Annotated in this window: 218 protein-coding genes, 6 tRNA genes, 6 rRNA genes, 1 pseudogene and 2 riboswitches (2 of these 233 cut by a window edge); of the genes and pseudogenes, 128 read left to right on the top strand and 103 right to left on the bottom strand. The window is 53.0% G+C overall.

Going from position 1 to position 230,686, the window contains the following annotated elements; translation table 11 throughout:
• Positions 1-998, top strand: partial view of an oxygen-independent coproporphyrinogen III oxidase gene (gene hemN / locus M4I31_RS23270; RefSeq protein ID WP_085049699.1) — the 3' portion only. It extends 376 nt beyond the left edge of the window; the window shows 998 of its 1,374 coding nt (coding positions 377-1,374); the start codon falls outside the window, past its left edge; the stop codon is at positions 996-998.
• Positions 999-1,085: 87 nt separating this feature from the next.
• Here hemN and M4I31_RS23265 read toward each other — a convergent pair whose 3' ends face one another.
• From M4I31_RS23265 to glnA, 4 genes are all read right to left on the bottom strand, one after another.
• A complete protein-coding gene (locus M4I31_RS23265; RefSeq protein ID WP_003028631.1) occupies positions 1,086-1,196 on the bottom strand; it encodes a YshB family small membrane protein in 111 nt (36 codons plus the stop codon).
• 112 nt (positions 1,197-1,308) lie between these two features.
• Positions 1,309-2,718: a nitrogen regulation protein NR(I) gene (glnG, locus tag M4I31_RS23260; RefSeq protein ID WP_038642954.1), complete on the bottom strand. Its 1,410-nt coding sequence runs from the start codon at positions 2,716-2,718 to the stop codon at positions 1,309-1,311.
• An 11-nt stretch (positions 2,719-2,729) separates the two neighbouring features.
• Positions 2,730-3,779, bottom strand: a complete 1,050-nt coding sequence (glnL, locus tag M4I31_RS23255) for a nitrogen regulation protein NR(II) (RefSeq protein WP_038635845.1) — start codon at positions 3,777-3,779, stop codon at positions 2,730-2,732.
• 299 nt (positions 3,780-4,078) lie between these two features.
• On the bottom strand, positions 4,079-5,488 hold the full coding sequence (glnA, locus tag M4I31_RS23250; RefSeq protein ID WP_038635848.1) for a glutamate--ammonia ligase: 1,410 nt from the start codon (positions 5,486-5,488) through the stop codon (positions 4,079-4,081).
• Between the two features lie 380 nt (positions 5,489-5,868).
• On the opposite strand from glnA, the gene typA reads away from it, so the two are divergent.
• Positions 5,869-7,692: a ribosome-dependent GTPase TypA gene (typA, locus tag M4I31_RS23245; protein WP_085049700.1), complete on the top strand. Its 1,824-nt coding sequence runs from the start codon at positions 5,869-5,871 to the stop codon at positions 7,690-7,692.
• 70 nt (positions 7,693-7,762) lie between these two features.
• Here typA and ompL read toward each other — a convergent pair whose 3' ends face one another.
• From ompL to yihU, 8 genes are all read right to left on the bottom strand, one after another.
• Positions 7,763-8,455 (bottom strand): porin OmpL, encoded by a 693-nt coding sequence (gene ompL, locus M4I31_RS23240; protein ID WP_085049701.1) that lies wholly within the window; start codon positions 8,453-8,455, stop codon positions 7,763-7,765.
• Positions 8,456-8,521: 66 nt separating this feature from the next.
• The gene (locus M4I31_RS23235) at positions 8,522-9,943 is read right to left on the bottom strand and encodes an MFS transporter (RefSeq protein ID WP_085049702.1); all 1,422 of its coding nucleotides are present in this window, start codon (positions 9,941-9,943) and stop codon (positions 8,522-8,524) included.
• Positions 9,944-9,986: 43 nt separating this feature from the next.
• Positions 9,987-11,369, bottom strand: a complete 1,383-nt coding sequence (locus M4I31_RS23230) for an MFS transporter (protein ID WP_085049703.1) — start codon at positions 11,367-11,369, stop codon at positions 9,987-9,989.
• A gap of 45 nt (positions 11,370-11,414) precedes the next feature.
• A complete protein-coding gene (locus M4I31_RS23225; RefSeq protein ID WP_085049704.1) occupies positions 11,415-13,451 on the bottom strand; it encodes an alpha-glucosidase in 2,037 nt (678 codons plus the stop codon).
• Between the two features lie 48 nt (positions 13,452-13,499).
• Positions 13,500-14,342, bottom strand: a complete 843-nt coding sequence (locus M4I31_RS23220) for an aldose-1-epimerase (RefSeq protein WP_085049705.1) — start codon at positions 14,340-14,342, stop codon at positions 13,500-13,502.
• Between the two features lie 18 nt (positions 14,343-14,360).
• Positions 14,361-15,602, bottom strand: coding sequence for a sulfoquinovose isomerase (yihS, locus tag M4I31_RS23215; RefSeq protein ID WP_085049706.1), 1,242 nt, complete (start codon positions 15,600-15,602; stop codon positions 14,361-14,363).
• A 14-nt stretch (positions 15,603-15,616) separates the two neighbouring features.
• Positions 15,617-16,492 carry a sulfofructosephosphate aldolase gene (gene yihT, locus M4I31_RS23210; RefSeq protein WP_038635868.1) on the bottom strand — a complete coding sequence of 292 codons (876 nt, stop codon included), beginning with the start codon at positions 16,490-16,492 and terminating at the stop codon, positions 15,617-15,619.
• 10 nt (positions 16,493-16,502) lie between these two features.
• Positions 16,503-17,399 carry a sulfolactaldehyde 3-reductase gene (gene yihU / locus M4I31_RS23205; protein WP_085049707.1) on the bottom strand — a complete coding sequence of 299 codons (897 nt, stop codon included), beginning with the start codon at positions 17,397-17,399 and terminating at the stop codon, positions 16,503-16,505.
• A 166-nt stretch (positions 17,400-17,565) separates the two neighbouring features.
• Here yihU and M4I31_RS23200 point away from each other — a divergent pair, with 166 nt between their 5' ends.
• The 6 genes from M4I31_RS23200 (at position 17,566) to fabY (ending at position 22,290) form a co-directional block, all read left to right on the top strand.
• Positions 17,566-18,462 (top strand): sugar kinase, encoded by an 897-nt coding sequence (locus tag M4I31_RS23200; RefSeq protein WP_069324891.1) that lies wholly within the window; start codon positions 17,566-17,568, stop codon positions 18,460-18,462.
• Positions 18,463-18,495: 33 nt separating this feature from the next.
• Complete coding sequence (locus M4I31_RS23195; protein WP_038635877.1) at positions 18,496-19,299, top strand: DeoR/GlpR family DNA-binding transcription regulator; 804 nt, start codon at positions 18,496-18,498, stop codon at positions 19,297-19,299.
• Between the two features lie 105 nt (positions 19,300-19,404).
• The gene (gene yihX / locus M4I31_RS23190; protein ID WP_069324890.1) at positions 19,405-20,004 is read left to right on the top strand and encodes a glucose-1-phosphatase; all 600 of its coding nucleotides are present in this window, start codon (positions 19,405-19,407) and stop codon (positions 20,002-20,004) included.
• Positions 19,998-20,870, top strand: coding sequence for a virulence factor BrkB family protein (locus M4I31_RS23185; protein ID WP_085049708.1), 873 nt, complete (start codon positions 19,998-20,000; stop codon positions 20,868-20,870). The genes yihX and M4I31_RS23185 overlap by 7 nt, the downstream gene beginning before the upstream one ends.
• Positions 20,867-21,304 (top strand): D-aminoacyl-tRNA deacylase, encoded by a 438-nt coding sequence (gene dtd, locus M4I31_RS23180; RefSeq protein WP_003825289.1) that lies wholly within the window; start codon positions 20,867-20,869, stop codon positions 21,302-21,304. Before M4I31_RS23185 ends, dtd begins: the two co-directional genes overlap by 4 nt.
• A 44-nt stretch (positions 21,305-21,348) precedes the next feature.
• On the top strand, positions 21,349-22,290 hold the full coding sequence (fabY, locus tag M4I31_RS23175) for a fatty acid biosynthesis protein FabY (protein ID WP_032940213.1): 942 nt from the start codon (positions 21,349-21,351) through the stop codon (positions 22,288-22,290).
• Positions 22,291-22,295: 5 nt separating this feature from the next.
• Here the strand turns inward: fabY and M4I31_RS23170 are convergent, their stop codons facing one another.
• From M4I31_RS23170 to M4I31_RS23160, 3 genes are all read right to left on the bottom strand, one after another.
• A complete protein-coding gene (locus tag M4I31_RS23170) occupies positions 22,296-22,583 on the bottom strand; it encodes a type II toxin-antitoxin system RelE/ParE family toxin (RefSeq protein ID WP_085049709.1) in 288 nt (95 codons plus the stop codon).
• A complete protein-coding gene (locus M4I31_RS23165; protein WP_069324888.1) occupies positions 22,576-22,818 on the bottom strand; it encodes a type II toxin-antitoxin system ParD family antitoxin in 243 nt (80 codons plus the stop codon). Before M4I31_RS23165 ends, M4I31_RS23170 begins: the two co-directional genes overlap by 8 nt.
• A gap of 64 nt (positions 22,819-22,882) precedes the next feature.
• Positions 22,883-23,791, bottom strand: a complete 909-nt coding sequence (locus tag M4I31_RS23160; protein ID WP_085049710.1) for an alpha/beta hydrolase — start codon at positions 23,789-23,791, stop codon at positions 22,883-22,885.
• A 203-nt stretch (positions 23,792-23,994) separates the two neighbouring features.
• Here M4I31_RS23160 and M4I31_RS23155 point away from each other — a divergent pair, with 203 nt between their 5' ends.
• Positions 23,995-24,237, top strand: coding sequence for a CopG family transcriptional regulator (locus M4I31_RS23155; RefSeq protein ID WP_001523745.1), 243 nt, complete (start codon positions 23,995-23,997; stop codon positions 24,235-24,237).
• Positions 24,237-24,611: a type II toxin-antitoxin system VapC family toxin gene (locus M4I31_RS23150; protein ID WP_085049711.1), complete on the top strand. Its 375-nt coding sequence runs from the start codon at positions 24,237-24,239 to the stop codon at positions 24,609-24,611. The genes M4I31_RS23155 and M4I31_RS23150 overlap by 1 nt, the downstream gene beginning before the upstream one ends.
• Positions 24,612-24,647: 36 nt before the next feature.
• On the opposite strand, the gene fdhE is transcribed toward M4I31_RS23150, so the two are convergent.
• From fdhE to fdnG, 4 genes are read right to left on the bottom strand one after another with little or no spacing between them, the layout of a single operon-like run.
• Positions 24,648-25,577, bottom strand: coding sequence for a formate dehydrogenase accessory protein FdhE (fdhE, locus tag M4I31_RS23145; protein ID WP_006686145.1), 930 nt, complete (start codon positions 25,575-25,577; stop codon positions 24,648-24,650).
• Positions 25,574-26,209 (bottom strand): formate dehydrogenase cytochrome b556 subunit, encoded by a 636-nt coding sequence (gene fdoI / locus M4I31_RS23140; protein ID WP_038635897.1) that lies wholly within the window; start codon positions 26,207-26,209, stop codon positions 25,574-25,576. Before fdoI ends, fdhE begins: the two co-directional genes overlap by 4 nt.
• The gene (fdoH, locus tag M4I31_RS23135; RefSeq protein WP_003028691.1) at positions 26,206-27,108 is read right to left on the bottom strand and encodes a formate dehydrogenase O subunit beta; all 903 of its coding nucleotides are present in this window, start codon (positions 27,106-27,108) and stop codon (positions 26,206-26,208) included. Before fdoH ends, fdoI begins: the two co-directional genes overlap by 4 nt.
• Before the next feature lie 12 nt (positions 27,109-27,120).
• Positions 27,121-30,171: a formate dehydrogenase-N subunit alpha gene (gene fdnG / locus M4I31_RS23130; protein WP_137350704.1), complete on the bottom strand. Its 3,051-nt coding sequence runs from the start codon at positions 30,169-30,171 to the stop codon at positions 27,121-27,123.
• A 194-nt stretch (positions 30,172-30,365) separates the two neighbouring features.
• Here fdnG and fdhD point away from each other — a divergent pair, with 194 nt between their 5' ends.
• The gene (gene fdhD / locus M4I31_RS23125; protein WP_085049712.1) at positions 30,366-31,202 is read left to right on the top strand and encodes a formate dehydrogenase accessory sulfurtransferase FdhD; all 837 of its coding nucleotides are present in this window, start codon (positions 30,366-30,368) and stop codon (positions 31,200-31,202) included.
• Here the strand turns inward: fdhD and M4I31_RS23120 are convergent.
• Positions 31,169-31,675 carry a YgjV family protein gene (locus M4I31_RS23120; RefSeq protein WP_085049713.1) on the bottom strand — a complete coding sequence of 169 codons (507 nt, stop codon included), beginning with the start codon at positions 31,673-31,675 and terminating at the stop codon, positions 31,169-31,171. The two genes, fdhD and M4I31_RS23120, sit on opposite strands and share 34 nt — an antisense overlap.
• A 58-nt stretch (positions 31,676-31,733) precedes the next feature.
• Positions 31,734-32,255, bottom strand: a complete 522-nt coding sequence (locus tag M4I31_RS23115; RefSeq protein ID WP_085049714.1) for a Crp/Fnr family transcriptional regulator — start codon at positions 32,253-32,255, stop codon at positions 31,734-31,736.
• Between the two features lie 129 nt (positions 32,256-32,384).
• Here M4I31_RS23115 and M4I31_RS23110 point away from each other — a divergent pair, with 129 nt between their 5' ends.
• Positions 32,385-32,597, top strand: a complete 213-nt coding sequence (locus M4I31_RS23110; RefSeq protein ID WP_038635907.1) for a DUF1471 domain-containing protein — start codon at positions 32,385-32,387, stop codon at positions 32,595-32,597.
• Positions 32,598-32,639: 42 nt separating this feature from the next.
• On the opposite strand, the gene M4I31_RS23105 is transcribed toward M4I31_RS23110, so the two are convergent.
• Positions 32,640-32,963 carry an AzlD domain-containing protein gene (locus M4I31_RS23105; protein ID WP_038635909.1) on the bottom strand — a complete coding sequence of 108 codons (324 nt, stop codon included), beginning with the start codon at positions 32,961-32,963 and terminating at the stop codon, positions 32,640-32,642.
• Positions 32,963-33,622, bottom strand: a complete 660-nt coding sequence (locus M4I31_RS23100; protein WP_038635911.1) for an AzlC family ABC transporter permease — start codon at positions 33,620-33,622, stop codon at positions 32,963-32,965. Before M4I31_RS23100 ends, M4I31_RS23105 begins: the two co-directional genes overlap by 1 nt.
• 101 nt (positions 33,623-33,723) lie before the next feature.
• Between M4I31_RS23100 and M4I31_RS23095 the strand changes: the two genes are divergently transcribed.
• Positions 33,724-34,272: a helix-turn-helix domain-containing protein gene (locus tag M4I31_RS23095; RefSeq protein ID WP_003825255.1), complete on the top strand. Its 549-nt coding sequence runs from the start codon at positions 33,724-33,726 to the stop codon at positions 34,270-34,272.
• 46 nt (positions 34,273-34,318) lie between these two features.
• Here the strand turns inward: M4I31_RS23095 and rhaM are convergent, their stop codons facing one another.
• From rhaM to rhaB, 5 genes are all read right to left on the bottom strand, one after another.
• Entirely contained in the window at positions 34,319-34,633 is a 315-nt protein-coding gene (gene rhaM / locus M4I31_RS23090) for an L-rhamnose mutarotase (RefSeq protein ID WP_085049715.1), read from the bottom strand.
• Entirely contained in the window at positions 34,630-35,778 is a 1,149-nt protein-coding gene (gene fucO / locus M4I31_RS23085) for a lactaldehyde reductase (protein ID WP_038635920.1), read from the bottom strand. The genes rhaM and fucO overlap by 4 nt, the downstream gene beginning before the upstream one ends.
• Positions 35,779-35,789: 11 nt before the next feature.
• A complete protein-coding gene (gene rhaD, locus M4I31_RS23080; protein ID WP_085049716.1) occupies positions 35,790-36,614 on the bottom strand; it encodes a rhamnulose-1-phosphate aldolase in 825 nt (274 codons plus the stop codon).
• A gap of 143 nt (positions 36,615-36,757) precedes the next feature.
• Positions 36,758-38,017, bottom strand: a complete 1,260-nt coding sequence (gene rhaA / locus M4I31_RS23075; RefSeq protein ID WP_042313455.1) for an L-rhamnose isomerase — start codon at positions 38,015-38,017, stop codon at positions 36,758-36,760.
• Positions 38,014-39,483, bottom strand: coding sequence for a rhamnulokinase (rhaB, locus tag M4I31_RS23070; RefSeq protein ID WP_085049717.1), 1,470 nt, complete (start codon positions 39,481-39,483; stop codon positions 38,014-38,016). Before rhaB ends, rhaA begins: the two co-directional genes overlap by 4 nt.
• Positions 39,484-39,783: 300 nt before the next feature.
• On the opposite strand from rhaB, the gene rhaS reads away from it, so the two are divergent.
• Positions 39,784-40,632: an HTH-type transcriptional activator RhaS gene (gene rhaS / locus M4I31_RS23065; protein ID WP_038635932.1), complete on the top strand. Its 849-nt coding sequence runs from the start codon at positions 39,784-39,786 to the stop codon at positions 40,630-40,632.
• 79 nt (positions 40,633-40,711) lie between these two features.
• Positions 40,712-41,560: an HTH-type transcriptional activator RhaR gene (gene rhaR / locus M4I31_RS23060; protein ID WP_069324871.1), complete on the top strand. Its 849-nt coding sequence runs from the start codon at positions 40,712-40,714 to the stop codon at positions 41,558-41,560.
• On the opposite strand, the gene rhaT is transcribed toward rhaR, so the two are convergent.
• Positions 41,557-42,591 (bottom strand): L-rhamnose/proton symporter RhaT, encoded by a 1,035-nt coding sequence (rhaT, locus tag M4I31_RS23055; protein WP_042313441.1) that lies wholly within the window; start codon positions 42,589-42,591, stop codon positions 41,557-41,559. The two genes, rhaR and rhaT, sit on opposite strands and share 4 nt — an antisense overlap.
• Positions 42,592-42,879: 288 nt before the next feature.
• Between rhaT and sodA the strand changes: the two genes are divergently transcribed.
• Both sodA and kdgT read left to right on the top strand, forming a co-directional pair.
• Positions 42,880-43,500 (top strand): superoxide dismutase [Mn], encoded by a 621-nt coding sequence (gene sodA, locus M4I31_RS23050; RefSeq protein ID WP_038635943.1) that lies wholly within the window; start codon positions 42,880-42,882, stop codon positions 43,498-43,500.
• Positions 43,501-43,736: 236 nt separating this feature from the next.
• Positions 43,737-44,720, top strand: coding sequence for a 2-keto-3-deoxygluconate transporter (gene kdgT, locus M4I31_RS23045; protein ID WP_038635946.1), 984 nt, complete (start codon positions 43,737-43,739; stop codon positions 44,718-44,720).
• 41 nt (positions 44,721-44,761) lie between these two features.
• Here the strand turns inward: kdgT and M4I31_RS23040 are convergent, their stop codons facing one another.
• The gene (locus M4I31_RS23040; RefSeq protein ID WP_085049718.1) at positions 44,762-45,658 is read right to left on the bottom strand and encodes a dihydrodipicolinate synthase family protein; all 897 of its coding nucleotides are present in this window, start codon (positions 45,656-45,658) and stop codon (positions 44,762-44,764) included.
• Between the two features lie 152 nt (positions 45,659-45,810).
• Between M4I31_RS23040 and yiiM the strand changes: the two genes are divergently transcribed.
• The 4 genes from yiiM (at position 45,811) to M4I31_RS23020 (ending at position 49,740) form a co-directional block, all read left to right on the top strand.
• Complete coding sequence (yiiM, locus tag M4I31_RS23035) at positions 45,811-46,485, top strand: 6-hydroxyaminopurine reductase (protein WP_085049719.1); 675 nt, start codon at positions 45,811-45,813, stop codon at positions 46,483-46,485.
• A gap of 218 nt (positions 46,486-46,703) precedes the next feature.
• Positions 46,704-47,408 carry a GntR family transcriptional regulator gene (locus M4I31_RS23030; protein WP_085049720.1) on the top strand — a complete coding sequence of 235 codons (705 nt, stop codon included), beginning with the start codon at positions 46,704-46,706 and terminating at the stop codon, positions 47,406-47,408.
• Positions 47,409-47,415: 7 nt separating this feature from the next.
• Positions 47,416-48,372, top strand: a complete 957-nt coding sequence (locus tag M4I31_RS23025) for a sugar phosphate isomerase/epimerase (protein WP_060683767.1) — start codon at positions 47,416-47,418, stop codon at positions 48,370-48,372.
• A gap of 117 nt (positions 48,373-48,489) precedes the next feature.
• A complete protein-coding gene (locus tag M4I31_RS23020; protein ID WP_087856673.1) occupies positions 48,490-49,740 on the top strand; it encodes an MFS transporter in 1,251 nt (416 codons plus the stop codon).
• 40 nt (positions 49,741-49,780) lie between these two features.
• Here M4I31_RS23020 and cpxA read toward each other — a convergent pair whose 3' ends face one another.
• Together cpxA and cpxR are read right to left on the bottom strand one after the other, a co-directional pair.
• Positions 49,781-51,154, bottom strand: a complete 1,374-nt coding sequence (gene cpxA / locus M4I31_RS23015) for an envelope stress sensor histidine kinase CpxA (RefSeq protein ID WP_042313425.1) — start codon at positions 51,152-51,154, stop codon at positions 49,781-49,783.
• Positions 51,151-51,849, bottom strand: coding sequence for an envelope stress response regulator transcription factor CpxR (gene cpxR, locus M4I31_RS23010; RefSeq protein WP_038635960.1), 699 nt, complete (start codon positions 51,847-51,849; stop codon positions 51,151-51,153). The genes cpxA and cpxR overlap by 4 nt, the downstream gene beginning before the upstream one ends.
• Positions 51,850-51,999: 150 nt before the next feature.
• Here cpxR and cpxP point away from each other — a divergent pair, with 150 nt between their 5' ends.
• Positions 52,000-52,500, top strand: a complete 501-nt coding sequence (gene cpxP / locus M4I31_RS23005) for a cell-envelope stress modulator CpxP (protein WP_069324867.1) — start codon at positions 52,000-52,002, stop codon at positions 52,498-52,500.
• 176 nt (positions 52,501-52,676) lie between these two features.
• Here cpxP and M4I31_RS23000 read toward each other — a convergent pair whose 3' ends face one another.
• The gene (locus tag M4I31_RS23000; RefSeq protein ID WP_250856844.1) at positions 52,677-53,657 is read right to left on the bottom strand and encodes a tyrosine-type recombinase/integrase; all 981 of its coding nucleotides are present in this window, start codon (positions 53,655-53,657) and stop codon (positions 52,677-52,679) included.
• 69 nt (positions 53,658-53,726) lie between these two features.
• The gene (locus M4I31_RS22995) at positions 53,727-54,047 is read right to left on the bottom strand and encodes a helix-turn-helix domain-containing protein (RefSeq protein ID WP_250856843.1); all 321 of its coding nucleotides are present in this window, start codon (positions 54,045-54,047) and stop codon (positions 53,727-53,729) included.
• 100 nt (positions 54,048-54,147) lie between these two features.
• Between M4I31_RS22995 and M4I31_RS22990 the strand changes: the two genes are divergently transcribed.
• From M4I31_RS22990 to M4I31_RS22935, 12 genes are all read left to right on the top strand, one after another.
• Positions 54,148-54,429, top strand: a complete 282-nt coding sequence (locus M4I31_RS22990; RefSeq protein ID WP_021312625.1) for a Cox family DNA-binding protein — start codon at positions 54,148-54,150, stop codon at positions 54,427-54,429.
• Positions 54,430-54,439: 10 nt separating this feature from the next.
• Positions 54,440-54,643, top strand: coding sequence for a hypothetical protein (locus tag M4I31_RS22985; RefSeq protein ID WP_250856842.1), 204 nt, complete (start codon positions 54,440-54,442; stop codon positions 54,641-54,643).
• 10 nt (positions 54,644-54,653) lie between these two features.
• Complete coding sequence (locus tag M4I31_RS22980) at positions 54,654-54,860, top strand: DUF4761 family protein (RefSeq protein WP_000290619.1); 207 nt, start codon at positions 54,654-54,656, stop codon at positions 54,858-54,860.
• The gene (locus M4I31_RS22975) at positions 54,850-55,080 is read left to right on the top strand and encodes a phage filamentation protein Fil family protein (RefSeq protein WP_048275527.1); all 231 of its coding nucleotides are present in this window, start codon (positions 54,850-54,852) and stop codon (positions 55,078-55,080) included. The genes M4I31_RS22980 and M4I31_RS22975 overlap by 11 nt, the downstream gene beginning before the upstream one ends.
• Before the next feature lie 94 nt (positions 55,081-55,174).
• Positions 55,175-55,609 (top strand): tellurite resistance TerB family protein, encoded by a 435-nt coding sequence (locus M4I31_RS22970; RefSeq protein ID WP_000482341.1) that lies wholly within the window; start codon positions 55,175-55,177, stop codon positions 55,607-55,609.
• Complete coding sequence (locus M4I31_RS22965) at positions 55,609-55,791, top strand: DUF3927 family protein (RefSeq protein WP_000946669.1); 183 nt, start codon at positions 55,609-55,611, stop codon at positions 55,789-55,791. The genes M4I31_RS22970 and M4I31_RS22965 overlap by 1 nt, the downstream gene beginning before the upstream one ends.
• 42 nt (positions 55,792-55,833) lie before the next feature.
• A complete protein-coding gene (locus tag M4I31_RS22960) occupies positions 55,834-56,046 on the top strand; it encodes a hypothetical protein (protein ID WP_000166617.1) in 213 nt (70 codons plus the stop codon).
• Position 56,047: 1 nt separating this feature from the next.
• Positions 56,048-57,019 carry a Dam family site-specific DNA-(adenine-N6)-methyltransferase gene (locus M4I31_RS22955; protein ID WP_250856841.1) on the top strand — a complete coding sequence of 324 codons (972 nt, stop codon included), beginning with the start codon at positions 56,048-56,050 and terminating at the stop codon, positions 57,017-57,019.
• Positions 57,019-57,324, top strand: a complete 306-nt coding sequence (locus M4I31_RS22950) for a DUF4406 domain-containing protein (protein ID WP_250856840.1) — start codon at positions 57,019-57,021, stop codon at positions 57,322-57,324. Before M4I31_RS22955 ends, M4I31_RS22950 begins: the two co-directional genes overlap by 1 nt.
• Positions 57,324-59,711: a replication endonuclease gene (locus tag M4I31_RS22945; protein ID WP_250856839.1), complete on the top strand. Its 2,388-nt coding sequence runs from the start codon at positions 57,324-57,326 to the stop codon at positions 59,709-59,711. The genes M4I31_RS22950 and M4I31_RS22945 overlap by 1 nt, the downstream gene beginning before the upstream one ends.
• A gap of 158 nt (positions 59,712-59,869) precedes the next feature.
• Positions 59,870-60,868, top strand: coding sequence for an ImmA/IrrE family metallo-endopeptidase (locus tag M4I31_RS22940; RefSeq protein WP_052929074.1), 999 nt, complete (start codon positions 59,870-59,872; stop codon positions 60,866-60,868).
• Positions 60,869-60,871: 3 nt separating this feature from the next.
• Positions 60,872-61,510 carry a hypothetical protein gene (locus M4I31_RS22935; RefSeq protein ID WP_000636523.1) on the top strand — a complete coding sequence of 213 codons (639 nt, stop codon included), beginning with the start codon at positions 60,872-60,874 and terminating at the stop codon, positions 61,508-61,510.
• A 395-nt stretch (positions 61,511-61,905) separates the two neighbouring features.
• Here the strand turns inward: M4I31_RS22935 and M4I31_RS22930 are convergent, their stop codons facing one another.
• Entirely contained in the window at positions 61,906-62,955 is a 1,050-nt protein-coding gene (locus tag M4I31_RS22930) for a phage portal protein (protein ID WP_250856838.1), read from the bottom strand.
• Positions 62,956-64,668, bottom strand: coding sequence for a terminase large subunit domain-containing protein (locus tag M4I31_RS22925; protein ID WP_250856837.1), 1,713 nt, complete (start codon positions 64,666-64,668; stop codon positions 62,956-62,958). It lies immediately after the preceding gene.
• A gap of 153 nt (positions 64,669-64,821) precedes the next feature.
• On the opposite strand from M4I31_RS22925, the gene M4I31_RS22920 reads away from it, so the two are divergent.
• The 16 genes from M4I31_RS22920 (at position 64,822) to M4I31_RS22845 (ending at position 75,197) form a co-directional block, all read left to right on the top strand.
• The gene (locus M4I31_RS22920; protein ID WP_016246750.1) at positions 64,822-65,667 is read left to right on the top strand and encodes a GPO family capsid scaffolding protein; all 846 of its coding nucleotides are present in this window, start codon (positions 64,822-64,824) and stop codon (positions 65,665-65,667) included.
• Positions 65,668-65,707: 40 nt separating this feature from the next.
• The gene (locus M4I31_RS22915; RefSeq protein ID WP_001246220.1) at positions 65,708-66,754 is read left to right on the top strand and encodes a phage major capsid protein, P2 family; all 1,047 of its coding nucleotides are present in this window, start codon (positions 65,708-65,710) and stop codon (positions 66,752-66,754) included.
• Positions 66,755-66,796: 42 nt separating this feature from the next.
• Positions 66,797-67,645 (top strand): phage terminase small subunit, encoded by an 849-nt coding sequence (gpM, locus tag M4I31_RS22910; protein ID WP_250856836.1) that lies wholly within the window; start codon positions 66,797-66,799, stop codon positions 67,643-67,645.
• A gap of 102 nt (positions 67,646-67,747) precedes the next feature.
• On the top strand, positions 67,748-68,236 hold the full coding sequence (locus tag M4I31_RS22905) for a head completion/stabilization protein (protein ID WP_016246752.1): 489 nt from the start codon (positions 67,748-67,750) through the stop codon (positions 68,234-68,236).
• A complete protein-coding gene (locus tag M4I31_RS22900; RefSeq protein WP_001102549.1) occupies positions 68,236-68,436 on the top strand; it encodes a tail protein X in 201 nt (66 codons plus the stop codon). Before M4I31_RS22905 ends, M4I31_RS22900 begins: the two co-directional genes overlap by 1 nt.
• A 10-nt stretch (positions 68,437-68,446) precedes the next feature.
• Positions 68,447-68,782, top strand: coding sequence for a phage holin, lambda family (locus M4I31_RS22895; protein ID WP_000543937.1), 336 nt, complete (start codon positions 68,447-68,449; stop codon positions 68,780-68,782).
• Positions 68,766-69,206, top strand: coding sequence for a lysozyme (locus tag M4I31_RS22890; protein ID WP_183060178.1), 441 nt, complete (start codon positions 68,766-68,768; stop codon positions 69,204-69,206). Before M4I31_RS22895 ends, M4I31_RS22890 begins: the two co-directional genes overlap by 17 nt.
• 101 nt (positions 69,207-69,307) lie before the next feature.
• Positions 69,308-69,841 carry a DUF2514 family protein gene (locus M4I31_RS22885; protein WP_250856835.1) on the top strand — a complete coding sequence of 178 codons (534 nt, stop codon included), beginning with the start codon at positions 69,308-69,310 and terminating at the stop codon, positions 69,839-69,841.
• The gene (locus M4I31_RS22880; protein ID WP_250856834.1) at positions 69,841-70,335 is read left to right on the top strand and encodes a phage tail protein; all 495 of its coding nucleotides are present in this window, start codon (positions 69,841-69,843) and stop codon (positions 70,333-70,335) included. The genes M4I31_RS22885 and M4I31_RS22880 overlap by 1 nt, the downstream gene beginning before the upstream one ends.
• Positions 70,296-70,940 (top strand): phage virion morphogenesis protein, encoded by a 645-nt coding sequence (locus M4I31_RS22875; protein WP_250856833.1) that lies wholly within the window; start codon positions 70,296-70,298, stop codon positions 70,938-70,940. Before M4I31_RS22880 ends, M4I31_RS22875 begins: the two co-directional genes overlap by 40 nt.
• Before the next feature lie 157 nt (positions 70,941-71,097).
• On the top strand, positions 71,098-71,727 hold the full coding sequence (locus M4I31_RS22870; protein ID WP_061360017.1) for a phage baseplate assembly protein V: 630 nt from the start codon (positions 71,098-71,100) through the stop codon (positions 71,725-71,727).
• Entirely contained in the window at positions 71,724-72,086 is a 363-nt protein-coding gene (locus tag M4I31_RS22865; RefSeq protein WP_000108898.1) for a GPW/gp25 family protein, read from the top strand. Before M4I31_RS22870 ends, M4I31_RS22865 begins: the two co-directional genes overlap by 4 nt.
• A complete protein-coding gene (locus M4I31_RS22860; protein ID WP_250856832.1) occupies positions 72,083-72,994 on the top strand; it encodes a baseplate assembly protein in 912 nt (303 codons plus the stop codon). Before M4I31_RS22865 ends, M4I31_RS22860 begins: the two co-directional genes overlap by 4 nt.
• Positions 72,987-73,601 carry a phage tail protein I gene (locus tag M4I31_RS22855; RefSeq protein ID WP_085049730.1) on the top strand — a complete coding sequence of 205 codons (615 nt, stop codon included), beginning with the start codon at positions 72,987-72,989 and terminating at the stop codon, positions 73,599-73,601. The genes M4I31_RS22860 and M4I31_RS22855 overlap by 8 nt, the downstream gene beginning before the upstream one ends.
• Complete coding sequence (locus M4I31_RS22850) at positions 73,591-74,601, top strand: phage tail protein (protein WP_250856831.1); 1,011 nt, start codon at positions 73,591-73,593, stop codon at positions 74,599-74,601. Before M4I31_RS22855 ends, M4I31_RS22850 begins: the two co-directional genes overlap by 11 nt.
• On the top strand, positions 74,601-75,197 hold the full coding sequence (locus M4I31_RS22845; protein WP_250856830.1) for a tail fiber assembly protein: 597 nt from the start codon (positions 74,601-74,603) through the stop codon (positions 75,195-75,197). Before M4I31_RS22850 ends, M4I31_RS22845 begins: the two co-directional genes overlap by 1 nt.
• Before the next feature lie 137 nt (positions 75,198-75,334).
• Here M4I31_RS22845 and M4I31_RS22840 read toward each other — a convergent pair whose 3' ends face one another.
• Genes M4I31_RS22840 through M4I31_RS22815 form a run of 6 tightly spaced genes read right to left on the bottom strand, consistent with a single transcriptional unit; the run spans position 75,335 to position 81,162 of the window.
• Positions 75,335-75,784 (bottom strand): phage tail protein, encoded by a 450-nt coding sequence (locus tag M4I31_RS22840; protein WP_000979934.1) that lies wholly within the window; start codon positions 75,782-75,784, stop codon positions 75,335-75,337.
• Positions 75,785-75,794: 10 nt separating this feature from the next.
• Positions 75,795-78,965, bottom strand: coding sequence for a phage tail tape measure protein (locus tag M4I31_RS22835; protein WP_250856829.1), 3,171 nt, complete (start codon positions 78,963-78,965; stop codon positions 75,795-75,797).
• Positions 78,966-79,040, bottom strand: coding sequence for a GpE family phage tail protein (locus M4I31_RS22830; protein ID WP_322928566.1), 75 nt, complete (start codon positions 79,038-79,040; stop codon positions 78,966-78,968).
• A gap of 50 nt (positions 79,041-79,090) precedes the next feature.
• Positions 79,091-79,426 (bottom strand): hypothetical protein, encoded by a 336-nt coding sequence (locus M4I31_RS22825; RefSeq protein ID WP_000047593.1) that lies wholly within the window; start codon positions 79,424-79,426, stop codon positions 79,091-79,093.
• A 14-nt stretch (positions 79,427-79,440) separates the two neighbouring features.
• Positions 79,441-79,956: a phage major tail tube protein gene (locus tag M4I31_RS22820; protein WP_129345674.1), complete on the bottom strand. Its 516-nt coding sequence runs from the start codon at positions 79,954-79,956 to the stop codon at positions 79,441-79,443.
• Between the two features lie 12 nt (positions 79,957-79,968).
• Positions 79,969-81,162 (bottom strand): phage tail sheath subtilisin-like domain-containing protein, encoded by a 1,194-nt coding sequence (locus M4I31_RS22815; RefSeq protein ID WP_023063444.1) that lies wholly within the window; start codon positions 81,160-81,162, stop codon positions 79,969-79,971.
• 157 nt (positions 81,163-81,319) lie between these two features.
• Between M4I31_RS22815 and M4I31_RS22810 the strand changes: the two genes are divergently transcribed.
• From M4I31_RS22810 to M4I31_RS22795, 4 genes are all read left to right on the top strand, one after another.
• Positions 81,320-82,438, top strand: a complete 1,119-nt coding sequence (locus M4I31_RS22810; RefSeq protein ID WP_023063442.1) for a phage late control D family protein — start codon at positions 81,320-81,322, stop codon at positions 82,436-82,438.
• A 48-nt stretch (positions 82,439-82,486) separates the two neighbouring features.
• Positions 82,487-82,729, top strand: coding sequence for an ogr/Delta-like zinc finger family protein (locus M4I31_RS22805; RefSeq protein ID WP_001251454.1), 243 nt, complete (start codon positions 82,487-82,489; stop codon positions 82,727-82,729).
• Between the two features lie 101 nt (positions 82,730-82,830).
• Positions 82,831-83,163 (top strand): zinc ribbon domain-containing protein, encoded by a 333-nt coding sequence (locus M4I31_RS22800; RefSeq protein WP_001229865.1) that lies wholly within the window; start codon positions 82,831-82,833, stop codon positions 83,161-83,163.
• Between the two features lie 11 nt (positions 83,164-83,174).
• Positions 83,175-83,807, top strand: a complete 633-nt coding sequence (locus tag M4I31_RS22795; protein ID WP_250856828.1) for a type VI secretion system-associated protein TagO — start codon at positions 83,175-83,177, stop codon at positions 83,805-83,807.
• Between the two features lie 213 nt (positions 83,808-84,020).
• Here M4I31_RS22795 and M4I31_RS22790 read toward each other — a convergent pair whose 3' ends face one another.
• Entirely contained in the window at positions 84,021-84,479 is a 459-nt protein-coding gene (locus M4I31_RS22790) for a DUF3757 domain-containing protein (RefSeq protein WP_085049738.1), read from the bottom strand.
• A gap of 325 nt (positions 84,480-84,804) precedes the next feature.
• Here M4I31_RS22790 and fieF point away from each other — a divergent pair, with 325 nt between their 5' ends.
• The 6 genes from fieF (at position 84,805) to M4I31_RS22760 (ending at position 91,867) form a co-directional block, all read left to right on the top strand.
• Positions 84,805-85,707 (top strand): CDF family cation-efflux transporter FieF, encoded by a 903-nt coding sequence (fieF, locus tag M4I31_RS22785; protein ID WP_038635968.1) that lies wholly within the window; start codon positions 84,805-84,807, stop codon positions 85,705-85,707.
• 185 nt (positions 85,708-85,892) lie between these two features.
• The gene (gene pfkA / locus M4I31_RS22780) at positions 85,893-86,855 is read left to right on the top strand and encodes a 6-phosphofructokinase (RefSeq protein WP_006686196.1); all 963 of its coding nucleotides are present in this window, start codon (positions 85,893-85,895) and stop codon (positions 86,853-86,855) included.
• 204 nt (positions 86,856-87,059) lie between these two features.
• The gene (gene sbp / locus M4I31_RS22775) at positions 87,060-88,049 is read left to right on the top strand and encodes a sulfate/thiosulfate ABC transporter substrate-binding protein Sbp (RefSeq protein WP_085049739.1); all 990 of its coding nucleotides are present in this window, start codon (positions 87,060-87,062) and stop codon (positions 88,047-88,049) included.
• Between the two features lie 104 nt (positions 88,050-88,153).
• Complete coding sequence (locus M4I31_RS22770; RefSeq protein ID WP_038635973.1) at positions 88,154-88,903, top strand: CDP-diacylglycerol diphosphatase; 750 nt, start codon at positions 88,154-88,156, stop codon at positions 88,901-88,903.
• 73 nt (positions 88,904-88,976) lie between these two features.
• Positions 88,977-90,281, top strand: coding sequence for an SLC13 family permease (locus M4I31_RS22765; RefSeq protein WP_085049740.1), 1,305 nt, complete (start codon positions 88,977-88,979; stop codon positions 90,279-90,281).
• A 113-nt stretch (positions 90,282-90,394) separates the two neighbouring features.
• On the top strand, positions 90,395-91,867 hold the full coding sequence (locus tag M4I31_RS22760; RefSeq protein WP_038635979.1) for a DASS family sodium-coupled anion symporter: 1,473 nt from the start codon (positions 90,395-90,397) through the stop codon (positions 91,865-91,867).
• 40 nt (positions 91,868-91,907) lie between these two features.
• On the opposite strand, the gene tpiA is transcribed toward M4I31_RS22760, so the two are convergent.
• On the bottom strand, positions 91,908-92,675 hold the full coding sequence (tpiA, locus tag M4I31_RS22755) for a triose-phosphate isomerase (protein ID WP_038635981.1): 768 nt from the start codon (positions 92,673-92,675) through the stop codon (positions 91,908-91,910).
• Between the two features lie 111 nt (positions 92,676-92,786).
• Positions 92,787-93,383, bottom strand: coding sequence for a YiiQ family protein (locus M4I31_RS22750; RefSeq protein ID WP_038635984.1), 597 nt, complete (start codon positions 93,381-93,383; stop codon positions 92,787-92,789).
• A gap of 100 nt (positions 93,384-93,483) precedes the next feature.
• Here M4I31_RS22750 and M4I31_RS22745 point away from each other — a divergent pair, with 100 nt between their 5' ends.
• Positions 93,484-93,912, top strand: coding sequence for a DUF805 domain-containing protein (locus tag M4I31_RS22745; protein WP_038635986.1), 429 nt, complete (start codon positions 93,484-93,486; stop codon positions 93,910-93,912).
• A 70-nt stretch (positions 93,913-93,982) separates the two neighbouring features.
• Here M4I31_RS22745 and fpr read toward each other — a convergent pair whose 3' ends face one another.
• The 4 genes from fpr to M4I31_RS22725 form a co-directional block, all read right to left on the bottom strand.
• The gene (gene fpr / locus M4I31_RS22740; protein WP_038635988.1) at positions 93,983-94,729 is read right to left on the bottom strand and encodes a ferredoxin--NADP(+) reductase; all 747 of its coding nucleotides are present in this window, start codon (positions 94,727-94,729) and stop codon (positions 93,983-93,985) included.
• Between the two features lie 95 nt (positions 94,730-94,824).
• On the bottom strand, positions 94,825-95,835 hold the full coding sequence (gene glpX / locus M4I31_RS22735; RefSeq protein ID WP_038635990.1) for a class II fructose-bisphosphatase: 1,011 nt from the start codon (positions 95,833-95,835) through the stop codon (positions 94,825-94,827).
• A gap of 140 nt (positions 95,836-95,975) precedes the next feature.
• Complete coding sequence (glpK, locus tag M4I31_RS22730) at positions 95,976-97,484, bottom strand: glycerol kinase GlpK (protein WP_085049741.1); 1,509 nt, start codon at positions 97,482-97,484, stop codon at positions 95,976-95,978.
• Positions 97,485-97,506: 22 nt separating this feature from the next.
• Positions 97,507-98,352 carry an MIP/aquaporin family protein gene (locus M4I31_RS22725; RefSeq protein WP_038635996.1) on the bottom strand — a complete coding sequence of 282 codons (846 nt, stop codon included), beginning with the start codon at positions 98,350-98,352 and terminating at the stop codon, positions 97,507-97,509.
• 428 nt (positions 98,353-98,780) lie between these two features.
• Here M4I31_RS22725 and zapB point away from each other — a divergent pair, with 428 nt between their 5' ends.
• A complete protein-coding gene (gene zapB, locus M4I31_RS22720) occupies positions 98,781-99,026 on the top strand; it encodes a septal ring assembly protein ZapB (RefSeq protein ID WP_019077914.1) in 246 nt (81 codons plus the stop codon).
• Between the two features lie 206 nt (positions 99,027-99,232).
• On the opposite strand, the gene M4I31_RS22715 is transcribed toward zapB, so the two are convergent.
• The 11 genes from M4I31_RS22715 to priA form a co-directional block, all read right to left on the bottom strand.
• Positions 99,233-101,164, bottom strand: a complete 1,932-nt coding sequence (locus tag M4I31_RS22715) for a sigma 54-interacting transcriptional regulator (protein ID WP_085049742.1) — start codon at positions 101,162-101,164, stop codon at positions 99,233-99,235.
• 159 nt (positions 101,165-101,323) lie between these two features.
• Positions 101,324-102,283: a 2-keto-3-deoxygluconate permease gene (locus M4I31_RS22710; RefSeq protein ID WP_038636001.1), complete on the bottom strand. Its 960-nt coding sequence runs from the start codon at positions 102,281-102,283 to the stop codon at positions 101,324-101,326.
• Between the two features lie 86 nt (positions 102,284-102,369).
• Positions 102,370-103,533: a UxaA family hydrolase gene (locus M4I31_RS22705; protein ID WP_250856827.1), complete on the bottom strand. Its 1,164-nt coding sequence runs from the start codon at positions 103,531-103,533 to the stop codon at positions 102,370-102,372.
• 21 nt (positions 103,534-103,554) lie between these two features.
• Complete coding sequence (locus tag M4I31_RS22700; protein ID WP_038636007.1) at positions 103,555-103,845, bottom strand: UxaA family hydrolase; 291 nt, start codon at positions 103,843-103,845, stop codon at positions 103,555-103,557.
• A gap of 227 nt (positions 103,846-104,072) precedes the next feature.
• Positions 104,073-104,558: a ribonuclease E activity regulator RraA gene (gene rraA, locus M4I31_RS22695; protein WP_008787034.1), complete on the bottom strand. Its 486-nt coding sequence runs from the start codon at positions 104,556-104,558 to the stop codon at positions 104,073-104,075.
• 92 nt (positions 104,559-104,650) lie between these two features.
• Positions 104,651-105,580 carry a 1,4-dihydroxy-2-naphthoate polyprenyltransferase gene (menA, locus tag M4I31_RS22690; protein ID WP_038636012.1) on the bottom strand — a complete coding sequence of 310 codons (930 nt, stop codon included), beginning with the start codon at positions 105,578-105,580 and terminating at the stop codon, positions 104,651-104,653.
• 67 nt (positions 105,581-105,647) lie between these two features.
• Positions 105,648-106,979 carry an HslU--HslV peptidase ATPase subunit gene (gene hslU, locus M4I31_RS22685; protein ID WP_038636017.1) on the bottom strand — a complete coding sequence of 444 codons (1,332 nt, stop codon included), beginning with the start codon at positions 106,977-106,979 and terminating at the stop codon, positions 105,648-105,650.
• A 9-nt stretch (positions 106,980-106,988) separates the two neighbouring features.
• A complete protein-coding gene (gene hslV, locus M4I31_RS22680) occupies positions 106,989-107,519 on the bottom strand; it encodes an ATP-dependent protease subunit HslV (protein WP_003028805.1) in 531 nt (176 codons plus the stop codon).
• Between the two features lie 91 nt (positions 107,520-107,610).
• Positions 107,611-108,585 (bottom strand): cell division protein FtsN, encoded by a 975-nt coding sequence (gene ftsN / locus M4I31_RS22675; RefSeq protein ID WP_074458535.1) that lies wholly within the window; start codon positions 108,583-108,585, stop codon positions 107,611-107,613.
• A 93-nt stretch (positions 108,586-108,678) separates the two neighbouring features.
• Positions 108,679-109,704 (bottom strand): DNA-binding transcriptional regulator CytR, encoded by a 1,026-nt coding sequence (gene cytR / locus M4I31_RS22670; RefSeq protein ID WP_003028807.1) that lies wholly within the window; start codon positions 109,702-109,704, stop codon positions 108,679-108,681.
• A 154-nt stretch (positions 109,705-109,858) separates the two neighbouring features.
• Positions 109,859-112,057 carry a primosomal protein N' gene (gene priA, locus M4I31_RS22665; RefSeq protein ID WP_085049744.1) on the bottom strand — a complete coding sequence of 733 codons (2,199 nt, stop codon included), beginning with the start codon at positions 112,055-112,057 and terminating at the stop codon, positions 109,859-109,861.
• Between the two features lie 257 nt (positions 112,058-112,314).
• Between priA and rpmE the strand changes: the two genes are divergently transcribed.
• From rpmE to M4I31_RS22650, 3 genes are all read left to right on the top strand, one after another.
• Positions 112,315-112,527, top strand: coding sequence for a 50S ribosomal protein L31 (gene rpmE / locus M4I31_RS22660; protein ID WP_038636025.1), 213 nt, complete (start codon positions 112,315-112,317; stop codon positions 112,525-112,527).
• Between the two features lie 338 nt (positions 112,528-112,865).
• Entirely contained in the window at positions 112,866-113,546 is a 681-nt protein-coding gene (locus M4I31_RS22655) for an oligogalacturonate-specific porin KdgM family protein (protein ID WP_061382567.1), read from the top strand.
• A gap of 89 nt (positions 113,547-113,635) precedes the next feature.
• Positions 113,636-115,060 (top strand): MFS transporter, encoded by a 1,425-nt coding sequence (locus M4I31_RS22650; RefSeq protein ID WP_085049745.1) that lies wholly within the window; start codon positions 113,636-113,638, stop codon positions 115,058-115,060.
• A gap of 53 nt (positions 115,061-115,113) precedes the next feature.
• Here M4I31_RS22650 and metJ read toward each other — a convergent pair whose 3' ends face one another.
• The gene (gene metJ, locus M4I31_RS22645) at positions 115,114-115,431 is read right to left on the bottom strand and encodes a met regulon transcriptional regulator MetJ (protein WP_003825168.1); all 318 of its coding nucleotides are present in this window, start codon (positions 115,429-115,431) and stop codon (positions 115,114-115,116) included.
• 265 nt (positions 115,432-115,696) lie between these two features.
• Between metJ and metB the strand changes: the two genes are divergently transcribed.
• Positions 115,697-116,857 (top strand): cystathionine gamma-synthase, encoded by a 1,161-nt coding sequence (gene metB / locus M4I31_RS22640; RefSeq protein WP_085049746.1) that lies wholly within the window; start codon positions 115,697-115,699, stop codon positions 116,855-116,857.
• A gap of 2 nt (positions 116,858-116,859) precedes the next feature.
• Positions 116,860-119,292, top strand: a complete 2,433-nt coding sequence (gene metL / locus M4I31_RS22635) for a bifunctional aspartate kinase/homoserine dehydrogenase II (protein WP_085049747.1) — start codon at positions 116,860-116,862, stop codon at positions 119,290-119,292.
• Between the two features lie 108 nt (positions 119,293-119,400).
• Here metL and M4I31_RS22630 read toward each other — a convergent pair whose 3' ends face one another.
• Positions 119,401-119,778, bottom strand: coding sequence for a carboxymuconolactone decarboxylase family protein (locus M4I31_RS22630; protein ID WP_085049748.1), 378 nt, complete (start codon positions 119,776-119,778; stop codon positions 119,401-119,403).
• Positions 119,779-119,867: 89 nt separating this feature from the next.
• Between M4I31_RS22630 and M4I31_RS22625 the strand changes: the two genes are divergently transcribed.
• The 3 genes from M4I31_RS22625 (at position 119,868) to katG (ending at position 124,169) form a co-directional block, all read left to right on the top strand.
• Positions 119,868-120,776 carry a LysR family transcriptional regulator gene (locus tag M4I31_RS22625; protein ID WP_085049749.1) on the top strand — a complete coding sequence of 303 codons (909 nt, stop codon included), beginning with the start codon at positions 119,868-119,870 and terminating at the stop codon, positions 120,774-120,776.
• A gap of 157 nt (positions 120,777-120,933) precedes the next feature.
• Positions 120,934-121,821 (top strand): methylenetetrahydrofolate reductase, encoded by an 888-nt coding sequence (gene metF / locus M4I31_RS22620; RefSeq protein ID WP_038636049.1) that lies wholly within the window; start codon positions 120,934-120,936, stop codon positions 121,819-121,821.
• A gap of 167 nt (positions 121,822-121,988) precedes the next feature.
• Positions 121,989-124,169: a catalase/peroxidase HPI gene (katG, locus tag M4I31_RS22615; RefSeq protein ID WP_042313364.1), complete on the top strand. Its 2,181-nt coding sequence runs from the start codon at positions 121,989-121,991 to the stop codon at positions 124,167-124,169.
• Between the two features lie 85 nt (positions 124,170-124,254).
• Here the strand turns inward: katG and M4I31_RS22610 are convergent, their stop codons facing one another.
• From M4I31_RS22610 to argE, 6 genes are all read right to left on the bottom strand, one after another.
• Positions 124,255-125,358 carry a glycerol dehydrogenase gene (locus M4I31_RS22610; protein WP_038636055.1) on the bottom strand — a complete coding sequence of 368 codons (1,104 nt, stop codon included), beginning with the start codon at positions 125,356-125,358 and terminating at the stop codon, positions 124,255-124,257.
• A gap of 12 nt (positions 125,359-125,370) precedes the next feature.
• On the bottom strand, positions 125,371-126,033 hold the full coding sequence (gene fsa, locus M4I31_RS22605; protein ID WP_085653175.1) for a fructose-6-phosphate aldolase: 663 nt from the start codon (positions 126,031-126,033) through the stop codon (positions 125,371-125,373).
• Positions 126,034-126,278: 245 nt separating this feature from the next.
• Entirely contained in the window at positions 126,279-127,139 is an 861-nt protein-coding gene (locus tag M4I31_RS22600) for an AraC family transcriptional regulator (RefSeq protein ID WP_085049750.1), read from the bottom strand.
• Positions 127,140-127,224: 85 nt separating this feature from the next.
• Positions 127,225-128,958 carry a phosphoethanolamine transferase CptA gene (locus M4I31_RS22595; RefSeq protein WP_085049751.1) on the bottom strand — a complete coding sequence of 578 codons (1,734 nt, stop codon included), beginning with the start codon at positions 128,956-128,958 and terminating at the stop codon, positions 127,225-127,227.
• 211 nt (positions 128,959-129,169) lie between these two features.
• Entirely contained in the window at positions 129,170-131,821 is a 2,652-nt protein-coding gene (ppc, locus tag M4I31_RS22590) for a phosphoenolpyruvate carboxylase (RefSeq protein WP_085049752.1), read from the bottom strand.
• 279 nt (positions 131,822-132,100) lie between these two features.
• Positions 132,101-133,252: an acetylornithine deacetylase gene (argE, locus tag M4I31_RS22585; RefSeq protein WP_047025879.1), complete on the bottom strand. Its 1,152-nt coding sequence runs from the start codon at positions 133,250-133,252 to the stop codon at positions 132,101-132,103.
• A 155-nt stretch (positions 133,253-133,407) separates the two neighbouring features.
• On the opposite strand from argE, the gene argC reads away from it, so the two are divergent.
• From argC to oxyR, 4 genes are all read left to right on the top strand, one after another.
• Positions 133,408-134,412, top strand: coding sequence for an N-acetyl-gamma-glutamyl-phosphate reductase (argC, locus tag M4I31_RS22580; protein WP_085049753.1), 1,005 nt, complete (start codon positions 133,408-133,410; stop codon positions 134,410-134,412).
• Between the two features lie 10 nt (positions 134,413-134,422).
• A complete protein-coding gene (gene argB / locus M4I31_RS22575) occupies positions 134,423-135,196 on the top strand; it encodes an acetylglutamate kinase (RefSeq protein WP_038636072.1) in 774 nt (257 codons plus the stop codon).
• A gap of 117 nt (positions 135,197-135,313) precedes the next feature.
• On the top strand, positions 135,314-136,687 hold the full coding sequence (gene argH / locus M4I31_RS22570) for an argininosuccinate lyase (RefSeq protein WP_085049754.1): 1,374 nt from the start codon (positions 135,314-135,316) through the stop codon (positions 136,685-136,687).
• 298 nt (positions 136,688-136,985) lie between these two features.
• Positions 136,986-137,903, top strand: coding sequence for a DNA-binding transcriptional regulator OxyR (gene oxyR, locus M4I31_RS22565; RefSeq protein ID WP_038636079.1), 918 nt, complete (start codon positions 136,986-136,988; stop codon positions 137,901-137,903).
• Here the strand turns inward: oxyR and sthA are convergent.
• Entirely contained in the window at positions 137,886-139,286 is a 1,401-nt protein-coding gene (gene sthA / locus M4I31_RS22560) for a Si-specific NAD(P)(+) transhydrogenase (RefSeq protein ID WP_032940238.1), read from the bottom strand. The two genes, oxyR and sthA, sit on opposite strands and share 18 nt — an antisense overlap.
• Before the next feature lie 191 nt (positions 139,287-139,477).
• Between sthA and fabR the strand changes: the two genes are divergently transcribed.
• Together fabR and M4I31_RS22550 are read left to right on the top strand one after the other, a co-directional pair.
• Positions 139,478-140,113 (top strand): HTH-type transcriptional repressor FabR, encoded by a 636-nt coding sequence (gene fabR, locus M4I31_RS22555; protein WP_003028862.1) that lies wholly within the window; start codon positions 139,478-139,480, stop codon positions 140,111-140,113.
• 15 nt (positions 140,114-140,128) lie between these two features.
• On the top strand, positions 140,129-140,488 hold the full coding sequence (locus M4I31_RS22550; RefSeq protein ID WP_085049755.1) for a YijD family membrane protein: 360 nt from the start codon (positions 140,129-140,131) through the stop codon (positions 140,486-140,488).
• 36 nt (positions 140,489-140,524) lie between these two features.
• Here M4I31_RS22550 and trmA read toward each other — a convergent pair whose 3' ends face one another.
• Complete coding sequence (gene trmA, locus M4I31_RS22545; protein WP_085049756.1) at positions 140,525-141,625, bottom strand: tRNA (uridine(54)-C5)-methyltransferase TrmA; 1,101 nt, start codon at positions 141,623-141,625, stop codon at positions 140,525-140,527.
• A gap of 115 nt (positions 141,626-141,740) precedes the next feature.
• Positions 141,741-141,928, top strand: a riboswitch (cobalamin riboswitch).
• 64 nt (positions 141,929-141,992) lie between these two features.
• On the opposite strand from trmA, the gene btuB reads away from it, so the two are divergent.
• From btuB to birA, 9 genes are all read left to right on the top strand, one after another.
• Positions 141,993-143,831: a TonB-dependent vitamin B12 receptor BtuB gene (btuB, locus tag M4I31_RS22540; protein WP_038636088.1), complete on the top strand. Its 1,839-nt coding sequence runs from the start codon at positions 141,993-141,995 to the stop codon at positions 143,829-143,831.
• A complete protein-coding gene (gene murI / locus M4I31_RS22535; protein WP_038636091.1) occupies positions 143,776-144,627 on the top strand; it encodes a glutamate racemase in 852 nt (283 codons plus the stop codon). Before btuB ends, murI begins: the two co-directional genes overlap by 56 nt.
• 375 nt (positions 144,628-145,002) lie before the next feature.
• Positions 145,003-146,542, top strand: a 16S ribosomal RNA gene (locus M4I31_RS22530).
• A gap of 71 nt (positions 146,543-146,613) precedes the next feature.
• Positions 146,614-146,690 (top strand) — tRNA-Ile (locus tag M4I31_RS22525).
• 106 nt (positions 146,691-146,796) lie between these two features.
• A tRNA-Ala gene (locus tag M4I31_RS22520) sits at positions 146,797-146,872 on the top strand.
• 199 nt (positions 146,873-147,071) lie between these two features.
• Positions 147,072-149,976, top strand: a 23S ribosomal RNA gene (locus M4I31_RS22515).
• A 98-nt stretch (positions 149,977-150,074) separates the two neighbouring features.
• Positions 150,075-150,190 (top strand): 5S ribosomal RNA (gene rrf, locus M4I31_RS22510).
• The 16S, 23S and 5S rRNA genes sit together here with 2 tRNA genes alongside, the layout of an rRNA operon.
• A 194-nt stretch (positions 150,191-150,384) precedes the next feature.
• On the top strand, positions 150,385-151,413 hold the full coding sequence (murB, locus tag M4I31_RS22505; protein ID WP_085049796.1) for a UDP-N-acetylmuramate dehydrogenase: 1,029 nt from the start codon (positions 150,385-150,387) through the stop codon (positions 151,411-151,413).
• Positions 151,410-152,372, top strand: a complete 963-nt coding sequence (gene birA, locus M4I31_RS22500; RefSeq protein ID WP_038636096.1) for a bifunctional biotin--[acetyl-CoA-carboxylase] ligase/biotin operon repressor BirA — start codon at positions 151,410-151,412, stop codon at positions 152,370-152,372. The genes murB and birA overlap by 4 nt, the downstream gene beginning before the upstream one ends.
• A gap of 32 nt (positions 152,373-152,404) precedes the next feature.
• Here the strand turns inward: birA and coaA are convergent, their stop codons facing one another.
• On the bottom strand, positions 152,405-153,355 hold the full coding sequence (coaA, locus tag M4I31_RS22495) for a type I pantothenate kinase (protein ID WP_032940924.1): 951 nt from the start codon (positions 153,353-153,355) through the stop codon (positions 152,405-152,407).
• Between the two features lie 291 nt (positions 153,356-153,646).
• Positions 153,647-153,727 (bottom strand): annotated as a pseudogene (locus M4I31_RS22490) (hypothetical protein); the annotation flags it as partial.
• Positions 153,728-153,746: 19 nt separating this feature from the next.
• Here M4I31_RS22490 and M4I31_RS22485 point away from each other — a divergent pair.
• The 13 genes from M4I31_RS22485 to rpoC all read left to right on the top strand — a co-directional run bounded on the left by M4I31_RS22485 (position 153,747) and on the right by rpoC (position 167,818).
• Positions 153,747-153,822 (top strand) — tRNA-Thr (locus M4I31_RS22485).
• An 8-nt stretch (positions 153,823-153,830) separates the two neighbouring features.
• Positions 153,831-153,915 (top strand) — tRNA-Tyr (locus M4I31_RS22480).
• Positions 153,916-154,029: 114 nt separating this feature from the next.
• A tRNA-Gly gene (locus tag M4I31_RS22475) sits at positions 154,030-154,104 on the top strand.
• 5 nt (positions 154,105-154,109) lie between these two features.
• Positions 154,110-154,185, top strand: a tRNA-Thr gene (locus tag M4I31_RS22470).
• Between the two features lie 118 nt (positions 154,186-154,303).
• Positions 154,304-155,488 carry an elongation factor Tu gene (tuf, locus tag M4I31_RS22465; protein ID WP_016157942.1) on the top strand — a complete coding sequence of 395 codons (1,185 nt, stop codon included), beginning with the start codon at positions 154,304-154,306 and terminating at the stop codon, positions 155,486-155,488.
• Positions 155,489-155,718: 230 nt separating this feature from the next.
• On the top strand, positions 155,719-156,102 hold the full coding sequence (gene secE / locus M4I31_RS22460; protein WP_003033128.1) for a preprotein translocase subunit SecE: 384 nt from the start codon (positions 155,719-155,721) through the stop codon (positions 156,100-156,102).
• 1 nt (position 156,103) lies between these two features.
• On the top strand, positions 156,104-156,649 hold the full coding sequence (nusG, locus tag M4I31_RS22455; RefSeq protein ID WP_003033125.1) for a transcription termination/antitermination protein NusG: 546 nt from the start codon (positions 156,104-156,106) through the stop codon (positions 156,647-156,649).
• A gap of 157 nt (positions 156,650-156,806) precedes the next feature.
• The gene (rplK, locus tag M4I31_RS22450) at positions 156,807-157,235 is read left to right on the top strand and encodes a 50S ribosomal protein L11 (RefSeq protein ID WP_038636105.1); all 429 of its coding nucleotides are present in this window, start codon (positions 156,807-156,809) and stop codon (positions 157,233-157,235) included.
• Positions 157,236-157,238: 3 nt separating this feature from the next.
• Entirely contained in the window at positions 157,239-157,946 is a 708-nt protein-coding gene (gene rplA, locus M4I31_RS22445; RefSeq protein ID WP_006688358.1) for a 50S ribosomal protein L1, read from the top strand.
• Positions 157,947-158,239: 293 nt separating this feature from the next.
• Positions 158,240-158,737, top strand: coding sequence for a 50S ribosomal protein L10 (gene rplJ, locus M4I31_RS22440; RefSeq protein ID WP_005132895.1), 498 nt, complete (start codon positions 158,240-158,242; stop codon positions 158,735-158,737).
• 66 nt (positions 158,738-158,803) lie between these two features.
• Positions 158,804-159,169, top strand: a complete 366-nt coding sequence (rplL, locus tag M4I31_RS22435; RefSeq protein WP_000028882.1) for a 50S ribosomal protein L7/L12 — start codon at positions 158,804-158,806, stop codon at positions 159,167-159,169.
• 320 nt (positions 159,170-159,489) lie between these two features.
• Positions 159,490-163,518, top strand: coding sequence for a DNA-directed RNA polymerase subunit beta (gene rpoB, locus M4I31_RS22430; RefSeq protein WP_003033111.1), 4,029 nt, complete (start codon positions 159,490-159,492; stop codon positions 163,516-163,518).
• A gap of 76 nt (positions 163,519-163,594) precedes the next feature.
• Positions 163,595-167,818 carry a DNA-directed RNA polymerase subunit beta' gene (gene rpoC / locus M4I31_RS22425; protein ID WP_038636118.1) on the top strand — a complete coding sequence of 1,408 codons (4,224 nt, stop codon included), beginning with the start codon at positions 163,595-163,597 and terminating at the stop codon, positions 167,816-167,818.
• A gap of 118 nt (positions 167,819-167,936) precedes the next feature.
• Here rpoC and M4I31_RS22420 read toward each other — a convergent pair whose 3' ends face one another.
• The 9 genes from M4I31_RS22420 to M4I31_RS22380 form a co-directional block, all read right to left on the bottom strand.
• The gene (locus tag M4I31_RS22420; RefSeq protein ID WP_038636121.1) at positions 167,937-168,254 is read right to left on the bottom strand and encodes a PTS lactose/cellobiose transporter subunit IIA; all 318 of its coding nucleotides are present in this window, start codon (positions 168,252-168,254) and stop codon (positions 167,937-167,939) included.
• Between the two features lie 4 nt (positions 168,255-168,258).
• On the bottom strand, positions 168,259-168,564 hold the full coding sequence (locus M4I31_RS22415; protein ID WP_085049794.1) for a PTS sugar transporter subunit IIB: 306 nt from the start codon (positions 168,562-168,564) through the stop codon (positions 168,259-168,261).
• 814 nt (positions 168,565-169,378) lie between these two features.
• On the bottom strand, positions 169,379-170,512 hold the full coding sequence (gene thiH, locus M4I31_RS22410; RefSeq protein WP_085049793.1) for a 2-iminoacetate synthase ThiH: 1,134 nt from the start codon (positions 170,510-170,512) through the stop codon (positions 169,379-169,381).
• Complete coding sequence (thiG, locus tag M4I31_RS22405) at positions 170,509-171,279, bottom strand: thiazole synthase (protein ID WP_085049792.1); 771 nt, start codon at positions 171,277-171,279, stop codon at positions 170,509-170,511. The genes thiH and thiG overlap by 4 nt, the downstream gene beginning before the upstream one ends.
• A gap of 1 nt (position 171,280) precedes the next feature.
• On the bottom strand, positions 171,281-171,481 hold the full coding sequence (gene thiS / locus M4I31_RS22400; RefSeq protein WP_001166833.1) for a sulfur carrier protein ThiS: 201 nt from the start codon (positions 171,479-171,481) through the stop codon (positions 171,281-171,283).
• A complete protein-coding gene (locus M4I31_RS22395; RefSeq protein ID WP_064546548.1) occupies positions 171,462-172,220 on the bottom strand; it encodes a HesA/MoeB/ThiF family protein in 759 nt (252 codons plus the stop codon). Before M4I31_RS22395 ends, thiS begins: the two co-directional genes overlap by 20 nt.
• Entirely contained in the window at positions 172,213-172,848 is a 636-nt protein-coding gene (thiE, locus tag M4I31_RS22390; protein ID WP_085049791.1) for a thiamine phosphate synthase, read from the bottom strand. The genes M4I31_RS22395 and thiE overlap by 8 nt, the downstream gene beginning before the upstream one ends.
• Complete coding sequence (gene thiC / locus M4I31_RS22385; protein ID WP_038636137.1) at positions 172,848-174,746, bottom strand: phosphomethylpyrimidine synthase ThiC; 1,899 nt, start codon at positions 174,744-174,746, stop codon at positions 172,848-172,850. Before thiC ends, thiE begins: the two co-directional genes overlap by 1 nt.
• An 81-nt stretch (positions 174,747-174,827) precedes the next feature.
• A riboswitch (TPP riboswitch) is annotated at positions 174,828-175,053 on the bottom strand.
• Positions 175,054-175,104: 51 nt separating this feature from the next.
• Positions 175,105-175,584, bottom strand: coding sequence for an Rsd/AlgQ family anti-sigma factor (locus M4I31_RS22380; protein ID WP_032940921.1), 480 nt, complete (start codon positions 175,582-175,584; stop codon positions 175,105-175,107).
• Between the two features lie 99 nt (positions 175,585-175,683).
• On the opposite strand from M4I31_RS22380, the gene nudC reads away from it, so the two are divergent.
• From nudC to M4I31_RS22350, 6 genes are all read left to right on the top strand, one after another.
• On the top strand, positions 175,684-176,457 hold the full coding sequence (nudC, locus tag M4I31_RS22375; RefSeq protein WP_038636141.1) for an NAD(+) diphosphatase: 774 nt from the start codon (positions 175,684-175,686) through the stop codon (positions 176,455-176,457).
• Positions 176,458-176,508: 51 nt separating this feature from the next.
• Positions 176,509-177,573, top strand: coding sequence for a uroporphyrinogen decarboxylase (gene hemE / locus M4I31_RS22370; protein ID WP_042314226.1), 1,065 nt, complete (start codon positions 176,509-176,511; stop codon positions 177,571-177,573).
• Positions 177,574-177,582: 9 nt separating this feature from the next.
• Positions 177,583-178,263: a deoxyribonuclease V gene (gene nfi, locus M4I31_RS22365; RefSeq protein ID WP_038636148.1), complete on the top strand. Its 681-nt coding sequence runs from the start codon at positions 177,583-177,585 to the stop codon at positions 178,261-178,263.
• Positions 178,264-178,296: 33 nt separating this feature from the next.
• On the top strand, positions 178,297-178,887 hold the full coding sequence (locus tag M4I31_RS22360) for a YjaG family protein (protein ID WP_042314221.1): 591 nt from the start codon (positions 178,297-178,299) through the stop codon (positions 178,885-178,887).
• Positions 178,888-179,073: 186 nt separating this feature from the next.
• Entirely contained in the window at positions 179,074-179,346 is a 273-nt protein-coding gene (gene hupA / locus M4I31_RS22355; RefSeq protein ID WP_001044509.1) for a nucleoid-associated protein HU-alpha, read from the top strand.
• 11 nt (positions 179,347-179,357) lie between these two features.
• Positions 179,358-180,050, top strand: a complete 693-nt coding sequence (locus M4I31_RS22350; protein ID WP_038642958.1) for a DUF1481 domain-containing protein — start codon at positions 179,358-179,360, stop codon at positions 180,048-180,050.
• A 74-nt stretch (positions 180,051-180,124) separates the two neighbouring features.
• On the opposite strand, the gene zraP is transcribed toward M4I31_RS22350, so the two are convergent.
• Positions 180,125-180,568, bottom strand: a complete 444-nt coding sequence (gene zraP / locus M4I31_RS22345) for a zinc resistance sensor/chaperone ZraP (RefSeq protein ID WP_085049790.1) — start codon at positions 180,566-180,568, stop codon at positions 180,125-180,127.
• A gap of 254 nt (positions 180,569-180,822) precedes the next feature.
• Here zraP and zraS point away from each other — a divergent pair, with 254 nt between their 5' ends.
• The gene (zraS, locus tag M4I31_RS22340) at positions 180,823-182,208 is read left to right on the top strand and encodes a two-component system sensor histidine kinase ZraS (RefSeq protein WP_085049789.1); all 1,386 of its coding nucleotides are present in this window, start codon (positions 180,823-180,825) and stop codon (positions 182,206-182,208) included.
• A gap of 5 nt (positions 182,209-182,213) precedes the next feature.
• A complete protein-coding gene (gene zraR, locus M4I31_RS22335) occupies positions 182,214-183,539 on the top strand; it encodes a sigma-54-dependent response regulator transcription factor ZraR (RefSeq protein ID WP_085049788.1) in 1,326 nt (441 codons plus the stop codon).
• Here zraR and purD read toward each other — a convergent pair.
• Together purD and purH are read right to left on the bottom strand one after the other, a co-directional pair.
• Complete coding sequence (gene purD / locus M4I31_RS22330; protein ID WP_085049787.1) at positions 183,536-184,825, bottom strand: phosphoribosylamine--glycine ligase; 1,290 nt, start codon at positions 184,823-184,825, stop codon at positions 183,536-183,538. The genes zraR and purD overlap by 4 nt on opposite strands.
• A gap of 15 nt (positions 184,826-184,840) precedes the next feature.
• A complete protein-coding gene (gene purH / locus M4I31_RS22325; RefSeq protein WP_085049786.1) occupies positions 184,841-186,430 on the bottom strand; it encodes a bifunctional phosphoribosylaminoimidazolecarboxamide formyltransferase/IMP cyclohydrolase in 1,590 nt (529 codons plus the stop codon).
• Positions 186,431-187,049: 619 nt separating this feature from the next.
• Between purH and M4I31_RS22320 the strand changes: the two genes are divergently transcribed.
• The 3 genes from M4I31_RS22320 to rrf (M4I31_RS22310) all read left to right on the top strand — a co-directional run bounded on the left by M4I31_RS22320 (position 187,050) and on the right by rrf (M4I31_RS22310) (position 191,927).
• A 16S ribosomal RNA gene (locus tag M4I31_RS22320) occupies positions 187,050-188,589 on the top strand.
• 225 nt (positions 188,590-188,814) lie between these two features.
• Positions 188,815-191,719 (top strand): 23S ribosomal RNA (locus M4I31_RS22315).
• Positions 191,720-191,811: 92 nt separating this feature from the next.
• Positions 191,812-191,927, top strand: a 5S ribosomal RNA gene (gene rrf, locus M4I31_RS22310).
• 176 nt (positions 191,928-192,103) lie between these two features.
• Here the strand turns inward: rrf (M4I31_RS22310) and M4I31_RS22305 are convergent.
• Positions 192,104-192,541, bottom strand: a complete 438-nt coding sequence (locus tag M4I31_RS22305) for an acetyltransferase (protein WP_085049565.1) — start codon at positions 192,539-192,541, stop codon at positions 192,104-192,106.
• A gap of 157 nt (positions 192,542-192,698) precedes the next feature.
• Between M4I31_RS22305 and metA the strand changes: the two genes are divergently transcribed.
• The 4 genes from metA to aceK all read left to right on the top strand — a co-directional run bounded on the left by metA (position 192,699) and on the right by aceK (position 198,718).
• Positions 192,699-193,628: a homoserine O-succinyltransferase gene (gene metA, locus M4I31_RS22300; RefSeq protein WP_042313076.1), complete on the top strand. Its 930-nt coding sequence runs from the start codon at positions 192,699-192,701 to the stop codon at positions 193,626-193,628.
• Between the two features lie 268 nt (positions 193,629-193,896).
• Entirely contained in the window at positions 193,897-195,498 is a 1,602-nt protein-coding gene (aceB, locus tag M4I31_RS22295; protein WP_085049566.1) for a malate synthase A, read from the top strand.
• 31 nt (positions 195,499-195,529) lie between these two features.
• A complete protein-coding gene (gene aceA, locus M4I31_RS22290) occupies positions 195,530-196,834 on the top strand; it encodes an isocitrate lyase (RefSeq protein ID WP_038636179.1) in 1,305 nt (434 codons plus the stop codon).
• Positions 196,835-196,936: 102 nt separating this feature from the next.
• Complete coding sequence (aceK, locus tag M4I31_RS22285) at positions 196,937-198,718, top strand: bifunctional isocitrate dehydrogenase kinase/phosphatase (RefSeq protein WP_085049567.1); 1,782 nt, start codon at positions 196,937-196,939, stop codon at positions 198,716-198,718.
• 44 nt (positions 198,719-198,762) lie between these two features.
• On the opposite strand, the gene iclR is transcribed toward aceK, so the two are convergent.
• Entirely contained in the window at positions 198,763-199,587 is an 825-nt protein-coding gene (iclR, locus tag M4I31_RS22280; protein ID WP_038636184.1) for a glyoxylate bypass operon transcriptional repressor IclR, read from the bottom strand.
• A 195-nt stretch (positions 199,588-199,782) separates the two neighbouring features.
• On the opposite strand from iclR, the gene metH reads away from it, so the two are divergent.
• Together metH and M4I31_RS22270 are read left to right on the top strand one after the other, a co-directional pair.
• Positions 199,783-203,466 carry a methionine synthase gene (gene metH / locus M4I31_RS22275; protein WP_085049568.1) on the top strand — a complete coding sequence of 1,228 codons (3,684 nt, stop codon included), beginning with the start codon at positions 199,783-199,785 and terminating at the stop codon, positions 203,464-203,466.
• 213 nt (positions 203,467-203,679) lie between these two features.
• Entirely contained in the window at positions 203,680-205,308 is a 1,629-nt protein-coding gene (locus tag M4I31_RS22270; protein WP_038636190.1) for a Na/Pi cotransporter family protein, read from the top strand.
• Between the two features lie 127 nt (positions 205,309-205,435).
• Here M4I31_RS22270 and pepE read toward each other — a convergent pair whose 3' ends face one another.
• Positions 205,436-206,125, bottom strand: coding sequence for a dipeptidase PepE (gene pepE, locus M4I31_RS22265; protein WP_085049569.1), 690 nt, complete (start codon positions 206,123-206,125; stop codon positions 205,436-205,438).
• 109 nt (positions 206,126-206,234) lie between these two features.
• Positions 206,235-206,513, bottom strand: coding sequence for an addiction module antidote protein (locus M4I31_RS22260; protein WP_085049570.1), 279 nt, complete (start codon positions 206,511-206,513; stop codon positions 206,235-206,237).
• Between the two features lie 546 nt (positions 206,514-207,059).
• Between M4I31_RS22260 and M4I31_RS22255 the strand changes: the two genes are divergently transcribed.
• Positions 207,060-207,680 (top strand): histidine phosphatase family protein, encoded by a 621-nt coding sequence (locus tag M4I31_RS22255; RefSeq protein ID WP_085049571.1) that lies wholly within the window; start codon positions 207,060-207,062, stop codon positions 207,678-207,680.
• Positions 207,681-207,818: 138 nt separating this feature from the next.
• Here the strand turns inward: M4I31_RS22255 and arsH are convergent, their stop codons facing one another.
• Complete coding sequence (gene arsH, locus M4I31_RS22250) at positions 207,819-208,517, bottom strand: arsenical resistance protein ArsH (RefSeq protein WP_085049572.1); 699 nt, start codon at positions 208,515-208,517, stop codon at positions 207,819-207,821.
• An 85-nt stretch (positions 208,518-208,602) separates the two neighbouring features.
• Here arsH and M4I31_RS22245 point away from each other — a divergent pair, with 85 nt between their 5' ends.
• The 4 genes from M4I31_RS22245 to M4I31_RS22230 all read left to right on the top strand — a co-directional run bounded on the left by M4I31_RS22245 (position 208,603) and on the right by M4I31_RS22230 (position 211,458).
• A complete protein-coding gene (locus tag M4I31_RS22245) occupies positions 208,603-208,923 on the top strand; it encodes a transcriptional regulator (RefSeq protein ID WP_038636209.1) in 321 nt (106 codons plus the stop codon).
• A 44-nt stretch (positions 208,924-208,967) separates the two neighbouring features.
• Positions 208,968-210,257 carry an arsenic transporter gene (locus M4I31_RS22240; protein WP_085049573.1) on the top strand — a complete coding sequence of 430 codons (1,290 nt, stop codon included), beginning with the start codon at positions 208,968-208,970 and terminating at the stop codon, positions 210,255-210,257.
• 12 nt (positions 210,258-210,269) lie between these two features.
• Positions 210,270-210,695: a glutaredoxin-dependent arsenate reductase gene (arsC, locus tag M4I31_RS22235; protein WP_085049574.1), complete on the top strand. Its 426-nt coding sequence runs from the start codon at positions 210,270-210,272 to the stop codon at positions 210,693-210,695.
• Positions 210,696-210,798: 103 nt separating this feature from the next.
• Positions 210,799-211,458, top strand: a complete 660-nt coding sequence (locus tag M4I31_RS22230; protein WP_085049575.1) for a LysE family translocator — start codon at positions 210,799-210,801, stop codon at positions 211,456-211,458.
• 63 nt (positions 211,459-211,521) lie between these two features.
• On the opposite strand, the gene M4I31_RS22225 is transcribed toward M4I31_RS22230, so the two are convergent.
• Complete coding sequence (locus M4I31_RS22225; RefSeq protein ID WP_085049576.1) at positions 211,522-212,112, bottom strand: GNAT family N-acetyltransferase; 591 nt, start codon at positions 212,110-212,112, stop codon at positions 211,522-211,524.
• Between the two features lie 248 nt (positions 212,113-212,360).
• Here M4I31_RS22225 and M4I31_RS22220 point away from each other — a divergent pair, with 248 nt between their 5' ends.
• Entirely contained in the window at positions 212,361-212,837 is a 477-nt protein-coding gene (locus M4I31_RS22220) for a GNAT family N-acetyltransferase (RefSeq protein WP_085049577.1), read from the top strand.
• A gap of 132 nt (positions 212,838-212,969) precedes the next feature.
• Here the strand turns inward: M4I31_RS22220 and M4I31_RS22215 are convergent, their stop codons facing one another.
• Positions 212,970-213,119: a hypothetical protein gene (locus M4I31_RS22215; protein WP_176281257.1), complete on the bottom strand. Its 150-nt coding sequence runs from the start codon at positions 213,117-213,119 to the stop codon at positions 212,970-212,972.
• A 121-nt stretch (positions 213,120-213,240) separates the two neighbouring features.
• Here M4I31_RS22215 and M4I31_RS22210 point away from each other — a divergent pair, with 121 nt between their 5' ends.
• On the top strand, positions 213,241-213,357 hold the full coding sequence (locus M4I31_RS22210) for a CcdB family protein (RefSeq protein WP_256470050.1): 117 nt from the start codon (positions 213,241-213,243) through the stop codon (positions 213,355-213,357).
• Between the two features lie 33 nt (positions 213,358-213,390).
• Here the strand turns inward: M4I31_RS22210 and M4I31_RS22205 are convergent, their stop codons facing one another.
• The 8 genes from M4I31_RS22205 to M4I31_RS22170 all read right to left on the bottom strand — a co-directional run bounded on the left by M4I31_RS22205 (position 213,391) and on the right by M4I31_RS22170 (position 219,931).
• Entirely contained in the window at positions 213,391-214,203 is an 813-nt protein-coding gene (locus tag M4I31_RS22205) for a shikimate 5-dehydrogenase (RefSeq protein WP_085049578.1), read from the bottom strand.
• A 1-nt stretch (position 214,204) separates the two neighbouring features.
• Complete coding sequence (gene sorE / locus M4I31_RS22200; protein WP_085049579.1) at positions 214,205-215,428, bottom strand: L-sorbose 1-phosphate reductase; 1,224 nt, start codon at positions 215,426-215,428, stop codon at positions 214,205-214,207.
• A 68-nt stretch (positions 215,429-215,496) separates the two neighbouring features.
• The gene (locus M4I31_RS22195; RefSeq protein ID WP_003031641.1) at positions 215,497-216,321 is read right to left on the bottom strand and encodes a PTS system mannose/fructose/sorbose family transporter subunit IID; all 825 of its coding nucleotides are present in this window, start codon (positions 216,319-216,321) and stop codon (positions 215,497-215,499) included.
• 11 nt (positions 216,322-216,332) lie between these two features.
• Entirely contained in the window at positions 216,333-217,130 is a 798-nt protein-coding gene (locus M4I31_RS22190) for a PTS mannose/fructose/sorbose transporter subunit IIC (RefSeq protein ID WP_042313048.1), read from the bottom strand.
• Positions 217,131-217,195: 65 nt separating this feature from the next.
• Entirely contained in the window at positions 217,196-217,690 is a 495-nt protein-coding gene (locus tag M4I31_RS22185) for a mannose/fructose/sorbose PTS transporter subunit IIB (protein ID WP_085049580.1), read from the bottom strand.
• Positions 217,690-218,097 carry a mannose/fructose/sorbose PTS transporter subunit IIA gene (locus M4I31_RS22180; RefSeq protein WP_085049581.1) on the bottom strand — a complete coding sequence of 136 codons (408 nt, stop codon included), beginning with the start codon at positions 218,095-218,097 and terminating at the stop codon, positions 217,690-217,692. Before M4I31_RS22180 ends, M4I31_RS22185 begins: the two co-directional genes overlap by 1 nt.
• A gap of 9 nt (positions 218,098-218,106) precedes the next feature.
• Positions 218,107-218,913, bottom strand: coding sequence for an SDR family oxidoreductase (locus M4I31_RS22175; RefSeq protein ID WP_085049582.1), 807 nt, complete (start codon positions 218,911-218,913; stop codon positions 218,107-218,109).
• Positions 218,914-218,983: 70 nt separating this feature from the next.
• Positions 218,984-219,931: a sugar-binding transcriptional regulator gene (locus tag M4I31_RS22170; RefSeq protein ID WP_139815604.1), complete on the bottom strand. Its 948-nt coding sequence runs from the start codon at positions 219,929-219,931 to the stop codon at positions 218,984-218,986.
• Positions 219,932-220,406: 475 nt separating this feature from the next.
• Between M4I31_RS22170 and rluF the strand changes: the two genes are divergently transcribed.
• On the top strand, positions 220,407-221,282 hold the full coding sequence (gene rluF / locus M4I31_RS22165) for a 23S rRNA pseudouridine(2604) synthase RluF (RefSeq protein ID WP_085049584.1): 876 nt from the start codon (positions 220,407-220,409) through the stop codon (positions 221,280-221,282).
• Here rluF and M4I31_RS22160 read toward each other — a convergent pair.
• The 3 genes from M4I31_RS22160 to lysC form a co-directional block, all read right to left on the bottom strand.
• Entirely contained in the window at positions 221,279-221,551 is a 273-nt protein-coding gene (locus M4I31_RS22160; RefSeq protein WP_003826541.1) for a DUF3811 domain-containing protein, read from the bottom strand. The two genes, rluF and M4I31_RS22160, sit on opposite strands and share 4 nt — an antisense overlap.
• A 143-nt stretch (positions 221,552-221,694) precedes the next feature.
• Positions 221,695-222,621 (bottom strand): ketopantoate/pantoate/pantothenate transporter PanS, encoded by a 927-nt coding sequence (gene panS / locus M4I31_RS22155; RefSeq protein WP_085049585.1) that lies wholly within the window; start codon positions 222,619-222,621, stop codon positions 221,695-221,697.
• Positions 222,622-222,713: 92 nt separating this feature from the next.
• On the bottom strand, positions 222,714-224,063 hold the full coding sequence (lysC, locus tag M4I31_RS22150; protein WP_038636225.1) for a lysine-sensitive aspartokinase 3: 1,350 nt from the start codon (positions 224,061-224,063) through the stop codon (positions 222,714-222,716).
• Positions 224,064-224,377: 314 nt separating this feature from the next.
• On the opposite strand from lysC, the gene pgi reads away from it, so the two are divergent.
• The 5 genes from pgi to M4I31_RS22125 all read left to right on the top strand — a co-directional run bounded on the left by pgi (position 224,378) and on the right by M4I31_RS22125 (position 230,277).
• Positions 224,378-226,027: a glucose-6-phosphate isomerase gene (gene pgi / locus M4I31_RS22145; protein WP_085049586.1), complete on the top strand. Its 1,650-nt coding sequence runs from the start codon at positions 224,378-224,380 to the stop codon at positions 226,025-226,027.
• Between the two features lie 421 nt (positions 226,028-226,448).
• Positions 226,449-226,691: an exopolysaccharide production protein YjbE gene (yjbE, locus tag M4I31_RS22140; RefSeq protein WP_003826562.1), complete on the top strand. Its 243-nt coding sequence runs from the start codon at positions 226,449-226,451 to the stop codon at positions 226,689-226,691.
• Between the two features lie 117 nt (positions 226,692-226,808).
• A complete protein-coding gene (locus M4I31_RS22135; protein WP_085049587.1) occupies positions 226,809-227,447 on the top strand; it encodes a YjbF family lipoprotein in 639 nt (212 codons plus the stop codon).
• A complete protein-coding gene (locus M4I31_RS22130; protein WP_085049588.1) occupies positions 227,444-228,181 on the top strand; it encodes a capsule biosynthesis GfcC D2 domain-containing protein in 738 nt (245 codons plus the stop codon). Before M4I31_RS22135 ends, M4I31_RS22130 begins: the two co-directional genes overlap by 4 nt.
• The gene (locus M4I31_RS22125) at positions 228,181-230,277 is read left to right on the top strand and encodes a YjbH domain-containing protein (protein ID WP_085049589.1); all 2,097 of its coding nucleotides are present in this window, start codon (positions 228,181-228,183) and stop codon (positions 230,275-230,277) included. The genes M4I31_RS22130 and M4I31_RS22125 overlap by 1 nt, the downstream gene beginning before the upstream one ends.
• A 79-nt stretch (positions 230,278-230,356) precedes the next feature.
• Here M4I31_RS22125 and M4I31_RS22120 read toward each other — a convergent pair whose 3' ends face one another.
• Positions 230,357-230,686, bottom strand: partial view of an acyltransferase gene (locus M4I31_RS22120; protein WP_069325179.1) — the 3' portion only. The gene runs 123 nt beyond the window's last position; only the last 330 of its 453 coding nucleotides appear in the window; its start codon lies beyond the right edge, outside the window — the gene reads right to left on this strand; it ends in the stop codon at positions 230,357-230,359.

Here is a 230,686-nt window from a genome sequence, read left to right as displayed (position 1 = left end):
TGACGTCGTTGCTGCGTGGCAACTTCAACTTTAATGCGGACGCGGAAATCTCGATCGAAGTTGATCCACGTGAAATTGAGCTGGATGTACTCGATCACTTACGTGCTGAAGGTTTTAATCGCCTGAGCATGGGCGTACAGGATTTCAATAAAGAAGTTCAGCGTCTGGTTAACCGTGAGCAGGATGAAGAATTTATCTTTGCGCTGCTGAATCATGCGCGGGAGATTGGCTTTACCTCGACGAACATCGATCTGATTTATGGCCTGCCAAAGCAGACGCCGGAGAGCTTCGCCTTTACCCTGAAACGTGTGGCTGAGCTAAATCCAGACCGATTGAGCGTTTTTAACTACGCGCATTTGCCAACGCTGTTTGCTGCTCAGCGCAAAATCAAAGATGCTGACCTGCCCAGCGCGCAACAGAAGCTGGATATCCTGCAGGAGACCATCTCGTCACTGACCGAAACCGGTTATCAGTTCATTGGCATGGATCACTTTGCTCGCCCGGATGACGAACTGGCAGTTGCTCAACGCAAAGGTGTGCTGCATCGTAATTTCCAGGGGTATACCACCCAGGGGGATACCGATCTTTTGGGGATGGGCGTATCGGCCATCAGTATGATTGGCGACAACTACGCGCAGAACCAAAAAGAGCTGAAGCGCTATTATCAGCAGGTAGACGAGCAAGGGAACGCGTTATGGCGTGGAATTGCGCTGACCCGCGATGACTGTATTCGTCGGGATGTGATTAAGCTGCTGATCTGCAACTTCCGCCTCGACTATGCCGCCGTGGAACAGCAATGGGATCTGAATTTTGCTGACTATTTTGCCGAAGACCTGAAACTGCTGGCGCCGCTGGCGAAGGATGGGCTGGTGGATGTGAATGAGAAGGGGATTCAGGTTACGCCTAAGGGCCGCCTGCTGATTCGGAATATTTGCATGTGCTTTGATGCCTATCTGCGCCAGAAAGCGCGGATGCAGCAGTTCTCACGCGTCATTTAGCCGGGTTGCCCGGTGGCGCTGCGCTTACCGGGCCTACGAAATATCAATACGTAGGTCGGGTAAGCGCAGCGCCACCCGACAAACCCACTAGCTGAACAGTCCAACCAGCGCCGCGCACAGCACTGCGGCAACCGCAGTTTGTGGCGTATGGCTTTCGACCGCACCGCTCGACAGCAGATTAATCATTGATTCCAGCATGATGACTTCCCCCCGTTAGCCGGGCACGATCATACTTAACTCATCGGAACAGTAAAGCGCAAAATAGCAGCAATTTGCGCTCAATTATCAATCTTTACACAGCGACCGATCGTCACTCCATTCCGAGTTCTTTTAACTTACGCGTCAAGGTATTACGGCCCCAGCCGAGCAAACGCGCTGCTTCCTGTTTATGCCCCTGGGTATGACGCAGCGCGGTGGTCAACAGCGTGCGCTCCATCTCTGGTTGAGCTTCAGAAAGCAAGTTTTGATGACCGGAACGTAATGCCCGGTCTGCCCACTGCGCTAACAGCGTTGCCCAACTGTCCGGCTGCATAGTGGACGGCGCGTCTGGCACGCTGGTTTCAAAAAGCTCGGTCGGCAAGTCCTGAATCAATACTTCCTGTCCGGCAGCCATGACGGTTAACCAGCGGCAGGTGTTTTCAAGCTGGCGTACGTTGCCTGGCCAGGCCAGACGCGTAAGCGCTGCCTCGGTTTCGGGATGTAATTGCTTGGCTTCCACCCCCAGCTCGCGGGCCGCTTCCTGCAGGAAATGACGTGCCAGGCGAGGGATGTCTTCCCGACGTTCACGCAGCGGGGGCAAATGAACGCGAATGACATTCAGACGGTGGAATAAATCTTCACGGAATTTGCCTTCCTGTACGCGCAGTTCCAGATTCTGATGCGTGGCGGCGATGATGCGAACATCCACTTTCACCGGCGCATAACCGCCCACACGGTAAAACTGTCCATCGGCTAATACGCGCAGTAAACGCGTTTGCACGTCCAGCGGCATATCGCCGATTTCGTCGAGGAACAGCGTACCACCGTCAGCCTGCTCAAAACGCCCCTGACGAATGGTATTTGCCCCGGTAAACGCCCCTTTCTCATGACCGAACAGTTCAGACTCGATCAAATCTTTCGGGATAGCCGCCATGTTCAGCGCGATAAACGGCGCTTTGACGCGTGGGCTGTGGCGGTGTAGGGCATGAGCGACCAGCTCTTTACCGGTCCCGGACTCTCCATTAATCAATACGCTGATTGAAGAACGTGAAAGCCGGCCAATAATGCGAAAAACATCCTGCATCGCCGGCGCTTCGCCAATGATGTCGGTCGTGGGACCGTGGATTTGTACATTACGCGGCTGCTGCTGTTCCTGATAATGACTGATGGCGCGTTCGACCAGCGCCACAGCTTCGTCAATATCAAAAGGTTTGGGCAGATAATCAAACGCCCCTTGCTGGTAGGCGCTGACGGCGGCATCCAGATCGGAATGCGCCGTCATTATGATGACCGGAAGCATCGGATGACGCTGTTTGATCTGTTTTAGCAGGGTCAGACCATCCATACCCGGCATGCGAATGTCTGACAACAGTACGTCCGGTGTTTTGCTGGCCAGTGCATCCAATACCTCTTTACCGCTTTCAAATGCGGTACAGCTCAGACCAGCTCCTGCGAGCGCACGTTCTAGCACCCAACGGATGGAACTATCGTCATCAACGACCCAGACTATTCCTCGTTGCATAAACGTCACCTTTATTTCCTGATAGGCAGGTAAACCGAGAACTCGGTATGACCCGGCCAACTGGTAAATTCAATTTTGCCGGAATGCTGATCAATTAAATTACGGGCGATGGATAACCCAAGGCCGGTACCGCCCTCGCGACCGCTGACCATTGGGTAGAACAGCGTGTCCTGCAAATGAGGGGGAATACCCGGGCCGTTATCCTCAACATCGATCCGCGCCGCCAGACGGTAACGCACGCCGTGCAGCGTGAGCTGAAACGCAGTGCGGGTACGCAGTACGATCTCGCCGCCTTCCGGCCCTAACGCTTGCAGGGCATTGCGCACGATATTCAGCAGAACCTGTTCTATCTGGTCCGGGTCGTGCAATAACTCAGGCAGGCTCGGATCGTAATCACGAATTAGCGTAACGTTTTCTGGCACTTCCATCGAAACCAGCGCCACCACACGCTCCGCCACTTTGTGAATACTTTCCGTGATATGCATGCCCGGTTGTTGCGGTCCTAACAGACGGTCGACCAGATTACGCAGGCGATCGGCCTGCTCAATAATAACTTTGGTATATTCGGTCAGCGCCGGGTCCGGGAGCGCTTTACTGAGAAGCTGCGCCGCGCCGCGTAAACCGCCCAACGGGTTTTTAATTTCATGCGCCAGACCGCGTACCAGATCGCGGGCGGCAATTTGCTGGGCATGCTGGAGCTGTTCCTGACTCAGACGGCGCTGGTTATCCATTGGCGCCATCTCCAGCAGGATAAGCCCATCAGGCAGCCTCTGGGCGGTCACAGAGAGGATATGCGAGTGGCTGTCTATCACCAGCGTCACTTCGTTATCCGTAAAGCCCTGACCAGCTTCCAGGCTCTCACGCATCAGTCCGATGTTTAACGAAAAATAACTCAACAGATCGGGCAGCGGTGTACCAAACAGTTTGCGGGAGCTTTGGGCGAGCAGTTGTTGCGCCGCCGGGTTGGCGTAATGTATCGACAGCTCATCGTCGACGAGTAAGATGCTATTGATTAAAGAATTGAGGATCTGCCCAGCATCGGGCAGCGTGCCGGTTGCCATTCAGCAGTCTCCTGAAAAGTGTTGCACCATTTTAGTGCATTATAGCTTTTTATGGATAAAAAGCGCGAGAAAGCAGGTTGTTAGTGGAGAAAAAAGCCCATCCAGAGATGGGCTAAAAGTTCCACGGCAACTAAAACCTTCGTCTTTCTCCCTACAGCTGTGTTGGCTGCTTTCGCTCACCCCAGTCACTTACTTATGTAAGCTCCCGGGGATTCACTCAATTGCCGCCTTGCTGTAGCAAGAAATCCATTGGTTATTACACCCTCTGCACGTTTTTATGTGAGAGTGTAAAAGTTAAATTAAACGCTGTAGTACAGCTCAAACTCTACCGGGTGCGGCGTCATGCGCACACGGTCATCTTCTTCACGACGCAGCGCAATGTACGCATCGATCGCTTCATTGGTGAACACGCCGCCTGCAGTCAGGAACTCGCGGTCCAGATCCAGTTCTTTCAGTGCTTCTTCCAGAGAACCTGCAACCTGTGGGATCTCCTTCGCTTCTTCAGGCGGCAGGTCGTACAGGTTTTTGTCCATCGCTTCACCCGGGTGGATCTTGTTCTTAATACCGTCAAGACCCGCCATCAGCAGCGCGGCAAAGCACAGGTACGGGTTAGCAGCCGGGTCCGGGAAGCGCACTTCGATACGACGCGCTTTCGGAGAAGCCACTACCGGAATACGGATAGAAGCAGAACGGTTACGGGCAGAGTAAGCCAGCATTACCGGCGCTTCGTAACCCGGGACCAGACGCTTGTAGGAGTTGGTGGTCGGGTTCGCCAGGGCGTTGATCGCTTTAGCGTGTTTGATAACGCCGCCGATGTAGTACAGCGCCTGCTCAGACAGACCCGCATATTTGTCACCGGAGAACAGGTTTACGCCGTTCTTGGACAGGGACATGTGGCAGTGCATGCCGGAACCGTTATCGCCAAACATTGGTTTTGGCATAAAGGTCGCGGTTTTACCGAAACGGTGAGCGACGTTGTGAACCACATATTTGTAGATCTGAATTTCGTCCGCTTTTTTGGTCATGGTGTTGAAGCGGGTCGCGATTTCGTTCTGACCAGCAGTCGCTACTTCGTGGTGATGCGCTTCAACGACGAGGCCCATTTCTTCCATGATCAGACACATGGTAGAACGGATGTCCTGAGAAGAATCTACCGGAGGAACCGGGAAGTAACCGCCTTTCACGCCCGGACGGTGACCTTTGTTACCACCTTCGTATTTGGTGGAGGAGTTCCATGCGCCCTCGATATCATCGATAGCCACGTGGGAACCGGAAATGGACGCGCCGAAACGGATGTCGTCAAACAGGAAGAACTCTGGCTCTGGCCCGAACAGAACGGTGTCTGCGATGCCGGTAGAACGCAGGTACTCTTCAGCGCGTTTAGCGATGGAGCGCGGGTCGCGGTCGTAGCCCTGCAGCGTACCGGGTTCCAGGATATCACAACGGATGATCAGGGTGGACTCTTCATAGAACGGGTCAATGAGTGCAGTAGACGCATCTGGCATCAGAACCATGTCTGATTCGTTAATGCCTTTCCAGCCACCGATTGAGGAGCCGTCAAACATTTTGCCTTCTTCAAAGAATTCGGCATTTACCTGATGAGCAGGAATAGTGACGTGCTGTTCTTTACCTTTAGTATCAGTGAAGCGCAAATCAACAAACTTCACTTCGTGTTCGTTCAGCATCGTCAAAACGTGTTCAGCGGACATACTTACTCTCCCGGATTGGTCATGGTCGTCGTGGTAACGAAGTCTTCAATTCTGCAAAAAATTGGCCGTGTCGCCGTAAAAAAGATAAAGCGAAATCTGTGCCAACTTTTAAATTGCCCCTAAAAGGCGTTATCATGCGCACTATCGTGCAAAGGGGCTGCACCATGAAGGATGTATTGCACCATTATAGTGCTTTAATGTGAACATTAAGCACCATATTGGTGCAACGCACCCCAGATTACCCCTTTTAACGCTCCGTGAATGTGATCACAAAGAAACTCTGCAATACTTGTTTGCGGAGGATGTTTGTGATCCTGTTTTGTACTGCGATTAATCCGTGTACAATAACGCGCTATTTCTAAAATGCCTGAGGCAAAGTTGTGATCGAAAATTTGCGTAACATCGCCATCATCGCGCACGTAGACCATGGTAAAACGACCCTGGTAGACAAGCTGCTCCAACAATCCGGTACGTTCGATGCACGTGCTGAAACCCAAGAGCGCGTGATGGACTCCAACGATTTGGAGAAAGAGCGTGGGATTACCATCCTCGCTAAAAACACCGCTATCAAATGGAATGACTACCGTATCAACATCGTTGACACCCCGGGGCACGCCGACTTCGGTGGTGAAGTTGAACGTGTAATGTCCATGGTCGACTCCGTGCTGCTGGTGGTGGATGCAATGGATGGTCCGATGCCGCAGACGCGCTTCGTGACCAAAAAAGCCTTTGCCCATGGCCTGAAGCCAATTGTTGTTATCAACAAAGTTGACCGTCCTGGCGCGCGCCCTGACTGGGTTGTTGATCAGGTATTCGACCTGTTCGTTAACCTCGACGCTACCGACGAACAACTGGACTTCCCGATCGTTTACGCTTCCGCGCTGAACGGTATCGCAGGTCTGGATCACGAAGATATGGCGGAAGACATGACTCCGCTGTATCAGACCATCGTTGATCGCGTACCGGCTCCGAACGTAGACCTTGACGGCCCGCTGCAGATGCAAATCTCTCAGCTGGACTACAACAACTACGTTGGCGTTATCGGTATCGGCCGCATCAAACGCGGTAAAGTTAAACCGAACCAGCAGATCACTATCATTGATAGCGAAGGCAAAACCCGCAACGGTAAAGTCGGTAAAGTTCTGACCCACCTGGGTCTGGAACGTATCGAGAGTGATATTGCCGAAGCAGGCGATATCATCGCGATCACCGGTCTGGGCGAACTGAACATCTCCGACACCATCTGCGACCCGCAGAATGTCGAAGCGCTGCCGGCTCTGTCCGTTGATGAACCGACCGTAACCATGTTCTTCTGCGTAAACACCTCTCCGTTCTGTGGTAAAGAAGGTAAATATGTTACCTCTCGTCAGATCCTTGACCGCCTGAACAAAGAGCTGGTGCACAACGTTGCGCTGCGCGTTGAAGAAACCGAAGATGCGGATGCGTTCCGTGTTTCCGGTCGTGGTGAGCTGCACCTGTCTGTTCTGATCGAAAACATGCGTCGTGAAGGTTTCGAAATGGCGGTTTCCCGTCCGAAAGTTATCTTCCGCGAAATCGATGGCCGTAAACAAGAGCCGTTCGAAAACGTAACGCTGGACGTTGAAGAGCAGCATCAGGGTTCTGTGATGCAGGCTCTGGGTGAGCGTAAAGGCGATCTGAAAAACATGAATCCAGATGGCAAAGGCCGCGTACGTCTTGACTACGTGATCCCAAGCCGTGGTCTGATCGGCTTCCGTTCAGAATTCATGACCATGACCTCCGGTACCGGTCTGCTGTATTCCACCTTCAGCCACTACGACGACGTTCGTGCGGGTGATGTGGGTCAGCGTCAGAACGGCGTACTGATCTCCAACGGCCAGGGTAAAGCAGTTGCGTTCGCACTGTTCAGCCTGCAGGACCGCGGTAAGCTGTTCCTGGGTCACGGTGCTGAAGTTTACGAAGGCCAGATCATCGGTATTCACAGCCGCTCTAACGACCTGACCGTAAACTGCCTGACCGGTAAGAAACTGACCAACATGCGTGCGTCCGGTACTGACGAAGCAACGGTTCTGGTTCCGCCGGTTAAGATGACTCTGGAGCAGGCTCTGGAATTCATCGATGACGACGAACTGGTAGAAGTGACTCCAACCTCTATCCGTATCCGTAAGCGTCACCTGACTGAAAACGATCGTCGCCGTGCAATGCGTGGCGCGAGAGAAGAGTAATTAACGCTCTTTCTCAGGTAAGCATAAAAAAGCCGCTGGTTATCAGCGGCTTTTTATTATCTCGGGAGTATCAGAAGAAATACTTTGCCCCAATACGGATCTGATTTTGCTCGCGATGATAGGGTTCCACATTGCGATCTAACCAGCGTAACTCCAGATAGGGTAGCCAGTGTTCATTGATACGATACTTAAAGGTATTTGTAATTTCCCAGTGATGATCTTTTCCGTTACTGCTGTTGAAGTCATTGACTCGAATAAAATAGTGCGGCTCAAAGGTATAGGAAAACTTATCGGTGATAGTAAAATTCCAGTAGTTACCTATTTCATAGGTATCGTTATTATCCTGATCACCGTTTAGGTCGGTTGAACTGTAGTTATTATGGTTATAACGATTACGCACGGTAAGATTAAACCACGGGGTAAATTTATAGTTAACATCCAGGTAGGCAGCGCCACCGGAACCCGTACTCTTATCGTTGATCAACCCGCCGGGCTGGATAGTTAATTTATCCGTCGGTTTAAATAAAGGATACCAACCTTCTATTTCGTTATAGCCGTGTTTTAACTCATCCTTGCGTTGCATGGTGTAGGTGTTGGTGAGCATGATACCTGCGCCCATATCGGAGTTATAGCCAACGCGCATCATCACTTCTATCTGATCGGATGCCAGATTATATGCCTCGCGATTCTCGACATAGGCGCCTGCAAAAACAGAAGTAGACATAACAGAGGATAAGAGAATTATTGTTGTTAACTTTTTCATAATAAATCCATTTTTTAAGCGTAGGGAGGCCGCCATCCATTAAGATGGAATAAGCGGCAATTATTTTTATACGTTTACAGCAGAGGTATTATTTTTAGTGGTAACAGGATCCGCTTGAGTGTTGTTTTTCTTCCGTTGGCTGATTTCCTCAATAATAAAAGCAAAACGCGTTTCATTGAGTTTATAAAATAAACCCATCGTGAATGCAGCGATAATAGCCAGCCCGCAAGGCCACAGAAAAATAAGCTGACGCAGGCCAAGCAGGGTGGCATCGCTCTGGGTTATGTTGGGAATATAACCGATTTGCGTCAGCATGATGCCTGGCAGGAAACCCGCGAGCGCAGCGGAAATTTTGCGAGAAAAAGTATAACCCGTATACACCGAACCTTCCGCGCGGATCCCCGTTTTCCATTCGCCATAATCGACCGTATCCGGAACCAACGCCCAGTTCAGGCTGTTGACGAATGCTGTCCCGAAGAAGGCCATACAGGAGAATGTTACGAACAAAAATGACGTACTGCCCCAGAAAAAGTTCAGAACATCACCGACAGCCCATAATGCCAGACCGCCGAGATAAACCTGCTTTTTACCGAAGCGTTTCACGGTCGCGGGAACCAGCAGCACGCCGACCAGAATGCATCCCATGCTGAAAAAACCCATCCACGACAGCAGATGAATATCATTGAGCACGTACTGGGTGTAATACACCTGGATTGCCAGTTTGATGTTGAATGCGGCCAGTGTACACAGGTTGGCGACACACAGCACCAACAGCGGGGGATTACGGAAAATGGCACAGAATGATTTGAGAATGCTGGGCTTATGGTGATCCGGCACGATTTCGATATAACGTTCTTTCACACCGCTAAAGCACCACCACATGCTGAACAGCCCGCAGACTGAAAAGATCAATGCGGCAATCAGATAACCCAATGAGGGGGAACTGACAAACAGCGCCTGAATCGGCATAAAGCCAACGGTACACAATAGCAGACCCATGGTTGCGCCGCCCTGACGCCAGGCGGCGAGCTGAGCGCGTTCATGTGGGTTTTTCGTGATAGCTGGCACCATCGCGCCGTAGGAGCAGTTCATCAGGCTATAGAACAGACCAAACAGCATAAACAGCACCGTCGCCAGCCCGGTTTTCACCGTGAGCGTAAAATCTGTCGCTAAAAACTGCGCGCTGGCAACGATTGCGACAGGGAATGACGCATATAAAATAAAGGGTCTGAATTTTCCTTTTGTGCCAATATTTCGCCTTGAGTCCAGCAATACACCGGTCAGCATATCGGTAAAGGCGGTGAAGAACTTCGCCACCAGAAAGATAATCCCACCGTAATATGCAGGCATCCCTAGTTCATCGGTATAAAATTTAAGCAGATACAGCGTGCCGATACACAGCATCAAATTTGAGCCGAAGTCACCCACTCCGTAGGCGAATTTTTCACGCAGGCTCAGTTTTAGCGTTAGCGGATCATGAAAAGACATAATCGCTCCTCAATAGCGCCCCGTAGAGCGCTATTCATTATTATCAAACGGGTTGTTTACGTGCTTCTATCTCTTCAACGATGCGGACATACATCTTTTCGTTGAGATTGTAGAAACAGCCCATTGCCACGATGGTGATAACTGCCAGGGCACACGGATAAATAAAGATAAGCTGCCGCAAACCTTCGACCGTGCTCGCAGATTGCACCACGTTGGGGACGTAGCCGATTTGCGTCAGCATCCAGCCAGGGAAGAAGCCTGCCAGCGCCTGTGAAACTTTACGGAAGAAGGTGAAGCCAGTGTATACCGTGCCTTCAGAGCGTACGCCGGTACGCCATTCGCCATATTCCACCGTATCGGAGACCAGCGCCCAGTTCAGACTATTAACGAAGGCTGAGCCGAAGAACGCCAGACAAGAGAAGGCGACAAAGCTGACTGAGCCACCGCCAAAGAAGTAGTTAAGCAGATCGCCCGCGACCCAAATCAGCAGTCCGCCAATATAAACCTTCTTCTTACCAAAACGTCTGACCATCCCAGGCATCAGGAAGACGCCAATGAAGATACAGCCCATGCTGAAAAAACCCATCCAGGAAAGGAGGATCGGATCGTTCAGTACGTACTGGGTGTAATAGACCTGAATCGCCAGCTTGACGTTGAATGCGCCCAGCGTGCAAAGGTTGGCAATGCACAGAATAAATAGCGGGCGGTTACCGGCGATGGCGCGGAAGGATTGCAGCAATCCCGGTTTTTGCGCGGCATCCACGGGTTTCACTTCCACGTAGCGTTCTTTTACACCGGCATAGCACAACCACATGAATAACAGGCCAAACAGCGAAAACAACGTGGCGGCGAAAATATAAGCCAGCTGTGAATTGCCTTCGATCAGGTTCATTACCGGTACAAAGCCGACGGTGCACAGCAGCAGCCCGAGAGTTGCGCCTCCTTGTCGCCAGGCGGCCAGCGACGCGCGTTCGTCCGGGTTTTTCGTGATTGCAGGCACCATCGCGCCGTAAGAGCAGTTCATCATGCTGAAGAACAGCCCGTACAGCATAAACAGCACCGTTGCCATGACCGTTTTACCGGTGACTTCAAACGGTGTACCGACAAAGTTGGCAATCGCCAGCAAGGTAACCGGAAATGCGGCATAAAGGACGAATGGACGGAATTTACCTTTCGGGCCGATTTTGCGGCGCGAATCGAGCATAATCCCGGTGCCCATATCAGTAAACGCGGTAAAAAACTTGGCGATAAGGAAAATGATACCGCCATAAGTTCCCGGTAAACCAAGGACATCAGTATAAAACTTGAGTAAATAGAGCGTACCAATGTCCAGCAGGATATTGGAGCCTAAATCACCCATCCCATAGGCGAGTTTTTCTTTGAACGGCAAGCGTAGGGTTGCCGGATTAGAGGAAGTCTGACTCATTATTATTCTCCATGTGCCCGCGAGTTGCCCCGCGGGCGAGCCGTGTTAGATGTTGCGTAAAGTGGCAAACAGTGACGCCCATTCACTCTTCGCGCGATAAAACACCGGAGGCTGGCCAATAGGCGCATCCACGGTAATTTCACCCCCCTGGTAAGTTTCCCCGGTCCAGACGTTGATCCAGCTATCCTCTGGCAGATACAGCGTCCAGTCGCTGCGTCCCTGTTCGTGAACTGGCGCTACCAGCAAATCTTGTCCCAGCAGGTACTGATACTTCAGGGTGTAAGTACGCGCATCGTCTTCGTAATGCAGGAACAGCGGGCGCATCACCGGCAGACCGGTGGCGCTGTTTTGCGCGACGGCCTGTTTGAGATACGGCTTCAGGGTGGTGAAGACGGTGGTCATGCGGGCAAAGTGGGCAATGGTTTCTACATCGCCATCAAACTGCCAGTTATCGCCTGGGCGGTTACCTTCATGGGTGCGCATCATCGGGGTGAAGGCGCTGAAATCACACCAGCGTAGCAACAGCTCTTTGCTGCGTTTCATGTCAAACAACGTGGTGTAACCACCGATATCGCTATGGTGCAGACCGTGGCCGGTCATCGCCAGCGACAGCGCGGCAGGAACGACCGAGGCCAGACCATCGTCGAGGCTCCAGTCAACGTTCTGATCGCCCGCCCACATCATGGTGGAGTATTTCTGGCTGCCGGTGTAGCCCGCACGCATAAAGAACAGGATCTCGCCGAGCTTGCCGGTCTCCTGTAGCGCTTCGTAGTTACATTTCGCCCACAGTGCGGGCCACGCGTTATGCATAATTTCGGCGCTGACGCCGTTGTGCAGGTAAGTGTCGGTTGGCAGGTATTCGCCAAAGTCGGCCATCCAGCCGCCGCAGCCCAGCGCGATCATGTTCTTTTTGATCACTTCTTTGAACCAGCCGTAAGCTTCGGGGTTGGTCAGATCGACTACGCCGCCGTAAAACTCGCCGAACTCAACCAGATAGTCATCGCCAGAAGCATCTTTCGCCAGATAACCGTGTTTGGCTGCTTCAGCGCAGAGATCTTTGTCGCTGGCGACGTACGGGTTGATATAGGAGAGGAACTGCACGCCTTCTTCTTTCCACTGCTTAATACGACTGTCCAGTTGTGGGTAGTTGTCGCTGTTCCATTTCCAGTTCCACATCACGCGCTTACCAAAGGAGGTCATGCGGATCCCGGACCAGTCCTGTGCCCAGATGCCGTTAACTTTCACGCCAGCGTTACGCATGGTGTCCAGTTTGTTCTGGCAAATCTCAGTCCCGCCCTGAATGCCCAGCGTGACGCCGTCGTAAATCCAGTCCGGCAGCTCCGGCTGGCGGCCTAACAATGCGGTTAATTTCTCCAGCAGGGAGATGTAAGTGTCAGCGCACTCAAAGCGCAGGGTGGTTTTATCCTCCCACAACGCCAGTTCGTGATACTCCGGCGCGCTGAAGTCGAAATTCATATAGCAGCTGTTATCAACGTGGCAATAATACTTCTGCGTACTGACAAAGGTTGGTTGTGGGAAGAAGGTCCAGTAGTAGTCACCGCCGGCATTTTCTTTGCAGTCGGCCTGCCAGGTGACATAGCTTTTTTTGTTGCGGCCCACGCCCTGTTCGCTGGTCCACAGTGGGAATGGCTTACCGCGCAAATCGAAATAAGAGAACTGTTCGCCGCAGCCGTAAATATGGTCGTCTGGGTTAGCGGCCAGACGCAGCCAGATACGGTTATGGCTGCGTTCCTCGTTATGAAGGTCGAGCTTCAAACGACCCTGTTCATCGGTAGAGATGTGCAGCGTGGCGTTGATAGTATTACCGCGGCTGAAATCTACCCGCCAGCCTTCAGGAGACTCGCTTACCGTGGCGTCGGTCAGGGCAATCTTCTCATTGAGCTTGTCTTTAATGCTGAAGTTACCGCGGAACATATCAATGTCGGCAACGCCAGCGCCAATCCACAGGCAAGGGGTCTCTGCGCTGTGACGTAAGATCGGGCGCTGGTGGTACGTCAGTGTAAATCCATTTTGTAACGTCGTCAGTTCTAATGCGGTGGACCATTGTTGTAGCGAATTCATTTTCGTCTCCGTAAAAATAGGGTATTTCGGTAATTTGTCGGAAATCTGTTATTCACTGCCGATTAAAAAATGCATTTGATGCGTTTCTCCGGGCGCGAGATGAATCAGGCTAATCCCGGAGTTAAAGGCGTCGGGCGGGCAGGTCATCGGTTCTACCGCCAGGCCGCGGCGTGCTAATTTTTCGCCGGTATACACCTGCAGCCAGGGCTGGTGGCTGCGTAAATACGTCGACATGTTTTGAGCGGGGCTGGTCATCCTGACCTCCCACCCAGCGTCAGGCTGCAAGCTCCTGAATGTATGATCGAGAGTGGTTTGCGCGATTAAGCGCGGCTTTGTGAAATTGCGTTCATCACACATTTCTGCACTCATCGGGAGCGTTAATTCGCAGCTATCGATGGGTTGCAAATTGCAGGTCAGGTAGGGATGTGCTCCCGCGCCATACGGTGCAGTTTCATCGCCCACATTCTGGGTACGAATAAAAACGTGCAGTCCGCGGGGAGCATCCAGCCGGTAATTCACCTCTGAATACAGCGCAAAGGGATAACCATAAGAAGGCGGTAGAAAAATCGTCAGCGACACTTCCGTGTTCGACAGTTGGTTAATCTGCCAGTCGCGCCAGGCCAGTAATCCATGAATGGCGGTATGCAAAACAGGGTCGTTAACGGCAAGCTGATAGGTCTTGCCGTTATGTTGATAGCAGCCGTCTGCAACGCGGTTTGGCCAGGGAATTAACACTTTTCCCAAATGCGCCAGCGGCATCTCTTCCGGCTTATGTGGAATAACGACGTGACGCCCACGGTGCGTCAATTCTGCTAACCCAGCGCCAACCGTGACGATTTTCGCCTGGTAATGGCCAGCCTGAAGATGAAGGGTTTTTCCACCGCTATGCATGGCTGCTCACCTCGTGATTTATTTGGCGTTGATGTCCAGCAGACCGGCTGCCACCGCCGGAGCAAGACCCGGAGCCAGCGGCAAACGTGGGATCACGAGGCAGTGCAGCAGATGGTAAATATCCTGCTTACCATCCCAGACTTTGGTAGTTACCTTGTTATCGGTATCCAGCTCCTGCCACCATGAACCGGTCTCGTAGTCCATCAGATACGTGATGCAGTAATCCCACCACTTCTGATACCAGGCTTCGTACTGGCTGTCGCTAGTGAGGGTATAGAGGGCGTAAGCGGTGCCCATGGCCTCGACTATCGGCCAACGCACTCTTTCACGCACGATGGGTTTTCCGTCCCAGTCCACCGAGTAGACAAAGCCGTCTGCGCCGTCCGGCGCCCAGGCATCGCGGATAGTGGCGTGGAACAGACCCTTGGCATCTTCCAGCAACCAGGCGGGAGGCGTTTCAAAGCGGGCCTCCAGCGCGGCATGCAGATGCAACATCAGGCGGCCCCATTCGATCCAGTGGCCCGGCGTGCCGCCGTAGGCGCGGAAACGATGCGCTGGATTATCTTTGTTGTAATCGCGGATTGGGTTCCACTGTGAATCGAAGTGTTCGTTGACGCGATACTCACCCCTGCGAGCCACATCGTGAATAATTACCGATGCGATACGTAGCGCGCGATCAAGCCATTTGCGGTCATGGGTAACGTCATAAACGATCAGGAAGGCTTCAACCGCGTGCATGTTGGCGTTGCCACCGCGGTAATCTTCCGTCTGGCTGAAGGCTTCGTCCCAGGACTCCAGACACATCTGCTCATCTTCGCTCCAGAAGTACTTCTCAATCACTTCGATAGCGTCATCCAGCAATTGTCTGGCCTGTGGATGCCCGGTAGTGACCGCGCTGGCTGCACCAAGCAAGACGAAGAAATGCTGATAGCCCTGTTTGGAGGCATCCATCACGCCTTCGTCATTTACGCAGGCGTACCAGCCTCCGTAACGTGTGTCGCGTAGCGCGCCATTCAGCGCTTTAATTCCGTGATCGACTAGCTGATATGCGCCGGGGCGACCCATGGATGCGGCAACGGAGTAAACGTGCAGCATGCGGGCGGTGATCCACAGATGTGTTCCCATATCCGCTCTGACCTGACCACTATTTCCCAGCCAGCCAAAACCGGTAGGAACAGCAGCATTTTTACCAAAGTTAAAGATGCGGTCAGTTTCCTGCTCCAGCCAGCGATTGTGGCTTAAGGTGTTAAACCATTTCATGTTTTGATCCTCGATTAACGGCGGGCCATCATTTCGTCGACGATATCGCCCAGACGCTGCAACTTAGGTGCGGAAACGTCGCGCAGCATCAGTTCGGTGTCCGGCAGGCCAATAACTGATGACCAGACAGCACGCCCGGCCAGGAAGCCGGATGCGCCAGCGGTCATCGCCACACTGACCGCGCGTGGGAACAGTTTTTCATCCACACCAGAGGAGAGGATGACCCACGGCATGTTGATGTTTTCATGCAGACGCTGAGAGGCGCTGAGCAATTCCTGTTGGGTCCCTTTGCCGTACAGCGGCATCTCGACTTTGTAGAGATCGGCACCGCTATCGCCCAGCTCTTTCGCGGCATCGATAATGGCCTGTTCGCGATCGAACTTATCGCCACGACGCGGTGGACGAACAACCGGCTCAATGATGCTCAGAAGACCATTGGAATGGCATAGCTCATTGAATTCTTTGACCATATCCAGACGCTGCTGGGCATCTTCATCACTACGCCACAGCACCAGCAGTTTGAGAGCCTTGGCGCCATCTTGCTTCACGGCCTGTGGATTAATTTTTTTATCAATCACCACGCTATCGACCGGAATGCCATTACCCGGAATAAAGTCATCAGCGGCAACAATCATGGCGCAGCTTTTGGCGACCGCGTTTTGCTCTACGACCTGGCGGTAGCAGAACTGCTGATCGACCAGAATGGCGGATGCATAGGGAGAAAGGATCTTCGCCGCATTGACTTTAAAGTCGGTCAGCACGCTGTCATTGATCGGGGATTTTGCACCCGCTGCGGCAAACATTAAGCGCATGGCTTCGCGCTGATCGACCGCCAGCATGGCAAAACCGCCGGAAGCGCGGGTGATATCTTTCAGGGTGTACTTCGTCATTGTTCAGTCCTTACTTATCTGTGTGTTTATTTAGCCCGGCGGATGCGCGAACCTGTTCAAGAATTGCGGTCCAGTCTTCCCGTCCACGGCCAGCGGCGCGTGCCTGGTTATAGACTTCGCGGGAGGCGGCGCCGAGCGGCATCGGCACATGCAGAAGGTTTGCGACATCCAGCGCGATGCCAAGATCTTTGTGAGCTAAATCGATCATGAAGGCGGGAGAAAGATCGCCTTTCAGCACTTTGTTCGGCCAGGAGGTAGTGAAATGACCTTTTCCGGCAGGGGTGCCGCTCATTACCTTCAGAGCCACATCGAAGGAGAGACCGAGCGCTTCGCACAACACGGCTGCTTCGGCTGAGAGGGCGTTCAGCGCGATACTCATGTAATTGTTGATGAGCTTCACGCGGATCCCCATGCCGGGCCCCCCTGCGTTGATCAGCTCATTCCCCATCGCCATCAGCACCGGTGTGGCGCGTTCCACCTGTTCTGGTGTTCCGCCCGCCAGCAGCAGCAGCGTTCCCGCGATGGCGTGATCGGAGGTGCGTCCAACCGGGCAATCCATCATGTCAAAGCCTTTGGCACGCATATCGGTAATCAGTTTGTCGGTTTGCAGCGGGTGAATGGTGGACATATCAATCACCAACGCCTGCGGGGAGAGGCTTTCGCAGATGCCCTGTTCGCCGAACAGTACGCTGCGTACCAGATCGCCGTTGGGGAGCATAGTGATGACAAATTCCGCCCCTTTTGCTGCCTGAGCCGGGCTGCTGGCAGGCTGTGCACCTTTTTCCACCAGGCGCTGAACGGCATCCGGGTTAACGTCAAAGACGCTGAGTTGATGGCCCTGCTTCAGCAAGTTGCTCGCCATGGGGGAACCCATCTGACCTAATCCGATAAATGCTATAACTGCCATAACGTTCTCCTGAGACGTGGATGTCATTTTTTGTCATTTAAGGTCGTTTATTTTTGTCTGTTTTTGATCGTATTTGTAATTTATGGTCAAAAAATTGACAGCCGTCACTTTTTAAACATTTTGTGAAATTAAAATGATCCCATCTTGAAACGCCTAAGGAATGACCATGATTCGTATTGCTTGTGTAGGGATTGCCGTAATGGATCGCATCTATTACGTAGAGGGGTTACCGACTGAAGGGGGGAAATATGTGGCGAAGCGTTATACGGAAGTGGGCGGCGGGCCTGCGGCAACGGCCGCTGTGGCTGCAGCGAAACTGGGGGCGCAGGTGGATTTTATTGGCCGTGTGGGCGACGATGACACCGGAAATAGCCTGCTGGCGGAGCTGGAATCCCTGGGGGTGAATACCCGCTACACCCGACGCTACGTGGGGGCGCAATCCTCCCAATCGGCAATTCTGGTTGATGCACAAGGGGAACGAATTATCGTTAACTATCCCAGCCCAGATTTACTGCATGACGCTGACTGGCTCAATGAGATCGATTTTTCCCAGTGGGATGTGGTGTTGGCGGATGTTCGCTGGCACGAGGGGACTAAACAGGCGTTCACGCTGGCACGCCGGGCGGGAGTCATGACGGTACTGGATGGCGATGTAACGCCGCAGGATATCCGTGAGCTGGTGACGTTAAGCGATCATGCCGCGTTCTCTGAACCAGGTCTGGCGCGTATGACCGGGATAAACGATCCACTGGTAGGACTGAAAAAAGCAAAAACGCTCACAAATGGACATGTCTATGTGACAAGGGGCAGTGACGGTTGCGACTGGATAGAAAATAATACATTGCAGCATCAATCAGGTTTTACCGTTGACGTTGTTGACACCACCGGGGCCGGAGATGTTTTTCACGGTGCGCTCGCATTCAGTCTGGCCAACGGAAATACTCCGGAAGACGCTGTCAGGTTCGCCAGTGGTGTTGCGGCGCTTAAATGCACGCGCCCGGGAGGACGAGCCGGAATCCCTGACTGTGATCAAACCCGATCTTTTCTGTCACTTTTTGTATAAAATGCCTGGGCAATGGTTTTTCGAGGAAATTTCATGAGTCTTACCGAACTGACCGGTAATCCGCGACACGATCAGCTACTGATGCTGATTAGCGAGCGCGGTTATATGAATATTGATGAGCTGGCCAGCCTGCTGGATGTGTCCACGCAGACCGTGCGTCGAGATATTCGTAAACTCAGCGAGCAGGGATTAATTACGCGTCATCATGGTGGCGCGGGCAGAGCCTCCAGCGTGGTGAATACGGCGTTCGAGCAGCGTGAAGTCTCGTGGACGGAAGAGAAAAAGGCCATCGCCGAAGCGGTGGCCGACTACATTCCTGATGGGTCAACGGTGTTTATTACTATTGGCACCACCGTTGAGCAGGTGGCGCGGGCGCTGTTAAACCATAATCATTTGCGCATTATCACCAACAGTCTGCGGGTGGCACACATTCTGTATAACAATCCACGTTTTGAAGTTATGGTGCCAGGTGGAACGTTACGCCCGCATAACAGTGGCATTATCGGTCCTTCCGCCACGGCATTTGTCGCTGATTTTCGCGCTGATTACCTGGTAACCAGCGTGGGAGCGATCGAAAGCGATGGTGCGCTGCTGGAGTTTGATGTCAACGAGGCCAGCGTCGTGAAAACGATGATGGCCCATTCAAGGCATATTCTGCTGGCTGCGGATCATACGAAATACACGGCTTCTGCCGCGGTAGAGATTGGCAATGTGTCTCAGGTGACCGCGTTGTTTACCGATGAATACCCTGGTCCCGCATTGCATAATTTACTCCAGTCTCAGCAGGTGGAAATTGTGCAGGTGAGTCCGTCACAGGATGATGCTCAGGTCGGGTAATTCTCTCCAATGGTGGCTCGATAAATTCGCAGCCATCATTCGCGCATAGTCAAACTTCTCCTTTCCCGCTACAGTTATTCATCCACGGCGAATAAGGAGAAGGGCATGCTCTATATCTTTGATTTGGGTAATGTGATTGTCGATATCGACTTCAATCGCGTGTTAGGCACATGGAGCGATCTGAGCCGTGTACCGCTAGCTTCGCTAAAGCAAAGTTTCAGTATGGGCGAGGCTTTTCACCAGCATGAGCGAGGTGAAATAACCGATGAAGCGTTTGCTGAGGCACTATGCCACGAGATGGCGCTGCCGCTAAGCTACGAGCAATTTTCCCACGGCTGGCAGGCGGTTTTTGTCGCGTTACGCCCAGAGGTTATCGATATCATGCACAAACTGCGTGAGCAGGGGCATCGGGTAGTCGTCTTGTCGAATACCAACCGTCTGCACACAACGTTTTGGCCGGATGAATACCCCGAGATCCGTCAGGCTGCTGACCATATTTATCTTTCCCAGGATCTGGGCATGCGTAAACCGGAAGCGCGGATTTACCAGCATGTCCTGCAGGCTGAAGGTTTTTCTGCGCACGATACGGTCTTTTTTGACGATAACGCCGATAATATTGAAGGGGCAAACCGGTTAGGTATTACCAGTATCCAGGTCATCGATAAAGCGACCATTCCAGACTATTTCGCGAAGTTGTTATGCTAAAAAATGTTCAGCAACAAGCCAGGCATCATACGCGGCCCGTACGAGCCTGGCTGAAGCTGCTATGGCAGCGCATTGATGAGGACAATATGACGACGTTGGCAGGAAATCTTGCCTACGTTTCATTGCTTTCATTAGTACCGCTTATTGCCGTCGTTTTTGCGCTTTTCGCCGCATTTCCGATGTTTTCCGACGTCAGTATTCAGTTACGCCATTTTATTTTTGCGAACTTTATCCCGGCGACGGGAGACGTCATCCAACGTTATATCGAACAGTTTGTCGCCAACTCGAACAAAATGACCGCCGTCGGGGCATGTGGGCTGATTGTGACGGCGTTATTACTGATGTATTCCATTGATAACGCGCTGAATACTATCTGGCGTAGTAAGCGTACTCGGCCCAAAGTTTACTCTTTTGCCGTTTACTGGATGATTTTAACGCTGGGACCTCTACTGGCGGGGGCCAGCCTGGCGATCAGCTCTTATCTGTTGTCATTGCGCTGGGCCAGCGATCTCAACACGGTGATTGATAACATTCTGCGTATTTTCCCGCTGGTGCTTTCCTGGCTTTCATTCTGGCTGCTTTATAGCATCGTGCCGACCACGCGCGTCGCTAACCGGGATGCGGTTATTGGCGCCTTTGTAGCCGCCGTATTGTTCGAGGCCGGAAAGAAAGGATTTGCGCTCTACATCACGATGTTCCCGTCTTATCAGCTCATTTACGGTGTCCTTGCGGTGATCCCCATTTTATTTGTCTGGGTGTACTGGACGTGGTGTATCGTCTTGCTAGGCGCGGAAATAACTGTCACTCTCGGGGAATACCGCAAACTTAAACAAGCCGCAGAACAAGAAGAAGCAGAGCAACCATGATTGCATTAATTCAGCGCGTAACCCGTGCCAGCGTCACCGTGGAGGGCGAGGTGACGGGTGAAATTGGCCCAGGACTTTTGGTCCTGTTAGGTGTCGAAAGGGATGATGACGAACAAAAAGCGAACCGCCTGTGCGAACGCGTACTCGGTTATCGAATCTTTAGCGATGCCGAAGGCAAAATGAACCTGAATGTGCAGCAGTCAGGCGGCAGCGTGCTGGTGGTCTCGCAATTTACGTTGGCGGCAGATACTGAGCGCGGTATGCGCCCGGGCTTTTCAAAAGGCGCCGCGCCCGATCGGGCAGAAGCACTGTATGAGTACTTTGTTGAGCGTTGCCGCCAACAGGAAATGAATACGCAAACCGGTCGATTCGCTGCGGATATGCAGGTTTCGCTGGTTAATGATGGCCCCGTGACGTTCTGGTTACAAGTATGAACCAGCTACCGGTGTGGCCGCGGGCAACAAGAGAGAGTACAGCTATGTATCACCTTCGAGTACCGCAAACAGAAGAAGAGTTGGAGCGTTACTACCAGTTTCGCTGGGAGATGCTGCGTAAACCGTTACACCAGCCAAAAGGCTCCGAACGGGATGCCTGGGACGCAATGGCGCATCACCAGATGGTGGTGGACGAAGAGGGGAATCTGGTCGCGGTAGGACGTCTGTATATCAATGCGGATAACGAAGCCTCTATACGCTTTATGGCCGTTGACCCTTCCGTGCAGGAGAAAGGACTGGGTACGCTGATGGCGATGACCCTGGAATCTGTAGCGCGTCAGGAAGGGGTAAAGCGCGTAACCTGTAGCGCCCGTGAAGATGCGGTCGAATTTTTCGCCAAACTGGGGTTTGTGAGCCAGGGAGAGATCACCACACCGCAAACCACGCCGGTGCGCCACTTTTTGATGATTAAGCCCATCGCTACACTGGACGATATTCTCCATCGCGGCGACTGGTGCGGACAGTTACAGCAAGCCTGGTACGAACATATTCCCTTGAGTGAGAAAATGGGCGTGCGTATTCAACAGTATACCGGGCAGAAATTTATTACGACGATGCCCGAGACGGGGAATCAGAATCCGCACCATACTCTGTTTGCCGGGAGCCTGTTTTCTCTGGCCACGTTAACGGGGTGGGGGCTGATCTGGCTGATGCTGCGCGAACGTCATCTGGGGGGAACCATTATCCTTGCCGATGCACATATCCGCTACAGCAGGCCGATCACCGGGAAGCCTACCGCCATCGCCGACCTGGGCTCGCTGAGTGGCGATCTCGACCGTCTGGCGAGAGGGCGTAAGGCGCGCGTGAAGATGCAGGTCGAGGTATTTGGCGATGACTCGCCAGGCGTCGTGTTTGAAGGCACGTATATTGTGCTACCCGCGAAACCGTTTGGCGCGTATGAAGAGGGCGGGAATGAGGAAGAGTAGCTCCTCTAGCTGAAATGTAATATTGGATTCATTTGCTGATGTAAAATGCGGATTATGAGAATGCCATAATCCGCATTTTGATAAAAAATCGCATGTTGTCGATGATTGTATTGACGGGTACCTTCCTTAATCTCAGAACGGTTGCGCCCCATCAAAGCGTTTTTCTCTAACAGTAAAAAAAGCTGTTCCATCTCAGTAGTGTATTTATCTGCCTGTTGATAACCGAATTTTCTCCAGGTGTATTCATAGATAGATTCAAAGTCTTCGACTGCCTGATTAGAGAGTTTATACATTCAGGCTGCGCTTTTTCCTTTGCGCGACCTCCTGTAGAGTCAGGTCGCTTGTGCCGCTGTGTATCCCATCCTCCAGCGCGTCGCGTAATGCGCTATTTCGCAATTCTTGTTCCTCCAGTAAACGTAATGCCGAACGGACAACTTCGCTGGTGGAACCATAGCGCCCACTTTCAATCATTTCGTTAACAAAACGATCGAGATGCTCGCCAATTGTAATGCTGGTAGTTCTGGGCATAGGTTTGTCCTCTGTGTTATCTATTCACACAAGATAGCACCCGTGGACGAAAATATGAACAAACTTACTGACCAAGCCGCCAGGCCACATCTCGCATGGCGCTTCGTGCCGCCTGGCTCACACCTGCGAGCTGGAAAAAGCCATGAATGACACCGAGATAGCGCTGGCAAGTGCATTCCACACCCTGTTCCTGGAACCGTTGATACAGGACCTCGCCTTCATCGCGCAGTGGGTCGAATTCGGCAGTAATGATGTGCGTGGGTGGCAGACCGGTGAAGTCTTCACGCCAGAGCGGACTGGCTTCAGGATGCAGTGGATCGGTTCGCGGCATATACATCTCGTAGCCTGAAAGCAGCGTGTCACGCGTGATAATGTAATCCTGCCCGTTACGGGCGTAGCTCTCAAATCTGGCGGTGGCGTCCAGCATGGGATAGATCAGCATCAGCTGTGCAGGTTGCCATTGACGGGCGGCTTTCAGGCGTAGCGCGGTGACCAGCGCCAGATGCCCGCCCGCGCTGTCACCGGCAAGCGTAATGTTTGCGCGGTCTATCCCCAGTTTATGGGCATATTTCCAGATAGTATTGGCTCCGGCTTCGGCATCGTTATGTGCTGCCGGGAAGGTGTGTTCTGGCGCAAGACGGTACTGCACCGCAATTACGCGACAGCCGCTGTAAAAAGCTAACTGCCTTAGCTGGTTATCGTGAGTAGCAAAACCACCGCTGACAAAGCAGCCGCCGTGATAATAGATAACACAGGGTAGCTTTCCCATGGTGTCCCGTGGCGAAACCACGCGAAACGTCATGGCATCGAGTTCAATATCTTCAACCTGGACGCGGGTTTCTGTTTCCCCTGCCAGCATCGTACTGGCGATGTAGCCTGCTCTCCGGTCATCAATATTCTGCTCGCGAGAAGAGGGGCGCCCCACCGCGATAAATTCCTCCACTAACTGCGCAATCCCGCTTTCCAGTGTCATTTTTATTCCCTTTATCTGTATGGATATACAGTGTTATAGCCTGGTTTGGTACGAATGGAAATGGGAAAAGTGGGCTGCGTACGATTCTGGAAAGCGGCTCGCAAAAATAGAAATCGTTCGCGTAATAACTATTTTCTCGTCAGTCTCAGGTGTATGTTGTTTGAAAAATAAGCGCGAATGATATACTGGAGGTATATGTGAGTATGATGGCTGGGATGGATATGGGCAGAATTTTACTCGATTTATCAGACGACGTGATTAAACGGCTTGACGATCTCAAGGTGCAACGCAACCTACCTCGTGCAGAACTCTTGCGGGAGGCCGTTGAGCAGTATCTGGAAAGACAGGATCGGGCTGAAACCACAATTTCGAAAGCATTGGGGCTCTGGCAAGGCTGTGAGGAAGATGGTGTTGAATACCAACGTAAACTTCGTGAGGAATGGTAATGGTCAAAGGGGCTGCGCTTTTTGATACCAATATCCTCATCGACCTGTTTAGCGGGCGAAGTGAAGCAAAACTGGCGATAGAAACATGGCCGCCACAGAACGCAATCAGTCTCATTACATGGATGGAGGTGATGGTAGGCGCAAAAAAATACCATCAGGAGGCCCGTACTCGCATTGCGCTAGGCGCTTTTAACATTATTGGTGTTTCACAGGATATTGCTGAGCGAAGCGTGAATATCAGGCAAGAATACGGGATGAAATTGCCGGATGCCATTATCCTGGCTACTGCGCAGATTCATCATCTGACACTGGTTACGCGTAATACCAAAGATTTTGCAAGCATATCCGGCGTGGTAACGCCGTATACGTTATAGTCCGGGCGACCAGCGTCGCCCGGCAGTACTGGGGTTTTATTCCCCTTCACCCGGGAACAGGAACGGGTTGATGGAGCTGCGGGCAAAGCCTTCTTGCTCCATGTGGGCGTCCAGCATAAGTGACGCGAGGTCGTCGGCCACGGCCTCGACTTTCGGGTCTTTTTCCTGGTAGAGAATCTTCAGGTAAGTCCCGCAGTCGCCGCAGCTTTCCGCTTTAATTGCCGCCTGCTCGTTATCCAGCGACCAGTAGTTCAAATCGCGGCTCTGTTCACAGTTGCTGCACTTCACGCGCACCACGTGCCATTCGGTTTCGCACAGGTTGCAGTGCAAATAACGTAGTCCCTGCGTTGTGCCGATTTGCACCACGCTGGAGACCGGCATCGAACCGCATACCGGACAGAACTGGCGTTGTTCGCCGTACTCAGCGCGCGCTTTGCCGGGGATCAGGCTTGCCATCTGTGCCCAGTAGAGCGACAGTGCAGCCCAAATAAACGGGGCTTTGTCGCTGCTGACGGAGGCAAAATCTGAGGCAAACAGCGCGCTGGCCATCAGCTCCAGTTCCTGCTCAGAGGCTTTTTCCAGATTCTCGATTACGGCCAGTGCAGGGCCGCTCATCTCCGGCTTCAGCTCAGCAATTAGCGATTGCAGCAGTTTTTGCCAATGTTTGTCGCGTGGCAGGACGTGGATATCCAGCGGCGGCTTGCCCTGATCGTTCGCTTCTTTGATACGAGCGGTCAGATCCATCTGCAGCGGATGATCGTACAGCACCACTTCTTGTGCGTGGGCGATCAGCGCGGCAAAGCGCAGATAATCGCCCAGCGGGTTGTTTTCGGCCAGCTCGCGCAGACGTTCAGCACGGCGGTTATACAAATTTTTGAGTCTGGGGAACAATAACGGCGGAATCATATCCGCCGTGCGTTTCTCGCTCGAACCCAGCTCATCTTGCGGGATTATGCGAATACTCATTCAGATGATTTTTCCTGTTTCTGGCGGACTTCACGGTACCAGCGCGGATGATGTTTCTTCGCCCACGATTTAGTAACCCATCCCTCCACCATCGCGGTAATGGTGCCTTTCACCCAAAGGGCGGCGTAAATGTGCACCATGATAACCACAATTAACGCTACTGCGGCAAATGAATGCAGCATTAACGCGAATCGGATCACCGGGATTGAGAAAGCAGGCGCAAAATACGGACGCCAGATGATCACTCCGCTCACCAGTAACAGCACCAGGAAGATAATCGCCGCCCAGAATACGCATTTCTGGCCGAAGTTATAACGTCCCGTGTCACCTACTTCCTCGTTGACGACAATCTTACGAATATTCTTCGCCCAAAAGATATCATCCCGATTGATTAGATTGTGGTGCCAGTAACGGAAAAACATGATGATAAACGAGGCAAACATGATCACGCCGACAAACGGGTGCACAATTCGCGCCAGTTGCGGCGTGCCCATGATGTGCATCAGCCAGTTAAAAGACGGGAAGAGAAAACCCATCCCGCTCACTGCCGCCAGAATAAAGCAGAAGGCGGTTACCCAGTGGTTGATGCGTTCCGGCGCCGTGTAGCGCACGATGGTGTCACGTCGTTTCATTTGCGCACCTCGTCTTTCTCTTCATGCAGATTGTCTTCTTCCTCTTCCGCACGGTTTGGACCCACACCGACGTAGTGGAAGATACTGGCCGCAAACGTCGCTGCGAAGCCGACCGCTGCCAACGGTTTCCAGATGCCTTTCCAGAACTTCACGGTGGCGCTGATTTCCGGGTTCTCCGGCAGACCGTGGTACAGATTCGGCTTGTCGGCATGGTGCAATACGTACATCACATGCGTACCGCCAACGCCTGCCGGATCGTACAGGCCCGCGTTTTCGTAGCCACGCGTTTTCAGTTCCGCCACGCGCTCACCGGCCAGCGTTTTCATCGACTCTTTGGTGCCGAAATGAATCGCCCCGGTTGGGCAAGTTTTCACGCAGGCCGGTTCTTGCCCGACCACCACACGGTCGACGCACAGCGTACATTTGTAGACGCGGTTGTCTTCCGGGTTGAGGCGCGGCACATCGAACGGACAGCCAGCAATGCAGTAGCCGCAGCCGATGCACTGCTCGGACTGGAAGTCGACGATGCCGTTGGCATACTGAATGATTGCGCCTTCAGCCGGGCATGCCTTCAGGCAGCCTGGATCGGCGCAGTGCATACAGCCATCCTTGCGGATCAGCCACTCAAGTTTGTCGTTCTGTTCCACTTCCGAGAAGCGCATCACCGTCCAGGATTTGGCGGTCAAATCAGCCGGGTTATCGTACACCCCAACGTTGTTGCCCACTTCATCACGGATGTCGTTCCACTCGGAACACGCAACCTGACAGGCTTTACAGCCGATACAGGTCGTGACGTCGATAAGTTTCGCCACCTCTTCCTGGTGATCCCGCGCCTGAGGCGCGGGGGTGAAACCGTTAGTGGCGGATCGACGAATGATGTCTTGCGATTGATAAGCCATAGGTCGTCTCCGTTACACCTTTTCCACGTTCACGAGGAAGGACTTAAATTCCGGCGTCTGCGTGTTCGCATCACCGACGAATGGCGTTAACGTGTTAGCGATAAAGCCTTTTTTCGCCACACCTTCGTAGCCCCAGTGAATCGGAATACCGATGGTATCGATATCCTTACCGTTGGCCTGTAGCGTACGAATACGTTTGGTCACCACTGCTTTGGCCTTGATGTAGCCGCGGTTAGAGGAAACTTTAACGGTATCGCCATGGGAGATGCCGAGCTTATTCGCCAGCTTCTCGCCAATTTCCACAAACTGCTCCGGCTGGGCGATGGCGTTTAGCAACGCATGCTTGGTCCAGTAGTGGAAGTGCTCGGTCAGACGATAGGTTGTACCGACATACGGGAACTTATCCGCTTTACCCAGCGCTTCCGCGTCACCCTTAAAGATACGCGCGGCAGGGTTAGAGATAACGTTCGGGTGCAGCGGGTTAGTGCCGAGCGGCGTTTCAAACGGCTCGTAGTGTTCCGGGAATGGTCCTTCCGCCATCTTATCAATAGCAAACAGGCGTCCCATCCCTTCCGGCTGCATGATGAACGGCCCAACGTCAGTACCCGGTGCGGCGGCGCTATAGTCTGGAATATCCATCCCGCTCCATTTCGCGCCATCCCATTTCAGGATCTGACGTTTTGGATCCCACGGATTCCCCTGCGGGTCTGCGGAAGCACGGTTATAAAGAATGCGGCGGTTAAGCGGCCATGCCCAGGCCCAACCCAGCGTATTGCCAAGGCCCGACGGGTCAGCGTTATCGCGTCGCGCCATCATATTACCTTCCGGCGTCCAGCTACCGGCAAAAATCCAGCAGCCGCTGGAGGTCGTGCCGTCATCGCGCAGTTGGGCGAACGAGCTGAGCTGTTGGCCTTTCTTGACGATTACCGCGCCGGTTGCCGGGTCGATAATATCAGCCAGCGCTTTCCCGTTGCTCTCCATCGCCACTTCTTCCGAAGCCGGTTCATGCGGTGTGGAGTAGTTCCAGGTCATGCTCAGCACCTGTTCCGGGTTCGCGCCACCTTGTTCGGCATACATCTTGCGCAGACGCAGGAAGATACCGGCGAGGATTTCGCCATCGGTTGCGGCAATCCCTGGGGCATCCGCGCCTTTCCAGTGCCACTGCAGCCAGCGACCAGAGTTGACGATCGAACCGTTCTCTTCGGCAAAGCAGGTGGACGGCAGACGGAATACTTCGGTCTGGATTTTCGACGGATCAACATCGTTCGACTCACCATGGTTCTGCCAGAAGGTGGAGGTTTCCGTGTTGAGCGGGTCGATAGTGATCAGATACTTCAGTTTGGACAGTGAAGCCACGACCTTGTTTTTGTTCGGGAATGAGGCGACCGGGTTAAAGCCCTGGCAGATATAGCCATTCACTTTGCCCTGGTTCATCATCTCGAAGTACTGCAGGACGTCGTACCCTTTATCCCACTTCGGCAGCCAGTCGAAGCCCCAGCTGTTTTCCGCTGTCGCTTTATCGCCAAAGAAGGCTTTCATCATCGAAACGAAGAATTTCGGGTAATTGCCCCAATAGTTTACCTGGCCTTCCAGCAGCGGTTTTGGCGTGTTGGCGGCAAGGTAGGTTTGCAGGTCGGTCTGTTTTTCGCTTGGCAGCGTCAGATAACCCGGCAGACTCTGTGACAGCAGACCAAGATCGGTCAGTCCCTGAATGTTGGAGTGACCACGCAGGGCGTTAACGCCGCCGCCGGCCATGCCCATATTGCCGAGGAGCAACTGGATCATCGCCATCGTACGGATGTTTTGCGCACCCACGGAGTGTTGCGTCCAGCCCAGCGCGTACAGGAACGATGCGGTTTTGTCTTTGGCGCTGGTTTCTGCAATGTATTCACAGACCTTCAGGAAATCGGCCTTCGGCGTACCGCAGATATTCTCTACGACCTCCGGCGTATAGCGGGAGACGTGCTGTTTGAGCAGGTTCCATACACAGCGCGGATGTTGCAGAGTCACATCGCGTTTGGCGAAGCCGTTTTCATCCAGCTCATAGTTCCAACTGGTTTTGTCATACTTGCGTTTGTCCGCGTCGTAGCCGGTAAACAGGCCATCTTCGAAGCCATAATCCTCACGCACGATCAGGCTGGCGTTGGTATAGGCCTCGGTATATTCGCGGTTGAATTTTTCGTTATTCAGCAGGTACAGCATGACGCCTGACAGGAAGGCAATGTCAGTACCGGAACGAATGGGGGCATAGAAATCAGCCACCGCTGCGGTGCGCGTAAAGCGAGGGTCAATGACAATCAGCTTGGCGCCGTTGTGAATTTTCGCTTCCATCGCCCAGCGGAACCCGACCGGGTGAGCTTCAGCGGCGTTACCGCCCATCACCACAACGAGGTTGGCGTTTTTAATGTCGACCCAGTGGTTGGTCATCGCACCGCGACCAAATGTTGGAGCAAGACTTGCTACCGTTGGTCCGTGTCAGACACGCGCCTGGTTGTCGACCGCGAGCATACCCAGCGCGCGGGAGAATTTTTGCGTCAAATAGCCGGTTTCGTTACTGGAAGCGGATGCACACAGCATCCCGGTAGAAAGCCAGCGGTTAACGGTTACGCCTTCGGCGTTTTGTGCAACGTAGTTAGCGTCGCGGTCTTCTTTCATCAGCTTAGCGATGCGGTCGAATGCTTCATCCCAGCTAATTTGCTGCCACTTATCTGAGCCTGGTGCGCGGTATTCCGGGAATTTCAAACGGCTTTCAGAGTGGATGAAGTCCACAAGACCTGCGCCTTTCGGGCACAGCGCGCCGCGGTTCACCGGATGATCCGGGTCCCCTTCAATATGGAAGATGGATGCTTTGGCGTTTTTTGCTCCGTCACCGAGGCTGTACATTAACAGCCCACAGCCAACGGAACAGTAGGTGCAGGTGTTACGGGTTTCGCGGGTACGCAGCAGTTTATATTGCCGTGTTTCCGCGAGCGCTACACCGGGTGCAAAGCCCAGTGCCGCTGCCGTGGTGCCTGCCATACCGCCAGCGCAGATCTTAAAGAACTGCCTTCTGCTGACCTGCATGGTTTGCTCCTTGTTTCGACATTGTCACGTTCCCTTCGCATTTCTGCCATGCCAACGCGTGGGAAGTGGTTGTTATTTTTCTTTGCGGACGGGACCGCAAAGGTCCAGAATTGGGTGAATTTCCCTCCGTCCAGGAGGGATTTGTAAAGAATACCACAATGTTGGTATGCGTGTTCCAATATGGTTAAAAGAAAGTGAATAAGATTATTCAAGAAAACATTAAGAATGTGACATCTCCGACAGGATCGCGCCAATTGACGCTCTGGAAGCGCGAGGATTTGCAACATCCTCAGCCTGATGAAGTCGCTGAAGAAGTGCCTGTTGCGCTGGTCTATAACGGAATTTCACATGTGGTGATGATGGCGTCACCGAAAGATCTTGAGCATTTCGCGATGGGTTTTTCACTTTCTGAAGGCATTATTGAGTCCCCGCAAGATATTTACGGGATGGACGTGGTTCCTTCCTGCAACGGATTAGAAGTTCAGATTGAGCTATCCAGCCGCCGTTTTATGGGGTTGAAGGAGCGTCGTCGCGCACTGGCTGGTCGCACCGGTTGTGGCGTTTGCGGCGTGGAACAGCTCAATGACATCGGCAAACCGGTCCAGCCTCTGGCATTTACCCAGACATTTGATCTGGCGCTCCTCGATAACGCCTTAAGGCATCTCCATGATTACCAGCCCGTGGGGCAACTGACCGGCTGTACGCACGCGGCGGCATGGGTACAGCTTTCAGGTCATCTGGCAGGTGGACATGAAGACGTTGGGCGTCATGTCGCGCTGGATAAACTGCTGGGGCGCCGGGCGCTCGAAGGGGAAACCTGGCAACAGGGCGCGGTATTAGTTTCCAGCCGCGCCAGCTACGAAATGGTGCAGAAGTCGGCAATGTGCGGCGTGGAGATTTTGTTTGCCGTTTCTGCGGCGACAACGCTCGCGGTGGAAGTTGCCGAACGCTGTAACCTGACGCTGGTGGGTTTTTGTAAACCGGGCAGGGCGACGATCTATACGCATCCGGAGCGTCTGATCGCGAAGTGACGCCACCAGGCGGCCAGGATACTGCCTGAAAATGCCAGTTCCATTATTACGGCAACGGGCGAGCCGACAATCACATTGTTCAGTAGCCAACACAGACTGCCGCACAATGTGTATCCGCGTAGTTTCCCACTGCGTTTTTGAAACGACGCAAAGGTCATCAGCAGGCTTCCCATCAGCGGCAAAATGCTCGACAGGTTTTGCCAAAGATAAACGCTACACAGCAGCGACCCCAGCATAAAACCCCACATAGCCCAGCGGTGAAACGTGACGATGGCCGTCGCGTAGCGGCATGCGGCGATGACCATTAACCCAGCCGCAGCATCTTGATCCAAAAGGGAGAAATGGATAGCGAGCAGGGAAGTGGAGGTGGTGAGCAGAGATAAGGTGATGGCCCGGCGTTGAAAATGAAAAGCGGAAATATCCAGCAAGAAGCTGATACCGGCCAGAATCTGAGAGAGAAGAAATGCGTTCATAATGTGCGCCAACCGTTGCAGAGTGGCGGGACAATACTCGACGCATTCACATAAGGCGTTAGCTTTTGTTAAGACGCTGGCGAATACGAGACAGGCTAACGGGATTAATACCGATATAGTTGGCGAGATCGCGCTGAGTGAGCTGCGACTCCCAGTCCGGGAAGTGTGTTTGTACATACCGGTAGCGCTGCTCTGGGGTATTGAGCAGCAGCATTTGCTCTTTTTTCTCTTTGTAGATCAATTGCTGAATCAGTAGCTGGGTCTTAATATCCTGATTTTCCGGCGCATCCAGCAAAGCCAAAGAAATTTCACTGGTTTCTCCTGCGGTAATCATTTGCAGACTGTAATCAGCAGGCGTTTTGGTCAGCCAGTTCAGGTACAGAAAGCAGTACTCCCCGGCAAAGTAGAACTCTTTAACCCGTTCTGAGCCATGTGGAGAGTGGTAAACCGCGCGAGCAACGCCTTGATGTAAAAAGTATATCTTGTTTTGAGGCTCACCCTGGCGATGCAACCAGGCACCCGCAGGTTGTCGCTTTTTTCGATGGCCTGGCAATAATGTTTGCGTGTGTTCAATTGACATTTTATCACTCAAATAATTTGAATAAGACAGGCAAATCCTTCCGCTTTAAGTTGTGTGATGAGATGGCTATTATTTATCACATCAAGGCACGGTGCCTTACTCAAACAACTAAGTTAAAGGGTTTATATCATGAAAAGCATCAAAACTTTTGTCGCAGTTATCGCTCTGGCTACTTCTTTCGGTTCATTCGCTGCTCAGACTGTTACCGCAACGGGTTCTACGCTGGAAAGTGCTGAAGCAAGCATTGCCGCTCAGGCTGAACGTGCAGGCGCCAGCGATTATAAAATCACCCAGGCTTACACCGGTAACCGCGTGCACATGACCGCTGAACTGCTGAAATAAGATACCTCAGTACTGTAGAAAGAGCGCCTTTGAGGCGCTTTTTTAGTTTATCCCCGCCATCCTCAACAGCGCGGTCACCACAGCGGCGGCAACGATCACCACGATCAGCGGCATTTTGCGCCATGCGAGAAAGACCGCGAAGCCAACCCCAAGAACACGCGCCATTCCAGCAAAGTGTTCACCTTCATAAAAGGTGGTTGCCAGCGCGACGGAAAACAGCAATACCGTTGCGGCATCAGAAAGCAGGGCCTGCGAGCGTTCCGAGAACGCTAAACGACTCCCCAGTTTTGCTCCGCCTAAACGCATTAAATACGTTCCCAGAGATAATATGGCGATACCAACGATAAACAGCGTCATGTTGCCCATTATTTTTTCCTCGTCAGTAAACCAAACAGTGAGAGCAGTACCGGCAGGCCCACCGGCGCGAAAGGTATAGATGCGAGCGACAGCGCGGCACCGCTACAGGCGCGGATCAGCGTGGTCCGATTTTTAAAGGCCGGAACCACTAACGCCAGCAAAATAGCCGGGAAAACGGCATCCAGACCGATGGTTTCCGGGGCCGGGAGCAGTTTGCCGACACCTGCGCCAATCAGCGTGCCAATTGGCCAGAAAATGGCGACGCCCAGGCCGCATAGCCAGTAGGCGGCTTTACGCTGTTCCGGCGTTTTTTGCGACAGGCCGAACACTACGCTTTCGTCGTTCATGATATGGCAGCCGAGGAAACTGGCGGCCCGGGAGCCCACCAGGTCACGCACCGTGACGCCAAACGGCACGTGCCGGGCGTTCACCAGTAAACCGGCAGCCGCAGCCGCCAGGGGGTTACCGCCGCTGGCGACGATGCCGATAAACATAAACTCGGACGCGCCGGCCAGTACCGTAATAGAAAGCACAAACGGTACCCACAGCGGGAAACCGTAAGCCATCGCCAGCGAGCCATATGACATGCCGACAACGCCGACGGCCAGACAGACGAGAAATATTGCTTTCAGCGTGTCGCCTTTGAGACAGGAAAAATAATGTTTCATACCATTTTAGCCATATCGAACGAATTTCCATTATAATGAACGCAACCCTTTAGCTTTACAAGTCGAACGATTTGTTCGATATAAAAAACATGGAGTCGTGAATGACCCAGCCCATCAGTATGATCGCGAAAAGCCTGGTGCGTGAACGTCAGCGCACCGGTTTGTCACTGGCAGAGATTGCCCGCCGCGCGGGGATTGCAAAATCGACGCTCTCACAGTTGGAAGCAGGAAATGGCAACCCTAGCCTGGAAACGCTGTGGTCGCTGTGTGTGGCGTTGGATATCCCTTTTGCGCGCCTACTGGAGCCGCAGGAGCAAAAAACGCAGGTGATTCGCCGCGGCGAAGGGACAAAAGTGGTGGCGGAACAGGCCCACTACCAGGCCATTTTACTGGCCGCCTGCCCACCGGGAGCGCGGCGGGATATCTATTTGCTGCTGACGCAGCCGGGCGCGGATCGTATTTCACAGCCGCATCCACCGGGATCGGTTGAACATATTATCGTGACGCAAGGTAAGGCGATGGTGGGATTGACGGAAGCGCCGGAAGAGTTAGGTGAGGGCGACTACATTTGTTACCCCGCCGATCGGGCGCATATCTTTAAAGCGTTGGAGCCGGATACTCAGGCGATTCTGGTTTCTGAGCAGAACTAACTGCTATGTTGCGTTGTGCCGGATGCGGCGCATCCGGCCTACAAGATTATTGCAGATAAAACACTTCTTTTAGCTCTGTGCTGACCGGGCTGTTGTCCGGGTTGGCTGGCATCACGTCGCGCATATGTTTCCACCAACGCTGGCAAACGTCGGTGCTGGCAACGGCATTCCAGCGCTCCTCGGACTCAATCTCAACGGTGGCGAACAGCAGATTACGCTCCTGATCAAGATAAATCGTGTAGTGATGGGCGCCGTGTTCTTTCAGTACTGATTCCAGTTCTGGCCAGATGGGATTGTGCCGACGTTGGTACTCCACGTGCGCGTCGGCGTTTACCTGCATCACAAACGCTTTGCGGATCATAACGCCTCCAGATACAGCTCGCGGACTTCATCGCGGCTGGCGATGCGCGGGTTACACGGCGCGCATGGATCGGCCAACGCTTTATCTAACCAGCCTTCAATATCCTCTTTGGTCACGCCAAGCTGGCTGAAACCGGCTGGAATACCTACCCGCTTGCTCAGGGCGCGAATGGCGTTGATGGCTTCCATGCTTGCCGCTTTATCGCTCATGCCGCGGGTATCGACGCCCATCGCCTGCGCCACGCGGGCAAAGCGAGCCTCGGCGTTCGGTCGGTTAAAATTTTCGATTATCGGCAGCAGGATGGCGTTGCAGACGCCGTGCGGCAGGTTGTGGGTTGCGCCCGGCTGGTGCGCCAGCGCATGCACCAGACCAAGACCGGCGCTGTTAAATGCCATACCCGCCAGATACTGACCAAATGCCATTTGCTCACGGGCTTCGAGGTTGTGGCCATCATCGACCGCTTTCGGTAGCCACAGATTAATCAGGCGAATGGCCTCCAGCGCATTGGCGTCAGTGAGTGGGTGCGCGCCGACGGAAACATAGGCTTCCACCGCGTGAGTCAGGGCGTCCATGCCGGTTGCGGCGGTAACGGAAGCCGGGATTTCCAGCATCACGCTGGCATCATCCACGGCGATATCCGGGATGATGTTCGGGTCGATGATCACCTCTTTAACCTTGCGAGCAGAGTCGATAATCACCGCATTGCTGGTCATTTCTGCAGCTGTACCGGCGGTAGTATTGATGGCGACCAGCGGAACGCCGGCATTTTTCACTTTGCCCACGCCGGAGTATGCGGTAGAAGGGCCTGGGTTGGCGGTCAGGATTTTCACCGCTTTAGCGGTATCGATCGGACTGCCGCCGCCAAAGGCGATAATGTAGTCACATTCTGCGCTCTGATACGTCGCAAAACCTTTCTGCACCAGCTCTTCTGTCGGGTTTGGGAACACCTCATCAAACAGGTGGTAAGACATTTGATGTTCATCCAGCGCGCTAAACAGGCTATCCAGCAGGCCCAGTTTCACCAATTGACCATCGGTAACGATCAGCGCTTTGCCCCATTGCTTATTCGCCACGAGGTTCACCATATCGGCAATCGCTCCAGCGCCATGCAGGCTAATTTTGGGTAGTGCCAACATAAAGCTCATTACTATTCTCCTTATAATGCTAGTGCGCTTGCCAGCGGAGTCACGCCAAAACGTTTGCCGAGTGCGACCAGTTCTTCACGCGTGATGGTCTGCTTCATACCGCCCATCGAATAGATTTTGACTAAAACCTCAGCGGATTTCTCAGCGGTATCGATCAAACCGAATGCTTCATCGAGGGAGGGGCCGCTGCCGAACACACCATGAAACGGCCACAGAACAAGCGAATGCTTCTGCATTTCCTGCGCGGTCGCCTGGCCGATTTCATCCGTACCCGGCACCATCCACGGCAAAATGCCGACGCCATCCGGGAACACCACCAGGCACTCGGTGCTGCCTTCCCACAGTTTGCGGGTGATCAGCGCGGTGTTGTTTTCCAGCACATAGGTCAGGGCGATCAGGTTGGTGGCGTGGCAGTGCATGATCACGCGATCTTTGCCGTTCGTCGCTTTAATGCGTTCGCAGTGAGAGAGGAAGTGGGCTGGCAATTCGGAGGTTGGCACCGCTTCGTGGGTCAGGCCCCAAAGGATGTGATAGCCCGCACCGTCGCTGTCCACTTTCACTACGCCTAAATTTGCCGCCGGATCGAGCTGAACGTTACGGAAAAATTTACCCGAGCCGGTGACGATAAATGGCGTATTCGCCAGCAATGGCATGGGTTGACTCAGCGCGATATAGCGCGGATTTTCGTGGAAATCGCCGCTAAATGGCGTGATGTCTGCTTCATCCAGGCGCAGCGTCAGGTTGCCGCCGTTACGTTCATCCCAGCCTTTCAGCCACGCATCGGATGTGGCTTTGATCATCCCCTGGACAAACCAGGAATGAGTAATGTTCTGCATGTTCGGTGCTCCCATTTATTGCCCGAAGGTTATCGGGTCTTACGTAGGCCGGATAAGCGCAGCGCCATCCGGCAATCGTGTTTTATTTATTGCCGGATGGCGACGCGGGGCGTCTTATCCGGCTTACAGATCAGGTGTCGCTATTAGCTACGTTTGCTTAGGATCTCTTTTTCATAGGCGCGAACGCTATCCAGCCACTGGCTGCCCGCTGGCGTGTCGTGGCGCTGACAATACATTTCCCAGACGGCCTGCCACGGCAGTGATTTTTGTTCTTCCAGCAGGGCCAGACGTGCGGTGTAGTCGCCGCTGGCTTCGAGCTGACGCAGTTGCTCGGTTGGTTCTAACAGCGCGCGCAGCAGGGCTTTTTTCATATTGCGGGTGCCGATAACCCATGCCGCGATGCGGTTAATGGAAGCGTCGAAGAAGTCGAGACCGATGTGTACGCGATCAAACAGGTTGTGGCGGACGATTTCGCTGGCAATAGCCTGAGTTTCATCATCCAGCAGCACCACGTGATCGCTGTCCCAGCGCACCGGACGACTGACATGCAGCAGCAGGCGCGGTACATACAGCATGGCGGCGGAGATTTTGTCGGAAATCACTTCAGTCGGATGGAAGTGTCCCGCATCCAGGCACAGCGCGGTCTGGCGGCTGGTGGCGTAGCCCATATAGAACTCGTTGGAGCCGACGGTGTAGCTTTCGGCGCCGATGCCAAACAGCTTGCTCTCAACGGCGTCAATATGGTGCGCCGGGTCGAGTTTCTCGCTGATCACTTCGTCCAGTGCTTCCAGCAGGCGCTGGCGCGGCGCTAAACGGTCAACGGTGATATCTTTCATACCGTCCGGGATCCAGATGTTCATTACCGACGGCGTACCCAACTGTTCACCAAAATACGCCGAAACGCGACGGCTGGCTTTGCAGTGGTCAATCCAGAACTGGCGAATGTGGTCATCGGCATGGGCCAGCGTGAAGCCGTCGGCGCTCAGCGGATGAGAAAAGCAGGACGGGTTGAAATCCAGCCCTAGCTGGTTTGCTTTCGCCCACTCAACCCAGTTTTTGAAGTGTTCCGGTTTGATTTGGTCGCGGGCAACCGGCGTATCGGATTCCAGATAGATCGCATGCAGATTCAGGCGTTTTGGACCCGGTATCAGGCTCAGCGCCTGCTCCAGATCGGCACGCAGTTCGGTCGCGTTGCGCGCTTTACCGGGATAATTGCCGGTAGCCTGAATTCCGCCAGTGAGCGAGCCTTCCGGGTTTTCGAAACCGGCGACGTCATCGCCCTGCCAGCAGTGCATGGAGACCGGCAGACGATCGAGCTGGCGTAAGGCCGCCTCGACATCAATACCTACCGCGGCGAAACGCAGTTTTGCCAGTTCCCAGGCTTGTTCAAGTTGAGTGGTCATGCGCAAAGCTCCTTTATCTGTCGTAGTGATTGAAACTGCGCCTGGTAGTGGGCAATTTCACTTTCCGGATTGGGAATGAAGGTGGTCAGGTCGTAGTTGGCACGCACTACCTGACGGAAATCATCGACGTTGTTAAGCTCGTCCAGCGTCATCAACTGGATGCCGATGTTGCCGAGCGTGGAGGCCTCAATCGGCCCGGACATAACGCGAATACCGCAGGCATCCGCGCACAGCTGATTCAGTAACGCGTTCTGGCAACCGCCACCAACAATGTGCAATTGGCTAAACGCTGCGCCACGCAGGTCCGCCAGCTCTTGCAGAATGTCGGCATACAGCAGCGCCAGGCTGTCGAAGATACAGCGCGCCAGTTCGGCGTTTTGCAGAGGAACAGGTTGGCCCGATTCACGACAGGCCGCCTGAATTTCCGCACTCATATCGTCGGGGTTGATAAAGCGATCGTCGTTCGGGTTTATCAGGAACTGGCAAGCCGGCAGCGCTTGCGTTTCGGCGATAAGCGTTGGCAGGTCGTCGATCTGACGCTCTTTTAATACGCGCTGGAGCAGCCACAGCCCCATAATATTTTTCAGTACCCGGTAGCGCCCTTCCGCGCCGCCTTCGTTGGTAATATTCGCCGTCAACGCCGCATCGTTGGTATACGGCGTTCTGCTCTCAAACCCCATCAGCGACCAGGTGCCGGAAGAGAGATACGCGCTGTTTTTATCGGCGAGCGGCGAAGCAATGACCGCGCTGGCCGTGTCGTGACTGGCAACCGCCACGACCGGAATTTGATTTTTCTGCGGGCAAATCCAGTGGCCAATGACGTTCCCCGGATGCGTCGGGCGACCAAACCAGGCTTTGTCTGCCCCGGTCCACGCCAGCAGCGTGTCATCCCAGTCGTCGGTATTGATATTGACTAACTGGGTGGTGGTGGCATTGGTGTATTCCCAGTTCATTTCACCGGTCAGGCGAAAACTGAAGTAGTCGGGGATCAGCAGGGCATGCGCCACCTGCGGGAGCAATTCTGGTTGCTGTTCAACCAGCGCGCGCAACTGATACAGGGTGTTAAAGGGGAGAAATTGAATACCGCTACGCCGGTAAATCTCGTTTTTACCCGGTTGCACCATCGCCTGCGACATAATGCCTGTCGTGCGATTATCACGGTAAGAGATCGGCAGACCGACGCGCTGACCGGCGTTATCGACCAGCACGTAATCCACCCCCCAGGTATCAATACCGATGCTGTCTATCAGAATGCCTTCATCGCAGACTTTCTTCAGACCCAGACGAATGTCGTTTTCCAGGCTGTCGATGTCCCAGGTGTCAAAACCGTCCGTTTTTTGTAGGCAGTTAACGAAGCGGTGGATTTCACGCAGCGTCAGGGTGCGGTGTTCACTGTCGTAACGCGCCAGCATTACGCGCCCGCTGGATGCGCCGAGATCGACAGCGACACAATGGCGAAAAGTCATAGCGAGGTCCTTCTGAGTTTTATTGCACTCAGTCTAAGAACCCCCGATAAGACGTACCTTCTTAACAGTGACAGGCACAATTAGCGGCTGGCAACATGGCAAAGGTGAACGTGATGATGTTCACAGTTTCTACTCATGGGGCGGATTCGGGCAGATGTGACGCCTTCCGCAATTCCCGATCTTTCCCGCCGTATCTTGAAGAATTGACCGTGTTTACGCACTTTGGCGTCAAAAATTTAAGGTGAGGGTAGTAACCCTTAATTACTATTCAGCCATATTCGCTAAACAGGGGGAGCCGTCATGACTGTACTGCATTGCGTAGACTTTTTTCCGACAGGTAAAGCGCCAGTGGCTATTGAACCGCGGCTTCCTCAACCCGCGTTTCCTGAACATCATCATGATTTTCATGAAATTGTGGTGGTCGAGCATGGTACGGGGATCCACGTGTTCAACGGGCAACCGTATGCCATCAGCGGTGGTACGGTGTGTTTCGTCCGCGATCATGACCGGCATTTATATGAACATACTGACAATTTGTGTCTGACCAATGTCCTGTATCGCTCCCCGGATGCGTTTCAATTTTTAGCCGGGCTGAATCAGCTTTTACCTCAGGAACAGAATGGGCAGTACCCATCCCATTGGCGGGTAAACCAGGGGGTACTACAGCAGGTCCGACAGTTGGTGGGGCAAATGGAAGCGCTCGGTGAAGGAATGGATACGCCGACGGCGGCAAATCGTGAAATTCTGTTTATGCAGCTACTGGTCGTGTTGCGTAAAAGCAGCCTGATGGCAGCGGCAACCGATAACGACGCGCGGCTTAACCTTCTGATGGCGTGGCTGGAAGATAACTTTGCTGACGAGGTGTGTTGGGAGGCGCTGGCCGAAAAGTTTTCGCTCTCTTTGCGCACACTGCATCGCCAGCTTAAACAACAAACGGGATTGACGCCCCAGCGCTACCTTAATCGCCTGAGGCTTATTAAAGCGAGACATCTGCTTCGTCATAGTGAGGACAGCGTGACGGATATCGCGTATCTCTGCGGTTTCGGCGACAGTAATCACTTTTCGACGCTTTTTCGCCGGGAGTTTAATTGGTCGCCACGCGATATTCGTCAGGGGCGCGATCTCATTGCGGGAAGCAGCCTGCAGTAACGCGAAAGCTATCAACGTTTTTTACCGCCGAATCTCAGATAATCATGTTCCTTAACGCCGGATGGCAGGGAATATTGTGATGGCGAATCAGCTAATCCTTCTGACATCAGACTTTTTCGCGCATGAACAGCAGGCTGTCGCCGTGGCTGACCGTTATCCGCAGGATGTCTTTGCGGAACATACCCATGAATTTTGCGAGCTGGTCCTGGTCTGGCGCGGCAATGGTCTGCATGTTCTTAACGATCGTCCGTACCGGATAACCCGTGGCGATCTGTTTTACATTCGCGCTGAAGACAAACATTCCTACACTTCCGTAAATGACCTTGTTTTGCAAAATATCATCTACTGCCCGGAGCGGTTAACGCTGAATGTTGACTGGGAAGGGGCGATCCCCGGATTTAACGGTACGCCACGGCAGCCGCACTGGCGACTCGGCAGCGTTGGCATGACTCAGGCCAGGCAGGTGATAAGCCAGCTTGAGCATGAAAGCAATCAACGCGATGCGCAGGCTTTTAACATGGCGGAACTGCTGTTCGGGCAACTGGTGACCCTCCTTAAACGCCATCGTTATGCGACAGATACGCTCCCGGCAACGTCGAGTGAAACGCTGTTGGATAAACTCATTACCGCATTAGCCGGGAGTCATGAGCATGCTTTCGAACTGGATAAATTTTGTGAGCGCGAACAGTGCAGCGAACGCGTTTTGCGCCAGCAGTTTCGCAGCCAGACCGGGATGACCATCAACCAGTATCTCCGCCAGGTGCGGGTTTGCCATGCTCAGTATCTGCTCAAGCACAGCCGGTTAATGATTAGTGAGATTTCCATGCGCTGTGGCTTTGAGGACAGTAACTACTTTTCGGTGGTGTTTACGCGGGAAACCGGGATGACGCCGAGCCAGTGGCGTCATCTCAGTACCCAGCATGCTTAGCTGGCCATTCCCAGACCAACAATGTTTGCCGCGACAATAATTACCACGCAGCCAAGACTCAGTACGCTGACCGGACGTCGACCCGCGTTTTTCCACTCTTTCAATACCAGACCAACAATCCCGCCGCACAGGACATAGAAACTCATGTGCAGCATCCAGCTTACATAGTCATACTGTGCCGGAATACGCGCGTGGCCCCAGGCGTAGAAGAAAAATTGCAGATACCACATTAAGCCACCGAGCGCGGAGAGTAGCACGTTGCTGATGATCAGCGGTTTTGCCAGCGAGAAGTCGGCTTTTATCGACAAGTTCTTCACTTTTGCCAGACGAATAAAGCAAAAACCCAGGTTAACCAGCGCACCACCGCCCATGATAACCACATAGCTGGGCAGAGCGACATACAGTGGGTCCACACCCAATGCGGCGGCGGCATCGTGCATCGGTTTCGCGGCGTTCATCGCAAATGACATCCCCGCGGAGAAAATGCCGCACATGACCGCCAGAACCAACCCTTTTTTCAGGTTGAACTCTTCGGCTTTGATGCCCATTTTGCGTTCTTTTAATTGACCCGCACGGGTAACAATGCCCACGCCAATCAGTGCGACCAACACGCCAAGCAGCGTCATGCGTCCGCCGGAGGTGTTGATCAGCACATCAAAGTTGCCGTTGATAATCGGGGTCATCAGCGTGCCGACAATCAGCGTAATACCTATCGCAATGCCGATACCCATCGACATACCGAGATAGCGCATGGTCAGGCCATAGTTAATGTTGCCAATCCCCCACATCGCCCCGAAAAGAAATACCGGGGCCAGTGTGGAAAGGCTGAAGGAACTGAAGTAGGCCCAGAAATTGGGAAGTAACATAGCGCTGATAGTCCACGGAAGGATAAGCCAGGAGACGATCCCGCCTACCGACCACATCGTTTCCCATGACCAATGTTTGACCTGCTTGAACGGGGCATAGAAACAAGCTGCACTGGCTGCGCCTATCAAATGCCAAAAGATACCCATCGTAATCGCGTTACTCATGACTTAATCCTCGTTATTTTTTATCGTCGGTAATGACCCCTCCGACCTGACGAGTTTAAAAATTACGCAGGGTATTAACCTTTTAACGCTTGCCGCCATTTTGCGCATGTTGGCAATCATCACGTTAAGTGGGTGATTCGGTTCACATCTTTTACAATAAACTGATCGATTAAAACCTTGTAAAAAGTACGGCATTGATAATCATTTTCAATATCATTTAATTAACTATAATGACCCAACTGCTTACGCGGCGTTAACACTGGCCGCCCGACAACACTGGAGATGATTATGAGTTATACACTGCCATCCCTGCCGTACGCTTATGATGCCCTTGAACCGCACTTCGATAAGCAGACGATGGAAATTCACCATACCAAACACCACCAGACTTACGTAAACAACGCAAACGCTGCGCTGGAAAGTCTGCCTGAATTCGCCAGCCTGTCGGCTGAAGAGCTGATCACCAAACTGGATCAACTGCCAGCGGACAAGAAAACCGTACTGCGTAACAACGCCGGCGGCCACGCTAACCACAGCCTGTTCTGGAAAGGCCTGAAAACCGGCACTACGCTGCAGGGCGACCTGAAAGCGGCTATCGAACGTGACTTCGGCTCTGTTGACAACTTCAAAGCTGAATTTGAAAAAGCAGCGGCCACCCGTTTCGGCTCCGGCTGGGCGTGGCTGGTTCTGCAAGGTGACAAACTGGCTGTTGTTTCCACCGCTAACCAGGATTCCCCGCTGATGGGTGAAGCAATTTCTGGCGCTTCTGGCTTCCCTATCGTCGGTCTGGACGTTTGGGAACACGCTTACTACCTGAAATTCCAGAACCGTCGTCCGGACTACATTAAAGAGTTCTGGAACGTGGTTAACTGGGACGAAGCAGCAGCGCGTTTCGCCGCTAAAAAATAAGTTCTAGGCTTAAATAATGCCCCTGCAAGCGCTGCTTGTGGGGGCTTTTTTGTGATCAAAATCAACATGGGAACGATGATCCATTTAAATTGAAACAATGTTTTATTGTGCGGGTGGGATCACTTTTATAATTCCTCTGAATGTCTATCTTCTGTTCATCAAGACGGGCGCATCTCAAAAGCAAGATGCAATCGCCCATAAAAATTGCCCCATTTTTATGTCTACAGGTGATGGAAATGCAGATCAAACGAACGATAGAGAGAATCCCTGGCGGGATGATGCTGGTGCCGCTTTTCCTCGGCGCGTTATGTCACACCTTTTCACCCGGCGCCGGGAAATATTTCGGCTCATTTACCAACGGTATGATCACCGGTACGGTGCCTATTCTGGCGGTCTGGTTTTTTTGTATGGGCGCGTCGATTAAGCTAAGTGCAACCGGCACCGTGCTGCGTAAATCCGGCACGCTGGTCATCACCAAAATTTTGGTGGCGTGGGTGGTGGCGGCAATTGCCTCACGCATCCTGCCGGAACACGGTGTGGAAGTCGGGTTCTTCGCCGGGTTGTCCACGTTGGCGCTGGTGGCCGCCATGGATATGACCAACGGTGGGCTGTACGCCTCGATTATGCAGCAGTATGGCACCAAAGAAGAGGCCGGGGCATTTGTCCTGATGTCTCTGGAATCAGGCCCGCTGATGACCATGGTTATTCTGGGAACCGCCGGGATTGCTTCGTTTGAACCGCACGTGTTTGTGGGGGCTGTATTACCATTCCTGATTGGCTTTGCGCTGGGTAATCTGGACCCTGAACTGCGGGAGTTCTTCAGCAAAGCGGTGCAGACGCTGATCCCGTTCTTCGCCTTCGCGCTGGGTAACACCATCGATTTGAGCGTGATTGCGCAGACCGGCGTGCTGGGGATTCTGCTGGGCGTGGCGGTGATTATCATCACCGGGATCCCATTGATTATCGCCGATAAACTGATTGGCGGCGGCGATGGAACGGCGGGGATTGCCGCTTCCAGCTCAGCGGGTGCGGCGGTTGCCACGCCGGTACTGATTGCTGAAATGGTTCCGGCATTTAAACCGATGGCGCCAGCGGCAACCTCTCTGGTGGCGACCTCGGTGATTGTGACCTCCATTCTGGTACCGATTATCACGTCCATCTGGTCGAAAAAGGTCAAAGCCAGGGCGGCGGAAATTGATCTTCGTGGTACGGTGAAGTAAGCCTCTTTTGCCGGATGGTCTGCGCCATCCGGCTTAGTCAGTTAACCTTTGACGACGAACACCTCATCAATAGTCCGACATTCCCCCTCATTCAACTCTCCGCCAGCATTACGTGACACGCCGGTGCAGTAGCCAAACTTACGCGATACCACGGTTTTGATGGTGGTGACAAAATCTTCGCCAATGGCGTAGATGGACATATAGGTGCCAATCTGGTCCTGAATATCGCGAAGCATCGACAGGTCGCCCTGCTTAAACGCCTCCCGCGCGCTGACAAACAGTTCCGGCATAACGTTGTTCAACCCTGAAATAATCCCCGCCCCGCCTGCCAGCAGGTTAGGAATGTAGTATTCGTCATAACCGGACAGTACGGCAAAATCTTCCCGCACGGCGCGCGTTGTCTGAATCATACTGCGGGTATGTGACTGACAGTCGACGGTATCTTTGATGCCTGCGAAATCTGGGAACTCGGCAGCGAGAGTGGCAACCAGCTCCGGCGTTAAATCACAGCCGGTACGCGCCGGGAAATTATAGGCAAACCATTTACCGCTGAGTTTCTGTCCCAACTGGCGGAAGTAGCTCAGCAGCTGTTTCGCCGTTTGTCCGTAGTAGTAAGGCGGCAGGATCATCACGGCATCATAACCTGCGCGATATGCTTCCTGCGCCATCAACAGAACATCATTCTGGCAGGTGGATGAGACGTTGGCGACCATCTTCAGCGAGCTCATAGCCCGGGCTTCACGGATCAGCAGCAGTCGTTCTTCGAGCGTAAAAGAAGCAAACTCCCCGATGCTGCCCATCAGCAAAATCACGTCGATTTTGGCCTCGGTTAAACGTTTGAGATGCTGGCTCAGACCGTTGAGATCGATCTTGCCGTCATTATCCATTGGCGTAATGGAAGGGCACCAGACGCCAGCAAATTGCGATTGACCAGTCACGTAGTCGACTCCTTATTTGAAATGATGTTTCAAAACCAGCTTACATTGATAGCATGTGTCCCTAAGCTTCATGTGAACCGTGCTCTCATTTTGAGCGACTGGGATAAAATAAATATGGTGTAATGGGGGAAATTTATCGGGAGAGGGAACAGATGCGATATCCGGTCGATGTTTTTACAGGCAAGATTCGGGACTACACGGGAAGTCGTCCCAGCGCGATTGCTAAAGTTCAGGTCGATGGTGAGCTGATGCTGACCGAACTGGGCCTGACGGGGGATGAACAGGCGGAAACGAAAATTCACGGCGGGCCGGATCGCGCGCTGTGCCACTATCCGCGTGAACACTATCAGCACTGGAGACAAGAGTTTCCGGAGCAGGCGGAGCTATTTGTCGCGCCCGCTTTTGGCGAAAACCTCTCCACTGAGGGGCTGACGGAAGAGAATGTGTATATTGGCGACATTTTCCAGTGGGGAGACGCGCTGATTCAGGTCACACAGCCGCGCTCGCCGTGCTTTAAGCTGAATTTCCATTTTGGTATTAGTGATATGGCCAGCCAGATGCAGAGTGCGGGCAAGACGGGCTGGCTATGCAGCGTCATCGCTCCCGGTCAGGTTTCGACGGACGCGCCGTTGATCCTGGCGTCACGCGTCAGCGACGTCAGCGTGCGCGAGGCGATTGCCATTGCCTGGCATATGCCGTTTGATGACTCGCAGTATCACCGTTTACTGTCGGCTGCCGGGTTATCGAAGAGCTGGACCAGAACGATGCAAAAGCGCCGTTTAAGCGGCAAGATCGAAGATAATTCCCGCCGTTTGTGGGGGAAATAACGCTCACCTTTAGCTTGCCATTAAATCAGGTGGCGACACCTGATTTATCGTCCTCATGGTTCATCTCCTCACGTACTAAAACCTGCCTGTCGCGCCATGTGTCCAGGCCATTCTTGATACCTGGCCCACAAAAAGAAACGATGCGTTGAAAAAAAACTTGAGTATTTTGTGCACTCAAATATCTTAGCTTCAAATTGGTTTAAACCAGATTGAGTGAGATGAAAAAGAAAAACAATGTTGATGTGCTCAGAGAGCGCTTTGAAAGCTGGTTAAACGAGAATAATTTGCCAGCGGGCTCCAAATTGCCTTCGGAGAGAGAGCTATGTGAGCTGCTGGATGCAAAGCGCATGACCTTACGTCAGGTTCTGATCGAGCTGGAGATTGATGCACGTATTTTCCGCAAGAACCGTAGCGGGTGGTTTATTTCATCGAAGCGATTCATTTATAACCCGAAATCACTTTCCAGCTTCAATGCCGAGGCCTGTGCCCAGGGGCGTAAACCTTTTTGGGATTATTTGACCAAGGAAACGATTGAAACGGTTCCGCACCATGTTGAGGATGTTTTTCTCTCCTCCGGCGATCGCTATTTAGTTACCGGCTGGTGTGGTCTTGATTCGCATAAAGTGTTTTATCATGAATCCTATATTGATGCCGATGTTGCGCCAGGATTCATAAACAAACTTGGCAATCAGTCTTTTGCCAGCGTCTGGGAAGATGCGTTTGGTCATGTATTAAATATCAAAGAAATGATTTTTAAACCGGTCAACATGCCGGAAGTGGCCTGTAAAGAACTGGGCGTTGCGCCAAATACTTATGGAATTTTAGTAGAAAAACATCGGGCAACCCTAGATAAAAAAGTGGTTCAGGTTGATTTTGAATACTGGCGACTTGAATCAGTGGAACTTGTTATTCGTGATGAATGAGAAAACTATGGGAAAATATAACCAGGAACTTCTCGCTGAACGTGCGAGAAATATACCGCTGTACCTACATGCTTATGCCTTTCATCTGAATATGCGCTATGAGAGAGTCCTTCCTGGCGATCTTCTGGATATTGCATATCAGCAAAAATTAAAAGGTGTAAAAATACATGTTGAGGATGGTGAATCTCAGTCACTGCAGAAACTAAACGATCGACAGTTACACGATTTTAAAGAAAAGGCCAAAAAATATAATTTGGATGTGCATATCGAAACGAGCGCATCGGACAAGGCGACGTTGACGGATGCGATCCGTATTGCCGTGGCAACTGGCGCAACGTCAGTTCGTTTCTACCCGCGCTATGAAGGGCATCTCAACGATGTTATGGCGAAGATCGCCAATGATATTGCGTGGTTGTCTCAGTATGATGATTGCGGCCTAAGCTTTACCATCGAACAGCATGAAGATCTGCAAGGCCATGAGCTGGTGACGCTGGTTAAGAATAGTGGAATGAAGAATCTCTCTATTCTGTTTGATTTTGGCAACATGATTAATGCCAATGAGCAGCCGCTTTCTGCGTTAGAGGTTATGTCTCCTCTGATCACTCAGGTACATATCAAAGACGCTAAAATTATTAAAGAAGGTAAAGGCTGGGGGCATGAGGCTTGTCGTTCTGGATACGGCGACTTACCCATGGAAGAGATGCTCAAAGCATTATTACTCTTAGGTGAAGATAAACCGCAAGTACATGCATTTGGTCTGGAAGAAGAGGTTGAATATTATGCACCGGCATTTCGTTTCGATGATGAAGGTGATAACCCCTGGATCCCATGGCGCGATGCAAGTTATACGCCGCTACCTGACGCTGACATGATTGATGCGCGACTGGCGCAGGAAAAAGAACATGCTCTGGCTCAAATAAAATATATTCGTGACTTGTGTAATAAATTTATAGGTAATCAATAACTTTTTAAAATTTTACTAAATGCGAAAAGGGTTATGAAAATAACTCTACAATTTTATTAATTATATAATTTAATCTGGATATTTCTCTCAACAAGCAATGAGGGTTTACTCATGTTCATGAATAAATGGGCAAGGCTTTGTTTTTTGATTTTAGGCGGCGGCACAATATTCAAACTTTCAAGTATGAAAGATGTTTTCTATGTGCCAATGCAAAATGACTGGGGTTTAACCAATACGCAGATTGGCTTAAGCTTTACGGTTTATACGATTGTTCAGACAACCGGACTGTTTCTTTCGCTCTATATTGCAGACCGTTATTCTAAGAAAATATTATTACCCTTTGGTCTGATCGGCGTAGGGCTTTGCGGTTTATATCTGGCAACGCTACCATCATTTACCGGTTATCTCATTTGCTTTGCCGCAATGGCGTTCTTTGCCGATGTGGTGTATTGGCCGGTATTGCTGAAAGCCGTACGTCTGCTGGGTACGAAAGAAGAACAAGGTCGCATGTTTGGCTTTTTAGAAGCCGGACGCGGCGTGGTGGATGTCATCGTCGCTTCTGGCGCCCTGTTTGTTTTTGTTCAGTTTGGTGAAGGCAAAGCGGGCATGCAGGCGGGTCTGTTGTTTTATACGGTCATTACGCTTGCGGCAGGTATTGTGACGTACTTTATTGTCGATGACGACAAAGTGAAAGGCGGCGAGAATACCAGTGCCAATATGGAAGTGTTAAAGGGTATTAAACATGTTTTGTCCTGCCCTAACGTCTGGTTGGCTTCTTTAGGGATTTTCTTCGTTTACGCCGCATATTGTGGACTGACTTACTTTATCCCCTTCTTAAAAGACATCTACATGTTGCCGGTAGCACTGGTCGGCGCGTACGGCATCATCAACCAGTATGCGTTAAAAATGGTAGGAGGGCCGATTGGCGGGCTGCTGGCGGATAAGGTTGCTAAATCGCCGACGGTGTACCTGAAATGGACCTTTCTGATCTCTGCCGTTGCGATGCTTGTTTTCATGCAGTTGCCGCATCAAACAATGAATGTGTATATCGGTATGGCCGCAACATTAGGATTCGGGGCGATTATCTTCTCACAGCGTGCGATTTTCTTCGCGCCAATGGATGAGATTGGTACGCCACGTGAGTATGCCGGTTCGGCAATGGCGTTTGGTTGCATCATTGGTTATATGCCAGCCATGTTTGCGTACACGTTATACGGCTATTTGCTGGACACCAATAGCGGCATCACGGGCTACAACTATGTCTTTAGCGTGATGATTGCGTTCAGCTTAATGGGCTTTATCTGTTCGACAATCCTGGTGAAGCGGATTAAAAAGCAAAAGCTAGCGGCTGCGACCGCAACTGCATAATGTGAGTGCTTCCCCGGCAATACGTGACCGGGGAAGCCTGTTAAGCGCGTTTGTACAGCGGTAACCAAATCACCAGCCGTAAACCACCCAGCGGGCTGTCTTCGGCCTTCACCCAGCCACGATGCTGCTGAATCGCGGTTTCCACAATCGCCAGACCCAGCCCCGTTCCGCCAGACTCGCGATCGCGCGCCTCATCGGTACGATAGAACGGACGGAAAATCTGCTCCCGGTCTTCAGGGCTAACACCCGGACCATCGTCGTCCACGGTGATGGTGATCCCGTCTTTATCCACCGCGAAGCCCACTTCAATCTGCGTGTGTGAATAGCGCAGGGCGTTGCGCACAATGTTTTCCAGTGCGCTTTCCAGCGCATTTGGGTTACCGTACAGCGGCCACGGACCCGGCGGGAAATTCACCGTGAGCGATTTACCCATCTGCTCGGCTTCAAAGGCGGCGTTATCCAGCACTTCGCCCCATAGCTGATTGGCTTTCACCGTTTCACTGACCAGCGCGTTTTTCTGCTGATTACGTGACATCACCAGCAGGTCGTTGATCATGCTGTCCAGCCGATGCGCTTCTGTTTCAATGCGCTCCAGCTCCTTGCTCTCGCCACTACGACGACGCAGCAGGGCAGTGCCCAGTTGCAGACGCGTCAACGGCGTTCTCAACTCGTGAGAGATGTCCGACAGCAGGCGTTGCTGCGTGGTCATCATCCGCTCCAGCGCCGTCACCATCTGGTTAAAGCTGGCGCCCGCCGCCAGAAACTCCTGCGGACCGGCTTCCAGTTCCGGATGCTGACGCAGGTTGCCCTGGGCCACTTCATCTGCCGCGTTTTTCAACTTACGCGCCGGTTTCGCCAGACTCCAGGCAAGCCAGAGCAATAACGGAGAGCTGACTAACATGGTGACGATCAGCAACAACAGCGGTCGGTCGAACAGCAGGTTGATAAAGTCAGATTGCGAGCTGCTGGCAGGTCGAATGAGATACAGCTGGTAGTTATCTTCACCGTCTCTGACGGAAAAAGGCCCGACCATCTCAACGCGACCGTATTTTTTCTTTTGCGGATGGTCGGCGTTATCGGCCTGACCAATAAAGTTACGAATGATCTGCATTTCGTTGCGTTCTGCGCCGATCACGCGTCCTTCCGTGGTAACAAGTAATAACCGCTGTCCTGGCGGCGCCCACTTGTCTATCGCCCGAAACAAGCGACGCCACCACATCAAATCGTTGGGTGGATCGTTCGCCAGTTCAGCTTCAACGTGTTGCTCAATCATCAACCCCTGGCGCTGCTCGCTGTCCAGTAGCTCGGTCATTTGACGTGAGTCGAGCTTGGGTAGCATCAGTACCAACATCAACACCAGTGCCAGCGTCAACCAGAAGATAGCAAAGATGCGTGCGGTTAAACTCCCTATCATGAAGCGGAGACCATCAGGTAGCCGCGACCACGCAGCGTTTTAAACCACGGATGCCCATCTTTACGCTCTGGCAGCTTACGACGCAGGTTCGAGATATGCATGTCGATCGCGCGATCGAAAGGCGTCAGGCGTTTGCCCAGCACTTCCTGGCTTAGATGTTCACGCGAAACCACCTGGCCGAGATGCTGCGCCAGCAAATAGAGCAGGGTGAATTCGGTGCCGGTTAGCTCCAGAGTTTGCCCGTCGAAGCTGGCTTCCTGGCGACCAGGGTTGAGGCTTAACGCATCCACTTCCAGAGTCGGCGAACCGTTGTCGCTGCTCTGCTGCTGTTCGCTCCAGTGCGAGCGACGCAGAATAGCGCGGATGCGCGCGACCAGTTCGCGGTCGTTAAACGGTTTCGGTAAATAGTCGTCCGCGCCCAGTTCAAGGCCGAGAACGCGATCCAATTCGCTGCCGCGAGCGGTCAGCATGATTACGGGGGTCTGGTGTGTCTGGCGAAGCGCTTTCAGTGTATCGATGCCGTTTTTCTTCGGCATCATGACGTCGAGCAAAAGTAAATCGATGCTGTCATCCAGAAGCTCGAGCGCCTGTTCCCCATCATGGGCAACCAGCACATCGAAACCTTCCATTTCGAGCAACTCCTTTAACAGGGAAGTCAGCTCTCGGTCATCATCAACTAACAGGATTTTATTCATTGTTTACGTACCTCCGAGGCAGAAATTACGTCATCAGGCGTCGCTAATCTATGACTTTACGTTGTTTTACACCCCCTGACGCATGTTTGCAGCCCGAATCGTAAACTGTCTCTCGTTGAATCGCGACAGAAAAGATTTTGGGAGCAAGTGATGGGCAAAGTTACCGCTGCCGTCATGGCCTCAACGCTGGCATTCAGTACCTTAAGCCATGCAGCTGAAGTCGTCACAGGCGATCACTGGCACCTGGGTGAAGGCTCCGCGCAACGCAGCGTACAGAGCCACATGTTTGACGGTATCAGTTTAACCGAACATCAACGTCAACAGATGCGAGATTTAATGCAGCAGGCAAGACACGAACAGCCTCCTGTTAATGTTAGCGAAATGGAGACAATGCATCGCCTTGTCACCGCAGAGAAATTTGATGAAAGCGCTGTGCGCGCTCAGGCAGAAAGAATGGCGCAAGAACAGGTTGCCCGCCAGGTTGAAATAGCCAGGATTCGCAACCAGATGTATCGCCTGTTAACGCCCGAGCAGCAAGCGGTTTTAAATGAGAAACATGAACAACGAATGGAGCAACTGCGCGACGTCGCGCACTGGCAAAAAAGCTCATCGTTGAATTTATTGAGTAGTAGCAACTCACGTTCCCAGTAGTAACCCTGTTTTCCTTGCCATAGACACCATCCCTGTCTTCCCCCACATGATGTGGGGGTTTTTTTTATCAGGTACTTAGAAAAAATCCCTTATAAATCAAACCTTCTAGCAACAGCCACAAGCAGTTACAAGAAGGATATAGCGTTACGGGTGTAGACAAGATGTAGACAACATTGTCACACCGCCAACCCGCCGCCGAGAGGGTTTAACGTTACTGCGTGTTGCAGGTAATCAGGTGCAAGGTGAGCATAAACCATCGTCTGTTGTATGCTGGCGTGCCCCAGAATTTGCTGTAACGCAATAATGTTCCCCCCGTTCATCATGAACCAGCTTGCGAACGTATGCCTAAGCACATGCGTGGCCTGCCCGCGTGGTAAGTCAGGCTTAACCAGCCTGAGCCGTTCGCAGAAGTTTTCATAGTCAACTTTGAACAGTGGCCCGGTGTCGCTGGTCTTGATCTCTTTCTCCAGTTCTTCCGATATCGGAACCGTGCGCTTTTTCCCGTTTTTGGTCTTAAGGAACGTCACACGCCCGTGATTAACCTGCTCACCTCGCAGCGTGCTCCCTTCACCCCAGCGTGCGCCAGTGCTGAGGCATAGCAGTGCTACGCGTCGATCGTCGCCGGTCAGAGTATCCAGCAATTTACGGATCTCTGATTTGGCGAGATAAGTCATAGCTGGCGGCGCTTCTTTCAGTGGTTCCAGACCCTTACAGGGGTTTTCCTTTCTGAACTCTTCCAGCTTTATCAACGTGCTGAACATCCCGGACAAACGGTAAATATCCCGGTTGATCGTTGCTGCGCTGATATCGTCTTCCAGCCGTTGGCTTCGGTGCTGTGCAATCATTCGCTTGTTCAGTCGGTTAACGGCTGGATCACCAAGCGCCCTGATTGTTTTATTCAGGTGCCGCTTTTCAATCTCGCCATTTTCCTGAGTCTGTCCATATAGTAGCCACCAGGTATCTAACAACTCGCTTAAGGTGCGGCGGTCAACGCTCGCGCCCAGCCATTCTTTTTTGTCTGCGTTGGCTAGTACATAACGCTCAAAAAGAACTGCCTCTTGTTTCTTCTCAAATCGCCTGCGGATACGTTTTCCGTTGCGTCCGCGCGGCCATACGTCCACTTCATATTGACCACCTTCGAGCTTCTTAATCGACATAAGAAAGCCCTCCGGCGTTTATTTCCCCATCCTGATAACAGATAGTGAAAATGTAATGTTTATAAACAGTTAACCAGTTTGTTTCTCGGAGCGGTCTGATCCAGTTGGCTCTGGCCCAATGTGTGCGAGGGCCGGTGCGATTTGACCAGCTTGAGGGGCGGTCTTATCAGTCATAAGCCAGAGCGTGTATTTTGCGAAACGTGAATGCTGAGTGATCTTAAGCAAGATATCGCTACCAATACTCTCCACTCTTCCTGTCTCGTAATACTTCTGCGTGCCAGCAGGTATTCCAGTTAATTCAAAGAATTGCTGCCTTGTTAACCCCTCCGCATCCCTGATAGCTCTGATTTTTTCACCCACGCCGCTTGACGGGGTAGGGATCTCTACCATAACATTCTCCTTAAGGGTGGTAATCTCTACCATGAGCAACCGCCAATATAAGCAGTTACAAGCCGAAATAAGCGCCTAGCGCCGATGGGGATTATGACACATGACAGAGAAAGAGTTAGAGGGGTTCATTGAAGTGCGTCACGCCGTTGACGCGGTTCCATACCCTAAATTTGCCGAGTTAATCGGTAAGAAGCCCGCCACGGTTAAGAGCATGATTGAAGACGGTAAGTTGCCGATCATCCCGTGGAAGAACCCGGAAAGCCTGGGCGCCCGTGCTGAGAATTGGATCTATATTCCTGAGTTCAATCGTGCAATGCGTGACGCCTACTACAACCGTCCGAGAGAGCAGCGCGACGCTTGGTTGCTGTGGATCGGTCTTTGAGGTTATCGCGATGAGCCAGAAAACAGCCAACCACGAAAACCGGATGCGTGAATGCAACGACATTCTGGACAGCCATTTAAAAGATATGCAAACGGGCTTCATGATTCGCACCAATAGCGGCGAGTTTATGATCAGGGATAAAAAGCTGATTAAGAAAATAACCAAAGACGTGGCGCGCCATGTTGATGGTGAATTGCTTAAATTGGGAATGTGAGGGGGCTTTTGTGGCTGTGCAATTAATACAGTTAAGTCGTCACTCATATTTATATCGTGGCTTCACGATTCAAAAGTGCCCGCGTAATCCATTTACGTTTAAGCACTCTTATCGTATTTCCAGCAATGGCGATTATTACGGGCGTGACTTTGCTTTAGCGGAAGCCATGCGCACGGTTGATCAGATGTATAAGCAAGGGGGCAGTAATGCACGATGAAGGCCCATCACTGGCAAGCCTGCTTAAGCACGGGTGCCAGGTTACACACTTCAAAAACTCACGCGGTTGGCTGGAAACACCAGACGGGCAATTCTTTAAACCTGAGCCTAGCAAGGTTCAATTTATTAAGGGAATGAGTAAGCCCTTTGTTTATACGAAGAAGATAAACAAAGGATTGCTTTTTAACCTTGTTAATTCTTTGAGAGATTTAATCGGCTAACAACGCCAGTTAAATAGTAATTAAAAAACAGTCTTCACTGTCGTCACTTAATTAAGTGATGGCGCTTTCACTCATCCTAAAAAGGATAAATAGCATGTTTAATAAACTGTTTGGAAAAAAAGTAGCAGCGGCAAAAGTTGAACTTAAGAAAGTGGAAAATCGCGATCTTATGGAAGCTATTGTCGGCGGTTGTCTTTTGGTATCTGCCGCCGATGGCGAGATCGAAAAAGAAGAAACCAGCAAGCTGGATCAGCTTATCCGCTCTAACCCGCGCCTTGCGCATTTCGGCAATGAAATTACATCCACCATCAACCGCTATACGGAACAGCTTGAAGCTGGCTTCCGCGTTGGCCGCATGAACATTTTGCGCGAAATCGACGACATCAAAAACGATCCGAAAGAAGCCGAAGAAGTCTTCGTCAACATGCTGACTATCGCCGAAGCGGACGGCCAGATCGAACCAGAAGAACAGAAGGTGCTGGAAGAGGTCGGGCGCCGTCTGGGGCTGCGTGTTGAGGATTATCTCTGATGCTGCGCGTGCTGGATTCACTACGTCCGGCGCTGGCCCTGCTGTTGGCCTTCATGGTCGTAGCAGTGGATTTCACCAGCTACCTGCTTTCGGTGATTGGCGACGCCTTCTTCGTTGGCGCTCTTCTTCTCCTTGTCTGGCCTGCCCTCAAGTCAGCTAACCAATCAGCGGATCACCAGTAACAGATTGCCGGGGAAACCCGGCAATTTCTGAGGCTTCGAATCATGACTAAACGCGATCAATATAACTTCATCCTGCACGTTCTCTTACCTGCTGTTGAGCGTGAAGGGCTGACGATTAAAACCCGCCGCGATGGTGAGTTAACCCTTTCTTCTGACGATCCCTCTGTTTCCTGCTTTATCGACGACATGCGCCAGCGCCTTACCACGGCGTTGCAGCGTCCGGCTGTTCCATCTTCCCCTTACGGAGTCCTGTAAAATGATCCGCCCGTTCATCAAATGGGCAGGGGGTAAAACCCGTGTCCTTCCTGACTTGCTGCCACACCTTCCTACAGCCGACTGCCTGATCGAACCGTTCGTAGGCGGCGCGTCGGTATTTCTGGCGACTGAATACCGCCGCTATGTGCTGGCTGATATCAACCCGGATCTTATTAACCTGTATCGGGAAGTCACCCGTTACCCGGACTTAGTGATCGATGCGGCCCGCGAACTGTTCAACAGTAAGAACAGCCCGCAGGGATACAACGAGGTCCGCGCCGCGTTCAATAAGCAGGTGGGTACGGTAAAAAGCGGTGGGTTGCGTTATGGCGCTGAAATGGCGTGCATTATGCGCGCTGCTCAATTCCTGTATCTGAATCGCCACGGTTATAACGGCTTATGCCGATACAGCCGGAAGACCGGCTTTAACGTGCCGTTTGGCAAGTATAAGAGCGTCTACTTTCCAGAAAATGAAATCCGCCTGTTTGCCGAAAAGGCCAACGATACAAAGGCAATATTTCTTTGCGCGCCGTTCCAGCGTTCTCTACAGGTCGTCACGGGTGGCGATGTTCTCGTTTACTGCGATCCGCCTTACCTGCCTGAAAGCAAAACAGCCGATTTTACCCAATACCACACCGAACCATTCACGGAAGACAACCACCGCCAGTTAGTCCAGGCACTGCTGGAAGTTAACCGTAAGCATGGCGTGAAGGTCGTCATTTCCAACAGCGACACCGAAGCCACCCGCGCGATTTATCAGCTCTTCAAGATGCACGAAATCAGCGTGCAACGTTCCGTCAGCACTGACAAAGACAACCGACAGAAGGCCAAAGAAGTGATCGGCGTGCTGCCTGTCTGCGACTGCTGCGGGCGTTACGGCGGCGGTTGCCCTGATTGTGGCGCCGTGATGGGTGATGCGACTTACAACGCGATGGTTGCGGCGGGCACGTTTGACGATCTGGAGGCTTTTTAATGGCAAAAATCTATATCGCTGGCCCGATGAGCGGTTTGCCTGGATTCAATCGGCAGGCATTTAACCGTGCAGCCGGGCACGTAGTGCGACGCGGAAACGTTGCCCTTAATCCGGCGATTTTGCCGGATGGATTAGAGCAGGCGGAATACATGGATATTTGCTTCGCCATGTTGCGTTGTGCTGACGAGATCTTCTTGCTGGATGGCTGGCAGCAGTCTGCCGGGGCAAGAGCAGAACACGCGTTAGCTCAAAAGCTGGGGGTGAAGATCCAGCACCAGACGATCGATCGGTTCACGGGGGCGTAATGACCGCCGTAACCCGTGGCCGTCGCGCGCCCTCTCCACCTCCACCGTATCCGGGTAGCGCTGACAATGCTATCCCTTACGCTTATGGCGGGAACAAACCATACCAGCCGATTGGCGTTGATGTAGCGCCGGGGCTGGATGGTTTCGACTATCTCACGCCGGACGGCACGCGTAAGCATATTGCGTTCTGTGAACTGGTAGCGGAAGACGAAAAGCCGGAACGCAGTAAGCTGCTGCGTCGCCGTCTGGCTTCTCTTCCGCAGTATATCCGCCGTCACTTTGCCGCGAAGCTGGATGCGCTGGACGCGAAAGACCGTAAAGCGGCAGATCTCTGGCTGGTTAATACCTTTGAGCGCCACGTATTAACGCGTATTGATAGCGTCAACAGTGTTTACCAGCCTGACACTGTGATGCCCGGCATTCTGCTACCAATCCGCGATCAGCTTTTCCGTATGCTTTGGGCAGGGAAAAAAGAGTTAAAAAGACTGGCTTATACGCTTGCCGATATCTTTACGAGCGAGTTTATACGCGAGTCCGATCACCAGTTGGCGCGCACCGGCGATCCTGAGTTCGCGGCGCTTTCTGGCTATGGCCGTATTGCGTCGCTGGCGGTGCATCTGAAAACGCCGATCCCAGGTTGGACAGCATATTGCAATGAAGAACTTGAAGCGGAGGACGCGTTACGCGCTGTTCTCCGTCTTGAGTCACCGCAGTGGTGGTTAAACCGCCTGCGCCGTATCCATGCCCGGTGGCGTGAGCATTTGATGATCGCAGCGGGATACGTCCAGAAAAAATCTTCCCCATACAGTAGCGCCCCGTGCCTTACGGAATGGCTGGCCCAGAAAAAGGCTAACCGTGAATACCTCAAGGCTATGGAACTGGAAGACCAGGACACGGGCGAGCGCATTTCACTGATCGATAAAGTCGCCGGCAGTGTTGCCAATCCGGCCAACCGTCGCCGCGAACTCATGACGAGAATGCGCGGCTTTGAAGATCTGGCGAAGCTGGAAGGGTTGGCCGGTGATTTCTACACGCTGACAGCACCTTCCCGTTACCACTCCATGCAGCATAACGGGCGCCGCAATAATAAATACTGTGGCGCGTCGCCGCGCGAGACGCAGCAATATCTTTGCAAAGTCTGGGCGAGAACCCGCGCAGCTTGGAAGAGAAAAGGGATCCGCGTCTTTGGTTTCCGCGTGGTCGAACCGCACCACGATGCAACGCCCCACTGGCATTTACTTCTTTTTATGCGCCCGGAATGCGTCGAGCAGGCGCGCGAAATCTTCCGTAAATATGCCCTGAAAGAAGACGGCAACGAACCGGGAGCGCAGGAAAACCGCTTTCAGGTTGTGCCGATCGACGATGCCCACGGCAGCGCAACCGGCTACATAGCGAAATACATTTCGAAGAATATCGACGGCTTCGCGCTGGATGGTGAGAAGGACGGCGAAACCGGGGAAGACCTGAAAGAAATGTCACTCCGCGTTAGTGCGTGGGCATCGCGCTGGGCTATTCGCCAGTTTCAGCAGATCGGCGGTGCGCCGGTCACGGTATATCGGGAACTTCGCCGCCTGGGCGATCGCGAACTGGTGTTACACCCTGAACTGGAAACCGCCCGGCAGGCCGCTAACGGTGGCGAATGGGATAACTACGTATTAGCCCAGGGTGGCCCGTTGGTTGAGCGCGATAAGCTGCGCATCCGTCTGAACTATGAAACCACTGAAAACGGCAACGCCTACGGTGATAACGTCCAGCGAATCACTGGTATTTACTGCCCGATTACGGGCAATGACTCTTTGATCTTCACCCGCACCACTCAATACAAAATCGTGCCGAAGCGCCAGAGCGCTGACGGTGTGGCCGTTGACGTTGGTTTTTCAGGCGGCAGCGCCGCCCCTCGGAGTTCTGTCAATAACTGTACGCGGGATCCCGCGGCAGGTGCTGACGGTGTTGAACATGCCGCCAGCGAAGCTACAGGACAGTCAGGAATGACTGTGCCGGCTGAGGGCGTGACGGTGAATTTTGATGCGCTTTCACGGCAGGAAAAGCGAGAACTGGCGCAGCGGCTTAGTGACGATGTGCGAATTAAGCGTAAAAAACGGCCACCGGAACGGGAAGAGGGGGCCGGGCTATCCGTGAAAGAACAGCAGATCAGTGAACTGCTGGCGCTGCGTGGGATTGATGCCAGCGCCGGAATGGTCAGATCGATGATGGCCGGTGCGTCAGTGGCGTGCGGCGAGCTTGTTATGACCGTGCAGGATGGGCGGCTGGTATCCCGCAACCGCGCAGCGTCCGGGCTGGATAAGCTGCCGTCGCAAGTGATGGCGGCGAAGCAAAAAACAAGCGATCTTGTGAACAGGATGAAAGCAGCATTTTCGCGGAACTAAGCCGATATAAGCCGCTCTAAGAAGCAATTACCCATTTTCCACACAACCGAAATAGTTATGACTTTCGCCGTTTTCTGCTTATAGTGTGCGCGCTTTTGTGTCATAACTAAGCTAATAATAAATGGCATTTCGCTTACACACGCAGTTAGGAGGCTCTTATGACGAACCATAATCAGATGAGTCAGATATATTCTAAATTCGGCCGGGCCGGGTTTAATCTCTCTTACATCCGCAGGTTGTTGCCTGACTGGTGGGATGAGAAGCTTGCTGACACCCCATCAGGGCGCCAGTATGCGTGCCTGCACCTTGCGCGTATGTTTAGCATTCTCCCGGATAGCCTGAAAGATGGTAGCGAAGGGGTATGCTTTAACTTTGGTGGAAACCATAAATATAAACATCGCCAAAATGTAGCCGAGAACGATTTAGATATCGCTACTGCTGTTGCCTATACTGCGGCCGGTATTGTTGCGTCTAATTTCAAAGTCCCTTACGATGCCAGTGCAGTGCTGGATCCTTTGGCGATACGAACCCAGATTCTTACTAAGGAATCATGGGTGTCGCTAGATAGCCTGGTAACATACTGTCATTCGATTGGCATTCCCGTTGTTTATCTAAAATGCTTCCCTCAAGCTGCCAAAAAAATGGCCGGGCTGGCGCTAATGAGTCACGGGCGCCCGGTGATTGTTCTTACTCAGCCTCAGAAATACGGCTATATGCTGTTTGATCTCGCGCATGAGTTAGGCCATATCGCCAGAGGGCATCTGAACGCAGAAAACGGGCAGTGCCATATTGATGCAAAAATTGAGAATGCTTCGACGGACAACGTAGAGAAAGAAGCCAACGAGTTCGCCTTCCAGGTCATTTCGGGGCAGAAGTCTTTACGTATCGTTCCTACCGCTGGCAGGTTGAATGGGCCAGGCTTGGCTCGCGCGGCTCAAAAGTTTGGAAGTGATAATCACATTGACCCAACACACATCGCTTTAAATTATGGTTTCGCGCAGAACTGCTGGGGCGTTGCTGTTAACGCTGTTAAATCACTCTGCGCTGGTGAAGACTCAGATCAGGATTTTGTGAGGGCCATGATGAAAAGCGGGATGGATTTAGAAAATATTCACGAAGATGATCTTAAGGTTTTAGAAAATCTAATCGGGGAATAATAAGTGATTGTTCTTTCTGACAATGATGTCATTTTGAAACTGGCCCAGTGCAATCTGTTATCACAACTGCCAGTGGTTTTTAATCAACCCCCCGAACAGATCTTCATTAACCCTGCTGCTCGTTTTCAGCTTCTGCCGAAAAATCCTGATAAAGCAATCAGGAAGTGTGGTAGCCAGGTTGTTTACGAGCAGGTGGGAGCCTTCATTGAATCTGTACAGGATATCCCGGAAGTTCAGGATTCCCAGCTTATTGAGCTTTTGGGGAGTGTGCCCGGAATTGATGTAGGCGAACAGCTGTTGCTTGCTTCGTGCATAGAGAACCCTGAAGCCATTTTCATGACTGGTGATCGCCGCTGTTTGACTGCAATTGTTGCAAACCAACCGGCCCTTTCCGTGATTCATCAGCGTTTACTGGATGCCGTTGTTACATTTGAGTCGTCGCTTTTGTTATGTGTCCACGGTACAGATCAGGCTCAAGTTTATGAAAATTTGGTGAGCAATCCTAAACCTGACGGTATGTTGAAATTGGCTCTTTCAAACGCTGGCGCTGCAATGTGCGAATGTATTTTTTCTCATACTCGTGAGTTTTACGATTACCTTGCCTTCAAAGATCGACTTCCTGATCGGGAGTGGGGAAGGTAAAAAATTAAGGGCTAACAAAGCCCTTTTTTATTGCGTCAAAAACACTGCAAAAAAATGCACGTAAATGCACAAATATTTCGGCATTCGTATTATCAGGGCAGACCAGACGGGGCGGGCCTTCCGGTGGTCTGCACATTTGCACAAAAAAGCGGGGTTTCTGCGTGCGGGCGAGGCGGGGGAATGAGCGCGCGCTGAGGGGTGGGATAGGGTCGGTATTATCTGCGCAGATTTTCGCGCCGCTGCGCCTCGCTGCTGCGTCGTTTTCGGTTCGCCGTGGTGGTTTGAGGCAAAAGAAAAGCCCCTGCCAGCGGGCTGCTGAGGGGCTTACGTGCGGTGTGGTCAGTTGCGGCCGTGCTGGCCGTTCCACGGTGGTGGTGGGTGTGTCCGGGCTGGCGTCAGATCGCTGCCTGCAATAGTGCGTAAGGGTTGAAGCGCACCACGTCGATCCCCAGCCAGTCGTTTAACTCTTTCAGGCTTTCTTGTATCGGGGCCAGTTCGTTGATGGAAAACACTTTCGCCGCTTTCTCTACGTCGCCGAAGCCACCGGAGTTATTCGGCATTACACCCATCAGAACGGGCGGCACGCGGTGCGCTGCTAACAGATCGTCGCGGGTGGCGTCTTTGATGCCGGTAAACTCATCCTTCGCCGCCACCTGGCTGAACGGCATAATTTGCAGACCGTCTTTTTTCCCGCCTGCCGCGTAGACAAAAAGGTTTTTAAAAGCACCGTTGCCGCGTGCATCTTTCAGCGACTTCTTAAGCTTTTCCACATCGTTATTATTCGCCACCGGGTCAGTGAGGTAGACGATCACACCCGCATGACTGCCGTTAATGTAGTAGTTGCGGCGGAACACCGTTGCTTCACCATTCAGCATGGCGCTTTGTAGCGCGGCCAGATATTCCGGCGCGCCGTAGATCTCCTGGTGCGGGCTGGGGTTCTTGATCTGGCAGACGCTGCCAGGTTCGAACGCGTGATCGTCAACGTAGCGCGGAACAAACCAGAATTGCGCCGGGTCTATGCCGCGCCGCGTATATTTTGCCTGGCTGTGCCGTAGCTCGATCGGCTGGCCGAGTCGGTTGCGGCGGCACTCCATGTAACAGTTACCGAAAATTAAATAATCCTGCACCCAGGCGGTGAACTCCTGCCGGGTCAACAGCGGGTGCGGTATGTAGCAACTGGCGATAACATTGCGTTTAAATATCAGCGGTGACTGGTGATAGGCGGCAACGTCGAACATGCGCGCCAGCCCGTAGGGGCTGATCGGTGGTTCATACCAGCGTCCATTGTTATGGCATTCGAGGCACTCCATAAGAGACGCGCGATCGTTGACTGCGATCGGGTCGCCAAAGCTGAAAGATTCCACGCTTTCCAGCGGGGTGGCTGCGTTGCTGGCCGTGCTGGCTGGCGCAGCAGTTGGCTCCCTGAATTTCTTTTTGCCGCTCAATTAAAACTCCTCCACAAAACTGCCGTTATCGCCGGTCACTTCCGCGCCGATCGGTTCGTTGTAAATGCCCTGCATAGTTGCCCATGCCAGATCGCCGTGATTGCTGCCACGGGCCCGATCGGACTGGTAGGTAATAACGCCGCCTGCGGTGACTTTACGCACGGTCATAAACGACTGTGCGAGATCCATCATTCCGGCGTCGAACTCAAAGCGCCCGGCACGAATGACCATCAACATTTTGAGCACCATCGACCGCTTAAGAACCGGTGAATAGTTGTATTTAACCGCCTGCGGGAAGAACTTGATCACCAGTTGATAAACCGCATCGCCGATCCCTGTGCCGTCGATAGCAATGTGCTGCACGTTGTAGCGGGTGGTGATCTCTTTAATAAATTTGGCCTGCTCTTCGTACTCCATGCCGCGTAACTGGTGGCGCTCTACCGCGCGGAACTTACCACCCGGCACGGCTGGCGGAGCCAGCACAACCAGCCCGGCGCTGTCGCCTTTGCCGCTGCTGCCGTTGGGGTCATAGCTAACCCAGACAGGGCGATTACCCAGCGGACGGGGTGCAAACGGGTTCCAGTCCGGCCATGCGTCCGGCATGTAGCCATCAACACCGCAGCCCAGAATTGCGTTGTAGTCGAAGGCGCGTTCCCCTGCTTTAACGAACATGCAGCCGTAAAGGTTGGCGTATTCATCGGGGGAGTTCTCGTTACGGATTTCATCTGTATCAACCAGATCGAAGCCGAGATTCACGGCGTCTTCCAGCGTGACTATCTGGCGCCAGATGTTATCCCCGCCCAGCTTGCCGTTTTTGAGTGCCTTATAACTGGTGTCGATATCCACCCGATCGGCCCGTGACCGGTGCTTATTGAACTGATCGCCAGTCCAGAAGGGATAGGCTTCATGTTCTTCACTGGAAGGCGTCGAAAAGTAGGTGCGGCGTAGCCCTTTGTGGGTCGCCATGCCTGCGGCGACTTTACGCAGGTTGATGAAGTTGCTGATCCAGAAGGCTTCATCCATGTACAGATCGCCGGTGTAGCTCTGTGCTGTCGCGGCAGAGGTACCGAGAAAGTACAGCGTTGCGCCGTTACTCAATACGATGGCATCGCCGCCTTTGAGTTCTACACCGATTTCCTGTGCCAGCTTCTGAATGAAGCGCTTGAACTGGAACGCCTGGGCGCGGCTGGCTGACAGGAATATCTGGTTATTTCCGGTTTCCAGTGCACGCAACAGCGCTTCGCGGGCAAAGTACCAGGTGGCACCAATCTGGCGCGATTTGAGGATAAAGCGGTTACGCCGGTTCCACTGTTTGAACCAGCGTTTTTGATGCTCGTAGAGCGAATCAAAGACCAGGGCGCGAAGCTGGGTTATCTGTTCTTCTGTGAAATGGTTTTTCGGGGTCTTCGCCTTCTTCTCTTTCTCCTGGTCGCGTCGCTCATGCCGTTCAAAGCGGTCAAGCTGGCGCGCCAGCAGGTCAATTTCTTTGAAGTCCTTCGGGGTTTTGTCGTCCTTTTCCACCAGGCGCAGGTAACGAACGTGCGTGCGATCCTGCACCCGCTGCATGGGGGTGGCTTTATCCCATTCATAGCGGCGGCGCCAACTGTAGATCGTGTTAATGCTCACCCCGATTTCCTTAGAAATCTGAGTGATGCTAAACGCCTGCCAGTAGAGGCTTTTGGCTTTTGTGCTGAGGTCTTCGGCTGTATTCATGGCAACAGGCTATCGCGCTCGCGCGCGCAACAATATCGCCGCTGGTTGTCGCCTGAGTCCGACAAAGTGAAGGCTTTGCGCCTTCCGGCTGCAAAGGGAATGATTGGGGCACTGGTTAATATCAATCGCTTACCAACCCGGAGCTTTGTCACCATGCCAATGACAAATTTTTTCCGCGCCGCAGTAGAGGGCGCAACCTGTGACGGCCGAGTACTGGAACGTCAGCACATCACCGAAATGGCCGAACAGTACGATCCCCAGGTCTATGGTGCCCGCGTCAATCTGGAGCACATTTTAGGCTGGTCGCCGACAAGCGATTTCCGCGCGTATGGTGACGTGGTTGAAGCCAAAGCCGAAGAAATTGCCGAGGGCCCGTTAAAGGGCAAACTGGCGCTTCTGGTGAAGGTAGACGCCACGGACGAACTGGTAGAACTGAAAGGCAAACGCCAGAAAATCTACCATAGCATTGAGGTGCATCCGTCTTTTGCCGACACCGGCAAAGCCTACCTTATGGGGCTGGCCTGTACCGATAACCCGGCGAGCCTGGGTACCGAAATGATGAAGTTTTGCACCCAGAACGCCAGCGCCAACCCACTGGCCGCGCGTCACTACGCACCTGAATGCTTCTTCACTGAAACCCTGGAATCGTCTCTTGAATTTGCACAGGAAGAGCCGCCAGCGTCCGACACCGGGAAGAATTTCTTTTCCCGTATCAAGGAAATGCTGACCGGAACCCGCCAGCACTTCGATCGTGAAAATGGCGATATCCGCCAGGCGGTTGAACTGGTAGCGGAAAGCCAGGGTGAATTGCTGGACAAGATGGAAAAACTGAGCGCAGGGCAGCTTAAGAACAAGCAGACCGCCGAAGCGGTGGATAAGTTGCGCTCTGAGTTCGACGAGATGAAAGCGCAGCTTTCTACCCAGGACGCCAGCAAATACCGCCGTCCGGAAGCGACCGGCGCAACTGAAAAATCTAACGCCCAGCTTGCTGACTGCTGATCGCCGTCAGTAACGAAGGAACAGTACAGGAAAAATAACTATGCGTAATTCTACCCGTGAATTGTTTGATGCGTATCTTGAGCGACAAGCTGAACTGAATCACATCAACAAATCCCACGTAACAAAGGCGTTCAGCATTGATCCGAGCGTTGAGCAGACGCTTGAAGACAAGGTGCAGCAGTCTTCCGAAATGTTGAAGAAGATTAATATCTACGGTGTGAACGATCAGTCCGGTGAAAAAATCGGTCTGGGCGTGAGCGGCCCGATTTCCAGCACCAACAATTCCACCACCGATCGCCGCCAGCCTGTATCCGTCACGGCGCTGGATTCGAACAAGTACACCTGTAATAAGGTGAACGCGGATACTTTCGCCTCTTATGCGCAGCTTGATGCCTGGGCTAAATTCCCGGATTTCCAGCAGCGTCTGAGCAATCAGATCATTCAGCGTATCGCGCTTGACCGCATCATGATCGGCTTTAACGGAACCAGCTATGCGGATAAGTCCGACCGCAACGCCAACCCGCTTTTGCAGGATTGTGGTATCGGCTGGCTGCAACAGTACCGCGCGAACGCGCCGCAACGAGTCATGAAAGATATCACCGTGACCAGCCGCGACGATTCCAACCAGGTGATCGCTAAAGGTGATTACGGTAACTACGACTCGCTGGTTTATGACGCGGTTAACTCACTGATGGACGAATGGTACAAAGATTCGCCCAATCTGGTGGTGATCACTGGTCGTAACCTGACGGTTAGCCGTTCGTTCCCGATCATCAACGCCGTCAGCACCAATAACCCGAACTCCGAAGCGCTCGCCGGTCAGTTGATCGCATCGCGTAAGACGATCGGCAACCTGCCTTCGTTCATCGCGCCTTTCTTCCCTGATGGCAGCATGTTTATCACTTCGTGGGAAAACCTGTCGATTTACTGGCAGGAAGGTGCGCACCGTCGCCGTATCGTGGAAGAGCCGGAATATAACCGCGTCTCTACCTACAGTTCGTCAAATGATGCCTATGTTGTTGAAGATTACGGCTTCGGCTGTCTGATCGAAGGCATTACCGCCGCCGAACCAGCACCGGCACCATAAATCAGCGCAGGCCAGCTAACTGCTGGCCGCTTTGGGGGCATCATGTTGACACCTGCTCAACAACATTTTAATCGCGTGATGGCTGAACGCCGCCACGCCAGCCGTGAGCCGTCGCAGCTTGAAATGACGGCATACGAAACCATGCTTCACCGCCTGCGACTGGATAAAGCCCGTTTGAGTCGTGTCCAGTCCCAGAAGGCTAAAGCGGATTTAAAACGCGAACTGCTGCCGGATTATCAGCCGTGGATCGAAGGCGTACTTACGGCAGATTCCGGCCAGTCTGACGACGTGTTAACCACCGTCATGATCTGGTGTTGTGACTGCGGAAACATCGCCGAAGCCCTGCGCATTGGTCAGTACGTATTGCGCCATAAGTTGCCGATGCCGGATCAGTATCGCCGCACCACCGCCACCGTACTGGTGGAAGAAATTTGCGATCCCGTCCTGGCTGCATTCAAAGCTAACCCGGCTGTTGCGCCGGTCGCCGCTGACCTGCTGGAAGCATTAAGGGGCTTAACCCTGAACGAAGATATGCCGGATGAGGTGCGCTCAAAGCTGCTTAAGGCGCTGGGGTATACGCTGCGCCTGACTGACAACGTTGAATCGCTTACCGCTGCGGTTGAATACTTGCGCCAGGCGGCAGTGTTGAACCCGAAAAAAGCAGGCGTAACCCGTGATATTGAGCTTCTGCAACGTGCGCTTAAGAAGTCCGGGCAACCTGCTGACGGTGACGGCGCAGACGGCAAGCCAGAAGCAAACAGCACCGAAACCCAGACGGCAACGCCGCCAGCCCAGCTAAAAGCGAAGCGGGAAATCAAAAAGCCCGCCACTAAAAGCAAGCCGGCAGCGAAGAAAAGAACCACGACAGCCCGCCAGAAGGCGGCGTCATAACCGAACGTGCCCCCGCGCACCCAGGCGGCACGGCAGGCGAAAACAGGCAACGCCGCGTCTTCGTCCTGCCGTCCACCGCCTGACTTATACGGAGTAGAGATCATGAGTCTGGTAGCCACTGAGCCAGTACGGCCACCATCCGATCCTGTGCCTGATGATGGCGGCGCGAAGGTTGAAAGCCTGCCATTCTGGCCGGTCATTTCGCTGGCTGAACTACGCCGCGCGATGCGTCTTGATGGGCAGGTGACAACCGATCGCCTGATGTCGCGAACGGTGGAAGCGGTGGCCCATGTTAATGATCAGCTTTTCCTGTGGCGCCAGGTGCAGATTGATGCGGGCTATGAGTCATTGGCAGAAATTCCGGCCAGTCCGGTGAATGGCACTTCCGTGAAGGTATGGCGCTATAAAAACGCCGTGTATTCACTCACTAAGGCGCTGTTGATTGAAGGCTACCGCGATATTGACACCACCAGTAAAGGCGAAGACCACGCGGCGGCATTGAGCACGCAGATCGATACGCTGTGGCGGGATGTGCGCTGGTCAATCCGTGATATCCAGGACGAAAGCCGGGGCCTGGCGGAGTTGGTGTAATGAACGTTCAGGCGCAGCAAAACGACACGATCGACCTGCTTTGCTGGCGCTATTACGGCAGAACAGCAGGCGTTACCGAGGCGGTGATCGATGCCAATAAGGGCATTTCCGCCGCCACTGAGTTGCAGGCCGGGCAGATTGTCTACCTGCCAGAGATCCAGCCGCCAGCCCAGCGGGAAACCGTGCAGCTATGGGATTAAGGGGGAGGGTATGCACGACACACCACCGGGATTACTCGAACAAACAATGAAATGGATCGCTACTTATCTGCCGACACTGTTTGCGGCTGGTGCGGCGCTGAGTATTTCGGCGCTAATGAGCCTTTACGATGGGCAGTCTTTGCTTAAAACCGCCACCGGATCGCTGGTATGTGGGATTGTCACGCTTGCTGTGGCCGGTTCGCTGGAATATCTGGGGCTTCCGTCCAACGCAGTAACGTTCGTGGGCGCCTCAATCGGATTTATGGGAGCGGATAAAGTCCGCAACAAAGTTACCGGGTTTATCGAAAACCGAATCGGAGGGATGAAAGGTGGAGATGAGCAATAACGGCATCAACATGCTGAAAGGCTTTGAAGGGTGCAGGCTGGCCGCTTATCAGGATTCTGTAGGCGTCTGGACGATCGGTTATGGATGGACTCAACCCGTCAACGGCGTGCCGGTTGGCAAGGGCATGACCATTACGCAGGAAACTGCCGATAGCCTGTTGCGTAGCGGTCTGGTGCAGTATGAAAAAGGCGTTACGGGGCTGGTTAAAGTCACTATCAATCAAAATCAGTTCGATGCGCTGGTTGATTTTGCCTACAACCTGGGCGTAAAGGCGCTGGAAGGTTCCACGCTGCTGAAAAAGATGAATGCTGGCGATTTCGCCGGGGCTGCGGCTGAGTTTCCGAAATGGAATAAAGCAGGCGGAAAGGTGTTGCCGGGGCTGGTTAAGCGTCGGGAAGCCGAGCGCACGTTATTTCTGGCCTGATCATTTTTAACTGTGCTGGCCGTGCGTATCGAGCGCGGTCATTTTTGACAGTGCTCCAGCACGTCCGGTATTGACGGTGCGAGCTGGCGAGAGGTTTTGAAATGGGGCTGTTATCACGCTGGAAAGTGATCGTTTGTTTTGTGCTGGCCGCTGCTGCTGTATGGGGTTTTAGCCACTGGCGTTACTGCGCCGGTTACGGTGATGCCGATCAGCACTGGCGTGAAAAGTGGGCGCAACGTGATGCACGCGACGCCACCGCGCTGGCGCAAAGGCAGGCTGAGGCCAGGGCAGAAGAACAACGCCGACAAGGTGAAATTGATGCGATCAGAAAACAAACCAGCCAGCAGCTTGCTGGCGTGCAGGCTGCTGCCGATCGTGCCAGTGCTGTTTCTCGTGGGCTGCACGCCAAAGCCGACGAACTCGCCAGGCAACTGGCAGACCGTGAACGCGCCTGCGGTGCCGGAACTTCCGGCAGAAGCGAGGCAAAAGCCAGCGGTGCCGCATTGCTTGCCGACCTGTTTAAGCGGGCTGACGAGCGAGCGGGGGAGCTGGCAAGAGAAGCTGATGAAGCAAGAGCCAGAGGATTAGCCTGTGAGGCTGCGTATGATGCGGTTAAGTCCGGAAGGGATAAGTAATGCTTAAACCCGATTTGCTGCGCCAGATGATAAGCCAGCATGTGCCCTGGCTGCGTGAGAATCCCGATAATCTGGCGGTTTACCTGCGTAAAGGCCGTATGGTCAGCACCGGCCAGCGTGCTGCTGCGTTTGAGTATCGCTATACGCTGGAAGTGCTGGTGATGGATTACCCTGAATCGCTGGATACTATCAGCGTGCCGGTGCTGGCTTGGGCGCGTTTATATCAGCCTGATCTTTTGTTTAACCCGGACAGGCAGCAGAACGGCATAACATTCGAAGCCGATATCCTGAGTAACAGCACGATGGACGTGCTGATCCAGATTCAGGCTGATGAAGCGGTGATCGTCACCCGTGAAGATGGCGAGATCGTCACCCGTCACCGTGCTGACCCTGCACCGGGGCCAGAAATTGGCGCGTGGTCACTGGTATTTGTTGATGAGGTCAGCGGCGAAACATGGCAGGACAACAAACCGATCCCCTCTTCCAACAGTTAGACGACTGGTTAGCCAGCGTTGCCGCGCAGCTTTCGCCTGGGCACCGTCGCAAGCTGACGCGCGACGTTGCGATCGGGCTGCGTAAGCGCCAGCAAAAGCGTATCGCCAGCCAGAAGAACCCCAGCGGTGAAAGCTATCCGGCCCGCCGCCGCAAAATCCTGCGCACCCAGGGCGGGATAAAGTTCATATGGAATGATGAGGCCAGGGAGTTACGCAACTGGCGAACCACGGGCAGGGGTGAGCACCGCGCAATCACCGGCTATGACGTGGATCGCGGTGCCCTGCGCACGTTCTATAAGCGCGATATCCAGCGTTATATTGAAATCAATCTCAACCAGTCAAAGCAAAACCGCACCAGAAAGGATCCGATGTTCCGCAAGCTGCGCACCGCACGCTTTCTTAAGGCTTACGGTACGGGCGGCATGGCCGTGGTTGGCTATCAGGGGCATACCGCCGAAATTGCCAGCGTTCACCAGTACGGTGAAGTTGATAACGTGGTGCCGGGTGCCCGTGCGCGTTACCCGGTGCGTGAACTCCTGGGCATGACCGAGGGGGATTTAGACTGGCTGGCCGATACAGTTGTTACCTTCATGCAAGAGATTTGATTGTCACCAACCCGCCACAATGGCGCCGCGTTGTTTGCGCGCGCGCGACTCCTGATACTGACTGCATAACCCAAAAGCCGAAACGGTCGTAAAGCCTGCTACCGGGTGGAAGCGACGCCGGACAGCGTAACCGGCACCACGGGAAACAGTCAGCACTATGAATTTAAACGAACTCTATCGCCTTATCTGCAATCTCGCCCGCATTGGCACCGTGCTGGAAGTGGATACGGAAAAGTATCTTGCACGCGTCGAAACCGGCGAGAACAAAACCGACTGGATCCGCTGGGCAGTGCCGCGCGCCGGTGAAGCAGTGACGTGGTGGGCGCCGACAGTGGGCGAGCAGGTTTATATTTTGTGCCCCTGCGGTGAGATGGAAACGGCATTCATTGCCGGAAGCCTTTACAGCGAAGACGCACCGCCGCCAGATGCTGGCGCTACCTCCTGCGTGATCCTGCACCCGGATGGCGCCCGTATCTCATATGACCCGGAGGCCAGCGCGCTGGTTGTCAGCGGGGTGAAAACGGCAAGCGTCACCGCGTCGGAATCCATTACCGCCACCGTGCCGGTGGTAACTGTCAAGGCAGATACGCGCGTTACCCTGGACACGCCGGAAGTGGTCTGCACCAACAAGCTGATCACCGCCACGCTGGAAGTACAAAACGGCGGGGAAATGAAGGGCAATATTACCCATTCAGGCGGATCGCTTTCGTCTAATGGTGTCGTTGTCCATTCGCACAAACATAGCGGCGTCCAGTCCGGTGGCAGTAATACAGGTGGCCCGGTATGAGTACAGTCCGTTACAGCGGCATGAATGCCGGTTCAGGCCATGCCATCACCGACAACGAGCATATAGCGCAGTCTATCGGCGATATTCTGTTAACGCCGATCGGTTCCCGTGTAATGCGCCGCGCTTACGGTTCGCAGCTTTTCAACCTGATAGATCAGCCGGTCGATAACGCCATAACGAAGCTGCGCGTTATGTCTGCCATCTACAGCGCCCTGTATTTATGGGAACCGCGGATCTCTCTGACCAGTATCACCCTGAGCGCGCCGGGTGCCGGTCGGCTGGTTGCCACTATCCAGGCCAATCGCACCGACAATCAGACGCCATTTAACGCCGATATCACATTGAGGGGCCAGGCATGAGCGGCACGATCGATTTATCGCAGCTACCGCCGCCCGTGGTGGTTGAACCGCTGGACTTCGAAACGCTTTTCGCGCAGCGCAAGGCCGCATTTATTGCGATGTACCCGGAAGACGAACAGGAAGAGATCGCCCGCACGCTTGAGCTTGAATCGGAGCCGATCACCATGCTGCTGGAAGAAAATTGCTATCGCGAATTGCTGTTGCGCCAGCGGGTGAATGAAGCGGCCCGCGCGGTGATGCTGGCTTATTCCACAGATAGCGATTTGGATAATCTGGCGGTCAATTTCAACGTTGAACGTCTGACCATTCAGGAAGAAGACGACAGCGTTACCCCGCCAATTGAAGCCGTGATGGAGTCAGACGCGGATTTACGCACGCGTACCCAGCAGGCTTTTGAAGGTCTGAGCGTGGCCGGGCCAACGGCGGCATATGAGTTTTGGGGGCGTTCGGCTGACGGGCGCGTAGCTGATATTTCGGCGGTCAGTCCTACGCCTGCCTGCGTCACCATTTCGGTGCTGTCGCGTGAGGGTGACGGAACGGCCAGCGATGATCTGCTTTCCGTGGTCGCTGCTGCCCTGAACGATGAAGAGGTGCGCCCGGTGGCCGACAGGGTAACGGTGCAGTCTGCGGAGATCGTGCCGTATCAGATCGATGCAACGCTTTACATCTATCCGGGGCCGGAAGCCGAACCTGTCCGGCAGGCATCGGAGCAACAGTTACAGGTGTATATTGCCGCGCAGAATCGCTTAGGGCGCGATATTCGTCTTTCGGCAATCTACGCAGCCCTACATGTCGAAGGAGTCCAGCGCGTTGAACTGGCGCAGCCTGTTGCGGATATCGTGCTGAGTGACTACCAGGCATCACACTGCACCGAATACACCATAACGGTGGGTGGTTACGATGAGTAATGACCTGTTACCGCCGAGCGCTAGCCGAATGGAGCGCGTCGCCGCTCGCGTCTGTGCGTCGTTGGGTGAAGTGCCCGTGCCGTTGCGCCAGTTGTGGAACCCGCGGACGTGTCGGGCTGATCTGTTGCCCTATCTGGCGTGGGCCTTCTCCGTTGATCGCTGGGATGAGGCTTGGCCGATCAGCACGAAACGAAAAGCGGTGGCCGATGCGTTCTACCTGCATAAGTACAAAGGTACAACGGGCGCCATGCGTCGGGTTGTGGAGCCGTTCGGCTTCTTCATTCGGGTTAACGAGTGGTGGAACATAGACACCGCGCCGGGTACCTTCACGCTGGATATTGGCGTGGAAGACCAGGGGATTAGTGAAGAAACCTATCAGGAGCTTGAACGCCTGATCGCCGATGTAAAGCCGTGCAGCCGCCATATGCTGGGAATGTCTCTTCACCTGCAAACAACCGGCGATCTGTATATCGGCGCGGGCAGTTATTCCGGCGATACGCTGACCGTGTACCCGTATTTCCCTGAAACCATAGCCGTGGGCGGTGATGATTACACCGGGGCGGCAATCCATTTAATTGACACCGTGGAGATCGCAAGTGGCGACTAAATATTATGCCGTGCTAACCAATATAGGCGCGGCGAAACTGGCAAATGCCACGGCATTGGGTGCGCAGGTTGATATAACCCAGATGGCTGTAGGCGATGGTAACGGCGCATTGCCGACGCCGAACCCGGCACAAACGGCGCTGATTCACGAGCTGCGACGCGCGCCGCTCAATAGCCTGAGTATTGACCCGAACAACGCCAACCAGATTATTGCCGAACAGGTGATCCCCGAAGATGTGGGCGGATGGTGGATCCGTGAAATCGGTTTATTCGATAAAGACGGCGATATGATTGCCGTAGCCAACTGTGCGGAAACCTATAAGCCGCAGTTGCAGGAGGGGAGCGGGCGCGTTCAGATTGTCCGCATGATCCTGATCGTCAGCAGCACCGCCGCCGTGACGCTGAAAATTGACCCTTCGGTAGTGCTGGCAACGCGCCAGTATGTTGATGATCAGATAATCCAGGTGAAGGCCTATGTTGATCAGCAACTGGCGGCGCATGTGGCTGCGGCTGATCCTCATGCGCAATATTTGCTTGAGTCGGATTTTGATAAATATTTCCCGGCAGGTTTTCCGCTTCCGTGGCCGCAGGCAACGCCGCCAGGAGGCTGGCTAAAATGCAATGGCGCAACGTTCGATAAGGCCAAATATCCGAAGCTGGCGACGGCTTACCCTTCTGGTGTATTACCAGATTTGCGCGGTGAGTTTTTGAGAGGCTGGGATGATGGGCGCGGTGTGGATGTTGGACGGCAGATATTGACTGCTCAGGGTGATGCTATTCGCAACATAACAGGCTCTATTCCATCTGCTGCTCCTTATGGGTTCGAACAGGATGCTACGGGGGTACTATATGCTACGCAAGGTTTTGTTCATGGTGGAGGCTCCTTAGCCCAACAATCAGCAGGGTATGGGATCGGTTTTAATGCGTCCCTCGTAGTGCCTACAGCTTCAGAAAACCGTCCGCGTAACGTCGCATTTAACTATATCGTGAGGGCAGCATAATGACGCAGGCAAAATTAAACAGCGAGTTTATCGCCACCGTGGCCGGTGATATTAAGGTGTTTAACTACGATGGCGAGACGCGCGAATATCTTTCTTCATCGGTTGAATATCTGGCCTTGGGTGTAGGTCTTCCTGCAAACTCATGTGCTGACGCACCGGGAGAAAAGAGAGATGGTTTCGCTATCTGCCGGACAGCCGATTTTACCGCCTGGGAATACGTCGCCGATCATCGTGGTGAAACGGTATACAGCACTGAAACAGGCGATGCGATGATGGTTTATTTGCCTGGTGATTACCCGGAGGGTACAACCACATTGGCACCTGCTACGGCATACGATACATGGAACGGTAGCGAATGGGTGACGGATACCGAAGCACAGCACGCTATGGATGTGAAAGCGGCCGAACAACAGAAAACAATGTTACTGGCTGAGGCTCAGGCCACGATCAGCCTGTGGCAAACAGAATTACAATTAGGCGTTATCAGCGATGAAGATAAAGCCAGCCTGATCGCCTGGATGAACTACATCAAAGCCGTGCAAGCGGCGGACACCTCGAAAGCGCCGGATATTACCTGGCCGGATAAGCCGGAATAAGTTTCCATTCCGGCACGCATGGCCGGTTCTAACCGTGCTGGCCGTGCGTATCGAGTACAGTCGTTTTTAACGGTGCTGTAGCACGGTCAGTTATGGCGGTGCCGCCAGGAGGGGAAGCGGGCAAGAGCCCGCTTTTCTTATATCGAAAGGTTGGTTTTCACCAGAGAGAAGAGATCGTCGGTGGTCGTTTCGGCCAGCTTTTCCCGTATGTCCTCGCTTACCCGTTTCAGGTTGAGAGTAAAATCAATTTTCTTTGCTTTCCCGTCCTTAAAAAACTCCGTCCGGTTTTGCGTGATCTGCTCAATTACATACATGCCGTAGATCCTGCCTGTGCCTTCTATAAGGGGCCATGGGCGCCCGGAAAAAGCCATAGTTTCCAGCATGACAAGCGACACATCACCGCCGCTTATTTCGGGGTACAGCGTGCCGCTGAGTACGAACGGTTCTTCATCTGCACCGATGAACTGATAGCGCGGGGATTTCCCCACGCGATCGTTTTTGACATGCCGCCAGGAGTTGGTTTTATTCGCACTCTGGTAAGGCGTGGTTTGCAGTGAAAAGGGGAACATCCCCAGAATCATCATCATGATATTGCCCTTAGACGTGATCGGTCAGTTGGGAACGCTTGCGCCGGTCAGCCTGCTGCTTCGCTAACGCAAGTTCTTCGCGCACGCGCCTGATAATGGTTTCTTCATCCAGTTTCTGGCCGCTAAAGTCGAAGTTAAGGTTATATACATCGCCACCCGGTGCAGGCATCAGCGCAGCGACGGAAGCCGCAGACGGCGACGCCGAAACGGGCACCCGTGCGGCGGGCCTGTCAACCTGCCAGGGGGTAACGGAAGCGATCAGCGATCCGGCCTGCTGCGTCACCCAATCGGTAAGGGATGGTAGCTGGCGCTGTGCCTGCTTAAGCGGTTCAGAATATCCGCCACGGATCGGGATATAGGGCTGCTTATTCTTGAAGACGATTTCGCCGGGCCCGTCTTTCTTCTCCGTGATATTGGTGGCGATCTTGTCTAGGCTGCTGCTCATCTTCGGCACGATGTTGGCCGGGCCTTTGAGCGAGTTAATTAAGCTTTCCTGCTTTTTCTGCTGGTCAATGGCCTGCTGTTGCTTCTGGTTGGTTTTCTTCTGCTGATCGTCTTTCGGCGACCAGTTCCAACCCTTTTTAACCATTTTCTTTTGCTGCGGATCCCACTCCCAGACAACAGGGTCTTTGTGCATACTTTCCGCAGCTTGCTGCGCTGCTTTTGTTGCGTCGGGTATGGCGCCGAGTTTTTCCAGTACCCATCCTATACCGCGCGCTATTCCTTCGATTATTGGTGTTAATGCAGATAGAGCGTTACCGACAACCTTACCGAACGTTTCCCCGGCACTGGTGCAGGAGGCTAGCGCTTCGCTGGAGAACTGGATAGGTTCGAATAGTTTTGTGAACCACTCCCAGACGCCACCGACAGCATTACCGATAGAGTCAAAGAGTGGGGCCAGTGGTGCAAAGGCTGTACTAAATGCTGCGGTTAAAGGCTGTAAGCCACTCATTAACCCGGTGTAAAAGCCAGTGAAAAAGGCTTTTATAGGTTCCCAGAATTTAATAACGGCGATCGCTGCTGCTGATAAAGCGATTACCAGTATTCCAATAGGGCTAAGAAGTAATGATAACCCGCCACCCAACGCCATCATTACGGTGCGTCCAACGTTCAGCAAAGCGCCGAAACCGGAGGTTGCCAGAGTTCTGAGGCCATTACCAAGCCAGGTTATAGCCGTCATAGGCCTTGTGAATAGGGTAAATAGCCCCTGTCCGGCAGCAACAGCACCGCGTGAAAGTGCCATTAACGCTGTGTTTAACCCACCAATAGCTTGTTTACTAAATTGGGTAATGCCAGACGCAGCAGATCGGAAGAGGGCAGGCCAGTCTTTAATACTTCGACCCACGCCAGATAGTGAGGGGATCAGCCCGCGTAATGTGCTGGATAATTTTCCCAGCGAGCCTATGAGGGGAGTTACCCCACCGGAGCCAGCCAGCGTGGTGAAGCTGAGGCGAACAAGTGCCATCGGGCCGAGCACTGCGCCGATGGACAGCATCAGGCCACCCACGACAACCAGCAGCGCACCTATGGCGGCGGTAACTTTCATGATTGAGCCAACCAGCACCGGGTTAGCTTCAACCCAGCGGCGGACACTGCCGATCACTTTGCTGACGGTAAGCATGATATCCATCAGCGGATCGCGGAGCGTTTCTCCCGCTGAACTGAATGCGTTAACCGCGCCGGTTTTGGTCAGTTGCCACTGAGCAGAAAGGGAAGCTTTGTTGATATCAGATTCCCGATTCATGGAACCTTTAGCGGCTGCGCCCTGCGTCAGTTCTATCTGGCGGCGTAGTTCGGGCAGGTTGTTCGCAAGTTTCTGCGCATCATCGCCGAACTCTTTGCCGAAAATCTGGGTAAGGTTGGCTACCTGCTGATCCGGGGCCAGTTTTTTGGACGCTTCCAGCACTGAAATGATTGTGCCCATCGCGTCCACTGACATGCTCTTCTGGACTTTTTCGGCACTGAGGCCGAGGGCGTCCAGACCCTGCATAAAGTTTTTGCCCTGAACCGTAGCGATTGAGAGTTCGCGCACCATGGCATTGGTGGCGCTGGCGGCAACTTCGGCCGGGGTGCCGAGTGTCAGAAAGGTGGAACCCAGCGCGGCGGCTTGCTTGTAATCCAGTTGGCTGGCAAGCCCGCCAACGCGCTGGAGCACGTCGATAATATCGGAGCCTTTCGACTTCGCGTTATCGTCCAGGTAGTTTATGGCGTCGCCCAACTGTTCAATATTCTGGGTAGGGATTTTATACAGCCCGGCAATCTTACCGAGACTTTCAGAAAGCTGATCGGCGGGCAGTTCAAAGGCTACCGAAGCTTTTGCCGCCATGCTGGCGAAAGCCAGCAGATCGGCTTTTTGTTTTTCCCACGGATCATCGCTGTTTGCCACGCCCATGCGCGCGCCACCTTCGACCAGGGCGGCATAGTCAACAGCGCCGTTAGCCATTGGTAGCTTTTCGCTGGCATCCATGATCGCCCGCTGCATTTCTTCATACTGCGGGGTGCGGTTGCCGCTGTCGTCACGCAAGCCGTTTACCTGTTTGGCTACGCCTTTCATGGCGTCTTCAAGGCTGCTGTATGATTTAACCGCAGCGGCGACAGGTGCGAGGGTTGCCGCCCCTACTGCGGCGGTTTTCATCCCCCCGCTCATCATCTTTTCGCCGGTTTCTTTGGCGCGGCTGTAACGGGCCTGCGCCTGGTTAACAGCGTCAAGCCGTCGCTGCTGTTCGGCAAGCTGGCGGTTGTATTGCGCGGTGCGCTGGTTGATCTGTTCCGTCGCCCGGCTGGCGCTGCTGATCGCAATGCCTTCACTGTAGAAGCTGGCGCGCAACTGGTTAAGCTGCGTCTGCTCGCCTTTCTGCTGCTGGGTTAACTGGCGAATGGCTGCACGTTGCTGATTGAGGGCGGCAACCTGTTCGGCGCTGCGCTGGCGTAACGGGCCATAAGCCGCCGCCATTTGCCGGGCCTGTTCTTTCGCCTGGGCCAGTTGTTCGGTGGTTTTTTTATTGGCTGCGGTGAGGCGGTCAAAGCTGGTTGCCTGACGCTCAAGCCCTTTAATGCTGGTTTTGGTCTGATTGATTTGAGACGCCAACGCGGCGGCACTCTGGCGCGCCGCGTTGACAGGGCGGGACATATTATTCAGGGCGCTGAATGCCACCCTGATATTTAAATTGCGGTCTGCCATTTAGTGATCTCCACCACTGCGCGCAGCCGCCTGATCACGCCATAACAGTATTTCCTGTACCGTCATGGCGTCCATCTCTACCGGCCGCCAGTGGAATATGACGGCGATATCTGCCATCAGGTCTTCTATGCGTTCGCAGGGGCATCGGATGATTCGTTGCCCGTATCCGTCGCGGTCAGATCCGAAGAGGGTTGCAAAAAATCAACCACCGCGTTGGCTAGCTGGCAAAAATCCCAGGTATCCATTCGGGCAATCTCATCGGCGGTTAATGCCGGAGCGGTAACGCGGGGCAGCAGAATAACCAGCGCGTCATAGTTGGACGTCAGCACGTCATAGGCTTTTAAGCCGCGCAGTGATCCAGCCTGTTTAAGCACGGAAGTGATCGCCACTTCGGTGATTTTGGTCTTACCGCGCGTAATAGGGGCGGTAAGAATAACGGTGTTTTCTTTGGTCTTGCTCATGGTGCCGGGTTTCCTTATAAGCCGATGTTAGCGCGGTGTTTTTCCAGTACATCCACACCGGCAACTTTGTAGATCATGTTGAGCACATCAATTTCGATAATTTCTTCGCTATTGATTGTCAGCTTGTAATAGGTGTTTTTCAGGGTGTACTTATGCGAAGTATCATCCCCAACCTTTGCCGAACCGGGATCCAGTTCAGTGAAGCGGCCACGCGTCTGGATTTCGCACGGTACGGCGTCGCCGGTCGCATCGTCCTGGTAAGAGCCAGCAAAGCGCACCTGTATTCCGTCCGCAGTGGTAACGCCCCATTTTTTCATTAGCCCGGCATCCATGCCGCCCAGCGTGATATCCATATCCAGGGCGCCAGCGTCGAAGCCCAGATCCACCGCAACCGAACCCGGCATACCGCCCGCCTGGTAGTCTTCGGTTTTTTTGGTGAGTTTGGCGGGGGTGATTTCCGGCACCATGCCGAAGTAGTTATCCCCGTCAAAGAACATATTGAAATATTTGAGTTTCTTAGGCAGTGCCATAAGCGCCCCCGGTTAGTTATTCACTGCGCTGGAAAACGTAGCGAAATATTCGTCGGTGAACTCCTGTACCAGGCTGAGATTTTCCAGCGGTGGAACAGGGGTGTAGTTGTACTTAATGGTCAGTTGACCATTGCGCAGGGTTTCCGAGGTATTCGGTTCCGGGTCATACCAGCAGCGGGCGCCCAGCAGCTTGCCAGCCGTCACATATGAGGTCAGCTTCTTATTGATGCCGTCCACAATGTCCTTTACCAGCGACGGGGTAAGCGGTTTATCAACATAGGCGAAATGTGCTTCGGCGACGGTATCCGCAACGATCTGCGCGGTTCGGGTATAGCTTTCGAAGATATACGTTTCCGCGTCGCAGGTACGCGATCCCCAGATGCGGTAGCCGTCCTGCTTGATCAGCGTGGTAACGCCTGCTGCGTTCAGTTCGTCGGCGTCGGTATCGGTGCCCTGCAACGTGAAATAGATATCCCGATCCATCCCCAGCACGTTATTAACGGGCACGTTGGAAATGGTTTTATGCCAGCCCTGCGTTGCGTCGATTTTGGCGCGCATCCCAACCGCATGGGCACCCACGGGCACGGTGGCATTCGCCCCGGCGTTGGTGTCGTAGCAGATGAAATTAGGCCAGATAACCATCATTTCACGCTGGGAGAACTGTTCGCGGTATTCCTTCACTTCGGCGATGCTGTTGCAGCCGTTCGCTGCCACGTAAGCAAACGCGCGCAGCTTTTCGGCAATGACGCCGAGTTGTGCGGCCACCGCTTCCGTATCAAGACCGGGAACAGCCAGCACACGCGGGCGCACGCCTACGCGCATTTCGGCAGACAGCAGCGCGTACATGCCGGTAAAGCGTCCGTTTGCATCGGTGCCGCCAATAACCAGTTGATCCTGTGTCTGTGCGGTGCCGCCTTCTGGCGGTTCGATATTTGCAGCATCAGCAACGCGGATAACAATGGTTTGCGGGCTGGTCTGGTCTGAAATCGCTTTCAGGGTGGTAAACAGGGTGCCGGTTTTACCTGCCTTGCCCAGCATGTTAGCCACGCGGGTGATCAGTACAGGGGTATCCAGCGGGAACGCTGTTTCGTCCGCATCATCAGCGGTGCAGACAACGCCGATCACCGCCGAATCAATGTCGGTGATCATCGTACTAAGGTCGGTGGTTTCCGTGACGGTTACACCGTGATGGTAGTTAGTGGCCATGTATTTGCCTCGCCAGTTTAATGACTGCGAATATCATTGCGGCAATGGCAGGCTGATGCGATGGATAAGGGTTGTCAGCAACCTGCAACAATGACGGGGCGTTGTTCATGCGCGCGCGCGTGGCGACGATGTACCCCATCATGATGAAGGGGTTGATATGGACACGACAGAAAACCGATATTCGCCGCGCCCGGCGTTCAGTATTGAAATTGAAGGTAATCAGCTTACGGCGCTGGATAACCGGTTGATCTCTCTTTCCCTGACAGATAACCGGGGCTTTGAAGCGGACACGCTGGATCTGACTCTGGATGATGCAGACGGGCAGGTAGCATTACCACCACGCGGCGCAAAGATATCGGTGGCGCTGGGCTGGGATAATGATCCATTGGTTTTTAAGGGCGTGTATACGGTTGATGAGATAGGTCATTCAGGCCCGCCTGACCAGCTAACGATCAGTGCCAGAAGCGCAGATTTCCGCGATACCTTCAACGTGAAAAGGGAATATAGCTGGCACGATATTACCGTGGGGGATGTGGTCGCCAGTATTGCCAGTCGCTACGATCTGCGTGCGGGTGTCAGCGAAGAACTGGCGAAGATTGAGATAGACCACGCCGATCAGACGAGTGAATCAGATATCAGCTTCTTAACGCGCATGGCCGAAATGCTGGGCGCGGTGGCAACCATTAAAAACGGTATGCTTCTGTTTATCACGCCGGGCAAGGGAGTGACGCAGAGCGGCAAGCCGCTGCCGGTGATCGAGATAGTCCGGTCAAGCGGTGATAAACATAGCTTTAACGTAGCTGACCGCGACGCGTACACGGGCGTAACTGCATACTGGCTTGATCTCAACTTTGGCAAGAAACCATCCACTACCGTGAAGAAAACAACCCGCAGGCGACGAACCAGCCAGGCCAAAAAGAAAGAGCCTGCATCCAGCAAAAAAGAGGGTGATTATCTGGCCGGGGCTGAAGGTAACGTTTTTGTTATACGTAAAACCTTCAAGACGGAAAAGGCGGCGAAGCGTGCCGCTGCGGCTAAGTGGCGGGAGTTGCAGCGCGGTGCGGCTACGTTCAGCATCACCCTGGCGCGTGGCCGCGCAGATTTGTACCCGGAACAGCCCGCCAGCGTCTACGGCTTTAAGTCCACGATCGACAGTGGGAACTGGACGATAACGCGGTGCGTTCACGATATTGGCGGGGGAGGGTTTACCACGTCGCTGGAACTGGAAGTAAAAATCGACGACTGGACAGCGGAGAGTGACGATTCAACGTCTTAAGCGTTATACTTGCGTTGATATTAACCAGTCCTGAAAGGAGGCCCGCGTATGGCAATGCGCTGTCCTCGCTGCCGTGCAATAGCAAAAACCAGAACCAGCGTTGAGCTGAGTTTGCTTGTACGGCGCAGCTATCACCAGTGTCAAAATATGTTGTGCGGGTACTGTTTCACCAGCATGACGGAAATAGACGGTTCACTAAATCAGACCCAGCCAGCGCCCGGCGCGATGGTGCCACAAGAAGCTTTTCCACGAAGTCACCACGGCGAAGATCAGTTATCGCTGGCACTCTAAAATAACCCGCCTATATGGCGGGTTAATTTTTATTTATTCAAACAAAATCAACTGATAGGCTTTATGGTGGTTATGTAACCATGTCTATGGAGTCTAGGAAAATGGCATTAGTAAACTGCCCGGAATGCAGTAAAGAAATTAGTGATTCAGCGTTTAAATGCCCGTCTTGCGGCCATCAGGTCAGAAAGCCGAAGCGCTCATTTTTTGGCAAGATCGTTAAGTGGATATTTATCCTGTTTAACATCTTTATGATCTATTGCATTTTTGCCGGGGCTGGCGGCAGTAGTGACGTTATCAATAACGCAGCCTCAGACGCAGAACGGGCCGGAGCCGCAATTGGTACGGGGCTGGGGATGATGATGCTGGGAACCATCTGGGTTATTGGCGATATCATTATCGGAATGTTTGTTTTCTTTACTCGCCCGAAATCATGAAAGGTAATGGTATGAAAAAGATAATCATTGCTATGGCGCTTTGCTCTTCTGCTGTATCAACAGCGTATGCGGTAGAACCAGTTAAAGCCGATATTAACAATGACGCATTAATGAAATGCCAATCCGAGGAAAAAAGTGATGCGCGTTTAGCTTGTTACGATAAGGTTCTTCCACCGAAAGTAGCCGAAGAGGCTAAGCCAGTAGTAGGTGTTGGAAAATGGCAGGTATCCACGAAAACTTCACCCGTGGATGATTCAGAGAATGTTTATGTTAGCCTTTCTGCTAATGATTCTTTCCGGTCGCAGTTTGGGGAATCGATCACACCAAGTCTTTACATCACTTGCCGCGAGAAAAAAACAGAACTTTTCCTCAATTGGGATACCTATCTTGGGTTGAACGAAACACAGATGTTATCTCGCTTGGATAAACAGAAGGCAAAAACGAAAACATGGGACATATCTAGCGATACCAAATCGGTATTTTATCGTGGCAATGTCATCGAGTTCGTCAAGGCGCTGAGCCAGGCTAACTCAATGTTTACTCAGATCACGCCTTACAATGAAAGTCCCGTGAGTGCGACATTTGATGTTGCTGGTCTGTCAGAGGCATTGAAGCCACTTCAAAAAGCGTGTGGATGGAAGTAATGCGGTGTGCAGCCCCGTAATGCACGGGGCTTTTTTTGTCGAAGTGTAGTCAAAATGTAGACGAAGATTAGAATAAATCCTTTTATTCCATTGTGTTACTGGCCGGATTTCTTCACCATCCCTGTCTTCCCCCACATGATGTGGGGGTTTTTTTTTGCCCAAAAAACGGTCTCTGATGGGGCGTGCTTGGGTGGCAGGCGAAGGGAGAAGGAATCAGTTATAGACTGTCTGCAGTGGTTCGAATTCGCAGGCGTCTGCTGACTTGTCGCAATCATAAAAACGTTCGGTTTTCGCGGCCGATTCAGGATACCAGTTATCGTTTCCTTCAATCGACACAATCAGATTGCTGAGTATATTCTCTTTCCCTTTACGGCTATACGTCAGGTCAATTTCCTGGCCGTTTGCCAGTTCGTAAGTGCAGTTGACTAATACGCCTTCAGCCAGTTTATTTTTTGCAAAATAAAGTGCAGTGACGAAGCGTTTAATGTCCTTCTGTTGGTGTACTTGAGAATTCCAGCTCCCTTCCCATCCGGATAAGGTAACGGGAGAGGTATAAATATGGTTTTCATAAGTGATGTTTTCTGGCGCTGGGCATTGCATGCTTTCCGTCGCGGCTGCCGCAGAGCCTGAAAGCAGGGCGAGCGTAAGCGCAGTACATATACTATGTTTCATTATTTTTTCCTTTATATTCGCTTGACTTATCTATTACAGAGTGAATAAGTGACCTGCAAGGAAAATATAATGAAAAAAGAGTAGTAAAGGCAATATTAATTATGAGTAATTCAGAGGCTGTGCCGATTTTTATTATTATTTAGGTCGTTTGATTTTTAATTGATGCTAAATGATATATATATAAAATGTTTTCTATTATTCACTTTGTTGATAATTGTTAACGCAGGCTGGTGCTAAACGGTTATATCTCATTTTCTACACTTCGCTGCCGTCAGACGATCATCGCTATGAGTTATACTACGCCAAGATGATGGCAGGAGTGTTTATGAATCAAACCTATGGGCGGCTGGTTAGTCGGGCGGCAATCGCGGCGACCGTGATGGCATCGCTGTTACTTTTGATCAAAATTTTTGCGTGGTGGTACACCGGATCGGTCAGTATTCTGGCTGCACTGGTGGATTCTTTGGTGGATATCGCGGCGTCGTTAACCAACCTGTTGGTGGTGCGCTATTCTTTGCAGCCGGCCGATGATGAACATACCTTCGGACATGGTAAAGCGGAATCGCTGGCGGCGCTGGCGCAAAGCATGTTTATTTCCGGTTCGGCGCTGTTTTTATTCCTGACCGGGATTCAGCATCTTATCCAACCCACGCCGATGAAAGATCCCGGTGTCGGGGTGATTGTCACCATCATTGCGTTAGTGTGCACAATCATACTGGTCTCGTTTCAGCGCTGGGTGGTAAAGCGTACGCAAAGTCAGGCAGTTCGGGCGGATATGCTTCATTATCAGTCTGATGTTATGATGAACGGTGCAATTCTCATTGCGCTTGGGCTGGCATGGTACGGCTGGCATCGCGCAGATGCCTTGTTTGCGCTCGGGATTGGCATCTATATTTTATATAGCGCATTACGCATGGGGTATGAGGCGGTACAGTCATTGTTGGATCGCGCTTTACCCGATGAAGAACGTCAGGAAATTATTGATATCGTGACGTCATGGCCGGGAGTCAGCGGCGCTCACGATCTTCGTACGCGGCAGTCAGGGCCGACCCGCTTTATTCAGATTCATTTGGAAATGGAAGATAATCTGCCGCTCGTTCAGGCGCATGTAGTGGCTGAGCAGGTCGAGCAGGCAATTTTGCGACGTTTCCCGGGATCGGATGTCATCATTCATCAGGATCCCTGTTCGGTCGTACCCAAGGAAGGCAAGATGTTTGAGCTTTCATAATTCGTTGTAAAAAAAGTGAACCAGGCCAGCATTTTGTGTATAAATTACCACCATTTGGCCTGACCTGAATCAATTCAGCAGGAAGTGATTGTTATACTATCTGCATATTCGTTGGATCGTTTCGATATGCGGAATCGACTTCCGGCAGCAGATTTCATTTTGCATTCCAAAGTTCAGAGGTAGTCATGATTAAGAAAATCGGTGTGTTGACAAGCGGCGGTGATGCGCCGGGCATGAACGCAGCAATCCGTGGTGTTGTGCGTGCAGCGTTGACGGAAGGGCTGGAAGTCATGGGGATCCATGATGGCTACCTGGGTTTGTATGAAGACCGTATGGTCCAGCTTGACCGCTATAGCGTGTCCGACATGATCAACCGTGGCGGTACCTTCCTCGGTTCTGCCCGCTTCCCGGAATTCCGCGACGAAAACGTGCGTGCGGTGGCTATCGAAAACCTGAAGAAGCGTGGCATCGACGCCCTGGTTGTTATCGGCGGTGACGGTTCTTACATGGGTGCGAAACGCCTGACTGAAATGGGCTTCCCGTGCATCGGTCTGCCGGGCACTATCGACAACGATATCAAGGGCACCGACTACACCATCGGTTATTTCACCGCGCTGGGTACTGTAGTCGAAGCGATTGACCGTCTGCGTGATACCTCTTCTTCTCACCAGCGTATCTCTATCGTTGAAGTGATGGGCCGCTACTGTGGCGATCTGACCCTGGCGGCAGCGATTGCCGGCGGTTGTGAGTTCGTAGTGGTTCCGGAAGTAGAATTCAGCCGTGACGATCTGGTTGCTGAAATCAAAGCCGGTATCGCGAAAGGTAAAAAGCACGCGATTGTAGCGATCACTGAGCACATGTGCGACGTTGACGAACTGGCGCATTACATCGAGAAAGAAACGGGCCGTGAAACGCGTTCAACCGTACTGGGTCACATCCAGCGTGGTGGTTCTCCGGTTCCTTATGACCGTATTCTGGCGTCCCGTATGGGCGCGTATGCCATTGAATTGCTGCTCGAAGGTCACGGTGGTCGTTGCGTAGGTATTCAGAACGAAAAACTGGTTCACCATGACATCATCGACGCTATCGAAAACATGAAGCGTCCTTTCAAAGGTGACTGGCTGGACTGCGCGAAAAAACTGTACTGATTGTTTTTTTCGCGCCTGATGGCGCTACGCTTATCCGGCCTTCAGGTTGCTGAGACTTGCAGGCCGGATTAGGCGCTAGCCGCCATCCGGCAATCCCTCAGATTTATTCCTCGAAGTTATAGCAAATCTTTTTTTATTCTTTAATGTTTGGTTCGCTTTCTGGCACGCTTTGCTCATCACAACACCACATAAGAGAGCTGGGCGATGAACAAATGGGGCGTAGGGTTAACATTATTGCTGGCATCGACCAGCGTTCTGGCAAAGGACATTCAGTTACTTAACGTATCGTACGATCCAACGCGTGAACTGTACGAGCAGTACAACAAAGCTTTTAGCGCGCACTGGAAGCAGGAAACTGGCGACAACGTCGTGATCCGCCAATCGCACGGCGGTTCGGGTAAACAGGCGACTTCCGTCATTAATGGCATTGAAGCCGATGTCGTGACGCTGGCGCTGGCTTACGATGTGGACGCTATTGCTGAACGTGGTCGTATCGATAAAAACTGGATCAAGCGTCTGCCGGATAACTCAGCACCTTACACCTCCACCATCGTTTTCCTGGTCCGCAAAGGCAATCCAAAACAAATTCATGACTGGAACGATCTTGTCAAACCGGGTGTGTCCGTCATTACGCCAAACCCGAAAAGCTCAGGCGGCGCACGCTGGAACTATCTGGCGGCATGGGGCTACGCCCTGCACCACAACAATAACGATCAGGCCAAAGCGCAAGACTTTGTCAAAGCCCTGTTTAAAAACGTTGAAGTGCTGGACTCTGGTGCGCGTGGCTCAACCAATACCTTCGTTGAACGCGGTATCGGTGATGTGCTGATTGCCTGGGAAAACGAAGCGCTACTGGCGACGAACGAACTGGGTAAAGATAAATTCGAGATAGTGACCCCGAGTGAATCGATTCTCGCGGAGCCGACCGTTTCCGTGGTCGACAAAGTGGTGGAAAAGAAAGACACCAAAGCGGTAGCGGAAGCCTACCTGAAGTATCTCTACTCGCCGGAAGGTCAGGAGATAGCAGCGAAAAACTTCTACCGTCCGCGTGATGCTGAAGTGGCGAAGAAATACGAAAATGTCTTTCCGAAGCTGAAGCTGTTCACCATTGACGAAGAGTTTGGCGGCTGGACGAAAGCACAGAAAGAGCACTTTTCTAACGGCGGTACGTTCGACCAGATCAGCAAGCGTTAAATAAATCTGTGAGTTACCAACCCGGTGGCATAACGCGACCGGGTTTTTTATTTGTCATGGTTTTGCGTTACTCTTGCCCCTCAATAGGATACAGGGAACGCGTAATGAAAAAAGCAGGTTATCTTTTACTGGCGGTGATTGTGGTGGCTGCCGCTGCTGGCATTGGTTACTGGAAATTCACCGGCAACCCGGACGCGTTACGCCAGATTGTTCTTCAGCAATGCTTGCCGCACCAGTTGCAGCAGCAGGATCCCGCACCGTGCGTGGAAGTGAAACCAGACGCCGGATATGTGGTGTTCAAAGATCGTAACGGTCCGCTGCAATATCTGTTGATGCCTGGTTACCGTATCAATGGTACGGAAAGCCCGTTGCTGTTGGAATCAGGCACGCCGAACTTTTTCTGGCTGGCCTGGCAGGCGCGTAGCTTTATGAGCCAAAAATACGGTCAGGAGATCCCTGACAAAGCGGTATCGCTGACCATTAACTCGCGTAGCGGTCGTACGCAAAATCACCTACACATTCATATCTCCTGCCTGCGGACCGATGTCAGAAAACAGCTGGATGACAACATGGCGAAAATCAGCACCCGCTGGTTGCCTTTGCCGGGTGGATTACGTGGGCATGAATATCTGGCGCGTCGCGTCACGGAGAATGAACTGGCGCAACGCAGCCCGTTTATTATGCTGGCGGAAGAAGTACCGGATGCGCGAGAACATATGGGCAGCTATGCGCTGGCGATGGTGCGCCAGAGCGATGAGTCCTTTGTCCTGCTGGCGACTCAGCGTAACTTGCTGTCGCTGAATCTGGCCTCTGCTGAGGAAATTCAGGATCATCAATGTGATATTCTGCGCTAACCCTACCTAATCTGGCGTTTACTCCGCATGCCTGTCCCCGTATTCTTGTTGAAAAAAACAACAGGAGACAGGCATGTCGCTCTGGCTTTCGCACCCTCTGTTTATCCCTTCTCTGGTGGTTGGCATCACCATTCTTCTCTGGGCGACGTCGCTGCTGCCGGAATTTATAACGGCGCTGCTGTTCTTTGCCGTGGCGATGGTGGCCAAAATCGCGCCACCGGATGTGATTTTTGGCGGCTTTGCGTCGTCGGCGTTCTGGCTGGTCTTCAGTGGATTCGTGCTGGGTATCGCGATTCGTAAAACGGGATTGGCGGACAGGGCGGCGAGGGCGCTGTCATCGCGATTGACCGACTCCTGGCCGTTAATGGTAGCGAGTGTGGTACTGCTAAGTTATGCGCTGGCGTTTGTAATGCCGTCCAACATGGGGCGCATTGCGCTACTGATGCCGATTGTTGCCGCGATGGCGAAACGGGCGGGAATTAACGACGGCACGCGAGCCTGGTATGGTCTGGCGCTGGCCGTCGGGTTTGGGACGTTCCAGCTTTCCGCGACGATTTTACCCGCTAACGTGCCGAATCTGGTGATGAGCGGCGCAGCGGAAGGTTCCTACGGTATCCACCTGAATTATCTGCCTTATTTACTACTGCATACGCCGGTTCTGGGCTGGCTCAAAGGCGCGATACTCATCGTACTTATCTGCTGGCTGTTTCCTGGTAAGCCCCATGCGCCGCGAGATTTGACGCCGCCTGAGCCGATGAGCCGGGATGAAAAACGTCTGGCATGGATGTTAGCGGTGGTGTTGTTTTTGTGGGTAAGCGAAAGCTGGCACGGCATTGGTCCAGCGTGGACCGGACTGGCGGCGGCGGTTATCACGCTGCTACCTCGGGTTGGCTTTATTAATGGCGAGGAGTTTTCCAGTGGGGTCAATATCCGTACCTGTATCTACGTGGCGGGTATTCTGGGGCTGGCGATCACCGTCACGCAGACCGGTATTGGCAGTGCGGTGGGTGAGGCGCTGTTACAGGTGATGCCGCTGGACGCGGAAAAACCGTTCACCAGCTTCCTCGCGCTGACCGGCATTACCACCGCACTCAATTTTATTATGACGGCAAACGGTGTTCCGGCGCTGTATACCACGCTGGCGCAAAGCTTTGCCGATGCCACAGGATTCCCGCTGCTGTCGGTGATTATGATTCAGGTTCTGGGGTATTCCACACCGCTGCTGCCGTATCAGGCTTCACCCATTGTTGTGGCGATGGCGCTTGGGAAAGTGCCTGCGAGGGCGGGGATGCTGCTGTGTATGGCGCTGGCGGCGGCAACGTATCTGTTGCTTCTGCCGTTGGATTACCTCTGGTTCAGTATACTGGGTAAATTATAACTGTATCTAAATGTTAATTTTTTGTTTTGTGAGATGATGAATTGTTTTATTTGGGCTGATGGCGGTTAATACCGGGGCGCAGATTTGCGCACTGGAAACTCAAGGATTGATTCATGGACAGTTTGACCCCTATCCGCTGTTGGCCTGCCATCATTTCGCTCGCGATCACGCTGACCATCTGGTTTGTTATCCCGTGTCCGCCTGACGTCACTCCGCAAGCGTGGCATCTGCTGGCGTTGTTCATTGGTACGATCGCAGCGATTATCGGTAAAGCCATGCCCATTGGCGCCATTGCGGTTGTGGCGATTATGCTGGTGGCGATGACCGGCGTCACTAACCCCGGTAAACCCTCGGCCGCGCTGAACGATGCCTTGAGCGGCTTCTCTAATCAACTGATTTGGCTGATTGGTTTATCCATCATGCTGTCGCAAAGCCTGTTAAAGACCGGGTTGGGCGCGCGTATTGGCTACGGGTTTATTGCGCTGTTTGGTAAAAGAACGCTGGGTATTGCGTGGGCATTAACCCTTGCGGAAACCCTGATTGCGCCGGTTACGCCAAGCAACACGGCGCGTGGCGGCGGTATTATTCACCCGGTAATGCGGGCGATTGCGGAAAGCCTCGGATCGCAGCCGGGCAACAATGAGAATGGCTCAACGGGCCGCTATCTGGCGCTGGTGAATTACAACATTAACCCCATCAGCTCGGCAATGTTCATCACCGCGACCGCGCCTAACCCTTTAATCGTTAGCTTTTTAACGAAGGGAACGGATGGTGTGCTGAATATGACCTGGGGAATGTGGGCTATCGCCGCGCTGCTTCCCGCGGTGGTCTCACTGGTCGTTATGCCGATTGTTATCTGGTGGCTCTACCCGCCAGCCATCACACGCACGCCAAATGCGCCTCAGTTCGCACGACAAAAACTGGATGCGCTAGGTCCGCTTTCACTGGCAGAGAAAATTACTCTGGCAGTCTTCATTTTGCTGCTCTGCCTGTGGGCGGGAGTGCCCGCGATGTTGATGGGCAGTGGCTGGAGTGTAAACCCTACCAGCGCCGCGTTAATTGGTTTGTCGATTCTGTTGATGGCGGGCGTATTAAGTTGGGATGACATTCTTAAGTGCCGTGGCGCGTGGGATACCATAGTCTGGTTCGCGGCGCTGGTAATGATGGCGGATTTTCTCAGCAAGTTGGGGCTGGTGGGGTGGCTGGCAACCAGCGTGGGTAGCGCAATCGACCATCTTGGTGTGCACTGGAGCATCGCGACGCTATTGCTGATCCTGCTTTACGTCTACTCGCACTACTTTTTCGCCAGTACAACCGCGCATATCACGGCGATGTTCGCTGCATTCTTCGCCGCAGGATTAGGCCTCGGCGCGCCGCCGGCGCTGCTTGGGTTGATGCTCGGCTTCTCCTCCTCGCTGATGATGTCGCTCACGCACTATGGCACGGGTACTGCGCCTATCATCTTTGGTTCAGGCTATGTCACGCTGGCGGAGTGGTGGAAAACGGGACTGGTAATGAGTGTGGTCAACCTGACCATTTGGGGGATAACCGGTGCCTTCTGGTGGCACTGGCTGGGATACTGGTAAACCTGATGCGACGGGAGGAGTGCTCCTCCCGCCATACAACTTAAGCCTGTTTAGCGGCTTCTGCTGCTTTAACGATGACTGCGAAGGCGTCTGCTTTCAGAGAAGCACCGCCAACCAGCGCGCCGTCGATGTCCGGCTGAGCGAACAGTTCAGCAGCGTTGCCCGCGTTTACGGAACCGCCGTACTGGATGATAACCTGTTCAGCGATTTTCGCGTCAGCTTTAGCAATGTGGTCACGGATGAATTTGTGAACAGCCTGAGCCTGAGCCGGAGTTGCAGATTTACCGGTACCGATAGCCCATACTGGTTCGTAAGCGATAACTACGCCTTCGAATGCCGCAGCGCCCTGAGTTTTCAGAACGGCGTCGATCTGACGTGCGCAGACTTCTTCAGTTTTGCCCGCTTCGTTTTCTGCTTCGGTTTCACCGATGCACAGAACTGGAGTCAGACCCTGCTCTTTCAGCACAGCAAATTTCTTCGCGATCAGTTCGTCAGACTCTTTGTGGTAAGTACGGCGCTCAGAGTGACCGATAATGATGTACTGCGCGCCGATATCTTTCAGCATTTCAGCGCTTGTTTCACCGGTGAATGCGCCAGACAGGTTCAGGTCAACGTTCTGCGCGCCCAGGATGATGTGGCTACCGGCAGCGGCGTGTTTCGCCAGGTCGATATACATTTCCGGCGGAGCAATCGCTACTGCACAGCCAGCAACGCCAGCCAGTTCTTTACGCAGATTAGCAACCAGTTCGTTTACCATATGGCGGCTGCCGTTCAGTTTCCAGTTACCCATCACTAAAGGATGTCGCATTTCATTTCTCCACGCTTGTCAGCGAATTAAGGAATATGGCCGCCCGTCAGGGCAGCATGGTCTGTGAAACAGTATAGAGATTCGTCTGCGGAAAGGCTTTGCTTTTTGTCATCAATTCGCCTTCTCAAGACTTTCTGATAGTGCCAGCTTAATCGGTTCAACAGCGAAGGTCAGCCCCTTTTCACCGTTATCTGCTATGACATAGCGAATAGCGCCTTCTGTTTCGGCGTAATAGTGCTTACCTTTACCGGCGGCGAGCAATTTTTGCAGCTTTTTCTGACTTTGTTCTTTTGTCAGCAGCGGCGCGACGGTATGAATGACGGCGGTCATGTATTCCAGCGCTTTCGCTTTCGCCGCCTTTTGTTCAGGCCCCTGAATCGGTAGCCAGGTGATCTGCATACTTTTGATTTTCAATGTACCGCGTTCAAGCGCGGATGACGCATACAGATTTTCGTTGATTTTGCTGGCGGCGCGGGTGAGATTCGCCCGGTCGCGGCTGCTGTCGATGGCACGGAATTCATTGAGGATAAGCTTTGGATTCTGTGTATTAAAGTTTTCACGAAACTGGCTAATCGATAGATCAAAAGTCGGCGCGCCCGCCAGCAAATAGGGGGCCGTGATTGCCGTCGATGGCTCTTCCGCCTGCGCTGTAGTGCTTACGGTTAAGGCTGAAAACAGTAATAAAAACAGTGTAAATCCTTGCTTCATCAATTGTACCTTTCATTCTCACTGCTCACGATTAAAACGGTAACCGTCCGGCTTGTCAAAAGGGTAAACTGTCCTGGAAGGTAATAATAAAGGAACCTACATGACCATACAGCAGTGGTTATTCTCATTTAAAGGGCGTATTGGACGCCGTGATTTCTGGATTTGGATAGGTCTGTGGATCGTCAGTATGCTGGCGTTGTTCTCCCTGGCAAGTAAGCAATTACTCGATATTCAAACCGCAGCATTTTGTCTGGTGTGTCTGTTATGGCCGACGGCGGCGGTGACGGTAAAGCGTCTGCATGACCGAGGGCGTTCAGGAGCGTGGGCGTTGCTGATGATTCTGGCGTGGATGCTGCTGGCCGGAAACTGGGCGATGTTACCTGGCGTCTGGCAATGGGCGGTAGGCCGTTTTCTTCCGACGCTGATTCTGGTCGGCATGCTTATCGATCTGGGCGCGTTTGTCGGCACCCAGGACGAAAATAAATACGGTAAAGATACGCAGGACGTAAAGTACAGAGCTGACTCGTAGGCCGGATAAGACGCGTTAGCGTCGCCATCCGGCAAAATGCCCGGGGTGCTTACCGGGCAGTAAAACGTTCTTACCAGTAGTGTTCAGCGGTCATATGGCCTGGTCGACGGCGCAGGTGTTTGGTCATCTGCCGGGTCTCTTTCAACAGTTGCTGCGTGTCGCGCACCATTTGTGGATTTCCACACAGCATTACGTGGCTGGTTTCTTTATCCATTGGCAGACCTACCGCTTTTTCCAGCTCACCGCTTTCAATCAGCGCCGGCACTCGTCCGGTCAACGAATTTGCCGCAGTTTCACGGCTAACAACGGTCTGGATACGTAATTTACCTTCGTAGCGTTTTTCCAGCGCCTGCATCAATGGCAGGTAGCTTAAATCGGCGGCATAGCGCGCGGCGTGGACCAGTACCAGATTTTTAAAGCGATCCAGATCTTTGCCTAACTGCAGAATCGACAAATACGGGCCGATAGCCGTGCCGGTCGCCAGCATCCACAGCGTGTCGCAATCGGGGACCTCATCCAGCACGAAGAAGCCAGCGGCTTCACTGACCACCTGAACGTCATCGCCAGGCTTCAGCGCGGCCAAACGAGGACTCAGTTTGCCGTCGGGAACCGTCACCAGATAAAACTCTAAATCGGGATTGTCGGGCGCATTCACGTAGGAATAGGCGCGCTGGACGCGCTCGCCGTCGATTTCCAGGCCAAGCTTGGTAAACTGGCCAGCAGTAAAAGGAAGAACCGGAGCTCGCACGGTCAAACTAAATAAGGCATCGGTCCAGTTCTGCACCTTTGTGACTTTGCCTGTTACCCAATCTGCCATGGTTTTCTCCTGTCTGCTTTGATTGCCTTATCTTCGTCCGTTGGACGAAAGATTTCCAGCCCGGATGGGCTGGAAGGCTCTATTGATCAAATCAATTACAGGATGTGCGCCTGCACATCGGGATCTTTGCGATCGAGATAGTGAATCGACTGAATGCGGCGGATTGTGCGCGATTTGCCGCGGATCAGCAGCGTTTCGGTGGTCGCAATATTGCCTTTGCGGCTAATGCCTTCCAGCAGATCGCCTTTGGTGATGCCGGTGGCAGAAAAAATGACGTTGTCGCTGCGCGCCATTTCGTCCAGACGCAGCGCTTTGCCCGCTTCAATGCCCATCGCGGTGCAGCGGGCCAGTTCCTGTTCGCCAATGCGGCGGTTTTCTTCGCTGTCGCCTTTGACGTCATGACGCGCCAGGAGACGGCCCTGCATATCGCCATCCAGCGCGCGGATAACGGCGGCGGAGACCACACCTTCCGGTGCGCCGCCAATGCCGTACAGCACGTCAACTTCGCTGTCAGGCATGCAGGTCAGAATTGAAGCCGCAACGTCGCCGTCGGGAATAGCGAATACGCGCACGCCCAGTTTCGTCATCTCTGCAATAACGTCATCATGGCGAGGTTTTGCCAGGATAGTGACGGTCAGGTCACTCAGGGGTTTGTTCAGCGCGGCGGCAATGTTACGCAGGTTGGCTTCCAGCGACAGGTTCAGGTCAATGGACCCTTTTGCGCCTGGGCCGACAATCAGCTTTTCCATATACATGTCCGGCGCGTTCAGGAAGCAGCCTTTATCGCCCACAGCCAGTACCGCCAGCGCATTTGCCTGGCCCATTGCCGTCATACGCGTGCCTTCGATAGGATCGACGGCGATGTCTACCGCATCGCCAAGACCCGTACCGACTTTCTCACCGATAAACAGCATCGGCGCTTCATCGATTTCACCTTCGCCAATCACGATGGTGCCGTCGATGTTGACCTGGTTGAGCATAATACGCATGGCGTTCACCGCCGCGCCGTCAGCGGTATTTTTATCGCCGCGGCCCAGCCATTTATAGCCAGCCAGCGCGGCCGCTTCGGTCACGCGTGAAAATTCAATGGCAAGTTCTCGTCTCATTGCAAACTCGTAGCTGAAAGGAATGGCGCGAAGTGTAGCACAGGGGAGGGGGCGAGATTATTGATGTGTGTGCGGGGTTGTCCCCGCACGAAGATATTGCCGGATAAGACACCTTAGCGTCGCCATCCGGCAATGACGTATTACTCGTCGTGATCTTCCCACGCCATGGCGCGTTTGACTGCTTTTTTCCAGCCGCTGTAACGGAAGTTACGTTCGGTGGTTTCGATGCCAGGACGGAATTCACGCTCGATGACCGCTTTTTCCTGCAGCTCATCCAGGTTTTGCCAGAAGCCGACCGCCAGACCGGCCAGATAAGCCGCACCCAGCGCAGTGACTTCGCGGACTTCCGGGCGCTCAACGCGCGTGCCGAGAATGTCCGACTGGAACTGCATCAGGAAGTTGTTGGCTACCGCCCCGCCATCGACGCGCAGGGCGTGCAAGCGAATGCCGGAGTCAGCCTGCATCGCTTCCAGTACGTCACGGGTTTGGTAAGCGATAGACTCAAGCGTTGCGCGAATGATGTGGTTGGAGTTTACGCCACGGGTCAGACCGAAGATGGCGCCACGCGCATACGGGTCCCAGTACGGTGCGCCCAGACCGGTGAATGCCGGAACGACGTACACGCCGTTGGTGTCTTTCACTTTAGTCGCGAAATACTCAGAGTCGAATGCATCGCTGATGAGTTTCATTTCATCACGCAGCCACTGGATAGAGGCACCCGCCATAAACACCGCGCCTTCCAGGGCGTAGTTCACTTCCCCGGTCGGTCCGCAGGCGATGGTGGTCAGCAGTCCGTTTTCGGACTTAACGGCTTTCTCGCCGGTGTTCATCAGCATGAAGCAGCCGGTACCGTAAGTGTTTTTCGCCATCCCTTCTTTCACGCACAGCTGGCCGAACAGCGCCGCCTGCTGGTCACCGGCGATACCGGAGATAGGAATACGAATGCCGCCTTTACCACCGATGTTGGTTTGGCCGTACACTTCAGAAGAACGACGCACTTCCGGCAGCATGGCGCGCGGAATATCCAGCGCATCCAGCATCTTGTCGTCCCAGTCCAGGGAGTGAATGTTGAACAGCATGGTACGTGAGGCGTTGGTGTAATCGGTGACGTGTACGCGCCCCTGCGTCATTTTCCAGATAAGCCAGGTATCTACGGTACCAAACAGCAGTTCACCGCGACGGGCGCGCTCACGCGAACCTTCTACGTGGTCGAGGATCCACTTCACTTTGGTACCGGAGAAGTACGGGTCAATCACCAGGCCGGTGTTATTGCGGATGTACTCTTCCATACCGTCGCGCTTGAGCTTCTCGCAGATATCCGCGGTACGACGACACTGCCATACAATGGCGTTATAGATTGGTTTACCGGTCTCACGTTCCCAGACGATGGTGGTTTCACGCTGGTTGGTAATACCGATCGCGGCAATTTCATCGGAACTGATATCGGCTTTCGCCAGCACTTCAACCAGCGTGGAGCTTTGGGTTGCCCAAATTTCCATTGGGTCGTGTTCTACCCAACCTGCTTTCGGGTAGATTTGCTCGAATTCGCGCTGTGAAACGGCAACGATATTCGCATCGTGGTCCATTACGACCGCGCGGGAGCTGGTGGTGCCCTGGTCGAGCGCAACGATATATTTTTTTTCAGTCATAATTTTTTGTCCCGTAGTCACATTACTGCGAAGCTTTTTGTTGAGTGTTGGCCGCAACGTCTTTCTCTTCAATCGCGCAGACATCGCACGGTAAATGACGACCAATCAGTTTGCGATAGGCCCATGCGCCCAAAATTGCGCCGGTAATCGGGCCAAACACCGGCACCAGGAAGTAAGGGATATCACGACCACCCGTGAAGGCAATCTCACCCCATCCGGCCAATCCGGCGAACAGTTTCGGTCCGAAGTCACGTGCCGGGTTCATCGCAAAACCTGTTAGCGGACCCATGGAAGCACCAATAACGGCAATCAGTAAGCCGATCAGCAGTGGCGCCAGCGGACCACGAGGTACACCGTTACCATCGTCGGTCAGGGCCAGAATCAGCCCCATTAGAATAGCGGTAATGACCATTTCAACCGCGAAGGCCTGCACAAAATTGATATGCGGGTTCGGATAGGTGGAGAAAGTACCTGCCAGACCCAGGCTCTCGGTACTGCCGCGCACGATATGATTGGTTTGTTCGAAATCGAGGAAAAGATTGTAATAAAGCCCGTAAACCAATGCCGCTGCGCAAAAGGCGCCGGCAATTTGCGAAATAATAAAAGGGACGACTTTGCGTTTATCAAAACAGGCAAACAGCCAGAGTGCGATGGTGACCGCTGGATTCAGGTGTGCGCCAGAAACGCCTGCGGTCAGATAGATAGCCATCGCTACCCCCAGACCCCAGATGATGCTGATTTCCCACTGACCAAAAGTAGCCCCGGCCACTTTGAGTGCAGCGACACAGCCCACACCGAAGAAAATCAACAACCCGGTACCGAGGAATTCAGCAATGCACTGGCCTTTTAAGGTTGATGTTTGACTCATAATCGGATCCTGAAGAGAGTTTAATGTTTATTGTGTGCGAGAAGGTCACTGACATCCCCGGAGCCGGTAGGCACACTGTTAATTTATCGTTAACGCTCAAAAACGAGAAATATCGAAATTAAAATGTGTGTACTGCATCAACAAAATGAGCGTTTTCGCGCCATTGCGCGGTATTTGTTATACAAAAATAGTGTGAGCTGAATCATTTCACCGATCAATCTCTTAACACTTAAGCGTTATGACAGTCATGTCACCAGGAGAAAGACTAAAAGTGTTGCAAACCGCAATCTGCGCGGGATGCCGCTGGACAGGGATGACGCGGCTTCATACAATCGGTGTTAAGTAGAGTGCGCTCGTTTTTATTAAGGCGTCGCCGGTTATCGGGACGAGGATTTTTATCCATCAACGCCTTGCAATTCAGGAGAGGTATGACGATGTCATTAGAAGTGTTTGAGAAACTGGAAGCAAAAGTACAGCAGGCGATTGATACCATCACGCTGTTGCAGATGGAAATCGAAGAGCTGAAAGAAAAGAATAACTCACTGTCGCAGGAAGTTCAGTCTGCACAGCAGCAGCGTGAAGAACTGGAGCGTGAGAACAACAATCTGAAAGAACAGCAGAACGGCTGGCAGGATCGTCTGCATGCCCTGCTGGGTCGTATGGAAGAAGTCTAATCCTCGTCATATTTCACGTTATGGCGGCGTTGGCTGCGTGCGTTCACCCCAGTCACATAGTGGCCTATGCTCCTGGGGATTCACTTACTTGCCGCCTTGCCCTGACGCGAAATCTATAGAGGATTTAGTTTGTAGGCCGGATAAGGTGTAAGCCGACATCCGGCAATACTTATCTTTGATAACGGCCTTGCTTGCGGGCTTTCCCATCAATCACCAAGCCAACGGGTGAACGAGCTACGGTCAATATCCAGTTGCTTCGCTGCACGGCTTTTGTTGTTTTGCTGTCGTAGTAGCACCCCTTTGAGAATACGGCTACGGATCCGTTTATACGGCCCTTCGAGCAACTGGCAGTCCGGGCAGTGATGGCGAGGTTGTTGGGGGGAAGACGCTTTATCGGCTTGTAAATCCTCAATCAGTAACGTGGCGGCAGAAAGAGACACCACACCGGATGAAAACGATAACGCCAGGCGCTCCATAATATTATTCAACTGACGTACGTTACCCGGCCATAAATATTTTTTCAGCTCACTCCATAAACTTTCGCTCAATGCAATGGGAGGCAGCTGATAGGACTTTCTCAGCGCATCTAAAGTTGTTTGCCCAATAAGTTGGATATCGTCCGGGCGTTCACGTAACGGTAATGTGGTGACCTTGAGCACATTCAAGCGATAAAAAAGGTCTTCTCTAAAATCACCGGCTGCAATCATTGCCGGTAAGTTTCGGTTTGTGGCCGCAATAACGCGGACGTTGACCGGAATCATGTGATCTGCGCCCAGGCGCATCAGTTGGCGCTCTTGCAGAATGCGTAAGAGTTTTGCTTGTAAGAACTTATCCAGTTCGCTGATTTCATCAAGAAAGATGGTGCCGTTATGCGCCAGTTCAAACATCCCTGCGCGGCCTTTTTTAGAGGCACCGGAAAACGCGCCATCGACATATCCAAAGAGTTCGCTTTCCATAATTGAAGCGGGGATTGCGCCGCAGTTAACCGCAACAAATGGCCCATTGCGATGTGAACTGGCGTTATGAATGCTCTGCGCCAGAACCTCTTTGCCGGTACCATTTTCACCGAGTAGCAGTATTGTTGCTTCGGTTTCCGCATATATCCTGGCTAACCTTAAGCGATCCTGCATTTCACGGTTGCAGGTAATAAAATCTTCGAAGTGATACCTGGCGTGAAATCCTAACTTTTTCGCTTCTTTGATTCTTATCTTCTGCTCAGCTTTCTGTAAGTTAGATGATGTCTGGAGGGTGATCACCACGCGGTTGAGATTTTCGTTTTCTACAATGGGGAACTGGTTAACCACAAATTCGCCATAGGGTGTGTTGATTAACTCATTTTCTATCGGGATATTATTTTGCAGATCTTCCCAGTTTAGCGTTAAGGAAGGTATTTTTTTACTGATTAAATCATGTTTACTGAGTTGTAAAAGCTCGACGGCTTTATGATTACAGTGAATGACCTTACCGCAATTATCAATGAGAAGAATGAATTTATTGGTGTGGTCAAGTAACAGGTTTAGCTGGTTTTGCTCAATGCGCTCATTAGCGAGCGCCTGATACAGCTGAATTGCCTCATGTAATGCCAGTTCTATGGACTCGACACCTGAATGGAAAGGGATGAAATGTTCCATGCTGTGTGTGCCAAAATAAAGCGGGCAAATGGCATCGCCAATAATAAGATCTATCTGGTTATTTTGTGTGTAATTGACAAAGTCATTTCTGACATTCTCAATGCAAGGGTTGGCCATTTCGTCAATGATAAACTCAGTGAGTTGCAGATTAAGCATCCTGGCTATTTTCATACAGCCGTCGATAACGCTGCGAAACCCAATAACCCCAATATTTTTATTGAGCCCAAGATATGGCCTGAGGGCATCGATAATATCATAGGCGGATGTTTTTATTTCAATGACAGGCTGCGGTATTTTTTGTTTAAGCATCCATGCCATGCCACCGCGACTAATCACAAGATCAGGGGAATTCGTGCGCAATATCGGGATCACGGAATCAACATCGTCGAGGGTAGCATTTAATATCGTTAGATTTGCGATGTGCTTATATCGGATAGACAGGCGTTCAGCTTCGAGAGAGAGCGCTTGTAAAGGAGAAACGATGTAAATATTAGGTAATTTTAACATGTTGAATCCAGCATGATCATGATGTGAAGTCGATAACGGTGGAAACAGTTGTCGGCATTATTGCAGAAACAGTAATCCATTCACGACTTTCTGTTTCTGCAATCTTTTTGTCACATAAATGGTGAACAGCGGAATTGTTTTCGATCAACTCTGTGGAATTTATGTTTTTGATAACTGCTGGCGTTGGGCGATTCTCCTTTGTTCGCGGCGAGCAACCCAGGCGGTTATAAACGGTACGACTAAGGAGGTGACGATCGTAGAGGCGGCAATCTGCGGCGTCGCTACGGCGATTAATGCTGACACGCTGGGGTCAACCGCGGCGATGGCAGCGGGGGTCGCAACGGCGTTACCGGCCGTCGTGGAGACTGCCGCTCCGGCGATGCCTGAACCTCCGACAAAACGGGAGACGGCAACATTAATCAGCGCGCCAATGAATGCGGTCATGAGACCCAGAATAACCCCTGCGAATCCGGCCATCAGCAGGGTGCTGAAATCGATTCCGGTACCCAGACCAAAAGAGAAGAAGGGGATCAGCATCGCGCCGCCGCTTTTCAGGAACGAACGCATATCCTCATCCAGATTTCCGAGCAGCATACCAATCAGTATTGGTAAAACAACGGCGAACAGCTCCATTATTGGGATCGACACCAGCCCAGCGGCACCCATCGCCACCATCGTCAGAAAGGGGCCTTCAAGTACGGAAAGCACAGCGATAGCGCCCGCATCGGTTTCATTACCAAACTGTTTGGTCAGTGCAGCGTAGAGGCCCATATTCGCATTGGTCATAGCCGCGATAATGGCGAGTGCAGACAAACCAAAGAAGCCGTTGGCACCGCAAAACTTTGCGACCAGTAAGCCAATTGCTGTCCCGACAACCAACTTGGACAGCATAATGGCGAACCCTTTTTTCAGGGCGACCGGCGCGGCCTGTAGGCGGATTTCAGCGCCCATACAGACAAAAAATACGCCCAGGATAGCGAGAGCGCCATGAGCTACCGCCGTCGAAAAGCTCCCTATTTCTAAAGCACCAGGACAAAATGTCTTTAATAATGCTCCGATCAATAACGGGATTACCATCATCCCGCCTGGGAATTTCTCAATTGTTTGTTTTATTTTCATGAGGAGACTTCCGTGTTTTCGTAACGGATATAAATGATGGGAATATGTTATTTATTCCCACCGTATAGGGTTATATTTCTATCGTCTTAAAATGTTGGTGCGATCTTGTAAATAGAGAATTCCTTATGCCCAAGATCTTCAGCTTTGGTTGTTTTACCATTAGAAACCTTAATGATTTCCTGATAAATCACCTCGCCCATCTCATTAATAGAAGATTCTCCCCGCATAATCGATGAAACATCAATATCAATGTTGTCGCGCATTTTGGTAAATGTTTCTTCGTTGGCGGTGATTTTGATCACTGGCGCAATCGGGTTTCCCGTGGGGGTTCCGCGCCCGGTAGTAAAGATAATAATTTGTGCGCCGCCGGCCACCATCCCGGAGATGGATTCGATATCTTGTCCAGGGGAGTCCATCACCCATAGTCCACGACCGCCAGGGAAATCTGCGTATTGCAGGACGCCCTGTAGCGGTGAATGACCCGCTTTGTGCATGCAGCCCAGAGATTTTTCCTCAATGGTGGTGATACCGCCCTGGATATTACCTGGCGTCGGTTGCCCGCCCCTGATATCTGCGCCCAGGGCTTTCGCTCTTTCTTCACACCCCACTACCAGCTTGATTAAATCGTCTGCGACTTGTGAATTAATGGCCCGACGAGCAACAACGTGTTCTGCGCCAATGAATTCGGTGGTTTCTGAAAGAATCGATGTGCCACCATCGTTAACTAACAAATCAGATGCAACACCACAGGCAGGGTTGGAGGCGAGGCCAGAAGTGGTATCAGAACCTCCGCATTCCATTCCGAGGATCAACTCGCTGACGTTTATTTCTTCGTAGTCTTGCTGGGACAAATCCTGCGCATACTGACGTGCGATTGAAATTCCGCGCGCCTGACACAGCAAGGTCCCCCCTTCATTCTGAATTGTGATGCAGGAAACCGGCTTACCAAATTTCGTGATTTCTTGCGCAATGTGAGTAGGTTCAGCGCCTTCACAACCCAATCCGACAACGAGTATGGCGCCAACGTTGCCGTTCCTGGCAACGTTGATCAGTGTTTTTTCGGTTAATGCAGCATCACCAGCAATCTGGCAGCAACCAAAATCATTATTAAGCCAGGTTGAGCCATGAACCTGAGCGGAGATGTCCTGGGCCACTTTATTGGCGCAAACGCTGGTAGGTAAAATTAAGACGTAGTTGCGAATACCCACGCTGCCATCCGGACGACGATAACCTTTGATTGTTTTTTTCATTTTCACTTGTTCCTTCAGCCTTTATTTCCAATCCCCACGGCCACGTTCACTTTCAACATTATGAACATGAACATAATCTCCGGTCTGGATAGGCTTTGTTGCCCGACCAATGGATTCACCGTATTTGTAAACTTCGCCATGAAGCGCAACGGCTTTAATGGCAAATTTATGACCGTAAGGGATGTCATCCCGTAAGGTGATGGTCAGATTTTCATTGCCAACAAACATGTTGGCGACGTCTCCGGCCTTGAGGGGCTGGATAGCAGTAGCAACGCTATCTTGCGGGTTAATAACCACTGCATTTTTCTTCATAAAAAATCCTTATGCGCTTTGATTGGATATAGTGGTATAAAGCATAAGGCGTGCCATGTTTTTAACTTGTTGTTTATTAAGACAAATAAAACGCAGAGTGGGAAGGGGGAGATAGAGCCGCTGTAAGTAGCTTCATCAGTTGCGGCAAATAGCTACAGTTGCAAGGCGTGCAAAAGGTGGGTACGACGGAAACGCATAAAAAAAGGCACCTTGCGGTGCCTTTTTGATCACTCGATATCGAGCGGGTCTTCGGAGAGGATTATCCCGGTGTTGTCGGCGTACAGGTGGTCGCCGGAGAAGAAGGTCACGCCGCCAAAGTTGACGCGCACATCGCTTTCCCCAATGCCTTCACCTGAAGCGCCTACCGGAATGGCGGCAATCGCCTGAATGCCGATATCCAGTTCTTCCAGATCGTCTACCTGGCGTACTGAGCCGTAGATGACCAGACCTTCCCATTCATTCTGTACGGCCAGCCGCGCCAGTTCGGCATCGACCAGCGCGCGGCGAACAGAACCGCCGCCATCGACCAGCAGAATGCGACCACGGCCGTTCTGTTCGAGCAGATCGTACAGCAACCCGTTGTCCTCGAAACATTTTACCGTGATGATTTGTCCGCCAAACGACGACCGTCCCCCAAAGTTAGAGAACAGCGGTTCCACGACGTTGACATCTTCCTGATAGATGTCACAAAGCTCGGATGTATCGTATTTCATAGGCTTAACGTTTAGTTGCTGCGAGAATTTTTAGTATATCGCGCTATGTGTACTGTTGGCAAAATCATCAATTGTTAATTGATATTTGTCAGTTAAAGAGACCACTGACTTAAGAAAATTCCAACGACAAACAGCAGGTTAGTTAATAGTGCCGCTTTTACGGTGCGTTCCAGCATCGGGCGCATTGCCTCAGGGTTCATCTCACGCATCACGTAACGCGCCTGTTTGAAAAGCAGCGGAGCGGCAAGAATAAACAGCCATCCCCACAGGCTTTGCAGCGAGAACAGGTTAAACAGCGCCAGACAGACCAGCGTACCCATCAGCAGGCAGGCATGGTAGCGGCGGGCATTCACGGCGCCTAAACGCACGACCAGCGTGTTCTTGCCATTCTCTCTGTCGCTGTTGATATCGCGCAGATTGTTGACGTTGAGCACAGCGGTTGCCAGCAGGCCGCAGGCGGTGGCAGGCAGAATCAGCGCCGGAATCAGCGTATGGGCCTGTAAATACCAGCTTCCCATCACGCTGAGCCAGCCGAAGAATACCAGCACGGAAATATCGCCCAGACCGATATATCCGTAAGGGCGATTACCCACGGTGTAAGTGATCGCGGCGATAATTGACAGGCCCCCGAGCACCAGGAAACCGACAAAATCCGCCAGCGTGTGACAGGCCACGGCAACCAGGGCCAGACCAGACAGACAGATCAACACTACGGTGACGATCAGCGCGCGCTTCATCTGCTCTTGGGTGATAACCCCTTTTTGCATCCCGCGCAGCGGTCCAATGCGATCGGGCTTGTCGCTGCCTTTGACGGCATCGCCATAGTCGTTAGCGAGATTGGACAGAATTTGCAGCAGTCCCGCCGTAATTAATGCCAGCAGAGCAACCAGCGGATCGAAGTATCCTTGCCACCATGCTAATGCCGTACCGACGATGATCGCCGCGAAGGCGAGCGGTAAGGTCTTAGGTCGTAAACTTTCCAGCCAGGCTTGTGAGCGGCTAATTTGTTGTTGTTCAGTCATATTTAGCGCCAATAAAAATGGGGCTTTATCAGCCCCATCAACAGTGATGAAAATGCATTGAACGCGATTATAGGATAAAACGGCTCAGATCTTCATCTGCGACCAGCGCATCCAGATGTTTGCTCACATAATCGGCATCAATTGTGATGCTTTGGCCGTTCAAATCGCTCGCATCATAGGAAATATCTTCCATCAGACGTTCCAGAACGGTGTGCAGACGACGCGCACCGATGTTTTCGGTGGTTTCGTTAACCTGCCAGGCCGCTTCGGCAATGCGTTTAATGCCCGATTCGGTGAAGTTAATGTCCACACCTTCGGTCGCCATCAGCGCTTTGTACTGAACGGTGATGGAGGCATTCGGTTCGGTCAGGATACGCTCAAAATCGCTGGTGGTCAGCGCCTGTAGTTCAACGCGAATCGGTAGACGACCCTGCAGTTCCGGGATCAGGTCCGACGGTTTCGCGACCTGGAATGCGCCAGAAGCGATAAACAGAATATGATCGGTTTTCACCATGCCGTGCTTGGTGGAGACCGTGCAGCCTTCAACCAGCGGCAGCAGGTCGCGCTGTACGCCTTCACGGGACACATCCGGACCAGAGGATTCGCCGCGCTTACAGATTTTGTCGATTTCGTCGATAAACACGATCCCGTGCTGCTCAACGGCGTCGATAGCTTCCTGTTTCAGCTCTTCCGGGTTCACCAGTTTAGCCGCTTCTTCTTCAATCAGCAGCTTCATCGCGTCTTTGATTTTCAGCTTACGCGGTTTTTGCTTCTGACCGCCCAGGTTCTGGAACATGGACTGCAACTGGCTGGTCATCTCTTCCATGCCCGGAGGCGCCATGATTTCAACGCCCATCGGTGCGGCGGCGAGATCGATTTCGATCTCTTTATCGTCGAGCTGGCCTTCGCGCAGTTTTTTACGGAACGCCTGACGCGCGGCAGAAGGTTCCTGCGGCTGCTCAGACTGTCCCCAGTTATTTTTAGCCGGTGGGATCAGCACGTCGAGAATGCGCTCTTCCGCCATCTCTTCAGCGCGGAAGCGGTTTTTCTCGATGGCCTGAACGCGAACCATCTTAATGGCTGCGTCGGTCAGATCGCGGATGATCGAGTCAACTTCCTTACCAACATAGCCAACTTCGGTAAATTTGGTTGCTTCAACCTTGATGAACGGCGCGTTGGCCAGTTTTGCCAGGCGACGGGCGATTTCGGTTTTACCGACGCCGGTCGGGCCAATCATCAGAATATTTTTCGGCGTCACTTCATGGCGCAGCTCTTCGTTGAGCTGCATACGGCGCCAGCGGTTACGCAGGGCAATCGCCACGGAACGCTTAGCGTTATCCTGGCCGATGATGTGTTTGTTCAGTTCGCTGACAATTTCGCGTGGGGTCATTTCAGACATGGGGGATCCTTACGCTTTGGAGTTCAATTCTTCGATGGTATGGAAGTGGTTGGTATAAATGCAGATATCCCCTGCAATATCCAACGCTTTCTCAGCAATCTCGCGCGCGCCAAGCTCGGTGTTTTCCAGCAGAGCGCGTGCAGCAGCCTGGGCGTAGGGACCGCCGGAGCCGATGGCAATCAGATCGTTTTCTGGCTGGATGACGTCGCCGTTACCGGTGATGATGAGTGATGCCGTTTCATCTGCGACGGCCAGCAGCGCTTCGAGTTTGCGCAGCATACGGTCGGTACGCCAGTCTTTTGCCAGTTCAACGGCCGCTTTCACCAGGTGACCCTGGTGCATTTCCAGCTTGCGTTCGAACAGTTCAAACAGCGTGAATGCATCCGCAGTACCGCCCGCAAAGCCCGCAATGACTTTGTCGTTATACAGACGGCGGACTTTCTTCACGTTGCCTTTCATTACGGTGTTACCCAGTGTGGCCTGACCATCACCGGCGATTACCACATGGCCGTTACGGCGTACGCTTACTATTGTTGTCACGAGCAGACCCCTTGGTTACAAATGCAGAATACAGGCCCCGCACAGGATGCGGGGCGTAATGCAAGTATAGATGGGGGGGATTTTGGGGGTTTCAACCCCCAGTGGCGAGTCGAATGCAGTTTGTGTGACCGGCAACCTTCAGGCGGCTGATGGTATTGTCGGCATTCTCTTTGCCTTTGAGCGGACCAATAACCACGCGATTCCAGCCGTTATTAGTGGTAATTCGCGAGTTGAACCCTTCAAAGGCCAGCTGCGCGCGCACGGTTTCTGCCTGCTCAGCGCCTTTAAATGACCCGCACTGAACCATCCAGCGGCGTTCATCTTTTTTCTCCGCAGTCTGTTTTGGCGGCTGCGTTTCATTCGTTATTGGCGCGGCCGGTTGCGTTTTCGGCTGAGCGGCGGTGGTATGCGCAGGCGTTTGCAGCAGATCCTGATACGGCTGTTGCGCCGCCGGTTTTGGCTGCGGTTTCGGCTGTTGTACCGGTGCGGTTTGCGCCGTACGCGTTTGCGGCTGCTGGTACGGCTGTTCCGTTGCCCGTTGGCGTGGCTGTTGAGCCTGCTGCTGCGTAGTGTTCCACTGCTGCTGTTGCACCTGACGCTGACGCTGCAGCGTTTGCTGGCGTTGCTCAGGCGTTTGTTCGTTCCATGGTACTTCGTTGAGCTGCGTTGGCTGTTGACGCATATCAGCCTGCATCTGCGCCAACAACTGGCGCTGCTCATTGGTTAACTGGTCGGCGTTCAGCACCTCGCCGCCGGCAGACGGTTCGGTAGGCGCGCGTACGCCAGGCTGACGGCTTTCCAGCTCTTTGATGTATCGCCAGCGCTCTTCCGGTTTTGGTGGAATGCCATTCCCGGTGACTTTCTGGTTTTGCAGCGTTTCGGACTCTTCTTTCTTGTGATGCGTAATGAAGTACAGACCACCGATAAAGGTCACGAGTACGGCTGCAGCAATAGCAACCATAGCGGGCGATACCGCAGGCGTATTGCGTTGTTTTTTCCGTGATGTGCTCTTTTTGCGCCGCGAAGGTGCCGGTTGGCCGCGACGTACATAATCTCGTTGTGCCACTATCGTTTCGCTGTATTTATTCGTTCGTCAGCCCGCCATGTTACTTAAGCGGCGGGCCTTTGACCAGACAGGGGAGTCCGAAAGCACTTTACTTTACGTCAGTGCCCGGGTTGTACCCCGAATAATAAGCTCGCAGTCCAGTAAACGTGAGCCACTGCTGACGTTCTGCCCTTGTAATTGATCGAGCAGTAACAGCATAGCTTCGCGTCCGATATCGAAACGCGGCTGTGCGACGGTTGTCAGGGGTGGATCACAAAATTCCGCGAGCGAAATGTTATCGAAGCCAATGATCGATAAATCGTCGGGTACTTTCAGGCCCTGACGTTTGGCGTAAGAGAGGGCGCCAAGCGCCATGACATCGCTGTGGCAGAAGACTGCGGTAGGCGGCTGTGGTAGCGCCAGGAGCTGTTTAAGCGCATTAGCTCCCGCTTCATAGGTAAAGTCTCCGCGCGCGATGAAATGCGGATCGACCGTAATTCCGCTGCGGCGCAGTGCCTGAACGTAACCTTGCAGACGGTAATGGCACAGCGGCATATCCTCTGGTCCGGCGATACAGCCAATGCGTTTATGTCCCAACTCCAGCAGATAATTCATCGCGTTGAAGGCGGCGGTGAGGTTATCAATGTGCACGGTGGGGAGTTCCAGCTCTGGCGCGAACTCGTTGGACATAACCATCGGCGGTAAATTACGCTGCTCTTCAACGCTGGCATCAAACGGCAGGCGCGAGCTGAGCAGGACCATGCCATCGATCTGCTTGGTGATAATGAGGTTAAGAAAGGTCTTTTCCTGCTGATTCTGGTGCGCGCAATCGCCGATAAGCACCAGATATCCCTGTTCTGCGGCGGTGACTTCTATGCCACGAATGACTTCGCTAAAAAACGGATCGCAGATATCAGGCACAATCACCAGAATGGTACGTGACTCATTACGCTTTACGTTGCGTCCCATCGATTGAGGTAGATATCCCACTTCCAGAGCAGCCTGCTCAACCTTGTTACGGGTTGACTGCGAAACTTTGTCTGGATTCATTAATGCGCGGGATACGGTTGCCGTTGAGACTTTCGCCTTCAGGGCAACATCTTTCATCGTAGCGGCGGCAACCTGCTTATTCGGTTTCACTCTTTCTCCTCGCCAGGGCGGCTGGCACAGACTCGTCCCTGGATAACCTTCATCTGAAACATTTTTATCAGATAGTGAATGGAAGCGGTTACAGAATTTTCATAAAAAGTGTGATGGATCTTTAATTTTACGATCCGCCTCGCATCGTGAGGGATTATCCCTCGATGGGATCGACATCCAGCACCCATTTAACTTTACGCGCATCGGGTAACGTATTGATCAGCGCCAGTGTGCCGCTGACGATATGCTGCAGGCGAATTCGCGATGGGTGCTGCAACAAAATTTGCCAGCGATAGCGACCGCCACGTTTGGGCGCCAGGGCGGGAACCGGGCCTAACACCCACAGTTTTTCATCGGCCAGCGGACTGGCCTGAATCAGATTTCGTAACTGCTGCAAGAACATCGGCGCATGCTGGTTGTTGTGATCTTCTGCCCGCACGATCACATGGCTGGTCCATGGGGGAAGCTGGAGCGTTTGTCGCTCGGCCAGCGCCTGCTCGGCAAAAGCGTCATAACCTTTATACAGTAAGGTTTGCAGTAGCGGATGTTCAGGGTGGTGCGTTTGCAGCACCACTTCACCCTGTTTCCCGGCGCGACCGGCACGCCCGGAAACCTGCGTGTAGAGCTGGGCGAAGCGTTCTGCCGACCGGAAATCTGCGGAGAACAGCGCGCCGTCAACGTCCAGCAGCGCCACCAGAGTGACGTCCGGGAAATGGTGGCCTTTCGCCAGCATTTGTGTGCCGATCAGGATTCGCGCGCCGCCGCGATGCACTTCCGCCAGATGCTGCTCCAGCGACCCTTTACGGCTGGTCGTGTCGCGATCGATGCGTGAGATGGGCACGCCCGGGAAAAAAGGCACCAGAGCCTGCTCAAGCTGTTCGGTGCCGAGTCCTACCGGAACCATATGCGTTGAGCCGCAGGAAGGGCACTGACGCGGTATCGGACGCTGACTGTCGCAGTGGTGGCAGCGCAGATGGTGCTGCGCCTGATGCAGCGTGTAGTAGTGATCGCAGCGCGGGCATTCAGCAATCCAGCCACAGTCGTGGCACAGCAGGGCAGGAGCAAAACCCCGGCGGTTTAAAAACAGGATCACCTGGTTATCCGCCTGCAGGTGCTGACGCATACGAGCGATAAGCGCAGGGGCGAGTCCGGCCTGTACCTGCTGACCTTTCAGATCCAGCACGTGCTGAGTGGCTGGGCGCGCATTTCCGGCGCGGCGCGTCAGGCGCAGCATGCGGTATTTTTTCTGCCGCACGTTGCACAGCGTTTCCAGCGCTGGGGTGGCTGAGCCGAGAATAATGGGAATTTGTTCGCTATGGGCACGATAAACCGCGAGGTCGCGCGCATGATAGCGCCAGCCTTCCTGCTGTTTATAAGAGCTGTCGTGCTCTTCGTCGATGACAATCACGCCCAGATTTTTAAACGGTGTAAATAGCGACGAGCGCGTGCCGATGACAATCGCCGCTTCGCCATTTTTCGCCTTCAGCCATGCCGAAAGACGTTCGCTGTCATTTAAACCCGAGTGCAGGACTTCGACCGGCGCATTGAAGCGCTCGCGAAACCGAGCAATAGTTTGCGGCGTCAGGCCAATCTCCGGCACCATCACCAGCGCCTGTTTGCCCTGGACGAGCACATTTTCCAGTACGCTTAAATAGACCTCTGTTTTACCTGATCCCGTCACGCCCGCTAATAGCCAGGCGCTAAAACTGTCCGAGGCGCTGTGGATCGCCCCGACGGCGGTAGCCTGTTCGGTATTCAGCCGCAGACGTTCACCGGAAACCGCGTAGTGTGTACGCCAGTCGCTAAAGTCTGGTGTTTCGCTTGCCAGATCGCACAGGCCTTTTTTACGCAGCGCCTGCAAGGCGGCGTCATTAAATTCCAGCTCTGCCACCTGGTCGCGCCAGATTTTTCCCTGGCGTAATGCTGCCAGCGCCTGCTGCTGCTTGGGAGAACGCTTCAGGCCGTTGAGATCAATAACCTGGCCCTCTTCAGTGGCAAACCAGTACCACATGGGCGCGTTGGCAGCCGGGCGTCCCTGGCGTAGCAGAATCGGCAGGGCATGAAACAGCACGTCGCCAATAGGATGATGATAATAGTCAGCTGCCCACAACAGCAGACGCCAGACGGAGGTCGAATAGACCGGCTCGCTGTCCAGCACTTCGAGAACGGCTTTCAATTCGTTGAGCGGCAGTTCGCTGTGCTCGCTAACGGAAAGGACGATGCCCACGCGCTCCTGTTGCTTGCCAAAAGGCACGCGTACACGACACCCGGCTTTGGCGCTCATGCCTTCCGGCAGAAGGTAGTCAAAGGTGCGAGGTAGCGGAACGGGTAAGGCAACGTGCGCAACGGGCATTGAATCATCCTGACTTGAAATCTGGCGGGTTAGTATACACATTAGTGAAGGGTAGAATGCGGATCAGTTTGCATGAGCAGGTTAATTTCTGTATGATTCGCCGCCTTTGATGCAAATTGATTGCGTCAAACAATGACCATTACCCGAGAATTTCAAGCTGTTGATGCAGTGTGAAAGGTGACGGGGAATAATTAACATCGCGTGGTGTCTGGCGTTAGGGCTGGAAGAGCGACGCGGCCTTAAACTGAGGTTTTCCCATGAAAAAAGATATTCACCCGAAATACGAAGAAATTACTGCAAACTGCTCTTGCGGTAACGTCATTAAAATCCGCTCCACCGTCGGTCACGATCTGAACCTCGACGTGTGCAGCAAGTGCCACCCGTTCTATACTGGCAAGCAGCGTGATGTTGCTACCGGTGGCCGCGTTGATCGCTTCAACAAGCGTTTCAACATCCCAGGCAGCAAATAAGTCTCAGCTGTCAGAAAAAAGCGCCTTTCGGCGCTTTTTTTGTTTCTGCTCCTGAAGAATGAAATTTATATTGATGTGTTGAATAGTGTCTTTTATTTAATAAATAAAACAGCGTTTTTATTTTTTAGGTAAAATGTTTCTACTGGTGATCTACATCCTTTTTATCTTCTGATTTTTGCCACTCATGCCAATTGTTGGCAAAATACCAAAGGTTTCTGCTTTCTTTCTAAAATACACTTTCGTGGAAATATAAAATTATTCTTAATCCTTCATCGTTTCCCATTAATGGGCGGAACGAGATGGATAATTTCCTTGATTTAGTGTGAAGAGGGATGGTCATGAAATTTAAATCTGCGTTATTACTGATTCCATTATTCTCTGTGGCCGCGCAAGCGGGTTATGTTGATTATCGTCATGAATATTATGACGATGGGCGCAATTACGATCGTGTTTATATGTCTCATCGTTTTGCGACTGGTTTTGGTGTAGCCGTTGAAGCCATTTCACGTTCCGAAGATACGCAATCTAATGATGCGTGGAATAATATGGAAAGTAATGGCAACGAGTATACTGCAAGCTACCAGTTTACCTGGCGGGATCTTATCTGGCAGCCGGGTATTGCGATCGAAACGGGCGATAACATCACGATTTATAAACCATATATCCGCGTACAGTACAATATCAATGACAGCTGGTGGACTGCGTTCCGCTATCGTCAGGAGTACATGCGCAGAAACACTGACGGCAAGGATGATCGCATGGTCTATCGTCCGGAAGCATGGCTCGGTTATAACATTCATGACTGGATGTTTGAGCTTAACGGTATTTATAAAATTGCCGATAGCGAAGATTTATATAACAACCGAAAAGACGATTATGAATATAACTTCCGTGTAGCTTATAAAATAGGTTCCTGGATTCCGTTTGTTGAGGTGGGTAACGTTTCCTCCGGTTATAACACCACCACCACAGACGATCGCCAGACTCGTTATCGTGTCGGTCTCGGTTATAACTTCTGACCGTTAATACTCTTCATTGCGGTTTATTACGCTGAGCATCGGTGTATCCATATAGTTTGCGTGAATAATGAGTCTAAGGAGTTGACATCATGTCTAATGATGGAACTATAATTGGAAGTAATCAAAGTATTGCTGTCAGGCCTTTCGGATTAAGAGACAAATTTGGTTATTTGTGTGGAGACCTCGGAACCTGTTTTATTCTTGGACTGGTGAACAGTTTTTTAATGATTTATTACACCAACGTACTCGGTATTTCCGGGGTTATTGTCGGCTCGCTCTATTTTGTGACCAAACTCTTTGATGCGTTTGTCGATGTTGGCGTAGGGCGTTTATGTGATACCTCTAAACTAACGATACATGGACGGTTTAACCCGTGGGTGCGCCGTATGAAATATCCATTTTGCATCATTGCGGTCGTCCTGTTCCTGCCATTTGTGAATGATTTCTCTTATACGGCGAAAATTATCTACATCTGCTGCTCCTATTTTATCTACGGTTCGTTGTTATCGACGGTCAGTATCCCGTATGGCGCCATGTCTGCGGCGATTAGCTCGAACCCGGAAGATCGTGTTTCGCTCTCAACCTGGCGCAGCGTTGGGTCTGCCATCGGCGGTGGGGCAACCGGCTTTTTTATTCCCATTCTGATGTACACCACCCTGGTGGACGGAAGCCAGGTGATTTCCGGGCAGCATTTCTTCTGGATTGCCATGGGTTGCGCAGTACTGGGTTTTCTCTTTTTAACCCTAACCTGTCAGTTAACGACAGAACGTGTGCGTGTGGAGAGAAAAGAGAGCATGCCCGTGTCGGTACTGCTGAAGGGGCTATTACGTAATAAGGCGCTGATTGTTTTGGTTGTGGTGGATCTGCTGATTGTGATTAATCAGGGGTTGTCCGGGACCAATATGACCTACCTGTTTAATGACTATTTCCATAACAAAGAGGCCATGTCCGTTGCATTGCTGTTTACCTTTGGTTCTCTGGTTTTGCTGGCGCCATCGGCATCCTGGCTCACGAAGCGGTTTGGTAAAAAAGAAGCAAGTGTAGGCGCGTTGCTCTTTGCGGTAGCGATGTATCTGATTATGTACTTCGTCCACATTACCGACGCGAAAGTCTATTTGGTTTTCCTGTTTCTGGCGACGCTGGGGGCGGGGTTATTCAACCTGATGATATGGGCGTTTATGACCGATGTTTGTGATTATCACCAGTATGTCACTGGCGATCGTGAGGATGGTACCGTTTATGGCGTGAACTTCTTCGCCCGCAAGGTTGGTCAGGCGTGCGCCGGGGCGATTGGCGGCTTTATGCTGGCCATCATTGGTTATCAATCTTCCTCAACGGGTGGGGCTGTGCAAACCAGCATCGTGCAGGAAAATATTTATACGATGGCGAATCTCTTGCCGGCTTTGTGCCTGTTTTTGGCGGCGGTCATTCTGATTTATTGCTATCCATTGAACCGTAAAGAAACGCTCAAAATGGAAGAAACATTTAATAAAATCAATGGGATTAGTAAGTAACGTTGTGAAAGATGGCGGGAGCAATCCCGCCTTCTTTCATCTTTCTCTAACGATCAGTATTCCCACGTTTCCGGGTTGATACCCAGTTCACGCATGATTACCTTTGCTTCTTCCGGGATTTCATCACTGCGTTCTTTACGCAGGTCGTCATCGTTGGGTAGTGGTTGCCCGGTAAAAGCATGCAGAAACGCTTCACACAGCAGTTCGCTGTTGGTGGCGTGGCGCAGGTTGTTCACCTGACGACGCGTGCGTTCATCGGTAAGGATTTTTAACACCTTCAGAGGAATGGAAACCGTAATTTTTTTTACTTGCTCACTCTTCTTACCGTGCTCAGCGTATGGGCTGATATATTCGCCGCTCCATTCAGCCATGAGATACCTAATCCTCTTCGTCATTAATATTGAGGCCAGAACCTGAGCCCGGACCATAATTGCGCGTAGTTTATCGTAGTGGCGCGGCCCTGACACGAAGTAAGCCGACGCGGATGTACGCTAATGCATATAATTTTAACGGCTATTTGCGGTTTGCTCAATCTATACGCAAAGAAGTTTAGATGTCCAGATGTATTGACGGCTATCGTAACTATGATTAATCTGGTGCCTGACTTTTCACCGACTCAGCCAGGATCTCCTCTCTATGACGCGTAAACAGGCCACCATCGCAGTGCGTAGCGGATTAAATGACGACGAACAGTACGGTTGCGTTGTCCCGCCGATTCACCTCTCCAGTACCTATAACTTTACCGGCTTTAATGAGCCTCGCGCCCATGACTATTCACGCCGCGGTAACCCGACGCGCGATGTGGTTCAGCGTGCGTTGGCAGAACTGGAAGGTGGCGCGGGTGCGGTACTAACCAATACCGGCATGTCGGCGATTCATCTGGTGACGACGGTATTCCTGAAACCTGGCGATCTGCTGGTTGCGCCGCACGACTGTTACGGCGGCAGCTATCGCCTGTTTGACAGTCTGGCAAAGCGAGGCTGTTATCGCGTACTGTTTGTTGATCAAGGTGATGAGCGGGCGTTGCAGGTGGCGCTGGCGGAAAAACCGAAGCTGGTGCTGGTAGAAAGCCCAAGCAACCCGCTACTACGCGTGGTGGATATTGCGAAAATCTGTCAATTGGCGCGTGAAGCTGGTGCAGTCAGCGTGGTAGACAACACTTTTTTAAGCCCGGCACTGCAAAATCCACTGGCATTGGGCGCCGATCTGGTGTTGCATTCATGCACGAAATATTTAAACGGTCACTCAGACGTGGTGGCTGGTGTGGTGATAGCGAAAGATCCGGAAACGGTCACTGAACTGGCGTGGTGGGCGAATAATATTGGTGTGACCGGCGGCGCGTTTGATAGTTATCTGCTGTTGCGCGGCCTGCGTACTCTGTCACCGCGTATGGAGGTGGCGCAACGTAATGCTCAGGCGATTGTTGATTATCTGCAAACGCAGCCGCTGGTGAAAAAATTGTATCACCCATCATTGCCGAATAATCAAGGGCATGAGATTGCCGTGCGTCAGCAAAAAGGCTTTGGCGCGATGCTGAGTTTTGAACTGGATGGCGATGAGCAAACGCTGCGTCGCTTCCTTGGCGGGCTGTCATTGTTTACGCTGGCGGAATCGTTAGGAGGCGTTGAAAGTCTGATCTCCCACGCCGCAACCATGACACACGCGGGAATGGCGCCAGAAGCGCGCGCGGCGGCAGGGATTTCGGAAACGCTGCTGCGTATCTCCACCGGTATTGAAGATGGCGAAGATTTAATTGCCGACCTGGAAAATGGCTTCCGGGCTGCAAACAAGGGGTAAACATGAGTGTGATTGCGCAGGCAGGGGCGAAGGGTCGTCAACTGCACAAATTTGGTGGTAGTAGTCTGGCTGATGTGAAATGTTATCTGCGTGTCGCAGGCATTATGGCGGAATACTCGCAGCCTGATGACATGATGGTTGTTTCAGCCGCAGGCAGTACCACTAACCAGTTGATTAGCTGGCTGAAGTTAAGCCAGACCGATCGTCTTTCTGCGCATCAGGTTCAGCAGGCGTTACGTCGCTATCAGAGCGAGCTGATTAGCGGTTTGTTACCACCAGAAGTGGCCGACGGCCTGATCGGTGCGTTTATTCACGACCTGGAGCGTCTGGCCGGATTACTCGACAGCGGCGTGAACGATGCCGTTTATGCTGAAGTCGTCGGACACGGTGAGGTATGGTCGGCGCGTTTGATGTCCGCTGTCCTTAACCAACAAGGTCTGGAATCGGCCTGGCTGGATGCGCGCGATTTTTTACGTGCGGAGCGTAGCGCTCAGCCGCAGGTGGATGAAGGTCTCTCCTACCCATTGTTGCAGCAACTTCTGGCGCAACATCCGGGTAAACGCCTGGTCGTTACCGGCTTTATTAGCCGTAACAACGCCGGTGACACGGTACTGCTGGGGCGTAATGGTTCTGACTACTCGGCGACGCAGGTTGGCGCGCTGGCCGGGGTTTCCCGCGTAACCATCTGGAGTGATGTCGCCGGGGTTTACAGCGCGGATCCACGTAAAGTAAAAGATGCCTGCCTGCTACCGCTGCTGCGTCTGGATGAAGCCAGCGAACTGGCGCGTCTGGCGGCTCCGGTTCTCCATGCCCGTACCTTACAGCCGGTTTCCGGCAGTGATATTGATCTCCAGCTGCGTTGTAGCTATACCCCTGAGCAAGGTTCAACGCGTATTGAACGCGTGCTGGCTTCCGGGACCGGGGCGCGTATCGTGACCAGTCATGACGACGTCTGCCTGATTGAGTTTCAGGTTCCCACCGGTCAGGACTTTAAGCTGGCCCATAAAGAGGTCGATCAGATTTTAAAACGCACCCAGGTGCGTCCGCTGGCGGTCGGTGTGCATCCCGATCGCCAACTGCTGCAATTTTGCTATACCTCCGAAGTCGCTGACGGCGCGTTGAGAATTCTTGATGAGGCCGGATTGCCGGGCGAGCTGCGTCTGCGCCAGGGGTTGGCGCTGGTGGCGATGGTCGGGGCGGGCGTCACCCGTAACCCGCTGCACTGCCACCGCTTCTGGCAGCAACTGAAAGGTCAGCCGGTCGAATTCACCTGGCAGTCGGAGGAGGGCATCAGCCTGGTTGCCGTACTGCGTACCGGACCGACGGAGAGCCTGATTCAGGGTCTGCATCAGTCAATTTTCCGCGCGGAAAAACGAATCGGCCTGGTGTTGTTCGGGAAGGGGAATATTGGATCACGTTGGCTGGAGCTATTCGCCCGTGAGCAAAGTACGCTCTCGGCGCGGACCGGATTAGAGTTCGTGCTGGCGGGCGTGGTCGATAGCCGCCGTAGTCTGCTGAATTATGAAGGGCTGGATGCCAGCCGCGCGTTGGCCTTCTTTGATGATGAGGCAGTGGAGCAGGATGAAGAGTCATTGTTCCTGTGGATGCGCGCCCACCCGTATGATGATTTAGTGGTGCTGGACGTAACCGCCAGCGAGCAGTTGGCGGATCAATATCTGGATTTCGCCAGTCACGGTTTCCATGTTATCAGCGCTAACAAACTGGCGGGTGCGAGCAGCAGTAATAAGTATCGCCAAATCCATGATGCGTTTGAAAAAACTGGTCGTCACTGGCTGTATAACGCCACCGTGGGCGCAGGTTTACCGATCAACCATACCGTGCGCGATCTGATTGATAGCGGAGATACCATTCTGTCGATCAGCGGGATCTTCTCTGGCACGTTGTCGTGGCTGTTCCTGCAATTTGATGGCACGGTGCCGTTCACCGACCTGGTGGATCAGGCGTGGCAGCAGGGGCTGACCGAACCAGACCCGCGCGTGGATCTTTCCGGCAAGGATGTGATGCGCAAGCTGGTGATTCTGGCGCGTGAAGCGGGTTACGACATCGAGCCGGATCAGGTTCGCGTGGAGTCGCTGGTGCCTGCGCATTGTGAAGAAGGCTCTATTGACCATTTCTTTGAAAATGGCGATGAACTGAACGAGCAGATGGTGCAGCGTCTGGAAGCGGCGCGTGAAATGGGGCTGGTGCTGCGCTATGTGGCACGTTTTGACGCTAACGGTAAAGCACGTGTGGGTGTTGAAGCGGTACGTTCTGAGCACCCGCTGGCGGCATTGTTGCCGTGCGATAATGTGTTCGCCATTGAAAGCCGCTGGTATCGCGATAACCCGCTGGTGATCCGCGGACCTGGCGCAGGCCGCGATGTGACCGCCGGAGCTATTCAGTCGGATATCAACCGCCTGGCGCAGTTGCTGTAGTTTGCGTTGCCGGATGGCGCTTACGCTTATCCGGCCTGGCTATGACACGAACCATAGGCCCGGGAAGCGGCAGCGCCACCGGGCAAATCTCACCGCTGGCCTGTTGTTTTAGCCTCTGTGGGAGGCAAACACCTCTTTCGCGGCGAACAGACCATTCAACGCGGCCGGAAAGCCAGCGTATACGGCCATCTGCATAATCACTTCGACGATCTCATCCTGTGTTAAGCCAACGTGTAATGCCGCGCCAATATGCACTTTCAACTGCGGGGCGGCATTACCCAGCGCCGTTAACGCCGCGACGGTAGCAATCTCTCTATTGCGTAAATCCAATCCCGGTCTTGAATAGATGTCGCCAAAAGGAAATTCAAGCAGGTAGCGGGCGAAGTCTGGCGCAATATCTTGCAGACTTTCGACGACCGCATCGCCCCCTTTACCATCCACTTTTTGCAGCATCTTCTGACCGGTAATAAAGCGTTCTGAATGCATAATCTCTTCCTCATTTGTCTGGTATATAGCCTGAGGATAGAGCGTGCAGAATGATTGGGATAATACCATTTCCGTGATACCTTTTTGGTATGACAACATCGCCTTTGCACTCTCTGGATATTCGTCTGCTGCGTTACTTTTCTGTAGTAGCGGAAGAGAACAATATGAGCCGGGCGGCGCAGCGTTTATTTATGTCGCAGCCGCCGCTGAGTCGCCACATTCGCCAGCTTGAAGAACGTCTGGGGATGACGCTTTTTGTCCGTCATACCCGTGGGCTGACGCTGACGGAAGACGGTCTGCGCGTACTTGAAATAGTGCGCCCAGTGCTGACGATGTACGAAGAAACCTGCGCGACGTTGAGCCAGTTAGCGCAAGCTGGGGAGCACTCTCTGCGCCTGGGGCTAAGTACAGCGTTTGAACAAGGTGTTTTTGCTTCGCTTGAATCGCAGCTACACGGGCGTACGGAGAGGCTACATATTGTTCGTCATGGTTCGCCTGAGCTGGTGCGTCAGGTTCGTCGGGGAAAACTGGATGCAGCGCTGGTGGCGTTACCGCTTGAGACTCCCGGGCTTACCGTCATGCCACTCGGCTGGCAAGAGCCGATGATTGCCGCATTACCCGCGATCTGGCCAGAGGCGAGCCTGCCGTCACTCTCATTAACGACGCTGAACCACCGACCACTGTTCTGGTTTAAACGCGAACGGAATCCTGCCTTTTTTGATTACACCCGACATATTTTTCGCCGCGCCGGTTACTCTCCAGCCTGTATTGAAGAGCCGCTGGAACATGACGTGCTGCTGGCGCGGATCGCGCATGGTGACGGTCTGGGTTTACTCCCGGCCTCCTTTTCCGCTATCCAGCGTCAGGGCGTGATATTTCTGCCGCTTACCGATTCCGAATTGCGTATCCACGTGGGACTGGTAATGCTGCCTGAGAGCGAAGCAACGTTGCAGTGGTTGCAGACGGTTGTGAACCAATCCCTCGGCCTTTCAGGTTGATGTGAATTATTTTCACGTTGACTGAGTATTCCTCACCTTTAACGATGATTTTTGTGTTGACGCCAGCGTGCTTTTCCGTCATTTTTACATCTAGACGTCTAAACGTATAGCAGTTCACAACACAACATATAACGACAAAAGATTGATGAGGTAAGGTATGAGCTTTTTTCACGCCAACCAGCGGGAAGCGCTGAATCAGAGTCTGGCCGAAGTACAGGGGCAGATTAACGTTTCTTTCGAATTTTTCCCGCCGCGCACCAGTGAAATGGAGCAAACCCTGTGGAACTCTATCGATCGCCTGAGCAGCCTGAAGCCGAAGTTTGTTTCAGTCACTTACGGTGCAAACTCTGGTGAGCGCGACCGCACGCATAGCATTATTAAAGGGATCAAGGATCGCACCGGGCTTGAAGCGGCGCCGCACCTGACCTGTATTGATGCGACCCGCGATGAGCTGCGCACTATTGCTCAGGACTACTGGAATAACGGTATTCGTCATATTGTTGCCCTGCGCGGTGACCTGCCGCCGGGAAGCGGTAAACCGGATATGTATGCCTCTGACCTGGTGACTCTGCTGAAAGACGTTGCGGACTTTGATATCTCCGTTGCGGCTTACCCGGAAGTGCACCCGGAAGCGAAGAGCGCTCAGGCCGATCTGCTGAACCTGAAGCGTAAGGTTGATGCCGGTGCGAACCGCGCGATCACCCAATTTTTCTTCGATGTAGAAAGCTACCTGCGTTTTCGCGATCGCTGCGTGTCTGCGGGTATCGATGTGGAAATTATTCCGGGCATCCTGCCGGTATCTAACTTTAAACAGGCGAAAAAATTTGCCGACATGACCAACGTTCGCATTCCGGCGTGGATGTCGACCATGTTTGCTGGCCTGGATGATGATGCGGAAACCCGCAAGCTGGTGGGCGCAAACATCGCCATGGATATGGTGAAAATTCTCAGTCGCGAAGGGGTGAAAGATTTCCATTTCTATACTCTCAATCGCGCCGAAATGAGCTACGCAATTTGTCACACGCTGGGAGTAAGACCGGCATAATTAGTACGTCAGCCCTCTGCGGAGGGTTTTTTATTGATCATTTTGATCTACATCTCTGTAACTAAAAATATAAAAGGATCTGGCTATCGAATCTGTGGGTTATTTCGACTATATCTAATCTCTGGTGGTGTATATCGTAGTCATAACACTGTAAAGGGAGCATATAGATGAGCATGTCCGACGATAGCCAGAACGCATCAACTGCCGGTAAGTGTCCTTTCCATCAGGGCGGGCCGGATCACAGCGCGGGAGCAGGAAGAAGTAACCGCGACTGGTGGCCTAATCAACTCCGCGTTGATCTTTTGAACCAACATTCCAATCGTTCGAACCCGCTGGGTGAGGACTTCGACTACCGCAAAGAATTTAGCAAACTTGACTATTCTGCCCTGAAAGGGGATCTCAGAGCCCTTCTGTCCGAATCTCAACCGTGGTGGCCTGCTGACTGGGGCTCTTATGCCGGTTTGTTTATCCGTATGGCATGGCACGGGGCAGGGACCTATCGTTCCATCGATGGACGCGGTGGCGCGGGTCGCGGACAACAGCGTTTTGCACCACTGAACTCCTGGCCGGACAACGTCAGCCTGGATAAAGCGCGTCGTCTGCTGTGGCCAATCAAGCAGAAATATGGCCAGAAAATCTCTTGGGCCGACCTGTTTATCCTCGCGGGCAACGTGGCGCTGGAAAACTCCGGCTTCCGTACCTTCGGTTTTGGCGCGGGTCGTGAAGATGTCTGGGAACCGGATCTCGACGTAAACTGGGGTGATGAAAAAGCCTGGCTGACCCACCGTCACCCGGAAGAACTGGCAAAAGCGCCGCTGGGCGCAACCGAAATGGGTCTTATCTATGTTAACCCGGAAGGGCCGGATCACAGCGGCGAACCGCTTTCTGCGGCCGCGGCGATTCGCGCGACCTTCGGTAACATGGGAATGAACGACGAAGAAACCGTGGCGCTGATTGGCGGCGGTCATACGTTAGGTAAAACTCACGGCGCAGCAGCCGCTTCCCACGTTGGGGCCGATCCTGAATCTGCGCCGATCGAAGCGCAAGGCTTAGGCTGGGCCAGCAGCTACGGTAGCGGCGCGGGTGCTGACGCGATTACTTCCGGCCTGGAAGTGGTCTGGACGCAAACGCCGACCCAGTGGAGCAACTATTTCTTCGAGAACCTGTTCAAATATGAGTGGGTGCAGACTCGCAGCCCGGCAGGTGCTATCCAGTTCGAGGCGGTGGATGCGCCAGAGATTATCCCCGATCCTTTTGATCCTGAGAAAAAACGCAAGCCGACGATGCTGGTCACCGACCTGACGCTGCGTTTCGATCCTGAGTTCGAAAAGATCTCTCGTCGTTTCCTTAACGATCCGCAGGCGTTCAACGAAGCCTTTGCTCGTGCGTGGTTTAAACTGACGCACCGCGATATGGGGCCGAAAGCGCGTTACATCGGACCGGAAGTGCCAAAAGAAGATCTGATTTGGCAGGATCCGTTGCCGCATGCGTTCTTCAACCCAAGCGAAGAAGATATTCTTAACCTGAAGGCGACCATTGCGGCTTCCGGGTTGTCCGTGGGCGAACTGGTATCGGTAGCGTGGGCTTCGGCATCAACCTTCCGCGGTGGGGATAAACGTGGCGGCGCGAATGGCGCTCGTCTGGCGCTCGACCCACAGCGTGGTTGGGATGTGAATGCTACCGCAGCACGCGTACTGCCCGTGTTAGAGGGTATCTATAAATCAGCCCATACCGCGTCGTTGGCCGATATTATCGTGCTGGCTGGCGTCGTAGGCGTGGAGCAGGCTGCAAGCGCTGCGGGTGTCAGCATCAATGTTCCTTTTGCGCCGGGCCGCGTGGATGCGCGTCAGGATCAAACGGATATTGAGATGTTTGAACTGCTCAAGCCAATTGCGGACGGCTTCCGTAACTATCGTTCTCGCCCTGACGTATCAACCACTGAGTCACTGCTGATCGATAAAGCACAGCAGCTGACGCTGACCGCACCGGAAATGACTGTGCTGGTGGGTGGTATGCGCGTACTGGGCACCAACTTCGATGGTAGTCAGCACGGCGTCTTTACCGATCGTCCTGGCGTACTCAGCACTGACTTCTTCGTCAATTTGCTGGATATGCGTTACGAATGGAAAGCGGTTGATGAGTCACAAGAGCTGTTTGAAGGCCGTGACCGTCTGAGCGGCGAAGTAAAATACACCGCAACTCGCGCCGATCTGGTGTTTGGTTCTAACTCTGTACTGCGTGCAGTGGCTGAAGTTTATGCCTGCAGCGATGCGCATGAGAAGTTCGTGAAGGACTTTGTGGCGGCATGGGTGAAAGTGATGAACCTGGATCGTTTCGATCTGCTGTAAACAAAAACGCCGGATGGCGCTTGCGCGTATCCGGCATGGTATGAATAAAAAATCCCCGCGATTGCGGGGGTTTTTTATTGGCAGGTTATTCCCACTCTTGCAGATAACGTTGCCCATACTGGTCAGCGACCAGCAACGCGGCATACACCTGGTCCGGGGTCGCGCCGCCAGGCATGTTGTGGATGGTTTCGCCTTCAGCACAGGCCGCCTCTGCCACAATGCGCATTTTCGCCGGGATATCCTGTTTGATGTCCAGTTGCGCCAGAGTAATCGGTAGTCCAACGGAATGACACAGCGCCGCCACGGTTTCGATCTCATCGACCGGCGCGTTTTCCAGCACCAATTGCGTCAGCGTACCAAACGCCACTTTTTCGCCGTGGTAGTAATGATGCGCATCCGGGATCGCCGTCAGGCCGTTATGAATGGCGTGAGCCGCTGCCAGACCACCGCTTTCAAAACCGACGCCGCTCAGATAGGTATTGGCCTCAATAACGCGCTCCAGCGCAGGCGTAACCACGTGCTGCTCGGCTGCCAGCATCGCTTTTTCACCTTCTTCTATCAACGTATTAAAGCACAGCTCAGCCAGAGCCAGCGCCGCCTGGGTGCACTGACCGCCCGCCATGGTGGTTGCGCCGCTGCGTGAACAGGCGCGTGCTTCGAACCAGGTCGCCAGCGCATCGCCGATGCCTGCGGCTAACAGACGCGCTGGTGCGCCCGCGACTATTTTAGTATCCACAATGACCCTGTCCGGGTTGTTCGGCAGTAGCAGATAGCGATCGAATTCACCCGCATCGGTGTAAATGACGGACAGCGCGCTGCACGGTGCATCGGTAGAGGCGATGGTTGGCGCAATGGCGACAGGCACGCCCATAAAATGCGCCAGCGCTTTGGCGGTATCCAGCGTTTTCCCGCCGCCAATACCAAGTACTGCGCCACACTGCGCTTTTTCCGCCACGCCGCGCAAACGGTCGATTTCGTTTTGCGAACATTCGCCGCCAAAAGGCGCGATCTCCAGCGCCAGTCCGGCATCCTGGAAGCTTTTTTCCAGTGCGGACTGTGCGAAGCCTAAGACAAACTTGTCCCCAACAACCAGCCAGCGTGCTGCCAGTGGTTTGAGGTAGCTGCCAAGACGGGTAATAACATCGGCACCCTGGATGTACTTACCAGGTGATTGAATAATGCGATCCATACTTTATTTCCCTCACAGGTTGATGTGACCAAATGCGTTGTTCCAGTCCTGCTCAAACTTCTCTATTGCTGACTCTACCGCAGGGGTATTGAGCATTTGTTGCGCTACGTCTAAGGGCAGGGTAATTGCTTCACATCCTGCCAGTAAGCAATCGAGCGCCTGACGCGGGGTTTTAAAGCTGGCCGCCAGTACCATGCTGTTTGGCGCATGTAGCTCCAGTAGCGTTTGCAGTTCCTGTACTGTGCGGATCCCGTCGCCGCCCTGAGCGTCAATGCGGTTAACGTATGGCGCGATATATTTTGCGCCAGCCAGCGCGGCCAGTAGACCTTGCGAAGCACTGTACACGGCGGTTCCCAGGGTGGTGATACCCTCTCTTTTCAGTAACCTGATGGCGGCCAGACCTTCAGCAGTGACGGGGATTTTCACTACGATACCCGGTACGGCATTGCTCAGACGTTTGGCTTCTTCCACCATCCCCTGCGCGTCGCGGCTCATGGTTTGGGCAAAAAGAATGCCCTCTTCGCCAATGGCGTTTTGCAGGCGCGGCAGCACATCCCAGATGGATTCTTTGCTTGCCGCCACAATGCTTGGGTTAGTGGTTACGCCAGCGATAGGAAAGATGCGGGCCAGACGTTCGACTTCCGCGACGTTGGCGGTATCAAGGTAAAGTTCCATACAAAACATCCTCTTAATTTTGCGTGAGCAGCCCGTTGCCGGAATGCGTTGTTGTGCACAGGATAAGAGTGTTTCGCCGCATGGCGCTATCTGACAAATCTGCCAAAAGCTGGATAAATGTAATGTATCGACAAAAGTGAGACTTACTTCACATGTCAGTTGCAGGTGGGGTTTATTAAGGTGATGTGGGTTATGAGTTCATTTCTTATATTACAAAAATCCAGTTAATGTTATTTTTGTCTTCTTTATTGCTGATGGATCGCTTTCTCCGTCAACTGGCTGTGATATTGCCGACGATATTCTGAGGGGGAACGTTCGGTATTCTTGCGAAACAGGCGGCAGAAGTAGTTGCTGTCAACAAACCCACAGGTGTGCGCCACGTCTTTGATCTTCAGCTCGTAACCCTTCAGTAGCGTCTTCGCGTGTTCAAGCCGCGTGTGGTTCAGGTATTCGTTAAAACCGATTGCGCCCGTTTTTTGAAACAGGTGGGAGAGGTAATTGGGCGAGATGTAGAACGCTTGCGCCACCGATTCCCGGGTCAGCGGTGAAGCGTAGCGTTCGTCAATATAGTCGCGAATGGCTTCGAACAGCGCCTGACTGCGCGACGCGGTCTGTATTTGGCTGCCGAGCAGATCGCGACAGTGGCTCAGCAAGCTCGCGACGATTAGCCTGGCCGTTTGCTGCTCCTGCGGCTGCATTTGTATTTCATTAAGCGTTTGCAGCAGGAAAGAGCCAATACGCGGTCCACGCCGTGCGACATGCTGCCTGGCGAGGTTTTGATATTGCTTGCCGTCCCACTGAACGACGTTGAAACCCAACTGCTGCTTGCTGAACAGAATGCTGAGCGTGGTGACCGGTGTGAGCCATTGCGGAAAGTTCCAGCCGCCGGCCGGAACGAACAGGACATCGCCAGGTAGTAACGTCGCGACTGCGCCGGTAATACCCTGATCGGTGAGATCCCCTTCCAGCACAATCTCCAGCCGGGGAAAATCAACCTGATATGCCAGTTCCGGCGTTGAGCTACTGGTGCTGGCAAAGTAAATCTGGCGCAGCGGTGTAGGGCCGTTAATCAGGCGGGCGAGAAGATGGCTGATGTCGTGATACATGTTAATCCCTTGCAGGCAGCAGACAGGGAGAACAGTAACCGCCATCATAAAAAAAGGCCACTCTTAAAGAGTGGCCTGTGTAGGATTATTGATTACCGATTTGATCGCCGTAAGGCAAGGTATCGTAATCAATCAGGGCATTCTTCTTGTATGGATTGCCAATCCAGCGAGTCGTCTCTTTAAACTGTGGGCTGGTAATGGCACGCGTTGGATCGAAGCCATCGTAAGTGAAGCCCGCTAAATCAGACCAGGTATGGATTAGCTCTGAGCTGCTGTATTTACGATTCACATCCTGTGAGAAGTCCCGAGGGTGCGCGGCCTGCCATTTTTCCGAGGTCCACAATAAGAACGGCACCGTATACATATGGCGTGTCGGATTGTCTTCATTACGGCCCTGCGTTTTATGCGGCGGCGTGTCGTACACCTCTTCACCGTGATCGGAGAAGTACAACAGGAAACCGTTCGGATCGGTCGCTTTGTAGTCTTTGATCAGGCTGGCAATGATGTGGTCATTGTAGACATTCGCGCTGTCGTAATCGTTGTAGGCTTCCAGCTCATCATTACCCAGGCCAGGGGGAACATTGTCGATATTGTTGTCGAACTTGCCCTGACCATCCGGATAACGGAATTTATACTTAATATGGGTACCCAGCAGATGAACGATGATGAATTTTTTCGGCGCCGGGTCGGCCAGGACTTCTTTAAATGGCGCCAGCACATTGCTGTCATACTCGCGTGCGCTTTGCGTACGCTGCTGGTTCATATAGAACTGCTTATCTGTCTGCTTAGAGAATACCGTCAGCATGGTGTTGCGGGCAGTCATTGTCTGCTGATTGGTGATCCAGAAGGTTTTATAACCCGCCTGTTTCATCATGTTCATCAGGGATGGCTGGGTCAGATACAGATCCGGGTTCTTCTCGTTGGCAAAGGTCAGCGCCTGCTGCAGGATTTCAATGGTATACGGACGTGAGGTCACGACATTATTGAAAACGGTGAAGTTAGGATCGGTTTTATGCAGCGCATCCAGTTCCGGTGTGGTTTCACGCGGGTAACCATACAGGCTCATACGACCGCGCTGCGTTGACTCACCAATCACCAGCACTAATGTGCGTGGCGCGTCACCGGAATGGTCTTTAAAGTTGGCCAGCGGAGGCAGGGCATTGTTTTCATTCAGCAGGCTATTGAGCGAGGTCAACTGCTGGCGATACTGATAATACCCGGAGATAAATTGCCATGGCGCGGCGGGCTCCATACGCGAAGCGAGACCATCCAACGTTTTTTCAAACGGTTTATGTTTGATGAACGTGTTAACCGCCATTGGGTGCAGAATCAAGCCATATAACAGCGCAAACGACACCAGATAGCGCCAGGGCGATGGAATATGAACAGGGCGCAGACGCGTCCACAGCAGAATCGCCATTGCCGTATACGCCAGCGCGATTAACACAATCTTCAGACTGAAATATTGGCTCAGATATTCGCTGGCTTCGTTCGCATTGGTTTCGAACATTACGTACAGAACGCTTTGCGAGAACTCTTGCCCGTAGATGACGTAATAGCTCAGAGCGGCCAACGAGGCAGCCCATAGCATGACACCAATAACGGCAGCAATAATACGGATACGGTTTGGAAATAAAAATACCGGAATCAACCACAGCGAACTGAATAGCAAGGAGTCGCGTAAACCGGTAGATCCGCTGTAGCCGCTAAAGTAGATAACGGCCTGCAGTAATGAGGAAAAAAACCAAAAATAGAGGAGCGCCCAACCCAGGGCTTTCCAGCTAAATGCAGGTTTAGACTGGGGTTGTAAGGATTGCATAGTGTGAGCCTGTCTTTAATCGTGTCGCCAAGAGTAGCGGGTAAATATTAAGAGGAACTGAAGCGTCGCGATGTTAAAAAACGCGTTTTGTTGATGATTCATTCATTAAATGAATAAATTCAGGCGGGAATATATTGAAATTGAAGCAGTTATAACAGCGATTTTTGATGTCGCCTTCGCGCAATAGCACGAAGGCGACGGGAGGGGGACGTTAGCCTGTATTGCGCATACCGGCAGCAACGCCTGCGATGGTTACCATCAGCGCTTGTTCAACGCGTGGATCTGGCGCATTGCCTTGCTCTTCCGCCAGGCGCGAGCGGTGTAACAGCTCTGCCTGTAAAACGTTCAGTGGATCGGTATAAACATTCCTTAACTGGATGGACTCGGCAATCCACGGCAGGTCGGCCATCAAATGTGAGTCATTGGCAATCGCCAGCACGACGTCGATATCTGCTTCCAGGCGCTGACGCAGTTCTTCGCCGAGCGGCCACAACTCTTTTTTGACCAGACGTTGATCGTAGTATTCAGCCAGCCACAGGTCTGCTTTAGCGAAAACCATTTCCAGCATGCCAAGGCGTGTGGAGAAGAATGGCCAGTCGCGGCACATTGCTTCGAGTTCGCTTTGCTTACCGTCTTCCACCACTTTTTGCAGCGCGGTGCCTGCCCCCAGCCATGCCGGGAGCATCAGGCGGTTCTGCGTCCAGGCAAAGATCCATGGAATGGCGCGCAGAGACTCTACCCCACCAGTCGGGCGGCGTTTTGCCGGACGTGAGCCGAGCGGCAATTTACCCAGTTCCTGCTCTGGGGTTGCGGAGCGGAAGTAAGGGACGAAGTCTTTGTTTTCACGTACATATCCACGGTAGAGCTCACACGAGATATCAGAAAGCTCATCCATGATATGGCGCCAGTTATCCTTCGGCTCTGGCGGCGGTAACAGGTTGGCCTCAAGGATGGCTGCGGTATATAGCGACAGGCTGCTGATGGTCACTTCCGGCAGGCCATACTTAAAGCGGATCATCTCACCTTGTTCCGTCACGCGCAGGCCACCTTTCAGGCTGCCTGGCGGTTGAGAAAGCAGTGCGGCATGCGCAGGCGCGCCGCCGCGGCCAATGGAACCACCGCGGCCATGGAACAGCGTCAGCTCGATGCCGGCTTTTTCACACGTTTTGATCAACGCGTCCTGAGCCTGATATTGCGCCCAGGAGGCCGCCATTACCCCCGCGTCTTTTGCGGAGTCAGAGTAGCCAATCATGACCATCTGTTTGCCCTGAATAAAGCCGCGGTACCAGTCAATATTCAAGAGCTGGGACATGACGTCATCAGCATTGTTGAGGTCGTCCAGTGTTTCAAACAGCGGCGCAACCGGCATAGCAAAACCGATCCCGGCTTCTTTCAGCAGCAGATGTACGGCCAATACATCGGACGGCGTTTTCGCCATCGAGATAACATAGGCGGCAATGGAGCCATACGGAGCTTCGGCAATGACGCGGCAGGTGTCGAGCACTTCGCGGGTATCATTGCTTGGTTCCCAGTTACGTGGCAGAAGCGGACGCTTGGAGTTCAGTTCGCGGATCAAGAAAGCCTGTTTATCCGCTTCTGACCAGTTTTCGTAGTCGCCAATGCCCAGATACCGGGTCAGTTCGCCCAGCGCTTCAGTGTGGCGGGTGCTTTCCTGACGAATATCAATACGTACCAGCGGCACGCCGAAACATTTCACGCGGCGCAAGGTGTCGAGCAGTTCGCCATTGGCGATGATGCCCATGCCACAGGCTTGCAGAGACTGGTAACACGCGTACAGCGGATCCCAGAGCTGTTCGTTTTGGGTGAGAAGGCCGGCAGGTTTCGGTAATTTCTCGCCTTTCAGGCGGGCTTCCAGCCAGGCTTGAGTTGCCATCAGACGTGAACGCAGGGTTTTCATCAGATAACGGTATGGTTCTGCTGAGCCTTCTTCGCCGACCAGCGCCAGCAGTTCCGGCGTGGCATCCACCATCGACAGTTCAGAGATCAGAAACTGAATGTCTTTCAGGAACAGGTCGGTGGCTTTCCAACGGCTGAGCAATAGCACGTGAAGGGTGATATCCGCCGTCACGTTCGGGTTGCCGTCACGGTCGCCGCCCATCCAGGAGGTAAAGCGAACCGGAACAAAATCAACGGGCAGCTTATAACCCAGATTCTCTTCTAACTGTTCGTTCAGTTCGCGCAGATAGTTCGGCACGCCTTCCCACAGGCTGTTTTCGACCACGGCGAAGCCCCATTTGGCTTCATCAACCGGGCTTGGGCGTATCTTGCGGATCTCATCCGTATGCCAGGACTGGGCAATCAACTGGCGCAGACGGCGCATCAGTTGATGGCGTTCATAATCGACGAGATCTTTGTTATCAAGCTGTTTGAGACAGGCGTTTACTTCACCCATTTTATGGATCAACGTACGACGGGTGATTTCTGTCGGGTGGGCAGTCAGAACCAGCTCCAGGGAGAGTGACTCCACGGCTTTTTTGATGGTGGCTTCATCGAGATTGGGCTGGTCTTTCAATTTACGCAGAGTGCGAGCAATCACTTCCGGGTTGCTGGCTGCTTCGCCTTTGGGCGAAATGCTGTGGTATTGCTCGGCGGTGTTGGCCAGGTTCAGGAACTGGCTAAACGCACGGGCAACCGGCAGCAGTTCGTCGTTAGACAGGTTTTGCAGCGTCGTAAGTAGCTCCTGGCGATTGACTTCATTGCCAGCGCGGGATGATTTGGACAGCTTACGGATTGTTTCTACGCGATCAAGAATGTGCTCTCCCAGCGCATCCTTAATGGTCTCTCCCAGCACTTTGCCGAGCATACTGACATTACTACGCAACGCGGAATATTGTTCGTTCATATTTACCCAGACACCCCATCTCTTTTGTAAATGTCCTGTATCTTTCGCGCCGCCGTCAACACTGCTGCAACGTGAAATTTTTCGGACTTAATTTTTTTGCCGTCTTTTATAAAGCCACGTAAAACTCGTGACGTCAATTGCTGCGAAATCGGTTCAGCAAACGAAAAAATGGCGGGAATTTACGTTATTTAATTCACATCGAATCAAATAAGCTGTGCTTATGAAAATGTTAATAAATGACCTTGCTCACCGCTGAAGGATGAGCAAGGTTATAAACGATTAATGCCAGCAGAAATGATGCACAACCTGGGTGATCAATTCGCGAGTTGGCTTAATGAAGCGTGTTTCCAGGTATTCATCTGGCTGATGTGCCTGATTAATGGAGCCTGGGCCCAACACCAGCGTCGGGCAAAGCGTCTGGATAAACGGCGCTTCAGTGCAGTAGTTCACCACTTCCGTTTGCGCTCCCAGCAGTTTTTCGACGACTTCAACCAACTGATGGTCTGGCGGACACTCATAGCCAGGAATAGGCGGATGCAGTTCCGACACCGTCAGGCGACCCGGCCAACGCTCGCTGACAGGGGCCAGCGCATCGTTAAGTAAACCATTAAGATCGTTGAGCGTCATGCCGGGCAGCGGGCGAATATCCATATGCAGCTCGCAGCAGGCGCAGATTCGGTTGGCGGCGTCGCCACCGTGGATATGACCCAAATTTAACGTCGGGTACGGAACGGTAAAAGCGTCATGGTGATAGCGTTCTTTCAGGTCATCGCGCAGAGTCATGATATGGCCGATAGCATCATGCATGAGTTCAATCGCATTGACGCCACGCGCTGGATCGCTTGAGTGACCCGACTGCCCCAAAATGCGAATTGCATTAGAGATATGCCCTTTGTGCGCACGCACCGGCTGCAGGGAGGTGGGTTCGCCAATGATCGCGCAGTCCGGGCGCAGAGCGGTGGTTTCAGAAAAGTAGCGCGCCCCCGCCATGCTGGTCTCTTCGTCGGCAGTGGCCAAAATGTAGAGGGGCTTTTTCAGCTTCGTTACGTCGACGTCGCGCAGCGCGTCGAGGATAAACGCGAAGAAGCCTTTCATATCTGCCGTACCCAGGCCGTAGAGCTTATTGTCATGCTCTGTCAGGGTGAACGGATCGCGCGTCCAGCGTCCGTCGTCAAACGGCACGGTATCGGTATGACCCGCTAACAACAGACCGCCAGCCCCTTGTCCAATGCTCGCCAGCATATTGAATTTATTGCGCGTATCGGGGACCGGCTGAACCTCTACATTGAAGCCTAAATCTTTGAACCAGCCCGCCAGCAGAGTGATTAAACCTGCATTGCTTTGATCCAGTGCTTCTTCGGTGGCGCTAATCGATGGCGTGGCAATCAGAGCGCGGTAAATCTCGATAAATGGCGGTAAATTGTTTTTCATTGTTGACACACCTCGGGTCATGATAGTATCAATATTCATGCAGTATTTATGAATAAAAATACATTAACGTTGAGCGTAATAAAACCCACCAAGTGTAAGGTGAGGTGATAAAGGCTTATACCTGGCAACAGAATCTAAGAAGGTGAGCTGCCCCGATGTTGAATACGCTGATTGTGGGCGCCAGCGGCTATGCCGGCGCAGAGCTTGTGACCTATGTAAATCGCCATCCTGATATGAACATAACCGCTTTGACCGTCTCAGCGCAAAGCAATGATGCAGGAAAACTCATCTCCGATTTGCATCCGCAGTTGAAAGGCATTGTCGATTTACCGTTGCAGCCAATGTCGGATATCAGCGAGTTTAGCGCAGGGGTGGACATTGTGTTCCTCGCTACAGCGCATGAGGTCAGTCATGACCTGGCCCCGCAGTTTCTGCAGGCCGGATGTGTGGTGTTTGATCTTTCAGGCGCGTTTCGTGTTAACGATAGCGCGTTCTATGAAAAATATTATGGCTTTACCCATCAGCACCCCGAACTGCTGGAGCAGGCGGTGTACGGTCTGGCGGAGTGGAGCGCAGAGCAACTGAAAGAAGCGAATCTGGTTGCCGTACCGGGTTGTTATCCGACGGCGGCGCAGTTGTCGCTGAAACCACTGATTGACGGCGGACTGCTGGATCTCAGCCAGTGGCCGGTGATTAATGCGACCAGCGGCGTCAGCGGGGCAGGCCGTAAAGCGGCTATCTCGAACAGCTTTTGCGAAGTGAGCCTGCAGCCCTATGGCGTGTTTACCCATCGTCATCAGCCGGAAATCGCAACTCACCTCGGCGCGGAAGTGATCTTCACTCCGCATCTGGGGAACTTCCCGCGCGGAATTCTGGAAACGATCACCTGCCGTCTGAAAGCGGGCGTAACCCATGCGCAGGTGGCCCAGACACTGCAACAAGCCTATGGCGATAAACCACTGGTACGTCTGTACGACAAAGGCGTCCCGGCCCTGAAAAACGTGGTGGGCTTACCGTTTTGTGACATCGGGTTTGCCGTGCAGGGAGAGCATCTGATCGTGGTGGCGACCGAAGATAACTTATTAAAAGGCGCGGCGGCACAGGCGATGCAGTGCGCAAATATCCGTTTCGGCTTTGCTGAAACGCAGTCTCTTATTTAAGGGTGCAACAATGAATCCATTAATTATCAAGCTGGGCGGCGTTTTACTGGATAGCGAAGAGGCGCTGGAGCGACTGTTTACCGCACTGGTGAATTATCGTGAGTCGCATCAGCGTCCGCTGATTATTGTGCACGGCGGCGGCTGCGTGGTTGATGAGCTAATGAAGCAGTTGAATCTGCCGGTCAAAAAGAAAAACGGCCTGCGCGTTACTCCTGCCGATCAGATAGACATTATCACTGGCGCCCTGGCGGGTACGGCGAATAAAACCTTACTGGCCTGGGCGAAAAAACATCAAATCGCCTCTGTGGGCCTGTATCTTGGCGATGGCGACAGCGTAAAAGTGACGCCGCTCGATAAAGAGCTGGGTCATGTTGGACTCGCGCAACCGGGTTCGCCTAAGCTAATTAACACGCTGCTGGCAAGCGGTTTTCTGCCGGTGGTCAGCTCCATCGGCGTCACTGAAGATGGACTGCTGATGAACGTTAACGCCGATCAGGCGGCAACAGCGCTGGCGGCAACGTTGGGGGCGGATCTGATCCTGCTCTCAGACGTGAGCGGTATTCTGGATGGTAAAGGTCAGCGTATTGCCGAAATGACCGCCGCGAAAGCGGAGCAGTTGATCGACCAGGGAATTATTACCGATGGCATGATCGTGAAGGTCAATGCGGCGCTGGATGCCGCGCGCACGCTGGGCCGCCCGGTGGATATCGCCTCCTGGCGTCATGCAGAGCAACTCCCGGCGTTGTTTAACGGCACACCGATCGGTACCCGTATTCTGGCTTAAGTATTTGTATGCCCGATGGCGGCTACGCCTTATCGGGCCTACGTGAACAGAACCTGCAGGCCGGATAAGCGTAGCGCCATCCGGCATTGAAATTAAAAGAATTTAAGGAAGCATGTTATGGCACTTTGGGGTGGGCGTTTTACACAGGCAGCAGATCAGCGGTTCAAACAGTTCAACGACTCGTTGCGTTTTGACTACCGCCTGGCAGAACAGGATATTGTCGGCTCTGTGGCCTGGTCCAAAGCGTTGGTAACGGTCGGCGTACTGACTGCTGATGAACAGCTGCAACTGGAAGAGGCGCTGAACACGCTGCTGGAAGAGGTGCGTGCCAACCCGCAACAGATCCTGCAAAGCGATGCCGAAGATATTCACAGTTGGGTGGAAGGTAAGCTGATTGATAAAGTCGGCCAGCTTGGTAAAAAACTGCATACCGGGCGTAGCCGTAATGATCAGGTCGCGACCGACCTTAAACTGTGGTGTAAAGACATGGTTATTGAATTACTCTCTGCCAACCGTCAGTTGCAAAGTGCGCTGGTGGTGACGGCGGAGAATAACCAGGACGCCGTTATGCCGGGTTACACCCACCTGCAACGTGCGCAGCCGGTGACGTTTGCTCACTGGTGCCTGGCCTATGTCGAAATGCTGGCGCGTGATGAGAGCCGTCTGCAGGATGCGCTTAAGCGTCTGGACGTCAGTCCTCTGGGCTGCGGCGCGCTGGCGGGTACGGCATATGAAATCGATCGCGAACAACTGGCCGGCTGGCTGGGCTTTGCTTCGGCAACGCGCAACAGTCTGGACAGCGTTTCCGATCGTGACCACGTGCTGGAGTTACTCTCCGACGCTTCTATCGGCATGGTGCACCTGTCGCGTTTTGCTGAAGACCTGATTTTCTTTAATACCGGTGAAGCAGGCTTTGTCGAGCTGTCCGATCGAGTGACCTCTGGTTCATCCCTGATGCCGCAGAAGAAAAATCCGGATGCGCTGGAATTAATCCGTGGTAAATGCGGTCGCGTGCAGGGGGCGTTGACCGGGATGATGATGACCTTAAAAGGCCTGCCGCTGGCGTATAACAAAGATATGCAGGAAGACAAAGAAGGGCTGTTCGATGCGCTCGACACCTGGCTGGATTGTCTGCATATGGCCGCGCTGGTGCTGGATGGCATTCAGGTGAAACGTCCGCGTTGTCAGGAAGCGGCGCAGCAGGGTTATGCCAACGCTACTGAACTGGCGGACTATCTGGTAGCGAAAGGCGTGCCGTTCCGCGAAGCGCACCACATTGTGGGCGAAACGGTGGTTGAGGCGATTCGTCAGGGCAAACCGCTGGAATCGTTGTCGCTGACCGACTTACAGAAGTTCAGTCCGGTCATTGGCGATGACGTTTACCCGATCCTTTCTCTCCAATCGTGTCTGGACAAACGTGCGGCGAAAGGCGGCGTGTCGCCACAGCAGGTCGCACAGGCGATTGATTACGCGAAGGCGCGTCTGGCGTAACTTTTGTCTTTGTAGGCCTGATAAGCATAGCGCCATCAGGCAAACAGTGATCAGAGCCTGGCATCTCGCCGGGCTTTTTTATGCAAAAAAAATGCGGACGCAAGGTCCGCAAAAGTTCACGTTGGCTTTAGTTATTTCGAGTATGAGAGAAACTCTCTAAACGGACAGTAGCTTCAAGGGTTAAAGGGGTACCGTTCCGTTTCTGTGGTGCATTATTAAACAGAAAGCTTGATAGGGATAATCGTTCGTTGCTATGCTACCTATCGCTACGAACTATCGTGGCGATGGAGGATGAATAATGAATATTCGTGATCTTGAATACCTGGTGGCGCTTGCCGAACATCGTCACTTCCGACGGGCGGCAGACTCCTGCCACGTGAGCCAGCCAACGCTGAGCGGGCAGATCCGTAAGCTGGAAGATGAGCTGGGCGTCATGTTGCTGGAGCGTACGAGTCGCAAGGTGCTGTTCACTCAGGCAGGTCTGCTGCTGGTGGATCAGGCGCGCACCGTGCTGCGCGAGGTCAAAGTGCTCAAGGAGATGGCAAGCCAACAAGGCGAGACGATGTCTGGCCCGCTGCATATTGGTTTGATCCCAACGGTGGGGCCATACCTGCTGCCGCATATTATTCCTATGTTGCACCAGACCTTCCCAAAACTGGAAATGTATCTGCATGAGGCGCAGACGCATCAGCTGTTGGCGCAACTGGATAGCGGTAAGCTCGACTGCGTGATTCTGGCGTTGGTGAAAGAGAGTGAGGCATTCATCGAAGTACCGTTATTTGATGAGCCTATGATGCTGGCGATCTATGAAGATCATCCATGGGCAAACCGTGACTGTGTACCGATGTCCGATCTGGCGGGTGAAAAACTGCTGATGCTGGAAGACGGCCACTGCCTGCGCGATCAGGCCATGGGCTTCTGCTTTGAAGCTGGTGCTGATGAAGATACCCATTTCCGGGCAACCAGTCTGGAAACGCTGCGCAATATGGTGGCGGCAGGTAGCGGTATTACGTTACTGCCTGCGCTGGCTGTTCCGTCGGAGCGCAAGCGTGATGGTGTTGTCTATCTGCCATGCATTAAGCCAGAACCGCGCCGCACGATTGGCCTGGTGTATCGTCCAGGTTCGCCGCTGCGCAGCCGTTATGAACAGCTGGCAGAGGCCATCCGTGGATCAATGGATGGCCATTTCGACAGTGCGTTAAAACAGGCGGTTTAAGCCATTTAGCGCCGCTACCCGATAGGCTTCCGCCATGGTTGGGTAGTTAAAGGTGGTGTTAACGAAGTACTCGATGGTGTTACCACCACCTTTTTGCTCCATTATCGCCTGACCGATGTGAATAATTTCGGCCGCGCGTTCCCCAAAGCAGTGGATCCCCAGAATCTCTTTGGTTTCGCGATGGAACAGAATCTTCAACGTGCCGACACTCATGCCCACGATTTGCGCCCGTGCCAGATGTTTAAACTGGGCGCGGCCAACTTCGTATGGGACTTTCATCGCCGTAAGCTGCTGCTCGGTTTTACCAACGGAGCTGATTTCAGGAATGGTATAAATCCCGGTTGGGATATCTTCGATCAGATGCGCGGTGGCTTCGCCTTTCACCAGTGCCTGGGCGGCAATGCGTCCCTGATCGTAGGCCGCCGATGCCAGACTCGGATAGCCGATCACATCCCCTACGGCATACACGTGCGGCAGTGCCGTCTGGTACATGCTATTCACTTTGAGCTGCCCACGGCTGTCGGTTTTCAGACCAATATTTTCCAGCGCCAGCGAATCGGTATTACCGGTGCGGCCATTGGCGTACAGCAGACAGTCAGCCTTCAGTTTTTTACCGGATTTCAGGTGCATGATGACGCCGTCATCGCAACCTTCAATCTTCTCGTACTCTTCGTTGTGGCGAATAACCACACCGCTGTTCCAGAAGTGGTAAGAGAGCGAGTCGGACATCTCTTGATCAAGGAACGCCAGCAGACGATCGCGGGTGTTGATTAAATCAACTTTGACGTCCATTCCACGGAAGATCGACGCATATTCACAGCCAATAACCCCTGCGCCATAAATCAGAACGTGGCGAGGTTCGTGGTGCAGACTCAGGATGGAGTCGCTGTCATAAATGCGGGGATGCGAAAAGTCGACGTCAACAGGGCGATAAGGGCGTGAACCGCAGGCGATCACGAACTTATCCGCGGTCAGCGTTTCCACCGTGCCGTCGTGGCATTCCAGGGCGATAGTGTGTTCGTCAACAAAACGGGCATTTCCCTGCAAAATCTCGCAGTGATTACGCTCGTAAAAACCTTGCCGCATGCGCGTTTGCTGATTAATCACGTTATCAGCATGGTTGAGAATATCGGCGAAGGAAGAACGGAGAAGTCGGGAATGGTCGCTGTAAAGTGGGTTCTGATTGAATTCAATAATACGGCTGACGGCGTGGCGGAGTGCTTTCGACGGGATGGTGCCCCAGTGGGTACAGCCTCCGCCGACGTTATGATAGCGCTCAATCACCGCGACGCGCGCTCCCTGTTTAACCAGACCCATTGCAGCGCCTTCGCCGCCGGGACCGGAACCTATTACTATTGCATCGTAATCGTAGGAATGTGACATGGTCAGGCTTACCTGTTCTTATACATAAAAGCAACAGAATAGTAACATCGTTGTCAGGATAACCCAATTATCGTTGTGCTTTTTTGCGAAGTCGAAGCACAAACTGCGCGTAAACAATCATTAACAAAGCCATGCCAACCGCCTAATCTCTGGTATAGTGCCAGCAAGGTATGTGGAAGGATTCAGACATCGTGATGGGCGTTAGAGCGCAACAAAAAGAGAAAACCCGGCGTTCGCTGGTAGAGGCTGCATTTAGTCAACTCAGTGCTGAGCGTAGTTTTGCCAGTCTCAGTTTACGAGAAGTTGCTCGTGAAGCGGGCATTGCGCCAACCTCGTTTTATCGCCATTTCCGCGATGTGGATGAGCTCGGGCTGACGATGGTGGACGAAAGTGGTCTGATGCTGCGTCAGTTGATGCGTCAGGCGCGTCAGCGTATCGCCAAAGGTGGGAGTGTGATCCGTACCTCGGTCTCAACATTTATGGAATTCATCGGCAACAATCCCAACGCCTTCCGTTTATTATTGCGCGAGCGTTCGGGAACCTCCGCAGCGTTTCGTGCAGCGGTCGCACGTGAAATTCAGCACTTCATTGCGGAACTTGCGGACTATCTGGAACTCGAAAACCATATGCCCCGTGCGTTTACTGAAGCGCAGGCCGAAGCCATGGTAACGATTGTGTTCAGCGCCGGGGCAGAAGCACTGGATGTTGGCGCTGAACAGCGTCGACAGCTGGAAGAGCGGCTGGTATTGCAACTACGCATGATTGCGAAAGGCGCATTTTATTGGTACCGCCGTGAACAAGAGAAGATGACGCACCACTCCGAGTAACGAGAAGGACGAGCAATGAAACAGTCAGGTCAAGATAAAGGTACGCTGCTGCTGGCGCTGGTTGCTGGCTTATCGATCAATGGCACATTTGCGGCGCTGTTTAGCTCCATTGTGCCATTCTCAGTATTTCCGATTATTTCGCTGGTGCTGACGGTTTATTGTCTGCATCAACGCTATCAGAACCGCACCATGCCTGTGGGGCTACCAGGCCTGGCCGCCGCCTGTTTTATTCTCGGTGTTCTGTTGTACAGCACCGTGGTACGCGCTGAATATCCGGATATTGGTTCTAACTTCTTCCCGGCGGTACTGTCGGTGATTCTGGTGTTCTGGATCGGCGTTAAAGTGCGTAACCGTAAGCAGGAAATTGCGGATTAATATTTGTAGGCCGGGCAAGCCCGGCCAGGACATCACTTACTTCGCGGTCAGTAACACGCCACACTCCATATGGTGCGTATACGGGAACTGATCGAACAGAGCCAGACGTGAAACATTGTGCGTCTGGCTTAACGTTTCCAGATTCTTACACAGCGTATCCGGGTTGCAGGAGATGTACAGAATACGCGGATACGCCTGCACCATTTTCTCCGTTTCGCTGTCCAGACCGCTACGCGGTGGGTCAACGAAAATGGTTTCACACTGGTAACTCTTCAGATCGATCCCCTGCAAACGGTTGAACTCGCGAACCCCATTCATCGCCTGAGTAAACTCTTCTGCCGCCATGCGGATAATTTGTACGTTATCAATATGGTTAGCCGCAATGTTGTACTGGGCAGCCGCCACGGATGGTTTGGCGATTTCAGTCGCCAGCACGCGGTTGAAATTTTGCGCCAGCGCTAATGAGAAGTTGCCATTACCGCAGTACAGCTCAAGCAAGTCGCCCTTGGAATCTTTGGTGACATCAATCGCCCATTCCAGCATCTGAATATTCATCGCGGCATTGGGTTGGGTGAAGCTGTTCTCAACCTGGCGGTAGATGATCTCTTTCCCTGCGACCGGCAAGCGTTCGTCAATATAGTCCTGGTCCAGCTCGATTTTGGTTTTGGTAGCCCGGCCAATCAGATGCACGTTCAGGTTTTGCGCACGCAGCGCGTCCCGTAGCGCTTCGGCTTCATGACGCCATTCGTCATCCAGCTTTTTATGGTACAGCATCGAGACGACCGCTTGATCGCTCAGGGTGGTGAGGTAATCAATCTGGAACAGTTTGTGGCGCAGGACACGGTTGTTGCGTACCCCTTCAATCATTGCCGTCATCAGCGTGTTGATAAGCTCGCTGGCCGCCGGGAAGCTGTCGACGCGAATACGGCTTTTCGTCTGTTGATCGAACATGATGTGGTACAGGTCATCACCGTCATGCCACAGCCGGAATTCGGCACGCATACGGTAGTGACTGACCGGTGAGCGAAACACTTCCGGAGCCTGTGCATAAAACGGTGTCATTAAGCTCTGCAGACGCACCACTTTTTCAGCTAACTGCGCGTCGTACTGTTCTGTCGGAAGATGTTCGGGGGTCATGATGCGTCCTGAAAAATAAAAGTACGCGGGGATTGTAGGGATTGCTCAACAGATGTCCAGTCATTGATGATTTCCGATATTGTGATACACAGTCTGGACAGTGGGTTGTAACAAACTGTAGCATCCGTTTTCCGGTCCTGTGAGTTAAAAGGGAATCCAGTGTGAATCTGGAGCTGACGCGCAGCGGTAAGGAAGGTAGGAGATGAGCGCACCTGGTGCAGACACTGCGGCTTGCCGTGGGAAGTCATCATCTCTTAAAGTCGCCTCCAAGCCCGAAGACCTGCCGGCTAACGTCGCATCTGGTTTTCATCATCGCGTACTATCGGTGGGACCTGCGGCATCCTTCTTATATTGTGGATGCTTTACAATGATTAAAAAATCGTTGCTGTGGACGGCGCTTTCCGTCACGGCATTTTCTGGTTGGGCACAGGATGCTAGCCCAGATACTCTCGTCGTCACTGCCAACCGTTTTCAGCAGCCTCGTAGCGCAGTACTTGCTCCTATCACCGTTGTTACGCGTCAGGATATCGACCGGTGGCAATCTACCTCCGTGAATGATGTGCTTCGTCGCTTGCCAGGCGTGGATATCGCCCAATACGGTGGTATGGGACAAAATTCGTCTATTTCTATTCGCGGCACCAACGCCAGCCATGTTCTGGTGCTGATTGACGGTGTACGTCTGAACCTGGCAGGGGTTAGCGGCGCAGCCGATCTTAGCCAGTTCCCGGTATCGTTGGTACAACGTATTGAGTACATTCGTGGGCCGCGTTCGGCTATTTATGGTTCTGATGCGATTGGCGGCGTGGTGAATATCATTACGACGCGCGAAAAGCCGGGGACGGAACTGACCGCTGGCGTGGGAAGCAATGGCTACCAGAATTACGATGTCTCAACCCAACAACAGTTAGGTGAAAATACGCGTGTCACGTTGATGGGCGATTATGCCTATACCAAAGGCTTTGATGTCGTGGCTTACGGTAGTACTGGCTCTCAGGCTCAACCCGACAAAGACGGCTTCTTAAGTAAGACGCTATATGGCGCGCTGGAACACAACTTCTCTGACACCTGGAGCGGGTTTGTTCGTGGCTACGGTTATGATAACCGCACGAATTACGATTCGTACTATTCTCCGAACTCACCACTGGTCGATACCCGAAAACTCTATAGCCAAAGCTGGGATGCCGGACTGCGCTTCAATGGTGAAATTATCCAGTCACAGCTGGTTTCCAGCTATAGCCACAGTAAAGACTACAACTATGATCCGGATTATGGCCGCTATGACTCCTCGGCCACACTGGATGAGATGAAGCAATATAATGTTCAGTGGTCGAACAGTATGGTGGTTGGCCACGGTAATGTGGGCGCGGGCGTCGACTGGCAAAAGCAAACTACGGAGCCTGGCACCGCGTATGTCACGGACGGTTACGACCAGCGTAACACTGGCCTCTATCTCACCGGGTTGCAGCAACTGGGTGACTTTACCTTTGAAGGTGCGGCGCGCAGTGATGATAACTCCGAGTTTGGTCGCCATGGTACATGGCAAACCAGCGCCGGATGGGAGTTTATTGAAGGTTATCGCTTTATTGCCTCCTACGGTACTTCCTACAAAGCACCAAATCTCGGGCAGTTGCATGGCTATTACGGCAATTCGAATCTGGATCCTGAAGAGAGTAAGCAGTGGGAAGGGGCGTTTGAAGGGCTGACGGCGGATGTGAACTGGCGTTTGTCAGGATATCGCAACGATATCGATAACATGATCGATTACGACCCACATACCGAGAAATACTTTAACGAAGGCAAAGTACGTATTAAAGGTGTCGAAGCGACAGCAAACTTTGATACCGGGCCGCTGGCGCACACCCTGAGCTACGATTACGTTGATGCACGAAATGCGATTACCGATAAACCACTGGCGCGTCGTTCTAAACAGCAGGTGAAGTACCAGCTTGACTGGCAGGTTTACGATTTTGACTGGGGCCTGACCTATCATTATCTGGGAACGCGTTATGACACGGACTTCGTCACCAATCAGCCGGTAAAAATGGGGGGAGTGAGCCTGTGGGATCTGACAGTGGCATATCCAATCACCTCACAGCTGACTGTTCGTGGTAAAATCGCCAACCTGTTCGATAAAGATTACGAGACAGTTTATGGCTACGCAACTGCAGGGCGGGAATACACCTTGTCTGGCAGCTACACCTTCTGATCCACGTCCCACCGTGCTGGTGTTTGATTCCGGCGTCGGTGGGTTGTCGGTCTACAATGAGATCCGCAGTCTCCTGCCGGATCTCCACTATATATACGCTTTTGATAACGTCGCCTTTCCTTATGGTGAGAAGAGCGAGGAATTTATCGTCGAGCGTGTTGTTGAGATTGTGACTGCGGTCCAGCAGCGCTATCCACTCTCTCTTGCGGTCATCGCGTGTAATACCGCAAGCACTGTGTCGCTTCCTGCATTACGTGCGAAATTTGCCTTCCCGGTTGTAGGCGTCGTTCCTGCTATTAAACCGGCGGCGCGACTCACGGCGAATGGCGTTGTGGGACTGCTGGCTACACGTGCGACGGTGAAGCGGTCGTATACCCATGAGTTGATTGCGCGGTTTGCTAACGAATGTCAGATTGCGATGTTGGGGTCTGCCGAGCTGGTAGAACTGGCGGAAGCGAAGCTGCACGGCGAAACGGTCTCTCTGGAGGAGTTGCGCCGCATTCTACGTCCGTGGCTGCGGATGTCGGAACCACCCGACACGGTGGTGCTGGGCTGCACTCATTTCCCTCTATTACAGGAAGAACTTTTACAGGTCCTGCCCGAGGGGACGCGACTGGTGGATTCGGGGGCCGCGATTGCGCGTCGCACGGCCTGGTTATTAGAACATGAAGCGCCCGACGCGAAATCAACCGATGAGAATGTCGCATTCTGTATGGCGATGACGACAGAAGCCGAACAATTATTGCCCGTGCTGCAACGTTATGGCTTCAAAACGCTCGAAAAACTGGCGGTTTAATCGGTTTTGATGAAAAAATGCGCACTCGGAAGATTATTTTGAATTTCCCCTTGTCAGCCTGAAATAACTCCCTATAATGCGCCTCCACTGACACGGAACAACGGATTACACGCCGCCGGGTCAGCGGGGTTTCAGTGAGAATCCCGGAGAGAAAAGCAAAAATAAATGCTTGACTCTGAATGAGGAAAACGTAATATACGGGACCTCGCGACAGAGCGCCAAAGCGCGTCGCAACTGCTCTTTAACAATTTATCAGACAATCTGTGTGGGCACTCGAGGATACGGATTCTTGACGTCGCAAGACGAAAAATGAATACCAAGTCTCTGAGTGAACACGTAATTCATTACGAAGTTTAATTCACGAGCATCAAACTTAAATTGAAGAGTTTGATCATGGCTCAGATTGAACGCTGGCGGCAGGCCTAACACATGCAAGTCGAACGGTAGCACAGAGAGCTTGCTCTCGGGTGACGAGTGGCGGACGGGTGAGTAATGTCTGGGAAACTGCCCGATGGAGGGGGATAACTACTGGAAACGGTAGCTAATACCGCATAATGTCGCAAGACCAAAGAGGGGGACCTTCGGGCCTCTTGCCATCGGATGTGCCCAGATGGGATTAGCTTGTAGGTGGGGTAACGGCTCACCTAGGCGACGATCCCTAGCTGGTCTGAGAGGATGACCAGCCACACTGGAACTGAGACACGGTCCAGACTCCTACGGGAGGCAGCAGTGGGGAATATTGCACAATGGGCGCAAGCCTGATGCAGCCATGCCGCGTGTATGAAGAAGGCCTTCGGGTTGTAAAGTACTTTCAGCGAGGAGGAAGGCATTAAGGTTAATAACCTTAGTGATTGACGTTACTCGCAGAAGAAGCACCGGCTAACTCCGTGCCAGCAGCCGCGGTAATACGGAGGGTGCAAGCGTTAATCGGAATTACTGGGCGTAAAGCGCACGCAGGCGGTCTGTCAAGTCGGATGTGAAATCCCCGGGCTCAACCTGGGAACTGCATCCGAAACTGGCAGGCTAGAGTCTTGTAGAGGGGGGTAGAATTCCAGGTGTAGCGGTGAAATGCGTAGAGATCTGGAGGAATACCGGTGGCGAAGGCGGCCCCCTGGACAAAGACTGACGCTCAGGTGCGAAAGCGTGGGGAGCAAACAGGATTAGATACCCTGGTAGTCCACGCCGTAAACGATGTCGACTTGGAGGTTGTGCCCTTGAGGCGTGGCTTCCGGAGCTAACGCGTTAAGTCGACCGCCTGGGGAGTACGGCCGCAAGGTTAAAACTCAAATGAATTGACGGGGGCCCGCACAAGCGGTGGAGCATGTGGTTTAATTCGATGCAACGCGAAGAACCTTACCTACTCTTGACATCCAGAGAACTTAGCAGAGATGCTTTGGTGCCTTCGGGAACTCTGAGACAGGTGCTGCATGGCTGTCGTCAGCTCGTGTTGTGAAATGTTGGGTTAAGTCCCGCAACGAGCGCAACCCTTATCCTTTGTTGCCAGCGGTCCGGCCGGGAACTCAAAGGAGACTGCCAGTGATAAACTGGAGGAAGGTGGGGATGACGTCAAGTCATCATGGCCCTTACGAGTAGGGCTACACACGTGCTACAATGGCATATACAAAGAGAAGCGACCTCGCGAGAGCAAGCGGACCTCATAAAGTATGTCGTAGTCCGGATTGGAGTCTGCAACTCGACTCCATGAAGTCGGAATCGCTAGTAATCGTGGATCAGAATGCCACGGTGAATACGTTCCCGGGCCTTGTACACACCGCCCGTCACACCATGGGAGTGGGTTGCAAAAGAAGTAGGTAGCTTAACCTTCGGGAGGGCGCTTACCACTTTGTGATTCATGACTGGGGTGAAGTCGTAACAAGGTAACCGTAGGGGAACCTGCGGTTGGATCACCTCCTTACCTTAAAGAAACGTTCTTTGTAGTGCTCACACAGATTGTCTGATGAAAATTAGCAGTAAGAAAATCTCTGCAGGCTTGTAGCTCAGGTGGTTAGAGCGCACCCCTGATAAGGGTGAGGTCGGTGGTTCAAGTCCACTCAGGCCTACCAAATTCGCTCCCGTGCTGCGTTGTGAAATAACTCGCATACTGAAGTATGCTTCGTCATTCCACGCCTTGCCCGGAACCGAATTACGGTAATGAGATTTGACGTCGATGGGGCTATAGCTCAGCTGGGAGAGCGCCTGCTTTGCACGCAGGAGGTCTGCGGTTCGATCCCGCATAGCTCCACCATCTTTACTGCAACAACCCAAGAAAACTTCAGAGTGTACCTGAAAAGGTTCACTGCGAAGTTTTGCTCTTTAAAAATCTGGATCAAGCTGAAAATTGAAACGACACACTGTTTCATTTCTCCGTAAACAAGAAATGAAAAGCGGTGTGTTCGAGTCTCTCAAATTTTCGCAATCAGAAGTGAAACATCTTCGGGTTGTGAGGTTAAGCGACTAAGCGTACACGGTGGATGCCCTGGCAGTCAGAGGCGATGAAGGACGTGCTAATCTGCGATAAGCGCCGGTAAGGTGATATGAACCGTTATAACCGGCGATTTCCGAATGGGGAAACCCAGTGTGATTCGTCACACTATCGTTAACTGAATACATAGGTTAACGAAGCGAACCGGGGGAACTGAAACATCTAAGTACCCCGAGGAAAAGAAATCAACCGAGATTCCCCCAGTAGCGGCGAGCGAACGGGGAGCAGCCCAGAGTCTGAATCAGCATGTGTGTTAGTGGAACGGTCTGGAAAGTCCGACGGTACAGGGTGATAGTCCCGTACACAAAAATGCACATGTTGTGAACTCGAAGAGTAGGGCGGGACACGTGGTATCCTGTCTGAATATGGGGGGACCATCCTCCAAGGCTAAATACTCCTGACTGACCGATAGTGAACCAGTACCGTGAGGGAAAGGCGAAAAGAACCCCGGCGAGGGGAGTGAAAAAGAACCTGAAACCGTGTACGTACAAGCAGTGGGAGCACCTTCGGGTGTGACTGCGTACCTTTTGTATAATGGGTCAGCGACTTATATTCTGTAGCAAGGTTAACCGTATAGGGGAGCCGAAGGGAAACCGAGTCTTAACTGGGCGTTAAGTTGCAGGGTATAGACCCGAAACCCGGTGATCTAGCCATGGGCAGGTTGAAGGTTGGGTAACACTAACTGGAGGACCGAACCGACTAATGTTGAAAAATTAGCGGATGACTTGTGGCTGGGGGTGAAAGGCCAATCAAACCGGGAGATAGCTGGTTCTCCCCGAAAGCTATTTAGGTAGCGCCTCGTGAACTCATCTTCGGGGGTAGAGCACTGTTTCGGCTAGGGGGTCATCCCGACTTACCAACCCGATGCAAACTGCGAATACCGAAGAATGTTATCACGGGAGACACACGGCGGGTGCTAACGTCCGTCGTGAAGAGGGAAACAACCCAGACCGCCAGCTAAGGTCCCAAAGTCATGGTTAAGTGGGAAACGATGTGGGAAGGCACAGACAGCCAGGATGTTGGCTTAGAAGCAGCCATCATTTAAAGAAAGCGTAATAGCTCACTGGTCGAGTCGGCCTGCGCGGAAGATGTAACGGGGCTAAACCATGCACCGAAGCTGCGGCAGCGACACTATGTGTTGTTGGGTAGGGGAGCGTTCTGTAAGCCGTTGAAGGTGGCCTGTGAGGGTTGCTGGAGGTATCAGAAGTGCGAATGCTGACATAAGTAACGATAATGCGGGTGAAAAACCCGCACGCCGGAAGACCAAGGGTTCCTGTCCAACGTTAATCGGGGCAGGGTGAGTCGACCCCTAAGGCGAGGCCGAAAGGCGTAGTCGATGGGAAACAGGTTAATATTCCTGTACTTGGTGTTACTGCGAAGGGGGGACGGAGAAGGCTATGTCGGCCGGGCGACGGTTGTCCCGGTTTAAGCATGTAGGCGGAGGTTCCAGGTAAATCCGGTACCTTTTAACGCTGAGGTGTGATGACGAGGCACTACGGTGCTGAAGTGACAAATGCCCTGCTTCCAGGAAAAGCCTCTAAGCATCAGGTAACACGAAATCGTACCCCAAACCGACACAGGTGGTCAGGTAGAGAATACCAAGGCGCTTGAGAGAACTCGGGTGAAGGAACTAGGCAAAATGGTGCCGTAACTTCGGGAGAAGGCACGCTGATATGTAGGTGAAGTGATTTACTCATGGAGCTGAAATCAGTCGAAGATACCAGCTGGCTGCAACTGTTTATTAAAAACACAGCACTGTGCAAACACGAAAGTGGACGTATACGGTGTGACGCCTGCCCGGTGCCGGAAGGTTAATTGATGGGGTTATCCGTAAGGAGAAGCTCTTGATCGAAGCCCCGGTAAACGGCGGCCGTAACTATAACGGTCCTAAGGTAGCGAAATTCCTTGTCGGGTAAGTTCCGACCTGCACGAATGGCGTAATGATGGCCAGGCTGTCTCCACCCGAGACTCAGTGAAATTGAACTCGCTGTGAAGATGCAGTGTACCCGCGGCAAGACGGAAAGACCCCGTGAACCTTTACTATAGCTTGACACTGAACACTGGTCCTTGATGTGTAGGATAGGTGGGAGGCTTTGAAGTGTGGACGCCAGTCTGCATGGAGCCATCCTTGAAATACCACCCTTTAATGGCTGGTGTTCTAACGTGGGCCCGTAATCCGGGTTGCGGACAGTGTCTGGTGGGTAGTTTGACTGGGGCGGTCTCCTCCCAAAGAGTAACGGAGGAGCACGAAGGTTAGCTAATCCTGGTCGGACATCAGGAGGTTAGTGCAAAGGCATAAGCTAGCTTGACTGCGAGAGTGACGGCTCGAGCAGGTGCGAAAGCAGGTCTTAGTGATCCGGTGGTTCTGAATGGAAGGGCCATCGCTCAACGGATAAAAGGTACTCCGGGGATAACAGGCTGATACCGCCCAAGAGTTCATATCGACGGCGGTGTTTGGCACCTCGATGTCGGCTCATCACATCCTGGGGCTGAAGTAGGTCCCAAGGGTATGGCTGTTCGCCATTTAAAGTGGTACGCGAGCTGGGTTTAGAACGTCGTGAGACAGTTCGGTCCCTATCTGCCGTGGGCGCTGGAGAATTGAGGGGGGCTGCTCCTAGTACGAGAGGACCGGAGTGGACGCATCACTGGTGTTCGGGTTGTCATGCCAATGGCACTGCCCGGTAGCTAAATGCGGAAGAGATAAGTGCTGAAAGCATCTAAGCACGAAACTTGCCCCGAGATGAGTTCTCCCTGACCCTTTAAGGGTCCTGAAGGAACGTTGAAGACGACGACGTTGATAGGTCGGGTGTGTAAGTGTAGCGATACATTGAGCTAACCGATACTAATGAACCGTGAGGCTTAACCTTACAACGCCGAAGGTGTTTTGGCGGATTTGAGAAGACAGATTTTCAGCCTGATACAGATAAGATTAACCGGCGAAAAGCGGGTTAATAAACAGAATTTGCCTGGCGGCTGTAGCGCGGTGGTCCCACCTGACCCCATGCCGAACTCAGAAGTGAAACGCCGTAGCGCCGATGGTAGTGTGGGGTCTCCCCATGCGAGAGTAGGGAACTGCCAGGCATCAAATAAAGTGAAGAAGCCCGTCCTGCCGGATGGGCTTTTTTGCGTCTGTACGAAATGAAACCTGCCGGATGCGGCATCCCGCCTTATCCGGCCTGCCAAAGCGCATCAGGCAACCCCCTTGCCTCCATAAGACAAGCCATCCTGCGGCATATGCGGTAAACTAAGCGCGATTTTGCATCAGGAAAGCGTCTATGAATCACTCCCTTAAAGCCTGGAACACCTTCGGTATCGATCAACAAGCTAATGAGCTTGTCTGCGCCGAAAATGAGCAACAACTGCTGAATGCCTGGCAATCAGCGAATGCATCACATCATCCAGTACTGATCCTGGGCGAGGGGAGTAACGTCCTGTTTCTCGATACCTTCCATGGAACGGTGATCGTCAATCGAATCAAGGGCATTGAGATCACAGAACAACCTGAGGCGTGGCACCTGCACGTCGGTGCCGGTGAGAACTGGCATCATCTGGTACAGCACACGCTGCAAGAAGGTATGCCTGGACTGGAAAATCTGGCACTCATTCCAGGATGTGTCGGTTCATCGCCCATTCAGAATATTGGTGCTTATGGTGTGGAGCTGCAGCGTGTCTGTGAATATGTGGACTGCGTTGAACTGTCAACCGGCAAACATCTGCGCGTCAGCGCCGCGGAATGCCGTTTTGGTTACCGTGACAGCATCTTCAAGCATGAATATCAGGATCGTTTCGCAATTGTTGCCGTTGGTTTGCGCTTGCCTAAACAGTGGCAGCCCGTTCTCACTTACGGTGACTTGACGCGTCTGGATCCTACAACCGTGACGCCTCAGCAGGTTTTTGATTCTGTCTGTCATATGCGCACAACAAAGCTGCCTGACCCGAAAGTTAACGGTAATGCCGGTAGCTTCTTTAAAAACCCGGTTGTTACAGCGCACGTTGCGCAGGAACTGTTGGCCAAATTCCCGACTGCGCCTCATTACCCGCAGGTAGATGGTTCAGTAAAACTGGCTGCCGGCTGGCTTATCGATCAATGCCAGCTAAAAGGCGTGCGTATTGGTGGTGCTGCGGTACATCAGCAGCAAGCACTGGTACTGATCAATGCAGACCGTGCGACCAGTCAGGATGTGGTACAACTAGCGCATCATGTACGCCAAAAAGTCGGTGAGAAATTCAATGTCTGGCTCGAACCCGAGGTCAGATTTATTGGCCCACAGGGTGAAGTGAATGCTGTGGAGATCATCGCATGAAAGATAATACCGTCCCCCTGACGCTTATTTCCTTGTTAGCCGACGGCGAATTTCATTCTGGTGAGCAGCTTGGTGAACAGCTGGGAATGAGCCGTGCGGCAATCAATAAGCATGTTCAGACGCTACGCGACTGGGGCGTTGATGTCTTTACTGTTCCCGGTAAAGGATACAGCTTACCTGAGCCTATCCAGTTATTAGACTCATCACTGATTCATTCTCAGTTGGATGGAGGGAATATCACGGTTCTGCCGGTTATCGACTCAACCAACCAGTACCTGATGGACCGTATTGGTCAACTGGAGTCAGGGGATGCCTGCGTCGCTGAGTATCAGCAGGCCGGTCGTGGTCGTCGCGGACGTAAGTGGTTCTCACCGTTTGGCGCCAATCTGTATCTCTCAATGTTCTGGCGACTGGAGCAAGGACCGGCAGCCGCAATTGGTCTGAGTCTGGTGATTGGTATTGTCATGGCGGAGGTTTTACGCGATTTGGGGGCGGATAAAGTCCGCGTGAAATGGCCGAACGATCTCTATCTGCTCGATCGTAAACTGGCCGGAATTCTGGTTGAACTCACCGGTAAGACGGGCGATGCCGCGCAAATTGTTATCGGTGCGGGTATTAATATGTCCATGCGCCGGGTAGAAGAGAATGTCGTTAATCAGGGCTGGATTAATCTCCAGGAAGCGGGAATTAACATTGACCGCAATACCCTTGCTGCCCGACTAATCCGCGAGCTGCGCGCTGCGTTGGTATTGTTTGAGCATGAGGGCTTAGCGCCGTATTTGTCCCGCTGGAAGACGCTGGACAACTTTATCGACCGCCCGGTAAAACTCATTATTGGCGATAAAGAAATATTTGGGATATCTCGTGGAATAGATGCACAAGGTGCATTATTGCTCGAACAAAATGGCGTGATAAAACCCTGGATGGGCGGAGAAATATCGCTCAGAAGCGCTGAATAATAACAAGGGGAGCTGCGGCTCCCCTTGTTAATTTATTTGCGTAGTCTGACCTCTTCAACAGCATGATTGGCGCTTTTGGTCATGATTAAGCTGGCACGCTCACGCGTTGGTAAAATATTTTGCTTTAAATTCAGCCAGTTAATCTCTTTCCATAACGAAGTGGCCGTGTTGATTGCCTCGTCTTCCGACAATTTCGCATAATTATGGAAATAAGAGTCTGGGTTGGTAAATGCTCCTTCGCGGAATTTCAGGAAGCGGTTGATATACCACGTCTGGAGTAATTCCTCTGGTGCATCAACATAAATAGAAAAGTCGACAAAATCAGAAACAAATACATGATGTGGATCGTGAGGATAATCCATCCCGCTCTGTAATACATTAAGCCCTTCAAGTATTAATATGTCGGGTTGGGCAACAGTTTTGTCGCCATCAGGGATCACATCATAGATAAGATGGGAGTATACCGGTGCCGTGACGTTGGGTACGCCTGACTTCAAATCGGAAACGAATTTAACCAGGCGGTGCATATCATAGGACTGAGGGAAGCCTTTCTTCTTCATGAGTCCACGATCTTTCAACACCTGATTGGGATGAAGAAAACCGTCGGTCGTAATCAATTCAACCTTACGATGCTCAGGCCAGCGACTCAACAGTGCCTGTAAAACACGTGCTGTGGTGCTTTTGCCAACGGCGACGCTGCCAGCAATGCTAATAATATAAGGAATACGCTCGCCGTTAGTGCCTAAAAATTGCTCCAGTACTGCCTGACGTCGCAGGTTCGAACTGATGTAAAAATTTAGCAAACGCGATAGAGGCAAATAAATTTCGGCAACTTCTTCCAGCGACAAGTCTTCGTTAATGCCTTTCAGACGAGCAATCTCTTCCTCGGTCAGGGTCATTGGCACGGAATCACGAAGCGCAGCCCACTGGTTGCGATCAAACTGTAGGTAAGGCGACGTTAACGCTTGCTCTTTTATACTCATACGCATGGTCTGGCTGTCATTGCTATATCAGGTCTGCGGTAAAAAAACGAAATCATCCCCGGCACGCAATGGCACGCACATTTCAGTTAATTTGGACAATGGGCAGGAGGGTAACACCAGATGAGGGGGAATAATAAGAAAAAATCATCCCCTGAAAAGCAATGTGACGGCTATTCCAGATGTATAAAGAGGTACTTTCTCTCTATGGATGAGCGCATGGCGGCGCAAAACTTGCCTTTGGAAGGGCGCGCGCCGTTGGAAATTTGTCCAATCATACGAAGAAATAGATTATTTATCGGACGTATAGTGCAAAATGTGAGCGATAGAACATTTTATGCAATTTTTTAGTTGCATGAGTGCGCAGGTCTCCATAAAATGCGCGCTACTTGATGCCGACTTAGCTCAGTAGGTAGAGCAACTGACTTGTAATCAGTAGGTCACCAGTTCGATTCCGGTAGTCGGCACCATCAAGTCCGGTGGGGTTCCCGAGCGGCCAAAGGGAGCAGACTGTAAATCTGCCGTCACAGACTTCGAAGGTTCGAATCCTTCCCCCACCACCACTTTCTGGCAGCGTTATCGCCGCCTGAGTTGGTTAAAAAATTAATCAGCTCGAACATAAAAGAGAGAAATCTCTTTTTTGTTACAGAAAGAACTGGGTAGCCGAGTTTCAGGATGCGGGCATCGTATAATGGCTATTACCTCAGCCTTCCAAGCTGATGATGCGGGTTCGATTCCCGCTGCCCGCTCCAGACGTGCTGATATGGCTCAGTTGGTAGAGCGCACCCTTGGTAAGGGTGAGGTCCCCAGTTCGACTCTGGGTATCAGCACCACTTCACTTCTCCTTCCCGTTTCTCTCTGTTTACTTTTAAAAGCATTCAACAGCTCAGGTATATTGCCTGGTTGATGTGGTGATATCACCGATTTATCCGTGTCTTAGAGGGACAATCGATGTCTAAAGAAAAATTTGAACGTACTAAACCGCACGTTAACGTCGGTACTATCGGCCACGTTGACCATGGTAAAACAACGCTGACCGCTGCAATCACTACCGTACTGGCTAAAACCTACGGCGGTGCTGCTCGTGCATTCGACCAGATCGATAACGCGCCGGAAGAAAAAGCTCGTGGTATCACCATCAACACTTCTCACGTTGAATATGACACCCCGACTCGCCACTACGCACACGTAGACTGCCCGGGCCACGCCGACTATGTTAAAAACATGATCACCGGTGCTGCGCAGATGGACGGCGCGATCCTGGTTGTTGCTGCGACTGACGGCCCGATGCCGCAGACTCGTGAGCACATCCTGCTGGGTCGTCAGGTAGGCGTTCCGTACATCATCGTGTTCCTGAACAAATGCGACATGGTTGATGACGAAGAGCTGCTGGAACTGGTAGAAATGGAAGTTCGTGAACTTCTGTCTCAGTACGATTTCCCGGGCGACGATACGCCGATCGTTCGTGGTTCTGCTCTGAAAGCGCTGGAAGGCGAAGCAGAGTGGGAAGCGAAAATCATCGAACTGGCTGGCTTCCTGGACTCTTACATCCCGGAACCAGAGCGTGCGATTGACAAGCCGTTCCTGCTGCCTATCGAAGACGTATTCTCCATCTCCGGTCGTGGTACCGTTGTTACCGGTCGTGTAGAGCGCGGTATCATCAAAGTTGGCGAAGAAGTTGAAATCGTTGGTATCAAAGACACCGCTAAGTCTACCTGTACTGGCGTTGAAATGTTCCGCAAACTGCTGGACGAAGGCCGTGCTGGTGAGAACGTTGGTGTTCTGCTGCGTGGTATCAAACGTGAAGAAATCGAACGTGGTCAGGTACTGGCTAAGCCGGGCTCTATCAAGCCGCACACCAAGTTCGAATCTGAAGTGTACATCCTGTCCAAAGACGAAGGCGGCCGTCATACTCCGTTCTTCAAAGGCTACCGTCCGCAGTTCTACTTCCGTACTACTGACGTGACTGGCACCATCGAACTGCCGGAAGGCGTAGAGATGGTAATGCCGGGCGACAACATCAAAATGGTTGTTACCCTGATCCACCCAATCGCGATGGACGACGGTCTGCGTTTCGCAATCCGTGAAGGCGGCCGTACTGTTGGTGCGGGCGTTGTTGCCAAAGTAATGAGCTAATTGCCGAATAACATTTGACGCAATGCGCAATAAAAGGGCATCATTTGATGCCCTTTTTGCACGCTTTCACACCAGAACCTGGCTCATCAGTGATTTTTTTTGTCATAATCATTGCTGAGACAGGCTCTGAAGAGGGCGTTTAGTCCGAAACGCACCAGAGCATTTCGGTTTGGATCGCCTCGCTTACGCGGGGTGAAAATGTTTGTAGAATACTTCTGACAGGTTGGTTTATGAGTGCGAATACCGAAGCTCAAGGAAGCGGGCGCGGCCTGGAAGCGATGAAGTGGGTTGTTGTCGCTGTATTGCTGCTTGTAGCTATCGTTGGCAATTACCTTTATCGTGACATGATGCTGCCGCTGCGTGCGCTGGCCGTAGTGATTCTGATTGCCGCAGCGGGTGGTGTCGCGCTGTTGACAACAAAAGGTAAAGCGACCGTTGCTTTTGCCCGTGAAGCGAGAACCGAAGTCCGTAAGGTCATTTGGCCAACTCGCCAGGAAACATTGCACACCACATTAATTGTGGCTGCGGTTACCGCAGTAATGTCACTGATCCTGTGGGGACTGGATGGTATTCTGGTTCGCCTGGTATCCTTTATCACTGGCCTGAGGTTCTAAGATGTCTGAAGCCCCTAAAAAGCGCTGGTACGTCGTTCAGGCGTTTTCCGGTTTTGAAGGCCGCGTTGCCACGTCGCTGCGCGAATATATCAAGTTACAAAATATGGAAGAGCTGTTTGGCGAAGTCATGGTGCCGACAGAAGAAGTGGTCGAGATCCGTGGTGGCCAGCGTCGCAAGAGCGAACGTAAATTCTTCCCGGGCTATGTACTGGTGCAGATGGTCATGAATGATGCGAGCTGGCACCTGGTGCGCAGCGTTCCGCGTGTGATGGGCTTTATCGGCGGTACTTCTGACCGTCCGGCGCCAATCAGCGACAAAGAAGTTGATGCGATCATGAACCGTCTGCAGCAGGTTGGTGATAAGCCGCGTCCGAAAACGATGTTTGAGCCGGGCGAAATGGTCCGCGTTAGCGATGGTCCGTTTGCTGACTTTAACGGCGTAGTTGAAGAAGTGGACTACGAGAAGTCTCGTCTGAAAGTTTCTGTATCTATCTTCGGTCGTGCGACTCCGGTTGAACTGGACTTCGCCCAGGTTGAGAAAGCCTAACACGTCGATCAAAAAAGCGGCGATTTAATCGTTGCACAGGGCGCGAGATTGGAATACAATTTCGCGCCTTTTGTTTTTATGGACTCTGTCCGTAAAACGAATTTAAAAACACGGGGAGCCTCTTTGAGGCGCTATAACCCAACTAGAGGAATTTAGAATGGCTAAGAAAGTCCAAGCCTATGTCAAGCTGCAGGTTGCAGCTGGTATGGCTAACCCGAGTCCGCCGGTAGGTCCAGCACTGGGTCAACAAGGCGTGAACATCATGGAATTCTGCAAAGCGTTCAACGCAAAAACTGATTCCATTGAAAAAGGTCTGCCGATCCCGGTTGTTATCACCGTTTACGCTGACCGTTCTTTCACTTTCGTTACCAAAACGCCTCCGGCAGCAGTACTGCTGAAGAAAGCGGCTGGTATCAAGTCTGGTTCCGGCAAGCCGAACAAAGACAAAGTGGGTAAAATTTCCCGCGCTCAGCTGCAGGAAATCGCGCAGACCAAAGCTGCCGACATGACTGGTTCCGACATTGAAGCGATGACTCGCTCCATTGAAGGTACTGCACGTTCCATGGGCCTGGTAGTGGAGGACTAAGAAATGGCTAAACTGACCAAGCGTATGCGCGTGATCCGTGACAAAGTTGATGCAACTAAACAGTACGACATCAACGAAGCTATTGCTCTGCTGAAAGAGCTGGCCACTGCTAAATTCGTAGAAAGCGTGGACGTTGCCGTTAACCTCGGCATCGACGCTCGTAAATCTGACCAGAACGTACGTGGTGCAACTGTACTGCCGCACGGTACTGGCCGTTCTGTTCGCGTAGCCGTATTTACCCAGGGCGCAAACGCTGAAGCTGCTAAAGCTGCAGGCGCTGAACTGGTAGGTATGGAAGATCTGGCTGACCAGATCAAGAAAGGCGAAATGAACTTTGACGTTGTTATTGCTTCTCCGGATGCAATGCGCGTTGTTGGCCAGTTGGGTCAGGTTCTGGGTCCGCGCGGCCTGATGCCAAACCCGAAAGTTGGTACCGTAACTCCGAACGTTGCTGAAGCGGTTAAGAACGCTAAAGCTGGCCAGGTTCGTTACCGTAACGACAAAAACGGCATCATCCACACCACCATCGGTAAAGTGGATTTTGACGCTGACAAACTGAAAGAAAACCTGGAAGCTCTGCTGGTTGCGCTGAAAAAAGCAAAACCGACTCAGGCAAAAGGCGTGTACATCAAGAAAGTTAGCATCTCCACCACCATGGGTGCTGGTGTTGCCGTTGATCAGGCTGGTCTGAGCGCGTCTGCGAACGTCTAAGATTAGCTTTACGTGGGCGGCGAATTTGTCTACAATCTTCGCCCACGATTCTATTAGCTTCGGCCGATAGACAACAGATTTGTTCGTTGGAGCCTGGCCTATCCAGGCCTCCGTCGAAGACCGCAGGTGTTTCGCAAGAAACTTAATGCCCTGCGTAGACGGTGACAGAACGCTAAGATTATTTCTGATACTCTGGCTTGTTTCTGCTCACCGTATTTAGACGCTCTCTCCGTTGGGGGGAGTGAAGTGAGTTCCGGAACATGAGTTCCGGCAAACATCCAGGAGCAAAGCTAATGGCTTTAAATCTTCAAGACAAACAAGCGATTGTTGCTGAAGTCAGCGAAGTAGCCAAAGGCGCGCTGTCTGCAGTAGTTGCGGATTCCCGTGGCGTAACTGTAGATAAAATGACTGAACTGCGTAAAGCAGGTCGTGAAGCTGGCGTATACATGCGTGTTGTTCGTAACACCCTGCTGCGCCGCGTCGTTGAAGGTACTCAGTTCGAGTGCCTGAAAGACACGTTTGTTGGTCCGACCCTGATTGCATACTCTATGGAACACCCGGGCGCCGCTGCTCGTCTGTTCAAAGAGTTCGCGAAAGCGAATGCAAAATTTGAGGTCAAAGCCGCAGCCTTTGAAGGTGAGTTGATTACGGCATCGAATATCGACCGCCTGGCAACTCTGCCGACCTACGAAGAAGCAATTGCACGCCTGATGGCAACCATGAAAGAAGCTTCGGCTGGCAAACTGGTTCGTACTCTGGCTGCTGTACGCGATGCGAAAGAAGCTGCTTAATTGCAGTTACCTTTCTCAAGCATCTGCTTACGTATAAACTTATTCTGATTTTCAGGAACAATTTAAATGTCTATCACTAAAGATCAAATCATTGAAGCAGTATCCGCTATGTCCGTAATGGACGTTGTAGAACTGATTTCTGCAATGGAAGAAAAATTCGGTGTTTCCGCTGCTGCTGCTGTAGCTGTAGCTGCTGGCCCGGCTGAAGCTGCTGAAGAAAAAACTGAATTCGACGTAATTCTGAAAGCTGCTGGCGCTAACAAAGTTGCTGTTATCAAAGCAGTACGTGGCGCAACTGGCCTGGGTCTGAAAGAAGCTAAAGACCTGGTAGAATCTGCACCGGCTGCGCTGAAAGAAGGCGTGAGCAAAGACGACGCAGAAGCACTGAAAAAATCTCTGGAAGAAGCTGGCGCTGAAGTTGAAGTTAAATAAGCCAACTTTTCTGGTTGCAGCCTAAGAAATTAGGCTGATGGCTGGTGACTTTTTAGTCACCAGCCTTTTTGCGCTGTAAGGCGCCAGTAGCGTTTCACACTGTTTGACTACTGCTGTGCCTTTCAATGCTTGTTTCTATCGACGTCTTAATATACTGCGACAGAGCGTCAGTTCTGTGTAAATCGCAATGAAATGGTTTAAGCGTGATAGCAACAGGCATTGCGGAAAGTATTCGATTTTCCGGTCAACAAAATAGTGTTGCACAAACTGTCCGCTCAATGGACAGATGGGTCGACTTGTCAGCGAGCTGAGGAACCCTAATGGTTTACTCCTATACCGAGAAAAAACGTATTCGTAAGGATTTTGGTAAACGTCCGCAAGTGTTGGACATACCTTATCTCCTTTCTATCCAGCTTGACTCGTTTCAGAAGTTCATCGAGCAAGATCCTGAAGGGCAGTATGGTCTGGAAGCAGCTTTCCGTTCCGTTTTCCCGATTCAGAGCTACAGCGGTAATTCCGAGCTGCAATACGTCAGCTACCGTCTTGGCGAACCGGTGTTTGACGTTCAGGAATGTCAGATCCGTGGCGTGACCTATTCCGCACCGCTGCGCGTAAAACTGCGTCTGGTGATCTACGAGCGCGAAGCGCCGGAAGGCACCGTAAAAGACATTAAAGAACAAGAAGTCTACATGGGCGAAATTCCGCTCATGACCGACAACGGTACCTTTGTTATCAACGGTACTGAGCGTGTTATCGTTTCTCAGCTGCACCGTAGTCCTGGCGTCTTCTTTGACTCCGACAAAGGTAAAACCCACTCTTCGGGTAAAGTGCTGTATAACGCGCGTATTATTCCTTACCGTGGTTCCTGGCTGGACTTCGAATTCGATCCGAAGGACAACCTGTTCGTACGTATTGACCGTCGCCGTAAACTGCCTGCGACCATCATTCTGCGTGCGCTGAACTACACCACTGAGCAGATCCTTGACCTGTTCTTTGAAAAAGTTGTTTTCGAAATTCGTGACAACAAGCTGCAGATGGAACTGGTGCCGGAACGCCTGCGTGGTGAAACCGCCTCCTTTGACATCGAAGCTAACGGCAAAGTCTACGTCGAAAAAGGCCGTCGCATCACTGCGCGCCATATTCGCCAGCTGGAAAAAGACGATATCAAGCATATCGAAGTTCCGGTTGAATACATTGCTGGTAAGGTTGCGGCTAAAGACTACGTTGACGAATCTACTGGCGAGCTGATCTGCGCAGCTAACATGGAGCTGAGCCTGGATCTGCTGGCTAAGCTGAGCCAGTCTGGTCACAAGCGTATCGAAACGCTGTTCACTAACGATCTGGACCACGGTCCGTACATTTCTGAAACTGTACGCGTCGACCCAACCAACGATCGTCTGAGCGCGCTGGTAGAAATCTACCGCATGATGCGCCCTGGTGAGCCGCCGACTCGTGAAGCTGCGGAAAGTCTGTTCGAGAACCTGTTCTTCTCCGAAGACCGCTATGACCTGTCTGCGGTTGGTCGTATGAAGTTCAACCGTTCTCTGCTGCGCGACGAAATCGAAGGTTCCGGTATCCTGAGCAAAGACGACATCATTGAAGTGATGAAGAAGCTCATCGATATCCGTAACGGTAAAGGCGAAGTCGATGATATCGACCACCTTGGCAACCGTCGTATCCGTTCCGTAGGCGAAATGGCGGAAAACCAATTCCGCGTTGGCCTGGTGCGTGTTGAGCGTGCGGTGAAAGAGCGTCTGTCTCTGGGCGATCTGGATACCCTGATGCCTCAGGATATGATCAACGCCAAGCCGATTTCTGCAGCAGTGAAAGAGTTCTTTGGTTCCAGCCAGCTGTCTCAGTTTATGGACCAGAACAACCCGCTGTCTGAGATTACGCACAAACGTCGTATCTCCGCACTCGGCCCAGGCGGTTTGACCCGTGAACGCGCAGGCTTCGAAGTTCGAGACGTACACCCGACTCACTACGGTCGCGTATGTCCAATCGAAACGCCTGAAGGTCCGAACATCGGTCTGATCAACTCACTGTCCGTGTATGCACAGACTAACGAATACGGCTTCCTTGAGACTCCGTACCGTAAAGTGACCGACGGTGTTGTAACCGATGAAATTCACTACCTGTCTGCTATCGAAGAAGGTAACTACGTTATCGCTCAGGCGAACTCCAACCTGGATGACGAAGGCCACTTTGTAGAAGATCTGGTTACTTGCCGTAGCAAAGGCGAATCCAGCTTGTTCAGCCGCGACCAGGTTGACTACATGGACGTATCCACCCAGCAGGTGGTATCCGTCGGTGCGTCCCTGATCCCGTTCCTGGAACACGATGACGCCAACCGTGCATTGATGGGTGCGAACATGCAACGTCAGGCGGTTCCGACTCTGCGTGCTGATAAGCCGCTGGTTGGTACCGGTATGGAACGTGCTGTTGCCGTTGACTCCGGTGTTACTGCAGTTGCTAAACGTGGCGGTACTGTTCAGTACGTGGATGCTTCCCGTATCGTTATCAAAGTTAACGAAGACGAGATGTACCCGGGCGAAGCAGGTATCGACATTTATAACCTGACTAAATACACCCGTTCTAACCAGAACACCTGTATCAACCAGATGCCTTGCGTATCTCTGGGCGAGCCGGTTGAACGTGGTGATGTGCTGGCAGACGGTCCGTCCACCGACCTTGGTGAACTGGCGCTGGGTCAGAACATGCGCGTGGCATTCATGCCATGGAATGGTTACAACTTCGAAGACTCCATCCTCGTATCCGAGCGTGTTGTCCAGGAAGACCGTTTCACCACCATCCACATTCAGGAACTGGCATGTGTGTCCCGTGACACCAAGCTGGGGCCGGAAGAGATCACCGCTGACATCCCGAACGTGGGTGAAGCTGCGCTCTCTAAACTGGATGAATCCGGTATCGTTTATATCGGTGCGGAAGTGACCGGTGGCGATATTCTGGTTGGTAAGGTAACGCCGAAAGGTGAAACCCAACTGACGCCGGAAGAGAAACTGCTGCGTGCGATCTTCGGTGAGAAAGCGTCTGACGTTAAAGACTCTTCTCTGCGCGTGCCAAACGGTGTTTCCGGTACGATTATCGACGTTCAGGTCTTTACTCGCGATGGCGTAGAAAAAGACAAACGTGCGCTGGAAATCGAAGAGATGCAGCTGAAGCAGGCTAAGAAAGACCTGTCTGAAGAACTGCAGATCCTCGAAGCGGGTCTGTTCAGCCGTATCTACGCTGTGCTGGTTTCCGGTGGTGTTGAAGCTGAGAAGCTCGACAAACTGCCGCGTGACCGCTGGTTAGAACTCGGCCTGACCGACGAAGAGAAACAGAATCAGCTGGAACAACTGGCTGAGCAGTACGACGAACTGAAACACGAATTCGAGAAAAAACTCGAAGCGAAACGCCGTAAAATCACTCAGGGCGACGATCTGGCACCGGGCGTGCTGAAGATTGTTAAGGTTTATCTGGCGGTTAAACGTCGGATCCAACCTGGTGATAAGATGGCAGGTCGTCACGGTAACAAGGGTGTAATCTCTAAGATCAACCCGATCGAAGATATGCCACACGATGCTAACGGTACGCCGGTAGATATCGTACTGAACCCGCTGGGCGTACCATCGCGTATGAACATCGGTCAGATCCTTGAAACCCACCTGGGTATGGCTGCGAAAGGTATCGGCGATAAGATCAACGCCATGCTGAAACAGCAACAGGAAGTCGCCAAACTGCGCGAGTTCATCCAGCGTGCTTACGATCTGGGTTCAGATGTTCGTCAGAAAGTTGACCTGAATACCTTCAGCGATGAAGAAGTTCTGCGTCTGGCTGAAAACCTGAAAAAAGGTATGCCGATCGCAACGCCGGTCTTCGACGGTGCGAAAGAGTCTGAAATCAAGGAACTGTTACAGCTGGGTGGCCTGCCGACTTCCGGTCAGATTACCCTGTTCGACGGTCGTACCGGTGAGCAGTTCGAGCGCCAGGTTACCGTTGGCTACATGTATATGCTGAAACTGAACCACCTGGTTGATGACAAGATGCACGCGCGTTCTACCGGTTCTTACAGCCTGGTTACTCAGCAGCCGCTGGGTGGTAAGGCTCAGTTCGGTGGTCAGCGCTTCGGGGAGATGGAAGTGTGGGCGCTGGAAGCATATGGCGCGGCATACACCCTGCAGGAAATGCTCACCGTTAAGTCTGATGACGTGAACGGTCGTACTAAGATGTATAAAAACATCGTGGACGGCAACCATCAGATGGAACCAGGCATGCCGGAATCCTTCAACGTACTGTTGAAAGAGATTCGTTCGCTGGGTATCAACATCGAGCTGGAAGACGAGTAACTCTCGATCAAACAGGTCACTGGTGCTGGCGTAACAGCCAGCGCCAGATTGTGCTAACTCCGACGGGAGCAAATCCGTGAAAGATTTATTAAAGTTTCTGAAAGCGCAGACTAAAACCGAAGAGTTTGATGCGATCAAAATTGCTCTGGCCTCGCCAGACATGATCCGTTCATGGTCTTTCGGTGAAGTTAAGAAGCCGGAAACCATCAACTACCGTACGTTCAAACCTGAGCGTGACGGCCTTTTCTGCGCCCGTATCTTTGGGCCGGTAAAAGACTACGAGTGCCTGTGCGGTAAGTACAAGCGCCTGAAACATCGTGGTGTGATCTGTGAGAAGTGCGGCGTTGAAGTGACCCAGACCAAAGTACGCCGTGAGCGTATGGGCCACATCGAGCTGGCGTCTCCGACCGCGCATATCTGGTTCCTGAAATCGCTGCCGTCCCGTATCGGTCTGCTGCTCGATATGCCGCTGCGCGATATCGAACGCGTACTGTACTTCGAATCTTATGTCGTTATCGAAGGCGGTATGACCAACCTGGAACGTCAACAGATCCTGACTGAAGAGCAGTATCTGGACGCGCTGGAAGAGTTCGGTGACGAATTCGACGCGAAGATGGGTGCGGAAGCTATCCAGGCCCTGCTGAAGAGCATGGATCTGGAGCAAGAGTGTGAAACTCTGCGCGAAGAGCTGAACGAAACCAACTCCGAAACCAAGCGTAAAAAGCTGACCAAGCGTATCAAACTGCTGGAAGCCTTCGTACAGTCTGGCAACAAGCCAGAGTGGATGATCCTGACCGTTCTGCCGGTTCTGCCGCCAGATCTGCGTCCGCTGGTTCCGCTTGATGGCGGTCGTTTCGCAACGTCAGATCTGAACGATCTGTATCGTCGTGTGATCAACCGTAACAACCGTCTGAAGCGTCTGTTGGATCTGGCTGCGCCGGACATCATCGTACGCAACGAAAAACGTATGCTGCAGGAAGCGGTTGACGCCCTGCTGGATAACGGTCGTCGTGGTCGTGCGATCACCGGTTCTAACAAGCGTCCTCTGAAATCTTTGGCCGATATGATCAAAGGTAAACAGGGTCGTTTCCGTCAGAACCTGCTCGGTAAGCGTGTTGACTACTCCGGTCGTTCTGTAATCACCGTAGGTCCATACCTGCGTCTGCATCAGTGCGGTCTGCCGAAGAAAATGGCACTGGAACTGTTCAAACCGTTCATCTACGGCAAGCTGGAACTGCGTGGCCTCGCCACCACCATCAAAGCCGCTAAGAAAATGGTTGAGCGTGAAGAAGCTGTCGTTTGGGATATCCTGGACGAAGTTATCCGCGAACACCCGGTACTGTTGAACCGTGCACCAACCCTGCACCGTCTGGGTATCCAGGCATTTGAGCCGGTACTGATCGAAGGTAAAGCTATCCAGCTGCACCCGCTGGTTTGTGCGGCATATAACGCCGACTTCGATGGTGACCAGATGGCTGTTCACGTACCGCTGACGCTGGAAGCCCAGCTCGAAGCGCGTGCGCTGATGATGTCTACCAACAACATCCTGTCCCCGGCGAACGGCGAACCTATCATCGTTCCGTCTCAGGACGTTGTATTGGGTCTGTACTACATGACCCGTGACTGTGTTAACGCCAAAGGCGAAGGCATGGTGCTGACTGGCCCGAAAGAAGCTGAGCGTATCTATCGCGCTGGCCTGGCCTCTCTGCATGCGCGCGTTAAAGTGCGTATCACTGAATATGAAAAAGATGAAAACGGCGAATTCGTTGCGCACACCAGCCTGAAAGACACGACCATTGGTCGCGCCATTCTGTGGATGATCGTACCGAAAGGTCTGCCTTTCTCCATCGTCAACCAGGCGCTGGGTAAGAAAGCCATCTCCAAAATGCTGAACACCTGTTACCGCATTCTGGGCCTGAAGCCGACCGTTATCTTCGCTGACCAGACAATGTACACCGGCTTTGCTTATGCAGCGCGTTCAGGTGCATCTGTTGGTATTGATGACATGGTCATCCCGGAGAAGAAACACGAGATCATCTCTGAAGCGGAAGCTGAAGTTGCTGAGATCCAGGAGCAGTTCCAGTCTGGTCTGGTAACCGCAGGCGAACGCTATAACAAAGTTATCGATATCTGGGCTGCGGCGAACGATCGTGTATCCAAAGCGATGATGGATAACCTGCAGACTGAAACCGTTATTAACCGTGACGGCGTAGAAGAGCAGCAGGTTTCCTTCAACAGCATTTACATGATGGCCGACTCCGGTGCGCGTGGTTCTGCAGCACAGATTCGTCAGCTGGCTGGTATGCGTGGTCTGATGGCGAAGCCAGATGGCTCCATCATCGAAACGCCAATCACCGCGAACTTCCGTGAAGGTCTGAACGTACTCCAGTACTTCATCTCTACTCACGGTGCGCGTAAAGGTCTGGCGGATACCGCACTGAAAACAGCGAACTCCGGTTATCTGACGCGTCGTCTGGTTGACGTTGCGCAGGACCTGGTTGTTACTGAGGACGATTGCGGCACGCTGGAAGGCATCACCATGACCCCGGTTATCGAGGGTGGTGACGTTAAAGAGCCGCTGCGCGATCGCGTTCTGGGTCGTGTGACTGCTGAAGACGTTCTGAAGCCGGGTACCGCGGATATTCTGGTTCCACGTAACACGCTGCTGCACGAACAGTGGTGTGACCTGCTGGAAGAGAACTCCGTTGACTCCGTGAAAGTCCGTTCCGTTGTATCCTGTGACACCGACTTTGGTGTATGTGCGCACTGCTATGGTCGTGACCTGGCGCGTGGCCACATCATCAACAAAGGTGAAGCAATCGGCGTTATCGCGGCACAGTCCATCGGTGAACCGGGTACACAGCTGACGATGCGTACGTTCCACATCGGTGGTGCGGCATCTCGTGCGGCTGCTGAATCCAGCATCCAGGTGAAAAACAAAGGTAGCATCCGTCTGAGCAATGCGAAGTCGGTTGTTAACTCCAGCGGTAAACTGGTTATCACCTCACGTAACACCGAACTGAAACTGATCGACGAATTCGGTCGTACCAAAGAAAGCTATAAAGTGCCTTACGGCTCCGTTATGGCGAAAGGTGATGGCGAACAGGTTGCTGGCGGCGAAACCGTAGCGAACTGGGATCCGCACACCATGCCGGTTATCACCGAAGTGAGTGGTTTCGTCCGCTTCACTGACATGATCGACGGCCAGACCATTACTCGTCAGACCGACGAGCTGACCGGTCTGTCTTCTCTGGTCGTTCTGGATTCTGCAGAGCGTACGTCGGGTGGTAAAGACCTGCGTCCGGCACTGAAAATTGTTGATGCTCAGGGCAACGACGTTCTGATCCCAGGCACCGATATGCCTGCTCAGTACTTCCTGCCAGGTAAAGCGATTGTTCAGCTGGAAGATGGCGTACAGATCAGCTCTGGTGACACCCTGGCCCGTGTTCCGCAGGAATCCGGCGGTACCAAGGACATCACCGGTGGTCTGCCGCGCGTTGCGGACCTGTTCGAAGCACGTCGTCCGAAAGAGCCGGCAATCCTGGCTGAAATCAGCGGCATCATTTCCTTCGGTAAAGAAACCAAAGGGAAACGTCGCCTGGTTATCACCCCGGTAGACGGTAGCGAACCTTACGAAGAGATGATTCCGAAATGGCGTCAGCTCAACGTGTTCGAAGGTGAACGTGTAGAACGTGGTGACGTGGTTTCCGACGGTCCGGAAGCGCCGCACGACATCCTGCGTCTGCGTGGTGTGCATGCTGTAACTCGTTACATCGTTAACGAAGTTCAGGACGTATACCGCCTGCAGGGTGTTAAGATTAACGATAAACACATCGAAGTTATCGTTCGTCAGATGCTGCGTAAAGCCACCATCGAAAGCGCTGGTAGCTCCGACTTCCTGGAAGGCGAGCAGGTTGAATACTCCCGCGTCAAGATCGCTAACCGCGAGCTGGAAGCGAACGGCAAAGTGGGCGCAACCTTCTCCCGCGATCTGCTGGGTATCACCAAAGCGTCTCTGGCAACTGAGTCGTTCATCTCCGCGGCATCGTTCCAGGAGACCACTCGCGTGCTGACCGAAGCAGCCGTTGCGGGCAAACGCGACGAACTGCGCGGTCTGAAAGAGAACGTCATCGTGGGTCGTCTGATCCCGGCCGGTACCGGTTACGCGTACCACCAGGATCGTATGCGCCGTCGCGCAGCGGGCGAACTGCCAGCTGCTCCGCAGGTGACTGCTGAAGATGCGTCTGCCAGCCTGGCAGAACTGCTGAACGCAGGCCTGGGCGGTTCTGACAACGATTAATCGTTGCTGACCATAATAAAAAACCCGCTTCGGCGGGTTTTTTTATGTCTATGTTAGGCCTGATGGCGCTGCTCTTATACGGCCTGTGAGGTTACGAAGCCGCCATCCGGCAGTGTTATTAATTTACCGGCGGCAACCGCCGATAAAGCTCAATCATGTCGCCCGCCAAATCCTGAATCACCATCGCGTTCATCAGGTGATCCTGCGAATGGACTGTGATGAGATTAACCGGTAGCTTGCCGGTACCTTCGTCAATGCCGATTAGCTGGGTCTGGATTTTATGTGCCTGTTTGACGTACTCGCGTGATTCCACCATTGCTTGTTCCGCACCAGTAAAGTCACCTTTACGCGCCAGTTGTAGCGCTGTCAGGGCCTGACTGCGGGCGGCTCCGGCGTTGACCAATAATTCCATGATGATCGTTTCTAACTCTTCCATGTCATCACTCCAGTAGTTTCAGCGCTTTTTCCAGTACGGCATCACCTTTCATCATGCCGTAATCCATCATATCGATAACGGCGACTTTTTTGCCTAGCGGGTCGGCGAGCGCCTGCAGCTTGGCCTGCTCATATTTAACCTGTGGACCAAGCAACACGATATCTGCAGTGACGATATTCTCTTCAAACTCAGCTACCGGGACAGCTTTGATCGTGACGTCGACACCTTTTTTCTGGGCGGCATCTTTCATCCTTTGTACCAGCATGCTGGTGGACATTCCGGCGGCACAGCATAAAACGATGTTTTTCATAAGCAGTCTCGCTCAACATGTGTGGGTTGATAATTATCGCGAGCCAGCTGTAGCAACAACTGCTTTGCAACGATTGTGTGCAAGGTATCACAAAGAAAACCACTTTTTCTGAAACCGGTTACAAAAAGAAGCAAAACTCAACGATCTGCACCGAGGTTGGCAGCACTTTGGCTCGCTTATCACATGCGGGAATATATAATTACTGGCAATAAAAACATGTTATAAAAAACAGTATTGACAGCGTTTTTTAAACCCGTATGTTAATGCTTAACAGCAGGGAAATAGTCGTTTGCTGTTAACGTAGTAAGTGTTAGTAAAGCTTTATTGGGGGTTGCGATAAAGGCCACGAAGTATTTTTTGTTTGGGGTAATCGATGCTGAAAACGCTATTTTTTCACTTCGACAATGCTTTCAGGCCACGTAGTTGATTTATCTAATCGCAAAAAGTTAGTAAAGCGCGACGATGTAACGCCATGATTTAATAGTAAGTGTTTGTGATTTCTGTTTTTATGGTTATCGCAAGGGAAATAAGGCAACGCATCAAAGAGTATATGTCGCGAGGGGAAGTGTACTTGTTTAGGTCACCAGCCTTGAGTTTTATTATCAAGCCGGTGGAATGTGTTTAACGGTAAATAGAGGAAAGTTTTAGTTAGTATCAAAATCCAATATTATCTGTGGTAAACCTGTACATTTTAAAGTAGTACCATCAGCAGTACTAAATCGTTAAGTTTATTAATGTTAAATCTGAAGTTTGTAGTAACTTAAAGCCCTGACTGCACTAGTCGGGGCTTTTGTTTAATGCGATCGCTCCGGGCTTACGGCATCTGCGTAGCGCGCCCCAGATAGCTGTCCCAGTCTTTCCACACGGGCTGTAATCCCCGCGCCATGAGTGCTTCAGCAACGGCTTCCGGGCGACGGTCGTCGTGCGGGGAAAACTGCTCCAGCTCTGGATGGTTATCGGCATACCCGCCAGGCTGGGTTTTTGAGAAGGCGCTGACGTTGTTGATCGCCAGTGGGATCACATGGTCACGAAACCAGGGTGATTCGCGGGTGGAGAGCGACAGCTCAATTTCTGGCGTCAGTAAACGAAACGCGCAAATGGTCTGGAGCAACTGTCGCTCGTCCATGATCGATGCGGGTTCAACGCCCCCGGTGCATGGGCGCAGACGAGGAAAGGAGATGGAGTAGCGGCTCTGCCAGTAATGCTGCTGCATCCACAGCAGATGTTCGGCGACCATATAACAATCCACCCGCCAGCTGTCAGACAAACCAATCAGCGCGCCAAGACCGATTTTATCGATTCCAGCGCGGCCCAGCCTGTCCGGTGTTTCCAGCCGCCAGAAGAAATCCTGCTTTTTCCCCTTTAAATGATGATGGGCATAAGTCGCTTCATGATAGCTCTCCTGATACACCATCACCCCGTCCAGCCCCAGCCTCTTCAGCTCGGCATATTCCTCGGTTGCCAGCGGCTGCACTTCCATCTGTAACGAGGCGAACTGACGGCGAATGTCAGGTAAATGGCGGCGAAAGTAGTCCATGCCCACTTTGCTCTGGTGTTCACCGGTGACCAGCAGCAGGTGTTCAAAACCTAACTCGCGGATGGCGGCGCACTCGCGGGCGATTTCTGCCTCGTCCAGCGTCTTACGTTTGATGCGGTTGCTCATAGAAAAACCGCAGTAGGTACAGTCATTGGCGCAGAGGTTTGAGAGATAAAGCGGCACGTAAAAACTGACGGTGTTGCCGAAGCGCTGGCGAGTCAGCCTTTGCGCCCGTTGCGCCAGCGGTTCAAGGTAATCGGCGGCGGCGGGGGAGAGCAGTGCCATCAGGTCGTCACGACTTAGCTGTGGAGCGTTAAGCGCACGTTCCACGTCAGCGGCGGTTTTACCGTTGATGCGCAGGCGAATGTCGTCCCACTCCAGTTGCCGCCAGCGGTCGGTGAAGGTTTTCATGCTAACGCCTCCAGAAAGCCGGTGAGCGGGCTGGTGGCGCGGGCTTGCGAACTTTTGCATCCTGGCACAGCCTGCCGCGCCAGTAACCCGGCTTCCACCGCCAGACGAAAGGCGGTTGCCATCATCACCGGATCGTCCGCCACGGCAATCGCCGTGTTGACCAGCACCGCATCAGCGCCCATTTCCAGCGCCTGCGCCGCGTGGCTGGGCACGCCGATCCCGGCGTCGACCACCACCGGCACAGTGGCCTGCTGGATAATGATCTCCAGCATGGCTTTGGTTTCCAGCCCCTGGTTAGAGCCGATAGGCGCGCCGAGCGGCATCACCGCCGCGCAGCCGACCTCTTCCAGCCGCTTGCACAAAACCGGATCCGCGCCGCAGTAGGGCAGCACGACAAACCCCTGCTTCACCAGCGCCTCGGCGGCTTTTAGCGTTTCGATTGGATCCGGCAGCAGCCAACGGGCGTCCGGGTGGATTTCTAATTTCAGCCAGTGGGTGCCCAGTGCTTCACGCGCCAGTTGGGCGGCGAAGATCGCCTCTTCGGCGGTTTTCGCCCCGGAGGTATTGGGTAGCAGCGTGACGCCCGCTTCAATTAGCGGCGCCAGAATCGCATCGTTGTGCTGGCGCAGGTCCACGCGCTTCATCGCCAGCGTCACTAACTGGCTGCCGGAAGCGCGAATCGCCTCGACCATCAGCTGCGAAGAGGCAAACTTCCCGGTACCGGTGAACAGATGTGAATCAAACGTTTTGTCGGCAATACGTAACATCTCAACCCCCTGCAATAACCTGAAAAAGCAGGATCTGGTCGCCTTCCTGCACGATTTGCTGTTCCCACTGCTCGCGCGGCAGGATCTGCTGATTGAGCGCCAACGCTGCGCCCGGTTTGAGCTGGTTGAGCTGGATAAGCAGCCCGCTGACGGTTTGCCCTGCGGCGCACTGCATCGGCTCATCATTGAATTGAATTTGCATGCTGCCCTCCGCATACCGGACAGCCGCTGGCGCGACGCAGCGCGAGGCTGCGCCACTGGCTGGTTTTGCCGTCAAACAGACGTAGCTCCCCGCCCGGCGTCTCAATACCGCTAAGTAATTTAATCGCCTCCAGCGCCTGCAAGGTACCCATCACGCCAACCACCGGGCCGAGCACGCCAGCGGTGCGGCAGTTGCGTTCCGGCTCTACATCATCCGGCCACAGGCAGCGGTAACATCCTTGTTCCCACGGCGGCGTGAGCACCATCAACTGACCGCCAAAGCCGACAGCGCTGGCGGTGATGAGTGGGATATTGAGCGCTACGCATGCGGCGTTGATTTCCTGGCGCGTGGCCATGTTATCGGTACAGTCGAGCACTACATCGGCCCGCGCGACCGTATGCCGGAGCGCATCGCCTTTAAGTCGCTGCTGGAGTGATACCAATTCGATATCCGGGTTGAGCCGTGTCAGGCGCTGCCGGGCAACCTGAGATTTTGAACGTGCGATATCATCGGTGGTAAATAGAATCTGGCGCTGCAAATTGCTCAGATGAATGTCGTCGTCGTCTACCAGCGTCAGTTTGCCGATGCCAGCTCCCGCCAGATACAGCGCGGCAGGTGAACCTAACCCGCCTAAACCCACGATCAGCACATGACTCGCGAGCAGCTTTTGCTGGCCTTCAATGGCGATATCGCCGAGCAGGATTTGCCGGCTGTAGCGCATAAAATCGCGGTCATTCATCGCCAACTCCCGCAATATCCAGTAACTGCGCGGTAGCGGCGCGCCAGTCGGCGGCCTGAGTAATAGCGCTGACCACGGCAATACTGCCGACGCCAGTCGCCAGCACCGACGGGGCGCGTTCAAGGCTGATGCCGCCGATCGCGACGGTCGGGTAATCCGCCAGTCGTTCAATATGACTGGCCAACTGCGCCAGCCCCTGCGGGGCGGAAGGCATCTGCTTGGTTTGCGTCGGGAAGACGTGGCCGAGCGCGATATAAGAAGGCTTAGCGGCGAGTGCGACGTTAATCTCCATATCATCGTGAGTGGATACACCCAGGCGTAAGCCCGCCGCCTGAATGGCCTGCAGGTCGGTGGTTTCGAGGTCTTCCTGGCCCAGATGCACGCCGTAGGCGTTGTGCTTAATCGCCAGCCGCCAGTAGTCGTTAATAAACAGGCGGGCATCATAACGACGCCCCAGTGCGATGGCGGCGATAACGTCGGCTTCCACCTCTTCATCGCGTTTCTCTTTGATACGCAACTGAATGGTACGCACGCCCGCCTCCAGCAGACGTTCAATCCATTCAACGCTGTCTACCACCGGGTAAAGCCCGAGGCGGAACGGTACGGTTGGGAAATCAGGCTGATACATCAGGCTTCCTCCCGTTTGAGATAAATTTCGCCGCCTTTGGCGCGGAAGTTTTCCGACATATCCGCCATCCCCACTTCAATGGTTTGCGCGGCGGCGTAATCACGCACTTCCTGGCTGATTTTCATCGAGCAGAATTTCGGCCCGCACATGGAACAGAAGTGGGCGACCTTGCCGGATTCTTGTGGCAGGGTTTCATCGTGATAAGCGCGGGCGGTGAACGGGTCGAGCGCGAGGTTAAACTGATCTTCCCAGCGGAATTCAAAGCGCGCTTTCGACATGGCGTTATCGCGGATCTGCGCGCCCGGATGTCCTTTGGCTAAATCCGCGGCGTGGGCGGCGATTTTGTAGGTGATCAGCCCCTGCTTCACATCTTCTTTGTTCGGCAGGCCGAGGTGCTCTTTCGGCGTCACGTAACACAGCATCGCACAGCCGAACCAGCCGATCATTGCGGCGCCTATGCCGGAGGTGAAGTGGTCATAGCCCGGCGCGATATCGGTGGTCAACGGCCCTAAGGTGTAAAACGGCGCTTCGTGGCAGCTCTCCAGCTCTTCGGTCATGTTGCGCTGAATCATATGCATCGGCACGTGGCCCGGGCCTTCAATCATCACCTGCACGTCGTATTCCCAGGCGATTTTGGTCAGCTCACCCAGCGTATGCAGCTCGGAGAACTGCGCTTCGTCGTTGGCGTCCTGGATGGAGCCGGGACGCAGGCCGTCGCCCAGCGACAGGGAAACGTCGTAGGCGGCGCAGATTTCGCAAATCTCGCGGAAATGTTCGAACAGGAAGTTCTCTTTGTGATGGGAGAGACACCATTTCGCCATGATTGAACCGCCGCGCGAGACAATACCGGTCAGGCGTTTGGCGGTCATTGGCACGTAGCGCAGCAGTACGCCCGCATGGATGGTGAAGTAGTCGACGCCTTGTTCGGCCTGCTCCAGCAGCGTGTCGCGGAACGCTTCCCAGGTGAGATCTTCGGCGATCCCGTTGACCTTCTCCAGCGCCTGATAGATCGGCACGGTGCCGATCGGTACCGGGCTGTTACGCAGGATCCACTCGCGGGTTTCATGAATATAGCGGCCAGTGGAGAGGTCCATTACCGTGTCCGCGCCCCAGCGGGTCGACCAGACCAGTTTTTCCACCTCTTCTTCGATGGAGGAGGTGACCGCCGAGTTACCGATGTTGGCATTCACTTTGACCAGGAAGTTGCGGCCAATGATCATCGGCTCCGATTCCGGGTGGTTGATGTTGGCGGGGATAATCGCGCGGCCCGCAGCCACTTCATCACGCACGAATTCCGGGGTAATGTTTTCCGGCAGGCGTGCGCCGAAGCTCATCCCCGGATGCTGGTGGCGCAGCACTTCACTGCGAATGCGCTCGCGGCCCATATTTTCACGGATGGCGATAAACTCCATTTCGGGAGTGACGATCCCCTGGCGGGCGTAATGCAACTGGGTGACGCGCTTGCCTGCTTTGGCGCGTTTCGGCGTCAGCAGGCCGGTAAAACGCAGATCGTCCAGACCATCGTCGGCCAGACGTTCTTTGGTGTAAGCCGAGCTACGGTCGTCTAATTCTTCGCTATCATTGCGTGCGTCAATCCACGGCTGGCGCAGTTTCGCCAGACCCTGCTGGACGTTAATCGCCACCTCAGGATCGCCATACGGGCCGGAGGTGTCGTACACCGGTACGGCTTCGTTCGCCTCAAACTGCGGGTTATCTTTACTGCCGCCAATTAGCGTTGGGCTGAGCTGAATTTCGCGCATCGGGATGCGGATATCCGGCTGCGAACCGGTGATATAGATGCGTCTGGACTCAGGAAAGGCGGTACCTTCCAGGGTATCGATAAAGTGTTGGGCCTGGGCGCGCTGTTCGCGGCGTGATGGTTTAGTAGTGGCAGACATAGCTCATTCCAAAAAAGTAAGGACGTGGCTTGTCAGACGACGGATGAAGCAAGAGAGACGATCGCCCAGGGGCGATACGGCTGTAGATTGACTCTTGTTCCCTTCGCAGGTTTTAACCTGATCAGGTTCCGCGGATCCCGAATTAACGGTCTCAGCCTTTTCCACGTCATCCTTCGCGCTGCCTCTTTGTTGGCTTCGTCCGCTCACTCCAGTCACTTACTTAGGTAAGCTCCTGAAGATTCACTGACTTGCCGCCTTGACGCATCACGAATGCTTTTGTGGAAAATAAGCACTCCGACAAGAAGTAACCTCTATCTTAGAGGTAATGAATGTAAACTACGCGTTAATGCGGAAAATCTCAAGCCGGGCGTTTGAATTCGCTAAGCGTTTTAAAGGCCAGCATGATGAGCTGATCTTCCAGCCGGAAACGAGCCTCCAGCGCTTCGCCAATATCGGAAAGCGCCTGCTGGAGCTGGTGAACGTTATCCTCATCGATGGCGTTTTCCAGCGTTGAGTCATAGTAATCCATTATCAGTTGGGTATTGGCATCCAGCTGCGGCCAGATTTTGCTGGCGTTTAAAAGCGGACTCTCACCTTCCATTTTATGGATAATGCGTTCATAAATACTGAAGTGACCGGCAGACAGATAGTCGACCAGACGCTGGCAAAAATTATCGAGCGCTTTCTCATTGAGGCGCATAAACGACTCTTTGCCCGGTTTCAGGCCAACCAGATCGTAGTAAGCCACGAGCAGGTGCTTACGAATATTCAGCCAACGGTCGACCAGTTTATGATGCCCATGGACACGCTCTTTCAGGTGTTCTAACTGGTTTAACATACGTTGACCCTCGTATCGATAAGTTTAAAATCTGCTCATGTCAATCTTGTAAAAATAATGTTAATAACATGCCTGTGAAGCAAAGGTAGCGCAAGAGATATGGATCGAATAATTGAAAAATGGGATCGCGGCTGGTGGATTGTGAGCCACGAACAAAAATTATGGTTGCCTGCTGGGGAATTACCCTATGGCGAGGCGATAAATTTCGATCTTGCGGGCCAGCGCGCACTTCAGATAGGTGAGTGGGAAGGCGATCCGGTCTGGTTGGTGCAGCAGCCGCGTCGCCACGACATGGGTTCGGTACGCCAGGTCATCGATCAGGACGTGGGCCTGTTTCAGTTGGCGGGGCGCGGCGTACAGCTGGCCGAGTTCTACCGCTCGCATAAATTCTGCGGCTACTGCGGGCACACGATGCACCCGAGCAAAACCGAATGGGCGATGCTGTGTAGCCATTGCCGCGAACGCTATTATCCGCAAATCGCTCCCTGCATTATCGTCGCCATTCGCCGCGATGATTCGATTCTCCTTGCCCAGCATGTTCGCCATCGTAACGGTGTGCATACCGTGCTGGCCGGTTTTGTCGAAGTAGGCGAAACCCTGGAGCAGGCGGTGGCGCGCGAAGTCATGGAGGAAAGCGGGATCAAGGTGAAAAATCTGCGCTACGTGACCTCGCAGCCGTGGCCGTTCCCGCAATCGCTGATGACGGCGTTTATGGCAGAGTACGACAGCGGCGACATCGTCATTGACCCGAAAGAGCTACTCAATGCCAACTGGTATCGCTACGACGATTTACCACTCTTACCCCCGCCTGGCACCGTCGCGCGTCGTTTGATCGAAGATACGGTGGCAATGTGTCGGGCCGAGTACGAGTAAAGAACGAGTGGTGATACACTGTGGGACTGACGCAATAAGGAACTGCAAAAAATGACCGAACTGAAGAACGATCGTTATCTGCGTGCGCTGCTGCGCCAGCCCGTTGATGTCACCCCGGTATGGATGATGCGCCAGGCGGGTCGCTATCTACCGGAATATAAAGCCACGCGCGCCGAGGCGGGCGATTTTATGGCGCTGTGCAAAAACGCCGAGCTGGCCTGCGAAGTGACGCTGCAGCCGCTGCGTCGCTACAAGCTCGATGCGGCGATCCTCTTCTCGGATATTTTGACTATTCCGGATGCAATGGGGCTTGGGCTGTACTTTGAGGCCGGGGAAGGCCCGCGCTTCACCTCACCGATTACCAGCAAGGCCGACGTTGAAAAACTGCCGATTCCGGACCCGGAAGGCGAGCTGGGCTACGTAATGAACGCGGTGCGCACCATTCGCCGTGAGCTGAAGGGCGAGGTGCCGCTGATAGGTTTCTCCGGCAGCCCGTGGACGCTGGCGACCTACATGGTGGAAGGCGGCAGCAGTAAAGCCTTCACCGTGATTAAAAAGATGATGTATGCCGACCCTAAAGCGCTGCATCTGCTGCTCGATAAGCTGGCGCAGAGCGTCACGCTGTACCTGAACGCGCAGATTAAAGCGGGCGCGCAATCGGTAATGATTTTTGACACCTGGGGTGGCGTGCTGACCGGGCGCGACTATCAGCAGTTCTCGTTGTACTACATGCATAAAATCGTTGATGGTCTGCTGCGTGAAAACGAAGGCCGTCGCGTACCGGTGACGCTGTTTACCAAAGGCGGCGGTCAGTGGCTGGAAGCGATGGCGGAAACCGGCTGTGATGCGTTAGGTCTCGACTGGACGACAGATATCGCCGATGCGCGTCGTCGCGTTGGCCATAAAGTGGCGCTGCAGGGCAATATGGATCCATCCATGCTGTATGCGCCGCCGGCACGGATCGAAGACGAGGTAGCGACTATACTTGCAGGTTTCGGCCAGGGTGAAGGCCACGTCTTCAACCTCGGTCACGGCATCCATCAGGATGTACCGCCGGAACATGCAGGGGTGTTTGTGGAGGCGGTGCATCGGCTGTCCGAACAATACCACCGCTAAGGAGTCATTATGGATCTCGCGTCGCTACGCGCTCAGCAGCTTGAACTGGCCTCTTCAGTGATCCGCGAGGATCGCCTCGACAAGGATCCGCCGGATCTGATCGGGGGAGCGGATGTCGGGTTTGAGCAGGGTGGCGAAGTGACGCGGGCCGCGATGGTTCTGCTGAAGTATCCCTCTCTGGAACTGGTTGAATACACGGTGGCGCGGGTCGCCACCACCATGCCGTATATTCCCGGCTTTCTCTCCTTTCGTGAAACCCCCGCGCTGATGGCCGCCTGGCAACAGCTGTCGCAAAAACCGGATCTGCTGTTCGTCGACGGGCATGGTATTTCCCACCCACGTCGCCTGGGGGTCGCCAGCCATTTTGGTCTGCTGGTAGATGTCCCGACCATTGGCGTGGCGAAAAAACGTCTGTGCGGCAAGTTTGAGCCGCTCTCTGCCGAACCCGGTGCGCTCGCGCCGCTGCTGGATAAAGGCGAACAACTGGCATGGGTCTGGCGCAGCAAAGCGCGCTGTAATCCGTTGTTTATCTCTACGGGTCACCGCGTGGGCATGGACAACGCGCTGGCGTGGGTGCAGCGCTGTATGAACGGTTATCGTTTGCCGGAACCGACCCGCTGGGCGGATGCGGTGGCATCAGAACGTCCGTCTTTTACGCGGCTTGCAGCAAAAACGCCCCATATCGGGTAAACTGCGGCTAATTTCCGTATTTGAGAACTCATCATGTTACAAAACCCGATTCACCTGCGTCTGGAGAAGCTGGAAAGCTGGCAGCACGTCACGTTTATGGCCTGCCTCTGTGAGCGCATGTACCCAAACTACGCCATGTTCTGCAAGCAAACTGAATTTGGCGATGGGCAGATTTATCGCCGAATTTTAGATTTAATTTGGGAAACGCTGACGGTAAAAGACGCGAAAATCAATTTCGACAGCCAGTTGGAAAAGTTTGAAGAGGCCATTCCTTCTGCGGATGATTACGATCTGTACGGCGTTTACCCGGCGATTGATGCCTGCGTGGCATTAAGCGAACTGATGCATTCTCGTCTTAGCGGTGAAACGCTGGAGCATGCGATTGAGGTCAGCAAGGCATCGATTACGACGGTTGCGATGCTGGAAATGACCCAGGCTGGTCGCGAAATGACCGATGAAGAGCTGAAAGAGAACCCTGCCGTTGAGCAAGAATGGGATATTCAGTGGGAAATTTTCCGACTTTTAGCCGACTGTGAAGAACGCGATATTGAGCTGATAAAAGGGCTTCGTGCAGACCTGCGCGAGGCTGGTGAGAGCAATATTGGTATAAATTTTCAGCAATGACACCATAAAACGTGATTTAACGCCTGATTTGTCGTGCCTGAAGGCTTCCCATCCGCCCCCGGTCTGGTCTACATTTGGGGGGCGAAAAAAAGTGGCTATCGGTGCGTGTATGCAGGAGAGTGCTTTTCTGGCATTTCCGTCGCACTCGATGCTTAGCAAGCGATAAACACATTGTAAGGATAACTTATGAACAAGACTCAACTGATTGATGTAATTGCAGACAAAGCAGAACTGTCTAAAACACAGGCTAAAGCTGCTCTGGAATCCACTCTGGCTGCTATTACTGAGTCTCTGAAAGAAGGCGATGCTGTACAACTGGTTGGTTTCGGTACCTTCAAAGTGAACCACCGTGCTGAGCGCACTGGCCGCAACCCGCAGACCGGTAAAGAAATCAAAATCGCCGCAGCTAACGTACCGGCATTTGTTTCTGGTAAAGCACTGAAAGACGCGGTTAAGTAATTCGCGTGGCAGTGAACAGTTTTATCGAAGGGGCGGTTTCGCCCCTTTTGTCCATCTGGCGTCATTCGCTTTGGCTTTCAGGTGTTCTGTTACTGTCAGCCTGTGGTAGCCATTCTGAGCTTCCTCCCTTCACGGCCAGCGGCTATGTTGGCGATCAGGGGGCGGTACGCATCTGGCGTAAAGATTCCAGCGACGATGTTCACTTGCTCTCGGTATTTAGTCCGTGGCGTAAAGGCGATACCACCACCAGTGAATACCGCTGGCAGGGTGATTCGCTCTCTCTGATAGAACTCAACGTATACAGTAAACCGTCGGAACATGTTCGGATACGCTTCGATGACCGGGGCGAACTGAGTTTCATGCAGCGTGAAGTCGACGGGCAAAAACAACAGCTTTCCAGCGATCAAATCGCGCTTTACCGCTATCGCGCCGATCAAATCCGCCAGACCAGCGATGCGCTGCGTCAGGGACGGGTGATATTGCGTCAGGGACGCTGGCATGCGAATAACACGGTGACGACCTGTGAAGGTGAAACGCTAAAGCCCGATCTGGAATCGTGGGCGATAAACCATATTGAGCGCCGCCAGCGCCATTCATCCGTAGAGGTGAGCGTGGCATGGCTGGAAGCGCCCGAAGGATCACAACTACTGCTGGTCGCCAATGAAGATTTTTGTCACTGGCAGCCGAAAGAGAAAACATTTTAATGCCGGATGGTGACGCAAATGCGTCTTATCCATCCGTAGTCCGATTAGCGTAGCGCGATCAGGCATTAAGTCCTTTACCAGTGCCCCATTCCCATATGACCGCCACCGCGATAGTTACCGCCACCGCCGCATCCGCCGTAGCCCATTCCGGCACCACGTGGCACGCCTGCCTGCGCCAGCGCGACATCACGCTTAACGCGCTGCTCATCCAGAGACTGATTCAGAGCCTCCATTTCTTTTGCTACGGCATTAATTTTTGCCGTGTCTGGCGAACTGGCTGTTAACAAGGCGTTGTACTCATAACGTTTGGAGACCAACTGTTGGCGTAACGCGCTGGTCTGGGAGTAGTAATCATCATAAATTTTCTGCGCGGTAGCCTGCTGCTCGGTGGTCATTGGTATGCCGCCCCGTTGCTGCATACCATCCCCATATCCCCAATGATGTTGCGCCAGCGCCGGGGTGGAGCCCAGAGCGATAAGAGAGAGTGCAATCAGCGCCAGTTTGTTGTTCCGTTTCATTGTTCGTTCTCCTGTTGGTTAGCTTATATTCCCTTTTGCATCTTCCGTGCCAAAGCGGCAATCCAGGCCTTGCGGAGGTTGTTCTCGCCGTCTCGGTAGGAAAGCGAGTAAAAATGACTCGCCAGAATTCGCTTGCGGGTCATTTTTACCCGCTACTTTGTGTCTGAGGGCAGGGTTCTCAGGGAGAAAAAATGGCATGATTTCTGCTGTATACCGGCAACGAAGAAAGGAAACGGTGGGTAAAGGGAGAACGTATGCGTCTTTATAAGGACACGGTGGCAAAGTGGTTGAGCAGACTCTTGCTGGCGGCAATCCTGATGTTAGTCGGCTGGTTTTCGATTATGACCATACGGGACTATGGTCGGGAAAGTGATGCCGCCCGACAAACGCTCCTGGAAAAAGGCAGTGTGTTAATTCGCGCCCTGGAGTCCGGCACGCGGGTGGGGATGGGGATGCGCATGCATCATGCCCAGCAGCAGACGCTGCTGGAGGAAATGGCCGTACAACCGGGTGTGTTATGGTTTGCCGTCGTCGATGAGCATGGCGTCATTATTACCCACAGCAATTCGGCGATGGTGGGTAAATCACTTTATTCGCCCGATGTCCTGCAGCAGCTACACCCCGCGGAACAAGAACGCTGGCGGAAAATTGAGATACCAATGGGGGAGGGGGAAACAACGCCGGCTCTGGAAATTTACCGCCAGTTCCAGCCGATGTATGGGCCCGGACGCCATGGCATGGCGCGTTGCGCCAGCAATGACGGGCAGCTTATCACCCCAACGCAGACCATTTTTATCGCTTTCGATGCCAGCGACCTGGCCGCGACTCAGGCCAGAGAGTGGCGAAATACGCTGATTGTTTTGTCTGCGCTGGCGGCAGTGCTGCTGGCAACCGTGCTGACGTACTTCTGGTATCAGCGCTATCAGCGCTCGTATAAAGAACTACAGGATGCGATGAAGCGCAAAGAAAAACTGATGGCGCTCGGGCATCTGGCGGCAGGCGTTGCACATGAGATTCGTAACCCACTTTCATCCATCAAAGGTTTAGCAAAATATTTTGCCGAACGAACACCGGCAGGCGGTGAGTCTCACGAGCTGGCGCAGGTGATGGCGAAAGAGGCGGACCGTTTAAATCGGGTGGTGAGCGAACTGCTGGAACTGGTGAAACCCGCGCATCTGACGCTACAACACGTGGATCTCAACCAGGTCATCACTCATTCACTCCACCTGGTGAGTCAGGATGCGGCAAGCCGGGACATCCAGCTACAATTTGCGGCCAATGCCACGTTGCCTGCCATTGAGGCCGATCCCGATCGGCTCACCCAGGTTCTGCTGAATCTTTATCTGAACGCCATTCATGCAATAGGCCGTCAGGGCACGATTACGGTTGAAGCGAGTGAAAGCAGCGCCGATCGCGTTAAAATCGTGGTGACCGATAGCGGGAAGGGGATTGCGCCGGAACAGCTGGAGGCTATTTTTACGCCTTACTATACGACCAAAGCTGATGGTACTGGTCTGGGACTGGCGGTAGTGCAGAACATTATCGAACAGCACGGCGGCACTATCCAGGTGGCAAGTATTGAGGGCAAAGGTACGGTCTTTACTCTCTGGCTCCCGACGAAAGCGAAACGACAGGATTAACAAGGATGACGCGCGGAAAAATCGATATTCTGGTAGTGGATGACGATATCAGCCACTGCACTATTTTACAGGCGCTGCTGCGTGGCTGGGGTTATGACGTCGCACTGGCTTATAGCGGGCGAGCGGCGCTGGAACAGGTGCGTGAACGCGTATTTGATCTGGTGCTGTGTGATGTTCGCATGGCGGAGATGGACGGTATCGCAACGCTAAAAGAGATTAAAGCCCTGAATCCAGCCATTCCGGTACTAATTATGACGGCTTTCTCCAGCGTGGAGACCGCCGTAGAGGCGCTGAAAACCGGGGCGCTGGACTACTTAATCAAACCGCTGGATTTTGACCGCTTGCAGGAAACACTGGAAAAGGCGCTGGCGCATACGCGGGATACGAGCGCTGAAGTGTTGTCAGCGTCGGCTGCGCAGTTTGGCATGATTGGCAGCAGTCCGGCGATGCAGCAGTTGCTCAATGAAATTGCGATGGTAGCGCCCTCGGACGCCACGGTGCTTATCCACGGAGATTCCGGGACAGGGAAAGAGTTGGTTGCCCGCGCGCTACACGCCAGCAGCGCGCGCAGTGATAAGCCGCTGGTGACGCTGAACTGCGCGGCGCTGAATGAGTCGCTGCTGGAGTCCGAACTTTTTGGCCACGAGAAAGGGGCGTTTACCGGGGCGGATAAACGGCGGGAAGGGCGTTTTGTGGAAGCGGACGGCGGCACGTTATTTCTTGATGAAATTGGCGATATCTCACCGCTGATGCAGGTGCGTCTGCTGCGGGCTATCCAGGAGCGAGAGGTGCAACGGGTTGGCAGTAACCAGACAATTGATGTTGATGTCCGGCTGATCGCCGCCACGCACCGTAATCTGGCCGAGGAGGTCAGTGCCGGACGTTTTCGCCAGGATCTCTACTACCGTCTGAATGTGGTTACCATAGAAATGCCCGCATTATGTCAACGTCGGGAAGATATCCCGCTGCTGGCCGAACATTTTCTCCAGCGTTTTGCCGCGCGTAACCGTAAAGCAGTGAAAGGCTTTACGCCGCAGGCGATGGATCTGCTTATCCATTACGACTGGCCGGGGAATATCCGCGAGCTGGAGAACGCGGTGGAGCGGGCGGTGGTGCTGCTGACGGGCGAGTATATTACCGAGCGCGAGCTGCCGCTGGCTATTGCCGCGACGCCAATAAAAACGGAATACAGTGGCGAGATCCAGCCGCTGGTGGAAGTGGAGAAAGAGGTCATTCTGGCGGCGCTGGAAAAAACGGGCGGCAACAAAACGGAAGCCGCCCGTCAGTTAGGCATTACGCGTAAAACGCTGCTGGCGAAAATGTCGCGTTAGCGCTGTTCGCGTTCGATGGCGCGCCAGCCGATGTCGTTACGGCTGAAGCTACCGTTCCAGCGGATGTCGGCCATCAGGGCGTAAGCGCGTTTCTGCGCTTCGGCGACGGTGTGGCCCAGCGCGGTGGCGCACAGTACACGGCCGCCGCTGGTCACCACGCGGTCGTCATCGGCGAGTTTGGTGCCCGCGTGGAAAACCTTACCGTCAGCCACTTCTTCCAGCGGCAGACCGTGGATCTCGTCGCCGGTGCTGTAGCTACCCGGATAACCGCCCGCGGCGATCACCACGCCTAATGAAGCGCGTTCGTCCCACTCGGAGGTTTTCTCATCCAGCTTGCCGTCGCAGGCGGCCAGGCACAGATCCACCAGATCCGACTTCATGCGCAGCATGATCGGCTGGGTTTCCGGATCGCCAAAGCGACAGTTGAACTCGATTACCTTCGGGTTGCCCTGCTTGTCGATCATCAGGCCCGCATACAGGAAGCCGGTGTAGGTATTCCCTTCCGCCGCCATGCCTTTCACGGTTGGCCAGATGATGCGTTCCATGGTGCGCTGGTGCACTTCATCAGTGACTACCGGCGCCGGGGAGTAAGCCCCCATCCCGCCGGTGTTCGGGCCGGTATCGCCGTTACCCACGCGTTTGTGGTCCTGGCTGGTGGCCATCGGCAGCACGTGTTCGCCGTCGACCATCACGATAAAGCTCGCTTCTTCACCGTCGAGGAACTCTTCAATCACGATGCGGTGGCCTGCATCGCCAAAGGCGTTACCCGCCAGCATGTCCTGCACGGCGGCTTCCGCTTCTTCAAGCGTCATCGCGACGATAACGCCTTTACCGGCGGCCAGACCGTCGGCTTTGATGACGATCGGTGCGCCTTTCTCGCGCAGGTAAGCCAGCGCTGGCTCAACCTCGGTAAAGTTCTGATACTCCGCCGTCGGAATCTGGTGACGGGCGAGGAAATCTTTGGTGAAGGCTTTGGAGCCTTCCAATTGTGCGGCGCCTTCGGTTGGGCCGAAGATCTTCAGACCTGCGGCGCGAAACGCATCGACCACGCCAATCACCAGCGGCGCTTCCGGGCCAACGATGGTCAGGTCAATCTTCTCGTTCTGGGCAAAGCTCAGCAGCGCCGGGATATCGGTTACGCCGATAGCCACGTTTTGCAGCGCGGGTTCCAGCGCGGTGCCCGCGTTGCCCGGTGCGACAAAAACGGTATCAACCAGCGGCGACTGCGCCGCTTTCCACGCCAGCGCGTGCTCGCGCCCGCCGTTGCCAATCACTAATACTTTCATCGTCTGCTCCGTGGATTAATGGCGGAAGTGGCGCATGTCGGTAAAGATCATCGCGATACCGTGTTCATCGGCAGCGGCAATGACTTCATCATCACGGATAGAACCGCCAGGCTGGATAACGCAGCTCACGCCTACGGCGGCAGCGGCATCGATACCGTCGCGGAACGGGAAGAAGGCGTCGGAGGCCATCGCGGAGCCTTTCACTTCCAGACCTTCGTCAGCCGCTTTAATCCCGGCGATTTTCGCAGAGTAGACACGGCTCATCTGGCCTGCGCCTATGCCGATGGTCATGTTCTCTTTGGCGTAGACAATAGCGTTGGACTTCACAAACTTGGCTACCTTCCAGCAGAACAGCGCGTCACGCAGCTCTTGCTCGGTCGGCTGGCGTTTAGACACCACGCGCAGTTCGCCTTCGCCTACCATACCCAGGTCGCGGTCCTGAACCAGCAGGCCACCGTTAACGCGTTTGAAGTCCAGACCCGGCACACGCTGTGCCCACTGGCCGCAGATCAGGACGCGAACGTTCTGTTTAGCGGCAGTGATCTTCAACGCTTCTTCGGTCGCGGACGGGGCGATGATCACTTCCACGAACTGGCGGGAGATAATCGCCTGCGCGGTTTCGGCATCCAGCTCGCGGTTGAAGGCGATGATGCCGCCGAACGCGGAGGTTGGGTCGGTTTTATACGCACGGTCATAAGCATCGAGAATCGAGGTGCTTACCGCCACGCCGCACGGGTTGGCGTGCTTGACGATCACGCAGGCCGGCTCGTTGAACTCTTTCACGCACTCCAGCGCTGCGTCGGTATCAGCGATGTTGTTATAAGAGAGGGCTTTGCCCTGCACCTGCTGTGCAGTGGCAACGGATGCTTCTTTCACATTCTCTTCTATATAGAAGGCAGCCTGCTGGTGGCTGTTCTCGCCGTAGCGCATATCCTGCTTCTTAATGAAGTTCAGGTTCAGCGTACGCGGGAAGCGACCGGCGGCTTCTTTGCTCTCACCGTGATAAGCCGGAACCATGCTGCCGAAGTAGTTGGCAATCATGCTGTCGTAGGCGGCGGTGTGTTCGAAAGCTTTAATCGCGAGATCGAAACGGGTGTCGAGAGTCAGAGAGCCTTCATTAGCATCCATCTCTTTAATAATGGCGTCGTAGTCACTGCTCTTCACCACGATGGCGACGTCTTTATGGTTCTTCGCGGCGGAGCGCACCATGGTCGGGCCGCCGATATCAATGTTCTCTACCGCATCTTCCAGCGAGCAGCCTTCACGGGCTACGGTTTCGGCGAAGGGGTACAGGTTAACGACCACCATATCGATAGGGGCGATGTGATGCTGTTCCATGATCGCATCGTCCTGGCCGCGACGGCCGAGGATGCCGCCGTGTACTTTTGGATGCAGGGTCTTCACGCGTCCATCCATCATTTCCGGGAAACCGGTGTAATCGGAAACTTCGGTCACTGCCAGGCCTTTTTCTGCTAACAGGCGGGCGGTACCCCCCGTAGACAGCAGCTCCACACCGCGTGCGGAAAGTGCCTGAGCGAATTCGATGATACCGGCCTTGTCAGAAACACTGAGCAGAGCGCGGCGGACTGGACGACGTTGTTGCATGGTAAATCCCCTGGATTTGACTATTACAGAGAGCGTTAGGTGAATTCTTGGCTAAAAACTCAGCTAACGCCCCTCACGGGGCATCCTTGTTGTGCGGTGGCATTGTAACGAAAACGTTTGCGCAACGCTCGCGAATTTTTCTCTTTCCTTTAATTCGACTATTTCAGCTGTATAGATGAGGGATGAATCGAAGTGATGATCGCAAGAGAACCTTATTTTTGTGGATAACTCTGTGCGTAAATGGGTATAAGGCGGGGTTCTGCTGTGGAATGCAGCAGTCAGTCATTTTTCTGTCATTTAGGGGTTGCGGGCTGAAGGAAACTCCCTATAATGCGCCTCCATCGACACGGCGGATGTGAATCACTTCACACAAACAGCCCGGTCGGTTGAAGAGAAAAACCTGAAAATGAGGGTTGACTCTGAAAGAGGAAAGCGTAATATACGCCACCTCGCGACAGAGCGCTAAGGCGCGTCGCAACTGCTCTTTAACAATTTATCAGACAATCTGTGTGGGCACTCGAGGATACGGATTCTTAACGTCGCAAGGCGAAAAATGAATACCAAGTCTCTGAGTGAACACGTAATTCATTACGAAGTTTAATTCACGAGCATCAAACTTAAATTGAAGAGTTTGATCATGGCTCAGATTGAACGCTGGCGGCAGGCCTAACACATGCAAGTCGAACGGTAGCACAGAGAGCTTGCTCTCGGGTGACGAGTGGCGGACGGGTGAGTAATGTCTGGGAAACTGCCCGATGGAGGGGGATAACTACTGGAAACGGTAGCTAATACCGCATAATGTCGCAAGACCAAAGAGGGGGACCTTCGGGCCTCTTGCCATCGGATGTGCCCAGATGGGATTAGCTTGTAGGTGAGGTAACGGCTCACCTAGGCGACGATCCCTAGCTGGTCTGAGAGGATGACCAGCCACACTGGAACTGAGACACGGTCCAGACTCCTACGGGAGGCAGCAGTGGGGAATATTGCACAATGGGCGCAAGCCTGATGCAGCCATGCCGCGTGTATGAAGAAGGCCTTCGGGTTGTAAAGTACTTTCAGCGAGGAGGAAGGCGTTGTGGTTAATAACCACAGCGATTGACGTTACTCGCAGAAGAAGCACCGGCTAACTCCGTGCCAGCAGCCGCGGTAATACGGAGGGTGCAAGCGTTAATCGGAATTACTGGGCGTAAAGCGCACGCAGGCGGTCTGTCAAGTCGGATGTGAAATCCCCGGGCTCAACCTGGGAACTGCATCCGAAACTGGCAGGCTAGAGTCTTGTAGAGGGGGGTAGAATTCCAGGTGTAGCGGTGAAATGCGTAGAGATCTGGAGGAATACCGGTGGCGAAGGCGGCCCCCTGGACAAAGACTGACGCTCAGGTGCGAAAGCGTGGGGAGCAAACAGGATTAGATACCCTGGTAGTCCACGCCGTAAACGATGTCGACTTGGAGGTTGTGCCCTTGAGGCGTGGCTTCCGGAGCTAACGCGTTAAGTCGACCGCCTGGGGAGTACGGCCGCAAGGTTAAAACTCAAATGAATTGACGGGGGCCCGCACAAGCGGTGGAGCATGTGGTTTAATTCGATGCAACGCGAAGAACCTTACCTACTCTTGACATCCAGAGAACTTAGCAGAGATGCTTTGGTGCCTTCGGGAACTCTGAGACAGGTGCTGCATGGCTGTCGTCAGCTCGTGTTGTGAAATGTTGGGTTAAGTCCCGCAACGAGCGCAACCCTTATCCTTTGTTGCCAGCGGTCCGGCCGGGAACTCAAAGGAGACTGCCAGTGATAAACTGGAGGAAGGTGGGGATGACGTCAAGTCATCATGGCCCTTACGAGTAGGGCTACACACGTGCTACAATGGCATATACAAAGAGAAGCGACCTCGCGAGAGCAAGCGGACCTCATAAAGTATGTCGTAGTCCGGATTGGAGTCTGCAACTCGACTCCATGAAGTCGGAATCGCTAGTAATCGTGGATCAGAATGCCACGGTGAATACGTTCCCGGGCCTTGTACACACCGCCCGTCACACCATGGGAGTGGGTTGCAAAAGAAGTAGGTAGCTTAACCTTCGGGAGGGCGCTTACCACTTTGTGATTCATGACTGGGGTGAAGTCGTAACAAGGTAACCGTAGGGGAACCTGCGGTTGGATCACCTCCTTACCTTAAAGAAACGTTCTTTGCAGTGCTCACACAGATTGTCTGATGAATGATGAACTTCTGAATGTACTTTCGAGTGCATTAAGAAGTTTTGCTCTTTAAAAATCTGGATCAAGCTGAAAATTGAAACGACACACTGTGTCTGTTCTCCGTAATAAGAACAGATAAATGGTGTGTTCGAGTCTCTCAAATTTTCGCAATCAGAAGTGAAACATCTTCGGGTTGTGAGGTTAAGCGACTAAGCGTACACGGTGGATGCCCTGGCAGTCAGAGGCGATGAAGGACGTGCTAATCTGCGATAAGCGCCGGTAAGGTGATATGAACCGTTATAACCGGCGATTTCCGAATGGGGAAACCCAGTGTGATTCGTCACACTATCGTTAACTGAATACATAGGTTAACGAAGCGAACCGGGGGAACTGAAACATCTAAGTACCCCGAGGAAAAGAAATCAACCGAGATTCCCCCAGTAGCGGCGAGCGAACGGGGAGCAGCCCAGAGTCTGAATCAGCATGTGTGTTAGTGGAACGGTCTGGAAAGTCCGACGGTACAGGGTGATAGTCCCGTACACAAAAATGCACAGGTTGTGAACTCGAAGAGTAGGGCGGGACACGTGGTATCCTGTCTGAATATGGGGGGACCATCCTCCAAGGCTAAATACTCCTGACTGACCGATAGTGAACCAGTACCGTGAGGGAAAGGCGAAAAGAACCCCGGCGAGGGGAGTGAAAAAGAACCTGAAACCGTGTACGTACAAGCAGTGGGAGCACCTTCGGGTGTGACTGCGTACCTTTTGTATAATGGGTCAGCGACTTATATTCTGTAGCAAGGTTAACCGTATAGGGGAGCCGAAGGGAAACCGAGTCTTAACTGGGCGTTAAGTTGCAGGGTATAGACCCGAAACCCGGTGATCTAGCCATGGGCAGGTTGAAGGTTGGGTAACACTAACTGGAGGACCGAACCGACTAATGTTGAAAAATTAGCGGATGACTTGTGGCTGGGGGTGAAAGGCCAATCAAACCGGGAGATAGCTGGTTCTCCCCGAAAGCTATTTAGGTAGCGCCTCGTGAACTCATCTTCGGGGGTAGAGCACTGTTTCGGCTAGGGGGTCATCCCGACTTACCAACCCGATGCAAACTGCGAATACCGAAGAATGTTATCACGGGAGACACACGGCGGGTGCTAACGTCCGTCGTGAAGAGGGAAACAACCCAGACCGCCAGCTAAGGTCCCAAAGTCATGGTTAAGTGGGAAACGATGTGGGAAGGCACAGACAGCCAGGATGTTGGCTTAGAAGCAGCCATCATTTAAAGAAAGCGTAATAGCTCACTGGTCGAGTCGGCCTGCGCGGAAGATGTAACGGGGCTAAACCATGCACCGAAGCTGCGGCAGCGACACTATGTGTTGTTGGGTAGGGGAGCGTTCTGTAAGCCGTTGAAGGTGGCCTGTGAGGGCTGCTGGAGGTATCAGAAGTGCGAATGCTGACATAAGTAACGATAATGCGGGTGAAAAACCCGCACGCCGGAAGACCAAGGGTTCCTGTCCAACGTTAATCGGGGCAGGGTGAGTCGACCCCTAAGGCGAGGCCGAAAGGCGTAGTCGATGGGAAACAGGTTAATATTCCTGTACTTGGTGTTACTGCGAAGGGGGGACGGAGAAGGCTATGTCGGCCGGGCGACGGTTGTCCCGGTTTAAGCATGTAGGCGGAGGTTCCAGGTAAATCCGGTACCTTTTAACGCTGAGGTGTGATGACGAGGCACTACGGTGCTGAAGTGACAAATGCCCTGCTTCCAGGAAAAGCCTCTAAGCATCAGGTAACACGAAATCGTACCCCAAACCGACACAGGTGGTCAGGTAGAGAATACCAAGGCGCTTGAGAGAACTCGGGTGAAGGAACTAGGCAAAATGGTGCCGTAACTTCGGGAGAAGGCACGCTGATATGTAGGTGAAGTGATTTACTCATGGAGCTGAAATCAGTCGAAGATACCAGCTGGCTGCAACTGTTTATTAAAAACACAGCACTGTGCAAACACGAAAGTGGACGTATACGGTGTGACGCCTGCCCGGTGCCGGAAGGTTAATTGATGGGGTTATCCGTAAGGAGAAGCTCTTGATCGAAGCCCCGGTAAACGGCGGCCGTAACTATAACGGTCCTAAGGTAGCGAAATTCCTTGTCGGGTAAGTTCCGACCTGCACGAATGGCGTAATGATGGCCAGGCTGTCTCCACCCGAGACTCAGTGAAATTGAACTCGCTGTGAAGATGCAGTGTACCCGCGGCAAGACGGAAAGACCCCGTGAACCTTTACTATAGCTTGACACTGAACACTGGTCCTTGATGTGTAGGATAGGTGGGAGGCTTTGAAGTGTGGACGCCAGTCTGCATGGAGCCATCCTTGAAATACCACCCTTTAATGGCTGGTGTTCTAACGTGGGCCCGTAATCCGGGTTGCGGACAGTGTCTGGTGGGTAGTTTGACTGGGGCGGTCTCCTCCCAAAGAGTAACGGAGGAGCACGAAGGTTAGCTAATCCTGGTCGGACATCAGGAGGTTAGTGCAAAGGCATAAGCTAGCTTGACTGCGAGAGTGACGGCTCGAGCAGGTGCGAAAGCAGGTCTTAGTGATCCGGTGGTTCTGAATGGAAGGGCCATCGCTCAACGGATAAAAGGTACTCCGGGGATAACAGGCTGATACCGCCCAAGAGTTCATATCGACGGCGGTGTTTGGCACCTCGATGTCGGCTCATCACATCCTGGGGCTGAAGTAGGTCCCAAGGGTATGGCTGTTCGCCATTTAAAGTGGTACGCGAGCTGGGTTTAGAACGTCGTGAGACAGTTCGGTCCCTATCTGCCGTGGGCGCTGGAGAATTGAGGGGGGCTGCTCCTAGTACGAGAGGACCGGAGTGGACGCATCACTGGTGTTCGGGTTGTCATGCCAATGGCACTGCCCGGTAGCTAAATGCGGAAGAGATAAGTGCTGAAAGCATCTAAGCACGAAACTTGCCCCGAGATGAGTTCTCCCTGACCCTTTAAGGGTCCTGAAGGAACGTTGAAGACGACGACGTTGATAGGTCGGGTGTGTAAGTGTAGCGATACATTGAGCTAACCGATACTAATGAACCGTGAGGCTTAACCTTACAACGCCGAAGATGTTTTGGCGAAGAGACAGATTTTCAGCCTGATACAGATAAGATTAACCGGCAAAAAGCGGGTTAATAAACAGAATTTGCCTGGCGGCTGTAGCGCGGTGGTCCCACCTGACCCCATGCCGAACTCAGAAGTGAAACGCCGTAGCGCCGATGGTAGTGTGGGGTCTCCCCATGCGAGAGTAGGGAACTGCCAGGCATCAAATAAAGTGAAGAAGCCCATCCTGCCGGATGGGCTTTTTTGCGTCTGTGTGAAATGAAACCTGCCGGATGCGGCACACCGCCTTATCCGGCCTACGTTGTACTGAACGTATTTTGTAGGCCTGATAAGCGCAGCGCATCAGGCAATCCCGCACCACGTAAAAACTTGCCCTGCTACCCGCGCACGAGATTGAGCAACGGGTAGGGGTGCCCAAGATCGTCCACCTCTGTACGTCCCGTCACGCTAAATCCCATCTTCTTATAGAATCCAACCGCTTGTTCATTCTGTTCGTTAACGTTAGTTGTTAGCGTGGAACTCATTGATAAAGCATGTTCAATCAGCAGCTTACCAACGCCACTACCACGCACATCCGGATCGACAAACAGGGCATCTATATGCTGATCGGTCAGGAGCATAAAGGCGACTGGCTCATCCTGATTTGTCACTGCAACCCATAGAGGGGCTTCTGGTAAAAAAGAACGTACCAACTGTTCCAGTTCAACCCGATAATCCGCAGAGAGGAAATGGTGCGTGGCATCCACTGAGCGACACCAAATAGAAACTAACTTGTCTCCTTCGTCCTGACGCGAACGACGGATGGTAAAGGTCATAGCATTCTCCTTTTTTCTTTACTGCACTATTCTACAGCAAGGAACCGTGAAACTTTCTCAACTTGAGGATGTAGGCTCGACATTCTGCTGATTCCTGGGTATCTTCAGCTATCTGGATGTCTAAACGTTTAAACGTATGTAGTGAGGTTATCAGGTTATGCCAATTCGCGTGCAGGACGAACTACCCGCCGTCAATTTCTTGCGTGAGGAAAACGTCTTTGTCATGACGACATCCCGCGCTTCCGGTCAGGAAATCCGTCCACTGAAGGTACTTATCCTCAACCTGATGCCGAAGAAGATTGAAACGGAAAACCAGTTCCTGCGTTTATTGTCTAACTCACCGCTACAGGTAGATGTTCAGCTATTGCGCATCGATGCCCGCGAGTCACGCAACACCCCAACGGAGCATCTGAATAACTTTTACTGTAATTTCGAGGATATCTGCGATCAGAACTTTGATGGACTGATCGTTACAGGGGCGCCGCTGGGTCTGGTTGAGTTTAATGACGTGGCTTACTGGCCGCAGATAAAACAGGTTCTTGAGTGGGCTAAAGATCACGTTACCTCGACGCTGTTTGTCTGCTGGGCGGTACAGGCCGCATTGAATATCCTTTATGGCATTCCCAAGCAAACCCGCACGGATAAACTCTCCGGCGTCTATGAGCATCATATTCTGCATCCTCATGCGTTGCTGACGCGCGGATTTGATGATGCATTTTTGGCCCCTCATTCGCGCTATGCCGACTTCCCTGCCGCACTTATCCGCGACTATACCGATCTCGAGATTTTTGCCGAAACGGAAGAGGGCGATGCCTATTTGTTCGCCAGTAAAGATAAACGCATTGCCTTTGTGACGGGTCATCCCGAGTATGACGCGCACACGCTCGGTAGCGAATATTTTCGTGACGTTGAAGCGGGCTTATCCCCGGAAGTACCCTATAACTACTTCCCGAAAGATGACCCGCAAAACAAACCGCGGGCAACCTGGCGTAGCCATGGCAATCTGTTGTTTACCAACTGGCTCAACTATTACGTCTACCAGATCACGCCATATGATCTGCGTCACATGAATCCAACGCTGGATTAATCTTCTGTAGCAGACGATCCTTAAGCGTTTCAGCATGTTGAATCAGGCACCTTCGGGTGCCTTTTTTATTTCCGAAACGCACCTCACTGTGTAATTAAATTTTATTTATATTGTTATCAATAGGTTAATGGATAATTAATTTAAAAATGGAAATTGTTTTTGATTTTGAAATTTAAATGAGTAGTCTTAGTTGTGCTGAACGAAAACCGCACAACGATCCTTCGTTCGCATTGGGGATGTGTTTGGATCACTGACGAGGAACTACGCAATGAATCAACAGGCAACGACAACCGATGAACTGGTCTTCACCAGGCCGCGTGGCGAACAGGAGCAGCAAATCCTGACCGGAGAAGCGGTGGAGTTTCTGACTGAACTGGTGACAAGATTTACGCCTAAGCGGAATAAGCTTCTGGCTGCGCGGATCCAGCAGCAGCAGGATATTGATAACGGTAAGTTGCCTGATTTTATTTCGGAAACAGCTTCCATTCGTGAGGGCGACTGGAAAATTCGCGGTATTCCTGATGATTTACTGGATCGCCGCGTAGAGATTACCGGACCGGTTGAGCGCAAGATGGTCATCAACGCGCTGAACGCGAACGTCAAAGTCTTTATGGCTGACTTTGAAGATTCGCTGGCCCCTGAGTGGAGCAAAGTTATCGACGGGCAGATCAACCTGCGCGATGCGGTCAATGGCACCATTAGTTACACCAACGAAGCGGGTAAAATTTATCAACTTAAACCCAATCCAGCTTTATTGGTGTGTCGTGTGCGTGGTCTGCATCTGCCGGAAAAACACGTCACCTGGCGTGGCGAATCCATCCCTGGCAGCCTGTTCGATTTTGCACTCTACTTCTTCCACAACTACAAAGCGTTGCTGGCAAAAGGCAGTGGCCCGTATTTCTATCTGCCAAAAACGCAGGCCTGGCAAGAAGCTGCCTGGTGGAGTGAAGTGTTCAGCTATGCAGAGGACCGCTTTAATCTGCCGCGCGGCACCATCAAAGCGACCTTGCTGATTGAAACGTTGCCCGCTGTTTTCCAGATGGATGAGATCCTGCACGCGTTGCGTGACCATATTGTGGGCCTGAACTGTGGCCGCTGGGATTACATTTTCAGCTATATCAAAACCCTGAAGAACCACCCGGACCGCGTGCTGCCGGACCGTCAGGTGGTGACGATGGATAAGCCATTCCTTAGCGCCTACTCGCGTCTGTTGATTAAAACCTGTCATAAACGCGGCGCGTTCGCGATGGGCGGCATGGCTGCGTTCATTCCCAGTAAAGATGCCGAGCGTAACAACCAGGTTCTGACCAAGGTAAAAGCGGATAAAGCGCTGGAAGCGAATAACGGTCATGACGGTACATGGATTGCCCATCCGGGCCTGGCAGATACCGCAATGACGGTATTCAACGACGTGCTCGGAGAAAACAAAAATCAGCTGTTTGTGACGCGTGAAGAAGATGCGCCAATTACCGCCGAACAGCTGCTGGCACCGTGCGACGGTGAGCGTACCGAAGAGGGTATGCGCGCCAATATCCGTGTCGCGGTGCAGTATATCGAGGCGTGGATCTCCGGTAACGGCTGCGTGCCGATTTACGGTCTGATGGAAGATGCGGCCACCGCCGAAATCTCCCGCACCTCCATCTGGCAGTGGATCCACCACCAGAAAACGCTCAGCAACGGCAAGCCGGTGACCAAACTGCTGTTCCGCCAGATGCTGGCCGAAGAGATGCTGGTGATTCAGGACGAACTGGGCGAGCACCGCTACAGCAGCGGGCGTTTTGACGATGCCGCGCGTCTGATGGAGCAAATCACTACCTCTGATGAACTGATCGATTTCTTGACCCTGCCAGGTTACCGCCTGCTGGCTTAACTCACCACATAACAATATGGAGCATCTGCACATGAAAACCCGTAATCAACAAATCGAAGAATTACAGAAAGAGTGGACTCAACCGCGCTGGGAAGGCATCACCCGTCCATATAGCGCGGAGGATGTGGTGAAATTACGTGGCTCGGTCAACCCGGAATGCACGCTGGCGCAGCTTGGTGCGGCGAAAATGTGGCGTCTGCTGCACGGTGAGTCGAAGAAAGGGTATATCAACAGCCTCGGCGCGCTGACCGGCGGCCAGGCGCTGCAACAGGCGAAAGCCGGTATTGAAGCGGTTTACCTTTCTGGCTGGCAGGTGGCGGCAGATGCCAACCTGGCCTCCAGCATGTATCCGGATCAATCGCTGTATCCGGCGAACTCCGTCCCGGCAGTGGTGGATCGGATCAACAATACTTTCCGTCGTGCGGATCAGATCCAATGGTCAAGCGGTATTGAGCCGAACGATCCGCGCTACGTGGATTACTTCTTGCCGATCGTTGCCGATGCGGAAGCGGGCTTTGGCGGGGTTCTGAACGCGTTTGAACTGATGAAATCGATGATTGAGGCTGGTGCAGCAGCCGTTCACTTCGAAGATCAGCTCGCATCAGTGAAAAAATGCGGTCACATGGGCGGTAAGGTGCTGGTGCCGACTCAGGAAGCTATTCAGAAACTGGTGGCGGCCCGTCTGGCTGCCGACGTGATGGGCGTGCCGACGCTGGTGATTGCGCGTACCGATGCTGACGCAGCTGATTTGATTACCTCTGACTGCGATGCCTACGACAGCGAATTCATTACTGGCGAACGTACCTGCGAAGGCTTCTTCCGTACACATGCTGGTATTGAGCAGGCGATCAGCCGCGGTCTGGCCTACGCGCCGTATGCGGATCTGGTGTGGTGTGAAACTTCCACACCAGACCTCGAACTGGCGAAGCGCTTTGCCGATGCCATTCATGCGAAATTCCCAGGTAAACTGCTGGCCTACAACTGTTCGCCGTCGTTTAACTGGCAGAAAAATCTGGATGATAAAACCATTGCCAGCTTCCAGCAGCAGTTGTCGGACATGGGCTATAAATACCAGTTCATTACCCTGGCAGGTATTCACAGCATGTGGTTCAACATGTTCGACCTCGCGCACTCCTATGCGCAGGGTGAAGGCATGCGCCACTATGTTGAGAAGGTGCAGCAGCCAGAATTTGCGGCGGCAAAAGACGGTTACACCTTCGTGTCCCACCAGCAGGAAGTGGGTACCGGCTACTTCGATAAAGTTACCACCATCATTCAGGGCGGCGCCTCTTCCGTTACCGCGTTAACGGGTTCCACCGAAGAATCGCAGTTCTGATCAATGCCCGGTGGCGCTGCGCTTGCCGGGCCTACGAAGGGATGTAGGCCGGAAAAGCGTATGCGCCATCCGGCATGACGTTGTGCCGGATGGGAGAAATCGATGACGCGTGGCCTGGAATTACTGATTGCTCAGACAATTTTACAAGGTTTCGACGCCCAGTACGGGCGTTTTCTGGAAGTCACCTCCGGCGCGCAGCAGCGTTTTGAACATGCCGACTGGCATGCGGTTCAGCAGGCGATGAAAAGCCGTATTCACCTTTACGATCATCATGTGGGTCTGGTGGTGGAACAGCTGCGCTGCATTACTGACGGCAAAAGTACCGACGCGGATTTTTTGCTCCGCGTGAAAGATCATTACACCCGGCTCTTGCCGGATTATCCGCGCTTCGAGATTGCGGAGAGCTTCTTTAACTCCGTTTACTGCCGGTTATTTGACCACCGCTCGCTGACTCCCGAGCGGCTGTTTATTTTTAGCTCTCAGCCAGAGCGCCGTTTTCGCACGATCCCCCGCCCGCTGGCGAAAGACTTTTTTCCCGATACCGGCTGGGAGTGGCTACTCACCCGCGTTCTCAGCGATCTGCCTCTGCGTCTACCGTGGCAGAACAAACATCGTGATATCCACTACATCATCGAACACCTGACCGAAACTCTGGGTGCGGATGTGTTGCCGCGCTGTCATTTACAGGTGGCGAACGAACTGTTTTATCGCAATAAGGCCGCCTGGCTGGTCGGTAAGCTGATTACCCCTTCCGGGACGCTGCCGTTTTTATTGCCAATCCACCGGACTGACGAAGGCGAACTGTTTGTCGATACCTGTCTGACCACGACGGCGGAAGCGAGCATTGTGTTTGGCTTTGCCCGTTCCTATTTTATGGTTTATGCCCCACTGCCCGCGGCGTTAGTGGAGTGGCTGCGCGAGATCCTGCCCGGTAAAACCACCGCTGAATTGTATATGGCGATTGGCTGTCAGAAACATGCGAAGACTGAAAGCTACCGCGAGTATCTGCTCTATCTCGCTGATTGCGATGAGCAATTTATCGAAGCGCCGGGGATCCGCGGCATGGTGATGCTGGTGTTTACCCTACCGGGTTTCGACCGGGTGTTTAAAATCATCAAAGACAAATTTGCGCCGCAAAAGGAGATGTCCGCCGCGCACGTCCGCGCCTGCTACCAGCTGGTGAAAGAGCACGACCGAGTCGGGCGCATGGCCGATACCCAGGAGTTTGAAAACTTTGTGCTGGATAAACGGCAAATCGACCCGGCGCTGATGGCGCTGCTACTACAAGAAGCGCCGGAAAAAATTACCGATCTCGGCGATCAGATTGTTATTCGCCATCTGTATATCGAACGGCGCATGGTGCCGCTGAATATCTGGCTGGAGCAGGTCGAAGGCCAGCAGCTGCGCGACGCGATAGAAGAGTACGGCAACGCCATTCGTCAGCTGGCCGCCGCCAATATTTTCCCGGGAGATATGCTGTTTAAGAATTTTGGCGTTACCCGCCACGGGCGCGTGGTGTTCTACGACTACGATGAAATTTGCTATATGACAGAGGTGAATTTCCGCCATATCCCACCGCCGCGCTACCCGGAAGATGAGATGAGCGCTGAACCGTGGTACAGCGTGTCGCCGGGGGATGTCTTCCCGGAAGAGTTTCGTCACTGGCTATGTGCCGACCCGCGCATCGGGCCGTTGTTTGAGGAGATGCACGCCGACCTGTTCAGCGCCGACTACTGGCGAGGGCTGCAAACGCGGATCCGGGAAGGTCACGTGGAAGATGTTTACGCTTACCGTCGTCGGCAGCGGTTTAGCGTACGTTATGAAACCGACCGTAGGCCGGATAAGGCCCTTGCGCCGCCATCCGGCAATGTACGCCGTGCCTGATGGCGCTGCGCTTATCAGGTCTACAAATCAGTCCCAACCCTTGCTTATCTAAACCCGCCGTACGCCAGCGTGACTTCTTTCGCTGCTTTGATCGCCATTGCGCCAAACTCGGTCACGCGGTCATCGGTAATACGTGAAATTGGCCCGGAAATGGAGATGGCGGCGAACGGCTCACGGTGTTCATCATAAATGCACGACGCCACGCAGCGCAGGCCCAGCGCGTGTTCTTCATCATCAAAGGAATAGCCGCGCTTACGTGTCTGCGCCAAATCCTCTTTCAGATGGACCGGCGACACCAGCGTGGCATGGGTATACGCGTGTAGCCCTTTGCGGTGCAGCAGACCGGTAACCTGTTCTTCACTCAATTGAGATAAAAATGCCTTGCCCGCACCGGAGGCGTGCATCGGCAGCTTGCCGCCGATAGGCGCAGACATGCGCATCAACTGGGTGCACTGCACCTGGTCGATAATAATGGCCTGATGGTCGCTTTGATCCAGCACGGCCAGGTTTACCGTCTCACCCGAATCTTCCATTAGTTTGCGCAGAATGGGGTGCACAATCGCCAGCAGATTGCGGCTTTGCAAAAAGCTGCTGCCGACGATAAACGCATGCGCACCCACGGCCCAGTGGCCTAATTCGCCCACCTGGCGGACAAAACCTTGCTGCTGCATGGTAGTCAACAGACGGTGGGTTGTTGAGTTTGGCAGACCGGCCTGCTGCGCCAGCTCGGTTAGCGCCACGCTGCCGTTGGATTCCGCAATCCACTCCAGTAGCTTCAGACCCCGGGTCAAAGACTGAACCTGCCCGGTTGCAGGCGTAGTGGCAGCGGCGGGTTTTCTACCGCGTTTCGCGGGGACAGGGGCAACCATGGCGGACTCCTTTTCTGTATCGTGGAAATCATTTTCGTTTTATTCGATTATAATGCAAGAATTCCTGTACTGATCGGATGAGTGAAGCTGAACATGTCTCATGTTGGCCGTTGTTCTCTTTTCCGCCTCTCAGGTTTGTGCCAGTATGGCCTGTTGAGTTTTTTTCGGTCTGGTTGAGCGTTGTCGGGAGCGAGTGTGAGCAGCAAAGTAGAACAATTACGTCAGCAGTTAAATGAACGTATTCTGGTGCTGGACGGCGGGATGGGCACCATGATCCAGGGATATCGTCTGAGCGAAGAGGATTTCCGCGGCGAGCGCTTCGCCGACTGGCCTTGCGACCTGAAGGGCAACAACGACCTGCTGGTGCTCAGCAAGCCGGAGGTGATTGCCGCGATCCATAACGCCTACTTTGAGGCGGGCGCGGATATCATCGAAACCAACACCTTTAACTCCACGACTATCGCCATGGCGGATTACCAGATGGAATCCCTGTCGGCGGAAATCAACTTTGCGGCGGCGAAGCTGGCGCGCGCGGCGGCAGACGAATGGACGGCGCGCACGCCGAACAAACCGCGCTATGTCGCGGGCGTGCTCGGTCCAACCAACCGTACGGCCTCTATCTCGCCCGACGTCAACGACCCGGCATACCGCAACATTACCTTTGACCAGCTGGTGGCCGCCTATCGCGAATCCACCAAAGCGCTGGTGGAAGGCGGCAGCGACCTGATCCTGATTGAAACCGTCTTCGATACCCTCAATGCTAAAGCCGCTATTTTCGCGGTAAAAACCGAGTTCGAAGCGCTGGGCGTCGAGCTGCCGATTATGCTTTCCGGCACCATTACCGATGCATCCGGACGTACGCTTTCCGGCCAGACCACCGAAGCGTTCTATAACTCATTGCGCCACGCCGATGCGCTGACCTTCGGTCTGAACTGCGCCTTAGGCCCGGACGAGCTGCGCCAGTACGTGCAGGAGCTGTCACGCATTGCCGAATGCTATGTCACCGCGCACCCGAACGCCGGGCTGCCGAACGCCTTCGGCGAGTACGACCTCGACGCCGACACCATGGCGACACAGATTCGCGAATGGGCCGAGGCCGGTTTCCTCAATGTGGTTGGCGGCTGTTGCGGCACCACGCCGGAACATATCGCCGCGATGAGCCGGGCGGTAGAAGGTTTACCGCCGCGCAAGTTGCCAGAAATCCCGGTGGCCTGCCGGCTGTCCGGCCTTGAACCGCTGAACATTGGCGACGATAGCCTGTTTGTTAACGTCGGCGAACGTACCAACGTCACCGGTTCAGCGAAATTTAAGCGTCTGATCAAAGAAGAGAAATACAGCGAAGCGCTGGACGTCGCCCGCCAGCAGGTGGAAAGCGGCGCGCAGATTATCGACATCAACATGGATGAGGGGATGCTCGACGCCGAAGCGGCGATGGTGCGCTTCCTCAACCTGATTGCCGGCGAGCCGGACATCGCCCGCGTGCCGATTATGATCGACTCCTCGAAATGGGAAGTCATCGAAAAAGGACTGAAGTGCATTCAGGGTAAAGGCATCGTTAACTCCATCTCGATGAAAGAGGGGGTGGAGACCTTTATCCATCACGCGAAGCTGCTGCGTCGCTACGGTGCTGCGGTGGTGGTGATGGCCTTTGACGAACAGGGCCAGGCGGATACCCGCGAACGTAAAATTGAGATTTGCCGCCGGGCGTACAAAATTCTCACCGAAGAAGTGGGCTTCCCGCCGGAAGACATCATCTTCGACCCAAACATTTTCGCCGTGGCAACCGGGATTGAAGAGCACAACAACTACGCGCAGGACTTTATCGGTGCCTGTGAAGATATTAAACGCGAGCTGCCGCACGCGCTGATTTCCGGCGGCGTCTCTAACGTTTCCTTCTCGTTCCGCGGCAACGACCCGGTACGTGAGGCTATTCACGCGGTATTCCTCTACTATGCGATTCGCAATGGGATGGACATGGGCATCGTCAACGCCGGACAGCTGGCTATCTATGACGACCTGCCCGCCGAGCTGCGCGACGCGGTTGAAGATGTGATCCTCAACCGACGTGAAGATGGTACCGAGCGTTTGCTGGAACTGGCCGAGAAATATCGCGGCAGTAAAACCGACGACACCGCGAATGCCCAGATGGCGGAGTGGCGTAGTTGGGACGTGAAAAAGCGCCTTGAATACTCGCTGGTGAAAGGCATTACCGAATTTATCGAGCTCGACACAGAAGAAGCGCGCCAGCAGGCCGAACGCCCGATTGAGGTGATCGAAGGGCCGCTGATGGACGGTATGAACGTGGTCGGCGACCTGTTCGGCGAGGGCAAAATGTTCCTGCCGCAGGTGGTGAAATCAGCCCGCGTGATGAAGCAGGCGGTGGCTTACCTCGAACCGTATATCGAAGCCAGTAAAGAGAAAGGCTCCAGCAACGGCAAGATGGTCATCGCCACCGTGAAGGGCGATGTGCACGACATCGGCAAGAACATCGTTGGCGTGGTGCTGCAATGTAACAACTACGAAATCGTCGATCTTGGCGTGATGGTGCCCGCGGAGAAAATCCTCAAGACCGCCAAAGAGGTGAATGCCGATCTGATTGGCCTTTCCGGGCTTATTACCCCGTCGCTGGACGAAATGGTCAACGTGGCGAAAGAGATGGAGCGTCAGGGCTTCACCATCCCACTGCTGATTGGCGGCGCGACCACCTCAAAAGCGCACACCGCGGTGAAAATTGAGCAGAACTACAGCGGCCCGACGGTTTATGTGCAGAACGCCTCGCGTACCGTGGGGGTTGTTGCCGCGCTGCTCTCCGACACCCAGCGCGATGACTTTGTCGCCCGTACGCGTAAAGAGTACGAAACCGTGCGCATCCAGCATGCGCGTAAGAAACCTCGCACGCCGCCGGTAACGTTACAGGCTGCACGTGATAACGATCTGGCCTTCGACTGGGAAAGTTACACGCCGCCGGTCGCGCATCGGTTAGGCGTGCAGGAAGTCGAGGCCAGCATCGAAACGCTGCGCAATTACATCGACTGGACGCCGTTCTTTATGACCTGGTCGCTGGCCGGGAAGTATCCGCGCATCCTCGAAGATGAAGTGGTGGGCGAAGAGGCGAAGCGCCTGTTCAAAGACGCCAACGACATGCTGGATAAACTCAGCGCTGAGAAGACCCTGAACCCGCGCGGCGTGGTGGGGTTGTTCCCGGCTAACCGCGTGGGTGACGACATCGAGATTTACCGTGACGAGACGCGTACGCACGTTATCAGCGTGAGTCATCACCTGCGCCAGCAGACGGAAAAAGTCGGCTTCGCCAACTACTGCCTGTCTGACTTTGTCGCGCCGAAACTGAGCGGCAAAGCGGATTACATCGGTGCTTTCGCGGTGACCGGCGGTCTGGAGGAGGATGCGCTGGCGGACGCCTTCGAAGCGCAGCATGACGACTACAACAAGATTATGGTGAAAGCCATCGCTGACCGTCTGGCGGAAGCATTCGCGGAATATCTGCATGAGCGCGTGCGTAAAGTCTACTGGGGCTATGCGGCGAATGAGAACCTCAGTAACGAAGAGCTGATCCGCGAAAACTACCAGGGCATTCGCCCGGCGCCGGGCTACCCGGCGTGCCCGGAACATACCGAAAAGGCCACCATCTGGGAGCTGCTGGACGTCGAAGCACATACCGGGATGAAGCTCACCGAATCCTTCGCCATGTGGCCTGGGGCCTCGGTTTCCGGCTGGTATTTCAGTCATCCTGACAGTAAGTATTACGCCGTGGCGCAAATTCAGCGCGATCAGGTTGAAGATTATGCCTTCCGTAAAGGCATGAGCGTGGCAGAAGTTGAACGTTGGTTAGCGCCTAATCTGGGCTACGACGCCGATTGATTCACAAAACTGTCATCTTTCTTTACAACAAACAGGGCACTCAATGAGTGCCCTGTCTCTTTCTTACGTTTAAACCCTTATACTGAAAGAACGTTCATCGGCACTGCTTGCCGGATGGCTCATTTTTGTAGACCTGATAAGCGTAGCGCCGTCAGGCGGTATGTCATTGCGATGAACCTCAGGAACATATAACGATAAGGAGAACCTGATTCCGTGCTAACTCTGTTACACCTGCTTTCTGCTGTCTCTATGCTGGTTTGGGGCACACATATTGTGCGTACCGGCGTGATGCGCGTCTTTGGCGCCCGTTTGCGTACCGTACTCAGCCGTAGCGTTGAAAAGAAGCCGCTCGCCTTTTGTGCGGGTATCGGCGTGACCGCGCTGGTACAAAGCAGCAACGCCACCACCATGCTGGTGACCTCATTTGTCGCCCAAGATCTCGTGGCGCTTACCCCTGCGCTGGTGATTGTACTCGGCGCCGACGTGGGGACCGCGCTGATGGCGCGTATCCTGACCTTCGATCTCTCATGGCTATCCCCACTGCTGATTTTCATCGGCGTGATCTTTTTTCTCGGGCGTAAGCAGTCCCGCGTGGGGCAACTGGGGCGGGTTGGCATCGGGCTGGGGTTGATTTTACTGGCGCTGGAGCTGATTGTGCAGGCGGTCACGCCGATAACCCAGGCTAACGGCGTACAGGTTATTTTCGCCTCGCTGACCGGCGATATTATGCTGGATGCGCTGATTGGCGCTATGTTCGCGGTGATCAGTTACTCCAGCCTGGCGGCGGTTTTGCTGACGGCAACCCTGACCGCTGCCAGCATTATCTCGTTTCCTGTCGCGTTGTGCCTGGTGATTGGCGCCAACCTTGGCTCTGGCCTGCTGGCGATGCTCAACAATAGCGCGGCTAACGCTGCTGCCCGTCGCGTGGCGCTTGGCAGCTTGTTGTTTAAGCTGGTGGGGAGTCTGATTATCCTGCCGTTTGTTCATCCGTTGGCGAATCTGATGGATGAGCTGCCGCTGCCGAAATCTGAGCTGGTCATTTATTTCCATGTTTTCTACAACCTGGTACGTTGCATAGCGATGGTGCCGTTCGCCGAACCGATGGCGCGTTTTTGCAAGCGTATTATCCGTGATGAGCCGGAACTGGACGCCCACCTGAAGCCTAAGCATCTGGACATCAGCGCACTGGATACCCCAACCCTGGCTCTGGCCAATGCCGCCCGTGAGGCCCTACGTATTGGCGATGCGATGGAGCAGATGATGGATGGGCTAAAGAAGGTGATGCACGGCGAACCGCGTGAAGAGAAAGAGTTGCGCAGGATGGCGGACGATATCAACGTACTGTACACGGCGATTAAGCTCTATCTGGCGAGGATGCCAAAGGATGAACTGGCAGAAGAAGAGTCGCGCCGTTGGGCTGAGATTATCGAAATGTCGCTCAACCTTGAACAGGCGTCGGATATTGTTGAGCGTATGGGCAGCGAGATTGCCGACAAGTCGCTGGCAGCGCGTCGGGCATTCTCTGTCGAAGGGCTGAAAGAACTTGATGCACTGTACGATCAACTGCTCAGTAATCTGCAACTGGCGATGTCGGTATTCTTCTCTGGCGACGTGACCAGCGCCCGTCGTCTGCGCCGCAGCAAGCACCGTTTCCGCATCCTTAACCGTCGTTATTCGCATGCGCACGTGGATCGTCTGCATCAGCAGAACGTGCAGAGCATTGAGACCAGTTCCCTGCACCTGGCGTTGCTGGGCGATATGCAGCGTCTGAACTCACTGTTTTGCTCTGTGGCTTACAGTGTGCTGGAACAGCCGGATGAGGACGACGAGCGTGAGTACTAACGAGGACAGATGAAAGGTTGCCCGGTGGCGCTGATGCTTACCGGGCCTACGGATAACCGTCAATGTTGTCGTCTACCTTGATGCCGGATAAGGCGAAGCTACCATCCGGCATCAGACAACAAACCAACTAAAAGCAGTGACCCGCCTCAACGGCAACCGCCTCTTCACCCGCTTTAAAGATATACGTGGTGTTTGGGCCGCCAAGCACGGATTGACCGTTGCTCACTTTGATCCAGTTCCCTTCCGGCAGACCAATCACCGTCAGTTCCGGTGCCACAACCAGCAGTTCGCGAATACGCTGTTCACGCGTTTCGCCTTTATGGCCTTCCGGCAGCGCGTTGGTGAAGTGCGGATTAATTTGCAGTGGGAACAGACCCAGGGCATCAAAGCCTTTTGGATCGACAATCGGCATGTCGTTGGTGGTGCGGATGGTCTGGCAGGCAAGGTTGGAACCCGCGCTCCAGCCGATGTACAGCGCGCCGCGTTTGACGACATCGACAATCGGCGCCAGCAGTCCGCGCTCGCGGCTCTCTTTCAGCAACTGGAAGGTGTTACCCCCGCCGACAATCACCAGTTCGGCGTTTTCAATGGCTGCAATCGGATCGGTAACGGTATGAATGCCAGTAACGTTAACGCCCATTGGCGCAAAGATGGCTGCCGTTTTCGCCGTGTACTCATCCCAGGTTTGCGTCACGCCGGCAAATGGAATAAACACCGCCGTGCGGCGACCGTTCAGTTGCTCTGCGATCAGCGGCAGCGCATGTTCCATCCAGCCTTTGCCCGGCAGCGTCGAGTTACTCAATAAAAGCAGTTCCATCATTTCTCCATGTAATCAGAAAATTACAAACCGCGGTCATGCTACCACTATCGATCTAACGCCTTCCTGATATGGCTCACGATGTTGGAAGAGGAGACAGATGCTGAGACTATTTTTTAAGCGTCAATTCAATACCGAGCGCCTTCATCACTGCAAGCGTAGTTTTCAGCGTTGGGTTACCTTTCTCACTAAAAGAGCGATAAAGTTGTTCGCGGGATAATCCCGTTTCTGCCGCGATGTTCGCCATTCCCTTAGCGCGAGCCACCACGCCCAATGCTTTTGCAATGTACGCTGCATCGCCTGTTTCGAGGGCATCGGCCATAAAAACGGCAATTTCTTCATCATCGACCAGCGCAGTTGCGGGATCGTACTGCGTAAGTTTATTCATGGTGGAAGATCTCTTGATAATCCAGTGAACGGGCGAGCATTCTCCAACAGGTTTGACATCACCAGCTAAACCATGAGCCAAACGAAAAAGGCGTGTAGCAATGAGCGTTTTAGCTCTCCTGTCCCGTAAGTTTTGCTCCCAACGCTGGAAAACCATTGTCTGAAGAATTTCCATGAGTACGTTCCATGTATTTTATAAACTACATTCTGAATTGACAAGTTGAGACTAGAGAATAAAAAAATGGGGAGTATGGGGAAATGTTGGGTGGAGGAAACAGGAAAGCGCCTCGCAATAATACGTAGTTTTTCAGGACGCTGCGGTTGATACGAGAAACGATAACAGGGGATAGGGGCGGCTTTGTGCCAAAAGCGGAAGTTAACTACGGATAAAATTCAGCGCCTCACACCCAGAGCCGCTGCATAACGGCAATAAGCTACACTTGTTCATTATTTCCAAAACAGGAAAGCCTTCCGCTGCTTCAACTGTGTGTGTTTGACATCGCGCAGTTTGGGCATTTTGATCAACAACGAGCATGGCCCGCTAACGATGAAATTGATACTTGTTCGACACGCAGAAACAGAGTGGAATTTGGAAGGAATTATTCAGGGGCACAGCGATAGCCCCTTGACCTGTCGGGGTTTGCATGAAACATCCGTCCTACTAGCAGCGTTTAGTGCAAGTGAGTATCAAATAGAGCGTGTTTACGCTTCTCCGCTTGGACGTGCCTGGCAAATGGGGCAAAGCCTGGCTGAACACTTTCGCTGTTCACTGACGGCTGAACCGGCCCTTAAAGAGCAGGCCTTTGGTCAGTTTGAAGGTATGCCGTTAGAACTACTCAGACAAAAACATCCGAACGATGCAAATGCGTTATTCAGGCTTGATGCAGAGTATTTTCCACCTGGGGGGGAGTCACTGGCGCATGCTTCTCAGCGAGTTATGCGTTTTTTACAAAACCTGGAAGATACTTCATCACATCAACAAACAATATGTATTGTGTCTCACGGGCATGTCAGTCAGGGCACTCTGGCAATTCTTAAAGAAGGGACTGTCAATAGTTTCCCTCGCTATGCTCACCCCAATGCAAGTTATTCTGTTATCGACCTGGTTAATGGAAAATGTATCGGCCTAAAGTGGGGGATTGCTACACATTTACGTCACCTGAATTAGTGGTCACCTTGCAATCATTGAACTCCCATCCTGCCAGAGCCATCATTATTTAAGCACAATGTCAGCTCTTCGCTCACAGCGGACCTTCATCTCAGTTAGCTCGTCCGCTTCGTGCTGTGAGCTCAATAAGTAAGGACGTTATATTTTGTCCTGATTGACACGGGATGAAAGCTCCTGATGGCTCTCTTTTCGCTCGCTGTAACGATCTGCAAGGTAACCGGTTTGTCCCTTAAGCAGCAGCGTGATTTTAAACAGCTCCTCGGCGACATCGACGATACGGTCATACCATGACGAAGGTTTCATTCGTCCGTTTTCGTCGAACTCTTGCCATGCCTTGGCTACAGAGGACTGGTTGGGGATCGTAAACATCCGCATCCAGCGACCCAGAATACGCATCTGGTTCACGGCATTGAAGGACTGTGAACCGCCGCAGACCTGCATTACCGCAAGTGTTTTGCCCTGCGAAGGACGAACCGCGCCTTCACTTAAGGGTATCCAGTCAATCTGCGCCTTCATCACCGCGCTCATAGCACCGTGCCGTTCCGGAGAACTCCACACCATCCCGTCACACCATCTGACCAGACCGCGCAGCTCGGTGACTTTGGGATGCGTGTCCGGCGCATCATCCGGCAGGGGTAAACCGGAGGGGTTAAAGAGTTTCACCTCCGCGCCCATCGCCGTCAGCAGGCGACCCACTTCCTCCGCGGCAAAGCGGCTGTAGGAGCGCTCTCTTACTGAACCATACAGGATCAGAATTCTTGGTGGCTCCTGCAGATGCAGGCGTTCAGCGATGTCTTGATCAAAGCATTCCGTATTCAGGGCAGGAAATTGTTCCATTTTTCTCCTCCAGAGAGAGCAGATGATTTCAAAGTTAATATATATGATTTATCATATATATATTCTAAAGGGAACGGAGAGGAAAATGCTACAACCTGTTCAGCTTTTCAAAATCCTGTCGGATGAAACACGGCTCGCCATTGTCATGCTTCTGCGGGAGTCCGGAGAACTGTGCGTGTGCGATATCTGTGCAGCTACCGCCGAATCACAGCCTAAAATATCACGCCATATGGCTATTCTTCGCGAGTCTGGGCTAGTTCTGGATCGTCGGGAAGGCAAATGGATTCACTATCGTCTGTCACCTCATATTCCTGCGTGGGCCGCTGAGACAATCACGACGTCCTGGCAGTGCCTTCGGGAAGATGTGCGGGAATGGTTGGCAAAGTCGGCCTGCACCTCTTGCTGAGGAAGGAAAACATATTCACATAATCATATATAACGGGGTTTGAAATGTTTTTGGCAGGGAGTATATTTTTATTGACGCTGGTACTGGTGATCTGGCAACCCAGAGGTCTGAGTATTGGCTGGAGCGCGAGTATCGGAGCTGCGCTGGCGCTGAGTACCGGAGTCATCCATATCGCTGATATTCCCGTTGTCTGGAATATCGTCTGGAACGCGACTGCGGCATTTATTGCGGTCATCATCATCAGCCTGCTGCTCGATGAGTCCGGCTTCTTTGAATGGGCCGCACTGCACGTCTCCCGCTGGGGTAACGGACGTGGCCGCCTTTTGTTTACCTGGATAGTCTTGCTTGGGGCCGCTGTTGCTGCGTTGTTTGCCAATGACGGCGCCGCACTGATCCTGACGCCGATTGTAATTGCGATGCTGCTCGCACTGGGGTTCAGCCAGGGCACGACATTGGCCTTTGTCATGGCCGCAGGATTTATTGCAGATACGGCCAGCCTGCCGCTCATTGTTTCTAACCTGGTGAATATCGTCTCGGCGGACTTTTTCGGTCTGGGCTTTACGCAGTATGCCTCCGTTATGATCCCCGTAGATGTAGCCGCGATTGCGGCCACTCTGGTCATGCTGCATCTCTTCTTCTGCAAGGACATTCCGGAGACGTATGACGTTTCGCTGCTGAAGACGCCTGCCAGTGTGATAAAGGATCCGGCAACGTTCAGGGCGGGCTGGATTGTCCTGTTATTGCTTCTTGTCGGTTTCTTTGTGCTGGAGCCTCTGGGGATCCCGGTCAGTGCGATAGCGACTACTGGCGCAGCAGTACTGTTTATAGTGGCGAAAAGAGGTCATGCCATCAACACCGGAAAAGTCCTGCGCGGTGCGCCATGGCAGATTGTTATTTTTTCGCTGGGCATGTACCTGGTGGTCTATGGCCTGCGCAATGCAGGACTCACGGAGTATCTGTCTGACGTGCTGAACCTGCTGGCAGAAAAGGGGTTATGGGCAGCAACGTTCGGCACCGGTTTCCTGACCGCGTTCCTGTCATCGGTGATGAACAATATGCCGACGGTGCTAATTGGCGCACTGTCGATTGACGGGAGTACGGCGACTGGCGTCGTCAAAGAGGCTATGATTTATGCCAATGTGATTGGCTGCGATTTAGGCCCGAAAATCACCCCGATTGGCAGTTTGGCAACCTTGCTTTGGCTGCATGTGCTTGCCCAGAAAAATATAACGATTACATGGGGATATTACTTCCGCACTGGCATTATCATGACTCTGCCCGTGCTGTTTGTCACTCTGGCCGCGCTGGCGTTGCGGTTCTCCATCACTTTGTAATGAGATACAGATATGAGCAACATTACCATCTATCACAACCCTGCCTGCGGCACTTCTCGTAACACGCTGGAGATGATCCGTAACAGCGGCAATGAACCGACGATAATTTATTATCTCGATACGCCACCGACCCGTGATGAGCTGATTAAACTTATTTCAGAAATGGGAATTACGGTGCGTGCATTACTGCGTAAGAATGTTGAGCCTTATGAACACCTGGGTCTTGATGAAGAGAAATTTAGTGATGAGCAGTTGATTGATTTCATGCTTCAACATCCGATCCTGATTAATCGGCCGGTAGTCGTTACGCCGCTTGGCACTCGTCTTTGCCGCCCTTCAGAAATAGTGTTGGATATTCTACCGGAAGGTCAGAAACGAGCGTTTACCAAAGAGGATGGTGAGAAGGTCATTGACGAAACGGGGAAGCGGGTTAAGTAATCTGCCCACTTCGAGCCAGGAGCGGGCGCTGCGGTATATTCCGCTTTCTGCTCGAATCGGACTGAGGTAACGTAGCGGAAATATTTTTCCGGATTCAACCAAGATGCCTTCGATCGAAACGTTTATGACCTTCCTTCTTGCGCTGACTCTACTGGAGATTTCTCCGGGGCCAGACATGATGCTAACTATCGCCAGAGGAGTCGGTCAGGGAAGACGTATTGCACTGCTTACGGTACTGGGTAATGTATTTGTAGCTGGTTTTGTGCAAGTTTCTTTTCTTGTCCTGGGGCTGGTAACCGTTGTTCATGCCTGGCCGGTGGCGCTAGATCTGCTAAGGTGGGCTGGCGCAGCTTATCTGATATGGCTGGGCATAAAAATGATTGCGACTTCAGGCACTGATACACGTCTGCGAAAAACTGCAAAAATTTCTGACTGGAATGCCGTTAGGGAAGGCGCCCTGAATAGCCTGACTAACCCAAAATCCCTGTTGTTCATGTTTGCTTTTCTTCCTCAGTTTGTCGATCCCACCGCGGGTCCTGTCTGGCTGCAATTACTTGTTCTGGGTAGTATCCAAAAGCTGGCAGGAATCGTTTCCCTGGGGTCGGTCGCGATGGCATCAGGGACATTTGGAAACTGGCTGGGTAAACACCCTGGCTTTATCAAATGGCAGGAACGGTTTACCGGAGTTGTCATGATAGGCCTCGGTATCCGCATGTTGTTTAGCGGGTCTGGTGTAGTATCGAAATCTGCCAGAGAAGCTTAACCGAAACGGTAAACCCAGTGTCCGCTTCGTTCACAGCAGACCTTCCGCCCGCAAAAGCTCGAGTTATTTCTCATTGCTGTAACTGGAGAGGCGGCGCTCAAGGTTAGTCCGAACCTGCGGCCACTCATCATCAATTATGCTATACCGTATAGAAGTACGTTTTCGGCCATCAGGCATAATTCGTTCATTTCTGATGATGCTTTCCTGGACTGCGCCAATACGGAGAATGGCAGCTTGAGAGCGCTCATTCAATACATCAGTCGTAAACTGAACGCGAACACAGTTCAGTTGCTCAAAGGCGTATCGCAGCAGTAACAGTTTACTCTCGGTATTTGCAGCTGTTTTTTGCCAGCTTTGTGAATACCAGGTATGACCAATTTCGAGCTTTCGGTTTTCTCTATCAATCTTCCAGAAACGTGTTGACCCAATGACGCGTTGGTCTGATGAGAGCGTTACAGCAAACGGCATGACTGTGCCTTCAGTTTGCCCCTGCAGGGCTTTCTGAATGTACGACTCAGCTGTGTCAGCAGACGGAACTACCGTAAATGGCAAGGACCAGAGTTCCCCATCCGCAGCCGCATCAATCAATAGCTGAGCATCTGTCTTAAGCAGAGGACGGAGCGTGACAAGAGATCCTTGCAATGTAGGCGTCATATTTGTGACCTTACAGTTATTTTGTGTCGATGGATTGGACTGCATAATCCTGTACCGAATGACTTACTATGCTCCGTTTACATTTAATAATCGACTAATCAAGAGGTGATTATCTGCTTACTGCTCATGATGGCAGCTTGTCCGCTCCGTGCCTGGAATGGACTTTCCTCTTTTGTTAAACAAAGATATTGAAACGAAACCGTTTCATGATAAATCTATAAATATAATAAGACGAAAAGGAAGAACAAATGAAAATCAGACTTGCAGTACCTGAAGAGGCAGAGGAATGCTGGAATATAAGGAATCTTTCTATTCGGGAAGGATGTAAGCCAAGTTATTGTGCCTGGGTGCTTGAGGCCTGGACGCCTGAAGCTATGCCTGAACATTACAGGGAGGTTATTACGGAAAATCCTTTCTTTGTTGTCGATCTGCCTGATGCAGGATTGGTAGCAACGGGATATCTGGATCTTACCCAAGGTAGCGTAGAAGCTATTTTTACATTGCCGGATTATTTTGGTAAAGGTTTTGCTAGCCTGATTATTGAAACGATTAAAGCTGAAGCGATTAAAAGAGGGTTGAAACAGTTAACCTTGACCTCAACACCAAACGCGCAAACTTTCTACGAAAAGCATGGATTTATGTTTATCAAGGAAACAACATCCCCATCAAGACTTGCCCAAACAGATCTGCGTTGCATGGATATGTCCATCGCATTATCAGCCTGAGTTTTCTTTTGCTCTGGCAGGAAAGCTCACCAACGGAAATCTAATCTCTACGAATTCAGTTCGGCAGCTTCGAAGCCTTGGGCTGACTATAACTCATATGTTCAATGTCCGTTCCCCGCTCTAAACAGATCTTCAGAAAACGATACAGAATTCCGGCCACCAGACTTCAATCCCTTTCTGCTTCAGCTCTTTTCTAACCACGCGTTTAATCCAGGCTACCAACGATCCATCGTCATCCTGCTGCTGTGATTCTTCCATCGCTTTACGCAGTTCCGGAACCATGGGGATATTTAAGCGTCACCATCCATTGAAAGCGCTTTCTGAATCCCTGCTTCCAGTTCAGGCTCGACCCGTAACGCGATTTGTGTGTTACCTTTCTTTTTGAACTCTACCCTATGTGGTGATGACGTACATGATGGCAGGCATACCTGTGAAGAATGTGGGTAACTTTGTGGGAGATCTGACAGCAAACAGGGCAGAACTTCGAGATGCGATTGATTTCCTGCTTAATGGCTATTAGAGCGCCCATCCCAGGCGCTCAGTTCCTGCTTCTTTACCCCGCCCGCGCAAATTCTGCTGCTTCGGCGATTAGCGCGTCATCCGGGCGTACGCCGGTGTACATGGCGAACTGCTCCACGGCCTGTAAGGCAATCACCTCTGCACCGCTGATGGTCTTTTTACCTAATTGCTGTGCCAGTTTGATTACCGGTGTTTCCGGCGGCAGGGCGACAACATCAAACACCACGCTGGCGGCAGCGACCATTGCTTCGCTGTAGGCCAGTTCATCGCTCTCTTTACCGCCAGCCATGCCGACGGGCGTCACGTTGACCAGAATATCGCAGGTAATCCCTTCCGGCTGCGGTTGCCACTTGAAACAGTACTGTTTTGCCAGCGTCGGACCGCTCTCCCGGTTACGGGCGGCGACGATTACATCGCGAAAACCGGCATCGCGAAATCCAGCAATGACCGCTTTACCCATTCCACCGCTGCCGCGGATCATGACGCGTGCGTGGTTATCAAGCTGGTGGCTGGTAATCAGGCTTTTTACCGCAATGTAGTCGGTGTTAAATCCTGTCAGCGTACCGTTGTCATTGACGATGGTGTTGACGGAGTCAATGACTTTTGCGGAAGGATCGATGGCATCCAGAAACGGCATGCAACTCTCTTTAAACGGCATAGAGACCGCACAGCCGCGAATCCCGAGTGCGCGAACGCCTTTCACTGCGGCCTCAATATCCTGCGTAGTAAAGGCTTTGTAGATAAAATTTAACCCTAATTTTTCATACAGATAGTTGTGAAATCGCGTGCCAAAGTTACCGGGCCGACCGGCAAGCGACATGCACAACTGGGTGTCGCGGTTAATCATGTTAAATCTCCTCGGCGTGAGACAATATGTACTGTTCGGCTTCCTGCGACCAAATCCCCTGATGACGCTCCAGGATATCGCGCAAGGCTGGATCATCAATCTGAGTGAGCGCGGTTAATGGTAAGGCTTTGCCGGTGTAAACCAGTTTTTTACCGCCACCGACTTGCGGCAGTTCCAGCGTTGTTTCACCAGCCGCATTCAGCCCCAGAATGTGCGTCACCACTTTTGCGGCCTGAATCTTCTTCTCTTCGATCTGTTTTACCGCCGTGCGCATATCGTCGGTATTGCCGCCAGATGTCCCAACATAATGGGTGAAGGCGTAGTGCACGTCGTAGAAGTTAATCGGCGCGCTAAACTGCTTATCCTGTGGACCGGCAAAGAAGTTCATGCAGCCATCGGCAGCCAGCAGGGAAGAGGCCAGCGTGACCAGCCCTTCGTTGGGCACAAACACAAAGATGTCATCAAATCCATGCCCGCCGCTCAACGCCATCAATGAGTCATAAGCCGCATCCTGAGCGTGAAGGTAGTGGATTAACGTTTGTGGCTCCGACGGATAGTGCTTGCGGGCATAGCTCAATTTTTCGTTGTTGGTGTCGGTCACTACCAGCAGCGCCGGGTTAACCGGACCATGCAGCGCGTAGTCGATCGCCAGTAGTCCCATTGGCCCGGTGCCGCCGAGAATTAACGTCCGCCCCTGCGGACGAATGCCCATCTTATGGTTATAAGTGCCTTCCTGCAGGTGATAGTTGGCATTGAATGCGCCAATTACGCAGGACAGCGGCTCAACCAGCGAGCCTTCAAAATAGGTTTCACCTTCGTAGGCCAACAAGCAGTCCTGCTCCATGACTTCATCAGGAATGATGACGTGCGTGGCTTCACCGCCTACCCACGGGAAGGAGTAGCCGGGGCAGTCCGGGCGATCCGGCAGTTGCAGGTTGGCCTGAATGACATAGCGTTGGCCCGGCTGAAACTTATGCTGCCATTTTTTCCCTACGGCGAGAATATCGCCGCAGAACTCGTGGCCGATGATTATCGGGTTGATGGCTACATCGTCCGGCACCTTTTTGTGGTTCTCGCCCTGGTTAGCCTCTTTCCAGGAAGAAAGGCACAGACTGTCGGTCACGACGGAAGCAAGAATTTCATCATCCTGCATTTCGGGAAGGTCGAAGGTTTCCAGGCGCAGATCGCGTTTACCATAAAGGCGTAAAGCTGTTGTTGTTTGCATTGTTACCACCTCTTCCTCTTTCGAGGACAATTTATTGAAGGTGCCCCAGCATCGCCGGGGCGGAAAAATCAGGACAGGAAGCCCAGTGCGTTACCAATAATCCCCAGCGCAAACAGGGCGAAGATCAGCCATACTGGATTAATTTTTTTGTTGAGTAGCCGTACCATCAGAAGCGTCAGACCCAGCGCCAGCAGACCTGGGCAGAGTTGGTCGAGAATGTTCTGCACGGTCATGGTGACGGTGGTACCGTCTGCGCCAGGCGTTTGCGATACCACCAGCGGCACGTTGATGCTGGTCCATTTGGTGACCAGTACCCCCATGACAAACAGGCCAAGAATTGATGCGCCTTCGGTCAGTTTTTGCAGCAGGTTGCCGCCCATGTCGCTGACGATATTGACCCCTTTACGAAAGCCAAGCTGTAAGCCGTACCACTTCATGGCAAGACGTACTGCATTGAAAATAAAGAAGAACAACAATGGGCCGAGAATGTTACCGGACAGTGCGAGCGAGGCGCCGAGCGCGGCGGTAATCGGGCGCAGCGTTCCCCATACCAGCGGATCGCCGACGCCGGCCAGCGGACCCATCAGCCCAACTTTGATGCCATTGATTGCGCCGTCGTCAATTTCAGCGCCGTTGGCGCGGGCTTCTTCCATCGCGGCGGTCACGCCAATCACCGGGCCGCAAACGGCAGGTGTGGTATTGAAGAACACCAGGTGACGTTTGAGTGCTGCAACCTGGTCCTCTTTCAGTGGATACAGCCGCTTGATGGCAGGGATCATGTCGTAGCAAAAGCCCAACCCATGAATGCGTTCAAAGTTGAATGAGGCCTGTTGCAGGTTGGAGCGAACAAACATGCTAAACAGGTCGGATTTGGTCAGTTTCTTCTGTTCCATGGTGGGCTCCATTAGTCATCAAGCTGATCGAGAGCTTGAGAAGAGGCGGGTTGCGCCTGTGGTTCGGCTTTACGCCACTGTGGGTTTAACTGGATGTAGACCAGCGCGATAATCACGCCCACGCCACCGAAAGCCAGCAGACTCAAATCGAGATACCCTCCGGCAATAAATCCGAGGAAGAAGAAGGGCATCAGGTACTTCACGCCCATCATGCGCAGCACCATGGCGTAACCGACCACCACGATAAAGCCACCGGCAATCTGCAATCCGCGGGTGACGAATTCTGGAATGGCGTTGAGCATATTGCTGACCATATCGGCGCTGACAAACAGCGAGACGATTAATGCAGGGATGGCAACGCGCAGCGCCTGTACGCCGAGAGCGGAAACGTGCAGCATGTCGATGGTGCGAAAGCGGGCCTCTTCGGCTGCTTTATCCGCCGCGTGCTGGAACACCACGGTGATGGTACGGGCAAAGACAGTTAGTACCTGACCTGCCGCCGCGACGGGCAGGGCGATGGCGATACCGGTAGCAATACTTTGCTGACCGACGATAACCAGAATGGCGGAGATAATACTGGCGAGCGCCGAATCGGGAGACTGCGCTGCGCCGACGTTCATCCAGCCAAGAGCGATTAACTCCAGCGTACCGCCGAGCATAATCCCGGTTTTTAAATCACCGAGGATCAGGCCGATAACGGTACAAGCAATTAGCGGGCGGTGGGTCTGGAACTCATCCAGCACGCTGCCCATTCCGGCAATACAGGAAAATAGGAATATGGCGATAATTTGTAGGGTACTTATTTCCATAATATGTCACCTTGTGAATGTGATCATCCCTGCCTGTTAAAGCATAAGTGCACAGGCATTTTTATTTATTCAGCGAAAGATTGTTCTTCTATTTTTTCGAGAATATTAATAGATGGATCGGATGCGACGACGCGTAAATCCAGCGTGACACCTAGTTTATCTAACTCACGAAACGCATTAATGTCGTCGCTGTCTAAAGAAACGGCTTTGGTTAATTGTTTTTTACCCGGTCGCCAGGCCATGCCGCCAATATTTAACGTGGCAATTATTACCCCTTGTTTTACCATTGCTAATGCATCCTGTGGGCGGGTAAACAGATAAAAAACAGTTTCGCTCTGATATTGCGGGTTATGGTAAACAGCGACCGCCTTTTCGATATTAACGACGTTAACCTTCATTCCTGGCGGGGCGGCCTGACGTAATAATGTTCGACGTACTTCATCGTTATAAACGTCGTCATTGCAGATAATAATTCGTTGGGCATTCGCCACCTTCGACCAGACGGTGGTGACCTGACCGTGAATCAAGCGGTCATCGATACGAGCAAGGGTAATGTTCATCAGAAATCCTCTTCGGTCGTTTCCAGATGTTGCCAGACGACACAGGTTTGTTGAGCAATGGTCGTCAGGTGTTCGCACAGTTCATCCACATTCATACAGCTTTGGTTGTCTACCAGTTCCAGCGCTAATGGCAGCGACAACCCGCTAATGACGCGAATGGTGGGGTTTTGCATTGCCAGCGAAGCGGCAGCATTCCAGGGGCTGCCACACTGCAGATCGACGGCAATCAGCCATTCATTACTGGTGTGAGTGCTTACTAACTTTTCCAGCTTTTCCACGATGTTGCTGGCGTTCTCTCCTGGGACAAATGCCACCGCTTCGACGTTGACATCGCCGTAGACCATCTGTACCGATTCCAGCATGGCGCAGGCCAGATTGCCGTGAGCACAGAAGATTGCATTGACCATAAAACCTCCTTAGCCGCGCGTTTTTCCGCCCGCAATGTTAGTGGTTACTCCGGTGATATAACTGGCGCGATCTGAGAGGAGATAACAAACAAAATCAGCGACTTCACTTAAACGTCCTGAACGACCGATCGGGATCGCGTTCTTGGTATAACCCTCACGCAGCTGTTCGACGGTGATGTTGCGGGTCCAGGCCAGCGCTTCTTCATACTCGGGGGTGCGCAGACCGGTTTTTTCCAGAATGCCAGGCGCAATTCCCACCACACGAATACCGTGTTTGCCCAACTCTTTCGACCAGGAGCGGGTAAAGCTATTCAACGCGGCTTTGGTGGCGGCATAGCAGCTTTGGCCCTCTGAACCTTCCAGCCCGCTTTCGGAAGAGACATTCACGATCACGCCGTTATGCTGTTTTACCATTTGGCGTGCCGTTGCTTGCGACATTAAGAACACACCTTTCTGGTTGATATTAACCATTTTTTCAAAAGCAGCTTCGTTGAGTTCGTATTGCCCGGCGGGTGCTTTTTCATCAACCAGCAGCCGTGGGAAGTTAACGCCAGCATTATTTACCAGTCCATCAATACGTCCGTAGCGTTGGATTATTTCAGCAACAGTATGATTAACCTCTTTGGCACTGGAAATATCCGTTGGCCAGAAATGATATCCGCTATGGCTGTCATATTTACCTTCTCCGCCATGAATATCCGCCATTTGTACATTAGCACCTTGTGCTAATAACTCCTCGACAATCGCCAGGCCAATTCCGGATGCGCCGCCAGTAACAATAATGACTTTGTCCTGCAGATTTAACCACGTTTGCATAATAAACTCCCGATTTCAGATAAGGGGATCCCACATAAAATTAATTATGGCAGGACCAATTAGAATTTATTTACTTCAACAATAATTCAGCGGTATGACTGTTGGTGACTAAACAGTTAATATAATTCCCACGTAATGCGCCTAATATCCCACTATATTTTTCTTCACCCATCGCAATACCAATGGAGTAACGTGCCTGTTTTAATTTATCGGTTTCGATGGCGAGCGTCTTTTCACTCATCCTGGTCTCTACGGTCACACCGTTGATATCGTAAAAGCGCGAGCAAATGTCTCCGGCCACATGGCGGGCATGCAGGTCATCACTCTCTTCGCTGCCGTAAAAAGCGTGCCAGTTGGCGCCATCGCGTATTGCCGGAGACCCAATTCCAACCAGCGCGACATCCAGATTATCCCAGTAAGCGGAAATCGATTTGAAGTGCCGGGACTGCATAATGCCGTTACGGATCAGCGGGTTTTCCAGCAGCGCCGGGAAATCGGCCAGGTGTGATTCCCCTTTCAGCTTTGCCGCGGCGCCGTAGGTCAGCGTATTGACGTGGTAGCGGCTTTCAAGTTTACCGGACGGTCCGCCGATAATCGGCACACAGATAAGCTGGCGTGACTGGCTGGCCGGGGATAATCCTTCAACCAATCCTCGCACCGCGCGACCCCATGAAAAACCAATAATGTCGCCGGGTTCCAGTAAGCGTTCCAGCAGCTGTGCGCCGTGCACGCCCATCATAGTGAGTTGTTCATCTTCCTGTTCGCTGTCGCAGGAGACTACGACCGCTTCTTTCAGGCCAAATTTCTGTTTTAGCTGCTGTTCCAGCCACAGATTTTCGTTGTAGTCGTAATTAATAGCGATGGTGACGATACCCTGCTCGCGGCCACGTTTTAGTAATCGGCTGATCGTGGTGCGGTAAATCCCCAGCTCGCGGGCGATTTGCGCTTGTGTCATATCCTGCTCGTAATAAAGCTGCGCTATTTTTACGATCAGGCGGATATCATCGCTGTTTTCCATCGCCATTTTTGGACTCCTGCACATTTGTGCAAATCACGAAATTGCCTTCTTGATCTGATATAACCCCATCTGTTTCACATCTCAAAGCTATTTTCACTTATTTCAGCGTTAAGAACTGACCGATTGTGTTGCACATTTGATGTGGAGGTTGCGCGTTGTCGGCACAGATGTGCATGTTGCTCTAATGTATTGATTCTGCTTGTTTTCATCCAACAAAATTGCAGATATGGATTACCGACACTTTTGTGTCAAAAGGTGGGGCGGATCACAAATAGCGCTCGGGCATTTGAACACGATTATTTTTTATCGCCCACAAGGTAGGGTATATTTCGCTTTTAATACACAAAGTCATTCAAGTTGTATCAAGGCGGCAAGGGAGCGAATCCCTGGGAGCATAGATTGCTATGCGACCTGGGTGAGTGAGGGCAGCCAACGCAGAGACAGCTTAAAGGATGAAGTGTATACAGGAGAAACTATGCTGCCCGACTCATCTATCCGATTAAACAAATACATCAGTGAAAGCGGAATCTGCTCGCGTCGCGAGGCGGATCGCTTTATCGAACAAGGGAATGTCTTCCTGAATGGTAAACGCGCCACCATCGGCGATCAGGTGATGCCTGGCGACGTCGTAAAAGTGAATGGTCGGTTGATTGAGCCGCGTGAAGCGGAAGATCTGGTCTTTATCGCGCTGAACAAGCCGGTAGGGATTGTCAGCACCACCGAAGACAGCGAGCGCGACAACATTGTTGATTTCGTGAATCACAGCAAGCGTGTGTTCCCAATCGGTCGTCTGGACAAAGATTCCCAGGGACTTATCTTTCTGACCAACCACGGCGACCTGGTGAATAAAATCCTGCGTGCCGGTAACGATCACGAAAAAGAGTATCTGGTGACGGTCGATAAGCCGGTCACTGATGACTTTATCCGTGGGATGGGGGCCGGTGTGCCTATTCTCGGTACCGTCACCAAAAAATGTAAGGTGAAGAAAGAAGCGCCGTTTGTGTTTCGCATTACGCTGATTCAGGGGCTGAACCGCCAGATCCGCCGCATGTGCGAGCACTTTGGCTATGAAGTTACCAAACTTGAGCGTACGCGTATCATGAACGTTAGTTTATCCGGCCTGCCGCTTGGCGAATGGCGCGACCTGACGGATGACGAACTGATCGAACTCTTTAAGCTGATCGAGAACTCGTCCTCGGAAGCCAAACCGAAGGCGAAAGCGAAGCCAAAAACCGCAGGCATTAAGCGCCCGGTAGTGAAAATCGAAAAATCTGCGGAGAAAGAGAAATCGCGCCCGGCAGCAAACGGCAAACGCTTTACCTCGCCGGGGCGTAAGAAGAAAGGGCGTTAACGTCTGCCGCGCGTTGGCGTATTCGCTGACCAGGAAAACGATGCTTCCGCATCCGGTTTATAAGCCTGCTTTTTCTTTAACTGGCGGGCTTTTTTTGCTTCCGCTTCGCGCAAGGCCATCAGTTTATCAATGTACTCTTTCTTGATGCTGTTGGTCTCTGCGTTGGTCAGCAGCCGACCATGCGCTATGCGCGCGCGGTCGAGCAGCGTTTTCAGTTCACGCTGCTCGCGCTCGGTCATCTCTTTTTGGGTAATGCGGGGGAGTGCCATAGGGGTGCCCTCTGTTAGCCGATATCCTCAGTGTACGGCAAAGTGCAGAGGCTGGGTAGGCCGGATAAGGCGTTAGCCGCCATCCGGCGACGTGTACGCACTATGCTTGATAGCGCTACACTTATCAGGCCTACAGCCGACAATTAGCGGCGTGCTTTCTCTTTAATCGGTTTACCGGACCAGTAGCCTGCCAATAGCGAACCAGAAAGGTTGTGCCAGACGGAGAACAGCGCACCGGGCAGGGCGGCGAGAGGGCCAAAGTAGATTTTGCCCAGCGCAGCGGCCAGCCCTGAATTCTGCATGCCGACTTCGATAGCTAACGTACGACAAGTCGACTCGTCGAAACCAAACAGTTTTCCGCCCCAGTAGCCGCCGAGCAGGCCAATGGTGTTATGCAGGATAACGGCGATAATCACCACAAAGCCAACGGACGCAATGTGCGAAGCAGAGCCTGCCACGACGGCGCTGATGATCGCCAGGATGCACACCATAGAAAACGCGGGCAGATACGGCTCGACGACTTTTACGACGCGTGGGAACAGATGGTGAATGACCAGTCCCAGGGCAATCGGAATGACCACGATCTGCAGAATACTCAGCAGCATACCCATCACATCCACCTGAATATGCGCATCGACATACAGCCGTGTCAGCAGCGGTGTGGCGACGACGCCGACCAACGTTGAAACGGATGAAATAGTCACGGAGAGCGCCACATCACCTTTTGCCAGATAGATCATGACATTAGAAGCTGTTCCGCTGGCGACGCTACCGACCAACACCATGCCTGCGGACAGTTCCGGCGGCATATTAAAAGCCAGCGCCAAAATCCAGGCGGCGAGCGGCATCACCAGATAATGCAGGAAAATACCCGCGGCGACCGGCGCAGGACGTGAGAGTACACGTTTAAAGTCATCCACCTTCAAATGGACGCCCATGCCGAACATAATCAGCATCAGTAACGACGGCACAAATGGCCCGACAGGTGTAAAGGTGGAGGGCGTGTAATACGCAATAACAGAGAGCAGCAGCGCCCATAATGGGAACAGCCGCGTCAGAGTAGCGAGCATGTTATATTCCTTGCGATTGAAATGTGTTGTGTTGTTATAAAAAAGCCGGGTTCGAGCCCGGCTATAGTTATTGTTTATCGCGTGATGAAATATTATTCAAACAAATTATGGTGCAGCTTCTGTACCACCTGTTCGGCTTCGGTACCTGGCACCAGGAAGCACAGGTTATGGCTGGACGCGCCGTAGCAAATCATGCGGATGTTGAATGGCTCCAGTACGCCGAACACCTCTTTACCCACGCCGCAGGCTTTGGACAGGTCGTTGCCAATCAGCGCTACCAGCGCCAGGTCTTCTTCCACTTCAACCCGACACAGGGCAGACAGCTCCATCAGCAGAGACTGTGTTAACAGCGTATCGCCAGTAGACGTTGAACCGGTGGTATCCAGCGTCAGCGCCACGCTGACTTCCGATGTAGTAATTAAATCTACCGAGATGTTGTGGCGCGCCAGGATGCCGAACACTTCCGCTAAAAAGCCGCGAGAGTGCAGCATATTCAGGCTATGCAGCGTTAGCAGCGTTTGCTTACGGCGTAGGGCCAGGGCGCGGAACAACGGTGGATTTTGGGTTTTATTGCATACCAGCGTACCGCCTGCTTTTGGATCCTTACTGGAGCCAACAAACACCGGGATATCGCTACGTACGGCAGGTAACAGGGTTGCCGGGTGCAGCACTTTCGCGCCGAAGGTCGCCATTTCCGCGGCTTCTTCGAAGGCGATTTCATCAATACGTTTAGCGGCTGGAACGACGCGCGGATCGGTGGTGTAAATGCCGGGAACATCGGTCCAGATATCGACGCGCGTTGCGTGCAGCGCTTCAGCCAGCAGGGCGGCCGTATAATCACTGCCGCCGCGTCCCAGCGTGGTGGTGCGGCCTTTGCTTTCGCTGCCGATAAAGCCTTGGGTAATCACCAGACCTTCACTCAGACGTGGGGCTAACTGAAGCGTTGCCAGTTCGGCCAGCGCCGCGACGTCGGGTTCTGCACGACCGAAACGATCGTTAGTGCGCATCACTTTACGCACGTCAAACCACTGCGCTTGGACGTTGCGCTCACGCAGGATCTCAACAAACAGGAGGGTAGACATCAGCTCACCGTGGCTGACCAGTTCGTCGGTCAGCGCGGTTGAGGTCGCCAGTGACGCCGCCTCTGCCAGCGTGGTGATGTTTTCCAGCAGGCGTTCGATCTCTTCACGAATCACGTTTGGATAACGCAGCCGTTCCAGAATATTGAACTGAATTTGGCGAATGGCGTCGAGTTTTTCGAAGCGCTCGGTTGGCTCCAGCCCTTCCGCCAGAGCAACCAGCAGGTTGGTAATACCTGCCGATGCGGAGAGCACCACTAACCGGACGTTCGCATCAGAAAGCACCACATCAGCGCTGCGATTCATGGCATCAAAGTCCGCCACGCTGGTACCGCCAAACTTGGAGACAACTACATCAGTCATAACTACCTCGTGTCAGGGAGTGAATAGAGCGACCATGGCACATAAGGCAGAACGGAAACCGGTGCAGGCGCAAATGCAAATACCGTATTTATAAATAAAATGTGTAGCTTGCACTGTCAACGCTGGGATTATGCGGATTTTTCATGCTGCAACTGCGTTGAGTAACGGTACTAATAACAATGCTGATAACGGCTATACTTTGTAGCCTCGTTTGGCGGATGCCCTGGCAATGGCATTAAAACAATCACACTTTTCTGTGACTGGCGTTACAATCGATCTCAGTCACAATTCTCAAAATCAGAAGAGTATTGCTAATGAAAAACATCAATCCAACGCAGACCTCAGCCTGGCAGGCACTACAAAAACACTTTGAAGAGATAAAAGACGTTACTATCGCCGATCTGTTCGCGAAAGATAGCGATCGTTTCACCAAATTTTCCGCGACGTTTGACGATCTGATGCTGGTGGATTTCTCCAAAAACCGCATCACTGAAGAGACGCTGGCTAAACTGCAGGATCTGGCGAAAGAGACCGATTTGGCAGGCGCCATCAAGTCCATGTTCTCCGGTGAGAAAATCAACCGTACCGAAGACCGTGCCGTGCTGCACGTGGCGCTGCGTAACCGTAGCAATACCCCAATCATCGTTGACGGCAAAGATGTGATGCCGGAAGTGAACGCGGTGCTGGAGAAGATGAAATCCTTCTCTGAAGCGATCATCTCCGGAAGCTGGAAAGGCTATACCGGCAAAGCCATTACTGATGTAGTGAACATCGGTATCGGCGGTTCCGACCTTGGTCCGTTCATGGTGACCGAAGCGCTGCGTCCGTACAAAAACCATCTGAACATGCACTTTGTGTCTAACGTCGATGGGACGCACATCGCTGAAGTACTGAAGAAAGTGAACCCGGAAACCACGCTGTTCCTGGTCGCATCTAAAACCTTCACCACCCAGGAAACCATGACTAACGCCCACAGCGCGCGTGACTGGTTCCTGGCGACCGCGGGCGACAACAAGCACGTTGCCAAACACTTCGCGGCGCTCTCCACCAACGGTAAAGCGGTTGGCGAATTCGGTATTGATACCGCCAATATGTTCGAATTCTGGGATTGGGTTGGCGGCCGTTACTCCCTGTGGTCAGCGATTGGTCTGTCGATCATCCTGTCCGTCGGTTTCGACAACTTCGTTGAGCTGCTGTCCGGCGCGCACGCGATGGACAAACACTTCTCCACTACCCCGGCGGAGAAAAACCTGCCGGTGTTGCTGGCGCTGATCGGTATCTGGTACAACAATTTCTTCGGTGCTGAAACCGAAGCGATCCTGCCGTATGACCAGTATATGCACCGTTTCGCGGCCTACTTCCAGCAGGGCAATATGGAATCCAACGGTAAATACGTGGACCGTAACGGCAATGCGGTGGATTACCAGACCGGCCCGATCATTTGGGGTGAGCCGGGGACTAACGGCCAGCATGCGTTCTACCAGCTGATCCACCAGGGTACAAAAATGGTGCCGTGCGATTTCATCGCCCCGGCTATCACCCACAACCCGCTGTCGGATCACCATCCGAAACTGTTGTCTAACTTCTTTGCTCAGACTGAAGCGCTGGCGTTCGGTAAATCTCGTGAAGTGGTTGAGCAGGAATACCGCGACCAGGGTAAAGATCCGGCAACGCTGGAACACGTGGTGCCGTTCAAAGTGTTCGAAGGCAACCGCCCGACCAACTCCATCCTGCTGCGTGAAATCACGCCGTTCAGCCTGGGGGCGCTAATTGCGCTGTATGAGCACAAAATCTTTACTCAGGGCGCAATCCTTAACATCTTCACTTTCGACCAGTGGGGCGTGGAGCTGGGCAAACAGCTGGCAAATCGCATCCTGCCGGAGCTGAATGATGATAAAGAGATTACCAGCCATGATTGCTCGACTAACGGTTTGATTAACCGTTATAAGTCCTGGCGCGCCTGATGACACTGCGCTTATCCGGCCTACAGGCACACATTTGTAGGCCGGATAAGGCGTTTAGCCGCCATCCGGCATTAATGAAATAAAAAAGCCGATATTAATATCGGCTTTTTTTATAAGATTGCTCCAGGATATCTACGTTTTTGCTTCACACCCTAATTGAGCTTAATCCTAAAATAATTAACTTAACGGAATTTCATTTCTGTTATTTTCAGAATTTACGGATATTGTATTTCTGGTGTGTATATTTTAACTGATTGATTTTGCTGTTTAATGTTATTAACTAATAATAGCAATCTACTTTCATTTCTCATTATCCTAAATTCCCGCCAGTCGTAATTTGCACACTTTGGCTTGTGTATACTCGATCTCGCCCGAAATTCTTTTGGGTAAATCTCCATTCATTAAATGAAGGGAATTTGTGATGAAAAAAGTTCTGTATGGCCTTTGGGCTATATCTGCGCTTGCGGCGACCTCTGTCTATGCTGCCCCCGTTCAGGTGGGTGAAGCTGCAGGGTCGGCTGCCGCGTCGGTTTCGGCAGGAAGTTCCTCTGCCACCAGCGTGAGCACCGTAAGTTCTGCGGTGGGGGTGGCCCTTGCGGCGACCGGTGGTGGTGATGGTTCTAATACCGGAACGACAACCACGACAACCACCAGTACCCAGTAATACCGGTACGTTTAATTCTAACCACACTTCGGTGTGGTTATTTTGAATTGCCAAAAGCCTGCGGGATTTGTAGGCCGGGTAAGCGTTGCGCACCCGGCAATAATGCGGAGAAGTGTCGTGAAGCGACCAGCGCTCATATTGGTTTGCCTGTTACTACAGGCGTGCTCGGCCACCACCGAAGGGCTGGGCCATTCGCTGTGGGAGAGTGTGTTTGGTACTCCCGGCGTTCAGATGACGGATGATGAAATCCAAAACATGCCCTACGCCAGCCAGTATATGCAGCTCAATGGTGGTCCACAGCTGTTTGTCGTACTCGCGTTTGCAGAAAACGGACAACAGAAATGGGTGACTCAGGATCAGGCCATTCTCGTCACGCAGCATGGGCGCATTGTGAAAACGCAGCTCGGCGGTGACAACCTGATTGAGGTGAATAATCTGGCAGCGGACCCGCTCGTCAAACCCAATCAGATAGCCGATGGCGCAACATGGACCCGTACGATGGGCTGGACTGAACATCAGCAGGTGCGCTATGCCACCGCCCGCTCTGTTTTCACATGGGATGGCACTGACAGTATTCAGGTCGGCAGCGATGAAACGCCAGTGCGCATCCTTGATGAAGAGATAACGACCGATCAAACGCGCTGGCATAACCGCTACTGGATCGATAGCGAAGGGCAAATCCGTCAGTCGGAACAGTATCTGGGAGCTAACTTCTTCCCGGTGAAAACCACCCTGATTAAGGCGGCAAAATCATGATGAAACGAGCCGTAATGGCGCTGGTTTTTAGCCTGAGCGCACCCTCTGTTTTTGCTGCGGGCAATGTCAAAGTCATGATTGCAGGCAGCGCTGAACCCAAAATATTGACCGGTGCGGAGCGTCTGATCGATCTGGTTGGACAGCCGCGGCTGAGTAATAGCTGGTGGCCCGGAGCGGTCATCAGCGAAGAGCGGGCAACGGCGGCGGCAGAACGCCAGCGGCAGGCATTACTGGCTCGTCTGGCAGCGCTGAGTGCTGAAGAAAGCGGTGACGATGCGGCGGCTATCAACGCATTACGCCAGCAAATTCAGGCGCTGAAGGTGACCGGCAGACAGAACATTAACCTTGACCCGGATGTGGTGCGCGTCAGCGAGCGAGGCAACCCGCCGTTGCAGGGCAACTACACGCTATGGGTTGGATCGCAGCCAACGCATATCACATTGTTTGGTTTGCTAAGCCGTCCGGGTAAACAACCGTTTGTGCCTGGGCGTGATGTCGCCAGCTATCTCGATGGGCAAAGTCGGCTCAGCGGAGCGGATCGCAGCTACGCGTGGGTCATCTATCCCGATGGACGCTCGCAAAAAGTCCCTGTCGCTTACTGGAACAAACGTCACGTTGAGCCGATGCCCGGCAGCATCATTTTTGTCGGACTCTCTGATGCCTTCTGGAGTAGTACCCCGGATGAAATCAATGCCGATATTCTTCACACCCTGACCCAGCGGATACCTGAATAATGAGAAAAACTTATCTGCTCAGCTTACTGGCGCTGGGCGTAAGCGTTGCCTGTCACGGTGAAACATGGCCTGCGCCTATTGGTCCATCCCAGTCCGATTTTGGCGGCGTAGGCCTGCTGCAAACCCCGACAGCACGGATGGCGCGTGAAGGGGAAATGAGCCTCAACTACCGGGACAACGATCAGTACCGCTACTACTCTGCGTCGGTGCAACTGTTCCCCTGGCTGGAAACCACGCTGCGCTATACCGATGTGCGTACCAAAAAATACAGCAGCGTGGAGTCATTTTCTGGCGATCAGACATACAAGGATAAAGCGTTTGATCTCAAACTGCGGCTGTGGGAAGAGAGCTACTGGATGCCGCAGGTGGCCGTTGGCGCGCGGGATATCGGCGGGACGGGTCTGTTTGATGCGGAGTATATTGTGGCGAACAAAGCCTGGGGTCCGTTTGATTTCTCGCTCGGTCTGGGCTGGGGGTATCTTGGCACCAGCGGCAACGTCAGCAATCCGTTTTGCTCATACAGCGATAAATTCTGTCATCGCGATAACAGCTACAAGCAGGCTGGTTCTATTGACGGCAGTCAGATGTTTCATGGTCCGGCATCGTTATTTGGCGGCGTGGAATATCAGACACCCTGGCAGCCGCTGCGCCTGAAACTGGAGTATGAAGGCAATAATTACCAGCAGGATTTTGCGGGCAAGCTGGATCAAAAGAGCAAGTTTAACGTCGGCGCTATCTATCGCGTCACCGATTGGGCCGACGTTAACCTCAGCTATGAGCGCGGGAACACCGTTATGTTTGGGTTCACGCTGCGGACTAACTTCAACGACTTGCGACCAAACTATAACGATAACGCCCGTCCGAAGTATCAACCACAGCCGCAGGATGCGATTCTGCAACATTCGGTAGTGGCGAATCAGTTAACGCTGCTGAAATATAACGCCGGGCTGGCGGATCCCAAAATCCAGGTACAGGGCGATACGCTGTATGTGACCGGCGAACAGGTGAAATATCGTGATTCGCGAGAAGGGATCGAACGCGCCAATCGGATCGTGATGAACGATCTTCCCGACGGGATCCGCACGATCCGGATTACCGAAAATCGCCTTAACTTGCCGCAGGTGACGACCGAAACGGATGTTTCCAGCCTTAAGCGACACCTGGAAGGTGAGCCGCTGGGTCATGAAACACAACTGGCGCAAAAACGCGTTGAGCCCGTGGTGCCGAAAACGACCGAGCAGGGTTGGTATATTGATAAGTCTCGCTTTGATTTTCATATCGATCCGGTGCTCAATCAGTCGGTGGGCGGCCCGGAAAACTTCTATATGTACCAATTGGGCGTAATGGGAACTGCGGATTGGTGGGTGACCGATCATCTGCTGACCACCGGGAGTTTGTTCGCCAACCTCGCCAATAACTATGACAAATTTAACTACACCAACCCGCCGCAGGATTCGCATTTACCACGCGTGCGTACTCATGTGCGCGAGTATGTGCAAAACGATGTCTACGTGAATAACCTGCAGGCCAACTACTTCCAGTCACTCGGAAACGGGTTCTACGGACAGGTTTACGCTGGTTACCTGGAGACCATGTACGGCGGGGCGGGGGCAGAAGTGTTGTATCGTCCGTTAGACAGCAACTGGGCGTTTGGCATTGACGCCAACTATGTGAAACAGCGTGACTGGCGTAGCGCGCAGGATATGATGAAATTCACCGACTACAGCGTGAAGACCGGGCATTTGACGGCTTACTGGAATCCTTCATTCGCCCAGGATGTACTGGTGAAAGCCAGCGTCGGCCAGTATCTGGCGGGAGATAAGGGTGGCACGCTGGAAATTGCCAAACGCTTCGACAGCGGTGTGGTGGTGGGCGGCTATGCGACCATCACCGACGCCTCGCCGGATGAGTACGGAGAGGGCGATTTTACCAAAGGGGTGTACGTTTCCGTGCCGCTGGATCTCTTCTCTTCAGGTCCAACCCGCAGCCGTGCGGCGATTGGCTGGACGCCGTTGACGCGTGACGGTGGGCAGCAGTTGGGACGTAAGTTTGGTCTGTATGATATGACCAGCGACAGAAGTGAGAACTTCCGTTAATGCTTGATCGCCCGGTGCGCTGCGCTTATCCGGCCTACATTGTCGGTCGGATAAGGCATTTATGCCGCCACCCGGCAACTTACAAACGACGCAATAATTTTGCCGGGTTGCCCGCGTACACGCCTTTCTCGGTAATCGATTTTGTCACCACGCTTCCCGCGCCGATGACTGCGCCATCGCAGATTGTGACTGCCAGAATGGTCGCCCCACTGCCGATCGAGACATCATTACCAATCGTAATTCTTCCCCAACTGGTGCGGTCGGCATTGGGTTTTCCTTGCCGAAACATATCGTTAGCGAACATCACGCCATGACCGATAAAACAGCGGGAACCGATGGTGACATATTCGCAGATGAAGGTGTGCGACTGAATTTTGCTATCTGCGCCAATCTGCGTGTTGCCCTGGAT

This window comes from Citrobacter sp. XT1-2-2 (assembly GCF_023516235.1).
In the GTDB taxonomy this organism is placed as follows: Bacteria; Pseudomonadota; Gammaproteobacteria; order Enterobacterales; family Enterobacteriaceae; genus Citrobacter; species Citrobacter werkmanii.
The sequence above is the reverse complement of the archived record's forward strand: the minus strand, read 5'-3'. Positions and strand labels throughout refer to the sequence as shown.

Coding starts and splice junctions, on each gene's coding strand:
- M4I31_RS23265 (WP_003028631.1), bottom strand. CDS start 1,196: ATGCTGGAATCAATGATTAATCTGCTGTCGAGCGGTGCGGTCGAAAGC.
- glnG (WP_038642954.1), bottom strand. CDS start 2,718: ATGCAACGAGGAATAGTCTGGGTCGTTGATGACGATAGTTCCATCCGT.
- glnL (WP_038635845.1), bottom strand. CDS start 3,779: ATGGCAACCGGCACGCTGCCCGATGCTGGGCAGATCCTCAATTCTTTA.
- glnA (WP_038635848.1), bottom strand. CDS start 5,488: ATGTCCGCTGAACACGTTTTGACGATGCTGAACGAACACGAAGTGAAG.
- ompL (WP_085049701.1), bottom strand. CDS start 8,455: ATGAAAAAGTTAACAACAATAATTCTCTTATCCTCTGTTATGTCTACT.
- M4I31_RS23235 (WP_085049702.1), bottom strand. CDS start 9,943: ATGTCTTTTCATGATCCGCTAACGCTAAAACTGAGCCTGCGTGAAAAA.
- M4I31_RS23230 (WP_085049703.1), bottom strand. CDS start 11,369: ATGAGTCAGACTTCCTCTAATCCGGCAACCCTACGCTTGCCGTTCAAA.
- M4I31_RS23225 (WP_085049704.1), bottom strand. CDS start 13,451: ATGAATTCGCTACAACAATGGTCCACCGCATTAGAACTGACGACGTTA.
- M4I31_RS23220 (WP_085049705.1), bottom strand. CDS start 14,342: ATGCATAGCGGTGGAAAAACCCTTCATCTTCAGGCTGGCCATTACCAG.
- yihS (WP_085049706.1), bottom strand. CDS start 15,602: ATGAAATGGTTTAACACCTTAAGCCACAATCGCTGGCTGGAGCAGGAA.
- yihT (WP_038635868.1), bottom strand. CDS start 16,492: ATGACGAAGTACACCCTGAAAGATATCACCCGCGCTTCCGGCGGTTTT.
- yihU (WP_085049707.1), bottom strand. CDS start 17,399: ATGGCAGTTATAGCATTTATCGGATTAGGTCAGATGGGTTCCCCCATG.
- M4I31_RS23200 (WP_069324891.1), top strand. CDS start 17,566: ATGATTCGTATTGCTTGTGTAGGGATTGCCGTAATGGATCGCATCTAT.
- M4I31_RS23195 (WP_038635877.1), top strand. CDS start 18,496: ATGAGTCTTACCGAACTGACCGGTAATCCGCGACACGATCAGCTACTG.
- yihX (WP_069324890.1), top strand. CDS start 19,405: ATGCTCTATATCTTTGATTTGGGTAATGTGATTGTCGATATCGACTTC.
- M4I31_RS23185 (WP_085049708.1), top strand. CDS start 19,998: ATGCTAAAAAATGTTCAGCAACAAGCCAGGCATCATACGCGGCCCGTA.
- dtd (WP_003825289.1), top strand. CDS start 20,867: ATGATTGCATTAATTCAGCGCGTAACCCGTGCCAGCGTCACCGTGGAG.
- fabY (WP_032940213.1), top strand. CDS start 21,349: ATGTATCACCTTCGAGTACCGCAAACAGAAGAAGAGTTGGAGCGTTAC.
- M4I31_RS23170 (WP_085049709.1), bottom strand. CDS start 22,583: ATGTATAAACTCTCTAATCAGGCAGTCGAAGACTTTGAATCTATCTAT.
- M4I31_RS23165 (WP_069324888.1), bottom strand. CDS start 22,818: ATGCCCAGAACTACCAGCATTACAATTGGCGAGCATCTCGATCGTTTT.
- M4I31_RS23160 (WP_085049710.1), bottom strand. CDS start 23,791: ATGACACTGGAAAGCGGGATTGCGCAGTTAGTGGAGGAATTTATCGCG.
- M4I31_RS23155 (WP_001523745.1), top strand. CDS start 23,995: ATGATGGCTGGGATGGATATGGGCAGAATTTTACTCGATTTATCAGAC.
- M4I31_RS23150 (WP_085049711.1), top strand. CDS start 24,237: ATGGTCAAAGGGGCTGCGCTTTTTGATACCAATATCCTCATCGACCTG.
- fdhE (WP_006686145.1), bottom strand. CDS start 25,577: ATGAGTATTCGCATAATCCCGCAAGATGAGCTGGGTTCGAGCGAGAAA.
- fdoI (WP_038635897.1), bottom strand. CDS start 26,209: ATGAAACGACGTGACACCATCGTGCGCTACACGGCGCCGGAACGCATC.
- fdoH (WP_003028691.1), bottom strand. CDS start 27,108: ATGGCTTATCAATCGCAAGACATCATTCGTCGATCCGCCACTAACGGT.
- M4I31_RS23120 (WP_085049713.1), bottom strand. CDS start 31,675: ATGAACGCATTTCTTCTCTCTCAGATTCTGGCCGGTATCAGCTTCTTG.
- M4I31_RS23115 (WP_085049714.1), bottom strand. CDS start 32,255: ATGTCAATTGAACACACGCAAACATTATTGCCAGGCCATCGAAAAAAG.
- M4I31_RS23110 (WP_038635907.1), top strand. CDS start 32,385: ATGAAAAGCATCAAAACTTTTGTCGCAGTTATCGCTCTGGCTACTTCT.
- M4I31_RS23105 (WP_038635909.1), bottom strand. CDS start 32,963: ATGGGCAACATGACGCTGTTTATCGTTGGTATCGCCATATTATCTCTG.
- M4I31_RS23100 (WP_038635911.1), bottom strand. CDS start 33,622: ATGAAACATTATTTTTCCTGTCTCAAAGGCGACACGCTGAAAGCAATA.
- M4I31_RS23095 (WP_003825255.1), top strand. CDS start 33,724: ATGACCCAGCCCATCAGTATGATCGCGAAAAGCCTGGTGCGTGAACGT.
- rhaM (WP_085049715.1), bottom strand. CDS start 34,633: ATGATCCGCAAAGCGTTTGTGATGCAGGTAAACGCCGACGCGCACGTG.
- fucO (WP_038635920.1), bottom strand. CDS start 35,778: ATGAGCTTTATGTTGGCACTACCCAAAATTAGCCTGCATGGCGCTGGA.
- rhaD (WP_085049716.1), bottom strand. CDS start 36,614: ATGCAGAACATTACTCATTCCTGGTTTGTCCAGGGGATGATCAAAGCC.
- rhaA (WP_042313455.1), bottom strand. CDS start 38,017: ATGACCACTCAACTTGAACAAGCCTGGGAACTGGCAAAACTGCGTTTC.
- rhaB (WP_085049717.1), bottom strand. CDS start 39,483: ATGACTTTTCGCCATTGTGTCGCTGTCGATCTCGGCGCATCCAGCGGG.
- rhaS (WP_038635932.1), top strand. CDS start 39,784: ATGACTGTACTGCATTGCGTAGACTTTTTTCCGACAGGTAAAGCGCCA.
- rhaR (WP_069324871.1), top strand. CDS start 40,712: ATGGCGAATCAGCTAATCCTTCTGACATCAGACTTTTTCGCGCATGAA.
- rhaT (WP_042313441.1), bottom strand. CDS start 42,591: ATGAGTAACGCGATTACGATGGGTATCTTTTGGCATTTGATAGGCGCA.
- sodA (WP_038635943.1), top strand. CDS start 42,880: ATGAGTTATACACTGCCATCCCTGCCGTACGCTTATGATGCCCTTGAA.
- kdgT (WP_038635946.1), top strand. CDS start 43,737: ATGCAGATCAAACGAACGATAGAGAGAATCCCTGGCGGGATGATGCTG.
- yiiM (WP_085049719.1), top strand. CDS start 45,811: ATGCGATATCCGGTCGATGTTTTTACAGGCAAGATTCGGGACTACACG.
- M4I31_RS23030 (WP_085049720.1), top strand. CDS start 46,704: ATGAAAAAGAAAAACAATGTTGATGTGCTCAGAGAGCGCTTTGAAAGC.
- M4I31_RS23025 (WP_060683767.1), top strand. CDS start 47,416: ATGGGAAAATATAACCAGGAACTTCTCGCTGAACGTGCGAGAAATATA.
- M4I31_RS23020 (WP_087856673.1), top strand. CDS start 48,490: ATGAATAAATGGGCAAGGCTTTGTTTTTTGATTTTAGGCGGCGGCACA.
- cpxA (WP_042313425.1), bottom strand. CDS start 51,154: ATGATAGGGAGTTTAACCGCACGCATCTTTGCTATCTTCTGGTTGACG.
- cpxR (WP_038635960.1), bottom strand. CDS start 51,849: ATGAATAAAATCCTGTTAGTTGATGATGACCGAGAGCTGACTTCCCTG.
- cpxP (WP_069324867.1), top strand. CDS start 52,000: ATGGGCAAAGTTACCGCTGCCGTCATGGCCTCAACGCTGGCATTCAGT.
- M4I31_RS23000 (WP_250856844.1), bottom strand. CDS start 53,657: ATGTCGATTAAGAAGCTCGAAGGTGGTCAATATGAAGTGGACGTATGG.
- M4I31_RS22995 (WP_250856843.1), bottom strand. CDS start 54,047: ATGGTAGAGATCCCTACCCCGTCAAGCGGCGTGGGTGAAAAAATCAGA.
- M4I31_RS22990 (WP_021312625.1), top strand. CDS start 54,148: ATGACAGAGAAAGAGTTAGAGGGGTTCATTGAAGTGCGTCACGCCGTT.
- M4I31_RS22985 (WP_250856842.1), top strand. CDS start 54,440: ATGAGCCAGAAAACAGCCAACCACGAAAACCGGATGCGTGAATGCAAC.
- M4I31_RS22975 (WP_048275527.1), top strand. CDS start 54,850: ATGCACGATGAAGGCCCATCACTGGCAAGCCTGCTTAAGCACGGGTGC.
- M4I31_RS22970 (WP_000482341.1), top strand. CDS start 55,175: ATGTTTAATAAACTGTTTGGAAAAAAAGTAGCAGCGGCAAAAGTTGAA.
- M4I31_RS22965 (WP_000946669.1), top strand. CDS start 55,609: ATGCTGCGCGTGCTGGATTCACTACGTCCGGCGCTGGCCCTGCTGTTG.
- M4I31_RS22960 (WP_000166617.1), top strand. CDS start 55,834: ATGACTAAACGCGATCAATATAACTTCATCCTGCACGTTCTCTTACCT.
- M4I31_RS22955 (WP_250856841.1), top strand. CDS start 56,048: ATGATCCGCCCGTTCATCAAATGGGCAGGGGGTAAAACCCGTGTCCTT.
- M4I31_RS22950 (WP_250856840.1), top strand. CDS start 57,019: ATGGCAAAAATCTATATCGCTGGCCCGATGAGCGGTTTGCCTGGATTC.
- M4I31_RS22945 (WP_250856839.1), top strand. CDS start 57,324: ATGACCGCCGTAACCCGTGGCCGTCGCGCGCCCTCTCCACCTCCACCG.
- M4I31_RS22940 (WP_052929074.1), top strand. CDS start 59,870: ATGACGAACCATAATCAGATGAGTCAGATATATTCTAAATTCGGCCGG.
- M4I31_RS22925 (WP_250856837.1), bottom strand. CDS start 64,668: ATGAATACAGCCGAAGACCTCAGCACAAAAGCCAAAAGCCTCTACTGG.
- M4I31_RS22920 (WP_016246750.1), top strand. CDS start 64,822: ATGCCAATGACAAATTTTTTCCGCGCCGCAGTAGAGGGCGCAACCTGT.
- M4I31_RS22915 (WP_001246220.1), top strand. CDS start 65,708: ATGCGTAATTCTACCCGTGAATTGTTTGATGCGTATCTTGAGCGACAA.
- gpM (WP_250856836.1), top strand. CDS start 66,797: ATGTTGACACCTGCTCAACAACATTTTAATCGCGTGATGGCTGAACGC.
- M4I31_RS22905 (WP_016246752.1), top strand. CDS start 67,748: ATGAGTCTGGTAGCCACTGAGCCAGTACGGCCACCATCCGATCCTGTG.
- M4I31_RS22900 (WP_001102549.1), top strand. CDS start 68,236: ATGAACGTTCAGGCGCAGCAAAACGACACGATCGACCTGCTTTGCTGG.
- M4I31_RS22895 (WP_000543937.1), top strand. CDS start 68,447: ATGCACGACACACCACCGGGATTACTCGAACAAACAATGAAATGGATC.
- M4I31_RS22885 (WP_250856835.1), top strand. CDS start 69,308: ATGGGGCTGTTATCACGCTGGAAAGTGATCGTTTGTTTTGTGCTGGCC.
- M4I31_RS22880 (WP_250856834.1), top strand. CDS start 69,841: ATGCTTAAACCCGATTTGCTGCGCCAGATGATAAGCCAGCATGTGCCC.
- M4I31_RS22875 (WP_250856833.1), top strand. CDS start 70,296: ATGGCAGGACAACAAACCGATCCCCTCTTCCAACAGTTAGACGACTGG.
- M4I31_RS22870 (WP_061360017.1), top strand. CDS start 71,098: ATGAATTTAAACGAACTCTATCGCCTTATCTGCAATCTCGCCCGCATT.
- M4I31_RS22865 (WP_000108898.1), top strand. CDS start 71,724: ATGAGTACAGTCCGTTACAGCGGCATGAATGCCGGTTCAGGCCATGCC.
- M4I31_RS22860 (WP_250856832.1), top strand. CDS start 72,083: ATGAGCGGCACGATCGATTTATCGCAGCTACCGCCGCCCGTGGTGGTT.
- M4I31_RS22855 (WP_085049730.1), top strand. CDS start 72,987: ATGAGTAATGACCTGTTACCGCCGAGCGCTAGCCGAATGGAGCGCGTC.
- M4I31_RS22845 (WP_250856830.1), top strand. CDS start 74,601: ATGACGCAGGCAAAATTAAACAGCGAGTTTATCGCCACCGTGGCCGGT.
- M4I31_RS22840 (WP_000979934.1), bottom strand. CDS start 75,784: ATGATGATGATTCTGGGGATGTTCCCCTTTTCACTGCAAACCACGCCT.
- M4I31_RS22835 (WP_250856829.1), bottom strand. CDS start 78,965: ATGGCAGACCGCAATTTAAATATCAGGGTGGCATTCAGCGCCCTGAAT.
- M4I31_RS22825 (WP_000047593.1), bottom strand. CDS start 79,426: ATGAGCAAGACCAAAGAAAACACCGTTATTCTTACCGCCCCTATTACG.
- M4I31_RS22820 (WP_129345674.1), bottom strand. CDS start 79,956: ATGGCACTGCCTAAGAAACTCAAATATTTCAATATGTTCTTTGACGGG.
- M4I31_RS22815 (WP_023063444.1), bottom strand. CDS start 81,162: ATGGCCACTAACTACCATCACGGTGTAACCGTCACGGAAACCACCGAC.
- M4I31_RS22810 (WP_023063442.1), top strand. CDS start 81,320: ATGGACACGACAGAAAACCGATATTCGCCGCGCCCGGCGTTCAGTATT.
- M4I31_RS22805 (WP_001251454.1), top strand. CDS start 82,487: ATGGCAATGCGCTGTCCTCGCTGCCGTGCAATAGCAAAAACCAGAACC.
- M4I31_RS22800 (WP_001229865.1), top strand. CDS start 82,831: ATGGCATTAGTAAACTGCCCGGAATGCAGTAAAGAAATTAGTGATTCA.
- M4I31_RS22795 (WP_250856828.1), top strand. CDS start 83,175: ATGAAAAAGATAATCATTGCTATGGCGCTTTGCTCTTCTGCTGTATCA.
- M4I31_RS22790 (WP_085049738.1), bottom strand. CDS start 84,479: ATGAAACATAGTATATGTACTGCGCTTACGCTCGCCCTGCTTTCAGGC.
- fieF (WP_038635968.1), top strand. CDS start 84,805: ATGAATCAAACCTATGGGCGGCTGGTTAGTCGGGCGGCAATCGCGGCG.
- pfkA (WP_006686196.1), top strand. CDS start 85,893: ATGATTAAGAAAATCGGTGTGTTGACAAGCGGCGGTGATGCGCCGGGC.
- sbp (WP_085049739.1), top strand. CDS start 87,060: ATGAACAAATGGGGCGTAGGGTTAACATTATTGCTGGCATCGACCAGC.
- M4I31_RS22770 (WP_038635973.1), top strand. CDS start 88,154: ATGAAAAAAGCAGGTTATCTTTTACTGGCGGTGATTGTGGTGGCTGCC.
- M4I31_RS22765 (WP_085049740.1), top strand. CDS start 88,977: ATGTCGCTCTGGCTTTCGCACCCTCTGTTTATCCCTTCTCTGGTGGTT.
- M4I31_RS22760 (WP_038635979.1), top strand. CDS start 90,395: ATGGACAGTTTGACCCCTATCCGCTGTTGGCCTGCCATCATTTCGCTC.
- tpiA (WP_038635981.1), bottom strand. CDS start 92,675: ATGCGACATCCTTTAGTGATGGGTAACTGGAAACTGAACGGCAGCCGC.
- M4I31_RS22750 (WP_038635984.1), bottom strand. CDS start 93,383: ATGAAGCAAGGATTTACACTGTTTTTATTACTGTTTTCAGCCTTAACC.
- M4I31_RS22745 (WP_038635986.1), top strand. CDS start 93,484: ATGACCATACAGCAGTGGTTATTCTCATTTAAAGGGCGTATTGGACGC.
- fpr (WP_038635988.1), bottom strand. CDS start 94,729: ATGGCAGATTGGGTAACAGGCAAAGTCACAAAGGTGCAGAACTGGACC.
- glpX (WP_038635990.1), bottom strand. CDS start 95,835: ATGAGACGAGAACTTGCCATTGAATTTTCACGCGTGACCGAAGCGGCC.
- glpK (WP_085049741.1), bottom strand. CDS start 97,484: ATGACTGAAAAAAAATATATCGTTGCGCTCGACCAGGGCACCACCAGC.
- M4I31_RS22725 (WP_038635996.1), bottom strand. CDS start 98,352: ATGAGTCAAACATCAACCTTAAAAGGCCAGTGCATTGCTGAATTCCTC.
- zapB (WP_019077914.1), top strand. CDS start 98,781: ATGACGATGTCATTAGAAGTGTTTGAGAAACTGGAAGCAAAAGTACAG.
- M4I31_RS22715 (WP_085049742.1), bottom strand. CDS start 101,164: ATGTTAAAATTACCTAATATTTACATCGTTTCTCCTTTACAAGCGCTC.
- M4I31_RS22710 (WP_038636001.1), bottom strand. CDS start 102,283: ATGAAAATAAAACAAACAATTGAGAAATTCCCAGGCGGGATGATGGTA.
- M4I31_RS22705 (WP_250856827.1), bottom strand. CDS start 103,533: ATGAAAAAAACAATCAAAGGTTATCGTCGTCCGGATGGCAGCGTGGGT.
- M4I31_RS22700 (WP_038636007.1), bottom strand. CDS start 103,845: ATGAAGAAAAATGCAGTGGTTATTAACCCGCAAGATAGCGTTGCTACT.
- rraA (WP_008787034.1), bottom strand. CDS start 104,558: ATGAAATACGATACATCCGAGCTTTGTGACATCTATCAGGAAGATGTC.
- menA (WP_038636012.1), bottom strand. CDS start 105,580: ATGACTGAACAACAACAAATTAGCCGCTCACAAGCCTGGCTGGAAAGT.
- hslU (WP_038636017.1), bottom strand. CDS start 106,979: ATGTCTGAAATGACCCCACGCGAAATTGTCAGCGAACTGAACAAACAC.
- priA (WP_085049744.1), bottom strand. CDS start 112,057: ATGCCCGTTGCGCACGTTGCCTTACCCGTTCCGCTACCTCGCACCTTT.
- rpmE (WP_038636025.1), top strand. CDS start 112,315: ATGAAAAAAGATATTCACCCGAAATACGAAGAAATTACTGCAAACTGC.
- M4I31_RS22655 (WP_061382567.1), top strand. CDS start 112,866: ATGAAATTTAAATCTGCGTTATTACTGATTCCATTATTCTCTGTGGCC.
- M4I31_RS22650 (WP_085049745.1), top strand. CDS start 113,636: ATGTCTAATGATGGAACTATAATTGGAAGTAATCAAAGTATTGCTGTC.
- metJ (WP_003825168.1), bottom strand. CDS start 115,431: ATGGCTGAATGGAGCGGCGAATATATCAGCCCATACGCTGAGCACGGT.
- metB (WP_085049746.1), top strand. CDS start 115,697: ATGACGCGTAAACAGGCCACCATCGCAGTGCGTAGCGGATTAAATGAC.
- metL (WP_085049747.1), top strand. CDS start 116,860: ATGAGTGTGATTGCGCAGGCAGGGGCGAAGGGTCGTCAACTGCACAAA.
- M4I31_RS22630 (WP_085049748.1), bottom strand. CDS start 119,778: ATGCATTCAGAACGCTTTATTACCGGTCAGAAGATGCTGCAAAAAGTG.
- M4I31_RS22625 (WP_085049749.1), top strand. CDS start 119,868: ATGACAACATCGCCTTTGCACTCTCTGGATATTCGTCTGCTGCGTTAC.
- metF (WP_038636049.1), top strand. CDS start 120,934: ATGAGCTTTTTTCACGCCAACCAGCGGGAAGCGCTGAATCAGAGTCTG.
- katG (WP_042313364.1), top strand. CDS start 121,989: ATGAGCATGTCCGACGATAGCCAGAACGCATCAACTGCCGGTAAGTGT.
- M4I31_RS22610 (WP_038636055.1), bottom strand. CDS start 125,358: ATGGATCGCATTATTCAATCACCTGGTAAGTACATCCAGGGTGCCGAT.
- fsa (WP_085653175.1), bottom strand. CDS start 126,033: ATGGAACTTTACCTTGATACCGCCAACGTCGCGGAAGTCGAACGTCTG.
- M4I31_RS22600 (WP_085049750.1), bottom strand. CDS start 127,139: ATGTATCACGACATCAGCCATCTTCTCGCCCGCCTGATTAACGGCCCT.
- M4I31_RS22595 (WP_085049751.1), bottom strand. CDS start 128,958: ATGCAATCCTTACAACCCCAGTCTAAACCTGCATTTAGCTGGAAAGCC.
- ppc (WP_085049752.1), bottom strand. CDS start 131,821: ATGAACGAACAATATTCCGCGTTGCGTAGTAATGTCAGTATGCTCGGC.
- argE (WP_047025879.1), bottom strand. CDS start 133,252: ATGAAAAACAATTTACCGCCATTTATCGAGATTTACCGCGCTCTGATT.
- argC (WP_085049753.1), top strand. CDS start 133,408: ATGTTGAATACGCTGATTGTGGGCGCCAGCGGCTATGCCGGCGCAGAG.
- argB (WP_038636072.1), top strand. CDS start 134,423: ATGAATCCATTAATTATCAAGCTGGGCGGCGTTTTACTGGATAGCGAA.
- argH (WP_085049754.1), top strand. CDS start 135,314: ATGGCACTTTGGGGTGGGCGTTTTACACAGGCAGCAGATCAGCGGTTC.
- oxyR (WP_038636079.1), top strand. CDS start 136,986: ATGAATATTCGTGATCTTGAATACCTGGTGGCGCTTGCCGAACATCGT.
- sthA (WP_032940238.1), bottom strand. CDS start 139,286: ATGTCACATTCCTACGATTACGATGCAATAGTAATAGGTTCCGGTCCC.
- M4I31_RS22550 (WP_085049755.1), top strand. CDS start 140,129: ATGAAACAGTCAGGTCAAGATAAAGGTACGCTGCTGCTGGCGCTGGTT.
- trmA (WP_085049756.1), bottom strand. CDS start 141,625: ATGACCCCCGAACATCTTCCGACAGAACAGTACGACGCGCAGTTAGCT.
- btuB (WP_038636088.1), top strand. CDS start 141,993: ATGATTAAAAAATCGTTGCTGTGGACGGCGCTTTCCGTCACGGCATTT.
- murI (WP_038636091.1), top strand. CDS start 143,776: ATGGCTACGCAACTGCAGGGCGGGAATACACCTTGTCTGGCAGCTACA.
- murB (WP_085049796.1), top strand. CDS start 150,385: ATGAATCACTCCCTTAAAGCCTGGAACACCTTCGGTATCGATCAACAA.
- birA (WP_038636096.1), top strand. CDS start 151,410: ATGAAAGATAATACCGTCCCCCTGACGCTTATTTCCTTGTTAGCCGAC.
- coaA (WP_032940924.1), bottom strand. CDS start 153,355: ATGAGTATAAAAGAGCAAGCGTTAACGTCGCCTTACCTACAGTTTGAT.
- tuf (WP_016157942.1), top strand. CDS start 154,304: ATGTCTAAAGAAAAATTTGAACGTACTAAACCGCACGTTAACGTCGGT.
- secE (WP_003033128.1), top strand. CDS start 155,719: ATGAGTGCGAATACCGAAGCTCAAGGAAGCGGGCGCGGCCTGGAAGCG.
- nusG (WP_003033125.1), top strand. CDS start 156,104: ATGTCTGAAGCCCCTAAAAAGCGCTGGTACGTCGTTCAGGCGTTTTCC.
- rplK (WP_038636105.1), top strand. CDS start 156,807: ATGGCTAAGAAAGTCCAAGCCTATGTCAAGCTGCAGGTTGCAGCTGGT.
- rplA (WP_006688358.1), top strand. CDS start 157,239: ATGGCTAAACTGACCAAGCGTATGCGCGTGATCCGTGACAAAGTTGAT.
- rplJ (WP_005132895.1), top strand. CDS start 158,240: ATGGCTTTAAATCTTCAAGACAAACAAGCGATTGTTGCTGAAGTCAGC.
- rplL (WP_000028882.1), top strand. CDS start 158,804: ATGTCTATCACTAAAGATCAAATCATTGAAGCAGTATCCGCTATGTCC.
- rpoB (WP_003033111.1), top strand. CDS start 159,490: ATGGTTTACTCCTATACCGAGAAAAAACGTATTCGTAAGGATTTTGGT.
- M4I31_RS22420 (WP_038636121.1), bottom strand. CDS start 168,254: ATGGAAGAGTTAGAAACGATCATCATGGAATTATTGGTCAACGCCGGA.
- M4I31_RS22415 (WP_085049794.1), bottom strand. CDS start 168,564: ATGAAAAACATCGTTTTATGCTGTGCCGCCGGAATGTCCACCAGCATG.
- thiH (WP_085049793.1), bottom strand. CDS start 170,512: ATGAAAACCTTCACCGACCGCTGGCGGCAACTGGAGTGGGACGACATT.
- thiG (WP_085049792.1), bottom strand. CDS start 171,279: ATGTTACGTATTGCCGACAAAACGTTTGATTCACATCTGTTCACCGGT.
- thiS (WP_001166833.1), bottom strand. CDS start 171,481: ATGCAAATTCAATTCAATGATGAGCCGATGCAGTGCGCCGCAGGGCAA.
- M4I31_RS22395 (WP_064546548.1), bottom strand. CDS start 172,220: ATGAATGACCGCGATTTTATGCGCTACAGCCGGCAAATCCTGCTCGGC.
- thiE (WP_085049791.1), bottom strand. CDS start 172,848: ATGTATCAGCCTGATTTCCCAACCGTACCGTTCCGCCTCGGGCTTTAC.
- thiC (WP_038636137.1), bottom strand. CDS start 174,746: ATGTCTGCCACTACTAAACCATCACGCCGCGAACAGCGCGCCCAGGCC.
- M4I31_RS22380 (WP_032940921.1), bottom strand. CDS start 175,584: ATGTTAAACCAGTTAGAACACCTGAAAGAGCGTGTCCATGGGCATCAT.
- nudC (WP_038636141.1), top strand. CDS start 175,684: ATGGATCGAATAATTGAAAAATGGGATCGCGGCTGGTGGATTGTGAGC.
- hemE (WP_042314226.1), top strand. CDS start 176,509: ATGACCGAACTGAAGAACGATCGTTATCTGCGTGCGCTGCTGCGCCAG.
- nfi (WP_038636148.1), top strand. CDS start 177,583: ATGGATCTCGCGTCGCTACGCGCTCAGCAGCTTGAACTGGCCTCTTCA.
- M4I31_RS22360 (WP_042314221.1), top strand. CDS start 178,297: ATGTTACAAAACCCGATTCACCTGCGTCTGGAGAAGCTGGAAAGCTGG.
- hupA (WP_001044509.1), top strand. CDS start 179,074: ATGAACAAGACTCAACTGATTGATGTAATTGCAGACAAAGCAGAACTG.
- zraP (WP_085049790.1), bottom strand. CDS start 180,568: ATGAAACGGAACAACAAACTGGCGCTGATTGCACTCTCTCTTATCGCT.
- zraS (WP_085049789.1), top strand. CDS start 180,823: ATGCGTCTTTATAAGGACACGGTGGCAAAGTGGTTGAGCAGACTCTTG.
- zraR (WP_085049788.1), top strand. CDS start 182,214: ATGACGCGCGGAAAAATCGATATTCTGGTAGTGGATGACGATATCAGC.
- purD (WP_085049787.1), bottom strand. CDS start 184,825: ATGAAAGTATTAGTGATTGGCAACGGCGGGCGCGAGCACGCGCTGGCG.
- purH (WP_085049786.1), bottom strand. CDS start 186,430: ATGCAACAACGTCGTCCAGTCCGCCGCGCTCTGCTCAGTGTTTCTGAC.
- M4I31_RS22305 (WP_085049565.1), bottom strand. CDS start 192,541: ATGACCTTTACCATCCGTCGTTCGCGTCAGGACGAAGGAGACAAGTTA.
- metA (WP_042313076.1), top strand. CDS start 192,699: ATGCCAATTCGCGTGCAGGACGAACTACCCGCCGTCAATTTCTTGCGT.
- aceB (WP_085049566.1), top strand. CDS start 193,897: ATGAATCAACAGGCAACGACAACCGATGAACTGGTCTTCACCAGGCCG.
- aceA (WP_038636179.1), top strand. CDS start 195,530: ATGAAAACCCGTAATCAACAAATCGAAGAATTACAGAAAGAGTGGACT.
- aceK (WP_085049567.1), top strand. CDS start 196,937: ATGACGCGTGGCCTGGAATTACTGATTGCTCAGACAATTTTACAAGGT.
- iclR (WP_038636184.1), bottom strand. CDS start 199,587: ATGGTTGCCCCTGTCCCCGCGAAACGCGGTAGAAAACCCGCCGCTGCC.
- pepE (WP_085049569.1), bottom strand. CDS start 206,125: ATGGAACTGCTTTTATTGAGTAACTCGACGCTGCCGGGCAAAGGCTGG.
- M4I31_RS22260 (WP_085049570.1), bottom strand. CDS start 206,513: ATGAATAAACTTACGCAGTACGATCCCGCAACTGCGCTGGTCGATGAT.
- M4I31_RS22255 (WP_085049571.1), top strand. CDS start 207,060: ATGAAATTGATACTTGTTCGACACGCAGAAACAGAGTGGAATTTGGAA.
- arsH (WP_085049572.1), bottom strand. CDS start 208,517: ATGGAACAATTTCCTGCCCTGAATACGGAATGCTTTGATCAAGACATC.
- M4I31_RS22245 (WP_038636209.1), top strand. CDS start 208,603: ATGCTACAACCTGTTCAGCTTTTCAAAATCCTGTCGGATGAAACACGG.
- M4I31_RS22240 (WP_085049573.1), top strand. CDS start 208,968: ATGTTTTTGGCAGGGAGTATATTTTTATTGACGCTGGTACTGGTGATC.
- arsC (WP_085049574.1), top strand. CDS start 210,270: ATGAGCAACATTACCATCTATCACAACCCTGCCTGCGGCACTTCTCGT.
- M4I31_RS22230 (WP_085049575.1), top strand. CDS start 210,799: ATGCCTTCGATCGAAACGTTTATGACCTTCCTTCTTGCGCTGACTCTA.
- M4I31_RS22225 (WP_085049576.1), bottom strand. CDS start 212,112: ATGACGCCTACATTGCAAGGATCTCTTGTCACGCTCCGTCCTCTGCTT.
- M4I31_RS22220 (WP_085049577.1), top strand. CDS start 212,361: ATGAAAATCAGACTTGCAGTACCTGAAGAGGCAGAGGAATGCTGGAAT.
- M4I31_RS22215 (WP_176281257.1), bottom strand. CDS start 213,119: ATGGTTCCGGAACTGCGTAAAGCGATGGAAGAATCACAGCAGCAGGAT.
- M4I31_RS22210 (WP_256470050.1), top strand. CDS start 213,241: ATGACGTACATGATGGCAGGCATACCTGTGAAGAATGTGGGTAACTTT.
- M4I31_RS22205 (WP_085049578.1), bottom strand. CDS start 214,203: ATGATTAACCGCGACACCCAGTTGTGCATGTCGCTTGCCGGTCGGCCC.
- sorE (WP_085049579.1), bottom strand. CDS start 215,428: ATGCAAACAACAACAGCTTTACGCCTTTATGGTAAACGCGATCTGCGC.
- M4I31_RS22195 (WP_003031641.1), bottom strand. CDS start 216,321: ATGGAACAGAAGAAACTGACCAAATCCGACCTGTTTAGCATGTTTGTT.
- M4I31_RS22190 (WP_042313048.1), bottom strand. CDS start 217,130: ATGGAAATAAGTACCCTACAAATTATCGCCATATTCCTATTTTCCTGT.
- M4I31_RS22185 (WP_085049580.1), bottom strand. CDS start 217,690: ATGAACATTACCCTTGCTCGTATCGATGACCGCTTGATTCACGGTCAG.
- M4I31_RS22180 (WP_085049581.1), bottom strand. CDS start 218,097: ATGGTCAATGCAATCTTCTGTGCTCACGGCAATCTGGCCTGCGCCATG.
- M4I31_RS22175 (WP_085049582.1), bottom strand. CDS start 218,913: ATGCAAACGTGGTTAAATCTGCAGGACAAAGTCATTATTGTTACTGGC.
- M4I31_RS22170 (WP_139815604.1), bottom strand. CDS start 219,931: ATGGAAAACAGCGATGATATCCGCCTGATCGTAAAAATAGCGCAGCTT.
- rluF (WP_085049584.1), top strand. CDS start 220,407: ATGCTGCCCGACTCATCTATCCGATTAAACAAATACATCAGTGAAAGC.
- M4I31_RS22160 (WP_003826541.1), bottom strand. CDS start 221,551: ATGGCACTCCCCCGCATTACCCAAAAAGAGATGACCGAGCGCGAGCAG.
- panS (WP_085049585.1), bottom strand. CDS start 222,621: ATGCTCGCTACTCTGACGCGGCTGTTCCCATTATGGGCGCTGCTGCTC.
- lysC (WP_038636225.1), bottom strand. CDS start 224,063: ATGACTGATGTAGTTGTCTCCAAGTTTGGCGGTACCAGCGTGGCGGAC.
- pgi (WP_085049586.1), top strand. CDS start 224,378: ATGAAAAACATCAATCCAACGCAGACCTCAGCCTGGCAGGCACTACAA.
- yjbE (WP_003826562.1), top strand. CDS start 226,449: ATGAAAAAAGTTCTGTATGGCCTTTGGGCTATATCTGCGCTTGCGGCG.
- M4I31_RS22130 (WP_085049588.1), top strand. CDS start 227,444: ATGATGAAACGAGCCGTAATGGCGCTGGTTTTTAGCCTGAGCGCACCC.
- M4I31_RS22125 (WP_085049589.1), top strand. CDS start 228,181: ATGAGAAAAACTTATCTGCTCAGCTTACTGGCGCTGGGCGTAAGCGTT.